Source organism: Alcaligenes sp. PF14, from assembly GCF_037150615.1.
Lineage (GTDB): Bacteria > Pseudomonadota > Gammaproteobacteria > Burkholderiales > Burkholderiaceae_B > Alcaligenes > Alcaligenes phenolicus.
Map to the genome: position 1 here is coordinate 1 of NZ_JBAGRS010000001.1, position 230686 is coordinate 230686.

The following is a 230686-nucleotide window of genomic DNA, read 5'->3' on the forward strand; positions in this document are numbered from 1 at the left end:
CCCCCCGCAAGCATCCCTTGCGGGGGTTTTGTTTTATGCGGCGACAAAAGAGCAGGCTACCGGCCTGTCTCGGATTGCTCGAAGGCCTGACCCTGGACCACCCGGTTCAGGCGTACCGCCCCCCATCCTGGCCCGTTCCGGGCTGCGTGTATTCCCTGTTCTTACCGACGCCGATTGGCCTAAGCCTAGTAGGTTGGTCATGGCATCCTGTCCCTGCACAAGAGGATTGGCGTTCAATCCGTCGCTGCTTACCTGTAGGGTGGTCGGTCGTTCCTCTCTTGCTGTACTGACTGTCTGTTGTTGAAACGCGGCGACAGACCACTTCTTCTTCTTCTTCTTCTTCTTCTGCTGCTGCTACTGATTGCTCCGGATAGTGACGCTAATCGGCATGCGCGGTGCCTGCTCTATGAGTGGCCCGCATAGCGCTTGTTTCTTCGGTAACTGCATAGAACGTGACTGGATCATAGAAGCGGCATTTCATACGCCGCTTCTTCTGCCTGGATGGTGGTAGCTCTGCCACTGTCATACGGTTAATGCTCAAAGTATGGGTAAAATAGTTCGGTATAGTTATTGTTAATGCTTGTTTCAGGAGAACCGAATGAATCAGCCCATTAGCCCCGAGCTTGAACCAGGCTTGTCGCTGCGCAAGATTACGCACATCTGCTATGGCTTGTTTTCTTTGGCTATGATCAGTGCAGGTATCTTCGGTGCTGCAGCTGTAGCAGCTGTGATTCTGGCTTACGTCAAACGCGGTGATGCATCGGGCACTATTTATGCCAGCCATCTGGATTGGGTCATCAAGACTTTCTGGTGGGGACTGTTGTGGGTGGTGTTGAGCGCTTTGCTGACGACCATCTTTATTGGTTGGGTAACCGCTCTGGTAGCCATGGTATGGATCATCCACCGTCTGATTAAAGGCTGGTTGGCTTTGGCAGGTGGTCAGGCTCTGGGCCACGACTACTAACGCGATCCCATTTCAGTAGTGTTCTGGCGTAGCCCAGAAAGAAATATTTAAAAGGTGCTCAGATGAGCACCTTTTTTTATTTGATGTTGCTTTGCTTGGGCTTGCTCAGATTTGGCCAGCATCTGCTTGGCTATGCACCCCGGTTCAGGCCCTTGGTCGGTGCGTTTCGCTTATCCCTGTTGAGGAAGACTTTAAGGTGCCAGCAGGTGGATCTGTTCGACATGCATATGATGCAGGCACTCACGCAGCAGCAAGAGATAAATACCCAGGTTTTGATTATTGACCAGCTGATGGATATTTTCCAAAGAGCCCGCGTTGATCATTTTCAGGCTGACCGCTCCTTGGCTGGCTGCTGCATACAGGGTGAACAGGTCGTCAATCATGTCCCGATTAAGAGTGTGCTGCTCGCTGCCTTGGGCATCTGTGAGCCAGACGCCAAGCTCTTCAGCAAACTCCCCAGCGGCAAACACCATGAACTGACGCAGATCCAGGCTGGCTGGCATGATCGCGTCTTCCACGACCTCGATAGCATGTTCCAACTGCGCTGCGCGCGAGCTGGAGTCTGCGAAACAGCTTGCCAAGAGCTGGACGCCACTAAGTTCCGGGAAGTGCTCGGTATGAACAGGGACACCCTTATGAGCCATGCTTATTTCAGCGTGATCGGAGCCGAAATCAAGGATAGCCACTTGTGCTTGAGGATGAGCGGTTTGCAGGTTTTGCAGTAATACCGGGGTACTGGCTGGAGGTGGTGGTCGGGAGCTGTCTGACATAAATATCCTTAAGGTATTTCAATCCGTTTGCTCTTGCTCTCCTGCTTGCTTGAATAGCGCCAAAGCAAGATGCCGTTGTGTGTCGTGATCCACGATGGGGGCCGGGTAATCCTGTCCCAGCCTGAATTCGATAGGAAGCTGCTTGGCCTGCCAGGGGGCATGCACGGCCTGCTTGTCCAGGGAAGCCAGCTCGGGGACATAGCGTCGTATGAATTGCCCATCAGGATCAAATTTACGCGATTGGGTAATGGGATTAAAGATGCGAAAGTAAGGCTGCGCATCGCATCCGGTAGAGGCGGCCCATTGCCAGCCTCCCACATTGGAAGCCATATCGTAATCAAGCAGCTTCTGAGCAAAAAATTGCTCACCCCAACGCCAGTCTATCAGCAAGTCTTTCACCAGAAAGGACGCGCTGATCATGCGTAGCCGGTTGTGCATATAGCCTGACTGGTTCAGTTGACGCATGGCGGCATCCACAATCGGGTAGCCAGTCCGGCCTTCTTTCCAGGCCTGGAACCAGTCTTCGCGATTAGGGAAGGGCAGATCCTTGTAGGCGGGCTTGAAGCTCTCTGTCGCCGTTTCAGGGTGATGCCACAGGAACTGCTGATAGAACTCTCGCCAGATCAATTCGCTCAGCCATGTTGCTGCGCCCTCGGAGTCGCTGGGCCAAGCTAAAGATACCGCTTGGCGGATAGAGAGGGTTCCAAAGCGTAGATGGGGGGCCAGATAGGATACCCCTCGTTTGGCTGGAAAATCTCGGCGCTCCTGGTAAGCGTGGATTCTGGGTTCGAATTCTTCCAGCAAGGTTTGGGCGCCTTGCCAACCGGCGGGGTTCAGCAGTTTTGCGCGAGACTCGTCTTGAAAGCCCAATTGCTCCAAACCAGGCAAGGATTGCTCGGGCAGCGCGGCCCATTGGCCTTGCGAGCAGTCGTATGCTTGCACATTTTCAGATTGGATACGCGCCAGCCAATTGCGCTTGTAGGGCGTAAAAACCGTGTAGGGCTGTTTCTGTTGGGTCAGGATTTCATCCTGCGCAAAGATCACCTGGTCCTTGAACAACTGCAGTTCCATGCCTTGTGAGGATAGAGCATGGCTGACAGCCCGATCCCGCGTGATGGCCGCAGGCTCGTAGTCCTCGTTTGTATAGACGGTTCTTGCATTCAGGCTGAACGCCAATTCTGGAATTTTCTGTACGGGGTCCCCATAAACGGTGATCAGTTCACTGCCATTTTGACGCAGTTGCTCCTGAACCTGTAGCAGGCTGTCGTAGATAAAAGCCAGTCGGACATCATTGGCGGGTAAGGATTGCAGGATGGTGCTGTCAAAGACAAACACACAGGCTACAGGCAGACCACTTTTCAAGGCATGGTGCAAGGCAGCATGATCGTGCAAACGTAGATCACGGCGTAGCCAGCACAAGGCGCGTGGGATTTGAGCGGGTGGGGTAGAGAATGAAATCGACATGAATACGAGAAAGCAGCGGACTTGATGCCGCCAAATGAAAAAAGGGCCGCGGCTGAAAGCTCAGCGGCGCGGCCCGATATTGCCAGAGGTGCCTGGGCACCCCGTGCTTATTTCAGGTGAGCGCTGACCAGCTTGGTCAGTTCAAACATGGAGACCTGGTCCTTGCCGAACAAGGGGCGCAGCTTGGCGTCGGCATTGATGTTGCGACGGTTCTTGGGATCCTGGAGATCGTGTTTCTTGATGTATTCCCAGATTTTCTTCGTAACTTCAGTACGCGGCAGCGCGCCAGAGCCAATCACCGCAGCCAGTGTTGGGCTAGGAGTGAGTGGTTTCATGAAGGCTGCATTGGGTTTGCGGGTAGCAGGCTTTTTTTCAGTGCTGGCCATGAACGGAACTCCTGAGAAACGAGTTGAAGGGGCGGGTTATGCGCTAGGGCACGACTTGTCTGTCAGCATACCGTGATACTCCCTATACGTCCAAGCCCTTTGTGAGCAAGAGCTTTGCGGGTCTGTAAGCAGATTTTCCAGTGTTTACAGGCTGCTGCAACGCACTATGGATTTGGGTTCGGGATTCCTGTGCCAATCATGCGCAGCACAGGTAGCTGTAGCATAATGATGGATTCGGCCTGCTGAAAGGCAATTGTGGCACCTGTTGCTTTATTGACGGTTCAAAGCACGGGCCTTTGTTTGATATTGAGTAAAGATATGAGCCCTACTGTGGATACCCTGGTCATTCGTCGTCCTGATGATTGGCATTTGCACCTGCGCGATGGCGCTGTGTTGGAATCGGTCTTGGGCCATACCGCGGCACAATTTGACCGGGCTATCGTCATGCCCAACCTGACGCCGCCCGTTACCGCAACGGCACAGGCTCTGGCCTACCGCGAGCGTATCCTGGCCGCTTTGGCCAAAACTGAGTACGCTGGCAAGTTTGAGCCTTTGATGACCTTGTACCTGACCGACAATACTCAGCCAGAGGAAATTATCCGCGCCAAGGAAAGCGGAGTTGTGCATGGCGTCAAGCTGTATCCTGCCGGTGCCACCACCAACTCCGACGCGGGCGTGACAGATTTGTTGAAGAACTGTTCCAAGGTGCTGGCCCAGATGCAGGAATCGGGTATGCCTTTGCTGATGCACGGAGAGGTCACAGACCCCAGCATCGACTTGTTCGACCGGGAAGCCGTATTCATCGAGCGTGTGATGATCCCCATGCGCAAGGCCTTCCCCGAACTGAAAGTGGTGTTTGAGCACCTGACCACGGCAGAGGGCGCTGCCTATGTGAGCCAGGCGGAAGGCCCGGTTGCCGCAACCATCACCGCCCATCACTTGCTCTATAACCGTAATGCTTTGTTCCAAGGCGGTTTGCAGCCACACTGGTACTGTTTGCCTGTCTTGAAGCGCGAGAAGCATCGCCAGGCCCTGGTTGATGCTGCCACCAGCGACAGCAATCGTTTCTTCCTGGGTACAGACAGTGCACCACACTCGCGTAGCCGCAAAGAACAAAGTTGTGGCTGTGCGGGCTGTTATACCGCACTGCACGCGATGGAGCTGTACGCATCGGCTTTTGACAAGGCTGGCCGTCTGGATCGCCTGGAAGCCTTTGCCAGCTTGAATGGCCCTGCTTTCTACGGCCTGCCCGTCAATGAAGGAACAATGACCTTGCAGCGCAGCCAGTTCACGATCCCCGAGTCTGTGGAGATGGCCGGTGAGCCATTGATTCCTCTGGCTGCCGGTCAAGCCCTGGACTGGAGTGTGGTGAGCTAAGGATGACAGAAGCCGCCTGGCTCCAGCGTCTTTACTAGCGCTGAGTCAGGCTGCTCTGGACAACTGGTTTCACCGCGAGATACCGTCGTGGAAACTGCTTTTCTTGATGTGGCGTGGTCTGCTTTGGCAGTCCGCATGGCCGCCACCGCTTTGGTTGTTGTTCTGGTGTCGTGGTCAGTGAGCGCATTTGGCCCATTGATTGGTGGTGCTCTGGCGGGTTTGCCCATGGTGTTGGGCCCCGGCTTCTATTTTCTGTCCCAGCAGTTCCCCGCCGATTATGTGCAGCAGGCGGCAACCTATGCCGTGTATTCGCTTAGTGCGACTCAGCTGTTTTTGCTGCTCATCATTGTTTGTGCTCCCACTTTGTCGCCTTGTCGCACCTTATTGTGTGCGGTTGCTGGTTGGGCGGTGGCCGCCTTGCTCTTGTCCTTCATGCCCGTGCAACCTGTGTTGGGGCTGGCTTTGTTTATTGCTGTGACTGCGTTCAGTTTGCGCGTGTCGCGTCGTCTGGCCGGCATGAAAGGGACCAGCAAAGCAAAAGCGGGTTGGGGCTTGCTGATATTCAGAGGGGCTTTGGCAGGACTTCTGGTTGCTATCGTGACCACCAGCAGCTCTTTGCTGGGGCCGAGCTTGTCGGGGCTGATCATGGCTTTCCCCATTGGCTACACCGTGGTCGCCGTGACCATTCACCAAACCTTGGGGGCAGCCAGCTTGGTCGCGACTTTGCGTTCGGCCTTGTGGGGAACAGGCAGTCTGGCGGGGTTTTGCACCACGCTGGCGTTGACCTTCACGCATTTACACTGGCTGACAGCCTTGCTGCTGGCTGCCGCCGTGTCGATTGCGATTACCTTGCTGTTGGTGTTCCGCCCCTGGGCTCGCCGGGGCTAAGCGCTTATTCTGCGTCGAACAGATCCTGACCCTGTGTGTTGCGTGGCGGCGTGAGCCCCAGGTGACGCCAGGTGTTCAGGGTAGCAATGCGGCCTCTTGGGGTGCGTTGCAAAAAACCATGCTGGATCAGATAGGGTTCGATCACATCTTCGATCGTGTCGCGTTCTTCACCAATGGCTGCCGCCAGGCTGTCTACCCCAACCGGGCCACCGTCGAATTTATGCACGATGGCCTCCAGCAATTTTCTGTCCATCAAGTCCAGGCCTTGTGGGTCCACTTCCAGCATGGACAGGGCGGCTTGTGCGCATTCGGTATGGATGATGCCGCCGGTTTTGACTTCGGCGTAATCGCGTACTCGGCGCAGAAGTCGGTTGGCAATACGCGGGGTGCCACGCGAGCGGCGGGCAATTTCGTAGGTGCCTTCATCCGTCGTGCTGACATTCAGTAGCCCGGCACTGCGCGCCACGATATGCGTCAGGTCTTTGACGTCATAAAACTCCAGACGGGACACAATGCCAAAACGGTCACGCAAGGGGTTAGTCAACATGCCGGCACGAGTCGTGGCACCGACCAGGGTGAAGGGCTGCAAATCCAGTTTGACGCTGCGCGCTGCCGGGCCTTCGCCAATAAGAATGTCAATTTGAAAGTCTTCCAGTGCCGGATACAGAATTTCTTCGACGACGGGAGACAGGCGATGGATCTCGTCAATAAACAGGACGTCGTTAGGTTCCAGGTTTGTCAGCAAGGCGGCCAGATCACCGGGGCGCTCCAGCACGGGGCCGGAAGTCTGGCGCAGGTTCACGCCCATTTCATGGGCAATGATGTGGGCCAGCGTGGTTTTACCCAAACCGGGAGGGCCAAACAGCAAGACGTGGTCCAGCGCTTCCTGGCGTTGGCGAGCAGCCGCAATAAAGATTTCCAGTTGTTCGCGCGCCCGAGCTTGCCCGACATAGTCCTCCAGCATCTTGGGTCGCAAGGCGCGTTCGATGGACTCTTCGTTGGGTGACAAGGGTTTGGGCGTAATGATGCGCTGTTCAGAAGGCAGGCTGGAGAGCGAATCGGAATGTATGGCCATGATGACTACGCTGATTGAATATACAGTATGGTACACCAAGCACCCACCGCCTGAGTATCAGGGCACATGGCAGTGTTCATGGAGTGCGCGGGCAAATCGGTCATCCGTAGCAGCCAGGCTGGATTTGTCCGGCCAGCGCTAGGCTGCTTCGCATGGCATCGCGCATAATGTGGGTTGGAGTTTTTAATCGAGATTTTAGCCATGTCCCTGGAATTACCTGATTTTGCTGATGTTGTAGCCGCCGCTGAACGCTTGGCGCCTGTGGCACACCGCACACCGGTCTTGACTTCCGCAACCTTGAACGAGCGCCTGAATGGCGAAGTCTACTTCAAGTGCGAGAACTTTCAGCGTATTGGTGCTTTCAAGTTTCGCGGTGGCTTCAATGCGCTGGCGCAGTTGAACGAGCAGCAGAAAAAAGCAGGGGTCGTCGCTTTTTCCTCGGGCAATCATGCGCAAGCTGTAGCCCTGTCGGCCAAGCTCTTGGGGATACCGGCCACCATCATCATGAATTCGGATGCTCCGGCTGCCAAATTGGCCGCAACGCGTGGCTACGGTGCCAAAGTGATCGAGTACGATCGCTTGACCCAAGATCGTGCCCAAATTGCACAAGAGCTGGTCGAGCGTGAAGGGCTGACCTTGATTCCTCCCTTTGCGCATCCTGATGTGATCGCGGGGCAGGGAACGGCGGCACTGGAGCTGCTTCAGGAAGTGCCGGACTTGCAGCAGTTCTATGTTCCATTAGGGGGCGGTGGCTTGCTGTCGGGCTGTTTGCTGGCCGCCAAGGCTATGGCACCGGCTTGTGAAGTCTTTGGTGTTGAGCCGCAGGCTGGGGATGATGCCCAGCAGTCCCTGCGTAGTGGGGAGATCGTCAAGATTGCTCCGCCTGCATCGATTGCTGATGGGGCGCTGACCCAAGCTTTGGCGCCCATGACGTTTGAGCTGATTCGCAGCATGGTCACAGATATTTTGACGGTGCCTGATACCGAGCTGGTTCAGGCCATGCGTTTCTTTGCGGAACGCATGAAGATGGTTGTGGAGCCTACAGGTTGCTTGGGTGCCGCGGCGGTAATGCGTCAGGGTGATTTGCAAGGCCGCAAGGTTGGCGTACTGATCAGTGGCGGGAATGTGGATGTATCCGCCTTGGGGCGTCTGCTCGCTTGATAAATGGAATAGTTTTTAAAAATCGGGCAGTTCATATGAACGGCCCGATTTTTTATACATAGCAGTGTCGTCTCAAGCGCGTGACAGCGATTTCAGCGCTTGCTTGATCCCTTCTGACACATCAATATCATCTGGCAAGGCTTTGACAGCAACACTGGCTTCCTTGTTGGAGTAGCCCAATGCTTCCAACGCGTGCAGCACATCATCCCGGCTATTGGGAGCGGCGCTGACTGTACCGCCGCTGCCCAGGTCTGCACCCAGCTTGCCACGCAGTTCCAGTAAAAGACGCTCGGCTGTTTTTTTGCCTATGCCCGGAATCTTGACCAGACGGGACGTTTCCTGGCGCGTAATGGCATCAGCCAGTTCTTCTGCACTCATGCCCGAGAGCAAGGACAGGGCGGTGCGGGCACCAATGCCCGTAACTTTGATCAGTGCCTTGAAAGTGCTGCGCTCGTTCAGGCTGGAAAAGCCAAACAGCACGTGAGCATCTTCACGAATAGCCAGATGGGTGAACAGATTGACCTGTGCGCCCAGCTCTGGCATTTGGTAGAGCGTACTCATGGGGACATCGATTTCATAACCGACCCCACCCACATCCACACAGATGGTAGGTGGTTGTTTTTCGATCAAGGTACCCCGGATGCGACCTATCATGACGTTCCTTCTGGAGAGTTAACCCAAGATCCGGCCAGCGCGAATGCGACGGCGCGGCCCGGTGGTGATGGCTCCGCCTTTTTGCAGGCCGCCCACCACACTGCTGTGATGAGCATGGCTGATGGCGCAGGCCAGGGCATCGGCCGAGTCCGGTGCGGGCAGGCCGTTCAGCTGCAAGAGCCGCTGGACCATCAGCTGGATTTGTTCTTTGGCAGCATGGCCACTGCCGGTGACGGTTTTCTTGATCTGCAACGCTGTGTATTCATGTACATCCAGCCCGCCTACGGCCAGCGCACACAAAGCGGCGCCCCGTGCCTGCCCCAGCAAAAGGGTGGAGGCAGGGTTGCTGTTTACAAAGACTTTTTCGATGGCAGAGGTATCGGGCTTGCTTTGCTCAATCACTTCAGTGATATGAGTCAGAATCAGCTTTAGCCGCTCTGCCAGAGGCAGATCAGGCGGGACCACGATGGTCCCGCTGGCCACATAGCGCAAGCTGGGCCCCTGGGCGTCGATCACTCCGAAACCAGTGCGACGCAAGCCAGGGTCTATGCCCAGGATTCGCATATTAGTGACGGAAGTGGCGTGTGCCGGTCAAGACCATGGCAATACCACGCTCGTTGGCGGCGGCAATGACTTCGTCATCACGCACGCTGCCGCCGGGTTGAATCACGCAGGTGGCGCCTGCTTCGGCAACTACATCCAGACCATCACGGAAGGGGAAGAAAGCGTCGGACGCAACAGCCGAACCCTGCAGGGTCAAGCCAGCGTTTTCAGCCTTGATGGAGGCGATGCGGGCAGAGTCCACACGGCTCATCTGACCAGCGCCCACACCCAGGGTCATGCCCTGACCGCAGAACACAATGGCGTTGGATTTCACGTACTTGGCCACGTTCCAGGCAAACAGCATGTCTTGCATTTGCTGGGCGGTAGGTTGTACTTGCGTCACGACCTTGAAGGCTTCGGTGTTGTCGCGGAAGGTGTCGGGCGTTTGCACCAACCAGCCGCCGCCGACACGTTTCACGTCGAAAGCGTTGTGAGCCTGACCGGGCTGAATGCTCAGCACGCGCACGTTCTTTTTCGCGGCAAACACGTCCAGAGCACCTTGCGTGTAGGAAGGTGCCAGCAGCACTTCTACAAACTGGCTGCTGATCGCCTGGGCAGCGGCTTCGTCCACTTCACGGTTGAAGGCAATAATGCCGCCAAAGGCCGACGTTGGGTCAGTTTGGAACGCTTTGCGATAGGATTCCTCGGCGGTTTCGCCCAGAGCTACACCGCAAGGATTGGCGTGCTTGACGATGACGCAAGCGCCCGCGTCAAAGCTGCGGACACATTCCCAAGCGGCATCGGCGTCAGCAATATTGTTGTAGGACAGTTCCTTGCCCTGTAGCTGCTTGTAGCGACCCAGCAGACCTTCGCCAATGGTGCCGTCTGTGTAGAAAGCCGCGCTTTGATGCGGGTTCTCGCCGTAGCGCAGAGTCTGTTCCTGTTTGAGCTGAATGGTCAGCACATTGGGCCAGGTGTTCACTTCGGGGGCGCTGTCCTGGGCAGGCTCGGCCTGAGCCAGGCTGGTGAGGTAAGCCGCAATAGCACCGTCGTAAGCGGCGGTGTGGGCGTAAACCTTGGCGGCCAGTTCCAGACGCAGGCCGTAAGAAGGGTGACCAGCAGGGCCATCCATATCAGCCAGTACGCGTTCGTAATCGACAGGGTCAATCACCACACAGGCGCCGCCTTCAGGCGTACCGTGGTTCTTGGCAGCAGCGCGCAACATGGCGGGGCCACCAATATCAATGTTCTCTACCGCATCGGCAAAGGTGCAACCCGGCTTGGCAATGGTTTCACGGAAAGGGTAGAGGTTGACGACCAGCAGATCGATACGGTCAATGCCGTGCTCTTCCAGAGTCTTCAAATGTTCGGCGCTGTCGCGACGCGCCAGCAGGCCACCGTGAATTTTTGGATGCAGTGTTTTGACACGGCCATCCAGAATTTCTGGCGAACCGGTGTGCTGGGCCACTTCGGTAACTGTCAGGCCAGCTTGGGCCAGCAGCTTGGCGGTGCCACCAGTGGATAAAAGCCGCACTCCGCGTTGGGCGAGTGCTTGGGCAAATTCGACAATACCGGTTTTGTCGGAGACAGAGAGAAGAGCTGTCTGGATTTTCATGGAAGGTGAGACGTGAGAGTTAGGAATCAGGGTTGCAGATTGTGGGCACTGAGCTTCTTGCGCAAAGTACTACGCGTGATGCCCAGCATTTCTGCGGCCTTGGATTGGTTGCCCGCGGATTTCTCCAGGGCAACTTGCAGGACAGGCCGTTCCACGCAGGAGATGACCATCGACAACAGATCGCGTGGCTCGGATTCGCCCAGATCGGCGAAGTAGCGTTCGAGGCGTTCACGTACGGACTGTTCTAGTGGGTTGGTCGTTGACATTTTTTTCTGAAGGTATACGTAGTACTTAAATACAAAAGAGCCACACAGCTGTCTGTTATTGCAGGTAGGGCTGGTCCAGGTCGCATTCTTGAAACCAGTGAGTAATGGCTTCTAATTGATCTGCACAGTTTTCGATACGATTAATCTGGTCCAGCCAGTGTCGGGAGTCCGGCATATCCGACAAATACCAGCCTATATGCTTGCGGGCAGTACGTACTCCAGTGTGCTGCCCATAGAAAGCGTAATGGTCTTGCAGGTGTTCGATCATGCAATCGCGCAGTTCGCCGAAGGTGGGGGCTGCACGATGTTCGCCATGTTCGAGGTAATGCAGGATTTCCCGGAAAATCCAGGGTCGTCCTTGCGCGGCTCGACCGATCATGACGGCATCCGCTCCGGTGTACTCTAGTACGAATTTTGCCTTTTCGGGACTATCGATATCCCCATTGGCGATGACCGGAATAGAGAGGCTGTTTTTGACTTCGCGTATGGTGTCGTATTCGGCGTGGCCCTGGTAGAAGTCGCAGCGGGTGCGGCCATGCAGGGTCAAAGCGGCGATGCCGATATCTTCGGCCAAGCGGGCAATACGAACAGCATTGCGCGATTGCGCATCCCAGCCGGTGCGGGTCTTGAGTGTAACCGGAACCTGGTAGGGAGTACATGCCTTGACAACGTGTTCAAGGATTTCAATGATGCGTGGCTCGTCACGCAAGAGGGCGGAACCCGAGGCCACGTTACAGACTTTTTTGGCCGGACAACCCATATTGATATCAATGATGCGAGCGCCTTTGCTGATATTGAACACAGCGGCTTCGGCCATCATTTCAGGGTCTGAACCGGCAATCTGTACAGCTACCGGATCCGCTTCACCCTCGTGATTCAGACGTCGTGATGTTTTCACGCTGTCCCACAAGCGCTTGTTGCTGGCGGCCATCTCCGAGACGGCATAACCGGCGCCCAGCGTCTTGCACAGACGACGGTAAGGTCTGTCTGTTACTCCAGCCATGGGGGCAATGAAAATAGGGTTAGGAAGGGTCCAGGGGCCGATACGCATGGGGAAGATTTTAACCCTGCGACACGGGTTCGTGGGCAAGGACTTACAAGAAGAATAAGGGGTGGCCCCGCATCGGGGCCTGTAACGCAGGTGGGCCTAGGCGCGCATTCCTTGCAGCAGCTGTCGGGCAAATGGCTGACGGGCGAAGGGCAGGGTGTCCATGGCCAACAGTCCCAGACCACATGCATGCTGGATCAATGGATTCCTGGTGGCGAACAGACGCGGCAAGGTATCGGTGATTGCGGCAGTCAACCAGCGATCCGGGCGGCGCAGACGAGCGTAACGAGCCAAAAAGGGATCGGGGTTCTGGCTGCAATCGGCTTGCCAGGCGGCCAGACACTGTGACAATTGTGCGACATCACGCAAGCCCAGGTTCAGACCCTGACCGGCAACCGGGTGCAAGGTCTGGGCGGCATTGCCCACTGCCAGCAGGCGTTCGGACAAGCGACTGGGACCAGCATGAAAGGCAAGCGGGAAGATGTGGCGCTTGGAGACCAGCTCCAGATGTCCTAGGCGCTCTCCAAAGGCTTGCAGCATGGCGGCCTGGAACTCTTGAACAGGCAGTTCGGCCAAGGATTGGCTGCGTTCCGGGCTATTGCACCAGACAATCGCGTACAAGTCAGGAGCATCAGGGTGGGGCAGGGCCGCAAAGGGGCCGTGTTCGGTAAAGCGCTCGTAGGCCCAGCCGGTTTGAGGCTGGCTGGCGCGCACCGTCGTCAACAAGGCGTGTTGACCGTAATCGCGTCGCACGCCGGTAGGGCGGACGCCATCACACTGTACGGCAATCAAGGCTGTGGCTTGACCCGCATCGTGGTCGACCAGAATCTGTTTGGGGGCGGAGTGGGTACGGGCCTCCTGAGCGGGCAGCAGCGTGACGCCGCTGTCCCGGAACCGGGCATGCAGGGCCCAGAGCAAATCATCGTAATGAACCACGGCGCCAAGGTCAGGTACACCCAGTTCGTCGGCTTGAATCAGACAACGGCCCAGACGTCCTTTTTGGGAAACATGCACGGTGCGCATCAGGGCGGCGCGCTCGGGCCAGGCTTTGAGCTGATTCAGAATCAGGCGACGGCTGCCGTGATTGAGGGCCAGGGTGCGTGGATCGCCCTGGGCATGTTCGGTACTGGCCAGATTGAAGTTTTTCCCCAGAACGGCAATGCGTGACGGGCTTGGGTGCTGGGCAGCCAGCATTAGCGCCAAAGATGCGCCTACGGGACCGGCGCCACAAATGGCGATGTCGTAGTCGGTGGCATTCATGGGGGACCTCATGACGGCAAGGAAGTAATTCAGGTATTGTACGGGAAGGTGGCTGTCAAATTGGCTTTAAGCAAATGACAGCTGTGCGCAATGGCTGGCAGCACAAGCCCGGATTGGATGCCCTGCATGTCTCAGCAGACTTTGTCATTTGAACAGACCAAACCTTTTCGCCATAAAGTCACCGCTGCGTGGCTGTCTCTTCTATTAGGTGTGGTGGGCGCACAGCACCGCTATCTGGGCAGACGTTTTTGGTATGTCCCTTTGATGTTTACCAGCCTGGCCATTCTGGGAACGCTGATGTTTCAGCAGGGGCTGGATTCGTTATTCCCCAATTTGCTGATCTTGCCGGTCAGTGCCGGGATTATCGAGGCCGTGATTCTGGCGCTGCGTAGCCCCGAAAAATTTGACGCGCTCTACAACCCCCAAAGCGAGCAACACAATCAGCATGGCTGGCCCAGCGCCCTGGCAGCGGTGGTCTCGACGGTTGCCTTTGCCAATATCAGCCTGTTCTGGCTGGTACATATCATCATGGCCTTTTATCGTTATATGGGCTGGCTGGATCTGTCTGTGTATTAAACACATCAAGTGCCTTGTAAAGTAAAGGTTTTTCACAGGCCTGCCCTTGTGGCGAGGGCTTGCGCACGTTACAATACGGGTTCTTTAGTTTTATAGGAGCTGTGTGGTGAATCCCGACCCCGGCGACAGTGCTAGTCGATCTATGTTCGACCTATCTATGTCCAGGCGCGTTCAGGCCCGCTGATTCCTTCACAGCTTGCCGCGTCCTGGAAATTTCAGGGCGTGGTGTCTCAGGCGGCTGTTCTGCTGCCTCAAATTCCCCGCCATTTCATTCTCTAGAAAGCCTTTGGCTTTCCGAATCTTGATGTGTTGCAACTTTTATGTGCAATAGGGGGAATGTATGCGTATTTTCGATCTCTTTTTGCGCCGTGCCGGCATCCAGGCTTCTGCCCTGCGTGCTCGTGCCCCTTTGTCCGTCTCCCGTTTGACGGTTGTCTGCCCTCGTGGCGATCTGGCCCAGATCCGGCGTCGTATTTACTCGGACCTGAATACCGCGGGCATCCGCGTGGCCAATGTGCAGGTAGACCATTCCGATACGCACGATACGGCGTGCGTGACCTTGACTTGCCCGCCTGAGCTGCGTGCAGAACTGATGCAGCGTGCCCGACTGATTCGGGATTATCCCGGTGTGCTGAATGTGAAGTGGGCAGGGCGGGAGCGTATTGCTATAAACTAAACCGCAACTGGATTTGTTGCGGATGGCGCTGCTATGTCCTTGCTCGACTGGCTGACACCTTGGGAGTTTTCTCCTGTTCTGCTTTTGACCTTCTTGCTGGTCATCGCTTTGTACGTCCGGGGGCGGCAAGTACACCGCCCCAATCTTTTGCGCCAGTCCTTCTTCTGGATTGGCCTGATTCTCCTCTACCTTTCCTTGCACACGCGCCTGGACTATTACGCCGAGCGCATGTTCTTCATCCATCGGGCCCAGCATTTGATCTTGCATCATCTGGGCCCCTTGTTCCTGATGGGTGCCTATCCCGGTCAAACCTTGCGTGCGGGGCTGCCGTTGAGCTGGCGGCGGGCTTTGGCTCAATGGTTGCGCCGACCCAGTGGCCGACGTGTTCAGGCTGTCCTGACCAACCCGATACTGGTCGCCTTTCTGTTTGTTTTCCTGGTCCTGATCTGGATGCTGCCTACGGTGCAGTTCTATTCCATGCTGGACTGGCGTTTGTACCGTTTGATGAACTGGTCTGTGGTCATCAGCGGGATCATGTACTGGAACCTGATTCTGGATCGTCGGCCTTCACCACCGGCCCGGCTGTCGGTGGGTGGGCGTATACTTTCGCCGGTTATTACGATGGTGCCACAGATGATTGTGGGCGCCATCATCACATTTACTGAATATGACCTTTATCCGATTTTCGATTTATGCGGTCGTGCCATTCCGGGTATGGATGCGCTGGCTGATCAGGTCATGGGTGGCCTGATTATGTGGGTGCTGGCCGGTCTGGTTGAAGTGTTTGGCCTTTTGTATGCCTTGGGCACCTTGATGCGCCTGTCAGCGCGTCACCGTTTGCCAGAATCTCGCAAGCGGACAAGCGCTATGATGGTCAGGGCCAATTGATTTTGTCGGGAGTATCCATGCAGTTTAAACCCGCCCGTTCCGCGCTTTCTCTATGTCTGGCTTTGTCGCTGGCTTTCGGTTCAGTGTTGCCTGTGCAGGCGCAGCCTGTGGGCATCCCTTCAATGGGAGCAGCTTCGGGTGCCGAGTTGTCTCCGGCTTTGGAGCGGACTTTGGGCAATGCCATCATGGAGCAGGGCAGGCGTTCACCCGACTATGTCTCGGACCCGGACATCAATCAGTATTTGACGGATATGGGCCGCAAGCTGGCCCAGTACGGTCCTGCCATGGCGCAGCCAGTGACGGTATTTGCCCTGCGTGATAGCAGCATCAACGCCTTCGCCTTGCCCGGTGGCTATATCGGTATTCATAGCGGGCTGTTCACGGCTTCACAGTCCGAGTCCGAATTGGCCTCGGTGCTGGCTCACGAAATTGCCCACGTAGCGCAACGTCACGTTGCTCGCGGTATTACCCAAAGTGCGCAAAGCAACCATTTGCTGATTGCTGCTCTGGCCGGAGCCTTGTTGGGGGCCCTGGCGGGCAGTGGTGACCTGGCGATGGGGGCGGCTGCTTTCGGACAAGCAGCGGCCGTGGATAGGCAGCTGGGTTTTTCTCGTCAAGCCGAGCAAGAGGCTGACCGCGTCGGTTTCGAGATGCTGCTCAAGGCTGGTTATGAGCCACAAGGCATGGTGCAGATGTTTCAGCGTCTGGCCGCGGCTTCGCGTCTGAATGAGCGCGCGACAGCCAATGAGTACGCCAGCACTCACCCCATGTCTCAGCAGCGTGAATCGGACATCAGTAACCGGGTGCGCGGTCTGCCAGCCAGTAATTATCAGGACACCCCTTCGTTCTGGTATATCCGTGCGAAGTTGATGGTGATGCAGGCTGGGGGTGGGCAGTCCTTGCGTGTTCTGGAGCAGGCGCTGCAAAGCACGAACCAGTCACAAAGTGATCTGGAGCGCTCTGCGGCGCAATACGGTCTGGCCTATATTGCGCAAGGCCGTCAGGATTATGAACAGGCTCGTGCGCATCTGACCGAAGCGCGGGGACAGGGCAAATTCCAGGCTCCGGAGCTGGATACCCTGGGTATACGCATTGCGATTGCCGATCGAGATGTGCAAGGTGCTTTGAATTTGGCCAAGCAGGCCTGGCAGCGTTGGCCCAAGAGCCAAGGGGTGGCTTTGGCTTATGTGCAGGTCTTGCAGCAATTGGGGCAAAACGATCAGGCGCAGGCTTTCTTGATGGAGCGTATCAAGCAATGGCCTGATGAACCCCAGCTGCATCAGTTGCTGGCACAAACCTATGATCGTTTGGGCGACGGTGTAAAGGCCCGACGTGCCATGGCTGAGTACTATCAATTAGTGGGGGCTCTGCCTACCGCTGTGGAGCAATTGCAGCAGGCGCGCAATTTGACCCAGGACTTCTATCAGCAATCCGAGTTGGATACGCAGATTCGTCAATTGCGTGAACGTGTGGAAAGTGAGCGTATCTTGCTGGAGCGTTTCCGCTCCTGATGAGCCCGCAGGCCCGCTTTAGCCAATCTTAGCTATTGGTTTCAAAGAAGCGGGCCAGTCTTGCGGGTAACCAACCCATATTGCCGGGGATGCTGCCCGTGATGAAACCGACGTGCCCGCCTTCGGCAGGTTGATGCAGCAGGATGGAGTCCGAGCAGTCCTGAATGGTCGGCAAGCTGGCATGCGGCACGAAAGGATCGTTGCGAGCATTCAAAACGAGCGTAGGGATTTTGATATTGCGCAGCAAAGGCTTGCTGGATGCGCGCGTCCAGTAATCCAGCGCATGGCTGAAGCCGTGCATGGGCGCGGTATAAATGTCGTCGAAGTCGCGTATGGTGCGGGCCTGATTCAAGCGGGCAGTATCGACCATGCCTGGAAAACGGTGGGTCTTGTCCTGCAGCTTGCTGCGCATGCTTTTCAGAAAATAGGGCGAGTAAAACCAGCGGCCCATTCGGGATTCGGACAGGTAGCGGCCGCAAGCGACCAGATCCAGTGGTACCGAAATGGATGCACATGCCTGCAACCAGGACACTTCATCACCCGCTTCCCCCAAATATTTGAGCATGGCATTGCCGCCCAGCGAGGTGCCGGCTACGTGCCAGCGCACATTGGGCAGATGGCCTCGAACCGTATTCAGGATAAAGCTGATTTCTTCCGAGTCACCCGAGTAATAGGCGCGTGCCATGCGATTCGGGAAGCCCGAGCAGCCCCGGAAATGAGCGACCACCACAATCCAGCCACGGGCGCGGAAGTACTGGGCGATTGCCTGGATGTAATGGCTGCGGCTGCTGCCTTCCAGCCCATGAAACAGAACCAGGGCATGGGTATCGGCCGTGCTGGGCAGGCTGTCCCAATCCTGGGGCTGCATCCAGCGACGGGCGGCGGTGCGGGATAAGTGGGCGTCGGGTTGGGCGGTGGCACCGTTGGCCAGCTTGTCGGCAAACAGACCAGGCCCGGTCCAGTCCAGGTCCAGGAAGTCGCCATCGGGTGTATCAATCCTTTGACGGACAAAGGCGATATGGTGATGGCGGGCAAAAAATGCCCCATGAATGGTCTGTATGTGTCCGCCAGGTAACCAGGCGGGCAGGGGGCAGGCGCTGGCATCCAGACGGGCAACCGTATCCGCATGACGCCAGGGTTGCGCGTCAGCTCCGGGCACAGGGCCCGGCTCTATCGCATTGCCAGAGGGGGGAGCAGTGGGGTCCAACGAAGCCAGATTCAGAAATTAATGACCGTGAACTTTCTCGCCTTCTTTCAGGCGGTAGCGGGCACCACAGTAAGGGCAAGCGGCTTCGCCGGTCTTGCTGATATCGATATACACGCGGGGGTGCATGTTCCACAGTGTGCCACCTGGACGGGGGCAGTGCACGGGCAGATCGTCGGCTCCGACCATAATCAGTTCGTGATCTGCTTTTTTAGGTTCGATAGCGGCGCTCATAAGGTTCCTGATAACAATGAGAGAGGTAAGAATACCGTGCACGCAACGGCGGTGCCGAACTTTACGTGCGTAGACTAGCGATTGTAGCAAGACCCGGCCTGTTTTTTCTTGACCTTATCAACAGAGCAAGATGTTCGTGCCTCGGTTTTGCTTCTAGAATAAGAAAAATCATAAGCAAAGCTGCCGCCGCTGTTTACAGCTTGCGGGCAGCACATCTCAGGAGACGGCGTGTCAGCCATCACAAGATTATCGGCCTTGTTGCCTAGTGCACAGGATCGTGTACACATGCGCGCCGGTTTCATCGACTTCATTCCCGCCTTGATTGCCACTGTGGTCTGGGGCTTTGTAACGGGCGTGGCCATGGTCAAGTCCGGCTTGAGCGGGTTTGAGGCCACCTTGATGACCTTGTTTGTGTATGCGGGCTCGGCCCAGCTGACGGCCTTGCCGCTGATCGAGTCCCACGCGCCCTTGTGGTTGATTTTCACTGCCGGGTTCATCGTCAATATTCGCTTCATTATTTTTGGAGCGGCCTTGCAGCCTTTTTTTCGTCATCTGAGCTGGAAGAAACGCCTGGGCCTGGGCTATATCACCAGTGACATGGTGTTTGTGCTGTTCATGTCCAAGTATGGCGACTCCAAAGAGCGCGGCTCTCGCGAGCATCTTTGGTATTACCTGGGAATCATCCTGCCTGGTTGGCTAAGCTGGCAGATTGCCTCCTTGTCAGGCATTGTGCTCAGTGCCTATGTGCCGCCTTCCTGGTCGCTGGAGTTTGCGGCCATTCTGGCCCTGCTGGCGCTCCTGATTCCCTTGGTCAACAACCGTGCCATGTGGGCCTGTTTGATTACGGCCAGCGTGATTGCATGGGTCGGACAGGCGCTGCCCCTGCGTTTGGGGCTGGTGGCAGCGGTGCTTGGCGGAGTGCTGGCTGGCGTGGCGGCAGAACAACTGCAACGGCATAGGGATGCACGGTGATGAGCGATTGGCAGTATGATTGGTACGTTTTGGGTGCAATCGCCCTGTTGGTGTTGTGCAGCTTGCTCACCCGCTCCGGCTATTTCATGTTTGGTGATTTGCTGCCCCTGACCGAACGTATGCGGCGCGCCTTGCGCTTTGCTCCGGTAGCTGCTCTGGCAGCAATCATTATCCCGGAACTTTTGCCTTGGGCTTACGGCGACACCCCCCGATTGGATATTAAAGCTCTGGCCAGCCTGGTGGCTGTGCTGGTGTTCATCCGTACCCGTAACGCTGTTTGGGTAATCGTGGCCGGGATGGTGGCGTTCTGGCTGATACGTGCCGTGATGCCATAAAATCCTGACCCGAGTACTGACATGCCCGTGACTGCTGTGAGGCAGGCGGGCATAAGTTAAAATAGGATTGTTACAAATGCTTGCCACTGGTGGCAAGCCGACTTTTTGCGTACATGACAGATAAAACTCCTTCGACCCCCAATGACCTTACGTTTGCTGATTTCGGTCTGCACCCTGGAATATTAAGCGCCGTTACCGAGGCGGGATATTCCAAGCCTACGCCTATTCAGGCCGAGGCGATTCCCGTGGTGCTGGCCGGCCGTGATGTCATGGGGGCAGCCCAGACGGGTACAGGTAAGACGGCAGCCTTTTCCTTGCCTATCCTGAATCGTCTGATGGCGCACGCCACGACCAGCGCTTCGCCCGCCCGCCACCCGGTGCGGGCTTTGGTGTTGACACCAACACGCGAGCTGGCCGACCAGGTGGCCGAGAGCATTGCGCTCTACAGCAAATCGGTCCCCTTGCGCTCGACGGTGGTGTTCGGTGGTGTGGATATTGGTCCGCAAAAAGAAGCCCTGCGCCGTGGTGTTGAAATTGTCATCGCCACCCCAGGTCGTCTGCTTGATCACATTGATCAGCGCACGATCAACTTGAGCCAGGTCAGCATTCTGGTGCTGGATGAGGCTGATCGCATGCTGGATATGGGCTTCCTGCCCGATCTGGACCGTATTGTGTCCTTGCTGCCCAAGAATCGTCAGGGCCTGTTGTTCTCGGCGACGTTCAGCAAGGAAATCCGCAAGCTGGCCCGCAACTTCCTGAATGATCCGGTCGAGATCGAAGTGGCTGCCCGTAACGCGACCGCATCGACAGTCACCCAGGTGGTGTACCCCATGTCGGCGGACGAGAAGCGTCGTGCCGTGGCGCATCTGATCAAGACCAAGAAGCTGACCCAGACTATCGTCTTTTCCAATACCAAGATTGGTGCTGGTCAACTGGCCCGCTATCTGGAGCGTGAAGGCATCAAGGCGGAATCCATCCACGGCAATAAAAGCCAGCTGGAGCGCATGAAGGTATTGGACGCCTTCAAGAGCGGCAGTGTGGATGTATTGGTGGCAACCGATGTGGCCGCCCGTGGTCTGGACGTGGCCGGTATGCCCTGCGTGATCAACGTGGACTTGCCGTACAACGCTGAAGACTATGTGCACCGTATTGGCCGTACTGGTCGTGCTGGCGCCTCGGGTGAAGCCATTGCCCTGATGGCTCCTGATGAAGAGCATTTGCTGCAAGAAATTGAGAAGCTGATTGGCACGTCTGTGCCACGTCTGAAGCTGGATCTGCCAGCGGCTGCCTCCTCGTCCCGTTCCGGTTCCAACCGTCACGAGCGTGGCGAGCGTCGTTCGTATCAGTCGAACACGCCACCCGTGGATGAATTTTTCCTCAAGCCTTACGAGCCATCGACCGCTGCTGCGCCCAAGCCAGCGGTGACGACTCCTTCCAATACAACGCGCAAGCGTTCGGTGGGTGTGCTGTTAGGCGGCGGCCGCTACTAAGGCGCGCAAATCCCCAGGCCCGGCATCAACGACCGGGCTGCGTTCGGAGATGCTGTGCACCAGACGCTCCAGATGTTCGATATGAGGCAGCATGGGACCGTAGAAAACGGTCCCATTTTCGTTCTGGATCAGCAGCGTGGGGAAATCTTCAATATCTTCATCGCCCACTAGCTCGGGCTGCTCTTCAATATCAATCCAGATCAGGCAAGCCTGGGGAAACTGTGTGGCCAAAGCCTCAAAAGCGGGTTGATACTGCTGACAGGTTTTGCACCATTCGGCGCAGAAACAGGCAATCAACAAAGCATCGGGTTCGGCTTGCAGGTGGGCCGCCAGGGCGGTCAGATCGTGTTGGGCGTTGAACAAGGCCATAATTTCATACAGACAAAAAGAAGCGACTGTGTCTATGATACTCGGGTAATCGATTTTGCTTAGCAGGAGCAGTATGTCCGTATCTTCGTCTGCCCCATCGCGATCGGGCCCTGCTGGCGGTTGGGCCAGCATCTCCATCGCCTTCAAGCGTTCTTTGGTGTCGCAATTTCAGCCACGCATGCTGGTGGCCCTGGTCATGCCTTTCCTGATCATGTTTGTGGGCCTGATTTTACTGAGCTGGCTATTGTGGACCCCTATTCAGACCTGGTTGCTGGAGCTGCTGGGGGGCTGGAATGCCTTTGAATCCGTGGATCAGTGGTTGGTGGGCTTGGGCCTGTTCTCGCTGAAAGTGTATCTGGCGCCCTTGTTGGCTTTAGGCATTTTGTTGCCTCTGGCCGGTGTGTTGGGCCTGATTATTGCCGCTGTGCTGGTCATGCCTTTGGTCCTGGGCCATTTGCAGCAGAAAGACTATCCCGATCTGATCAAGCAAGGCCACAATGCCACGGTCTACAGCGTCTGGAACGCGGTGTGGGTGGGAACCTTGTTTGTAGTGGGTTGGCTGGTCACCTTGCCGTTATGGATTTTTCCTCCTTTTGCGCTGATTTTGCCCGTGCTGTGGTGGGTTTTTGCCCTGACGCGCATGTTGCGGGTGGATTCCCTGGTTGAGCACGCGAATGTGCAAGAGCGCAAATATCTGTGGTCCCGTCTGAATAGCCAGTACTGGTTGATCGGTCTGATCTTTGCCCTTTTGAACCTGATTCCACCGGCCTGGCTGGTCTTGCCTGTGTTCTCGGCTCTGGTATTTGCCCACTTCTCTTTGGAAAATCTTCGTCGCCTGCGCCAGCACGAGGCAGCAGCGGCTTCTACTACGCTTATTGACCATGACAACTAAGGATCAAGCCATTATTCGTCTGATTATTATTGGCGACGAAATCCTGTCGGGACGTCGCTACGATAAACACTTTTCAAAACTGATCGAGCTGCTGGGGGCCAGGGGCTTGCAGCTGGGAGGCGCCCAGATCATCCCTGATGACCTGGATACGATTGCCGCCACCCTGGAGCGCAGTTTTGCGACGCCGGATATTGTGTTTTGCTGTGGTGGGATTGGTGCGACACCGGATGATCAAACCCGCCAGGCGGCGGCCAAGGCTTTGGGTGTGGAGCTGAGGCTGCATCCCGAGGCCGCAGCCTTGATTGCTGAGCGCTGTGCTGAAAATGAGCGTAATGGCGTGGGTAGTGCGGATATGTCCTTGCCCGAGAACCAGCAGCGCCTGCAGATGGGTGTGTTCCCGGTGGGTGCCGAAATTGTGCCCAACGTCTACAACAAGATTCCCGGTTTTTTCATTCACAATCACACCTTCATGCCGGGTTTTCCTGTGATGGCCTGGCCCATGATGGAGTGGACGCTGGATACTCGCTATCGGGAACTGCACCATCTGGCTCATCGAGTCGAACACTCTTTCCTGGCCTTTAACTTGCCAGAGTCGCGTATTACGCCGGCCATGGAGCATGTAGAGCTAAATTGGCCAGGTGTGAAAGCGTTTAGCCTGCCCAGCGTGGGGGAAGCGGGCGGACAGCCACATATTGATCTGGGCGTTAAAGGGGAGCCGGAACCAGCGGCAGAGGCCTTGGCCTATTTGCGCCAGCAGGTGCTGGACTTGGGTGGGAGCTTGAGCCCTGCGCTAAAATAGCGCTTGCCAAGCGCGCGACCATTTCATATTATGGAATTTGTTGCGTTGCATCATAATTCTCCTAATAATGACAACAAATTCCTTTACGCCCTCAGGCGCGTCGTCAAACAATGGTGGTCAGATGTCGATCCAGGTTCTGGAACGCGCCATGATTCTATTGGACGAACTGGCCAAGCAATCTGAGCCAGTGGCATTGAAGAATCTGGCGGCTGCAACTGGCCTGCATACCTCAACCACTCACCGTATCCTGAACGATCTGGTAGTGGGGCGTTATGTGGAGCGCGTGGACAGCGGTTTATACCGACTGGGCATGCGTTTGCTGGAGCTGGGCTCCCTGGTTAAAGGCCGTCTGAATGTGCGTGCGGCTTCCCTGGGCCCCATGCGCGAGCTGCACAAGTACACCGGACAAACGGTGAATCTGTCCTTGCAGCAGGGCGATGAAATTGTCTATGTGGAACGTTCCTGGAGCGAGAGCTCGGGTATGCAGGTGGTGCGCGCCATTGGTGGCCATGCACCTTTGCATTTGACCTCGACCGGCAAGCTGTTTCTGGCTTCCTGGGAACCGCGTCAGGTGCGGGCCTACGTCATGCGTACCGGCTTGGCCGGTGCTACCCGTAACAGCATTACTCAACTGGAATTGCTGGAGCGCGAATTGGCGCAAGTTCGTCGTCTGGGCTATGCCCGCGATAACGAGGAGCTGGAGATGGGGGTGCGCTGTATTGCGGCTGGTGTGTATGACGACACCGGCAAGCTTTTGGCCGGTCTGTCTTTATCTGCTCCGGCCGAGCGTTTGCACGACGACTGGATTCCCGTTTTGCTGAATACCGCCGCTAAAATTTCCGAAACGCTGGGATACGACAAACAGCGTTAAGTCTGTGTTTTAGTGTTGTTTTTCCAGTCTTGATTACAAGTCCATGACGGTTTTGTTGCAGCGCAACAAATTACGTTGACTTTGTTTTGGATAGCGCTTAAAGTTGAATTGTTGCGGTGCAACATAGAAGGTTTGCCTTGCGTAGTTGCGAATGGGCCGGGCCTTCTTCAGACCCTTGTCTAGTAACACTGACACTAATTTCACGCTGGCTTGACCCAGGCCACGTATCTCCAAGGAAAACATCATGAGTGCTATTCCACAAAACGTACTGGAATCCCAACAAGCTACTTTGAACAACCTGTTCGCTGCTCAAGGTCAATTGCTGCAAGGCTTTGAAAAACTGGTTGGTCTGAACCTGAATCTGCTGCGCAGCTCGCTGGAACAAGCGGCAGGCCAATCCCAGCAAGTTATCAACGCCAAAGACGTGCAAGACGTTGTGGCCCTGTCGCAAAGCGTGGCCAAGCCTAATGCTGCCCAGGCTCTGGAATACGGCAAAAACGTTTACGACATCTTCTCCGATCTGCAACTGAACCTGTCGCGTATCGCTGAAGCTCAACTGGCTCAAGGTCAACAGCACGCCGCTGACGCTATCGACCAGCTGGCCAAAAATGCGCCTACCGGTACCGAAAGCGCTGTTGCTTTGCTGAAGTCTTCCTTCGCCACGGCTTCCAACGCTGCTGAAACCGTTGTCAAGGCTGCTCGCCAAGCTGCTGATGCTGCTGAAAGCAACATCCAGGCTGCCACCAACGCCAGCCTGAAAGCTGCTGCTCAAGTCACCGAAGCCAGCAACAAAACGGTTGAAGCCGCTGCCGCTGCTGCGACTGCTGCTACCAGCAAGAAGTAAGTTTTTGCTTGTCTGATTTAATCAGGCGCTAAAGAAAAAGCCAGCTCATTGAGCTGGCTTTTTCTTGCGTGCAGTGCCAATAGTGAACGTGCTTCAGGGTGCTAGTGCCCGCGTTACGCGGGCACGATGCGTTTTACAGGGCGCGAATGCACTCGGAAATCAGGGCCGGGCCTTTGTAAATCAAGCCGGTATACAGCTGTACCGCCTGGGCTCCGGCCTGGATCTTTTCCTGAGCCTGACGGCCAGATTCAATACCGCCAACACCAATAATAGGGAAGTCGGGGCCTAGTTGCTCGCGCAGACGACGAATGACGTTCAAGGATAATTCGTGCACTGGTGGACCGGACAAACCGCCTTGCTCCTGGCCGTGGCGCAAACCCTGTACGGCATCGCGCGACAAGGTGGTATTGGTGGCAATAATGCCGTCCAGACCTTGCGATGGAACCGTGTCCGCAATGGCATCAATTTGTGATTGATCCAGGTCAGGAGCGATTTTCACCACAATGGGCACGTAGCGTTGGTGCTCTTGTGCCAATTCCGTACGTAGCGCTTGCAAGGAACCGAGCAGACGAGCCAGTTCATCCTGAGCCTGCAAGGCACGCAGGTTTTGCGTGTTGGGTGAGGAGATATTCACAGTGACGTAATCGGCGTGGGGGTAGACCGCACGCAGACACGTCAGATAGTCCTGATCAGCCTGCTCAATGGGGGTAGTCGCGTTCTTGCCAATGTTCAGACCCAAAATGCCGCCTTGCGAGCGGAACTGGCTTTTGCGCACATTTTCAATAAAGGTATCCAGGCCGTGGTTGTTAAAGCCAAAGCGATTGATCAGGCTATTGGCTTCAGGCAAGCGGAACAGGCGTGGTTTGGGATTGCCGGGCTGCGCTTTCGGGGTCACTGTGCCAACTTCGACAAAACCAAAGCCCAGTGCGCCCAGGGCATCAATATGCGCGCCATTCTTATCCAGGCCTGCGGCCAGACCCACAGGATTGCGCAGCTTCAAACCCATCAGTTCCAGAGGCTTGCTGGGCAGGTCTTTCAGCAAACTGCCCAAAATAGGAGTTTGGTGGGCGCAATGCAGGGATTTTAGAGTCAGTTCGTGAGCGTGTTCAGCATCCAGACTGAACAGCACCCGGCGAGCCAAGGGATAAAGGCTGAATAGGGCAGACATGGGGATCGATAAAAGAGGACGTTAAGCCAGCCATTCCCAACGACCTTTCATCAGGAGCTGGTAGGGGCGAAAGCGGGTTTTGTAGGCCATTTTACGGCTTTCTTCGATCCAGTAGCCTAAATAGAGCCAGGGCAGGGATTGTTGACGGCAATAGTCCAACTGCCAGAGCACGGCGTAGGTGCCCAGACTGCCGGTGTCGTCGGGATCAAAAAAGGTATAGACAGCGGAAAGCCCGTCTTGCAGCACGTCGATGACGGCCACAATTTTCAAGGTACCGTCGGGTTCACGAAACTCCAGCAGGCGCGAAGTGACATGGCTGGCCAGCAGAAACTGGGCGTACTGGGACTGGTCGTCCTCGTCCATGCCGGCGCCGGGGTGGCGACTGGCCTGGTAACGGCGGTACAGCTCGTAGTGTTCGGCATTCCAGTGCAGGGGCAGGTCTTGTACGACCAGATTGCCGTGGCGTTTTTTGGCACGGCGCTGGGCACGGTCAGGCTGAAAATGCAGGGTGTCACAACGCAGGGGCAGGCAAGCGCGGCACTGGTCGCAATAGGGGCGATAGGTGAAGGTGCCGCTGCGTCGAAAGCCTTGCTGGACCAGCTTGGAGTAAACCGTGTCGTTAATCAGGTGAGCAGGAGCGGCAACCAGCGAGCGTGCCTGTTGTTCTGGCAGGTAACTGCAACGATAGCTGGCCGTGGAATAGAATTGCAGCGTTTGGGGACTGGGTGCTTTGGGATAATTCATGCGACTCTGCCAAGCGTGATAGAGCCATTATGGGATGCTCGCGCCAGCCTAGCAAGTTGGGGGCAGGCCTAGTTGCAATGCCCCACGCGGCCAGACCGGGCTGGGTTGATCTTTGGCCCAGGCCAGGGCAGCCATAAAGTCTTTCCGGGGGATGGGGCTGGCACCCAGACTGGCCAGATGCGATGTCTCTTGCTGGCAGTCTATATACGGGATGCCCGCGAACTTCAGGAACTCCACCAGATGGGCCAGGGCGATCTTGCTGGCATCGGTTTGCAAGGCAAACATGGATTCGCCAAAGAAAAAGCGGCCCAGATTCACCCCATACAAACCGCCGACCAGCTTGCCGCCCATCCAGGTTTCTACGCTGTGGGCGTAGCCACTGTGGTGCAAATCTGTATAGACCTGCTCAATATCCGGGCTGATCCAGGTGCCGGTCGCACTACGTTGGGCGGCGCATTGGCCTATAACTTGCTCAAAGGCCAGATCGCAGGTGACACGGACAGGGGCGTCGTCCTGATCTTGCTGCCGTGCAATCTGGCGCAGTTTTTTGCCCAGGGAGCGGGAAATCTTGAATTGATCGACCTCCAGCACCATGCGCGGATCAGGAGACCACCACAGAACCGGGTCGCCAGGGCTGTACCAGGGAAACATGCCCTGGCTATAGGCTTCCAGGAGGCGTGGAACGCTTAAATCCAGACCGGCAGCCACCAGCCCTTCGGGGCTGGCGTGTTCAGGGCTGGGCAGGGCCTGATCAGGAGCGACCCATACAAGCGACATGATCAGCCGTGGTCGCGGGGGGCGATATCAAATTCGTGAATCTGGAAGCGGCCTGCCTTGTGGTCTTCGACGTAACGCTCCAGGGTGGCGGTTACGGTGCGAAAAGCCAGGTTGTCCCAAGGGATGTCGTCCAGGTGGAAGAAGCGGGCTTCTAGGGACTCCGGACCGGGGTCCAGCACGTCGCTGATGACTTTGGCCAAGTAGTACACGTGAACTTGTTCAGCGTAAGGTACGCTGATAACGGTAAAGAGTGGGCCGGGTTCGACTTGCGCACCCGCTTCCTCGCCCATTTCACGCAAGGCGCCTTGCCCCAGCGTTTCGCCCAGCTCCATGAAACCGGCGGGCAAGGTCCAGGTGTTGTAGCGCGGCTCGATAGCGCGACGGCACAGCAAGACCTGATCGTCCTTCCACATGGGCACAATACCGACCACATTGCGGGGATTCTGGTAGTGCACCGCGCCGCAATTTTCGCAGACATCACGCATGCGGTTATCGTCCGGGGGCACCAGGCGTGTCAATTTGCTGCCACATTGATTGCAGAAGTTTTGCGTGCGTGGGGCGGGGAAATAGAAAGAGGCGGATGGCTGGGTCATGCAGATTCTGTGATGGCGGTTCAAATGGGATCGGGCTCTGGCAAAACAATATACGCCAATTCCTCGGCGGGCGACACGCAGGACGACCAGACTGTCAGGGAACAGGCTTGTGGGTAAGCGGGCAAGGACCAGCCTTCGCTGCGCTGGGCTTGCTCCAGATCCAGACTCTCCAGGCCGTGTTTGTCTGTACGTAACTGTTCCAGCAGGGCAGGAACATCACGACCCGCCAACAAGGCCGGGCCTGCGGAGGTGCGCAAATAGAGCCTGCCCTCAGCGCTGATGTACCAGGCCTGAATAGTTTCAACAGGTCGGCCAGTATGGTCTTGCAAATGGGCTTGATCCTGGGCCAGGGACACAATCAGTGGGGCGGCGTCCAGACGGACATAAACACGTTGCGGACCATTCTGGATAAACCAGCGGCCTTGTTCGTCCGCCTGATAATTGCGGTTGAAAAATGCCAACAAACCCTGGTGGGCAATGCGCTCGCCCACTTTCCCTGGGTGCTGGTTAGCATCGCCAGCCGGGTGATGACGCCAATGACCAGACTGATCCAAAGAGATATACCCGCTGACAGCGGGTACATTGGGCCATTTTTTCATGGCATCCATAACAGCAGCATCCATAAGTTTCAGCCTTGCGGGGACGAAAACAAAGGGTGGCACCGATACGGTTGCCACCCTTGACGGTGTAGGGCCGACGACAAGGTCGACCCTGGGGCAAGGCGAGTTTGCGCCTTAAGCCATATAACTGCGCTGCATGGTTCCGGGGATGGTGTGCGAAAGAGGCTTTTCAACTTTGATTTCCGGTGTGTCGTTGCCTTGCAGGGCTTTGGATAACAAATTGGACAAGCGTTCGCGCACGTCTTGGGGCACATGACTAAATACGCCCGATAGCCACTCGATGTAATAGGGCAGCAGGTGCTCGCACAACTCTTGTCCGGCCTCGGTGAGTTTAACAGTGAGCACGCGGCGGTCCGAGGTATTGTTCTGGCGTACCAGCAATTGCTGCTGTTCCAGCCCGTCGAGCAGGCCGGTGATGGTGGCGCGGGTCACGCCAGCTTGTTCTGCCAATAGCGCGGGGCTCAGGCCAGAGGGTTGGCGGCTAAGCAAGAACAGCAGAACCAGACGTCCTTCGGACAGACCAAATTCGTTCAGAACAGAGCTGGAAGCGCGATTAATGCTGGAGGCCAGCGACAGAACGCGTAAACACAGTTCGATATCCTCGGTTTTAGGGTGGGCCTGGCGTTGGGATTCGCTCAGGATAGTTTGATATTTCAGATCGAGTAATTTCATAGTGCTGTGCCGTTAAGGAGTGCGCGGCAAAGAGCAGTAGTTATTTAGAAAGAATCAATAAAACCCAATAAAAACGGGTTTGCTTTCTTTTATTACTGAGCCGCTGCTTTTAATGTGGAAATTTATCTTATTTTTTAATTCCATTTTTACTGATTTAAACATCTTTTATTGATTAGGAATTTTCATTTAGTAAAATAAGGTCAATTTTTTTCAGTATAAGCGGCTATGGGTTTACAGAATAGTCGTAAAGCCTGTGTATACTCTTTTGCCTTCCTTTTTTTCTCAAACTGCAAGGTTTCCGGACTTCCTATCCGGGCAGCATGGGATGATTTTTGATCCTGTGCTGTGAGTCTTATGGCTTGAACGCATCAAAATGATGCAAGCGCGCAACGCTCGTGTCCAAAGCGCCAGACTCTTGTTACAGACATGATGAGCGAGCTATATCGGAGATACACCGTTAAATTAAGCGAGTTTTCAACTGTCAGTCAGGAAGACAAGGCGGCCCAACTCAAGAAAAACCGCAAAACGACGTGCATGTGAGCGCTCGGCGTTTACAATGTTCAAAGCGCTTCCCGAGCTCGACGATGCCTTCAAAAAAGGCGGTTGGATCATTCACCCCGCTTGGCGGATTGCAATAGAGGCCCGTTTTTTACGGGCCTTTGCTTTCCGGAATTGGATACAAGCATTATCCAAAGCTTATTAGCGGTATTTGCCAGCATGTCCCCGAGCCCCTGCCAAGTTCGCAAGAAATGGTAGGGCTTTGTTCCGTTTGTAGTCCGGGATTGAGTATGAGGCGTATCAAAAAAGTCTTGCTATCGTTATTAAGGAAACGAAGGAATTATGAGTCAGTTCCGTATCGAACATGATTTGCTGGGAGACCGCCAAGTCCCCGATGAAGTCTATTATGGTGTTCATACCTTGCGTGCCAAGGAGAATTTCCACATTACCGGTACGCCTATTTCAACTTACCCGGAACTGATTAATGCTCTGGCGCTGGTCAAGCAGGCAGCTGCTCAGGCCAATTTCAAACTGGGTTTGCTGGAGCAGGATAAGCACGACGCCATTGTGGCTGCATGTCAGGCCGTACAAGCGGGCAAGTGCCATGAGCATTTCGTGGTAGACATGATTCAGGGCGGCGCAGGTACCTCGACCAATATGAATGCCAACGAGGTTATTTGTAACTTGGCCTTGGAACATATGGGGCACAAGCGCGGCGAGTACCAGTATCTTCACCCCAATGAAGATGTGAACATGGCCCAAAGCACCAACGATGTCTATCCAACGGCTTTGCACCTGGCTGCCTACCGTTCGCTGGACCCGCTGTTTGCCGCCATGGAACGTCTGCGCGACGCCTTCCTGAAAAAGTCCGAGGAATTCTCCTCGTACATGAAGATTGGCCGCACTCAGTTGCAAGATGCTGTGCCCATGACCCTGGGTCAGGAGTTCAACGCCTTTGCCACCATGATCAACGAAGACATCGTGCGTCTGAAAGAATCGCGCAAGCTGATGTGTGACGTGAATCTGGGCGGTACGGCTATTGGTACCGGCATTACGGCTCACCCTGAGTATGCTCAGCTGGCTGTGGCTGCCTTGTCCGATCTATCCGGTGTTCAACTGCGTGTCTCTGACGATTTGATCGAAGCCACTCAGGATTGCGGCGGTTTCCTGCACCTGTCGGGTGTGTTGAAGCGCGCTGCCGTCAAGCTGTCCAAGCTGTCCAACGACTTGCGTCTGCTCTCCAGTGGCCCTCGTGCTGGTATGGGTGAAATTTGTCTGCCCGCCGTGCAAGCTGGTTCGTCCATCATGCCCGGTAAAGTCAACCCCGTGATCCCTGAAGTGGTCAACCAGGTTGCCTTTGAAGTGATTGGTGCCGACATGACCGTGACCATGGCTGCTGAAGCCGGTCAGTTGCAGCTGAACGCGTTTGAGCCTGTGATTATTCACTCCCTGTTGCGTAGCATGGCTTTGTTGAGCAATGCTTGCGACACGCTGACCCAGTTCTGCGTGGTAGGTATCACTGCCAACCGTGAATGCCTGGAAAGCAATATCGAGCGTTCCATTTCCCTGGTCACCGCCTTGAACCCGTTCATCGGTTACAAAGCTGCTACCTCGGTTGCCGCCGAAGCCTTCCAGACAGGTACCAATATTCGTGACGTGGTTCTCAAGCGTGGTTTGATGGATGCCGAGACCCTGAATGACGTGTTGCGTGCCGAATCGCTGATCCAACCTCGTGATCTGCGTGCTGCTGACCCAGCCTGAACCAATCTGAACCAGGCCTGATTGGCCAGTCTTGGCCGACGCCGGTAACAGTTTGGGAAGCCTCCATTGTGGAGGCTTTTTTCTGCCCGCTCGATTCGTAAAGAGAGATACTGTCGCTTGTCTACAGGCAAGGAGCAGCGGGGGATGATGGAGTCGGTTTACTGGGCGGTGGCTGTTGGCGCCATTGTGGCGGGTTTTGTGCAGGGTTTGTCGGGATTTGCCTTTGGCATGGTGGCCATGTCCTGCTGGGCCTGGTTTCTGGAGCCTCAACTGGCGGCGGTGCTGGCGGTATGCGGTGCCTGGACAGGGCAGATGATTGCCGCCTTCACCCGGCGGCGTACCTCTTATTGGCAGATCCTGTTGCCGTTTCTGGCCGGCGGCCTGATTGGTGTGCCTTTGGGGACCTATTTGCTGCCTTTCCTGGATGCAGCCGTATTCAAGGCGTTTTTAGGAACCTTGATGGTGATCTGGTGCCCGATCATGCTGATGTCCAGCCGTTTGGGCCATGTGAGGGTGCGTAGCCGTCTGGCCAATGCCGTGTCGGGTTTGATAGGCGGCATCATGGGGGGGGCTCGGTGGTATGACGGGGGTGATTCCTACCTTGTGGACCACCATGACCGGGCTGCCCAAAGATGAGCAGCGCGCCGTTATACAAAACTTCAATCTGGCAACCTTGTCGGTAACTTTGCTGGCCTATATTGCTTCCGGTTCTATTCTGCCGTCCATGTTGCCGTCTATAGGACTGGTGATGCTGGCTGTGCTGATCCCTGTGCTGGCGGGCGCGCGCCTGTATGTGGGCATTAGCCAAAGCACGTTTCGAGTCCTTGTTTTAAGTCTGTTGACCCTGTCCGGCATTGCCATGCTGGTCTCGTCCGTGCCGCAGCTGCTGGCGCGCTAGAGCAGGTGGTTGAAGCCTCTAGGGTAATGCTCTATATCGAAAAAAGGCCTGTTTACCTGATAATAAATGTCGGCGATGGGAATGCATTTCGGCTTCCCGCCCACTGGAGCAGAGCCTGTGAGGTTTCTGGGATTTCAATTGTTGTTTGGTGATCACTTGGCACGCAGTGTGCGTGGGGTATCCTGCGCGCCCCCCTGCAAGGCTTGAGCCCAAGTTTCAAGGCGTTTTTACGCCATCTTTGATTACCTGATTGCAACTGGAGTCTGCTATGACTGACTTGTTTGAAAATCCAATGGGCCTGATGGGCTTTGAGTTCATCGAATTTGCCGCTCCCCAGCCTGGTGTGATGGAACCTGTCTTCGAGATGATGGGGTTCACCAAAGTGGCGGTACACCGCTCCAAGAAAGTGTCCCTGTATCGCCAGGGCGAGATCAACCTGATCCTGAATGAAGAGCCCAAGAGCCACGCTGCTTACTTTGCCGCCGAGCATGGCCCTTCGGCCTGCGGCATGGCGTTCCGGGTGCGTGATGCGCAAAAAGCCTACGAGCGCGCGCTGGAACTGGGTGCCCAACCCGTCGATATTCCTACCGGACCGATGGAACTGCGTCTGCCTGCCATCAAGGGTATTGGTGGTGCCCCTCTGTACCTGATCGACCGTTTTGGTGAAGGCAACTCCATCTACGATATTGATTTCGTTTACCTGGACGGCGTGGATCGTCATCCCGTGGGCGCGGGCCTGAAAGAAATCGATCACCTGACCCATAACGTGTATCGCGGCCGCATGGCTTACTGGGCCCAGTTCTATGAGCACCTGTTCAACTTCCGTGAGATTCGCTACTTCGACATCAAGGGTGAATATACCGGCCTGACGTCCAAGGCCATGACCGCCCCCGATGGCAAAATCCGCATTCCCCTGAACGAGGAATCTGCCAAGGGCTCGGGCCAGATCGAAGAATTCCTGATGCAGTTCAATGGTGAAGGCATTCAGCACGTGGCTTTCCTGACCGACGATCTGATCGCCTCCTGGGACAAGCTCAAGGCCATGGGCATGCGCTTTATGACCGCACCGCCACAAACCTATTACGAGATGCTGGAAGGCCGCCTGCCTGCACACGGTGAACCCACCGCAGAACTGCAAAGCCGTGGCATTTTGCTGGACGGCACATCGGAAGGTGGCCACCGCCGTCTCTTGCTGCAGATTTTCTCTGAAACCTTGATGGGCCCCGTGTTCTTCGAGTTCATTCAGCGCAAGGGCGATGATGGTTTTGGTGAAGGCAACTTCAAGGCCTTGTTTGAATCCATCGAGCGCGATCAGTTGCGCCGTGGTGTCTTGCAGGCCGAGTAACAAGGTTCTGCGCCTGTGCTGGACGCACGGGTGCTGATCTGTCCCCACTGTTTGGCGATGGCAAACAGTGGGGATTTTTTTTGGGCTGAATCTATATATTCAGTCCTGCTTGCCGTGTGGTGGCTGCAGGATTCTGAACAGCTCCAGCATCAGGTCAGATTGGGTAATCATGCCTACCAACTCTTTATGGTCATTGACCACAGGCATGTGACGGTGGCGGCCCTGGCTGAACAAGGGAATCAGCTCTGCCACCGACCAGTTTGCGTTGGCGGTAACGGCAGGCGCAGTCATGATCTCGGCTACTGTGGGGGCTGCACGCTGTCGGGGGCTCAAGAAGCGCTTGAGTCGCTGGCGCAGATTATCCGGCTGATCCAGTCCGGCGCGTTGCAAGAAGTCCGACAGGGCCAGGATACCAATCACGTGCTTGTTCTGATCCAGCACGGGCAAGGCCTTGATCTTGCGCTCGCGCATCATGTCCCAGGCCTGCTGCAAGGGCGTACAGACCAGGCAGGACAGAGGCGCATCATTCATCAGGGTGGAGCAGCGGCGTGTGCCCAGATTGCGTCGGAAGGCAGACTGGTGCACATAGCTGACCAGCTTTTCCAGATCATCGTGGCTGATGTTCAGCGTCTGGTTGTAGTGGCTTAAAGCCGCATCGTAATCCTGGTCCGTAAAGCGGGCAGGCGTGGCGGCCGGACGTGTTGCGGGTTTATGTACCGGCGGATAAGCCACACCGGTCAGGCGGTTGTACAGCATGCCCAGAAGGATCAGCACGCAGGAGTCAAACAGCACCGGAAACAGGACGAAGTCGTAGTTCTGAATACCATTCAGGGCGGGAAAGACCGCCATTGCCAGACTGGGCGGATGCACGCAGCGCAGGGCCAGCATGATGGGCATGGCAACGCAGACGGCCATCGTAATGGCAGCAATCGGATGAGGGAGCAGCACCGCGCAGGTAATGCCTGTGAGTGCGCCCACCAGATTGCCCAGCAATATGTTCCAGGGCTGTGCCAACGGGCTGCTTGGCACCAGAAAAATCAGCAAGGCGCTGGCAGCCAGGGACGCCACCAACCAATGATGCGTATGTGCAAAATCCGACAGGTACAGGCTAAGAGAGGAAACCAACAACACGCTAAGCGTGGCGCCTAGCGTGGCACGCAGCATTTCAGGGCGTGCAATGGCCAGCGACTTGGGGCGCAGGCTGTCAAACCAGTGACGAAGTAAAGCAGGCATACCCACCAGGGTGAAGAAGAAAGACAGCTTTAAATCATACTGCTAACTCTTCAATTCAGGGCTTAGCCCCTTGCTGGATACCGGGAATGATGGCGGGGCCTTTGCGCTCGGTGGCGATTTGTTGAGGCACGGCATCGACCGTAATCACAATGTGTTCGCGTTGCAGCGAATCCAGCAGCACACCCGGTGCCAGCTCCTGGCCAGGGCGATACGCACGTACCGGCTGTTGATTGATGCTGAGCAGGGCTGCCCCCGACTGGCCGCTTACGATCATGCCATGCAAACGCAACTCGGGCAGCGCGGTGCTGCCTCCAAACCACTGCGCAATTTGTTGCGTGCTGATCTGCTCGCGGTGGTCTTCTTCCAGTACCGGCGCAATGGTCCCGTCCGAGGGCAGGAACAGGTTGATCAGCAAATTGATCAGGGCCAGAGCGATACCGGCCTGACACAGACGCAACCAAAGATGTGACGGAAATATGGCGGAAATAATACCCATTTAGACTGCATCGCATAGTGTTTTGGCAGACGGCCGAGATGGCTGTCTTAAGGGCTCTTAGTGTGCGTGTGCTGCATGAAGCCCGTATGACAAGAGCTTGGGTTTTTTTGGGTAGCTTATTTCCTTCATGTCTCGATCTACTTTATCTCGCCGTCCGGCACGCCGTTTGGCCGGCTCTGTTCAGTCCCGCGCTCAACAAGGTTTTTCTCTGATTGAGGTCATGGTGGTGGTGGTCATCATGGGCATTATGGCGGCCCTGGTCGTCCCCAGTCTGATGGACCGTCCCGATCAGGCACGTGCCGTCGCCGCTCGTCAGGACATTGCTGCCCTGACACAGGCCCTGAAGCTGTACCGCCTGGATAACGGCCGTTACCCCAGTACCGCTCAAGGTCTGGCGGCACTGCACCAGCGTCCCACCCAGCCTCCCGAGCCACGCAACTGGCGTCCTTATATGGACCGCCTGCCCAACGACCCTTGGGGCAATCCGTACCAGTATCTGCAACCCGGCGTTCATGGCGAGATTGATGTGTTCTCGCTGGGGGCGGATGGGCAGGCCGGTGGGTCGGGCAGTGATGCCGATATAGGCAATTGGGACTGATGTGGCTCAGCGGGGCTTTTCCTTGATCGAGACCCTGGTGGTCTTGCTGATCGTGGGCATTGTCAGCAGCGCGGGTTTAAGCGTGCTGGTGCTGGACCGGGATCACGGAATACAGCGAGAAGCCCGTCAACTGGCTCTGCGTCTGGCCGAACTGCAAAGCTATGTGCGTGAAAGCGGGCGTAGCGTCGCCTGGAGTGCGGATCAGCAGGGCTATCGCTTCAGCTTGATCCCGGACGCTACGGATGGTGCCAGCCCCACTCCGGGCTGGCTGCGCGATCAGGCCCGTTTTGCCCAATTGTTTCCCCAACGATCCTGGACTTTGGAATCAGTGCGTGTGCGCCTGGAGCCGGCGGGACCGTGGTTTTTTGTGAATGAATGGTTGTCCGCGCCGCGTCAGCTGGAGCTGGATGATGGTCACGAGGTCCTGCATTTACGCAGCGACCCGACGGGCCGTTTTGATGTGCAGTCATGACAGAGCGTGGCATGAGTTTGATTGAAGTATTGATTGCGCTGGCGATCGTCTCGGTGGCCTTGACCGCCGGATTGCGCGCACTGGGCCTTAGCGCCTCTGGTAGCCAGGCCATGCATGAACGCAGCCTGGCTCTGTTGGCAGCCGATGGTGTGGTGGCCGAGATGCGGCTGCGCCGCCTGTTTCCCGATCCGGGTGAAACCGTTGTGCCTTGTCGTCAGGGGGCCTTGAACTTGCAGTGCAAGCAAACCGTGCAGGCCACGGCCAATCGCTTCTTTCGTCAGGTAACGGTACAAGCTTTCTTGCCCCAAGGCCCCGTGCTGGCCGAGTTGCACGCGACCTTGGCGTCCTTGCCATGACAGACGCGAGCCAGGAAGGCTTCACTTTGGTGGAAATGTTGGTGGCCCTGACCATCATGGCCTTGATCAGCCTGATGTCCTGGCGTGGCCTGGATGCGGTCTTGCACGCGGATGAGCAGCTTGGCCGACAGGCGCGCCAGACCCAGGCCTTGTTCAATGTCTTGTCCCAAATGGGCCGGGATCTGGAGTTGCATCTGCCCACCGCACCAGGTCCCGCGGATCCGACGGGGGCGATGGCGGTATTGCCAGCCAGTATTCGCTGGCAAGCCAAGGGCGAAGGTCCGGCCATCCTGATGATTGAACGTCGCGCCGAAGCCGGAGCGGGAACCCAGCAGATTCAATGGCGTTTGCAGCAAGGCGTGTTGCAACGGGCTATTGCCCAGGCAGGAACGGTTTACCCCTTGCCCGAGTTGGGCCCTTTGCAAGATGTGCTGGAGCAGGTCACCGCCTGGAACTTGCGTATCTGGATTCCGGCGCGTGGCTGGCAAAGCTGGCCGTGGCCCGATCAAGCCGGGGCAGCCGCTACAGGCATAGAACTGACAGTGCAGTTGGAAGGGCAGGAGCACCCGTATCGCAAAGTGGTGATGCTGCTATGAATCGGGCATCTCAACAAGGCATGGCGGTGATCAATGCGCTGGTGGTCGTGATGGCGGTGTCCATTGCCACCATGGGCATCGTCCAGCGTCAAAGTGGGCTGGCAACCCAGTTGGCCAGCGAGCGCGATTACATGCAGGCCAACTGGTTGCTGCGCGGTGCGCTGGATTGGGCTGTGCTGGTCTTGCGTCTGGACTCGCAGCGCTCGGCTGTGACGCACAAAGGTGGACTGTGGGCACAGGCCCTGAGCGAGCTGAAGATAGAGACTCCGGACAAGACCCGTGCGGCTTACTTCTCCGGCTATATCCAGGATGAGCAGGGCAAATTCAATCTGGCTTTATTGCTGCGCGATGGTCGCATTCAGGCCCGCTATGTGCAGGCATTGGAACAATTGCTGGGCAATGTGCAGCAGGAACCCTCTTTGGCTTTGGAGCTGGCCCAGCGATTGGAGCGGGCACAGGCCGGGCAAGCGCCTTGGCCCTCTCATTTGCAGGACTTCTTTCCCAATGCAGAGCAACAGGCCAAGCAACTGGAGCCATATCTGAGCTATTTGCCGCAAGCCAAATCCGTGAATGTGAATACCGCCAGTGCCCAGGTGCTGGCGGCCGTGCAGCCTTCCGTCAGCCTGGTGGAATGGCGTGGCCTCTTGGAGCAGCGCGACCGGGGCCAGTGGTTTCGGGATCAGGCCGATGTGCAGGCCCGCCTCCAACGTCAGGAGGCGCTGAAGGGGCAAACGCTGAGCGTGCGCAGTGAATGGTTTTTATTAAGTGGCGAGTTACGACTTGACCATAGCCGGGTAGCGACCCAGGCCCTGATCAACAGGGCCGCGGACCGCAGCCGGATTGTCTGGATTCGTTGAAGTGATGAGCAAAGTGCTGCGTATTTATTTGGACTCTCCGCCAAGGCTGGATCAGCCGGTGGACTTTGTGCTGCGGGACAAGCGCGCCAGGGTATTGCGCCGTGGGCGGGGAGAGGTGCAGGAGTTCAAGGGCCTGGCCCGCTCTTTGGAACTGGTCCTGCCTGCAGGGATGGCGACGGTGACGGAAGCGCGTATTCCCTCGGTCAGCGCCTCGCGGCGGCAGGCTGTGGCGAGTAGTGCGGTCGAGCCTATGTGCTTGAGTCCTATCGAACAGGTGTGGGTGGCCTGTTCGGCACCGGGGCCGTCCGGGATGAGTCAATTGGCCTGGACGGAGCGCCCGCCTTTGCTGGCTTTGGGGGAGCAGGCGCGTCAGTTGGGACTGCCGTTGAGCGGGGTTTATGCCTGGTCCGATGGCCATGAGCAAGACAGGCAGGGCCAGGGCCAAACCTTGACCGTACCCGCCTGCTCCTTGCTGATGCCGGAGATGGCCGCCAGTGGCGGAAACAGCGTGCTACGACAAAGCCTGTGGTGGACTTTGGCCGCCATCTTGAGCTGGACCTTGGTCTTGCAGCAGCAGGCGCAATCGTTGCGATCCCAGATGAAACAGGTACAGACCCAGATGGAGCAGGCGGTTCGGCAAGCCTTGCCACACCTGCCCGTTATCGTCGCGCCCTTGACGCAGGCCAGACAGCATCGTGATGGTTTGCTGACCGAGAAAAGCCCGGCCTCGGCTCCCTTTGATCGTTTATTGATGGCCAGCGCCGTGCAGTGGCCTGCTTTGCAAGGACAGGTGCGGGCATTGAGTTTCAAAGATCAGCAATTGCATTTGACGCTGGCTAGCGAACTGGCCGCGCAGCCTTTGCCGGCTGAATCGGATCTGGAGTGGAAGCAGGGCGAGTCTGCCCGCCAATGGGAAATTGGTTTCAGCAAAGCAGCGCAAGCAGCCAGCCAGCAGGGGGCGCCGCAATGAGCAAATTCACCGCACTCCAGCCTGTATGGCTGACCGTACAAAGCAAGCTCGCCCTGGCAAGACAGTACTGGCAAGCCTTGGGCCGTCGGGATCAATTGGCCTTGTCGGTATTGGGCGCTTTGCTGGTTTTGATGTTTCTGTGGTTGTTGCTCTTACGTCCTGCCATTCGTGATCTGGCCTTGGCAAAACAGGAGCTGCCTCGTCTGCAATACGAGATGGCGCAACTGCAAACCGTGCTGTCGCAAATTCAGGTTCTGGATAAAGAGCTGGTCGCGCCTGTGGATGGACAAGGGCAAGACAAGGCGTTGCAGCGCAGCTTGCAGACCTTGGGTACCCAGTGTCAGACAGAGCAGTCACAGGCCGAGCAACGTGTTCTGGTCTGCCAGGCCGTGGCCGCTCCTGCCTTGATAGATTGGCTGATGCACGCCCCTCGCGTGCTGGGCTTTGCCGTGCAGGAAGTCAGCATGAGTCGCTCTGTGGTCGATAGCCGTGAACGCGCCGGTCTGCTGGATGGCCGCATTGTGCTGCGTGCAGGAGAGCCTTCATGAAAAAGCTGACCAAGATCATGGGGTGGGTTTTGCTGGCGCTGTCTCTGCTGCTGGCCGCCGTGCCCTTTCTGCCTGCCCGCATGATGCTGGCCTGGCAGCCCGAGCAGTTGCCGCTACGGCTGGAAACCGCCCATGGCAGCCTGGCCTCCGGTCAAGGCTTGCTGGTAGTGGGTTCGGGTCTGTTGGCCCGCACCGTTCCTGGTCCTGTCAGCTGGCGTTGGCGTTTGGCGCCCTGGCCGCAAATGGAGTTGAGCCATGGCTGGTTGGATCAGCCTGTGCGCCTGCAGGCCAGCCTGCAAGGTTGGCGTATTTCGGGCCAAAGCCTGACCGCTCCCGCCGCGCTGTTAGGACGTTTACATCCTTTGTTGCAGACCGTGCAACCGCAAGGGCAATTGCAGCTGCGCTGGCCCAGTCAGGCTCTGGCCGCTGAAACCGGGCCGTTGCTGGAACTGGATTGGCGTAATGCACGCTCCGCGCTGGCAGCCCAGGCCGAGCTGGGTGATTACCAATTGGCAGTCAGCCGCAAGGGTCAGGGCGTGCAGTTAAGCCTGCGTACCTTGGCGGGGGATTTGACCTTGGCAGGTCAAGGTCAGTGGGGGCCGGATGGCGGGCTGTTTGAAGGACGCGCCCAAGCCAAACAAGCCGACGATCAACGATTCAAAGAGTTACTGGAGGCCTTGGGGCCTCAGCGTCAGGGTGTGACCCAATGGCAAATAGCCACAACGACTAGCAAGCAGGAATAACGATATTTTGACTATGAGTACCTTGACTAAACGACCTCATGGGCTGCGGCCTCGCTTCCTTTTAAGCCTGGGCGCAGCCGTGCTGTTGAGCGCCTGTGCGAGCAATGGTCAGAAGCCTGAACCCGGCCCCGATCCTTCTTCGTTTTTTGCCTCGGTAGGCAAGACGCCTGTTCGTAGCACTCAGGCTGACCCGCGCTTTGCCAATAGCAATACGTCGCCTCCGGCTGTGACGCGTCGGGTCCCGCAGCGTGTCGGGGGCAGTGCTGCTCCGATCGACTTGCCCGATCCGGCCGAGTTCCCGCAAGGCAACGACATCACACTGAATTTTGTGGATGCCGAGCTGGATGGGGTTGTAGCTGCCTTGGCCCGTTTTACCGGCCAGAACTTCATCGTGGACCCTCGCGTAAAAGGACAGCTGACTTTGGTGTCCGAAGTACCGGTCGATGCCCGTACCGCCTACGAGATGCTGTTGTCTGCCCTGCGCATGCAAGGGTTTGCCGTGTTGCGTAGTGGCAAGGTCAGTCGGGTGGTCCCTGAAGCTGAAGCGCGCCAGCAGGGCGGTGCAGTGCGGGCGGCCGGTACCGGGGCCAGTGGCAGCGGCGAGCTGGAAACGAGGGTGTTTACCTTGCGTTATGAAAATGCGACCGCCTTGGTTCCGGTGCTGCGGCCGATGATTTCGCCCAATAATCCCATCAATGCCTACCCGTCCAACAACACGCTGGTGGTGACCGATTACGGTGACAATCTGGACCGTATCGCTCAGGTCATTGCGGGGATCGATACCCCCGCAGGCTTGAACACGGACATTATCCCGATTGACTACGGCGTGGCCCTGGATGTGGCAGCCCTGGCCTCGCAAATGCTCGATACGCCCGGCAACGATGTGGCGCAGCGCATTACGGTGGTGGCCGACCCGCGCAGCAACTCGGTTCTGGTGCGGGCAGGCAGTCCGGCCCGGCTGGATCTGGCCCGTGACCTGATCCGGCGTATTGACAGCCCGGAAAGCAATAAAGGCAATTTGCATGTGGTCTATCTGCGCAATGCTCAGGCGGTGCAGCTGGCTGAAGTGCTGCGGGGGGCCTTGACTGGGCAAGCGCCTTCGGGGAACGCGAGTACCGGGAATCAACAGGCGAACAGCAATAGCCTGGCACCCGCCGCCAACGCCAGCACCACCGGCGGTGCCAAGGCCATGGACACGTCGGCCACCGCCAAGCAGCAGCCTCAGGCCGAGATGGGTTTGAGCGCCGCAAACAATGCCAGCGGCACCGTGGCCTTTAGCGCTGGCGGTGCCACTGTGCAGGCTGATCCATCCACGAATACGCTGATCATTTCGGCCCCTGATCCGGTTTACCGCAGCTTGCGTGAAGTGATCGATCAACTGGATCAACGTCGCGCTCAAGTGCTGGTCGAGAGCCTGATTGTGGAGGTGAATGCGGAGAATGCGGCCGAGTTTGGCATCCAGTGGATGACAGGCGGTGGCAATATTGCCGATGGAGGTTCAGGTTTTGTCGGGGGCGCCAATCTGGGCGGCAGCGGGATTAACAAGGCCGGGGTGACCACGCTGGATTCTTTGGCGGCGGGTTTAAGTCTGGGCGTGGTCAAAGGCACGGTGAACGTGCTGGGCCAGCAGATTGTCAATCTGGGCGTCCTGGCCCGGGCGATGGAGCGCCAGGGCGGCATCAATATTCTGTCCACACCCAACCTGATGACGCTCGATAACGAAGAAGCCAGCATCATGGTGGGCCGTACCGTGCCCTTTGTGACGGGGCAGTACACGACCACGGGTGATGGGGCCAGTAATCCCTTTCAGACCATTCAGCGCGAGGATGTGGGCCTGACCCTGAAAGTGCGTCCGCAGATTTCCGAAGGTGGGACCGTCAAGATGGCTCTGTACCAGGAGGTCAGCAGCCTGGACCCTACTACGTCGGTATCGCCCAGCGCGCCTGTCACGCGTAAACGTGCGCTTAGTACCAATGTTCTGGTCGATGATGGGCAGATTATTGTGCTGGGCGGCTTATTGGAAGACTCGATTGAGGATGGTCAGCAATCGGTTCCCTTGCTGGGCGATATTCCGTTGGTGGGCAACCTCTTCAAATACGAGAAACGCAAGCGTACCAAAACCAATTTGATGGTGTTCCTGCGCCCTCATATTGTGCGTAATGCCCAAGATAGCCAAAGCCTGTCTTTGGACCGCTACAACTACATGCGTGCCGTGCAGACAGGCTTGCCCGATCGCTCCACCTGGTTCCACCCGGATGCGGGACACATGGTGTTGCCACAGGCCGCAGGCTCGTCCGGAGCCGTGGACCTGCGAGAGACGCTATGACCCGCCTGCCGTACTCCTGGGCACGTCAGCACCGTGCGGTGCTGACGCAGCAGCAAGGCGTGGGCACGCTGGTGATTAGCGAGCGTACACCGGATTGGGCCTTGGTGGAATTGCGGCGACGCTATCCCGAGCTGGACGAGCGGCAAGTTCCGGATGCGGAGCTGGATACCCTGATTGATGCCAGTTACGCACAGGGCGACGATGCCGCCAGCGTGGTGGATGCGGCTGCCAATGAGGTGGACCTGGATCGCCTGATGCAGGAACTGCCCGCTGTCACCGACTTGCTGGAAAACCAGGACGATGCGCCGGTCATCCGCATGATCAACGCCTTGTTCACCCAGGCGGTGCGGGATGGTGCCAGTGATATACACCTGGAGCCTTATGAAACCCATTCGGTCGTGCGTTACCGGGTGGATGGCCGTTTGCGCGATATCGTCAGCCCGCGTCGAGCCTTGCATGGTGCTTTAGTGTCCCGCATCAAGATTATGGCCAGCCTGGATATTGCCGAAAAACGCTTGCCCCAAGATGGCCGTATTGCCCTGAAAGTGGGGGGCAGGGCCTTGGACCTGCGTGTCTCGATTCTGCCTACCGGACATGGCGAACGTGCCGTGATGCGTTTGCTGGACAAGTCAGCCGGGCAACTGGAGCTGGAGCGTCTGGGCATGGCCCCGGATATCCTGGCTCAGCTCGATGAGCTGATTCATCAACCACACGGCATTGTGCTGGTTACCGGGCCTACCGGCAGCGGTAAAACCACCACCTTGTATGCCGCTCTGGGCCGTGTCGATACAGCCCGCAGCAATGTGCTGACGGTGGAAGATCCGATTGAATATGACTTGCCCGGCGTGGGCCAGACGCAGGTCAATCCCCGTATTGAGTTGAGCTTTGCACGTGCCTTGCGTGCCATATTGCGACAGGACCCGGACATCATCATGATCGGGGAAATTCGGGATCTGGAAACCGCGCAGATTGCGGTGCAGGCTTCTTTGACAGGTCACCTGGTGCTGGCCACCTTGCACACCAACGATGCCGTGTCCGCCGCGACTCGCTTGGTCGATATGGGTGTGGAGCCTTTTTTGCTGGCGTCTACCTTGCGTGGCGTGCTGGCCCAGCGGCTGATACGCAAGCTGTGCCGACATTGTCGTCAGCCTGCCGAGCACGGGCAGTATCGGGCCAGTCCTGCTGGTTGCGAGCATTGCGCTCACACGGGTTATCAAGGCCGTACCGGGATTCACGAGCTGTATCGCATCGATGAACGTGCCCAGCACTTGTTGAATGCTGCCGGAGCCGAACCTGCCTTGCGTCAGGCCGCGCGTGAATCGGGCATGCGTAGTTTGCGCGAGGATGCCCAGCGTTGGGTAGAGCAGGGCATCAGTACCCCTGAAGAAGTATTGCGCGTCACGCGCGAGTTATAAGGGGGCGAAAGAGCATGGGTACTTATCATTATGAGGCGGTGGACCAGGCCGGACGCAGCGAGCGGGGTGTGCTGGAGGCCGAGAGCGAACGGCTGGCGCGTCAGCAATTACTGTCCCGGGGTCTGCTGACAGTTTCCCTGAAGGCGGGCCGTAGCCGAGCCGCTGCCCGTGCTCGCAGTGCGGGCCTGCGTCGTACCGAGTTATCCTGGCTGACCCGACAGTTAGCCAGTCTGGTGGCGGCGGGCTTGTCTCTGGAGGCCAGCCTGGGCGTGGTGATTGAGCAGGCGACTCGTCGGCCTTTGGTGCAATTGCTGGCAGCCCTGCGTGCGGATATTCGGGCAGGACAAAGCTTGAGTGAAGCCTTGGCGAATCATCCGCGCGACTTCCCTGAGATCTACCGAGCATTGGTGCGGGCAGGGGAGCAGTCTGGCGAGCTGGAACAAGTGCTGGACCGTCTGGCGAGTTTCATTGAGGACAGTGGAGCCTTGCGCGGCAAGGTGCTGACGGCTTTTATCTACCCAGCCATCGTCAGCCTGATTTCCGTGGCGATGGTGGTGTTTTTGCTGAGCTACGTCGTCCCGCAAGTGGTCGGTGCTTTCACCCAAGCCAAACAGCAACTGCCCATGCTGACTCGGGTCATGATCAGCGCCAGTGATCTGCTGCGTGAATGGGGCCTGGTGTTATTTGTTGTGCTCTTGCTGGCGGCTGGCCTGGTGGCTTTTTTGCTGCGACAGCCGGCCTTGAAGCTGGCCTTTCATCGTCGTTTGTTAAGCGTGCCTGTTCTGGGAGGCTACTTGCTGGGCGTGGATACCGCTCGCTTCGCTGCCACGTTAGCTATTCTGGCTGGCAGCAATGTGGCCTTGCTAACGGCATTGGAAGCGGCCGGGCGTACTGTGTCCAATCTGGCCTTGCGCGGTGCCGTGAATCAGGCCGCCATCCATGTGCGTGAGGGTCTGCCTTTGGCGACCGCCTTGCAGCGTAGTGCCTTGTTCCCGCCGCTGTTAGTCCAACTGATTGCCAGCGGTGAAAAAACCGGTGAGCTGGCGCCCATGCTGGATCGGGCTGCGACGACCTTATCAACCGAGCTGGAGCGCAAAGCCCTGACCATGACCGCCTTGCTGGAACCTTTGATGATTTTGCTGATGGGCGGTTTGGTGCTGTTGATTGTTCTGGCAGTGATGCTGCCAATTATCGAGATGAATCAGCTGGTGCAGTAAAAGGCGGTAGGGTGCTTGCCCTGTTCCTCTACAGATCATTGCCGCCACCTAGTTGTCTGGCGGCAATGCTGACTAATACTTAAGTCACTTGCGTTGAGCCGGCTATGTCGAGGCCGTGGCCTTGATGCGGCGGATTGTCCTGGGATGCACGTCATATTTTTTGGCAACGATGTCCAGCGGAACTTGATTGGTCAGCGCAATAAGTGCTTCTTTGTGTTGGGCGGGTGATAAGGCAGGGCGTCTGCCTAGTGGCCTGCCATTGGCACGCGCTGCTGCCATTCCTGCGCGAGTGCGTTCGCTAATCAGCGAGCGTTCAAACTCAGCCAGGGCGGCCATCATATGAAACAGCAATCTACCACCCGATGTTGTCGTGTCTATATTTTCCGTCAAGGAAATGAAATGGATATTCTCTTTGCCTAAACGATCGATCGTGTCGACCAAATAGCGTAGTGATCGGCCCAGCCTATCCAGACGCCAGACAATAAGCGTGTCACCCGATTTCAGTTTTCGCTGCAGATGATTCAATCCTGGACGTGTTGCTTTAGCCCCTGATATCCCTCTATCCGTATAGATATGATCACAATTCACCTTTTGTAAAGCCGCGATCTGTAGGTCCAGGTTTTGATCCTGTGTTGAAACGCGTGCATATCCATATTTCTTACTCATAGTACCCATCTTCCTAGCGCAAAGCGCAGCCTCCCCCCTCCCACTCGACCACATCTCAGTGCAATCGATGTTAGTAAACCCAAGATGGTCCAGTGGAATGTTGGCCACGCGATGTCAAGTTTTACTAACCGCATGCAAACCTGCTGCCACGTAAACGGCGATTGAGGTAGCTCGTACTGCAATAAAAACTATTACGTAATTTTTTATTAACGCTGTGTTTCAGATGCAGATACTGATTAAGTGTTAGCGGCGGCCACATGTGTGTCAACACGAAGCAGGTCTGACCGATGCACTTTCTGAAGAACGTTGCAGCCAGCCATAGGCAAGCGTCAACAATGGTTAAGAAAAGGCGTAAATAGGCTTGCGATTTTGACAAGAAGCCTCCTTTTAGTCCCAACCGAATAGCGCATCGAAATGATCCTTTTCAGCGTAATTTTCACGTACAAACGTGTCTATTTGTTATGGAATCGATGTTGACATAAAGGAGGCTTTTTGACCGCTGTCAGGTGAAAAGCCAGACGCTGATTCACACACAGCGTCCAGAGTGCCAACCGGCGAAGCGGGGCGCGTAATGGGCGTCCAGTCGCTAGAGTCATTGTCCTGCTGGTTGCAGCAAGTTACTCCTTCAAGCAGCTATTTGCTTTTAGGCTTGCGAAGACTGGCAATGCTTGCCCAGGCCTACGATGCGCGCCTGTTCCAGCAAGCCTTTTTGTCCGCCATTTCGGTGCGTCTGCGTCCCTACGGCATAACACGCAGCGACATTCTGGTGCTTGATCAAGTGGTGTTGATTGGCTTGACGAATTGTCGTCTGCCCACCCAGTTTGACAAGGACCTGTTTCTGGAACGAGTCAAAGCGGCGTTGTGCTACGAACCCGTTCGCTGCGGCTCGGACCGCATCCTGGTCAATGTTGTTCCGGCCTGGGTTGAAGCATCGGGGGACCGTCCGGTTTGCCTGTCTCATTTGCAGTCTCTGGCCAGCACCATTGCCTTTTCCGAGCTTGAGCCTCCCGTTTGCGAACAGACTCGGCGCGACATGGCTTTGGCGACTCGTTTCTTTGCAGACATGCGGGACGAGAAGGTTGCCCTGTCATTTCAGCCTGTGGTCTTTGTGCAGGATCGCGAGCAGGTTCTGTACTACGAAGTGCTGTTGCGCTGGGATGATGCGCAGAACAGTACTGAGCCCGTTTCTTGTGCGCAGGTTGTTCAGGCCATAGAGCGCTTGCATGTGACCGAACGCCTGGATGCCAGCGTTCTTTGGTCGGTGGTACAGGTGCTGGAGCGTTATCCGGATGTTCACCTTGCCTGCAATATTTCCCCCTTGTCTTTGCAACAGGGGCCGTGGTGGCGGCTGCTGATTGCGGTGCTGCGTGGTGCGCCGCAACTGGCCAGTCGTCTGACCCTGGAAATTACCGAAACGGCTTCTGTCTTTGATCAGGAAGCTGCTGCCAGCTTGCTGTGCACCTTGCGTGACCTGGGTTGCAAAGTTGCCATTGATGATATTGGGACCGGATTCAACACTCTGGGTCTGGCTCGGCAGATCCGTCCCCAGGTCATAAAAATTGATAAGTCCCTGGTGCATCAGGCACGGGACAGGGATGGCCTTGCCACCCTTCATTCTTGGGTTCATGCCGCGAGTGGCATCAGCCAATACGTCATCGCCGAAGGAATTGAGACTGCCCTGGATTTCCAGTTGAGCGTCGATGCCGGCGCGCACGCCGTCCAAGGCTACTTCATACAACCTCCCTGCGTCCTGCCCCCCTGGGAGGGGGCGGAGCCTTTGTGCGTTCGAGACAGTTTCAACCCTACTCACACCCACGTAGCACTCAACACGTATTCCTTAAAGGATCAGGAACAGAGATGAATCACGTCTACAAAACCATCTGGAATGAGCAAACGGGAACATTTGTTGCCGTTTCTGAGCATAAAAAAGCGAAAGGCAAGCGCAGTTCCTCGTGCGTAAAAGGAGGAAAGCGTGCGTCTTTTTCCGCACGCATGGGATGGCTCGCCTTGTTGACAGCAAGCGCATTGGCGATGAGCAATGCCTGGGCGGCAGTCGAGATTCCAGGCGACGGTCAGAACAACCTTATTGACTTCACCAGCCCAGGCGGCACCATCCGGTTTACGGGTGGTGGCAGCATCGTGGGGTTGAGTAGCCTGACGATCTCCGGCGCCTTGAGTGCCGATCAGATTACGGTGGGTGGTGAGTCTGTGGCGACCCAGGCGCAGCTCAATGTTACGTCCGCTGAGGTGCAGACCAATACCGGCAAGATTGATGGGCTGGAAGGGCGGGTCACGAGCAATGAGTCCACTCTGACGGATCATGGGACTCGCATTACGGACAATGAAACGGCCATCATGGCCCATGACAGTCGAATTGCGGGCAACGAAACCGCCATCGCTGCACATGACACTCGAATTGGCGCTACTGAAACAGGGTTGGTGACTGTTAACGATCGTCTGATTGCCTTGGGAGTGGATGAAACCAATCCTGGTGTGAAGTATTTCCGTGCGAACTCGGAGCTGCCTGATTCCGAGGCGAATGGTGAAGAATCCATTGCAATTGGCCCTGAGTCCAAGGCAGAGGGGGATCGCAGTATTGCTGCAGGACAAGGTGCGCTGGCCGACGCCGACAGCGCGATTGCATTGGGTGACGGTGCCAGTGTCGCCAGCGCAGACAGTCGACCTAAACCGGAGGCAGCCATTGCCATTGGCAAGGATAGTCGGAGCAGCGGTTTGGCCAGCGTTGCGGTAGGCCGCGAAGCAGCGGCAAGTGGAAATAATGCGCTTGCCTTGGGTATGCAGGCACAGGCCAGTGGGGCTAACGGGATCGCCTTGGGTTTAGGTGCTCAGGCTGATGCAGAAAACAATATCTCTATCGGTAATGGCGCAGGCCAGGCCACTGGCAATCATCTGCCGGGTGATCGTTCGCACAATATTGCCATCGGTCAGGCCAGTGGTCAGAACGTCAAAGGTCAGTTCAATGTGGCGCTGGGTGATGGCACCGGCAATGGCGTGGATGGCAACGAAAACGTGGCGATTGGCCGAGATGCCGGCCTGAATGTCATAGGCGATAGCAATGTCAGCCTGGGCAAGAATGCGAATCGGGGGCTGTCATCAAACCGTGCGATCGGTATTGGTGAGGACTCCGGCGCTGAAACAGAAGGCGTGGCGATTGGGTACAAGGCGATTGCCGGTAATACCGGGGTCGCGATGGGTCGTCAGACAACGGCATTGGGAACGGGTACTGCCATTGGCCCTAATGCTCATGCTGACAGCAATTTCGTAGCCCTGGGGTTGAACTCTCATGCCGCGCAAAACGATGTGTCTGGCTTGAGCAAGTTCACCAATAGAGGCTTCAATGGCAGTGCCGTTTCCGTTGGTAGCAGCCAGTCGGGCAGTGAGTTCACACGTCGTATTGTGAACGTGGAAGACGGTGCCAATGAGACCGATGCAGTGAACGTGCGCCAGTTGCAGTCGGCTGTTGATCAGGTGACGCTGGGTGCGACTGTGGATTATGAAAAGCTGGCCGAGAAGGTTGGCGAGGACTGGGGCCAGCAGATTGCCGATAGCAAACCTCGTTACTTCAGCGTTAATGATGGTGGTGTCGACAAGGGCAACAAGAACAATAACGGTGCTGCTGCAACAGCCATCGACTCGATTGCCATCGGCCCTGATGCAACTGCCAAGGAAAAGGACTCGGTTGCTATTGGACATATGGCAGGGGCAGAGGGAGCGTCATCTGTTGTGCTGGGACACAACATCAAAGGCTTGGGGCTGAATTCCACGACTATCGGTAACTCCCAATCCGAAGCGCGGGACGAGAGCGGCGTGGCAATCGGTACGCACGTTGTCAGCCGTGACAAGAACTCCATCGTCATTGGCCGGGATTCCTACACAGATCGCCAGGCAAACGGTCCCTCGGTCGAGAACTCGATTGTGATCGGTACAGAATCCAGTTCTACAGCCGTGGAAGGGATTGTGATCGGTAAAAACTCGGTGGTGAATGCGGCTCGCGGCATCGCTCAGGGTAGCAATGCGACGGCAACGGCTAATGACGCTATGGCGTTTGGCACCCGATCACGGGCGGCTGCCGGTGATTCCCAGGCCAGCGGTACGGATGCCAAAGCCTTTGCGGCACGCGGTATTGCAATGGGTACTAACGCTCGCTCCGGCCAGTCTAATCCTGATGTCGAAAATCAGGACAAGAACCGCGACTCCATTGCGCTGGGTACGGACTCCATTGCCCAGTTCAATAGCAGCATTGCGGTAGGTCGCGAAGCTCAGGCCACCGCTGATTTTGCACAGGCACAGGGCAAGGGTGCACATGCCTTTGGCGAGGCATCGATTGCACAAGGCCGTGACGCTTGGGCGCTTGAGCGTCAGGCAATCGCGCTGGGTGACGGCTCCCGCAGCACGGCCGATCGTGCTGTCGCTATTGGACAGGGTTCAAAGGCGCTCAATGCACGCTCGGTAGCGCTGGGTGATGGTGCAGAAACAGCAGGCGCGGTTGGCACCTTGAATGCTTCTTTGAACGGGCTGAACTACGGCAACTTTGCCGGAGATCGTCCTGTTGCTACCGTCAGCGTGGGTACGGAGCAGGAAAAACGCACAGTGACGAATGTGGCCGCGGGCCGGATCAGCGCCAGCAGCACAGATGCGATCAATGGCAGCCAGTTGTATGCCACGAATTCGGTGCTGGGCAATGTAGCTAACACCACGAAAAACATTTTGGGTGGCAATGCCACGCTGGCCTCTAATGGCAGTCTGAGCATGAGCAATATCGGAGATACCGGTGAAAACACGGTGCACGATGCGATCAAGTACGCGGCTCAAGGTTGGAATGTGAGTGCCAATGGTGCCATGGCTGAGAACGTGAAGCCGGGTGGTTCGGTAGACTTCAGCAATGATGACGACAACATCGTTATCTCGCGTGATGGCACCGATCTGGCTTTCAATCTGGCCGATGATCTGACTGTGGGTAATAGCATCACTGTAGGCGATACCGTGATCAACGGTGACAGCGTCACGACTAACAATCTGACTGTTACGGGCGAAACCCATTTGGGTGACAGCTTTGTTGTCCAAAACACCGGGGATGTTATCTACAAGGGCAACGAAATTGCCACCCAGGCTGATGGCTTGAGCTTTGCGGGCAACACCGGCAGCACCATTGCCAAGACGCTGAGTGACGACACACCGCTGACCATCTCCGGCGAACTGGCCGAGGGAGCAGAGTCCACGGGTGCCAACCTGCGTGTTGATAGTGACGGCAACAAGCTGAATCTGGTCATGGCTCAGAACCTGACGGATCTGAATAGCATCACCATCAATAACGGTGGTCCGGTGATCAACGGTGCCGGCATCAATATGAACGGCAAGAAAATCACCAATCTAGCCAAAGGGACAGACGACACCGATGCGGTGAACGTGTCGCAGTTGAAGGATGTTGAAGAGGTTGCCAACGCAGGCTGGAACATCAGTGCCAATGGTGGTGCAGCTGAAAACGTGAAACCCGGTGCTTCGGTGGACTTCAGTAATGATGATGACAACATCGTTATCTCGCGTGATGGCACCGATCTGGCTTTCAATCTGGCCGATGATCTGACTGTGGGTAATAGCATCACTGTAGGCGATACCGTGATCAACGGTGACAGCGTCACAGTAGGTGACACGATCGTTAATGGCGACAGCGTCACGACCAACAATCTGACTGTTACGGGCGAAACCCACCTGGGTGACAACTTTGTTGTCCAAAGCGGTGGTGATGTTATCTACAAGGGCAGCGAGATCGCCACCCAGGCTGATGGCTTGAGCTTTGCCGGCAATACCGGCGACGCGATTGCCAAAACGCTGGGTGACAACACACCGTTGACTATCTCGGGTGAACTGGCCGAGGGCGCAGAGTCCACGGGTACGAACCTGCGTGTTGATAGTGACGGCAACAAGCTGAACCTGGTCATGGCCAAGGATCTGACGGACCTGAACAGCATCACCATCAATAACGGTGGTCCGGTGATTAACGATGCCGGCATCAATATGAACGGCAAGAAGATCACCAATCTTGCCGAAGGTACGGATGACACCGATGCGGTGAACGTATCGCAGCTGAAAGAAGTTTCAGAGGTTGCCAACGCAGGCTGGAACATCAGCGCGAATGGTGGTGCTACTGAAAACGTGAAGCCTGGCGCCTCGGTGGACTTCAGTAACACGGACGGCAACATCAACATTTCGCGTGATGGCACGGACCTGGCCTTCAACCTGAACAAGGATATTGATCTGGGCGCAGACGGTAGCCTGAAGACGGGAAACACGGTCGTGAACAACGACGGTCTGACCGTGGATGATGGGGCAGGTAACAAGACCTCCACGACTGCGGCAGGCACCACGGTCAGCAATGCCGCCGGTGACACGACTACCGTAGGCGCAGGTTCGATCACGGTGGCAGATGCGGCCGGTAACAGCACGGCTATCGGCAGCACGCAGGTCGTGGTGGGCGGAGCAAACCCGGTCACGATCAATGGTGATACCGGCCGAATCGGCGGACTGACCAATCTGACTTGGGATCCGGACAACTACACCAGCGGTCAGGCGGCGACCGAAGATCAGCTCAAGCAAGTCAATGACGTTGCCAGCGCTGGCTGGAATGTGACCGATGCGGATGGCAATAGCGCCAATATTGGCCCGAACGGCCAGGTTGCCTTTGTCGGTGACAAGAATGTCACGGTTGAGCAGACTGGCACCGATGATTCCGGACAGGTTGAAGTCAAGCTGAACAAGGACATTGATCTGGGAGCAGATGGCAGCCTGAAGACCGGCGATACCGTCATCAACAACGCAGGGGTTGCGGTAGGAAACGACGTACACCTGGGTAACACCGGCCTGACCATCAATAATGGCCCGAGTATCACCCTGGCTGGCATCAACGCAGGTGATATGCGCATCACCAATGTTGCCGCCGGTCGCAATCCGACCGATGCCGTCAATTATGGTCAGCTCCAGCCTATCGAGTCCTTCATTGGTCTGGATGGAAACGGCTCGTTTGCCTACAACGGTGGCCAGCACTCCTCCTTGAAAGATGTTCTGGACAGCATGCACTGGAATGTTGAAGCACCGACGGATGGCAAGGAAGGCGGCAATACCGGTGGTTCCAACGGCAATGGTTCCGGCTCCACAGGTGGTGGCAATAATGGCTCCGGTGACGGCACGCCTATCCATAATGGCAACACGGTGGGCTTTGTTGAAGGGGACAACATCGTTATCTCCAAGACGGACCGGGTCAATGATGCAGGCCAGACTGTTGGCGCTGATATCAAGGTATCGGTATCCCAGGATCTGAAGGTCAATTCCATTACGGCAGTGAATGTTCAGGCCGATGAAATTCAGATCAATAACGGTGGCCCGATCATTAACGAGAACGGCATCAATATGTCCGGCAAGCACATCACCAATGTAGCGGCGGGCGTGAATGACACCGATGCGGTCAACGTAAGCCAGTTGAATCAGGTGGCGGGCAATCTGCAAGGTCAGATCAACAATATTCGCCACGATATCAATCGTCTGGATAACCGCTTAAGTGCAGGTGTGGCGGCCGCGATGGCAACAGCGTCTCTGCCTCAGGCTTACTTGCCGGGCAAACACATGATGTCCATGGCCGGCGGTACCTGGCGTGGAGAGTCCGGTATGGCCATTGGTTTCTCCGGTATTACCGATAACGGTAAGTGGGTTTACAAGCTCTCGGGCAATACCACCTCGCGCGGTGATTACGGTGGTGCCGTGGGTATTGGTTATCAATGGTAAGTCGGCCCTGACTCTATGGTGCATCGGCGCATTGGCGCCGATGCACAGCACACACTTTTGAAGGAATTCAGATCATGAAGAAAAATTGGTTTGGGGCTGCTTTGCTGGGCAGCCTGGTGCTTGCTGGTTGCGGAACCTTGAGTCAGGTGGACTCGGAGGGCCACACGGAAAATCCGGTGTTTCCGGAAGTGGATAAAGCAACTTTTCACACGGGCTCTTACCCGAATATCGACAATCTGCGTCAGGTCCGGGAAGGCGTGACTCGCGATCAGCTGTATGACCTGCTGGGTCGCCCGCACTTTGCTGAAGGCTTCAAGGTTCGCGAGTGGGATTACCTGTTTCACTTCAACACGGCACAGGGCATCAAGACTTGTCAGTTCAAGGTGCTGTTTGATCAGGACAAGCTGGGTCGCAGCTTTTACTGGAAGCCTGGTGAGTGTGCTTCTGTTCTGGATGCGGCACCGAAAACCACAACCATTCAGCCATTTTCGCTTTCCGGGGACGTGGCCTTTGCGTTTGGCAGTGCGACCTTGACCAGCGCAGGTCTGAGCACGATTCGTGATATTGCCGGCCAGCTCAAGCAAATGTCCGACATCGAACGGGTAACGGTTTCCGGCCATACGGATCGGATTGGAAGTGCGGCATCGAATCAGCGTTTGTCGCAGCAACGTGCCCAGACGGTACGACAGGCCTTGTCCGCCCAGGGCATACCAGCCGCCGCAATTGTGACGCAAGGCTTTGGTCAGGACCGCCCCCTTGTGCAGTGTGATCAGCCCAATCGCAGTGATTTGATTGCCTGCCTGGCACCGAATCGTCGGGTCGATATCGAAGTTCAAGGCCAACGCTAAGTTGGATGCGGCAACCAGGCACGCACCCGTCTTGGCCGGGTGTGTGCCGTGATCGAGAAAACAATGAATATTCTGCACAAATTAGCAGTGTTGATTCTGGCTGGTGGCCTGGCTGCTTGTCAGCAAACCATGCCTCGTCATATTTCCGAACCTGTAGATCCAGCACCGCCTGTCATGCAAAGCGCGGGTGGTTCGAACAATGCCAGCACGGCAGCGCCGACGGCCTCTCGTACTCAAGCTCCAACTGTCATTACCCTGCATTTGGCGCAAGAGAAAGCAGAAGCGCCCTTAGTGGCTGTGGATGTGGGGGGAACCTCGCTGTTTGCGCTGCCCCAGCCTGTTTTGACGCAATCCGATCTGCACCGCGTCACCCCTGTAACCACTCAGGATCAAGGTACGTTTTTGCTACTGGAGATGAACCAGAACGGCATTAGCAAACTGCGCAGTGTCACGGCTCAGGCACGAGGCCACTATCTGTTGTTAAGTGTGCAAGGGCAGTTGGTAAGCGTGGCCCGTATCAGTGAAACGATTTCCGATGGGCGTTTGCTGATCGGAACCCAGAACGCCCAGCATACACAGGCCATTATTAAATTGATGCAGGGTGGTCGGTGATAACAGGACTGCGTATCGCGCCCTATGTATGATTTTGATGTGGTTTTTCTCCTGATTGCACAGCCTGCATCATCGCGTGTGGGCGATATGCTGGCCCTGCATGATTATTTGGCCGGCTCCGGGGTGTGCACGACGGTAGCAACCAGTCCTACAGACCTTGCCACTTTCGGAAAGCGCCAGCGCATTCTGATTATTGACGGGGAGGGCGAGAGCGCGTTTGATGTGTACGCCGTTATTTCCGCGATGCGGCAGCTGGATAATGTCGCCCTCCTGTTTCTGGCCGATGAGTCCCCCCTGTCCAGTGAGCGTGCTATGTATGCAGGGGCTGACATTTGCTTGCCTGCCCGTACTGCTTACTCTGCTGTTTTGCGCGCGGTTGTGGAGTTGGGCAGCGCCCGGATATCGGTCCAGGTCAAAGAGGAAAGAGTGGCGACGAAAAGAAAGCGGCAACGTAGAAGGCACTACCTAGGCCTGGGTCTTCGGTCGCGCTTAACCCGCTAAGTTTGCTGGATCCGCGGGCTTTTAGTTGCCGCTTCACACCAGTCACTACAAAAAAAAGCCCCGATGCCAAGCAAAGGCATCGGGGCAAAACGTGTGCGTGGTGCGCACGCACACATAGTCAGACGATAGAGAACTATAGATGCACAGCGTTTAAGTCTTACAGGTAAGCCGGAATGCCCAGAGCCGGATCGCTGACACCGTGCTCGCCAAACTCCACGCGGCCAGCGAAACGACGGTAGTAGCTTGGGTCGCTGTTGCTGCGCACCACAAAGTCGTACCAGTGACCGCTGGATTTCAGAACCCAGGATTGCTTGGCTTGCTTGCCTGGTTCCACGGTGACTTCCCATGGGCCATCCTCACGGTAAGCCATGGACTGGATGGTGAAGGTGCAGGCCGACTGGCCACCGTTCATCATTTCCAGATAAACATCACCTTTGGTCACTTCGTAACAAACGCGGATTTCTGGACGGGCGGTGTCGGGCTGGCTCAATACGCTGACATCACCACGGAAGTGGCGGTGGAAACCATTCGGGCCCAATACCCACAGGTCGTAGTGCCCCAGATTGTTCGCCTGCACGTCCCAGACATCGTCCAGAATCTGGTCGGGAGCGACCATGTAGCGGCGCGGGATACGGTCCAGGTTCAGCTTGTCGTAGACGTGGAAAACAGCGGCGGCTTTACCTGTGTTGGAGAACAGCAGTTGTACGCCTTTTTCGCTGTCACAACGGGCGCTGACGTGCAGCTCGTAGGGCAGGGCACGCGATGGGCGTACACCGGTTTGCTGCACGGGAATGCGCTGGTTGTCCACGGGCTGAGGTACTTGAGCCAGACGTTCCTGAGCGTTGCGAATGGCATCAGCCTCTTGACGGTTGCGACGGCCGTTCAAGGTAGGCAGTGGCTCGTCGTTCGGGCTGGCAAAGTTGAAGGCCGAGGTCAGGTCACCACACACGGCACGGCGGTAGGGGCTGATATTGGGCTCCATCACACCGAAGCGCTCTTCCATGAAGCGGATGACGGATGTGTGATCAAACACTTGCGAGTTCACCCAACCGCCACGGCTCCAGGGGGAGATTACGTACATGGGCACGCGCACGCCGGGGCCGAATACTTTGCCATCACGTGGAGGCTGGCCGGCCAGACCTTTGGGACTGGGGTAGTTGTAGTATTCAAACGCGATTTCTTCTTCGCTCAGCGAGGTCTTGCCAGCAGGTTTGCCAGTGACAGGATCAATCGATGGGGCTGAAGGGGAGGGAATGTGGTCAAAGAAGCCGTCGTTCTCGTCAAAGTTGACCAGCAATACGGTCTTGCTCCAGACCTCGGGATTGGCCGTCAGCGCATCAAGCAGTTCTTGGGTGTACCAAGCGCCTTGCACGGGGCTTGAAGGGCCAGGATGCTCAGAGTAGTTGGCTGGGGCCACCACCCAGGAAATTTGTGGCAAGGTGCCGGACTCGACATCCTTGCGGATCTGTTCCAGAAATCCGCCGTCGGGCATGGTGTTGGCAATGCCCTTGAATAGAGGATTGCCGACGTCGTCAGATGGTTCGTACGGGGCATTGGTGGGTTTGCCCGATTTTTCAGCGGCAAGTCGGTACTGGATAAAGCCAGCCAAGGGGTTATCGGTGAAGTTGTCAGGCAGGTTCTGGTACACCTTCCAACTGATACCGGCTTCTTCCAGGCGTTCGGGATAAGTTTTCCAGGTGTAGCCGCCAAAGATCGAGGGCCACAGGCTGTCCCACGCATTGTTGACGGTACACTCGCCTGTGCCGGTCGGACCGTTTGTGCCGGTCCATAGGAACATGCGGTTGGAGTTCGTGCCGGTGTGCATGGAGCAGTGGTAGGCATCGCAGATGGTGAAGGCGTTCGCCATCGCGAATTGGAAGGGCAATTCGGCTTCGCGGTAGTAGCCCATGGAGTGACGATTCTTGTGCTTGGGCCAGAAGTCCATGCGGCCGTGGTCCCAGGCAGCCTGGCCGTCCGACCAGGAGTGCGGTGTGCCGTTAACGCGCTGGGCATTGCCTTTGGTGGCGTCCAGATGATAGGGCATCACGGTTTCGGTCGAGCTGACATTTTGCTGCCAGACGTTGCGCCCATTGGGCATTGGGATTGTGAAACGGTCTCCAAATCCACGCACGCCTTTCAGGGTGCCGAAGTAGTGGTCAAAGGAGCGGTTCTCTTGCATCAGAACCACAATGTGTTCTACATCCTTGATGGTGCCCGTCTTGTTGTTGGCGGGGATGGCCAACGCTTTGCGGATACTGGGAGGAAAGGCGGCCAGGGAGCCGGCTGCCAGGCTGGCACCGGTCATGTTGCGTAGGAATGTGCGACGTGAAGTCATTGTGCTTAATCTCTTAATCAATCAAGGGGCGCATTTGAGTTGCGGCGCAGGTTCTGGGTTAGGTTTGCCCGGCTCAGCAGGTTCTTCGGTAGAGCCGGAGCTGTTCGAGTTGCCTGTGTCGTTACCGCCGCCGCAAGCAGCCAGCAGGCCGCATAACATCAGCAGCACGGATGCGCGTTTCATGCGCTCGAAAGTGAATGAAGTGCTCGTTGGAGTCATGAGAATTCCTTGGTTGTGCTATCAGGGTTGGAGGCTGGACAAGGGTTTGCGCGATTCGTAAATACTGGTCAGCTCGTCCGTGCTCAGGTCACGATCCCAGATGGCCAGTTCGCCAAAGTCCATATTGATGTCGCTGCGACCCCAGCGTTTGTAGTACTGGCCGGTAACGTCTTCGTTCAGCCCCAGTTCGCTGGTGCCGGTTCCGCCCAATGCGGCGATTGTGCGGGCCTCCAAGGCTACAGACCCGAACTGCGCCCCTTTTTTGGTATCGAATACGTGCCCACGCATGATGCCTTTGGACTTGTCAATCACGACGGCTATGTAGGCCCATTGGTCGGGTGTGACGTTGTAACCCTGACTTTCATTGCGACCGCCCCCATAACCGGTGTTAAAGCGGACGTCACAACCATTGGCGTTGAACAGGCCCAGTGCAAAGCCGGGAGTGTTACCGGAGTCGTAGTTCTTGTTGGCCATGATGGGAGCGCCATAGCCGTGACAGTTGTCGGGGGTTCGGAACCAGAAACCGATGGTCAGTTTTTGCACACCACCTGTGCCCAGCAACTCGCGGCTCAAGGACAGGCGATAACCCCGGTTTCCATTGGCATCGGCTTTGCTACCGACCAGGCGCAAGCCCCCTTTAGGCTGGGAGGGATCCAGGAAGTCAGCAGCAATAAGTTCACCGCTCGGGACGCTAGGGCTGGATGTTTGCAGGCTGCTCCCGCCCTTAGCATCGGTAAAAGGTTGTGAGCTGAAGGTGTAGTAGCTGCGCAACCCATTTTTCAGCGTGTCGGCCAGCTTGGGAGGGGGTTGGTACCCGACTTCAGCCTTGATGGTGGATGCGGCCTTGCCTGAACTTATCGAATAGATCAGCGAGTAAGTCTGAGCATTTTCCGATACTGGCAATGGGTCGGAGTACTGGGTTGTGCCGGCAGGCAGGGTAGCGATCAGCTTGCCGTCGCGCATGACCTGGATTTCCTGCGAGGCGTCACCATCCAGTACCCATTTCAGGTCCACCATGTTCTTGTCGGCGGGTTTGCTGAAGGACACGTTGCGCACACGAGTTTCAGCTTGCAGTGGGGAGCCACGGAAGCGGTACTGTTCGCTTTGGATGCCCAGGTGGGACAGCACAGTGGGGGCAATGTCGATAACGGCCGCCAGGGTGTTCATGTCCGTCGTGCTGGTCACGGCGCTGTCAACGGCTGGCAAGGAGGCCAGTGTCTTGTTGGTGGCGATGAAGCTGGTCTTGTTGCGGTTGAATTGCGAGCCAGTGGTGCCGCCAAATTCGTCCAGACCATAGCTGGTGGTCAGAATGACCAACCAGTCTTCCGAAGCGTCTGCCTGCTTGCGTTTTTCGATCAGGGCAAACAGTTTGTCCACTGAGGCCAGCGAGGCTTGCACGGCTTGCTGGTAGGCCTGGCCACCCATGCCACCCTCGGAGGCAGCACGGGCGGGAGCCTGGATTTGGGCCAGGATCAGGGATTTGCCTTGCTGCAGGTATTTTTCGGTTTGCTCGCTGACACAGCTGTCGGAGTCGGTACAGTTGGCTGCTTCGAGGATGCGTCCGGCCTGCAGGTCTTCACCTAGCAGCTTGCGGTAGTCGGCGGCGCTCAGGGCCATGGCGGCCTGGGGCTGCTTGTCAGCCAGGGCTAGCAGGGTGGGGGCGCTCAGTGTGGGGGCGGCAGTGCCTACGCCACGCAGGCCGTGCTGGTCTGCCCAAACGCCGGTGATCAGGGAGGCCCAGCCAGGGACGGGCAGGGTGCGTTGTTCGCTGCTGGTGCCGACATAGCCGCCGGTTTGTGCGGGGGCGATGGTCAGTGATTTCAGGGCGGGGTGCTGGCCGGCCTGACGGGCTTGCAACAAGGCTTCGTAGCTCAAGCCGTCGATGGTGACGATCAGTGCTTTTTTGCCACCCAGGGCCTGGGGTTTGTCGCCGGGTTCAACGGTAGGGGGTTCCGGGTCCACGCCAGGACTGGTGGAGCCATCATTGCCGCCGGAGCCACCACTACAAGCACTTAGCAGCAAGGCCATGGACAGAGTAAGCCCGGCTTGCTGCATGCGCTGCAATGCCGGGGACTTGGGAAGACGGGGAGAGAAGGTCATACAGCCACTCGTGTAGAAAAGTGAAAAGAGAGGCCAGACTGGGCGTGGGGGTGGGCTGCTCAGTTGGCATCGGATCAGGACTGCGGGCAGTGTAGGAAGGGCGTATGACTGCCCTGTGAACGGATCAGCAAATCCGCCGATGATTGGATTGTGTTTTATGTGAAGGGATGGACGGGGGTGGGAGCAGTGGGGCTCAAGGGCTGGCTGGCTGCGGCTTGGCAGGCATATGGCGGCTTGATGGATGGTTTGTTACGGTGGCGTGGTTTGGCGGGGTTTTAGGCGTTTTTTATGCTTTAGGCTCAAAGTTGTTGTTGTTGTTGTTGTTGTTGTTGTTGTTGTTTGCTGAGCTTGAAGGTGGAGCAGGCTTGGGGGCGTTGGTTGCTGCAGAGTGGGGGGCCTGAGGCATTCTTCGTAGGGCGCTGCTCGGGGTGCCGGCACAGGGGCGCGGGGCGGACCACTTGCCGACGCTGCGCGTCGGTGCCCTTGGCAGAGTGACAATCGGGGCGCAGCCTGAACTCGCCCGGTGGTTTGTCCCCCGGACAAACCACAAGCGTCGGGCTCAAGCAGCAGGCTGCTCGCATCCCCGATCGTCACTCCGCCTGCGGCAAGTGGTCTGACTCGCCCCGCGCCCCTGTGCCGGCACCCCGAGCAGCTCTCAATGGCTTCGAGAGTGAGGTCGGGAATCGTTGTTTGGGTGGAGTGCTGGTTTGAGTTGTGATGGGGCAGGATCGTTGTTCGGGCTGACTTTAAAACCGTCCGGGGGGAGGGCGTCATGTCACCCCGTCAGTTCGAACCCAGAGTCGAGGCGAGTGGAGATGGTGAACGGAGGGGGGGGCCGTTGGGCCGCTAAAGATAGTGGTCAGCTAGCTAGAGCAGCCAACTCAAGAGGTTCTTGCTGGAAACATCGAGAGATTGAGGATGAACAATTTCTACAGCGCGCTTGGCGAATGTATGGGGAATGCCAGCATGGTGGGTTCGCTCAGTCCTGTCAGGGCTTGGATGACTTTTTGGGCTTGGTCCACGGGGGCGCTGCTGATGAAGGCGCTGTTGCCTGCTTGGGCTTGTGTGTTCAGGCAGTTGGCCTGCTCCAGGCGACGGTGCACTTGGGCGGCGACGGCAAAGGACGGTTCCAGAATATGGAAGCGCGAGCCGCTGATGGCTTCGATTGTGGGACGTAAAAAGGGGTAGTGTGTGCAGCCCAGGACCAGGGTATCGGCCTGGCTTTGCAGGGCGGGGGCCAATCGTTCTTTGAGTTCTGCTTCGATTTCCGGGCCTGACAGTTGCAGGGCCTCGACCCGGTCGGCCAGCCCTGGACAGGGAATGCGTATGACTTCCACGTCGCTGGCATAGCGGTCAATCAGGTTTTGCAGGCCGCCGCTGTCCAGGGTGCGGCTGGTGGCCATCAGGGCGACGCTACGGCTACGGCTCAGGGCGGCAGCCGGTTTTATGGCGGGTTCGATGGCGATGATGGGGATGGAAAGCCTGGAGCGCAGGGCGGGGGCGGCTACCAGTGTGGCGGTGTTGCAGGCGATGACCAGTGCCTTGCAGCCTTGGTCTACCAGCAATTGAGTCATTTGCAGGGTACGCTCCACAATCCATTTGGGGGATCGGTCTCCGTAGGGAGCGTATCGGGAATCGGCCAGGTAGAGCAAATGCTCGTTGGGCAGGGATTGGCGCAGGGCACGCCAGATGGACAATCCGCCCACGCCCGAATCAAACACGCCAATAGGGGCTTGTGCAAAAACGGCGGGGCGGGATGGACTCATGGCGCTGAATGATGCTTGTGGGGCAAAAATTCTATTATGGCGCTTTTGTCGTGTTTGGAGCAGTGGCTTCAGCCTGGTTTACAGCGGCTGTCTCCTTTAGGCCCTGTTCCAGGTCTTGGTTGGTGTGTGGGGCGGTCTTTCCATGACCGCCCTGTTGCTGCGTTCAAGCCAGGTTCTTCAGGACGCCTCCCACCGCATCGAAGAGCGAGTTGAGTTGCTCGGGGGTAGAGGTAAAGGTGGGGCCAAATTGCAGGGTGTCGCCACCAAAGCGTACGTAAAAGCCCTGTTTCCAAAGTTGCAGTCCCGCTTCAAAGGGGCGGATGGCGGGGTCGCCATTCCGTGGGGCGAGCTGGATGGCACCTGCCAGGCCGCAGTTGCGGATGTCGATGACATTCGGGCTGTCGCGCAACTGGTGCAGGGCTTGTTCAAAATGCGGAGCCAGTTCAGCGGAGCGTTGCAGCAGATTATCCTGTTCCAGCAACTCCAGGGCAGCCAGTCCAGCGGCGCAGGCGACGGGGTGGGCAGAGTAGGTATGACCGTGGCTGAATTCCACGGCGTGCAGTGGCAAGTCCTGGCCCATGAAGGTTTGGTAGATTTCCTTGCTGGCAACGACCGCGCCCATGGGGATGGCACCGTTGGTCAACTGCTTGGCCATGGTCATGATGTCGGGGGTGACGCCAAAGTATTCGGCCCCGGTATAGGTTCCCAGGCGGCCCAGGCCGGTGATGACCTCATCAAAGACCAGCAAAATGTTGTGCTGATCGCAAATCTGGCGCAGGCGTTGCAGGTAGCCGGTAGGTGGCACCAGTACGCCTGCCGATCCGGAGACGGGTTCGACAAAAACGGCGGCGATGGTACTGGCGTCGTGCAATTCGATCAGTTTCAGCAGTTCGTCGGCCAGGGCAAGGCCCCCTGTTTCGGGCTGGCCGCGCGTGAAGGCGCAGTCTGCTTGCAGTACGTGGGGCAGGTGGTCGGCATCCATCAGTTGCCCGAACATCTTGCGGTTACCGCCTATGCCTCCCAGGCTGGTGCCGGCCACGTTCACGCCGTGGTAGCCACGAGCACGGCCAATCAGACGGGTTTTGGTCGCCTGGCCTTTAATACGCCAGTACGCCCGCACCATCTTGACGACCGTGTCGGTACATTCAGAACCGGAGTTCGTGAAGAAAACATGATCCAGACCGTCAGGGGTGTGCTGGGTCAGCTTGTCGGCCAGCTGAAAAGCAGCGGGGTGTCCAAACTGAAAGGCGGGAGAGTAGTCCAGTTGCCCGAGTTGACGATGCACGGCGGCCTGGATTTCATGGCGAGCATGTCCGGCACCACAAGTCCAAAGCCCGGACAGGCTGTCAAAAATCTGGCGGCCATCCTGATCGTACAGCCAGTTGCCTTCGGCTTTGACGACCAGGCGCGGGTCCTGCTGGAAGTGTCGGTTCGCGGTAAAGGGCATCCAGTGGGACTGGAGATTGAGTTCACTGGCAATCTGCTGTGGCGCAAAGTAGGGTGAGTTCATGGTGGTCTCCTCAAGGCGGTGAATACCCCCAGTGTAGGCAGCTAAGTTGTTGAGTAAAATACGTTTTTATTCAACTTCACTTATTGTTTTACTCACCTATATGCAACTCAAAGGACTCTTGCAGGTTTCCGATTTTGATTTGCGTCTGCTGCGTGTGTTCAGAACGGTAGCGCAAGTGGGCAGCTTTTCGGCTGCGGAAGGCGTGCTGGGCATTACACGTTCGGCCATCAGCTTGCATATGAGCGATCTGGAAAAACGTTTGGGTGGAATCCGGCTGTGTCAGCGTGGCCGGGCGGGTTTTGCCTTGACGGAAGAAGGGCGACAGGTACTGCGGGCCAGTGAAACCTTGATGGCTGCGGTGGAGAATTTCCGCAGTGAGGTGAACCAGCTGCATTCCAGTTTGCGGGGGGACTTGAATATAGGCTTGATGAATAGCCTGATCTCGCAGCCTCATATGCACATCACCTCGGCCTTGCGTGCCTTGCGGCAAAACAGTGAGGCGGTGCGCGTCCATATCAGCATGAGTACGCCGGGTGAGATTGAGCGTGGTTTACTGGACGGTCGCTTGCATATGGGTGTGCTGCCTGAAACCAATGCCTTGAGCGGGCTGGAGTATCGCACGCTTTATGCCGAACCTTATTTTCTGTATTGCTCCTGGGAACATCCTTTGTTTGCCGCGGCGCAAGAAGGGACAGTGTCTCAGGAAGTCTTGCGCCGGGCTGCAGCCATTGCGCCTGCTTATCGCATGAGCCTGGAGGCGATCGGTCAACACCAGGATCTGAATTGTGTTGCCACGGCCAGTGACCGGGAAGGGATCGCCTTTTTGATTTTGACGGGGGAATACATCGGTTTCTTGCCCGAGCACGTGGCGGCTCGCTGGGTAGAGAAGGGCCAGATGATTGCGGTGGACCCGCAGCAGCGTCAGTTCACGATTCCCTTGTCCTTGGCCATGCGTAAGGACAGGCGCGCACACGCGATTGTGGATTATTTTCTGGGCCTGTTAGATAGTGAGACTCAAAACTGAAACGGCCAGCATAAGCTGGCCGTGGGGTGGTGTCCCCAAGCGGTCAGACAGGCTTGGCACGATGCCACAGAAGGGTGCCTGTGCCCAGCTTGCCTGCGACGGTGATGGGCGTGCCTGTCGTCAGTTCGAGCTCATCCTGGGTAAGACGTGCCAACCGCGGTTGGGGAATACCGAGCCAATTGGGAGATAGGGACATATCTACAAAGTGGGTAACACACTGAGAGGTTTCATCGACCGCAAATGTTCCTGCGTAGGCCAAGTATTTGTCTAGTAGCGTTTGGCTGCTGTCTCGCTCCGTTCTGTCTTTGCTACCTAGTTGCGCTGTCACATAGCCTGTTTCTGTGTACGTCAATTGCCCAATGGGATTTGGCCCAAACCCCGGGTAATTGGGCGAGCCATCTTCCGGGACAAAATCAAAGGACACCAATTGCCAGACACCGATCAGCTTGCTACGTAAGGTATGGGCCATCAAAAACTCCTGAATAGACAGTGTTGTTGCGTTATGTAACTAAGCCATCATGCTGTCTTTTTGTTTGTTATTCAATGACTTGCCTATTCTTATTTTCTATCGTCAGGCCCTACGCTTCATGACTTTTTAAGTGGCAATGGTCGGCATAAATTACCCAGTATTTCCAGTGCGTGATCGCTGTGTTCTGTCCACGGATGGCCAAAGTTAAGACGTAGGCAATGGCTGTAATTCTGGGTAGTTGAAAAGATGGAGCCTGGTGCCAGACTGATGCCTTGTGACAGGGCCTGGCGATGCAGTTCCAGGGTCTGCACACTTTTTTCCAGCTCCACCCACAGGAAGTAGCCGCCCTCGGGGCGGGTGGCCCGAGTCCGTGCGGGGAAGTAGCGTCCCAAGGCTTTGGAGAACTGCGCATACTGGCTTTTTAGTTGAGTGCGTAAACGGCGCAGGTGTTGCTCGTACGCACCTTTTTCCAGGTAGCTGGCCAGGGCCAATTGGGTGGGCACGGGAGACGTCAGGGTAGTAGTCAACTTGGCCTGGGCGACTTCACGTATATAGCGTCCCGGCACAGCCCAGCCGATGCGATAGCCGGGTGCCAGGGTTTTGGAAAAAGAGGAGCAGTGCATCACCAGTCCTTGACGGTCAAAGGCTTTGGCGGGACGGGGGCGCTCCGTGTCGAAGTACAGTTCGCCGTAAACATCGTCCTCGATCAAGGGGATTTCATAGCGGGCCAGCAGCTCGACCAATTGGGCTTTTTTGGCATCGGGCATCAGGCTGCCCAGCGGGTTCTGGAAGTTGGTCATCAGCCAGCAGGCTTTGGGGGCGTGATGCTTGATCGCGTGTTCCAGCGCTTCCAGATCAATGCCTTCACGCGGGTGGGTGGGCACTTCCAGGGCTTGCAGCTTCATGCGTTCCAGCGATTGCAGCGCGGCATAAAAGGTGGGCGATTCCACCAGCACGATGTCACCCGGTTGAGTTACCGCTGCAAGACATAGGTTCAGCGCTTCCAGAGCTCCGTTGGTAATCACAATATCGTTGGCATTGATGGCCATGCCTTGAGCCAGATAGCGCAAGGCAATCTGGCGACGCAGGGGAGCGTGGCCTTGGGTCAGATCGTCCACGCTGGCCCAGGGATCTTGCTGTTTCAGACTGGCAGACAAGAAGCGGCCCAAGCGTTCCAGAGGAAAGAGCACAGGGCTGGGGAAAGCGGAGCCTAAAGGCGCTACGGAGCGCTCTGAACTGGATTGCAGGATCGCCATGATCAGGTCGCTATTGTTAACGCTGGTCGCTTGCAGCGGTGGCTGGGAGGCCGTGTCCGCCTCCAAGGTATGAGGCGCCAGGCTGGAGCAGACGTAGTAGCCCGAACGAGGACGCGCCTTGATCAAGCCTTGTGCTTCCAGTCGGTAATACGCCTGGAAAATCGTCGAGGCACTGATCTTGTGCTTATCCATCAATTGACGCACAGAGGGCATGCGCTCGCCTGCGGCAACTGTGCCGTCAAGAATGGCCTGGGCCAGTTCCTTGGCCAGCGTCTCGTACAGTTTCATGTCCTTCTGTGCTCCATCTGATACGGTAATTTCAATAAATGTAGTTTTTTTATTATCTGATGGGTATGTCTTCAAGCACAAGCAAACGGCAATTTGCGGGGCTTTCAGGACAACTGATAGGGTTTTTTAAGCTTTAACTGATTCTTGGAATGCTCTGTGCCGACAGGTAGCCTTGCCGGGTGTTTTCGTCCGTGCCCGTGTGGGCTGCGGGCCTATCTAATCAGAGGAATACCATGAACCCGACGGCGCTTTTGCTTGCCGCATTCATCCTGTCGATTGCCGGGCTTTTTGCCTTTATCTGGTCCTTGCGCAAGGGCCTGTTCGATGCTGACGTCAGTGGTGCGCGCACTATTTTTCACAAGGGCGAAATCGGCCAGCCCGAAGAGCCCTCGGCCGATGCTGCCCAACGGCAGGCGCTAAGCCTGGCGGCGGCCGACCATATTGCAGAGAACCATGGTCAGCAAACCAGCGCGCTTGAAATGGCGGCGCGTGAACAGGCCGACCGTTCCAGTTCCATGCCTGCGTTTTTACTGATTGTCTGTGCGGTAGTCTGGCTGGTGGTGGCCTCGTTTGCGGGTCTGATCAGTTCCTTGAAACTGCACTGGCCCGAGTTCCTGGGTGACGTTTCCTGGTTGAGCTTTGGCCGTCTGCGCACGATTCACCTGAACGGCGTGGCATATGGCTGGGCACCCATGGGCTTGTTGGGGCTAACGATCTGGATGTTGCCGCGCTTGCTGCAAACCCCTTTGCTGGGTGGCCGTTTGGTGATGGTGGGCGGTCTGGTCTGGAATGCTGCGCTGGTAGCGGGGATTGGTGCTTTGGCCATCGGCTTGAACGCGGGCCTGGAGTGGTTGGAAATCCCCTGGCAAATCGGTGTGCTGTTCGCCTTTGGCGGCATGATGATCGGCATGCCGCTGGCCTTGATGCTCTCGCAACGCAAGGTCAAGCACTTGTACGTGTCGGTGTGGTACATCGGCGCGGCGCTGTTCTGGTTCCCCATTCTGTATCTGGTCGCCAAGGTTCCTGGCGTGCACTTTGGGGTGGAGCAAGCCACCATGAACTGGTGGTTCGGGCATAACGTGCTGGGCTTGTTCTATACCCCCATGTCGATTGCCGCTATTTACTACTTCCTGCCCAAAGTCATTGGACGCCCTGTGCGCTCCTACAACTTGTCGCTGCTGGGTTTCTGGACCTTGGCCTTCTTCTACGGACAGGTCGGTGCGCACCATTTGATTGGTGGTCCTATCCCTGAATGGCTGATTACCTTGTCCATCGTGCAAAGCGTGATGATGGTGATTCCGGTGCTGGCCTTCTCGGCTAACCAGCATTTGACGTTGAAGGGGCATTTCAGTGCGCTGCGTCACTCGCCCGTTCTGCGTTTCATCGTCTTTGGCGCCATGATGTACACCGTTGCGTCCCTGCAAGGTTCTGCTGAAGCCTTGCGTTCGCTGAATTCCATTACGCACTTCACGCACTTCACGGTGGCTCATGCTCATCTGGGTATGTACGGCTTTGTGACCATGGTGATTTTCGGCGGAGTGTACTTTGCCTTGCCTCGCATTCTGAACACGGCCTGGCCCCGTCCTGCCTTGATCTCCTGGCACTTCTGGCTGGTGGTGGCTGGCTTTGCCGTGTACATGATCACGCTCAGCATTGGTGGCGTGCTGCAAGGTTTGGCCTTGCTGGATCCTGCCCGTGGTTTTATGGAGTCGGTGGCAGTCACCATGCCCTGGTTGCAAGGCCGTTCTATTGGCGGCGCCATGATGACGCTGGGCCATCTGGTCTTCGCCCTGCACGTACTGCTGATGATTGTGAAGTCGGGTGCGTTTGCCTTGACCGAGTCCCGCTCGGCTGCAGTGCGCCGTACCGCTGAGCTGGAGGTTTAAGGACATGGAAAACGAACTGAAGTTGATTATCGGGTCCATGGTGACCTTGTCTCTGGCAACGGCGGCCATGATTGTGGTGCCGTTTCTGCAGCTGAAAGACGAGCCTGCCCCGGAAGGTTTGTTGCCTTATAGCAGTCAGGAAATACGCGGTCGGGCGGTGTATCGGGGCAATGGCTGCATTACTTGTCACACGCAGCAGCCCAGTACAACGGGCGCGGGTGTGGCGGATGCCAGCCGTGGTTGGGGGCGCGCTTCGGTGGCAGGGGATTATCACTACGACGATCCGCCTTTGCTGGGCACCATGCGTACCGGGCCGGATCTGTTCAATATTGGTGTGCGTCAGCCTAGTCAGGATTGGCATTTGGGGCACTTGTACGACCCGCGCGCTTACTCGCCGGGCAGCAATATGCCTCCCTATCGTTTCTTGTTCGAGGCCAAAGACCCGGATCAGGTACAGCCCGATGAGCGTGTGGTGAGTCTGCCGCCAGGTGTGGCACCGGAGGGCAAGGTGGTGGTGGCTCGTCCGGAGGCTTTGGATCTGGTGGTGTATTTGCAGTCGCTCAAGCATGTGTATCCGATCTTGAGTGCGGATGCCGTGGGAGGTGAGGAATGAGTCGCCCTGTGCAAAGTCGTCAAAGCGAGAATGCAGATCCTCACGAGCAGTACAACCCGGTTCCGCGCGTAGTGATTCTGGTGATTTTGGCCTTGCTGGCCTGGGCGGTGTATTACATCGTCTCGGCTCAGCCCAACAGCTCTCCGCGTTTGGGGGATCAGCGTCCTTTGGCGGTTCTGGCTCCTGCGCCTGGCAGTGCATCTGCGGATGGTAAGCAGTTGTATGCCAATGCCTGTGTGGCGTGTCATCAGGCGACGGGGCAAGGTTTGCCAGGGGTGTTCCCGCCTTTGGCGGACTCAGAGTGGGTGAAGGGTGACCCCAAGGTACTGGCGCAATTGGTGCTGCAAGGGGTTACGGGAGCTATCACGGTGAAAGGTCAGGAATATCAGGGGGCGATGCCTGCATTTGCAGAGCAGTTCAGTGATGCGGAGCTGGCGGCTGTGTTGAGCTTTATTCGCCATGAGTGGGGGAATGAGGAGGATGCCATTACCCCCGAGTTTGTTGCCCAGGAGCGGGCTGCCAGTGGGGATCGTAGTCAGCCTTGGCAAGGGGAGAAGGAACTGTTGGAGTGGATTGCGGCGCATTGAGGTGGCTGCGATGAGTTCTTCTGGAATTAATAATTAGAAGCACGTTTTGAAACGGTAGCACGCCGGGAACAGGCCCCCGGCTTTTGAACCGATATCTCGCCCGACCCCAGGGTTGGAGATGTCGGTTTTTTTTGTTTGGTGTCTCTGTGGGGACGCCGCTTGGGGGCCGGGTCCAGGGGGGCGGGCTTGACTACTTGCCGATGCTGCGCATCGGTACCCTTGTCGGTTCTGCCTCGAGCTAGCTGGACTAACGGGCGCTTCTACTTCAGCTCAATGGCTTAGTACCAAATACGACAAAAGCACCGTTGTATCCGTCGACCATAGACTCATCGCAGAATTGACGCATCTGGTCAATGCGAGCCTCTGCCTGCGCTCTTACTTCTTCAGGATAGAGTTGTGGGCGCCAGGACAAAACAGAGTCTAAAAATGCTGCTTTCCCAATGTGGTCTGGGCTGAGTAGCAGCACGTTAGAACGGACATTCTTGAACCCGGATTGGTTTAAGTAAAAGGATAGCTTGCCACCAACGAAACGATCACCGCCTCGCAAACCTTGTAGCAGTTGCGTCTCTTGCAGCATGTGCTCAAAACCTGGCGGAGCTGGATGAATCGCCAATAGCCTTTCATTACTGTCTATTAAGCAGGCGGTGCCTCCTGGTCGGAGTACCTTCATAACTTCAGCGAGCAGGTCATAGGGTCGCGCCACATGCTGCATAACCAGTCTGACCAGAACAAAATCAAATTGATCTGAAAACTCCTCCAAGGCGTATACGCTTCCTTGGTAAAAAGTAGTGTTTTCACGATTGATTTGGCGACAAAGGGATAAGAGTTTATCGTCAATTTCTATACCGACGATGGAGCCTTCAGGGCCTACCTCTTTAGCAAGCAAAGAGCTGATGACACCGGGACCACAACCCAAGTCTAGAACTTGAGAGCCTGCTTGTAAGCCGCCCTCTATCAACAACTCCCTTTCTTGTGGCCAGGAGGCGCTGCCTTGTCGGACTAAACGGTCGATTTCTGCTTGAGGAAATCTGCTTGCGTCGTAGGATCCAACAGGATGATGAAGTTTATCAACGGCTGTCATACATTGGCCCCTTCGGACTTTGCAGAGGCAGCGAGACGGATATCGGCAAAAAACCGTTTCCATACCTTCAGGCTTGGGAAGAGCAGGCTGGTTTCTTTACGGTAGTCTTCCCATTCTTTACCTATAATCCGAAGCCCTCGTAGATCTTGGTGGTACGTGCCCACATACAGATAAATCGTTGCGGAAATGGCTAAAAATAGTGTGTCCAGAGTCATGACAGGATGCAGCCAGAAGAAAAAAATAAGACAGGTATGGTGAGGGAAACGAATATATTTCTTAATCCCTTGGTTGCGTAGTCGATAGTAAACTTGAGACTTTTTTCCTGATATTTTGTTGGCTACCTGGACAATTCCAAGCCACTGCCAAAAAGAGGTGGTGAATTTAAAGCAGAAGAAAAAAAAGAAAAGTGATAAGGAAAGTAAAGAAACGCTGATATGGTAGGGGAACGATCCAGGTATTAAGCGAAAAATATAAATTCCAGATGGAACCCAGAAATGGAAGGCAAGGATAATCGTTAAAACGGATGTAATGCTATAGACTAAGTTCCATGTGTAATCTGGAAGGATTTTATTGTATATATTTACAGCGGTTTTTGTGGTGAGAAGGCTATGCTGAAGGCCATATAAAATAACAATAAATAAATCCACTACAAGCCAATTTGTCATGATTTATCCTTGATTAAATGGGAGGGTATTGGTTATTGGGGATTGGGCGTTAATTGCTAATTGTTTGTTTTTTTGGAATTAAATATAGATATAAGTGTTCCTATAATAAATAATGTTATAGGATAAATTATCATGTATCCAAAGCCGTGGATAAGAAAAAACCAGCTTATAACCGAAAATATACCTATTGTTTTATTCAGTAATCCAGTTGATAGTTTAAGAAAAGATAATATGGATAAGCCGTAGAGGATAATAAATCCTTGGGTTGTCATTAAAAACCAGAATTGTTCTCCGGTTTTTGAGAGCCAAATAAAAACAATTACGCTTATATAGGCAGTCATGGAATAGAGCAGACTGGAGTAAGGCACACCTTTTATATTTACTTTTTTTAAGGAGGAAGGTAAGACGCCTGCATGAGCTGCTGCGTAGAACGCGCGTGAGCAACCAAAGACCCAAGAGTTTGCATTGGCTACTAATATCAAAACCATAATTACCAGAAGAATTTTTCCAGAAAGTGTATCGGGTAGTAATTCTGCAACACCTGCTAAGTTCGCTACATTTTCTCCCCTCAAAGCTGCAGCCGAGACAACTAAAGATAAAATTCCATAAATAAGTGCAACAATTGAAAAGCTAATCCAAGAAATAATGGGAATGTTGCGTTTGGGATTATCGATTTCACCGAAAATAAAAGTTAAATTCTCCCATCCTTGGAATGCCCAAAATACAATGGAAGCTGATAGCCATATGCCTGATAGAGTAACTTGATTAAAATGCGAGGAGTTGACCGTCAAGTACTCTTGAATGGTAATGGGCAAGGCTTGAGCGGAAATAAGGGTCGCCATAATTAGTACGATTGCAACTACTGATTTATTAATCCATCCTAAATTTTCTAAACCGGACAAATTAATGATTGTTGTGACTATGACGAGTAGGATAGCGCAGGGAATTGTCCAGGTTTCAATATCTAATCCGGCTAGCTTTGCTATATAGCTACCTCCTACTAAAAAAAATGCAGGCATTCCTACTAGAAGAGTGCCACATGTCAGTAGCATAATTCCTTTTTTTGACCAAGAGCCCAGTCCTAAACTGGCATAGAGAGATAGGCCTTCAGTGGAAGGGTGATGCTGGCCAAGATAAGAAAAAACAAAAATAAGAGAAGGTAATATAATAATTACCAACCCCCATCCCAGTAAGGCGGTAATAGGGTCTGTAGCTTTAATGGCTAGCCCTGGAAGACCAAATAATCCAGAGCCAACTACCATGGAAACAGCAATGGAAATTCCACTAAAAACGGATATTTTTTTATTTAGCATAATAAAATTTCCGCATTTTTGGAGAAGGTGAGAAATCTTGGAAAATGTGGTTTTCGGGATTTAAATTAACTGAACACATCCAGTTGTCTCCAAGAGCATCTGTGATTTGGTTGCCTATTATTGTTGAATTTATTGAATCTGACGAATGTGTAATAACCGAAAGTGTTAATTTTTTTTTGGAAAAATCGGTAATGCAGTCGAAGTGGAAAATAGGCGCTGGCTGCGAGTAAACAATCTTCTCGATTATTTTTTGCTGATCTATAGAGAAGCCGCCTTTATCAGCTCTCCCTTCAAAATGAAAGGTGTAGTTAAAATTTTGGTTTGGACGTTGCGCTGTGAAAATGTCTCCTGTGTCGTACCTTATGATCGGCAACATTCCTCCTCTCAACCAAGTTACCAGCAGATTTCCAGTGATGCTTGATGAGTCTTTTTGTTCTTTTCCAATGATTTCAAAAACAAAATCTTCAAGTATTGGCCGATAGGTACCGTTTGGCTCTCCAATCATGATGGTTGCTGTTTCGCTTGAGCCATAAACGAATGGAGTAATAAAGCTGTCATCCCCTAAAATTCTGCGCATGTTGAAAAGGTTCTCGATGGAAAACCTTTCTCCTGTAACTAGTATTTTTCGTAAGCTAACTGGTAGCTTTCCAGAACCTATTTTTTTAAATTCATAAAGGGTTTTATAAATCAGAGAAGGTGTTGACATAATTGTAGTGATTCGGTACCGATCAATTACGTCATACATGCGCTTGTAATCGCATACTTTTGGAATTGGATAGAGGCGCACATGTCCTACACCGAGTTCATGCAATGCCCGAGAAGACCCCTCGATAAATGGACTGAGTATGGAGGGGTGCAAGACACAAACGCGATCGACACCGGCTTGAATCAAGGGTTTGTAAGCGTTGATCTGGTTAAGCACGTTCCAGTTCAAATCATGTTTGCTGCGTGGAGTCTGTAAGGGGGTTGACGTTGTGCCAGAGGTTTCACTAAATAAAATGGCTTCTCGTAGCATGGAGTCTGTATTTTCTTGACTCTGCTTGATTAAGTCAGCTTTACTGATCAAGGGCAGGCAGGAGAGAAGTTCTTTTAAATCCTGCCCTGCGTATCCTGTCGCTTTTCCAAAGTGCTGCTGCACACGGTATGAAATCAATTTCATGGCCGATGCGTGGTTATGTGTAAGAACTAAGTGCATGGGGCAACTCACATAGATCCGGCCAAACCGCCACCGTCCACTACCAATACGGAGCCAGTCATAAAGGAGGAGGCTGTCGAGGCAAGAAAGCAGATGGTTGAAGCAATTTCCTCTGGCTCACCCACTCGTCCTAAGGGCCTATGACAGCCATCTTGTATCAGTGCATCGTGGGCCAAGCCTAATTGCTTTGCTTCGGAAACCAACATGGGCGTGTTCGTATCGCCTGGGCAGACACAGTTGACACGTATCCCGTCTTTACCATGATCCACAGCCATAGCCCGAGTTATCTGGACTACGCCGCCTTTGGCTGCACAATATCCAACGGCATTTGCACCACCGATCAAGCCCCAACCGGAGGCAACATTAACAATGTTGCCGTGGCCCTGCTGCTGCATACAGGGAATAACGGCTCTTGCCAGTAGGTAGACCGACTTCAGATTTATCGCGATTGATTGATCCCACTCCTCTTCTGTCAGGTTCAGGACATTAGCTCTGCGGATAAATCCAGCACAATTAATCAGTACGTTAATTTGCTGATGATCGTTAATGATTTTGGTGATTGCCGCCTGGATAGACACCGGGCTGGTGACGTCTACCTGGATATAGGAAGCCTGGAATCCACTGAGCTCGATCTCCTGGCACAGACTCTGACCGGCAAGTTTATTAATATCTGCGATGACAACCTTGCACCCTTGACGAGCCATGAATTTAGCAGTTGCTGCACCAATTCCGCTGGCCGCTCCTGTAATGACAACGACTTGATTAACAAGGTCAGTGTATTGATAGGACGTTAAATGTGAGGGCATTTTTTAGTTCGCATACAAAATTTGAGCGGTATCGCCGTAATTACGAAATCGGCGCGAGTCAAAGGCCATATTCAAGGCTTTTCTGGAGCCCTTGCCAATAATAGGAGTCACCCTATGAAAAGCTTGGCTGGCATTAAGCAGGTAGCAGTCTCCCGAGGCTAGCTGTAGCCGTTTTATGCGATCTTCGAGTAGTGCTTTTTTGACAGCATCCTTTGTTTGGGTGCCTTGCGAGAAATTGTTTTTACTGCAAAAACTAGACCAGTTTGGAATTATCTCTAAATCCCCGCCGCATCTAGGTGGGGGGGCTTCTGTAATAATAATTAAAGCGTACTGTGGGTCATCGATATGCCATCCGTGGGTATCGGCATCTCCATCCAGGAAATTGACAACCATAAATTCTTCTGCATGTTTAACGGTGTGTATGTGATTTCCGATAATCTTGCTTAGGGTGTCTCTGAGGTCTTGGTTCGCATATAAGGCAATGAGCGCAAGAGAGAGATTGATAATTTTACTTCCGCCCACTACAGACATTTTTCTTTCAGTATTGAATCCGGGCATAATGAAATCTTTTCGACTTCTCAGGCTATGCAAGTAGTCGAGATTTTCTTGAGCTATCTTCTTGACTGGTGGTATAAATAAATCAGGAAGTTTTACAAACTGCTTATGTTGAAATTCTTCCGATATTTTTAAAATAATTTCTGGATCTCTATATTGATCAGATATTATTTTTGAGTTTGGGTATGGGATATTGTTTGGTATATTCATGGCGCATTTTGTCTTTGATTTATCTACATGGTTTCAGGTATTGAGTGTCGGTTTTTTTTAATTTCAATCTTTAGCTGATTCCAGAGGTCAGCATAGCGTCTATCCGTATCTGCAACGGATTGAATGGCAATATTAAGATAGGCTTCATTCTCGCCTGTCTGCTCCAGAAGTAGCGCTATTGATTCAGCGTTCCGTGTCTCTAAATTTGCACTGCCGTATTTTTGGTCATAAAGTAAAAAGTACTCACCTGCTACTTGCTTTATCTCAGTACTATTAGCTACATGAGTGAATAAAGGTAAAAAAATGTGCTGATTTGTGCAGATCATACAGCCTAAAATTTCTTCGATGCTGCCAGAAATAATGAGGTTGATACTCTCTAAAATAAATTTTTTTAAAGCGGTGGCAACATTAGCAATTTCTAATGCGTCTTTTACAGGCATGTTGGCCTCAAGAAGGTCAACAAAAGTCGTTATTGAAATTGTGTCTTTTCCTATTTCCTGCATTGCAAGAAGGTACAGGCTGTAATGGTTTAAATATTCGTTTTTATACGGTTCTGATCCTTCGTGATAGGAAACTATTTTATTGATAATGGATGTGGATTTTGTATTGCTATAGGGAGCCCAAATAGGGTAAGGGCAAGTAAATTCAAGCTGTAATCGCTTGATCATGGATATATAAATCCATACTGTGAAAATATGCCATGACATAAATAGTTTTAGCTCTTCATCACTTTTAATGAAGTTTAGGTTCTGGCATTCTTCAAGGTTTAGTATCTTTTTATTTATACGATCTATTGATGGTTTCTGGTTAGTCGTTTTTTTTGATTTAATATGATTAGTCATTTTATGGTTCGTTTTTTCGTTAATTGTTTATTTGAATTTTGCTTTTAAATTTCGACTTGATGTTTGGGTGTGTGGGTTTTTAGTGGATCGTTAAGCTATGTTTTCAATTTATGGATATTTTTTAAAAAACAAAAGATATATTAAGAATAGATGTTTGGTCAAGTGATGAAGCTGCCTAATAAATAAAAAATTTATTGGCACCTTAAGATCAGTTTCTTAATAATATTTTTTAAATATTGAGTGCGTGGTGAATGTGGTGTTTTCTTTGTGTTTTTAGAAATTTGCGGGTGCTGGTAAGCCGGTTTCTTAATTACTTGATTTAATAAGGGGTCGGCGGGGGGCTCGTCATTAGGGCTTTTATTTTTTTTGCCCAAAGACAGATGGTTTTCTACCTTATTGAAATCTACTCGGTATTTGCGACGGCAAGACACCAAGGACTTCTAACCTGAGGGACCAATGTAGGGCGGCGCTATTTCTTGGCCGATATAGTCTGGTAGGACGGCGCATGACCTTCCTGGATCTCGACGCGCAGACAAGTGGAGGCCCCACAGAGTCTGGTCTCATCATTCAAAGACCTATTTCACACTGTGTGAAGCCCCACATGCAAAATCAAACTTACGCTGCTTGCTTGCGTAGTGTCAGCCAGAGCCCCGCCAGGATAGCCACCAGTCCCAGCCCTGCGCGAGCCGCCAAGGTATTCCCTAGAATCAGGAAATCCAGCCCGGCTGTCACCACAGGAACCAGATAAAACAGGCTGGTGACATTGACCAAGTTCCCGCTGCGAATCATGCGATACAGCAGCAACTGGGCCAGCACGGAAATGACCAGGCCAAGCCACACTACCGGCCCCCAAAAGCCCAGAGTGTTATCCCAGCGGATCTCCTGCCCCAAGCCCAGGGACAGAACAAGGAATAGCAGCAAGGACAGGGAGTACTGCAAAGGCATCCCTTGCAAGGCACCCACGGGCTGACGCTTTTGCACAATCGTCCCGACGGTGATGCTTAGCAAAGCGGCAATCGCAAAGACCAAACCCGCTACCGACAAACGGCTGACAATCAGGCTTTGATACACCACCAGAATCAGTCCTGTCAGCGATAGTGCCAAACCGGCCACACGGCTCAAAGAAAAACGCCGCTCGGTCAAAGCCAAGGTCAGAATTGGCTGCACACCCAGGATCGTTGCCAGCAGACCCGGTGTGATCTCTTGAGCCAGGGTTTCAAAATAGAAAAACGAATATAGCCCAATCATCAGCAAACCGCTGATAGCTGGCAGCAGACGTTGCCCTTTGGGCGGCAGCCAGCCGCCATTGAAGTGCCCCAGCATGATCACCATAGGTAGGGCGATGGCAAAACGCAGGATCAGCATGGCCATAACCGAGCCATGATCCAGACCGATACGCGTGAAAATACCCGCGCTGCCCCAAAGCAGCACGAACAAGGCAATAGCACCCGCTTGGGCGCGAGAAGAAGAAATCATGATGTTCTTTATCTGTCTAAATAAATTAGGTTTGTCTGCAAAGACATTCCAGGCGCATCAAGGCGCAGGAAAAGAAAAAGAGGTCTTAGGAGCAGACGCTGTAGACGCGAGTGTCGACGACGACGTCGGACACGACAGCGGCTTGATTGACGACGCCTGGGGCGACGACAGTCAACAGCAAGACAGATGGAGGGGAGCCCGCCCGCAGCGACGCGGCCCGCGACAGGGGCAGAGCGCTTGGCAAAGAGGATGCGGGGCGGTTCATGAAATAAGAATCAGATCGTTAAATCGATGAAATACTGTAGCACTAAATATATTTAGGACGCCAATAGTCAGCCGCTAGGGTAATCGCTAGTACAGACGATAGAGCAGGCTATGTAAGAATTGCACCGATCGCGATTTCAGATCGCTGCGACATTTCCGAATAGACACGACATGCGCTGCCAATGCTGCCAGCGCCGATGCCGGGCAAAAAGGCCCAGACCGGTTCAATGCTTGAACCGGTCTGGGCCTTTTCGTTTGCCTGAAATAAATCCGACCTCGTAGTTAGGTTGCGAACTATCTGGAACCCTGCTTCGCGGCACGATGCCATCGCGATACACAGAGCTCACGCAGCGTCAGCAATATCTGACGCCAGCCAGGCCGGAATCGTCACCTTGTTTTGGAGGCTTATGCCATGTTGGGTGTTGCGCTTTTCTTTATTGGGGCTGTGCTGATTGTGAATGGCGTGGGTTTGACTGGACGTATTGAAAGTCGGGACCTGGCCCCCTTTAACTTGCTGGTGGGGCTGTTGGCCCTGTTCATCAATTTGCTGGGCTTGCAGCGCGGCGAGCAAATGGCGGATTACTTTGCCGTTGCTGGTGGGCTGCTGTTTGCCTTCACCTATCTGTATCTGGCTGTGGTGCAGTGGTATGGGCTGAAAGGAGTGGGTTTTGGCTGGTATTGCCTGTTTGTTGCCATCAGCGCACTGGCCTTTGCCGGTTCTGTCAGCGATCCGCGTTTGATCGCCATGTGGCTCTTGTGGTCCAGCCTGTGGTTTCTGTTTTTCCTGGCCTTGGGACTGGGACGGTCCTTGCGTATCTTGCCTGCGTATACCGTCCTGATCGGGGCCTTGACCTGCTGGTTGCCCGGCACCCTGATCATGATGGATGCCTGGTAGTTTTCATAGGAGTGCAAGCGTGGTGGGGAGCCAGAGTAATGCAGTTTTTTGGAGTAACCTGATGCTCGCTCGTAGTGTTTACCGGCAGGTCCGTCGACCTGCGCCCCTACCATGCTAGACAGGAGATGGACTTTGGCTCACAACGAACCCGTACGCGTCGGCGTTCTTTATTCCGCAACCGGCATGACCTCTACCATTGGTCAGTCGCAATGGCAGGGCACCGAACTGGCGATTGAGGAAATCAACGAGGCCGGTGGCCTGCTGGGGCGTGAACTGGTGGCGGTGTGCTACGACCCGGCGTCCAGGCCCGCTTGCTACGCTGAACAGGCCGAGCGGCTGATTGTGCAGGACCGCGTCAATGTGATCTTTGGCTGTTATATGTCCAGCAGCCGCAAGGCCGTGATCCCGATTGTGGAGAAGTGGAACAAGCTCTTGTTCTATCCCACCCTGTACGAAGGTTTCGAGTTTTCGGGCAATGTGATCTATACCGGCGCGGCGCCCAATCAGAACAGTGTGCAGCTGGCGCATTTCATGACCAGCAATTTTGGCGCGCGGGTCTACATGATTGGCTCGGACTATATCTACCCCTACGAGTCCAATCGCATCATGCGCGAGCTGGTCATGCAGCATCCCGATAGCAACGTGCTGGGCGAACACTATCTGCCATTGGATGCCAGCGAGAGCGATTACAGCCTGATCATGGAAGACATACGCCAGAAGCAGCCGGACTTTATTTTCTCCACCGTGGTGGGGGACTCCACTGCCAATCTGTATCGCGCTTATGCCAATGCGGGCTTTAATCCGCAAACCATGCCCATTGCCAGTTTGACGACCTCCGAAGCCGAGATTGCCCAGATGGGCGCGGAAATTGCCTGTGGACACTTCACCGCTGCACCGTATTTTCAGTCCATCGAGTCGGAAGTCAATGCGCGTTGTCTGGCCAGTTTGCGCAAGCGCTTTGGGGCCGACTGCCACCCTAATCTGTGCTGGGAAGCTGCCTATTCACAGATGCATTTGTTCGCCAATGCGTATCGACAATCCGCCAGTGATGCGATCGGAGATTTGCTGCCCTACCTGCTGGGCAGTGAACTGGATGCGCCTCAGGGGCGGATCAAGATCGATCCCAATAATCACCATACTTGGCTTTATCCACGGATTGGCCGCATCAATGCCGACGGCGAATTTGCGATTGTGCGCCAGGCAACGCGCCCGGTCTCGCCCGACCCGTATCTGGTTACCCATTCCTTGGGCGACTGGACTGCCAAGCTGGATACTTTGGAGACATAAAGCGTGGCCAACTCCTCTTCCTACGGTGATGAGCCGGCAAACAAGCCTTTGCGAGTGCGGAATCGTTTTCCGCATGCCACCTCGCCGCAGCTCAAGGAACTGCGGCAATTGACGATGGTGGTCATGCATCCGGACGATAGCGATGGCCGCTTGCTGACCCAGCAACTGCAGCGTATCGGGTGTTCGGTCCAGACGATCTGGCCACCCACGCAAAACCTGCCTTCAGGAACGGATCTGGTCTTTCTGGCCGTGCAGCCTGATCTTTTGCACCTGCGCCTGGATTGGGTCTGCGAGGAGGAAGCACCCACGATTATTGCCGTGGTCAATTATGAAAACCCCACGATCGTGTCGGCCGTACTGGATTTGAATATTCAGGCGATCCTGCCTTCGCCCATACGCTCTTTTGGCTTGTTGTCCACCGTGGTGCTGGCGCGTAAATACCATAAAGAACTGCGCCAGCAACGTCGGCTGATCAGCAAGCTGCAAACCAAACTGATGGGGCAGCGGCATGTGGCGCAAGCCAAGACGATCTTGATGCGTACCCATCAGGTGTCCGAGGACCAGGCCTACGATTTGATTCGTGAGCAGGCCATGAACAAGCGCAGCACGATTGAGGATATTTCGATTGCCATTGTGAATGCCAGTGAAGTGCTGTCCCTGGGGCAAAAAGGTTCGTCCTTGCGGGGGAACTAGCCAGGTGTTTTGGCCAGGCTGAGCTGCGGTGGCTGGCTAGAGCAGGCGCGTGATTGAAGTGGTAGGCATAGGCTTGCTTGGCAAAGAGAAAAAGGCAGAAACACTACCCGTTTTCATTCCTCCTACAATAGCGATTTTCTAGAGTACGCCGCTGCCCCAGCGTAGAGATAATGAGCCATCAGGAATATGAACAGCCCCGGTCTGCCCTTGCGGTGACATCAGAGCAGCGCGCTGCTTGGGTGCAACTGCAAAAAGACCGTGATCAGCTTCACGAGCAATTAGAGACTCTGAACCGTGGCCACCTGGATTTGAGGAAATTCTTGCTCAAGGCCAAGCGCAATAATTGGATTGCCTGCACTTTAGTGGTGATTTTTACCGCGCTTGGCTGGTTGCTGGATGCATCGGTCTGGCTGCGTTGGTATGTATTGCCGATTACGTTTTTCTGCTGCGCCTTGTTGTGGTTTGGCGGAAAGCTGCTGGATCGGCTAATGCAAAGCAAGATTGCGAATCTATCCGAGTTTTTGCAACAGACGGATGCACAAATAGAAAAGGGGCGGCCTATCTTCGAGACAGACCACCCCCAATCCGATCAAGCTTGAAGTTACTCAGTGGAGCTTGGTGTCGCCACTCCCCAACCCAAGGCCTGATACAAGGCAATTACATTCAGGTACGAGCCGGTTTCGGCAATCGCCAGTTCTTGTCGGGTCTGGTTCAGGCTGCGCTGGTTTTCCAGCACTTGCTGATAGGCTCCGGCTCCCACCTCATAACGCGTCAAGGCACGCTCATGGGCATTTTCCAGATGTGACGCCGCTCGAGTCAGGCTAAGCAGGCTTTCCTGATGTTGAGTCAGCCGTTGCAAAGAGCCCTGAATTTCTTCCTGAGCTTGCAACAGCACTTGTTGATAGTGCAGGCGTGATTCATCGGCCACCGCCTCCATGCCACGCAAGCGCGCTTTGGCATGGCCCAGGCGCAGGGCAGGCCATTGCATGGCAGGTGAAACATCAAAGGCACGGGCAGCATGGCCCAGGTCGCTACCTCGCAAGGCAAAAAAGCCAATAAAGCCAGCCAGATCCAGGCGGGGGTACAGCTCGGCGGTGGCGGCGGCCACTTCGTGCGAGCTGGCCAGGATTTCTTGCCGGGCGGCGCGTACGTCAGGCCGGTTGAACAGCATGGCGTTCACATCGCCTAACGGCAAGGAAGCGGCCAAGGGGGCCTTGGCGCTGGGCAACGGCGTATCAATGCTCCCGGCTTGCCCGCCGCTTAGCACCTGGATGCGCAAACGAGCCAGCTCCAGGTCGCTGCGCAGTTGGGGCACCAGGGTTTTGGCGCGCTCAAGACCAGCCTGGGCATTGTCCAGATTCTCCGGCAATTCCCGACCCAGCGAAACGCCAGCCTGCACCAGCCTGAGTGTATGCTCCCAGCTGCGTACGTCATCCTCAGCCAGAGCCAGTTGCCGTTGCAAACCTTGGGCTTGCACGTATTGGCGTGCCAGTTCAGCCGCGATAGCCTGGCGAGTCAGATCAAGTTGGTCTGCACTGGCCTCGCTGCGAGCCTGCGCAGAACGGGCCAGTTGCTCCAGACGACCGAACACATCGATCTCCCAAGTGGCCTGCATGCCAAGGCGCCAGTTCTCGGTAATACCGTGATCAATGGAGCCATCGGGCGCGGCAAATTGTGAACCGCTACGGTTGTAGCTGGCGTGGGCCGTGATGGCGGGTAGACGGTCGTGTTGGCGCTCGTCGATCAGGGCGCGGGAGGCCCGCCAGCGGGCCTGTGCCTGGGCAATATCCAGGTTGTGGTCCAGGGCCTTGGCAATCAAGGCGTTCAGTTGCGGGTCTTGCAGCAAGGTCCACCAGTTTTCGCGTTGCTCGGTGGCTTGAGCGAACTGGCTGTTCCAGTTGGTGTCGGCCAAGCTTGGAGCGGTGGGAATGGAGGTGTCCAGCCCCACAGCGCAACCGCTCAGGATCAGGCTGGGGATCACCAGTCGCAGAGCACGCGCCACAGGCGCTAGCCTGTTTGATAGTTGTGGCGTCATGATGAGTGTTCTCCAGTCGAAGGGCGCAGGGCTTGCGCCAAATCGCGCGCCCGCGGGGTGTCTGCTTGATGGGCGTGATCACGCGCCAGCAAGGTATACAAAGTCGGCAAGATAAACAGGGTGAATACCGTGCCGATCAACATGCCCGAGACCAGCACCACACCCAGGCCAAAGCGGCTGTTAGCACCCGCACCGGAGGCAAACAGCAGAGGCACCAGACCAAAGACCATGGCCCCGGTTGTCATCAGCACAGGGCGCAAACGAATGCGGGCGGCTTGCAAGATGGCTTCGGGCTTTTTCAGGCCCTCTTTGAATTGCAGTTCATTGGCAAACTCCACCATCAGAATGCCGTGCTTGCTGATCAGGCCGACCAGCGTTAACAGACCTATCTGGGTGTAGATGTTGAGCGTGCCAAATCCCAGGGCCAAAGGCAGCAGGGCACCGCACAGGGACAAGGGCACCGTCACCAGAATGATGATGGGGTCCACCAGGCTTTCGTACTGCGCGGCCAGCACCAGATAAATCACCACCAGCGCAGCCAGGAAGGCCCACACCAGAGACTGACTTTCCTGGGTGAATTGGCGCGACTCCGATTGCCAGTCATGCGTGAATCCTGCAGGCAATTGACGGGCGATGTCGTCCAGATAGCCCACCGCTTGACCCAACGTGACGCCCGGTGCTGGAATGGCTTGCAGCGTGGCCGAGTTTTGCTGGTTGAATTGGCGCAGGCTGTTGGGTTCCACTTCGCTGTGGATTTGGACCATGGCCGACAAAGGCACCAGCTCGCCATTGGCGCTGCGTACAAACTGACGTGTCAGTGCTTGAGCTGTCAGGCGCAGTTCACGCTGGCTTTGTGGAATCACGTCATACGAGCGACCATCCAGAGAAAAGCGGTTCAGGTAATTCTCGCCCACCAGCACGGCCAGGGAATCAGCAATATCTCGCAGACTAATACCCATGCTGGCCGCTTTGCTGCGGTCAATTTCCACGCGGGAAACGGGCTTGTTGTAGTCCAGATCGCTGTCTACCACGACGAACAATCCGCTTTCACGGGCTTGCTGTTTGACCCACTCCATCGTGTCGTACACCGTGCGGTAGTCGCCGGGGCTGCGCAGTACCAGTTGAACCGGCAGACCGCCGCTGGAACCGGGCAAGGGGGCAAGCTGGAAGGCGAAGATACTGCTGCCGGGAATCGCGCTGACACGTCCTTGCAGCTCACCCTGTACGGCGCTGGCATCGCGCTCGCGCTTGCTCCAGTCCTTCAGGTTGATCCCGCCAAAGCTGGCAGCCGGGCCGTCTGTCCCCACAATCAACCAGGTGCTTTCGGTTTCGGCCACTTCACGATACGTGTCATCCAGCAGCTTGCCGTCGCGCTCGGCATAGGCCAGGTTGGCATTTTGCGGAGCTTTCACGGCTGTCAGCACGCTGGCCTGATCTTCAATGGGAGCCAGCTCACTGTGCGTCATTTGATAGAGCACGGGCAGGCTGATAAAGACCAGCAAGGCCATGGCGCCCGTGATCCAGCGATGGCGCAAGGAGCGGGCCAGCAATCGACCGTAGCGGGCCGACAGACCACCAAAGAAACTCTCTGCCAGGTGCGCCATGCGACCTTCATCTTGCTGTGAGGGCAGTAGCAAGGAACTCATCACTGGGGACAAGGTCAAGGCCACGACCCCGGATACCAGCACGGCACCGGCCAGCGTCAGGGCAAACTCTTTGAACAGTGCTCCAGTCAGGCCACCCATCAGCCCAATCGGGGCATAGACGGCGGCCAGGGTCAGGGTCATGGCGATCACTGGGCCGGCCACTTCACGTGCGCCCAATAAAGCCGCCACCACGGGTGAGCGTCCGGCGGCAATGTGACGGTGTACGTTTTCAACCACAACAATCGCATCGTCCACTACCAGTCCGATAGCCAGCACCATGGCCAGCAAGGTCAGCAAATTGATGCTGAAACCAAAGGCCAGCATCAAGGCGGCTGCTCCCAACATGGACAAGGGAATGGTAGCCAGCGGAATCAGCACGCTGCGGAAAGAACCCAGACACAGATAAATCACCAGCACCACGATAATCATGGCTTCGGTAAGGGTCTTGAGCACCTCATCAATCGAGGCCTGGATGAAGCGGGCGGTTTCAAAAGCCAGGGCCACTTCCACGCCGGGAGGCAAGGTGGCCTCAATGGCTGGGAGGCGATCACGAATGCCTTCCACAATCCGCAAGGGGTTGCCGCCGGGAGTGGGGAACAAGCCCAGGTGAATCGCGGGCAGGCCATCCATCAGGGCGCTGGTTTCCGTCGCTGCTGCTCCCAGCTCTACCTTGCCTACGTCGCGCAGTCTAACCAGCGAGGTGCCGTCTTCGCGCACGATCAGGTCCTGAAATTCGGCTACGCTGGTCAGGTCCGAATTGAGCTGAATATTGCTCAAGACATGCTGGCCTTTGACCATGCCGGGGGCGGCCTGATAGTTGTTGGCACGTACAGCCTGGGCAATATCGGCAGCTGTCAGTCCATAGCCCGCCATGCGGTCCGAGTCCAGCCACAGTCGCATGGCCAGTTTTTGACCACCAAAGGTCTGGATTTTCGCCACGCCATCAATCGTGGAGAACATAGGCTCCACCACGCGGGACAGATAGTCATTCAGTTCCGGGATGGAGATTGACGTCGTGGAAAAGCCTACATAGGCCACCGCAGTGGAGTCCCCGGAGGAGCGTTCCACAACCGGGTCATAGGCGCCTTCAGGCAGGCGGTAGCGCACCTGGCTGACCTTGCTCATGACTTCGGTCAGGGCCTGGGTAGAGTCGCGGTTCAGCTCCATGCGCAGGGTCACGACACTGCGGCTTTGCACGGAGTTGGAGGACAGGTAATCCACCCCTTCCACCGAGGCCAGAGCCTGGGCGATGGGCTGGGTGACAAAGCCTTGCATCAGTTGTGCAGAGGCGCCGGGGTACTCGGTGGTAATCGTGATGGTGGAGTTCTCCAGCAGGGGATACTGCCGGATGGGCAGCTTGTCCAAAGAGAACAGCCCCAACATCAGGAGCAAGGCGCTGACCACCAGGGCAAGTACCGGCCGACGAACGAACAAGTCGGTAAAGCCGGGACGGGAGGTGGTGTTCATACGGGCTCCTTGTCCTTGGCGGTTTGTACTGTGGAGCCGTCCTGAATCTTGATCTGGCCGGCGCTCACAACCTTGTCGCCTTCTTTCAGGCCATCAATGATTTCGACACGCTCATCCCATTGCTCGCCAGTTTGTACGGCCACGCGCTTGACCTGCCACAGACCCTGATCCGTGGGGGAGGCCACAAACACGGTCTGGCCGTAGGCGGTGTAGGTCAATGCGGTTTCGGGCACGGTCAGGACGGGCGCTTCGGCGGGGCGCTTCAATTGAGCACGGGCGTACATCCCCGCTTTCAGGCGATTGTCCGGGTTGGGCAGCAGCGCTTGCAGGCGCACGGTGCGCGAATCTCCAATCAAGGGATCGATGGCGCTGATTTCAGCCTGGAAGTTCTCGCCTGGCCAGGCGTCCACCTGTACGTGCAGGGTCTGGCCCACCTTCAGATCCGGCAGGCTTTGCTCTGGCACGGTCAGGTTTACACGCAGTTGACTGTCATCGACCAGGCTGGCGATGGCTTGGCCGGGTTGCAAGTAGTGGCCCTGATGCAAGCTGGTGATACCGATGCGACCCGAGAAGGGGGCGGCAATCTGTTTCAAGGCCAGTTCAGCGCGTTGATATTGCAGTTGGGCCTGGGCCACAGCGTGATCGGCCTGGGCTTGATCCAACTGCTCCTGGGTAGCGGCTTGCTGTTCCTTCAGCTTGCGTACACGGGTGAGCTGAATGGCGGCCTGTTTGACCTGTGCCTGCTCGCGGCGCACGCTGGCTTGTTCCAGTTCGTCATTGAGCAAAACCAGTGGCTGGCCTGCCTTGACTTGCTGTCCGGAGGTGAAATCAATCTTGCGAATACGGCCGCTGGTCTCTGCACTGAGCAGCACTTGCTGCCAGGCTTCCAGTGCACCGACGGCATGCAAAAGACGAGGAGCGGTCTGGGACTCGACGCTGGATAGTTCGACGACGGCAGGCGGATAGGCTCCCCCTGCTTGAGCTTCTTGCGAGACTGGTAGCAAACGCCAGCCTATGGCCAATACGCCGGCCAGAACGGGAATCATGATCCAAGTACGACGCGAACTCATGCTGCCGACCCTCCTGTCAGGGAAGAGGGCCACAAAGGCTGTTTGTTGGGAAGAGTCCAGCCGAATCGCTGATCACTTTGCGACCAGTCTTCGGGTTTGAAGTAGGTGGCTGACACAAGCTGGGCTTGCCGTAACCATGACAGAGGTCCGGCAAACAGAATCCAAATGAGGGGAGGCATGGCAGGTTCCTGTGACAACAAAGAGGCAGCCAACATGGCTTGCCTTAATTAGGTACCTGGACTATAAAACCTCAAGTTAACTTGAGGTCAAGGGGTGTCAAGATGGCAAAAACAGTGGATTTCAGTCGTGCCTTGACGGTGGGGGAAGTGGCCAAACGCAGTGGTGTCCCTGTCTCGACCGTGCATTTTTATGAAGCCAAGGGCTTGATTGCCAGTACCCGTAATAGCGGGAACCAGCGTCGTTTTGATTCGGTGGTTTTACGCTACATTGCGATCATCAAAGTAGCGCAGCGTACCGGGATTCCTCTGGAGGAAATCCACGAGGCCTTGCGTGGTTTGCCACCGGGCAGTAAGCCATCGAGCAAGCAATGGCGAGCCATGTCCAGCCGTTGGCAGGCCAGTTTGAATGATCGTATTGAGCAGTTGACGCGACTGCGCGATGAGCTGACCCACTGTATTGGCTGTGGGTGCTTGTCCATGAGTGAGTGTCCCTTGCGTAATCCGGCCGATATTCTGGGCCAGCAAGGGCCCGGTCCCCAGATTCTGGAAAGAAAACTGGAGACCGGAACAGAGGCTTAGCTCGGGTCGGGCGACTGCGCGTACAGCGCGGTGGCTTCGGAAGTGACCAGGGACTGATAGCGCTCGAAGTGGTTCAGGATGTCGTTAATGACCTGACTGGAGGACAGGCCCATCAAGTCATAACCCCGACTGCCATCGGCAAAGACAGTACGCACTTGCCATTCTTGAGGGCGAGCCTGTTCGTTGCGTGCTGCTGCCGCGGTAAAGCTGGCAACCCGACGAGCGCGCAACTCGACGCCATAGACAAAGTTACGCTGGTTGTCGGCCTGAATGGTCAGTTGGGCCGTATCCTGCTCGCTGGTCTCCAGGCTGACATTCAGATTGCGTTTGCCCAGCTCGTCGGCCACGGCCTGCAAAGCGGGAACCACGGTTTCACCCATGAAGCGCCGGGCATCGCGTTGGTTGGGCGTGTGCAGGATCGTCGAGAGGCGTCGACGCCAGGACACTTCCGAGCCGGGAGCCGGGCCGGACATGGGGCCTTGACGACGCAATCGTGACATATCTGCCTTCATGCCTTTGAACAGCCCCAGGATCAACAAGAACATGATGATGGCAAAGGGCAGGGCGCTGACCAGCGTGACGGTTTGCAAGGCTGTCAGACCACCGGCCAGCAAGAGCAGGGAGGCAGCGGTGCCTTCCAGCGCGCACCAGTAAATGCGTTGCCAGACTGGAGCATCTTCCACCCCACCGGCGGCCAGGGTATCGATAACCAAAGAGCCCGAGTCGGCCGAGGTCACAAAGAAAATGGCTACCAGGATAATTGCCAAAGTCGAGGTTACATTGGACCAAGGCAGGTATTCCAGGAACTCGAACAGGGCCACGGATGCATTCGCGGCAGCATCCTGGGCTAGTTGGCCTGCCGCCACACCCATATCCAGGAAGATGGCGGTGTTGCCAAAAACGGTCATCCAGAAGAAGGTGAAGACGGTGGGCACCAGCAAGACGCCCAGTACGAATTCACGTACGGTGCGGCCACGCGAGATGCGGGCGATGAACATGCCGACAAAGGGCGACCACGCGATCCACCAGGCCCAGTAAAACAGGGTCCAGGCTTTCATCCAGCTTTGCCCGCGGAATGCTTGTGTACTAAATGAGCGTGCAAAGAAGTTATCTAGATAACCGCCGATATTCTGTACAAAAGCATTCATCAAAAAGGCTGTGGGGCCCACGGCGAGCACAAACAGCATCAAGGCAATGGCAACCAGCAAATTCAGTTCGGACAGGCGGCGAATGCCAACATCCAGTCCACTGACAACAGATAAGGTAGCCAGTGAGGTAACCACCACAATCAGGACAATTTGCAGCCAGGTTTCCTGCGGCCAGCCAAATAAATGCTCCAGACCGGCATTGATTTGAAGTACGCCCAAACCCATGGAGGTAGCAATACCAAATAGCGTGCCGCACACGGCAAAAATATCCACGCTATCGCCAATCCAGCCTTCAATACGCTTGCCAAATAAGGGATACAGGCCCGAACGGATGGTTAAAGGCAGGTTGTAGCGAAAGCAGAAGTAGGCCAGCGACAAGCCAACGACCGCATAGACGGCCCAGGCGTGAACGCCCCAGTGAAAGAAGGTGATGATCTGCGCCTGATGGGCGGCTTCCACTGTGCTGGCCAGGCCCGAGGGCGGGGCCGAGAAGTGTTGCAGTGGCTCGGCCACGGCAAAGAACATCAGGCCAATCCCCATACCGGCAGCAAATAGCATCGCCATCCAGGTGAGATAGGGGTAATCAGGCTCCGAGTCGTCCGGCCCTAATTTCAAATTGCCGTAGCGGCTTAATGCCAGATAGACGACGGCAAAGAAAAACAGGGCCACAGCCAGGATATAGAACCAGCCGAAACTTTTGATGACCCAGTTTTGTAACTGCTCAAAAATAAGTGCGGCGTCTTTAGGGAAAATAATCCCGATCAGCAAAAAGACCAGGACGATAAAGGTAGATCCCCAGAACACCCGTGGATGTAGCGTGCTTTTAAAAGGCAGCCCCATGTCATGCTCCGTTTGTAACTAAGAGGGCACAGCTTAACGAGAACGACTGCCGGTTGAAAGGTTTGTTAGATTAGGAAATATTTGCTCAGGCTCGGAAAGGATCTATTGGCAAAATTAATTCCTGATGTCCGGCCTGGCGGGTCAACTCCAATTGATGCAGCACACTGGCACTGGCCGTATGCACCGCAGAATGCAGGTCTGCACCCAAAATAAGATGGGCCAGCAAGGTGGAGGCAAACAGGTCTCCGGTACCTTTGGCGGCACAATCCACGCGCGGATGGCTAAGCAGGGTGTCGGCACGCGGCTCCTTGCGAGACATCAATAATTTGATCTGACCATCCTGCCAGGAGTCGGGGGCGGCACTGGTGGCAATGACCCATTCGGTCCGGCCATTTAGCAAGGCGTGCGCGGCGCTGGAACTGCCCTGGATGGTGTCGCAAGGCTGTTGGGACAGCAAGGACAGCTCGTAATTATTGGGGGTCAGGCCCGTGGCCAGCGGCAGCAAGGTTTCGTGATAGGCGGGGATCAGTGCCGGGTCTACGTAGACGCCTACATCCAGATCACCCATGACCGGGTCCACTATCACCAGAGTGTCAGGGTGCTCTTGCAGCAACGCTTTTAACCAGCGTGCAATGATGACGGCCTGGTTGGCGCTGCCCAGATAACCGATCAGGACAGCGTGTACCTTGTCCAGCGCACCGCGCAAGACCAGATCATTCAGAAAGCCTTCCAGCCATTCATCGGGGACAGCGCCGCCGTGCACCGTGGGGTATTGCGGGTTGTTGCTGAGCAACACGGTGGGAACGGCGGCCACTTTAAAGCCGTGTCTACGCAAAGTCGGGCCGGCAACATTGTTGCCCACCCGACCGTAGACGACTTGCGACTGAATCGAAACGACATCCACATGGTAGGGATGTCGTTCACGATCGACGAACGTTACAGCAGCAGTGTTCATGCAGCGCAATCAGCGGAACTGGCCTGTTTAAGTTGGCAGAGCCAGCTGGTCAGGACCGTAGCGGCAGCGGCGTGCAGGCGTTTTTGTACCGCCATGGCTTCCAGACGCAGCATTTGCGGATCGATATCAGCTTGTCCCAGTTCGTTGGCATGACCAACCAGCCAGCGTTCCAGTTTGCTGGTGTCGGCTTCCAGGTGAAATTGCAGGCCCAGTACTTGGGTTCCGAAGGAGAAGGCCTGATTGGGGCCTACGTCCGTGCTGGCCAGGTGAATGGCTCCGTCTGGAATATCGAACTGATCCCCATGCCAGTGCAGGACGGGAATGCCGCTAACGGCGGCCAGGGGCGATTCTTTGCCCGCTTCGCTCAGTTTCAACGGAGAGAAACCGATTTCTTTCACACCCAGGGGGTAGACATTGGCACCCAGGGCGCGCGCAATCAGTTGTGCGCCCAGGCAAATGCCCAGCAAAGGTTTGCCTGCCAGCAAGAACTTGTTGATCAGTTCCAGCTCATCAGACAGGAAGGGGTAAATCTTTTCGTCGTAGGCGCCGATTGGCCCGCCCAATACAACCAGCAGGTCAGCGTCCTGTTCACCCACGTGACGCAGTGACTCGACGGAAGGGTCAATGTATTGAACTTGGTAGCCCTGTTCGATCAGAACAGGTTCCAGTGTGCCCAAGTCTTCAAAATGGATATGACGCAGTGCGATGACTTTCTTCATAAGAGGTTCTTTCAATCCAGATGGTAAGGATGTCAGCTCGTGGTACCGATGTCTACATTAATGGCACCCGATAAGGGGAAGGTGCAACATGCCAGTGCATGGCCCTGGGCCTTGTCCTGGTCGCTCAGGCAAAAATCCGGTTCAGAGCGGTACTCGCCCTCCGAAATCTGTACCCGGCACGCGCCGCAAATGCCCGAACGGCATTGGCTGCGAATAGGCACATCGCCTGCTTCCAGCATTTCCAGCAGGCTGCTGCCCGGCTCAGGGTTGAGCGTTTGCCCGGTGCTGCGCACATTGATTTGCAAGGGGGGACTGCCCGCTTCAGGCAGGATTTCCACACCCGCTTTGGCCGGTGGGGAAAAGGCTTCAATCAACATATGCGAGATGGGGTGAGCCTGAATGGTGTATTCGCGCAGTGCCTGGGCAAAACCGTGGCTGCCGCAAATCACGACGGCCTGTGGGTCTTTTAACTGCTCCATATTTTCAAAAGAGGGGCGACCCACTTTGAAATGAGCGCTTTCGCGAATCTTTTCCTGCGTGACAAACACGGTCAGCGTGAACCAGCTGGTGCCCAGGTCCAGCTGCAGCAGCTCGTGCAGGAAAGGAATGTCGGCAATACGGGCAATACTGAGCAGCAAATGTACTTGTGGTACAGGCAAGCCGTCCTGGGCTCGCGTCGCCAATTCACGCAGCAAGGCAATGGGCAGGGTAATGCCAATGCCGCCTGCAATCATGGCGATACGCTGGTAACCCACAATGGAGTTCACCGAGATTTCACCCGCCACATATTGCAGGGGCACACTCATGCCCTCGCGCAAGGTGGCGTGCAAGTGATCGGAAACACTATTGCGCCCCGACCCTTTTACGGCAATTTCAATTAGGTCTGGATCGGCCATACGAGTGATCGAATACATACGCTGTTGAATGGTGCCGCCGGTATCGGGGTAGCTCAGGGCGACGTGCTTGCCTGCCTGCAAGGCTTGCAGAAAATCAAAATGGCCGCCCTGCACCCGCAAGGTAAACACTTTGACGTTTCCGGCCTCGGGGCGAACGGTCTCGCAGCGCGCCTGAATCATGGCTGTCATTGCAGCGCCTCCTGCTGTTCGGCCTCGGCAGGAGCCTTGCCGGACTTGCTGTTCAGGCCAATGCGCTCGATCAGGCTTTCTACCGAGCCGGTGTACACGCCAATTTCGTTGGAGTCGCCGGTGTCGTGCAAAATGTCGCGGGCATTGGGGAAATTCACCATGGAGAAGACTTTTTCCCAGGCGCCCATTTCATTGTTGGCGAACATTTCTACGGTGCGCAAAATAACGGCGCGCATATGCTCGCGCTCTTTCTGGCTCAGTCCGTGAATGATGTCCGACGCAACAAAGCTGAACACGCTGGAGTGGCTCCACTCGTCCATGGCATGGGTGCGGGTAACTTCATGGCACACGGTCTGGATGCTCTTGTCCTCGGCCATGGTCTTCAGGTAGTCGGTAATCAGGGTCTCGGACGCGCAGGCAATGGCAAAGCGGGTCAGACGACGCTCGGATTCGGAACCGCATTGGCTCAGGATGCCATTGCGCCACTGCACCAGGTTGAAATTGGTGAAATCCAGGGGCGTCAGACCACGCATGGAGTAGATGTAGTTGCAGGCCATGATGGACATGCGAGTGTGCAGGGCCTCGTCCAGCAAGGCCTGGGACATCACGTCTTGCAGCAGATTGCGGTTGGCGCTTGGGGGCGGGGTCTTGATGATGTCTTCGCAAGAAGGCGTGACCACGTTGCACTCAACGTAAATGGTCTTCAGGTTGTAAATGCCCCAGGCGTAGGACAAGCACTGCGATTTCAATTCTTCAGGAGCTTCCAGCCATGCCTGATGCCCGCGAAAAGGCAGCAGGCATTCACTGAAATCGGCCTTGTTGGGATCGAAAGCCAGATTGTTGTAGTCCGGCAGTTCCTGATTCACGGCAGCCCGGTTTTTCCAAAGTACAGACAGCTTTTGCAGCATATTCCGTACGGCGTCATCAGTTTCGTAGCTTTTGATTGTCATTTCAAACTTCCTTGCTGTTGATTGCGATCTGTTCGAAATGAACAGGTCGTTTCTTTACTCCACCTATCTTTATTTCCAAATGGAAATTCGCAGGCTTAAAAGGATTTGCCGATTCTTATGGACAAGGCCCAAAAAAATCCCGTTGCCGGGTTTCTTGAGCCGTGGGGATCAGCGTGGTTGAACTGCCGTTAAAGCAATGGCGTTTCCTGTAGTCGTGGGAAAACTGGGGATGTGTTTATCGTGTACAGATTGAAAAAGGTGATAATCTGCTTGAACGTTTAGAAGTACGGGCGTTGAGTATTCGTTGGCTGCATTCTAATGATCCTATGACAATAAATGACAGACCATTTCAAGATCATTTGACAGACCACTTAATGATAAAAATTTGAATCTTGTTTTAATTCTTGACCAGGATGATCGGGATTGGCGTTCTCTCTGTGTTTCAGAGGGTTTTTAATTCTTTATGCTTTGAATTTTTATTCAAATAACAATAATTAAAAGTGGTCTGGTGAGTTAATTTTTAATGGACTGTTTTATAGATCGATAAACAGAATAGGATGTTTATCTTTCGCCCTTGGAGTTCGTGCGTCCAGGGCAGCACTTTTGCCTGGTATCGGGCAATGAGCCACGACCCTATCGTGGCCAATCTCTAAACAGGAACTCCCATGAAGAGTCTTGCCGGTGGCGACACCCCCCACCAGCCTCTGGCGGGTTCGCAATTTCTACAGCAAAGTGATCGCAATCTTTGGGACATCATCGAAGCCGAACGGCGTCGTCAACAACACACCATTGAGCTGATCGCTTCCGAGAATTACCTGAGCCGCTCCGTTTTGGACGTGCAGGGCTCCTTGCTCAGCAACAAGCAGGCGCAAGGCTATCCTGGGCAACGGATTTACGGCGGGTGCGAACAAGCCGATCAAACCGAAGAGCTGGCTATCGAGCGGGCCAAGTCGGTTTTTGGGGCCTCTTACGCCAATGTGCAGGCGCACTCGGGCAGCCAGGCCAATCTGGCGGTGTACCTGGCCTTGCTCTCGCCGGGCGACACGATTCTGGCGCTGGATCAAAGTGCGGGCGGGCACCTTAGCCACGGTTCGCATTTCAATGTGTCCGGACGCTGGTTTCAGACCTGCTCGTACGGAGTGGATCGTCAGACGCAATGGGTCGACATGGACGAGGTTCGTGCCCTGGCCCACAAGGAACGGCCGCGGTTGATCATTGCCGGAGGTTCGTCCTATTCACGTACGCCAAATTTTGCCGAGTTCAGGAATATTGCCAACGAGATCAACGCTTATTTGATGGTGGATTTGGCCCACGGCGCGGGGCTGGTGGCGGCAGGTCTGATGGAGTCACCCGTCAAACATGCCCATGTCACGACCTTTTCCACGCATGGCACCTTACGCGGACCGCGTGGTGGGATTATCTTGAGCAATGAGCCCAAGCTGGCCGAGCGCTTGAGCCAGGCCGTATATCCAGGGCTGCAAGGCGGACCTTTGCTGAACATTCTGGCCGCCAAGGCGGTGGCTTTGGGTGAAGCGATGAGCCCATCCTATAAGGCCTATGCCCAGTCCGTCATCATCAATGCGCGCAGCCTGTGTCGCCGCTTGTCCGAAGGTGGGCTGACGGTGGTGTCAGGGGGAACAGACTGTCATTTTGGTGTGGTGGATTTGCGCCCTTGGGGCCTTTCCGGGCCTTTGGTTGAGCAGGTTCTGGCTCAGTTGGGCATTAGCTTGAGCAAACACCGTGTGCCGTATGAGCAAGCCTCTGGCGCCTATTCGGGGGTACGGGTCGGCAGTGCCGCCTGTACGACTCGCGGTTTGGGTGAAGATGATTTCAAGGAAATTGGCGACATGATTCTGGCCTTGCTGGGCGGGGTGCGCAGTGGTTCGCGCAATCCCCGCACCGAGAATGCCATTTTGGAAGGGGTCGCAGACCTGAACCGGCGATACCCCTTGATGTACTGATTTTTCCTGGCTCAGCCTTTGCCCTGACGCAGAGCGTTGGCCAGACGCAACATGGCGGACTCGATCTCGTAGGCGGTCAGGGAGGCATAGCCCAGCAGCCAGCCCTGTTGTTTTTCTTCACCAATGTACAGACGGCTCAAACCCGGCAGTTGAACGCCAGCGCTCAAGGCGCGGCGCAGCGTGTGTTCTTCTGACCAGCCCGGCTCCAGAAAGCAGGGAATCTGCAAACCGCCTTCAGGTCGGGCCGCACGAACGATTCCTTGCAAGTGCTGCTCGATGGCTTCCAGCATGATCTCCCGCCGCCCGGCATACAGCTTGCGCATAGCGCGAATATGCGAGTTGTAATGTCCGTCCTCCATAAAACGCGCCAGCGTCAGCTGCAGGATTTGCGGTGTGTGACCATCCATGATGCTGCGTGCCTGGGTGAAGGGTTTGACCAGCTCGGGTGGCAGTGCCATATAGCCCATGCGCAGGCCCGGATACAGGGTTTTGCTGAAGGTGCCCAAGTAGATTGTGCGTTGGTATTTATCCAGACCCTGCACACACGCCGTGGGTAAGCCGTCGTAATGAAATTCACTGTCGTAGTCGTCTTCCATAATCCAGCGGCCATTTTCAGCCGCCCAGTGTATGAGCTCCAGACGACGTTCCAGGGACATGGTGGCCCCGGTGGGGTACTGGTGCGAGGGTGTCACGTAAATGCAGTTCGCGCCGCTGCGATCTTCATTCAGCAGATCGGTGCGCAAGCCTTGCTCGTCCACGCCAATCGGTACGACACGAGCCTCGGCCGCTTCAAAGGCTTTGCGGGCGCCGAAGTAGCCAGGATTTTCAACCAGAATGGGTTTGCCAGCATCGACCAGTAATTGCGCGCACAGGAACAAGGCCTGGCGCGTGCTGCTCAGAATCAAAATTTGATCGGCCGAGACCTTCGCACCACGCTCCAGATTCAGGTACACGGCAATCGCTTTACGCAGGGACTCGGTGCCTTGCGGATCGCCATGCAGCAGGATGTTGGCTCGATAGTCTTTCATGGCCTGACGCTGCAGGCGTTCCCACACATCGGTGGGGAAGTTGCGGGTTTCCGGCAGGCCAGTGGCAAAGGCCTTGATGGTCTGTTGATCGGCAATGCCGCCACTTTCAAACACGGCGCGACCCCGACGGCTCAAGCCCGTACCGGGTTCCATTACGCTGCGTTTCAGATCCTGGGCTTTGATGCGGCGATAGGCACTGCCGCGCAGCTCCGTGCCGACCGACTCGGAAACATAGCTGCCCGAGCCCTCGCGCCGCACGATAAAGCCGTCGCGATGCAGTTGAACATAGGCGTTTTCAACCGTATCGCGGGCCATGCCCAAGGATTTGGCCAGCGAGCGTGTGGCAGGCAGCTTGACCCCCGGACCCAGCGCGCCATCCAGAATCAACGCCCGCAAGGCACGCTGAATGCGTTGGTGAAGATCCAGGGATTGAAGTTCGTCATCGTTAAGACGCATCTTCAAGGTGTCCAGTTCAAACGAACGCGTCATGCGGTCTGCTCCAGAGAATATTAATGGTCTGACTAGTCAGACCATTGTGCTCGTAGACTTGATTGTCATTGCCGAAATAGGGGGGCCTGTTCCGGCGTTCAGGTTTGTACAGGATCTCAGCAAGTATGTCCCGACCCTTTAATTTCAGCGCAGGGCCCAGCGCCTTGCCAATGGATGTTCTATTGCAAATACGTGATGAGCTGCTTGATTTTGCGGGCACAGGGGTGTCCGTGATGGAAATCAGCCATCGTTCCCAGCCTTTCATGGATTTTGCCCATCGTACCGACGCCGCTGTGCGTCGTGTTCTGGCCGTGCCAACGGACTATCACGTCTTGCTCCTGCAAGGAGGGTCGTACCTGCAGTTTTCTCAAATACCGATGAACCTGCTTCATCAAGCAAACACAGCGGACTATATACATACGGGTTTATGGTCGGAACAGGCGGCTAATGCCGCCAAGCAATATGGGAATGTCGAAATCGTAGCCAGTTCTTATGAAACTGGATTTGATCGTATTCCCGAGATTAATGAATCTAATATTAATCGGGATGCAGCGTACTTGCATTACACAGAGAACGAAACTGCACAGGGCTTGCAATTTTCAAAACCACCTGTTTCACCTATTCCCTTGGTATGTGATGCTTGCTCCAGCTTGATGTCAAAACCGATTGATGTCTCGGCTCACGATTTGATTTATGCCTCGGCCCAGAAAAATATGGGAATTGCCGGTGTTACGCTGGTATTACTTAATCCTGCTATTTTAGACAGGCCTTTGGCAAATACGCCACAAGCTTTGGATTTTTCCATTCAAGCAAAAAAACAATCGCTATTAAATACGCCCTCAACCTTTTCCTGGTATGTGCTGGGTTTGATGCTGGAATGGATAGAGCGTGTTGGTGGAATAGAAGTATTGCACAAAATAAATAAGAAAAAGTCGCAGCTGCTCTATGAGATTATTGATGGCAGTGATGGTTTCTATATCAACAATGTTTTACCTGACTATCGATCCATCAATAATGTTCCATTTCATATTGCTGAAACTGATTTAGATATTTTATTTGTTGAAGAAGCGCAAAAGAATGGTTTTCACGGCTTGAAGGGCCATCAGTCAACGGGGGGCTTGCGCGCCAGCATCTACAACGCCGTCACCTTGGATGCGGTACAGGCGCTGGGAGAGTTCATGCGCGAGTTCAAGCGCACGCACGGTTAGGGCGTGCGCCTGCTTTGCAAGGCGGCCAAGCAAGTAGCCGCGACGTGGGTAGAAATTTTTTTAAGGAAAAGCGATGTACGACAACACACTCAGCCTGGCTGAATTCGACAAGGAATTGGCTCAGGCCATTCAGGGCGAAGAAAGCCGTCAGGAAGATCACGTAGAACTGATTGCCTCGGAAAACTACGCCAGCCCTTTGGTTATGCAGGTTCAGAACTCCGTGTTTACCAACAAATACGCCGAGGGTTACCCGGACAAGCGTTACTACGCCGGTTGTGAATTTGTAGATGTAGCCGAACGTCTGGCTATCGAGCGTCTGAAAGCGGTGTTCGATTGTGATTACGCCAACGTACAGCCTCATGCTGGAGCGCAGGCTAACACTGCAGTATTCCTGGCTTTGCTCAAACCGGGCGATACGGTGATGGGGATGAACCTGGCTCAGGGTGGTCACCTGACCCACGGTAACCCCATCAACATTTCCGGGCGTCTTTACAACATTGTTCCTTACGGAGTTGATACCCGAACCGGGCTGATCGATTACGACGAAATGGAGCGCATTGCTATCGAGACCAAGCCCAAAATGCTGATTGGTGGTTTCTCCGCCTATTCGCGTGTGAAGGATTGGGCGCGTATGCGCCAGATTGCTGACAAGGTCGGTGCCTGGTTCTGGGTGGATATGGCCCACGTAGCTGGTCTGGTGGCGGCGGGTGAGTACCCCAGCCCCTTGCCACACGCCCATGTAGTCACCAGCACAACGCACAAAACCCTGCGCGGTCCACGTGGTGGCGTGATCATGGCTAAAGGGCAAAGCGAAGATTTCTACAAACGTCTGAATTCCGCTGTATTCCCCGGCGTGCAAGGCGGCCCATTGATGCACTTGATCGCGGCCAAAGCCATTGCTTTCAAAGAGGCTCTGCAGCCGGAATTCCGTACCTATCAGCAAAACGTGGTGCGTAATGCCCGTGCCATGGCGGCGGTACTGATGCAGCGTGGTCACAACATCGTGTCAGGCGGGACAGATAACCACATGATGCTGATCAACTTGTCGACCAAGCCCTACACCGGGCAAGAGGCCAGTGATGCCTTGGCAGATGCCTATATCACCGTGAACAAGAATTCGGTGCCCAATGATCCCCGTTCGCCCATGGTGACCTCGGGTATTCGTATCGGAACGCCGGCTGTAACAACACGTGGCTTTACGGTGAAGGACTGCGAGCAGCTGGCGCATTACTTGTGTGATGTGCTTGATGCCTACGAGGCTGGCACTTTAGATAAGGTCAAGCACGAGATTCGGGAAAAAATTGTGAACCTGTGCCGAAGCTATCCGGTGTATCAGGTGCAGACGGAGCCAGCGCAGCTGTGATTTAATTAATTTTTTATAGGAGCCCAGCCACTTTGGTGGTTGGGTTTTTTTATGAATTTAATGTCTTCTGTTTTTTACTCTTTCTCTTCTGTTGCTAATTTTATATTTTTCAGTTTTATTATTATTGGCTTTCTTTTTCTTTTCTTTAATCGTGCTTATTTTATATTTTTCAATAAGCTTTGGACTGTCTTTCATCGAGAGGAATTTTACGATTCTTATCTGGACTCCACACGGAAAAATACGTTGGATGTTGAGCGCTTCAAGGTGATGTTTGGAATGGCTAGGGGGCAGGGAATTCGTACGGTGAAGGATACGCACCAAGCGATTAAGTGGGCAGATAGCGTTGCTATCCCCTTGAGAACTTTGGGTAAAGCTGGGGATTGGGTTAATTGGCCAGAGCAGGATGTGAAAAATCCTGGTTATTTTCAGATGGGAGTTTTGTTCGTCTTTATTGTTCTTCTTGGCCTTTTTGTGGCTCCCGCTTCTATTTTGTCTTTTGGCTCTGAGGCTATTGTCAAGTTTAAAGGAAGCGAGGTTTGGGCTTGGCAGGGAGAGCAGGGTATGAGATCGCTTCTTGCTCCGGATGGTAAGCGATGGGTTTTTAATATAGCGGATTGTTCGCTGGAGACAAGGAGGTCAGAGACGCCTCTCTTTCAGAATGAAATTGACTATATTTGCAATTCTGTTCAGTCAGGAGCTTATTTCTCCAGTTTGAAATCAGGGGTGAAGTCTCAGCGTTATTTTGGAATTCCGGCCTTGATTTATCTTTTGTCTTTTTTGATATTTTTAGTCAGAGCAATGCAGTCCTGCAATGCGGCACGGCGTGTGTATCGTGTTCTTCACCCGTGCCGTTGCAAGAAGTAGCGAGGCGATCAGCCCCTCAACTTCCAATCTCCATACCCCTTCGCCCGCAGCTCACAAGCCGGACATTGCCCGCAGCCATATCCCCAGTCATGCAGGGTTTCCCGCTCGTTCTGGTAACAGGTATGGCTGTCTTCCTGAATCAGCTTCACTAAAGCATCCGAGCCCAACTGGTGGGCCAGCTCCCAGGTATTTGCTTTATCCAGCCACATCAGTGGTGTTTCCACGGTCAGTGGGCGCTCGATCCCCAGGCTTAATGCCACTTGCAGTGCTTTCAGCGTGTTGTCACGGCAGTCCGGGTAGCCCGAATAATCGGTTTCAGACATGCCGCCAACCAGCGTATCCAGTCCCCGACGGTAGGCCAGGGCGCCAGCCAGGGTAAAGAACAGCAGGTTTCGACCCGGCACAAAGGTATTGGGCAGACCATCTTCCTGCATGGCGATAGTCATGGATTCAGTCATGGCGCTGCCGCCTATCTGAGCCAGGACGCTGGCATCGAGCACATGGTCTTGCCCGAGGCGCTCTGCCCAGTGCGGGAACTGCTGGCAAAGCTTGTCTCTTAGTGTCTGTCGACACTGCAATTCCGCATGGTTGCGCTGGCCGTAGTCAAAGCCCACGGTTTCTACAAAGGCAAAGCAGTCCAAAGCCCAGGCCAGACAGGTGGCTGAATCCTGTCCGCCCGAAAAGAGAACCAGTGCCCGGCGGCGGGGAGTGTGCGGCTTCATGCTTTGACCTGTGCGGTGCTCAGGGCGCGGCGCTTCATGGTGCTGATCAGGGAGTTGAGCAGTACGCCATACATAGGTACAAACAGCAGCAGGCTGACGCCCAGTTTGATGACGTAATCGACGACGGCGATCTCGCCCCAGTGTTCGGCCATGAAGGGATTGCTGCTGTGCCAGAAAGCGATGCCGAAAAAGGCCAAGGTATCCAGTGCCTGCCCAAAGATCGAGGCGGCCGCTGGAGCAAGCCACCATTGTTTGTAGTCGCGACGGATGCGATCAAAGACCTGTACATCCAGCAGTTGCCCTAATACATAGGCGGCAAAGCTGGCCAAGGCAATACGGAACACAAAGCTGTTGAATTCGCCCAGTGCTTGCAAGCCGTTGAACTGCCCTTCATTAAAAAGCACCGAGACCACATAAGAGGCGATCAGGGCTGGAAACATCGCGCGGGTAATCACGCGGCGCGCTTCGGACTTGCCCATCAAGCGGACGGTCAGGTCGGTAGCCAGAAAAACAAAGGGAAAGCTGAAGGCTCCCCAGGTGCTATGGAAGCCGAACAGTTCAATAGGAAGTTGAACCAGATAATTGCTGGCAATCACAATAAAAATGTGAAAGGCAATCAGAAGTCGTACGTAGAACGACAGCCGTGAAGACGGCACGGTAGGCAGAGTCATGTCTGGACCTTTTTGGTGAATGGGGTGAGGGAACCCATTGAAAATGGACTGCAACCGACTATTGTACGGTCAGTTGCGGTTCGATGGAATGGTTGTTGCCCGCAAGTGTAGCGTGTGCATCAGACGCGCTTATACGTCTGCCTTGATGAGGCTTATGGCACAACCAAGGGGTAGGGGGCATGCAGAGGCTCAAACAAGCCCGCTTGCCAAAGCAGACGAACTTGTTTGGCTTGTTCTTGATGAGCAGCCCTTAGGCCGATGCAGGTTGCAGGCACTCTATCAGCAAGCGCTTGTGCAACTGATGTACTTCTTCAAAGGGCACGGGCGAGTTCTGTGGTCCCAGAACCAGCAAAACCATCAGCCACATCAGGGAGGGAGAGGCGGCCAGGATGTAGTCGGAGGGACTGACGTCAGGGCGGATGAGACCTCGCTGTATGCCCAGTTCAAAAAACGCCTGATTGGCGGTGTAGTTCTGGCTCAGGAGCTGTTTGCCCCAGTAATGAGCCAGATCCGGCACGCGGCCACTTTCTGTCATCAAAAGCCTGAACATGGCTTGCACGTCCGGGTTGGACAGGCGTTCATACAACTGGTGCAGGTACTCATCCACGATACAGGACAGGGTGTCTGCCTCGGAGGTATCGGACAACTCAAAGGTATTGCCATCAGGTGGCAGCAGAGTGCTGTGGAGCATGTCCTCGAACACTTCATCTTTGCTGCTGTAGTGCGCGTAGATGCCGGACTTGGAGATCCCGGCGCGCGCGGCGATGCGCTCCAGCGAAGTGCCCAGAAATCCCCGATGAGAAAACTCTTCAAAAGCGGCTTTCAGGATTTCGCGTTTGCGCTCAGCTGACGGTAGGTAACGTCGCTTGTTTGTGCTTTCGTTTTTAGAAGGTTTATTTTGGTGCGTGTCTGTCATGTCATCCTGTGGGGATGGGCAAGATATGGGGCTTGCAGTATATCAGGCCACTTGTCCCAGGCCGATGGCAAGCCAGCCTGGCTGCGGCTGGAGGGCTTGACGAGGGGCTGTGCTTGTTTTGTCACATTGCTGTGGAAATAATAGTTGTGCCATGAGTCTGGGTTACCGCTTGTTTCACTGGATTGCATCGCCTTTGTTTTTTAAAGCCTGAGTTTTTTTAGTGAGGCTTTATTTGTTTTTCCACTTTTTTTTATTTCCCTATTCCATAACAGGCACGGTATAACAACAAATGTGGTTGAGGCTGGTCGTTTTTTATCTGCCATGAACTTGATCTAACGCAAAGGTTTTTTATGGCTCTTTATTAAAAGGCCTGCATACAAAAAGTTTAGATGTAAACTGGTGTATTGTTAAAAAGACTAAGCAGTCGTATCTGTTTTTTGTATGTACTTTTTGCGGAGTGGCAATGGTTAGCAGGCAGTCCCTTGATCAGACTGAACAGTTAGACGCATCCGCACGAGCCGCCTGGGCTCGTATCTGGAGTTCCATCTCCCCCGAATCGCAGTTTCTTGCCTGGATGGACTGGATGCGTCATCTGGCCCTTAGCCCTGGCAAACAAGAACAGTTGCGTCAGTTGGCGCAACGTCAGTGGGAACAGCTATTTCGTGAATGGAGCGAGGAGCTGGCCGCATCAGCCCAGTTGTCTCCCCAAACCTCAAAACAAGCTGCAGCGCCTGCCTATACCGACCGCCGCTTTTCCGACCCCGCCTGGGATCGTTGGCCTTTTAATTTGCTGCGACAAACCTATCAGGCGCAGCAGCAGTGGTGGCAAAGTGCCACGGAAGGCGTAGCCGGTGTGGAGCCTCATCATCAAAAACTGATTGCCTTTGGTGTTGAGCAATGGTTGAACATGCTCAGCCCCAGTAACTTTGCCTGGACCAACCCCTTGGTGTGGGATAAAACCCTTGCAGAACAGGGGGATAACTTCAGCCGTGGCCTGGAGAACTGGCAGCAGGATATGCAGGCCCAGTTCGCGGGTGAACCGCCCGTAGGCACCGAAGATTTTGTGGTCGGCAAGGATGTGGCGGCCACGCCGGGCAAGGTGGTACTACGTAACGAGCTGGTCGAACTGATCCAGTACACGCCTTCTACCAAGCAGGTCCATCCAGAGCCTGTGCTGATCGTTCCGGCCTGGATCATGAAGTACTACATTCTGGATCTGTCCGAACAAAATTCCCTGATCAAATACCTGGTGGATCAAGGCCACACGGTGTTTTGCCTGTCCTGGAAAAACCCGCTTGCCGAAGATCATGCCTTCGGGATGGACGACTACATTCGCCTGGGCTGGAAGGCCAGCCTGGATGCTGTCAACGCCATTGTTCCCGGCCAGAAAATCCACGCCACCGGTTATTGCCTGGGCGGCACCTTGCTGGCGATTGCCGCGGCTGCCATGGCACGCGATGGGGACGACAGGCTTGCCTCCCTGACGTTCTTTGCGGCCCAAACCGACTTTTCCGAGCCGGGCGATTTGTCCCTGTTCATTGACGAAAGTCAGGTCAGCCTGCTGGAAGCTCAGATGGCCGACGAGGGCTATTTGCGCGCCAATCAGATGGAAGCCGCTTTTCAAATGCTGCGCTCCGCTGATTTATTGTGGGCGCCCATGGTTAATAAATATTTATTGGGCGAACGCCGCCCCTTGAACGATTTAATGGCCTGGAATGCAGACGCCACGCGTATGCCCGCCACCATGCATTCGCAATATTTGCGCCGCATGTATTTGAATAATGATTTAAGTCAAAACCGCTATCCGGTTGAAGGCCGTATTGTTTCTCTGGCGCAGGTTAATTTGCCTATTTTTTGTGTCGGTACTGTTTCCGATCACGTTGCCCCCTGGCGCTCTGTTTACAAGTTGCATTATCTGGTGCCTGCCGAAATCACCTTTGTATTGACCACAGGTGGGCATAACGCCGGGATTGTCAGCGAACCGGGCCATCCGCGTCGCAAATATCAGATTCAGACCCGCGCGGCGGGCACTGCGCCTGTTCTGGTGGACGACTGGCAGGCACAAGCCACCTCGCATCAGGGTTCCTGGTGGCCCGCCTGGACGGAATGGCTCAAGGCGCGCTCGGGAGCGGAGGTGAAACCACCGCAAATGGGTGCCGCCAAACAGGGCTACGCCCCAATCGGCCCGGCTCCCGGTCAATACGTATTAGTGAAGTAAGCAGTCAGTTCATACAAGCTCGCTAAATGGTGAGCTTGTCGCTCTGTTTGATGTCGGCGATAGGCGCAAAGCCCATCGCTGACGTGCTGTTTTGCCTTGACGGCAGTTCCCTTTTTCTCATTAGGCATTTTTTCCAATGGCCCCACAGACCTACGATTTGAGTCTCAAGCACCGAAGCGCTGCGCGTCGCCCTCATTTCGCGCTGGCTGCCTTGCTGGTCACCCTGGCGGGTTGTGCCTCGATGGCACCCGATTACGATCAGCCCGCTTCCCCCGTTCCACAGGCTTACTCGGACCTGTCCGCAGGCCCGGCCAATGCGGTGCGAGCGCGTGATCTGGGTTGGCGCGAATACTTTAAAGACCCGGTTCTGAGCAAGCTCATTGAGACTGCGCTGGAAAATAACCGCGATATGCGCGTGGCTGTTTTACGGGTGGACGAAGCCCGTGCCATGCTGAATTTGCAGCGCAGCGAACGCTTTCCTGAATTTACCGTAGGGGGGCAAGCTGCTCGCTCGCGTGTGCCTGGGGACATGAACCCCAGCGGCCAGGCGGTGACAGGTGGTGATTATCGTGCCCAGGTCGGTTTGACCAGTTGGGAGCTGGATTTATGGGGCCGCGTACGTAGCCTTGAAGATGCCGCCTTGCAAGGCTGGCTGGCTACCGAGGCAGGCCGACAAGCCGTGCATGTCGCTTTGGTCTCGCAAGTGGCCAATAACTATCTTGTGGTGCGCGAGCTGGACGAACGCGTGCAGATCGCCCGCAAAAGTGTAGAGACTCGTCAGGAGTCTTACCGCATTTTCTCCCGTCGTTATGAAGTTGGCGCAACGTCCAAGCTGGATGTGACGCAGGTGCAAACCTTGCTGACGCAGGCTCAGTCCATGCTGGCCCAGCTGGAACAGCAACGTGCGGTGCAACTACATGCCTTGCAACAGCTTCTGGGGGCCGATCCGGGCGTGTCTCCAACCGGTGCGCCTTTGAATGAAAACATCATGTTGGCCGAGCTGTCCCCCGGTTTGCCTTCGGACCTGATGGTCTGGCGTCCCGACATTATTGCGGCTGAACACAAGTTGCGTGCCGCCAATGCCAATATTGGGGCTGCCCGTGCCGCTTTCTTCCCCCGTATTGCCTTGACTGGCAATTTCGGCACCGCCAGCGCCGAGCTGGATGGTTTGTTTGATTCCGGCAGCAAGGCCTGGATGTTTGCTCCAACCATCTCCCTGCCCATCTTTGATGGTGGCCGCCGCAGCGCGAATCTGGACGCCTCCTATGTGCGTCGCGACATGCGCATTGCGGAATACGAGAAAGCTATTCAAACCGCCTTTCGTGAAGTGTCGGACGCCTTGTCGACACGCCACTGGTTAAGCCAGCAGTTGGACGTTCAGCTGGTCGCCCGAAACGCCCAGACCGAGCGCGCCCGTCTGGCGCAGATGCGTTACGACAACGGTTCGGCTGCCTATCTGGAAGTGCTGGATGCGCAGCGTGATTTGCTGGATGTGGAGCAGCAAGTGGTGCAAACGCGCCGCGCGCTCCTGGCCAGCCAGATTGCCATGTATAGCGCCTTGGGCGGTGGGCTGGACCCCTCCGAGCCCCTGACCAACACCCATAACTCCTCTAATTCGGATCCATCCTCGAGCCAGCTATGAGCAAACAATCCTCTTTGAAAAAAAATCTTGTTCCTGTCCTAATCGTTGCCGGGGTTCTGGGCCTGGGGTGGTGGGCATGGCAGAAAATCTCCAATACCGGCCCTGGCGCTGGCTTTGTCAGTGGTAATGGCCGTATCGAGGCGACCGAGATTGATATCTCCACCAAGTTTGCCGGACGTATCCAAAGCATCGCCGCCCACGAGGGCGATTTCGTGAAAGAAGGTGAAGTGCTGGCCATCATGCAGCAAGACAGTCTGGAAGCGGCCCGCGATGAAGCTGTGGCTGGTTTGCGTCAGGCTGAAAACAATGTGGCGGCCTCTCAGGCCCAAGTGGCCTTGCGTGAAAGCGATGCCATCGCTGCCAAAGCCTTGATTGGTCAACGTGAGTCGGAACTGGACGCGGCCCAACGTCGTCTGGCGCGTTCCACTACCTTGTCCAAAGAGGGTGCCGCTTCGGCACAGGAACTGGATGATGACCGTGCCCGCGTGCGTGGTGCCCAGGCTGCGGTAGCTGCTACCAAGGCCCAGGCCAATGCCGCAGAAGCGGCCATTAATGCTGCCAAAGCTCAGCTGATCGGTGCCCAATCTGCCGTGGAAGCCGCCAAGGCTGCTGTGGCCCGTATCGAAGCCGACTTGCGCGACAGTGAATTGGTTAGCCCCCGCGATGGCCGCGTGCAGTTTCGTGTCGCCCAGCCCGGTGAAGTACTGGGTGCTGGTGGCCGTGTGCTGAATGTGCTGGACCTGTCCGATGTATATATGACCTTCTTCCTGCCTAGCGAAGTGGCCGGCAAGGTGGCGTTGGGCACCGAGGTGCGTCTGGTGCTGGATGCCATTCCGGACATCCCGGTTCCAGCTACCGTGTCCTTCGTGGCCAGTTCCGCCCAGTTCACCCCCAAGAGTGTGGAAACGGCCTCGGAGCGCCAAAAACTGATGTTCCGCGTCAAGGCCCAGATTGCCCCCGAGCTGTTGAAAAAGCACCTGGAGCAAGTCAAGACCGGCTTGCCCGGTGTGGCCTGGGTAAAGCTGGACCCCAATGCCAGCTGGCCTGAGTCGCTGACTTCCACCTTGACGGAGTAAACCATGCCCAAGCAGCAAGCGGCGGCGGTTGCTCGCGTTGTTGAACTTAGCCAGCGTTATGGCGACACGCTCGCACTGGATCGTTTAAGCCTGGATGTGCCTGCCGCTTGCATGGTCGGACTGATTGGTCCTGACGGCGTGGGCAAGTCCAGCTTGCTGTCCTTGCTGGCGGGCGCCCGTGTGATTCAGGAAGGCCGTATTGAAGTGCTGGGTGGCGATATGGCGGAAAAAAGCCATCGCGACCAGATTTGCCCGCGCATTGCCTACATGCCTCAAGGCTTGGGCAAGAACCTGTATCCCACCTTGTCGGTGGAAGAAAACCTGCAGTTTTTTGGTCGATTGTTCGGGCACGATGCTGCCGAGCGCCGTCGCCGAATTGATGATTTGACGCGCAGCACGGGCCTGCATCCTTTTCTGACACGGCCAGCAGGCAAGCTTTCGGGCGGTATGAAGCAAAAGTTGGGTTTGTGCTGCGCATTGATTCACGACCCGGACTTTCTGCTGCTGGACGAGCCTACCACCGGCGTGGACCCCTTGGCCCGCAAGCAGTTCTGGGATCTGATCGAGCGTATTCGCATCGAACGTCCCGGCATGAGCGTGATTGTCGCCACCGCTTATATGGACGAGGCCCAGCGCTTTGATTGGCTGGTTGCCATGGACGACGGCCAGATTCTGGCAACAGGTTCGCCCAAGGAACTGCTGGAGCGCACGGAAAGCAAGAGTCTGGAGCAGGCCTTTATTCGCCTCTTGCCCGAGGACAAGCGTCAAGGCCATAAGGCTGTAGAAATCCCGCCACTGGATGTGGATGCCGACGATATTGCCATTGAAGCCGAAGGGCTGACGATTCGCTTTGGCGACTTTACCGCCGTGGACAATGTGTCCTTCCGGATACGTCGTGGCGAAATTTTTGGCTTTCTGGGCTCGAACGGCTGCGGTAAATCCACCACCATGAAGATGCTGACGGGGCTGTTGCCTGCCTCCGAAGGTCAGGCCTGGTTGTTTGGCCACGAGGTTGATCCCAAAGACATCGATACCCGCCGTCGTGTGGGCTATATGTCACAGGCTTTTTCCCTGTACAGCGAGCTGACGGTCCGGCAAAACCTGGTGCTGCACGCCCAGTTGTTCCACGTCCCCGAGGACGAGGTGGAAGGCCGTGTGGCGGAAATGGTGGAGCGTTTTGAGCTGGGCCAGATTCTGGACCGTTTGCCCGATGCCATTCCTTTGGGGATGCGCCAGCGCCTGTCCTTGGCGGTGGCCATGGTGCATAAGCCAGAGCTGCTGATCCTGGACGAACCCACTTCCGGTGTGGACCCAGTGGCTCGCGACAATTTCTGGCGCTTGCTGATTGAGTTGTCCCGCCGCGACAAGGTCACGATTTTTATCTCCACCCACTTCATGAACGAGGCCGAGCGTTGCGATCGCATGTCCATGATGCATGCCGGTAAAGTGCTCGATAGCGATACGCCTGCGAACCTGGTGAAAAAGCGCGGCGCCGCTGATCTGGAAGAAGCCTTTATTGGTTATTTGCTGGAAGCCAGTGGCCCCGAGCCTGAAGTAGAACCGGCGACAGAACAGGCAGTGGTGGCAAACGAAGCTCATAGCGAAAAGCGCGAACGCTTCAGCTTGCAGCGTTTGCTGAGCTACACCTGGCGCGAAGCGCTGGAGCTGCGTCGTGATCCGGTGCGAGCCACTTTGGCCCTGGCCGGTTCCCTGATTTTGCTGTTTGTGATGGGTTTCGGTATCACGCTGGACGTAGAGGATTTGCGCTACGCCGTGCTGGACCGCGACCAGACCAGTATCAGCCAGAACTACGCCTTGAATCTGTCCGGCTCGCGCTATTTTCTGGAGCAGGCCCCCTTAACGGATTACCAGGATCTGGACGACAGAATGCGGCGCGGCAAGATTGCGCTGGCGATCGAAATTCCGCCCGGTTTTGGACGTGATGTGCTGCGCGGCAGCAAGCCGGAAATCGCCGCCTGGGTGGACGGTTCCATGCCTACCCGTGCCGAAACCATTCAAGGCTACGTGAAGGCCATGCATCAGCAATGGCTGATTACTCAAGCCAAGGAGCGTCTGGGGGCAGGGGCTTTGGTCGTGCCCGCCAGTATTCAGGACCGTTACCGCTACAACCCGGACGTCAAGAGCTTGCCGGCCATGGTGCCTGCCGTGATTCCGGTGCTGCTGCTGATGTTGCCTGCGATGTTGACGGCATTGTCCGTGGTGCGTGAAAAGGAACTGGGTTCCATCATCAACCTGTACGTTACGCCGGTCACCCGAGTGGAGTTTTTGCTGGGCAAGCAAATTCCCTATATCGGCCTGGCGATGATCAACTTTCTGTGCATGTGCCTCTTGGCCATCACGGTGTTCGATGTACCCATCAAGGGCAGCTTCCTGACCTTGAGCGTGGCCACCTTGATGTTTTGCGTGATTTCTACCGGCATGGGGCTGGTGGCTTCCACCGTGACGAAAAGTCAGATCGCGGCCATGTTCTTTGCCATGATCGGCACCATGCTACCCGCCACGCAATTGTCCGGTTTGCTGAACCCGGTGTCCTCCATGGAAGGGATCAGCCGTTGGGCGGGCGAGATTTATCCGGCTACGCATATGTTCAACATCAGTCGCGGGGTATTTAACAAAGCGCTGACGTTCTCGGATCTGCACGGGGCCTTGTTTGCCTTGTTGCTGGCCATTCCGGTGGTGTTGGGCGCGGCGGTCATGCTGCTGAAAAAGCAGGAGAAGTGAGATGAGAAAACTCAAGAATGTACTGTTGCTGGGCCGCAAGGAGCTGTGGAGTCTGGCGCGCGACCCCATGATGCTGCTGCTCATTGTGTACGTGTTTTCGGTCTCGATTTACACCTCCGCGACCGCGCAGCCCGAAACCTTGAACAATGCGCCCATCGCGATTGTGGACCAGGACCAGAGCCCCTTGTCAGCGCGCATTACGTCGGCTTTTTATCCGCCTGAATTCATCCACCCGCACATGATCGAGTATGGGGAAATGGACTCGGGCATGGATACGGGGCAGTTCACCTTTGTGCTGAACATTCCACCGAACTTTCAGCGCGATGTGCTGGCCGGACGCAGCCCCGAAGTGCAGTTGAACATTGACGCCACCCGCATGAGTCAGGCCTTTACCGGCAATAACTACATCCAGCAGGTGGTGATGGGCGAGGTTAACGAGTTTGTGCGGCGGTATCGCAGCATTGACACCTTGCCGGTAGATCTGGCCTTGCGGGTGCGGTTTAACCCCACACTGGAAAAAGCCTGGTTCGGCAGTATTGCCGAGGTCATCAACTCGGTGGCGATGCTGTCCATCATTCTGACCGGAGCCGCCCTGATCCGGGAGCGCGAGCACGGCACGATCGAACACTTGCTGGTGATGCCGGTCACACCGGGCGAGATCATGGCGTCCAAGGTCACGGCCATGGGACTGGTGGTTCTGGTGGCGACGGCGGCTTCGCTGAATTTTGTGGTGCGAGGTCTGCTGGGCGTGCCTATCGAAGGTTCCATTCCCTTGTTCCTGTGCGGCGCCGTTCTGTGTCTGTTTGCCATGACTTCTATGGGGATTTATCTGGCTACCTTGTCGCGCAGCATGCCCCAGTTTGGCCTCTTGTTGATGTTGACCTTGCTGCCCATGAACCTGCTCTCGGGCGGACGTACCCCCCGCGAAAGCATGCCTGAAATTGTTCAGAACCTGATGCAACTGGCTCCCACTACACACTTCGTGTCCCTGGGGCAGGCCATCTTGTTCCGGGGGGCTGGCATTGAAACGGTATGGCAACCCTTTTTAGCCCTGCTGGTGATCGGGACGGCGTTGTTCCTTCTGTCACTGCGGCGTTTTCGTAACACCATCTCTCAGATGGCTTGATGGACTGGGCCCCGTCAGGGGGCACTTTTTTCCTTTAAGGAGATTTCGATGAGCATGGAAACACTTCCCCTGGATCTGTACAAGGCCAATGTTGAGTTGCAACTGCGTATCACGCGCCTGCTGCAGGAGGGCGGCCATCGTTGGCTGGAGTCCGTACAGAAAAGTAATTTGCGCAGCATGGAGCAGACCACGGCCGAGATTGAAGGCTTGTTGCAAACGGCTAACTGGCAGTCCTTGGCCACCTTGCCCGCCGACACGTTCTGGCGTTTGTTCCAGCACGGCGTTAACGACAGCCAGACCATCAATCAATTAGCGATTCAGAACCAGACCGAGTTCACCTCCGGTTTGCAGGAAGCGCTGGAAGCCTGGCAGAAGTCGGTGATGGCGGTGGTCAGCAATACCAGTGCGGCCGTGCCAATGATGGATATTTTCAAGCAGTGGGGCGCACCTTGGGCAAACGCTGCCAGCGCCTCTGACACTAAAAAGGGAGCATAAGCGGTATGTCTACGGTTAAACGCACGGCCTTGGTGACAGGTGGGATGGGCGGTCTGGGCCAAGAGATCGCCCGTGCCCTGCATGATGCGGGCCATCAAGTCCTGGTGACTCACTCGCGCAGCGAGGCCGATGCCCAGGTCTGGCTTAAAGAGCAGGCCGATGCAGGTTATGTGTTTCAGGGCTATCACGTTGATGTGGCCGATTTCGAATCGTGCCAGCAAATGGCGCAAGCTATCGAGAAGGACGGCCTGCAAGTCGACATCCTGGTCAATAACGCTGGTATTACGCGCGATGGCACGTTCCGCAAGCTGAGCAAAGACAAGTGGGACGATGTGCTGCGCGTCAATCTGGACTCGGTGTTCAACGTGACCAAGCCGTTTATTGACGGCATGCTGGAGCGTACCTGGGGCCGAGTGATCAATATCTCGTCCATCAATGGCAGCAAGGGACAGTTCGGTCAAACCAACTACTCGGCCGCCAAGGCAGGGATGCACGGTTTCACCAAGGCCTTGGCTCAGGAAGTGGCGCGCAAGGGCGTGACCGTGAACACAGTTTCCCCTGGTTATCTGGCCACCAAAATGGTCATGGCTGTGCCTGAAGATGTGCGTAACAGCATTATCGCGGGCATTCCAGTCGGCCGTCTGGGCAAGCCCGAGGAAATTGCCGCTCTGGTCACCTTTATTGCCAGCGAAGCAGCTGGATTTATGACAGGTAGTAATGTCGCCATGAATGGCGGCCAGCATATGTATTAAGTCCGACCCGGTTCGGCTGCTGCCTGTATGTGCCCGCTTGTCGGGCCTGCGACTTATGAAAGGAATGGATATGCACAAAGATATCGCCATTGTTGCTGCGACTCGTAGTCCCATCGGCCGTTTTCAAGGGGGGCTGTCTACGGTGCCCGCCCACGATTTGAGCGCACAACTGATTCGTGCCGTGCTCCAGAGTACGGGCGTTGCAGCCGAACAGATTGATGAAGTTATTCTGGGCCAGATTCTGACCGCCGGCGCTGGTCAGAACCCGGCCCGTCAGGCCGCGGTGAACGCTGGCCTGCCTTATGAAGTTCCCTCCATGTCCCTGAACAAGCTTTGCGGTTCAGGCTTGAAAGCGGTGCATCTGGCGGCTCAGGCCATCGCCCTGGGCGATGCCGATCTGGTGCTGGCTGGAGGTCAGGAAAGCATGAGCCTGGCTCCCTTTGTTGTACACAAGGCGCGTACCGGCTTGGGCCTGGGCCACGCCATGATGGACGACACCTTGTTGCGTGACGGTTTGACCGACGCTTTTCATAACTACCACATGGGGATCACGGCTGAAAACCTGGCCGAGCGCTACGGCATCACCCGCGAACAACAAGATGCTTTTGCGGTGGAGTCCCAGCGTAAAGCCGTAGCCGCGATGGAAGCCGGACGCTTCAAGGACGAAATTACCCCCATCGACGTACCTCAGCGTAAAGGCGACCCTGTGCGCGTTGAGGCCGACGAACAGCCGCGTGCCCAAACCACGCTGGAGTCCTTGGCCAAGCTGCGTCCTGCCTTCAAGAAAGACGGCACGGTTACCGCCGGGAACGCGTCCACCATCAATGACGGTGCAGCCGTACTTTTGCTGGCCAGCGCAGAGAAAGCCAAGGAATTGGGCCTGCCCGTTCTGGCCTGGATTCGTGGCTGGGCCAGCACGGGCGTAGATCCGGCCATCATGGGTATTGGCCCGGTATCGGCCAGCCGCAAGGTCTTGAAGAAGGTGGGTTGGGAACTGGATCAACTGGACCTGATCGAAGCCAACGAAGCCTTTGCCGCTCAATCGCTGGCGGTGGCCAAAGACTTGCAGTGGGATATGGACAAGGTCAACGTCAATGGCGGTGCCATCGCTTTGGGTCACCCCATTGGTGCTTCCGGCGCGCGCGTGCTGGTGACCTTGGTTCATGAAATGCGTCGCCGTGGTGCCCGGAAAGGTCTGGCCACCTTGTGCATTGGCGGTGGTCAAGGCGTAGCGATTGCTATTGAGGCCGCTTGAACAGATAGCTGATGGAAGGGAGAAGATGATGACAGATAAGTCTCGTGACGACAGCACGGCCTGGTCCTCCTGGATGATGAATCCCTGGAACCTGGGTCAGACCGTCTCCTCGTACCTGGTGGACGCCTGGCAGCGCGCCATTCTGTATGCCGATATCGAGCGTCAGGTCGGGGATCAGTACCAGGCCCAACGCAAGGTTGAGGTGCCCAATGTGCTGAACTTTCCGGCTGAACTGGTCATGTCGGGCCTGAGTCTTCCCCGACCCGTTAACTATCTGATGGTGCGCATTCTGGCACCGGAAGATCAGCCTACCGATCCCAGCAAACGTCCTTTCCTGGTGGTGGACCCCAGGGCAGGGCACGGGCCGGGGATCGGTGGCTTCAAGTCCGACAGTGAAATCGGTGCTGCGCTGCAAGCCGGGCACCCTTGTTACTTTGTTGGTTTTTTACCGGACCCTGTTCCCAGCCAGACCGTCGAGGATGTGATGCGTGCCCATGCTGCCTTTGTTAGCAAGGCGGCAGAGCTGCATCCGGAAAGTCAGGGCAAGCCGGTGGTGATCGGCAATTGTCAGGCGGGCTGGCAGGTCATGATGGCCGCCGCCGTCTGGCCGGAGCTGTTTGGCCCCTTGATTCTGGCCGGTGCGCCCGTCTCCTATTGGGCCGGTCGCAACCCCATGCGTTATGCCGGTGGTCTGCTGGGCGGTAGCTGGCTGACCGCCATGACCAGTGACCTGGGCAATGGCCGTTTTGATGGTGCGTGGCTGGTCAAGAATTTCGAGAACCTGGACCCGGCCAATACCTTGTGGTCCAAGCAGTACAACGTGTACGCCAAGGCCGACACCGAGGCCGAGCGCTATATCGGTTTCGAGAAGTACTGGGGCGGTTATGTCTTTCTGAATGATGTGGAAATGCAGTACATCGTGGACAACCTGTTCATTGGCAACAAGCTGTCTACAGCCCAGTTATTGACGTCGGATGGCATCCGTATCGACCTGCGCAATATTCGCTCGCCCATTGTGGTGTTCAGTTCCTTTGGCGACAACATCACGCCGCCTGCACAGGCCCTGGGCTGGATTACTGACTTGTATCTGGACGACGATGATGTACGCAGTCACGACCAGACCATTGTGTTCACGACCCATGATCGTATCGGGCACCTGGGTATTTTTGTGTCGGGCAGTGTGGGCAGTAAAGAGCACCGCAAATTTGCCAGCACGATTGATCAAATTGACCTGTTGCCCGCCGGAATTTATCGGGCCACTGTCGAGGAAACGCCCGACGACGACACCTTATTGAATGACCCCTATCTGATGTCGGTGCGTCAAAGCAGCCTGGCTGAAATTGCGGAGATTGTGCAGCCTGATCCCGAATCTGATCGCCGCTTTGCTGCCGCTGCCCGTCTGTCGGAAATCAATCTGGCTTTTTACAAGAGCACCTTGCAGCCTTGGGTAAAAGCTTTGACTACGCCTTATACCGCCGCGTTGCTGGAAGCATTGCATCCCATGCGCTTGTCTTACGAGTCCTGGACCAGCGCCCATCCCTGGGCCGCAACGATCCACCAATGGGCCGAGAATATCGCACAGCAGCGTCAGACTGTGGATGAGGATAATCCTTTCCTGGAGGCGCAGGAGAATTTCTCCCAGGCCATGGAACGGGTCTTGAATAATTATCGTGACCGCCGCGACAGCATCTATCAGATCTGGTTCGACACCGTCTATGGCTCTCCTTTGCTGATGGCCCTGGCCGGTCATGCACCGGGCGATTCCATCCCGGCGCGTCCCCATCCTGGTAGTTCGCCCGAGCATCTGGCCTTTGTACGCCAGCAAATGCACAGATTGGATGGCTTGTTGAACGAAGGCGGTTTGCTGGAAGCAGCACTGCGTGGTTTGTTCCATATAGCCAAGCAGCGCAACAGCGTGGACGAGCGTTATCACCATGCCGCCATGCGTTTGCGCGAGCAATACGACACGGGCAATTTTGATATTGAAAAAATGCGTGCTGCGATTCGCGAGCAGGCCCTGGTGCTGGCGCACCACGGTCATAAGGCCGTGGAAGCGATTCCCCATTTGCTTAGCAAGCAGACGCCCGAGGAAATTCGTCTGGTGGCATCCCTGATCAAGCAATTGATCAGCGCCATCGACGAACAAGACCCTGCCTCCGAGGCGGTAACTCAAGCTTCCCAAGAAGTTCTTGGCTTGTTCGAGTCGGCCGCCAAACAGCAGGAGCAGGGCGAGAAATCGAGCAGTGCAGGCACCAAGCCCGTCGCCAAAACAGCAAGCAAGGTCACAACGAAAGCAGCTGTTAAAACGACGCCTGCAGTGGCCAAGAAGTCGGCTGTTCCTGCGTCAGTAAAGCCAACGGCGGCCCAGCCAGTACAGAAAACGGTCGTGAAATCGACTGGTACATCGTCACCAGCTACGACCGCTAAAACAGCGGCAACAGCACCAGTGAAAGCAGCCGCCAAGCCCGCAGCTGACAAGCCTGTTGCTCGCTCCATGGGTGATACCAAGGTTGGCGCCACGACAAAAGCAGAGGGTAATACAGCGGCCAAACCCCAGGCCAAATCGGCGGAGCCCAGCAAGGAAACGGGTAAAGCGACCCGCGTTGCTGGGACTCCAGCCTCCGCCGTTTCAAGCTCGGCAGCTCCTGCTACAAGCAAATCGCCAGTATCTAAACCTGCCATGAGCCCATCGCCAGCATCCGGACAGAGCAAGGCTGTAGCTCAGCCTGCCAGCACGGGCGCTCCGTCCAGGACTCGTCAGCGCAAATCCTGAGATTTGGCGTGAATGAATTTTTGAAGGAGTTTTGAGTATGAAGTATTCATTTTCCGGCCACTCTGTTCTGGTAACGGGTGCAGCCTCCGGCATTGGTGCCGCCACGGCCCGCATGCTGGCGGCCAATGGTTTGTCGGTCGTGGTGTCCGACGTACAGGCTGATGCCGTGCAGGCCGTGGTCAAGGAAATTGAGCAGGCCGGTGGCAAGGCCGTGGGCAATGTGGCCGATGTCACCCAGCCTGATCAAGTAAAGGCGGCTGTTGATTGCGCCATTGAGCATTTCGGGGCCTTGCACTTTGCCGTCAATAACGCCGGTGTGGGCGGGGATTCCGGCCCGGCTGGCGAAATGGACCTGGATGGCTGGCGTCGCCTGATCGACATTAATCTGAACGGCGTAGCCTATGGCCTGCGCTATCAGATCCCCGCCATTTTGGCGGCAGGGGGCGGCGCCATTGTGAATATGTCTTCCATCATGGGCCTGGTTGCCAATCCGACATTGCCCGGCTACAACGCGGCCAAGCATGGAGTCGTCGGCCTGAGCCGTTCTGCGGCTTTGGAGTATTCCTCCAAAGGCATACGCATCAATACCATCCACCCCGGTTATGTGGATACCCCCATTCTGTCGGGCTTTGATGAGGCCGCGCGCGCTGCTTTGGTGGCCCAGCACCCGATTGGTCGTTTGGGCCATGCGGATGAAATCGCCCATGCCATTGCTTTCCTGCTTTCGGATGGTGCCAGCTTCATGACGGGTGCTTGCATGGTGGCCGATGGGGGCTACACCTCTATTTGAGTTGGGGGATCACGTCGCTGCGAGAACAAAATCAGTATTTCAATCCAAAATTAGCCAGCGAAAATCCGGGCCCCACTTTTACTGGGGCCTATTTTTAAGGAGTTCCACAATGAAGTACTCATTCTCTGGTCACTCTGCTTTGGTGACGGGGGCAACGTCAGGTATTGGCGCTGCAACCGCACGTGTGCTGGCTGCGAATGGTTTGTCTGTGGTGGTGTCCGGTAGAAATCGTAGTGCCCTGGAGGAGGTGGTCAAGGAGATCGAACAAGCGGGTGGCAAGGCGGTAGCCCAAGTAGCCGATGTGACCAAGCACGAGCAAGTGAAAGCCTTGGTGGATTGTGCCATTGAGCATTTCGGCGCTTTGCACTTTGCTGTCAATAATGCAGGCATTCTGGGCGGCTCCAAGCCGGTTGGGGAGATGGATCTGGATGATTGGCATCGCCTGATCGATACCAATCTGAATGGCGTAGCCTATGGCTTGCGCTATCAGATTCCGGCTATTTTGGCAGCGGGTGGTGGGGCGATTGTGAATATGTCGTCCATCATGGGCCTGGTGTCCAATGCCCGTTTGCCCGGCTATAACGCGGCTAAACATGGGGTAGTGGGGTTGAGCCGAGCCGCTGCGCTGGAATACTCCTCCAAAGGCATACGCATCAATACGATCCATCCCGGCTATGTGGATACGCCGATTCTGTCGGAATACGACGAGGCGGCGCGGGCTGATCTGGTGACTCAGCATCCTATTGGACGTTTGGGCCATTCTGACGAAATTGCCCATGCTATTGCCTTCCTGCTGTCGCAGGGGGCCAGCTTCATGACGGGAGCATGTCTGGTGGCCGACGGGGGCTATACCGCTCGTTAAGTGACAGGTTTGGCGGCTCTTTTTTGTGTTGGAGCCGCCATCCTGTGCTCAAAATATACTGATACTCGATACTCGATACTCGATACTCGATACTCGATACTCGATACTCGATACTCGATACTCGATACTCGATACCCGGTACTCGATACCCGGTACCTGCTCCTTGGTCCTTGATGTAAAAAGGGTCGGTACCGCTACTCCAGCCTTATTTCACGCCAATAATCTTGATCGTGGTGATTGATACCGAGCCGGGCGGCACGCCTGTGTCGGCATGAGCTTCGGTGATAGGAATGTGGATTCTTGCAGAACCACCAATACCCAGCTGTTTGACGATATCTTGGAAAAGTGGCGGTAGATCCCTGGTCAGGCTGGTTTTGCTTTCCCTGGCCGCCAACACTTCACCCGTTCCTAGTTCTTCATCCAGCTCAAACAAGATATCGCTGCTAGCGGTGACCATGGGAGCCTTCCCCTTGCTCAAGATTTTGTAGACCACACCATCAGGCATTGTGACTGCTCCTTTTTCTGCCCCAGCCGCAGCAAGAACAGACTTGGCTTGCTTTTCGTTCTTGGACAGCATGGCTTGTTCCAATAACTTGTCTACGTTGGCCAGCTCCACAGAAATGATGCTGGAGGACAGTTGCAGGCGCTGGTCTATCTTGTCGCTGAAGCCTTGGGAGAAGGCTTGCAAGTCCAGTTTTTTGCCGATGGAGGCCAGCTTTTGCGTCTCGTGAGGCGCACTGTCCGCATACCAGGCACCGATGGCATAGCTAAGACGGATATCCGGCGAGGCAGCATCATTTACGATCATGCGCCTGGGCGTCCCGGCAGTGTCGGCCTTGCTGGCAGTAAGAGCCTGCGCGACCAATCGGTGCTGCAAATCCTGTTTCGCTTCTTTCAGACCATCAATTTCTTTCTTGAGTGTGGCGATTTCAGCCGCATTCGCGGCAAGCCGGTTGTTTTGTGACTGGCCATTGGACAGCTCCAAGCTTCGATCTCTTTGCAGGCTTTCCAGTTCTGAAGCCAAAGCATGCTTTTGGTTCAGCTCCTCTTCCAGACGCTGACTTAATTCCTTGATCCGCGCTTGATTCTGCTCCTGATCGATAGCAATGGGCGCCAGGACCACAGAGCCGTCCGGCTCTGCCTGTAACTGCTGTAATTGCTGTTGTAGCTGGCTGTTCAGGTTTTCAGTATCCGACAGGCGCTGCTGCAAGGCGATCAACTGAGTGTTGGCTTGATGCAGTTCGTTCCGGAGCAAGGTGTGGCTTTTGTCCTCATCAGAATCGATAGCGAAAGAGGGGGCTGTGTTTAGTTGTATGGGATTTGGGGTGGGTTGGGGGCGCGCAAGACCATCGCCAATGATGTTTTCCTGGGCCAGACGGTCCAGTAGTCCTGTTCCAACTGAGTGAGAGGCTTCATAGAAAATCAGCAAGGTGCAGCACAGGGCGGCGTTGAAGTACTTTTTCATAGCTTGTTCAGGGATTGAACGCGATCGACCATATTGGTATAGACGGCGTTATTGATCCGGATGCAAACCAGGGAAAGCATTTTGTTGACTTCGGTCAGCATGATTTCAGACGCATTTTCATCAATCAGGGATTCATTGGCTTTGTAAATGCCAAAGTTTTCATCAATGGTCTGCATCTGCTGTCGATATTTTTCATAGGAAACGGGGTCCAGCTCTTTCAGCGCGGCGAACTCTTGAAAGCACTTGTCTTCCTTGCTGGACACGGTGGATTCCTGGGCGGGCCGAATCGAGGGGGGAGTTTGGCAAGCGGAAAGAAAAAAGGCGACCAGAATGGCCGCGCCGGAAACAGCGAATCGCATAAACACCTCGAGACGTTCGACTATCTTTATTCAGGTTCTTTTATAGGGGACGAGCATTGGGTTCGAGCGTTGCAGCCAGGTTCGGCAATGCAGGCCTGTGTTGCCTGTGTTGGACGGTGAGGTCACTCAATGTGATTGCACTGCCTGAGTCTGTGCTGCACTGAAATTGGACCATGTGGATGCGGGCAAAAAATTAAGAACTATCTGATTTTCACGGCTTGCCTGACTGTTGGGGCGGGATGTAGATCAGCGACAGAAGCAGCAGCAACAGGCAGATGGAGGCAGACAGAGTATTGGTGCCGCTCCAGCCTGCAAAGCTGAACAGAAAAGCGGGGGCAAAGGCACCCAGTGTGGCGCAGATGGAAACGCCCAGATCATTCAGGCCCTGTACTTCCAAAGCCTGCGGTTTGTCTTCCAGGCTGTTGCTCAGCAAGGCACTGCCGCCCACATAAGTGAAGTTCCAGCCTAATCCCAAAATCAGTAAAGACAGGCTAAGTGCTGTATAGCCGTGGGCCACGATATTGATCAGACTGCTAAGCAGCAAAAGTACGATGCCGCTGATGGCAATGGTTTTCAGACCAAACCTTTGGATCAGAATGCCGGTGAAAAAAGAGGGGGCAAACATGGCCAGAACGTGCCATTGAATGGCGGTACTGATGTCGGAGAAATGCACATGAAGGTGGGACATATGCATGGATGCCTGAATCATCAGCAGATTCATGATGCCGTAGCCTATGGCCGCAATGCAGATAGCAATGGCCAGAGTCTTGTTGTGCAGCACCAGCCCAAGTGTCTGGCCACGACTGGTTTTTTTGAGTGTGGTGCTCTGGACCGGCTTCACTTCCTTGATCAATAGATTCAGGAGTAGCGACACCCCAGCCAGTACGGTGAAGGCAGCATAGCAGGCGGCAAATTCCTGTCCGAAGCTGCTGGTTTTCAAACCCCGTATCAGCATCGGGCCAGACACGGCGGCAATCACCCCGCCAGCCACAACTAATGAAATGGCTCGTGGTTTCAAGGTGCTGTTCAGTCCGTCCGTGGCCGCAAAGCGATTGAAGTTGGCAAAGGCAATATAGGTTCCCAGCAGAGCGTGTGAGGCTACCAGCCAGGAAAACTGCTTCATTTCGATCGCCCAATAGCCCACCACCCCCGATGCAGCCAAAGGCAGACTTGCCAGCAGAAAGGATTTCTTACGACCTATGGCAGCCATCAATCTGGAGGCGGGCAGGGTAAAGAGCATCACGAACAGGAACTGAAAACCGTAGGGCACGGTGGATAACCAGGGCTCGGGAGCCAAACTGCCACCTACCAAAGCAGCCATGGTGACAGACATGACGGCAGTGGTCAGGTTGATGGATTGGGCCAGGAAGTAAAGGTAGGTTCTGTAAGGAAGGTGGGTGGCAGTCATGGTGCTACGTGGTGAGGGATATTGAGGCTGATCGTGCAGTCAGGAACAGCGGAAGTGTGATGCAACGCGTTCTGTATGTGCAGGAGAAAATGCTGGTCACGCCTGCACATGCTGGTGGGGATTTTGGCCTTGTCGGGGGCCCCTGTCTCGAACAGTCGGTGTACTATCCTGAAAACTGTTAGCTAATTTTTTCTAACGGTGTTTGGGGAGCAGGCAGGTATGGATTTTCACGAGCGTTTGAAGGACGCCATCCTCCAGGGCGAGTGGGCGGTAGGGCAGCAGTTACCTTCTATTCGCAAGATGATGGCAAGGGAGGGTTTGAGCCATCACACAGTCGTCAGTGCGTACACCCGTCTGGTGGGCGAGGGCATGCTGGAGGCCTTGCAAGGGCGCGGTTATTTTGTGGCCCGTTGGTCCGGTTTGAACGAGGACCTGCCCATCCTGCCTTCCGAGGCGTCGATGGACCCCTTGTTTAAGCTGCTGCAGGCCAAACCTGAACAGTGCAAGCTGGGCTGTGGCTGGTTGCCTTTGCCTTGGCGGGATACGGATGCGCTGGCCAAGGCCATACGCAAGACGGCACGCTCTGGACGTAGCGGTCTGGTGGAGTATGGCGATATTCATGGTTATTTGCCGCTACGCAAGCAGTTGTCCTTGTTGCTGCGTCAATCGACCTTGATTCAGGTTTCCCCTCAGCAGATTTTGACGACCCTGGGGGCGACGCAAGCCTTGGATCTGATCTCGCGCACGGTAATTCGTGTCGGGGATCATGTTCTGGTGGATGAGCCTTGCAGCAGCAATTTGATCAAGCTGATTCGTTTGTGTGGTGGGATACCTGTGGGGGTGCCTCGTCTGGCGGAGGGACCGGATGTAGTGGCGCTGGATCGTATTTTGCAGGCTCACAAAGTGCGGGCGTTTTTCTGCAATAGCACTTTTCATAATCCAACTGGCGCGGGCTTAAGTCCCAAGGTGGCTTTTGAAGTGGTAAAACGCGCAGCCGAACACGATTTTCTGATTGTGGAAGATGATGTGTATGGGGATTTCTTCCCCGGTGTGCGTCAGACCTTTGCTGGACTGGGGGATTTTGAGCATGTGGTTTATATAGGCAGTTTCTCCAAGTCGCTGTCGGCTTCTTTGCGGATCGGGTATCTGGCTTGCGGGCCGAAGTTGATGGAGTCCTTGCTGCGTCTGAAATTGCTGACCAGTGTGGCTGTACCGGGGTTTTGCGAGCGTTTTGTGAATACGATTCTGGCCGATGGTACCTATGCCAAGCACACGCAGGTGATTCAGCGCCAGTTGATGACGCACCAGCAAATTGCGCAAAAGGTGCTGAAGGAATATGGCTGGGAGTTTGAGGTGCAGGCGCAAGGTGGGATGTTCTTGTGGATTCGGCATCCGGATCTGCCGGATTTGGCGGACTTGATTCAACGGCTGGAGAGCAAAGGGGTTTTGCTGATGCCGGGAAGTGCGTTTGCCGTCAGCAAGGAGTTCAAGGACAGGACGCGATTGAATGTGGCGCATCTGATGCCTGAGGTGTTTGATTGTCTGGATGTAGGTGGGGGAGCTTGATTCTTGGCCAGTGTCTGGTTTTTTTTGCCAAGACGCCCCTCAAGCCCGCCGTCCGGCCAATCGGCTGAGCCCTTGCCGGTGCTGCGCACCGGTGCCCTTGGCGTACCATTGCTCCGGGCGCGCCCTTAACTCCGGGGGTGACTGGTCCCCCGGACCAGTCACAAGCGCCCCCGTCAAACAGAAGGGCGCTTGTATCCCTGCGCAGTGGTTCGCCGGCGGCAAGGACTCTGACCCGCCGATTGGCCTGGGCTCCGGCTTGAGGGGCTTGGAGAACAAATAAAGAACAAGCCAGAATCCCAAACTGGGTTCTGGCTTGTTGGTGTAAAAAAACTGGCCCCGTTTGCCTATGCATACAGGTGGGGCCGGGGTCGGCTTAAGGCTTCAGAACGGGTTGGTGTCCTGCCAGGGGTTTCATCGATTCCACGGCGTAGGCTACGTTCAGGATGCGTGCTTCTTCAAAGGCAGGGCCGATGATTTGCAGGCCTACGGGCATGCCGTTGGAGATGCCGGCGGGCACCGTGACGGCCGGCAGACCAGTCAGGTTGCTGGGGCCGGTAAAGCGGATGCCTTCATCGATGAAGTCCAGCGTTTTTCCGTTGATGTTGACGGTATCCACGCCAATGTCCGGTACCTGGCAAGGCAGGGTGGGGGCGATGATGACGTCTACGTCGCTGAAGGTGCCGGTAAATTGCTGTTTCAGGGCGCGGCGTACTTGCTGGGCTTGCAGGTAGTCGATGCCGCTGAACAGTTCGCCCAGTTCAAACAGGAAGCGAATGTCACCGCCAAAGTCTTCTGGGCGTTTGATCAGGTCCTGGTGGTGGATGGTCGCCGCCTCGGTCAGGCTGACGGCCAACTCGGCCCATTCGGAGTAGCGCAGGGCAGGCACTTTCAGGGGGAAGACTTTGGCGCCCTGTTTTTCCAGGTCGGCCAAGCGGTCGCGAATGACTTTTTCAATTCCCGAGTCGACGTTCTTGAAGAAGTAGTCTTCGATGATGCCGATGCGCAGACCTTTGACGTTGCCGTTCAGGGCGCTCAGGTAGGAGCCGACAGGGACATTGGCGCAGGTCGGGTCGCGGGGATCAAAACCGGCAATCACTTCCAGCATCGCGGCAGCGTCCGCTACGGTTTTGGACATGGGGCCAACGTGGTCCAGGGTCCAGGCCAGTGGGTAGACGCCAAATTTACTGACGCGTCCGTGCGTGGGTTTCAGGCCCACAATCCCGCAAGCGGCCGACGGGATGCGAATGGAGCCGGCTGTGTCAGTACCCAACGTGTTGTAGGAACTGTGGGAGGCAACGGCGGCGCCGGAGCCACCGCTGGAACCGCCGGGGACGCGATCAGGGTTCCAGGGGTTATGCACGGCACCAAAGTGGGGGTTGTTGTTGTCGATACCCCAGGCATATTCGTGCATGTTCAGCTTGCCGGTGAAGATTACCCCGGCATCGCGCAGCTTGGTGGCAACGGTGGCGTCGTCCTTGGAGACAAAGTCCTTGTGAATCTTGGAGGCCATGGTGGTGACCTCATTCGCAAAGTAGATATTGTCTTTCAGCGCCAGGGGCACACCATGGAACACGCCCTTGTACTTGCCGGCCATGATGTCCTGTTCGGCTTGCTTGGCACTTTTTCTGGCCTGCTCGGCGGTGACGGAAATGTAGGCGTTGGTCTGTGGGTTCGACTTGTCGATGTAGGCCAGTAGGTTGTCAGTCACTTCGACAGGAGAAACAGCCTTGTTGCGCAGTTTGTCCGCCAGTTCAATGACGCTTAGCTCAAGCAATTCCTTATTCATGGTGATCCCCTCCGGCCAGGTGTTTGATAGCAAGGTCGGCATCGTCAATGGCAATACCTTCCAGATTGCCTTTCATGGCTTGAATCTCGCGCCATTTGGTCTCCAGCTTGGCCAGATGTTCGGGACTGGGGTGTATTCCTTTTGCAGCCAGGGTGTCTTTGACACTTACAGTCATTTGTCCTCTCCTTATCGTTTTCAAAACCGTGCATGCGCCAATGACGCGCACAAAAAAAGCCCCACCCCTGGTGACAGGGAGTGAGGCTTTATTGCCTGCATGTCGCTGGCAACGTTGGCAGCGCATGCATGTGTTTTGGCAGACTCAGATGTCTGCTTATTTAATCTACAAAATTCGTTGCCCGAAAAATACTAGGGTTTTCCTGCGGGGAGCTGACACCGTGCTGTGCCCTGGTCTTACGTTTATGCAGGCCTGAAAAGATGACCCTTAAACCAAGCTAAAGCTTCTTTGCTCGTGGAGCTTGTGAGCAACACTTTTCCTTTCAGAAAGTGCTTATAGGAATAGTCTGATTCGTTTTCTTTATAAAGTCTGCTGAAATTAATAAGCACTAAATAAAAGGAAAAGTAATGGAAATAAGAATTAATAAAAATATGGAAATATGGTCTCTATTTTATGTTGCGTATTTCTTGTTGTTTTAAGTTCGGAGGCCAAAGCACAAGGGACAGATAAGTGCTCGCAGAATCCTGCGTCACCTCCCTATTACTGGAAAGTGATTCCATCCGGCAATGAATTCTATGATGGCCAGGTTATTGCGACTGCATCAGTAAATGCATCTTTTTATTATGATGCGTCGGAGCCTACGGCCTATCTGGAGGGGGGAGGCAGGGGGGTACCGTACAGCCGTTTCGACGCTATCCCTATGCCGCAGACACCGGGTGTTGGTGCACGGATCACCTGGGCAGAGCATTGGGTCCATGGTGCTTACTCGTTCCAGCTTAAACAACAAAAACCGAAGGTAACGCGCCTGTCTGGTCCATATTGGTTTAACTTGCTATCGGGTTCTGCCCCTGGCTGGTTTGCCATGATTTATTATTTTGATTATGAAATTGTGGTAATAGATGCTAGTAAATATAAAGGTGGAAAACCGATTTTTACACAAGAAGCAAATGTTACCGCGACGGCGTATTCCAACCATAAAAATGGTGGCCTACGGGAATGTATTAATGGCACTTTTAATTTATTGGCTCCTTTAGTAAAAGACACCGCCGTTCCGGAGTTACCTAAACCTCCCGTTCCAACGTGTGCCTCTGCCACCGGTGACGGTCGCACAAGTGGCTCCTTATGGCAGCCATCGCAGCCAGGCAGTGACCGGCGAGTACCGTTTTGATCTAGTGAGCAGGCAATGTCCGTTGGGCACAAAAATCAGTGCTTACTTCACGGATACGCGCGCTCCGGCCGCTGACAACAACTATGTGAAGTCCTCGCATCCTTCGGTAGGCGTGCGTCTGTATCACTGCGACAGTGCCGATCCGATCAAGCTGGGGCCTGCACCCGGGGGCTCTACCATGCCATCGCGGCTGGCGGTGGTGGAAGGGCCTTCGACCAGCTCCATGAGTGATATGCACATGCCCATGACGGCTCAGTATGTGGCGATGCCTGAGGTAGACCTGACAAGTATCACGCCCGGCAGCTTGCAGGCCGAAGCCGTAGTGACATTTATGTACGACTAGGACTGGCTGGAGGACAGCTTGCCGCCTGTGCATAGATCGTGTTTTTCTGAGATCAGACTGTTTTCAGACTATTCCTAAGCCGGGAAGCAGCACGGAATTTTACGATTGGATTCATCGATGATGACTTGGAGACCGTGTTCTGGTCTGCCACGCCTGCTTCTTGTCTGCCGGGATCTTTCATGTTTGCTCCTTCTGCTTTTCAACTACCGTCCGGAAGTCTGCCGTTTCGCTCGACAGCAAGTCCTGCGCATCCAGGTCGGCGGCGCAGTGTCAGTGCGGCATTGTGGGTCCCTGAAGCGATGGCATTGGCGCGTGCTCCAAAGAGTCAGGCCGAAATGGGCGGTGTCATGATCAGCCGTCAGGTACTGCTGGATGCCCTGCAGAAAGATCAGATTCAGGCCTGGCTGCAGCCTAAGGTTTCAGTGCAGTCGCAGCAGTTAGTGGCCTTGGAGGCTTTGGCTCGCTGGCGTCATCCGCAATGGGGTGTGTTGTCTCCGAATGTGTTTTTGCCCTGGTTTGGCAAGCATGGTCTGGAGGAAGCCTTGTTGATGCACATGCTGCAGGAGGTGCTGGGCTTGCAGGCCTATTGGCGCCGGCAGGATATGGTGATGCCGGTTGCGATTAACTTGCCCACTCATTTGCTTGATGACGCCAGTTTGCCCGATCGCCTGTTGGCTTGTGTGCAGGCCAAGCAAGGGCGTGCCAGCGATATCAGTTTTGAGCTGTTGGAGACCTCGGATACCCAAACCCCCTGTGCCTTGTTTATGGGGGCCTGTCGTCTGGTGTCGATGGGGTTTGGGCTTGCCCAGGATGATGCAGGCGTGGCTTACAGTTCGATGGAGCGCCTGGCAGCTGCGCCTTTCTCGGAGCTGAAGCTGGACCGGCATTTTGTGCACGGCTTGTCAGAGGATCGGGAACAGGCAGCCCAGGTGCAGAGCTGGATTGGGGCAGCCAAGCAACGAGGTTTACGCGTGACGGCAGAAGGTGTGGAAATGCAGTCTGATTTGGACGTGTTGCGACAAATGGGCTGTGATTATGCCCAAGGCTATTTATTCGCTAAACCCACACCCGCCTTTGAGCTGGATATGTGGATGCGTCAGCGTTGGGTGACATGAATCAGGCATGCACGGCCCTGCCTTGTGCGTATTCAGGAGAACAGGTTGTTCCGGGTACAGAACGCAATCAGGTCCTGGTTGTTATGCACGTTCAGTTTGCGCATGGCCGATGCTTTTTGGGCGCTGATAGTCTTGATGCTGCGGTTTAATTGTTCAGCAATGGCGCTGATGGAGTCTCCCATGGCAAACAGGCGCAGGACTTCAAATTCCCGGGGGCTCAGGGACTCCAGGCGTTCCTGTACCGAGCTGGTCAGCACGTCTTTGGGCGTATCTTGCTTGAAATTGGCCGGGTAGTACTTCACGCCCTGGCGCAACAAGTGCAGGGCGACCAGGACTTCAGAGAGCTCGTCCTGTTTGAGGACAACTCCTTGTACGCCAGCATCGTACAAAGAAGAAATAATCATGGGGTTGGACACCATGGTCAGCACAATCAGTTTGACGTCGGGAAAGTGGCGCCGTAGATAAGAAATGAAGCGCATCCCGTCGCCATACTGCTCATCGCCGGGCATGGAGTAGTCGGTAATGATGGTATCGGGCTGGTTTTTCTGCAGGTGCTCGACCAGCTCCGAGGGGCTGGCAGCTACGGCCTCAACGCTCAGGTTGATATCGCGGCCCAGCAGCTCGCGTATCCCCATCAAAATCAATGGGTGATCGTCTGCAATGATGACGCGCAGTTTCTGAATGGCGGGCATTCGGGTTTCCTTGCCTGTTTTGCTAGACTTGTTCAATCAGCTCGCGTAGTGCCTGGCACACGGCAGCGGCTGTATGAACTTGTGTTTCAGTTTGTTGAGTATTTTGCCTGAAATTCTGTTCCAGTTCTTTCACTCTGTCCGCGATCTCATGCAGACCCATTACCACCAGAGCTCCAGCCATGCGATGCAGGACGGCCTGGCTTTGCGCCGCGTTTTGCTCTTGCAGGGCTTGTTCCAGAGTCTGTAAATCCTTGCTCATGGTGCTGCAGAAAATCTCCCGATAGCGTTTGGGCACAGGTGAGGTAGCTAACGATTCCAGCAGACTGCTCAGGGTGGTTAGATTCATGGGCTTGACCAGGCATGCGTTCATGCCGCTTTGCGTACAGCGCTGGGCTTCGTCGCGCATGGCGTTGGCGGTAATGCCAATGATGGGTGCGTTCATGCCTTGTGCACGCAGATGGCGTGCCAACTCGTAGCCCGTCATATTGGGCATATTGACGTCTGTCAGCAGCAAATCATGGTTGTTGTCATCCCACAGACTCAAGGCCTCTTCGCCATCTTGAGCCAGGGTTACCTGATATCCCAAACGCTCCAGCTGTTCACGCAAGGTCGCCTGATTGAGCGGGTTGTCTTCAGCGACCAACACATGCAGGCCAGGGCGGCTGGGGGGCTTGATCGCTGTTTTGGCGGGTGGCGTGGACCCCAGGATTTGTGACGGCGTGGCATGTTGTTGTGCCTGCCAGCGCTCCAGAGAACGAGCGATGCTTTCGGGACTGGTGCCATCCGCCTCGGGCAAGGTACTACTGCCATCGCGTGCCGAGACACTGAGGTAGGGGCCGAGCCAATGAGGTACCGGCTGGCTGCCGGGCATCATCACATCCAGCAATATCTCTTCGGCCTGGCCTGTCAGGGAGTCGCTGGGCAGCAGCGTTTGTGCCTGAGCATTCCAGCGGATCAGCCAACTGCAGATCGACTCGGACAATTCGGCATGGGGTGTTCGCACATGCAGCTTCATGCCATTCAGATTCGGGGCAGGGAGGGCTCCGGCCTCTGTGGGCCCTATGTCCAGGTTTAGCGTAAAGGAGAAACTGCTGCCCAAGCCTGGCTCGCTGGTGAGTTGAATCTGACTGTTCATCAGTTCGGCCAGACGGGCACAGATGGACAGCCCCAGGCCTGCTCCGCGTATGGTGTGCTCGCCCGCGTGGGCGACGTAGAAGGGGGTAAATAGCTTGTCCTGTCGTTCGTGCTCGATGCCCACGCCACTATCAGCTACCTGAAACAATACTTGCGCTTTGCCCTGGACAACCTGCTCAAGACGTAGCCGCACAATAATGTGGCCAGCCTGGGTGAACTTGACGGCATTGCTGATCAGATTGCTCAGTATCTGGCGTATGTGCAACGGATCGCCCAGGACGCACCGGGGCACATCCGGGTCTACATGGCAAAACAGCAGCAGATTTTTTTGCTGCGCCATGGCGGTATAAGTGGCGGTGCAATCCTGGACCAGAGCAACCGGGTCCAGGGGGACAGACTGTACATGTGTCTGGCCCGCTTCAATCCGGCTGATATCCAGAATGTCGCTGATGATTTGCAACAACTGGCGCGAGGCCCCTTGAATTCGGTCCACTTGTTGATGTTGCTGGCTATTCAGCTCCGTCATGGACAGCAATTCCAAAGAGCCCAAAACCCCATACAGGGGAGTGCGGATTTCATGGCTCATGGTGGCCAGAAAAGCAGACTTGGCGGTACTGGCTTCATCGGCGGCGGCGCGAGCGCGCTCCAGTTCGCGCTGGATTTCTTCTTGTGCCGTCAGGTCCATCAATACACACAGCAACACATCCTGCTCGTGATAGCGGCTGGGTGCGCAGGCCAAATGCAGGCTGCGGCCATCTGCCAAATCTACTTTGCCCTCGGTCGCTTGCGGTCCTTCTTGCTGCAGCTCGTCCAGGGCTAAGGCCAGAGGAGCTTTCTCAGGCAAATTATCTCCGGCATCCAGTCCCAGCCATTCCAGTGCCTGGGCATTGCCAAAAATAATCTGCCGCTTTTCTTTGCTGATGACGCACAGGGCTACCGGCGAGGTATCGATGATGCTGCGGTTAAAGTCCCGGCTTTCCAGCAGCGCTCGTTGGGCCTGGCGAGCTGGTTCCACTACGCGGCGTCCGTACCAGCGCGCATAGGCCACGCCGCCAAGCAAACTCAACAATAAGAATGCCACGGTGCCCAAGGGCACCCAGGTGCTGTTCAGCAACTGGCTGGGGCTGATCAGGTAGCGCCCTGTCCAGGTGCCGGAAGGGTCGCGTACTTGAAAGGCCAGGCCCTGCAGGCTGATGCTGAAACCGTCGTGCTGCAAGTTCGGGGAGTCGTTTTTACCGATCAGCAAGCCCTGGTCGGCATGGTGCAGCCAGAACCGATAGCCGACAGGCGCTTCGGATTGATTGAAAAATTCACGCAACCTGCCCTTGTCAAACAGACTCATGGCCTGGAATCGGGCAGGGTCTGCACCCGGTACGGGCAGGCCGGGCAAGGCAATCGGGATGATGCCCAGCATATGCAAAGGGTGGTCGGGCAAGGAAACCCATTTCACGGGCTGCGGGCCGGGTAAGGGTGTGCTTGAGGGTTGTATATGTTCGCGTGCTTCCTTGTGCGAGGCAATGGGCAAGACCGTATCCGTGCGGGAGGACTCCAGCTCCGGAATGCTCAGGCTGTCCTCCATGTCGGGATGGAACAGGAACAAGTAGCCGGAAGGAAAATAGGATCTGGCCCAAAAGGAGGCAAAGCTGTCGGCCAGATCGGCACCCAAGGTTCCGTAGGCCTCTTTGGGGGCACGGCAATGCTGCTCGCAAATCATGGAAAAGGAGACACTGGCGGTGGGTCGCCAGATATTGACGGAGCGGCCGCTTTCTACCGGCGGCGGTTCCGGCTCTGGCCCTGCCTGCAGTTTGGCAGCATCTGCCTTGAGCTGCGCTAAAAATCGTTCCTGTTCGTGGATATAGGCCACCGTCACGGCGAAATCGGATTTCAGACGATGGCGCTCCTGGCTGAAAAAATGCTGGCCGCCTACGACCAGAGCGCCCAGCAAAACGAAGGAGACAGGAATAACGCTAAGCAATAGTCGCGTGTGTCCACGCGAGCGCCGCGTCATACGATTAAAAGGTGAGTTGGCCATGGTTCTCCGTGAGGTCGCCGTGTTGGGCAATTCCTGCCGTATCATACCGTCCCGCGCCGTGGTCACGACGCAGCAATTGCAGATGGTCGGATAGGTCTAGAGAGTCGCAGGCTGCAGGCTGTCGCGCAAGGCGGCCATGGGCAGAGGTTTGATCAGCAGGGCATCCATGCCTGCGGCGGACCATTCTTTGTCTTTGTCCAGAATGGCATTGGCGGTAATGCCAATAATGCGTCCCTGGTAGCCTTCCGCACGCAGGGCGCGGGCCAGAGAGTAGCCATCCATGCCGGGCATGAACAGGTCGGTAAACACAATATCAAAGCGATCTTTGTTGGCCAGGGTCAAGGCGGCTTCGCCACTGGCTTCCAGATGGGTGGTGCAGCCCAACAAGGTCAATTGCTCCTGAAGAATCTGCCGATTTACCGGGTTGTCGTCCACCACCAGTACACGTTGCGTGCGTAAGGATGGATTTAACGCTTCCTCGGCTGGTTGGCGGGCGCAATCCAGCGCTTGAGCCTGCTGCACCGCTTGCATGATGTGCTCCATAGCGGTCGAGGCAGTGTAGAAATGGTCCGGGTTATTGGCTTGAGTGCTCAGGGTCTGGATATTGGGTTGAACCGTCACCTGGCGGCCTGTCCACTCTGCTGTGCTGGTGGCAAAAGACGGCCAGCTATGCACCAGGACTGTACCCGGTTTGGCAGCTTGACCGGTGTAGGGCAAGGCATAGGCACCCCAATGACGGAGCCATTTGCTGACGTTGGAGACGATTTCCGGAATGTCTCCAGTAACATAGACGGGGCGGAACGCCAATTTGGACTCGGGAGTCGGAGCTGTGCCGGCCGGGGAGGCCACAGGCAGAATCACTTCGAACGTGATACTGGTGCCCAGGCCCGGTTCACTGACCACGGACAGAGTGCCGCCCATCAGGCTGGCCAGGCGCTGACAAATGGGCAAGCCCAGACCCGTGCCAGGCTGCTTGTTGGCACCACCTTCGTTAAGACTGAAATAGGGCAGGAACAGTTTGGGCAAAACCTCTGCACTGATGCCCTGTCCGGAGTCCGTAATCTGAAAACGCAAGGCCAGACGGTTACCGGGCTGGGGCTCGGTATGCAAACGAAGCACCACATGACCGGACGTGGTGAACTTGATGGCATTGCTGACCAGGTTGCTCAGAATCTGGCGAATTTTCAGAGAGTCTCCAATGATGGGGACTAAAGCCCTGACAGGGGTGATGGAATACAGCAGCAAGCCCTTGTTCTGCGCGGTGGCAGCAAATGCCGCAATAATTTCATCTACCTGCTCCTGCGCACAGAACTCACGCGGCTCCAGGCTGACATGGCCCGCTTCAATACGGGACAAGTCCAGCGACTCACCCACTACCCGGAACAGCGTTTCGGCCGAGCGGCGCAAGGTGTCCAGATAGGGCGATGGGTGCTGCTGGTTTTCGGACAGCGACAGCAGTTCCAGCGTACCCAGAATTCCGTAAAGGGGCGTGCGGATTTCATGACTCATGGTGGTCAGGAATTGAGTCTTGGCGATATTGGCATTCTCGGCCAGTTGGCGAGAGTGGCGCAGGGCCGCTTCCTCGGCTTTTTCAGTGGTGACGTCAATAATGGAGCACAGGGCAGCCCGATTGCCACGGTAGTTCAGGCTGATGGCATGCACACGCACGCTGCGGCCATCTTTCAGCGTGATGTCGGTACAGGCGCTTTGATCGTGCTCACCTGGCAAACGTGTGCGCCATTGCTCATCATCTTGCATCCAGGTGCGTGCCTGCAGGTTTTCCTGAAAAACCACCTCACCTTGGGCGTCGACCAAGGCCAGGCCGACAGGGGCCATGGCGACCAGTTTGCGATTCAATGACACGCTATCGACCAGACTTTGTTGCTGCTTGCGGGCAGGCAGCAGCAAGCGACGCCGGATCAGGCAGGCGCCGACCAGGACAACGGTGGTAAAGACCGTGAGGGTGAGCAAAGCAGTGATCAAGGCGTTGCGACCGTCGTGCAGTAACTGCCTGGTTGGCAAGGCGTAGAGCACTCGCAGCCCGCCTGTTCCAATGGATTTGCTCAGGATGATGTGTTTGGGCCAGCCTTTGCCGTCAAAACCAAAATAGTCCTGTTGAACCCAGCGCAACTCTGACGCATCGGGCGGGGAGCTGCTGTACAAGACAGCTTGCCCGCGTATATCGAACAAGATGTATTCCGTGCCGGGTGGCGGTGGCGTCAGGGTCAGGGCACGGTCGATATTGTTCAACTCAAGGCCTAACCAGGCTCCTTGGCGATCTTCCCGGTCTATCGGTGTGTAAGCCACCAGTTGAGAGAGAGTGTCATTGTCCTGATGTAACCAGAGCACAGGAACTTGACGGGCGTGGGGTTTTTTATTGATGGTGCTAAGGCGTCTGGCCAGCGTATCCACCTGTGGTTCCCAGAACAGACGCTGACCATCGCGCTCCAGACGGTAGTCCCGGGCAGGATCCAGCTCGCTGTATCGCAAGGTGCCTGTGCGATGGATGGCATTCCAATGGCGGCGTGTCAGTAAAAAGACGTAGTGATCGGCTGAGCCATTGTTCGGGGTGTCGAGCGTTTCCAGGTTTTGTCTATTGGACGAGAGCTGCACGGTGTCGGGAGAAACCGCTGCTGCGGCCACGGCGCGCAGCAGGACCTCACGCTGGTCAAAAAATAATTGGGCGTGGTCGGCAGCACCGTTCAGTTGCCGACGGTACTCGGAAATCAGGTGCGTAGCCGATGCATACAGATATGCCCCGGTGCCCAAGGAGGCACACAGGATAAGGATTAAGGACAAGGCACCCAGCAAGACGCTGGGAAAGCGAGGAACCTGCATGCAGGGCAGGTTCTCTCGCATGGGGCTGCCTCTTAGCTGAACGGGCTTCATACTGTTCCGTCCTGGCTTGCGCCTTGTTTGGCCAGATCGCCGGGCAGCATGGGATCGGGTTCACGCTTGACACAGTTCAGGCGAAGCAATTGATAGTTCAGGCTTTCGGCTTGTTCGGCCAGCTCGTAGCGGGCGCGACACAGCTGACCATTACGGCTGATATCCAGATAGCCGCGCATTTGTTCAGGGGAGACCATGGTCAGGATACGGCCACGCGGGTCGGTCATGCCCAGTTGCTGGCCGGCGGCATCCCGCACCATGGCGCCAAAGGGCAACGCTGCACCTTGCTCATCGCGCAATTCAAACTGTACGCGGTAACCGACTTCGGCCTTGAAAGTAGCCAGGGCAACCGCACCGCGGGTAGGGACGATTTGCTGCACGGCGTTGTCGAATTCGGCATTGCGCGGGGCGTTGCGTGTATCCAGGCTGACGTGGTTGCTGCGGTAGGGGGTGGCATTGGGGATGATGGCGTAGCCGTTCGAGCCGGTCTTGACACCGGCGTGGCTGGATACGCCTACCCCGGCTACAGGCGGCTCGACTTTGGCCAGCATGATGGTCTCGCCCAGCGCCTGCCCCAGGTTTACCCCACCGCTATGCGCGACAAGCGAACCATTGGCCGAGAAATTGCCGGAGCTGTGCTGACTACCATAGGAGTAGCCGGCATTCATGCGGGCAAAAGAGCTTGCTGTTCCCACGTTGACCGAGGCGCTGCTTTCACCGGTAGCACTGCGGCCACCAGCGACGGCGTAGCTGATCTCGCGCTCGGTAGGCAGCAGGCCGCTGGCACCGGCCTGGACAGCATTGCCACTATTGTCGTGGCTGACCGTGGTGAAGCTTTGCGGTGCATTTTGTCCGCTGCCCAGAGGAATGCTCAGAGTCAGCATGACCGCGTTGTCGTGCGAGCGCGAAGGACCAAAGGAAGACTGCAGGTTGCGGGTACGGGTGTACGACAGGTTGTAGTTCACCTTGCCGATATGGTTGCTGTAGCCCACCGACAAGCTGTTGGAGGAGTTGTTCTCCCAGTTCTTGTTGTAGGAAGCGCTCAGGTACAGATTGCCACCGCCTACGGGTTGGCTGATATTGGCATCGATGCGCTGGCGCGAGTCACGTTGACCGTACAGGCGCAGGTGCGCTGGTGCTTCTGTGGCGGTGACGTGATCGGACAGGGTGCGATAGCCACGGCTCAAGTCGTGACGCATATTGATGGACACGTTCGAGCCAGTAGCCTCGATGAACTTGTTGTAACGCAGGTTCATGCTGGTGCCCTGGGATTGCTGGCCCTGGACACGACTGGTGGAGCGGGTCGCATCCAGCGAGACCGCACCCAACTGGGTGTTCATGCCGACCCCCAGGGAATAGGCATTGAAGTCTTTGGAGACCTGCACCCCGGCGGCCAGGGTGGTGTTGGCGCTGACGCCATACAGCATGGAGCCGCTGACAAAGTGGGGACGCGCTTGCATTTCGTCGTTCAGGCGCAGTTGACCGGCGGCGATGTCATAGCTCAGGCGGCCTTCACGCACCATCAAGGGCGGGGCAGAGAATGCCTGGCGCAAGATGCGACGCGAACCATCGGCTTCGATAATGGTGATTTCCAGATCACCGTTTGAGCCCGAGGGCGCCAGGTCACTGATGGCGAAAGGACCGGGGGCGACGTTGGTGGTGTAGATCACATAGCCGTTCTGGCGTACTTCCACCGTGGCATTGCTTTCGGCCGTGCCACGGATAACCGGCGCGTAGCCCTGCTCGCTGTCGGGGCGCATGGCCTCGTCCGAGAGCATCTGCACACCCATAAAGCGCACACTGTCAAACAGGGGCGAGCGGGTATACGTCTGCCCGGCCAGCAACTGGCTTTTCAGGGACACGATATCGCGCTGGGCGTAAGTGTTCTGGCTGGTAAAGGAGCTGGAACGATTGGTGCCCGAGGTGTAGTAGGAGTTGTTGCGTATGCGCCAGGGGCCGATGTTCACACCCAGGCGCAGGTCTGCACTCAGGTGGTTGGTGGCGGACATGCCTTTGCTTTGATCGCGGCGCACATTGACACCGTAGTTCACAAAGGCAGCTGTCTGGCCTTCGTCCCACAAAGAAGGATCAACATAACCGCGTTTGCTGGGGCTCAGGTAGATCTGCGGGATGCTCAGCAGCAGACGCAATTGGGCACTTTCGTAGACCACCGTGGCGTCGGGCACAATTTCGGGCAGACGCAAGCAGGTGGACTCGGCCGACACGGGAGCGGGCAATTTGCTCAGATCAATCCCGATCTGCTCGAGCATCTCCTGGTCAAAGCAGGGCTCGTTTTCGTCCGTACGCGGGTTGCGTTTGAAGGTGATGTCGCGTCGTCCGGTACGCTGCTGGTTCACGTACAGGTCCACGCGCTGTACGCCTTCAGCGACGTTGCTACTCGAGAGCAGGGTGCGCAAGTCGGCGGTGGAGGCCTTGCCTTGCAGGAAGGCCATGTTAAATGCCATGGAATCGCCGCTATCCAGAGCAGCAACTTGTACGGGCTCTGCCTTGTTTTCTTCGGGAGCGGGCACGGTAACGGAGGCGGTCGTCTGAGCCTGGGCAGCACAAGCTGCAAATACCATGCAGGGCAGCAAGGCAATCCGCAACGCGGCCAGTGGCTGGCGGCTGATGGGATAAATGCGATGGCAGAACAGATGGTTTTTTGTGAACATGACTCTGCACCCAGGGTGCGTGATTGACGATTTGAAGACGTGCAAAGGGCTCCTGCTACTGGCCGGGTGCCAGTAGCCGAAAGGGTCAGACGTGAGAAGCGGGGAGTGGGCGGCGGGTCGTGCCGCCGGCTTACGGAGTGTCCGAGCTCAAGGCGCGGGCCTGAACTTTGCTTTGGCCGTTCAGGCGAACTTCATAGGGATCGGCGCTGCCGTAGTCGCTGATCGCACGAAACTGCAAGGTGTCTTGTGCTCCGGAGCGACCCAAGGGCAAGTGGCGGGTCTGGCCAGGGGCAATCATGCCGGGGTCTTCCATTTCCTGGCCCTTGGCAGTGCGCAAGGTGGACATGGACACGTGGTAAGCGCTGGGGTTGTGGATCTCCAGCATAGGTGCGCCCTGAGCATTGACCACGGACCACTGCAAATCGGCAGGGGCCTGGGCGGCCGAACCGGGCAAGCCGTCAGGACGGAAAAATAATTTGATGCGTTGGCGAATGGCTATCTGCAGCTGATTGTCTCCGGGATTTTGTTGCGGGATTTCCTGGATGTTCAGCCAGAGCACGGTTTCGCGGTCACGAGGCAGGCCCTGGTCACCACCGGCATAGAGCACACGCATCACTTGCTGGCCGTTAGGGGCAACTTTGACCAGTGCAGGGGTAATCGCAAAGGGAAGTTCTGCCTGATCGTGATCGGTATTCGTTTCCAGCCAGGACTGAACCAGGATGGGCGAATTGTCGTTGCGAACCACAATGGACGCTTCTTGCTGCTTCTCGGGCAGGATCAGGCGGGTACCGCTCAAGGAGATGGATGCCTGGGCCTGGTTGCTCAATAGCGCAGCGCTCAGGGCCAGACATCCAAAAGCCAGTTTCTTGAAAGTTAAGATGGACATGGTTCATTCTCCTTAAGGGGTTAGTTCTGGCGAAAGGGATCACCCTTCGCCAGAGGTTCAGGCAGCCTTATTCGTAAGACAGCTCGTAGGCAACGGTCGCGTTGGCTTGGCCACCGACAACATCAGCAACTTCAGCACCGGCCTTGCGGGTGTAGTAGGCGGTCAGAGGAATGTTGATGGAGCCGTCAACGTAAGGAGCTTCCAGCTTGGCGGTGCCGCTGGTGAAGTCCAGAATGGTTTGGTCGCTGACCAGCATGATCTGCACGTTCTGGGCGCCACCAGTGACAGCAATACCCTTGCCGGAGGTAGCGGTAGGAGCCAGCTTCAGCTCAACTTTGGTGCCGGTGGCACATTCGATCTGCATATCGATGTTCTTGGAGATCGAGGTGATGCCGCCTGCGGAGGTAGCGGGCGTGGCTTCCGTGCCCAGAGTCTTGGCCGACACAGGGCCCATATCGACCAGCATGTTGGCACCGGAGCTGGAAGCACCAGGAGAGCGCACGGTACAACTGTCAGCGTTGATGCTGCCTACAAAGTTGATGTTGCCGCGGGCAGCAGTCGTGAGCTCGGCTTGGGCACCGGTAGCAGCAAAAGCGGAAAGGATAGTGAGGCCGAAAAGGATCTTTTTCATGATTGATTTGACTTCCGATTGTTGGACAAACGAAGCAACCTTGTTGTACGCCTTGGGGCGCTCTAAGGTTCCCAGGAGTGTGCTCTGTTTGGGCACAATTGAAGTTTAGGAAATCAATCGGGGAAAAGATTTAGGACTATTCTTAAAATGCAGTCCTATTAATTGAGAATGTTTTTTTTTAATTGTTTTGTTCTGTCAAGTGGCTTGTTTGCTTGATTTGCAATTCTTGACGATTAATCTTGATTGGGTTTGAGTATCTATTAAGAGCGGAAAAATAACTCTAGGAATAATCTTAAATAATTGAATAGACCGTGCTTTTAAAATTTCATCATTAATTGGCTCGGGCCGAGCCGAAAACGAGTTTTGATGAATAAGGAGCGCGATATGCGGAACTATCTATTCAAGAAGCAGAAGTTATCCCGTCAGTGGTTCGCGTGGACTAAAGCGCTGATGTTCCCCCTTGTCTTGTTGATGGGGGTAGGCCAGGCTCAAGCGCAGTCAACGAGCTGTTTCAGGTCCCGAGACTTGACGGCCCGCTCAAGCTGGAGCATGGCCCCTAGCGGCACCGTCTTTAAAAATGGCGATATTGTAGGGCGTACGTCTGCCTATGCTGAGTACTACATGCCCATTGCCCATGGCGAAACAGTGTATGTCCATGCAAGCGGGCAGAGAGTGGATAATCCTTATCAAGCAGTTCCCTTGAGCGGGATGCCAGGGTTGGGTTTGGTCGTTCGCTGGGCGGGGTACGCCTCCACCGTCTCTCTGACACCAGTTGGATCAAGTGCTCCGCAGGGAACGATTATTTCCAGTAGCCCGTGGATTCCCATTCTACAAGCGCGAACCACGGCCAGTTACACGCTGGCCCATTTCTACAGTTTTGAACTGGTGGTTATTGATGACAAGGTATATAAAGGCGGCAAACTGACCTTTACTGAAGCCAATAAAGTCATCGTTATGACAGCCAATCAAAAGGGTACGGCTAATGCACAGCTTTGTATTAATGGTCTCGTGGACCCCATGGCGGCGTTGACCGGCACCGTGCAAGTGCCAGAGTTGCCCAAACCTGCCTTGCCCAGCTGTAAGTTCTCGACCAGTACCTTGACTCAAAATGTGGTTCTGGGACCCGTTGATCCCGGTCAGATTGTGCCTGTAGGTGCAAGTCGTTCTTCAGGTGCGTCAGGGCAAGCCCATTTCTTGATTGAGGGAACGGGTTGTACCAAAGACACCAAACTGAACATCTATTTCACCGACACCAGGGACAGTGCAACGAACAAAAATTATTTGCTCACAAGCAACCCGGCGGTCGGGATACGTCTGTTTCATCGTGGTGAATTTGACCCCCTGCCTTTTGGTCCTGCGCCTTCAGGCTCCTGGGTGCCGTCGCGCTATGCCCCTTCTGTAGGGCCGGCTCTGACGGATGGTGCTGTACTGTCTACCGGTTTTACCGCTCAGTATGTACGGCTTCCCAATAAAACCGAATCAGATGTCAGACCGGGGCCTTTGGAAGCGGCTGCAACTTTTGTGATTGTGTATCCCTGATATGCAGGAAGAAAAAAGCGGAGCCAAGGGGCTCCGCTTTTTTTATTTGCTGGTGGCGGGTTCCTGCCAGCGTAAATAGGCATTGCGGGTTTGGGTGGACACGGACTCCAGCACCTTTTGATGTGTCACCTTATGGCGTGCCAGCAGGCGTGCATCTGCCACTGTTCGGGATTTGCAGAACCAGTGGCAGCTGTGTTGAAACAGGTATAGCTCGGCGGACAGATGAAAGGCCCGGCTTTTTGGGTCCAGCTGTTCGGGGTTGTCCACCATATGACGCAGCCCGGCAGCATGAATCTGCAATAGCTGGCGGAAGTCGCGCGTCATGGAGGGGATGATGCGTTCGGCATAGGGCACGCAAAAGGGCAGCATGCCTACTCGGGTGTTTTCTGCTGGTTCTTTTTGCAGAAGGTCGGCCAGGGATTGAATCTGGGTGGCTACCGCGTTTTCGGTCTGGGCAAACATCTCCAACACCTGTAGTTGGCGTGAGGGGTCTTGTTCGCCAATCGCGCGGGTATAGCCTTCCGTCAGCGTTTCCATATGGCGTTCCAGCTGGAAGCTGCTCAAGTGGCGACCCAGCAAGATAATGCGTCCGCGTTGATACCGTGCCCGCACAAAGTGCAGGGCTATTGCGGCGACCAGAAGAAGAATTACTGTGTCCATCATCCGTGTTTCCGTGCAGGGCCAGGCACCTTGTTGTTTTCTGCTGCAGCGCCAAGCCTGGCTATAAAAATCTCGGTTGCCAAATAGCAGCCGGCCATTGTATCCCGCCATTCTTTATTCTTGTTTTCATTCTTGTCGGGGATTGCCACCAGTGAAGCCAGGGGGAGTGCATGGACAGGAGTCGCTAAAGGAGGGGGCAGTCCCCCCGAGCAGCCCCCAAGCTTGAAGACGAATTCAACCTTGGGGAACCACGTATGTGTGGGCTGCGTCCTCCAGGTAGAACGCAGCCCTTGGTGCAAGGGCTGACTATAGGAGGTCTGGTGTCCTGGTTGCAGCTGGATTCCAAGCTGCAATAGGCTCTGTTCTCAAGCTTTTCCAGCGGCTGGCAGGGCGGGGCTGCCGGATGCTCGTGCCTGCTCCTGACTGATCTGACGCACTACCAGCAGCATGCACAAGGCCGAAACAATAATGCAGGGAATTGCCGAGCTGATGACGCCAGCGGCTCCATATCCCTGGCTAAGCAACATGCCTGCAATGGTTGGGCCCAGCGTTGCGCCGATGCGGCCAACGGCTGCAGCGGTACCGACGCCTGTAGCACGCACGGAAGTAGGATAGACAATACCGCCAAAGGCATACAACACGCCCTGGCAACCAATCACAAACGCACCTGTCAGTGCGGCGGCCCAATACATTTGCTCCAGGCCCGCTGCTCCGTTCAGACTTAACAGGCCAGCCAGAATACCGCCGTACATCAGCGTAATGACCAGGGCCTTCTTCCAGCGGTCGGTCAGATAGCCCAACAGGACCGTGCCCACGGTTGCGCTGACCATGAACCAGAATTGGGCTGTGCTGCCTTGCTTGCGGCTAAAGCCCAGTTCCTGGAACAAGGAAGGAAGCCAGCTCAGCATCAGGTAGACCACCATCAAGGTGAAAAAATAGCTGACCCACAAGAGCAGCGTGCGAGTGGCCAGCCCATTGCTGAACAAATCCTGGAAGCGTCCTTGAACGACAGCAGGGCTTTGTCGTGCCTGCAGGAACTCGCGTGATTCGGGCAGGAACCACACCATGACGGGAATAACCAGCAGAGGGAGCAGGCCGCCCAGATAGAAGATGTTTTTCCAGTTTTCACCAAAGTTGGAGGCGGCGACCAGGGACAGAATGGCGGCTCCAACAGGCATGCCCGCATACATCATGCCCACTGCACGGGCACGGTGTTCCGGTTTGACGGATTCGGCAGCCAGAGTAATCAGATTGGGCATGGCTGCGCCCAGACCGGCCCCAGCCAGAAAGCGCACCATCAACAGGATGGCCAGGCTGTTGACCCAGGCAGTGAACAGGGTAAACAGGGCAAAGACCGCTACAGAGGCAATCAGCACGGCCTTGCGACCGTATTTATCTGCCCAGCGCCCGCCCATCAGCGAACCGGGTAGCAGTCCCAGAATGCCCGCACTTAGAAAATAACCTTGGTAGGTTTTATCCAGACCAAACTCTGTTGCTACGCCTTTCACGGCAATACCAGCAGCCTGTATGTCCATGCCTTCGATAACGGCGATCAGAAAGCAGATCGCCACGGTGATGACCGCATGTCTGCGGCCGTGGGTATGTGTCATTGCTATGTCTCCTCGGTTGACCGGGACGTTTTTCTTGTTGCTTCTGCCCCCTGCCCGCCCCGAATTCAGGGTGCAGAAACCCGCTCACTGCGCGGCAAGGCAGCGCTGAGCGGGGGTAGAACTTTTTTTAGAGTCTCGGAATCAAGCTGTGGCGCCTTGGCGCTGCAGCAAGTCCAGCGCCACGTCCACAATCATGTCTTCCTGTCCGCCCACCATGCGGCGTTTACCCAGCTCGACCAGAATGTCCACGACTTTCAGCCCGTACTTGTTGGCTGCGGCTTCGCTGTGGCGCAAGAAACTGCTGTAGACACCGGCGTAACCCAGGGCCAGGGTTTCACGGTCCACACGGACCGGGCGATCCTGCAGCGGGCGCACAATGTCGTCGGCGGCATCCATCAGGGTGTACAGATCGGTGCCATGGTTCCAGCCCATGCGCTCGGCAGCCGCAATAAAGACTTCCAGCGGTGCATTGCCGGCACCGGCGCCCATGCCTGCCAGGCTGGCATCAATGCGGTCGCAGCCTTCTTCAACGGCCACAATGCTGTTTGCCACGCCCAGGGACAGGTTGTGGTGGGCGTGAATGCCGGTCTGGGTTTCAGGCTTGAGTACATCCTTGAAGGCCCGGAAGCGTTCGCGCACATCGTTCATGTTCAAGGCACCGCCCGAGTCCACCACATAGCAGCAGGTTGCCCCGTAGCTTTCCATCAGCTTGGCCTGTTCGGCCAGATGCTGCGGACTGGTCATGTGGCTCATCATCAAAAAGCCGGCGGCATCCATGCCCAGCGAGCGGGCGTATTCGATGTACTGCTTGCTGACGTCCGCTTCCGTACAGTGCGTGGCAACGCGTACGATGCGTGCGCCGGCGTCGTAGGCGGCTTTCAGATCATGAATGGTGCCAATGCCCGGCAGCAGCAAGGTGGCAATCTTGGCGTGCTGCACGACCGAGGCCACTGCCTCGATCCACTCCAGATCAGAGTGCGCCCCAAAGCCGTAGTTGAAGCTGGAGCCGCACAGCCCGTCGCCGTGGGCCACTTCAATCGAGTCCACCTTGGCCTGGTCCAGGGCACGGGCAATGTCGATGGCGTTCTGCACGCTGTACTGGTGACGCACGGCGTGGCTGCCGTCGCGCAAGGTCACATCGGAAATAAAAAGCTTTTTTTGTGAGTCGTGTGCCATGTTCGTGTCCTTGCTAATCATGCGGCCTGCGTCAGCAAGCGGGTTTGTGCCAGACGCTCGGCACAGGCCAGGGCGGTGCTGGTCATGATGTCCAGATTGCCTGCGTAAGCGGGCAGATAATGGGCCGCACCTTCTACCTCGATAAAGACCGACGTTTTCAGACCGGAGCGCAAGCCCAGACCGGGCACATTGATGGGCTGGTCTTCCCGGATCAGGTCAAATTGCACTTTTTGCTTGAGGCGATAGCCGGGCACATAGGCCTGAACCTTGGCTGCCATAGCTTCAACCGATTGCTCGATTTCAGCCTCTTTGCCCGGATCCGTCAGGGTGTAGATGGTGTCGCGCATCAGGAGCGGGGGCTCGGCCGGGTTCAGCACAATAATGGCTTTGCCTACCTGTGCGCCGCCTACCACTTGCATGGCTTTGCTGGTGGTTTCCGTGAACTCGTCAATATTGGCGCGCGTGCCGGGACCGGCCGACTTGGACGAGATGGAGGCAATGATTTCCGCATAGTGCACGGGGGTGACTTGCGAGATGGCCGCGATGATGGGCACGGTGGCCTGTCCGCCGCAGGTCACCATATTGATATTAGGCGCGTCCAGATTGTCTTCCAGGTTCACCACGGGCACGGTGTACGGGCCAATGGCGGCAGGCGTCAGGTCAATCACCTTGATGCCGTGTTCTTGCAGCAGCGCATTGTGGCGGGCATGGGCCCCGGCACTGGTGGCATCGAACACAATGCGAATGTCCTGGAAGTTGGGCAGCTTCAACAGCCCTTCAATACCTTCATGGGTGGTGGGCACGCCCAGCCGTGCCGCACGGGCCAGGCCGTCCGAGCTGGGGTCGATACCGACCATGGCACCCATGCTCAGGTATTTGCTTTGGCGCAGTACCTTGATCATCAGGTCGGTGCCGATATTGCCCGAGCCAATAATGGCGACGGCAATTTTGGGGTTTGTCATGTGTGTTACTCCGAACAAAGAGGACTTAGCCTGCGCTGAAGGTGACCGATACCGAGCCTATGCCCTCGATCACGGCTTCAAAGTGATCGCCGCTGGCCACCGGCGCCATGGGGCCCAGAGCGCCGGTCAGAATGACATCCCCGGCCTTGAGCGGATCACCCAGTTTGGCCAGGGTGCGGGCCAGCCAGGCGGCTGCATTAAAGGGGTGGCCCAGGCACTCGGCACCACTGCCGCTGGAGGCCGCTTCGCCGTTACGCAGCAGAGTCATGCGGGCGGCGCGCAGGTCCAGACCATCCAGGCGACGGGCGGGTCCGCCCAGCACATACAGGCCGCTGGAGGCGTTGTCGGCCACGGTATCGACAAAGCGGATGTCCCAGTTTTCGATGCGGCTGCCCACAATTTCCAAAGAAGGCATGACCCAGCCTACGGCGGTGGCGACATCCGCAAAGCTGGTGTCGGCGTGGGGCAGGTCGCGCTCCAGAATCAGGGCGATTTCGGCCTCGATCTTGGGCTGCAATACACGTTCGAAGGGGACGGTGTCGCCATCGCCATAGGCCATGTCGGCAAACAGGGCGCCGAAGTCGGGCTGGTCCACGCCCAACTGCTTTTGCACCTTGGGGTTGGTCAGGCCGATCTTGTGGCCCGTCAGGCGGCGTCCCTGCGCTACGCCACGAGCAATATTGATACGCTGGATGTCATAGGCGGCCTGGGCATTGTCTTCACCGATCAGAGCGCGGATCGGTTCAATGGCCTGACCGCTGTGTTCGGCCTGGCGCAGGCGGGCAGCCAGCGTGTCCAGCAGTTCAATGGATGATTCGCTCATCTCAACGCTCCAGGAAGTCCAGAACCAGCTGGTTGAACTTCTCGGCGTGTTCCCATTGCGCCCAGTGGCCGCATTGGTTGTAGACGTGCAGCTCGGAGTTCGGGATACCCGCCAGCAAGCGCAGGCCGGTGTCAAAAGGAACGACACGGTCCTGACGGCCCCAGATGATCAGGGTGGGGGCGGTGATGCCGGGCAGGCGCGGGCTGAAGTCGGGGAACTGGCGCGGGTTGGCTTCCAGGGATTTCAGGAAGTTTTCCAGATGATCCTTGCGGCTGAGCATATTGTTCAGACGGGCTTGCAGCAGCTCTTCGGTCAGAACGCTGGCATCGAACACAAAGACATTGTTAAAGCGCTTCAGGTTTTCCAGCGTAGGTTCGCGGTACAGGCCGTTCAGCAGCTTGATGCCTTCGCTGGGCATGGGGGTGAACAGGCTCATGCCACCTGTGCCGCCGCCCATCAGAACCAGTTTGGCCACGCGTTCGGGCCAGGTCAGGGCAAAGGCCACCGAGCTATGTCCGCCCATGGAGTTGCCCAGCATGTGAATCTTGGCTATGCCCAACTGGTCGATGATGCTTTTGACGACACGGGCATTCAAATCCGAGCGCGAACCGCTGTTGACGATGGAGTCGCTCTTGCCCCAGCCGGGGCAGTCAATCAGCAAGACGCGATAGCCGGCCTGGGTCAGGGGCTCGATATTGCGGTTGAAGTTGGCCCAACCGGTTGCACCGGGGCCAGAGCCGTGCAGCATGACGACGGTCTGTTCGCCCTGGCCCAGATCGTTGTAGTGAATGCGCAGTTCCTTGCCTTCCTCGACCACGGTCGCGAAACGGCTGTAATCAGCTTCATTAAGACTCATGACAATCTCCTGATGTTTTGTTGTGGTGGATTTCAGTTCTTGCTGGGATGGGCGGACAAGCCGCCAAAACCGGCAATCCACTCGGGAATTTCGCGGTAGTAGCGATGGCCTGCTTCGTAAGGGCCATAGGCCGACAGCCCGGCAAAGGCGGCTACCCAGGTTTTGACTTCGTGGGCGCTGCGGCCTGCCAGGGCGGAGACCTCGTCGTTGGCGACCTCATCGAGCTGGGCATAGCGCTGCGTTTGCAGCAGATCCAGAAAGTTCTGGTCCCATTCGGGGTTAAGCGGATGCAACACCGAGGGGTCCTGGGTGAAAGCCTTGCCAGCATCAATCGTGCGTTGGGTGCGGGCGGCACGGGCTTCGGGCGACAGGGTGTAGCCTTCGCCATCCAGGGAGCGGCGCACGGGTTCGGGCGCATCGGCGTAAACGGGCACGGGTGGCTGATGTGACAGGCCGCCGGAACCCAGCCACAGCACGCGTTTTCCGGTAGAACGGGCCCATTGACCGATGGCTTCACCCAGCAGGCGTGCACGCTTGAACGTGGGCAGGGGGGCCGCTACCGAGTTGATGAACACCGGAATAACCGGGTACTGATCCAGACTGCCTACCAGATGCTCCAGCGGATAGGCAGCACCGTGATCGACCTGCATATCGTGTGAAATCGCCACATCCACACCGCTATTGATGACATGGGTGGCGCAGTCGGTAGCCAGCTCGAAGGGCACGTTCAAGCGCCCGGCCAGACTGCCAAAATCCCCAATCGCATGGGCACCTGTGCCGATGCAAAAGCTGGGCATGACGTTATAGAAAAAACCATTGAAGTGATCGGGCGTGAACAGCACGATCAAATCCGGTTTGAAGGCGGCAATGCGCTCGCGGGCGGCTTTTTGTACCGCAAAGACTTCGTCCAGCACGGCCTGTGCCGGGTCGTGATGACCCAGCAAGGGGGTGTGCGATAAGCACTCCAGATGTGCCAGCATCCCGGTCTCCTGTTTTATGAGTGTGAAGGGGCCGCGACGCATGGAGCCGCGGCTTGTGCGGCAAGCGCAAGGCTCGCCCCCTGTTTGGCCAGATTGCGCAAGGCCTGGGTGGTATCGGCCCAGACCTCCAATGGCAAGATGGCTCTTTGTTCAATCAATTCCTTCAAGGGACGCATATCGCGACCTTGGTTGACGGTGATGGCGCCACAGATGGCACCTTCCGGGTCCAGGCCGATCAGCACAAAGGGCGTTTGCTCCAGTGAGCCACGCAGGACCCAATGAGCCGCCTGCATCTCCCCGGCGAATTGAATATTCAGGTCGCATTGATCGGTCCAGAACCAGGAGGGAGTGGCTTTGGCGGGTTCCTGGTTCAGCATGTGGCACACAGCCATCACGGCCTGGCGGTTGGCGTTCTCCCAGGTTTCCTGCCGCTGCCAGCGGCCATCCAGCCCGATCTGAACGGTGGTGTCGCCGGCGGCATAAATGCCTGGGCAGGAACTGCGGCCATGCTCATCAATGACCACGGCGCCTTGCTCGGTATTTAGCCCGGCACTGTCAGCCAGGCAGGTGTCTATGGTGACGCCTACGCCGTAAATCAGCAGATCACCTTGCAGTGTCTTGCCGTTGCTGAGTGTCAAAGCAATTTTTTGTTCAGCTTCAAGGCTTGCATGCTCGACATGGGTGCCCAGATGAACGTGGACGCCGCGCGCTTGATGGACGCCGAGCAAGTAATCGCTCAAGACTTCGGGAGCATTGCGCGACATGATGCGGGTGGCCGGGTCGATCAGCTCGACAGTTGCGCCCATGGCGACCAGGCTGGAGGCCAGCTCCAGACCAATCACGCCAGCCCCTACCAGCAGTGCATGACTACCGGGTTTGATCTGGGCGCGAATGCGATGGGCGTCGTCAAGGGTGCGCAGCACATGCGATACAGAACCCAAGGCATCCAGTTCGGGCAGGCGTCGGGCCTGCGCACCGGTGGCCAGCAGCAGCGAGTCGTAATGCAGGCTGTCGCCATTGGACAGGCTGACCTGACGAGCTTGAGCATCAATAGCCACAGCACGTACGCCCAGTTTCAGATCAATATTCTGTTCCTGGTAGAAACTTGCGGGGTGCAGTGTCAGTTGGGCCTGTTCGGGGTTGAGCAAGGCATCCTTGGACAGCGGTGGACGCTCATAGGGCAGATGAGGCTCATCACCGACCAGCGTGATCGAGCCTTGAAAGCCACGGCTGCGCAGTTCAGCGGCTGCTGTGGTACCGGCCTGCCCAGCTCCAATAATGAGGATATGTGGTGCTTGCATCACAGCTCCAGACCGCCAGCCACATTGCGGATGCCCCGGATACCCAGGCCCGCATCAGCATTGATCATGACGCCGGTCAGCGTCTGGTTGTTCTGGCGTGATGCCAGCAGCACAAAGGGGCCGGTAAATTCTTCCGGTTCGGGGAAGAACTGCAGGGGCAGGATGGCCTTGATTGCATCGGGCGAGCGAGAGTCCATGATGCGGGTGTCTTGCTGACCCAAAGCCTGCGGTCCGCGCAGATCGGTTTTCATGCCGCAAGGGCCCACGCCATTGACGCGTACCTTGGGGGCCAGCTCGAATGCCAGTTCACGGATCAGACCGACCGCCGCGTGCTTGCTGGCGGTGTACAAAGGGCCACCGCCTTCGGCGTAGAAGGCGGAGTTGCTCAAGGTAAAGATCATGCTGCCGCAGGATTTCACCAGCTCGGCGGCAGCCGCTTTGGCCCCAAGCAGATAGCCTTTGACGTTGATGGCAAATAGCTCATCAAAGCCTTTGTCCAATTGCTCCATGCTGGTGTTGATCAGGCGTGCGCCGTGATCCCAGACAGCCGCATTGCCGATAAAGCAGTCCAGCTTGCCAAAGCGGGCCACTGTGGCAGCGACCGCTTTTTGATTGTCGGCCGCGCTGCACACGTCCCCCTGGACGGCCAGCACCTTGCCTTCAAAGTGCTGCTCCAGCTGGGCGCATTTTTCTGCCGAACGTTCCAGCACGGCCACCTTGGCCCCTTCTTTCAAAAAGCGTTCCACCAGAGCCAGGCCCAGGCCGGAGCCGCCTCCGGTGATCAGTGCGACTTCGTTTTCAAGCCAGCCTTTCATGCCTGGGCCTCCAGATCGATATAGACCATGCCTTCGCTGATGATGACCGGATAGGTACGCAGCGCTTCCGTGGCGGGCTGGCACAGTGCCGCGCCCGTTTTCAGACAGAAGCGGGCAGCGTGCAAGGGGCACTCCACGGTGCCGTCGTCCTCGACATAGCCTTCGGACATGGACGCGTTGCCGTGGGTACAGCGGTCGTCCGTGGCGTAGAAGGTGCCAGCGATATTGAACAAGGCGATCTGGCGCTCGGGGGTGTCTATCTTCAGTGCTTCGCCATCGGCCAGCGCACCGGTTTCACATGCAGTAATGCGGGTCATATCAATCAACATCGGAAAATAAGCGGGTTCAGAACAGAACGCTTAAGTTGTGGGAGGTAATGACGACCTGATCCAGAACGATTTCGCGTTCGTACAGCTCCCAACCAAAGCGGTTGTCGCTGCGGCGCACGCAATCAATGCGTTTGCCGGCATACCAGGTCTCATCCCGTTCTTTCTGAGCGCGGTACAGGATGTAGTTGCTGCGGATCTCGTAGCCCTGGCCATCGCTCGTTGGGCGGATACGCAGATTGCTCACAAAGTGACGGGTGCGGGAAGGGGGCTCTTCCGCCCAGGCCATGCCGGTTTCCAGACGTGCGACGCGGCGCTCCAGCTGGAACTTGTTGTCGTTGAAGATCCAGGTGCTCGGTGGCTGCACACTGCGCCGACGATCGCGGGTTTGCGCATTGGTCGTGCTGCGCATGTGGTAGTGCACATCCTCGGACAGCAGGTCCAGCCAGTCACGGAACTGCCAGTCATCCAGCAGTTCGGCTTCCTGGTACAAAAAGTCGGCAATCTCGTGATGCAGCTGCATGTCGACGATGGCCGCTTGAGTCGGCTCTTGAATGACGGCGCTCATTTCACCAGCTCCTCTTCGTAGGCACGGCTGCGCTCCAGCACTTCATCCCAGGTCTCGGACACCATCAGGTCGGCCCAGTACTTGTACAGGCCACGGGCGGCGGTCTCGGAGAAGATGTAATTGGTCACACCGGGTACGCCATCGCTGCGCAGCCCTTCATTGCCCAAGCCCATTTCCATGCACAGTTGCGTGCCGCGAGCGCGTTTGCCACGCAGGATTTTCTGGATTTCAGCCCAGTTCTCGGAGTCGTCCTGTTCCAGGAAACCGGCGGGACCGAAGGCACGGGTAGCGCTGCGCTCGAAGGCGGCTTTTACATCGTCGGGGGCGGCTGCATCGGCAATGCAAAAGGCCCAGACTTCTACCTGATTGGGGCCACGGGGATGCCAGACGCGTAGTGTGGCGGTGCCGTTCAACCAGCTCAGGGTAGGGAACATATTGTTGTGACCGGCCAGGCGCAGGGCGCGGACTTCACCCAGGCGTTCGTGGGCTTCGGCATAGGTGTCGCGGAAGTACTGGGAGACTTCACCGTCTACCCACACGTTGGCGTCGGGCTGCTCGGTAAAGAAGAAGCCACTGCCATGGCCGCGCTGGCCGTACTGGACGGCGTCCTTGGCGGTTTCCCAAACCGGGCGTGCGGTTTGTCCGGCGCCCAGAGCCTTGTCCTCATCACCGGGTTTCTGGCCCAGCACTTGCACGGCAGAGGCGTGCGAGAACAGGGCGTGATACTGGTCGGAGGCAAACTGCTCGGCGGGGAATTTCCAGTTGCATTCGATGGTCCATTTCTGAACACCACCGATGATTTCAGTGCCGCCTTCGCGTCGGTCCAGAACACCGTCCAGGTACCAGGCAATGTCGCCCATGTACTCTTCCAGATCAGGCGCTGTGGCATCCCAGTTGCCAAAGACCAGGCCTTTGTATACTTTGACGCGGGTTACTTCCTGCAGGCCCCACTTTTCCTTGCACAAGCCTTGCGGATAGGCGCGTGGCTCCAGCGGTACATCCACCAGATCGCCGTTGGTGCCGTAGCTCCAGCCGTGGTAGGGACAGGTAAAGGCTTTGGTGTTGCCCGAGTCTGCATAAGACACGCGCATGGAGCGGTGTCGGCATTGGTTCAGGAAGGCCTTGATCGAGCCGTCTTTCTGACGAACCACGATGATCGGGTCCTCGCCCATATAGGTATTGAAGAAGTCTCCCGCTTTGGGAATCTGGCTGGTGTGGCACAAGAACAGCCAGGTGCGGCCAAAGATGCGCTCCAGCTCCAGCTCATAAATATCCGGGTCGGTGTAAATGGAGGGGGTGACGCGTCCATTACGTGCATCGACCAAGGCTTCGATTTTTTCAGGGTTGATTCCCATCGTTTGCTCCTCGCTATTGCAATGCGTGCTTTTGCAAAACAGGTTTTTGTCGCTAGCGGCAAAATGTAGAAGCTTGAAATGAATCCGACCAATACTTGCTTTAGATCGGGTGATCGGCAAACCCGATAAGTCCCTCTAAAACCCCTTGCTTGCATGTGGGTTTCGGTTTCAGGCCAGTATTGATGCGGCTTTGGCGACACCTAGGGTTTACGCTAGCTATGATTGCTGCGCTGCAGCATTGAAGATTGGGTCTGCTTTTCAGGGCGTGGGAGCGGCGACAATAGTGCCTAAAAGAAAGGCTTGTTTTGGTCCTCACAGCAGGCTGCGTCCAACGCTGTGCAGGTACGTTCCGGGCAGGGAACGATCAATTTGACAGGAGACAAACTTGGAGTTGCGACACTTGCGTTACTTCGTTGCAGTCGCGGAAGAGTTGAATTTCACCCGTGCTGCCGAGCGGTTGTATACCTCTCAACCCTCCTTGAGCGAGCAGATCCGAAATCTGGAAGAAGAAATCGGTTATCCCTTGCTGAACCGCACGCGCCGTAAAGTCGAATTGACCGAAGCTGGTGTGATTTTCCTGGATGACGCGCGCGAGATCCTGCACAAGGTGGAGGAGGCCGTACAGCGGGCCGGCAAGGCGGCCTCGCAGGCGCGGGAAGTGCTGACGATAGGCTTTGTGCCCGCGGCCGAGGTGCGTATCTTTCCAGCAGTGCTGCCCGCTTTTCGTGCAGCCTTTCCTCAGGTCGATGTAGTGTTGCGCAGCCTGACTTCCAATGAGCAGGAGGGAGCGCTGGCGCGTGGCGAGCTGGACCTGGGATTCATGCGCGGCCCGGTGCGCGCCACCAATGTGTTCAGCGAAGTGGTGCTGGATGAGCCCTTGCGAGTGTATCTGCCTCAGGGGCATAGCCTGGAGGCTTATAGTCTGATCCCGCCGGCACGCCTGAATCGCTTGCCCATGATTGCGGTGGATCGTTCCTATGGCCGCTCCATGCACGATGTGCTGGCCCGCTATCTGGCTCATCATAAAGTGGTGCCCGAGCACACCTATAACTCGGCCAACCCCCTGATGAGTATTAATCTGGTCGCTGCTGGCCTGGGTTATACCTTGCTGCCTACCTACGCGGAATACTTCATGCCCAAGAATGTGGTGTCGCGCCCCTTGATCGGTGGCGGCCCGCGCTGTGAATTATTGATGGCCTATCCACGAGATACTGGCTGCATGAGCGAGGCTGCGGTCAGCCTGATAGAACGTATACGGGAGCTGGCTCGCTGGCACGGTTCGGGCCCCTCGGCTGCCAGTCATTTGAAACTGGCTCCCAGCAAAATCGCCTGTATGTAGTTGCACATACAGGCGAGGGCGTTTTTCAAAAATACGGGCTCTATCTTACTGTTTGATAATGTGGATCTCGTTTGACAGTTCAGGCGTATTTATTATTGTGTCCAGAACTGGGCAGGTTCTTTCAATGAAATTGACGAATTCTTCTATTTCTTCATCATTGTTATTGGCCTGGATATAGTATTTGCACGTAATTTTATGAAATCCCATTTTGGCCTCTTTATTGATCCCGTAGAAGCCATCTGTGTCTATTTCACCGTCCATCTCGATTTTGATGTCGATTAAGTCAATTTTTTGACTCTTTGCAAAGCTTTTTGCAGCAATGCATTTACAGGCGCCAATTGCTGAAAGCAGGGCCTCCAGGGGAGTCATCCCGCCGCTGCCATTATCTCTCTTGCCGGGTTCATCCAGAACAATGGAAAAATCCCTGGAAGTGCATTCAATCTTTAGTTGGTCTATTAACGTTGCGGTTGCAGAAAAAACGTGGTTGCTCATGGCTGTTCCTTTTGCTTATAGCTTGTTAATTGGCTAATGATTCCAGGCTTCTGTCTCTTTTTTAAAATTGGATATGGGTGTGCTTTAGTGTGCTCCGGTGGGAGCGTGCGGCGCTTTTGGGCTTGAAAGGTAGTTTATATATTTTTTTTGGCTGCGGCATTTATTTTAAAAATTAGCTGCCTAAGCTAATAACTGCCTGGTATGGCACGAGCTGCTGCTTGCAGACTCGGCAACGGCACTGGCTATTGCTTCCAATAGGTTATGGTGCTGGCGTTGCCGGTCCTTGGTTCAGAGACTGTCGCTGTCCTATTTATTTATCTTCTACAAAGCGCATGCGAAAGCGTCGGCCTTTGATGTTGGCGTTGGCAATGCGGTCAAAATATTGACGTGCAATCTTGCGGTCCAGCGCCACGTAGGAACGGGCGTCGGTAATCGCAATCTTGCCGACTTGCTCGCCTTTCAGGCCCACATCGCGGGTCAGGGCACCAAGCAGGTCGCCGGGGCGCAGCTTGTCTTTTTTGCCACCCTGAATTTCCAGCGTCATCATGGGCGCGCGCAGCGGCTCTTTGGACTGAGGGCGCAAGCCTTTCAGATTGCTCCATTTCACTTCGCTGCCCTGAAACTCCTCGATCAACTTCACCCAGCGCTGCTCGCTGCGCGAGACCAGATTCAGGGCCAGGCCTTTCTGATCACCCCGGCCGACCCGACCCACGCGATGGATATGCACTTCGCTGTCTTTGGTGACGTCTACGTTGATGACTGCCCCCAGATTCTGAATGTCCAAACCGCGTGACGCCACATCGGTCGCGACCAGCACGGCACAGCTCTGGTTGGAGAATTGCACCAGAATCTCGTCGCGATCGCGTTGTTCCAGGTCGCCGGTCAGAGCCAGGGCCTGGATGCCTTCGGATTGCAGCTCTTCCACCACTTCCTGGCAACGCATCTTGGTGTTGCAGAAAATCAGGGTAGAAGCAGGGCGGAAATGCTCCAGTAGCGTCACCACGGCAGACAGACGTTGCTCGGGGTGAACTTCATAAAAGATCTGTTCGATCTGGCTGGCATCGTGCAGCGCTTCCACTTTGACTTCTGCGGGTTTGTGCAGGAAGCGGGCGCTCAGGTTGCGGATATTTTCCGGGTAGGTGGCCGAGAACAGCAGGGTTTGACGGCGTGGAGGGCAGTGCGAGGCAATGGCCACGATGTCATCATGAAAGCCCATATCCACCATGCGGTCGGCTTCGTCCAGCACCAATGTTTTCAGGGCGGACAAGTCCAGATTGCCGCGCTCCAGATGGTCCTGAATCCGGCCCGGCGTTCCCACCACTACGTGCGCACCATTGCGCAAGGCTTCGGTTTGCGGACGTGAAGGCACACCACCGCACAAAGTCAGCATGCGCACGTTAGGAATCTGGCGGGCCAGACGACGCAGTTCCGTGGTGACCTGATCGGCCAGCTCGCGCGTGGGGCAGATCACCAGGGCTTGCGGAGTCAGCTTGCTGGGGTTGAGGGTTTGCAACAGACCCAGGCCAAACGCGGCGGTTTTGCCGCTGCCGGTCTTGGCTTGGGCGATCAGGTCGCGGCCTTGCAGAATCAAGGGCAGGCTTTGTTCCTGAATGGCCGTCATTTTTTCAAAACCCAGGCTATCCAGGGTTTCAAGCAAGGCAGGCAGAAGGGGAAGGGTACTGAAAGAGGTATGGGGCACGATGGGTGACATCAAAAAGGACTGCAAAATAAAGGATTTAGCGACAGTTTACCGTTTGCGGGCCGATCGCTGGGAAATAGAAAGCGGGGAAGATGATTGGATGTTGACAAGCAAGCAAGCAAGTAGGGCTGGCAGTGCAGGGGGCTCCTGCGATTTACTGGTTTTCTTGCAAGGCCTGGCGGGGATGACAGTCAAGGCCAGGGTTCATAGGCCTGCGCTTTATAAACAAACTTCAGGGTAGATGCCGCTACCGCCTTCCGGATCAAGAAATAATTCAAACAAAAAGGGGCTGCTGATGTCGCCCCTTGTTTTTATAACGTGCTGTGCAGGCTGGAAAAAGCTTATGCCTTGCGCGACGCCCCCAGGCGTTCTGACAGGCGATTAGCCAACTTGCGCATGGCTTCTCCGGCACGGCGCTGGGCCGCTTCATCGGCTTCCTGGGTCAGCAAGCTGACGGCCACTCCGGCCACGGCAGCGCGGTTATTGGAGTCAAACACGGCAGCTCCAAAGCAGTGCATACCGTCGCGTACGCCACAGGCGTCCACGGAGTATCCCAGGCGCTGCACATCGTTCAATTCCACCATCAAGTCTTCCTTGCTGCGCGGGCCATGCACGGTAAGCGGTTCGGGCCAGGGGTGATTCAAGGCCTGCTCCAGCTCCGATCCCGGCAAGGTGCTGAGCATGGCTTTGCCGGTAGCGGTATAGACCGCAGGCAAGCGCATCCCGGCACGGAAGGTGAAACCCAGCGGGCGGGTTCCGTTGCGGCAGGCAATGTAGACCACGTCTTCGCCATCCAGAATGGACAGGGTGATGGTCTCTTCGGGCAGGACGCGCATATCGTCCCAAGCGGCAAAAAACTCCTGCGTCAGATCCAGCTGAGACAGGAAGGCATTGGCCCAGCCCATCACGTGTGTACCCAGGGTGAAACTGCCATTTTCCAGCTTACGGATCAGGTGCAGATCCAGCAAGGTGGTGCACAGACCATACAAGGAACTTTTGGGCATACCCAGGCGTTTGACCAGGTCCGTAAATGACAGGGGCTCCGGCGAGGCCGCCAATTCGTCCAGCACGGTGACTGCACGTACTACAGCCGGAACCAGTTTCTTCTCTTCCACTACGACTAACTCCATAACGACACACAGGAAGTCCAATAAGCCCGGATGGACAGGGCTGAACTCTGGGAACAGGGGCAGGGTTCTGTCAGCACAGCCAGAAGCATCTCATAGGGCAATCAGCCTATAGACCAGGCGTACAGGCCCTGAATTAGGCCAGATTTGCTGTCGGGATGCCAACTCTACATTGTGCCTTCAAATGCCCCAAAACAAAAAATACGGTGACTGATGTTCTACGGGTAAACCCGTAAGCCGATTCGTTGACGTCGCGATTTTTCGGCTCCTATAATTCTACCAAGTTCACTATAAGAGAAACAGGTTCAGCATAATGAACAATATCGCGGCATCATTGATTAGCAAACTGAAGGATCCCAGCCTGGCAAAAGATCAGTCCTGGACCGCTCAGGGTTGGGTCTCGGCAGGCGATGGCAATACCTTCGCCGTTCTTAATCCTGCTACGGGTGAGTGCCTGGCCAATGTCGCCAGCCTGGCCACAGCGGAAATCGAAGCGGTCATCAGCGATGCTGAAGTGGCCCAGCGCGAGTGGAAGGCACGTAGCGGGCACGAGCGTGCCAAGCTGTTGCGCGCCTGGTTCGATGCGCTGGTTGCCAACGCGGACGACCTGGCCACCATCATGACCATGGAACAGGGCAAGCCCTGGGCCGAGGCTCGTGGTGAAGTGCTGTACGCCGCTTCCTTTGTGGAATGGTTCAGTGAAGAAGCCAAGCGTGTATATGGCGATGTGGTCGGCCACCCCCAAGCGGACAAACGCATTGTGGTGGTCAAGCAGCCCGTCGGTGTGTGCGCTGCCATCACTCCCTGGAACTTCCCTGCGGCCATGATTACCCGCAAGGTAGCGCCTGCTCTGGCCGCCGGTTGCAGCATTATTGTTCGTCCTGCCGACCTGACTCCCCTGACTGCCCTGGCGCTGGCCGTACTGGCCGAGCGCGTGGGTATCCCTGCTGGTGTGTTCCAGTTGGTCACCGGTCAATCCCGTGTGGTGGGCGCCGCTCTGACGGAAAGCCCCATTGTGCGCAAGCTGTCCTTTACCGGCTCCACCGAAGTGGGTCGTTTGTTGATGGCGCAGTGTGCTCCAACCATCAAGCGTCTGTCGCTGGAACTGGGTGGTAATGCCCCGTTCATCGTGTTTGACGATGCGGATCTGGACGCCGCCATCGAAGGCGCCATGGCCTCCAAGTACCGCAACAGCGGTCAGACTTGTGTGTGTGCCAACCGCTTCCTGGTGCAAGACGGTATTTACGATCGCTTTGCCAAAGCCCTGAGCGAACGGGTTGCTGCCCTGAAAGTGGGCAACGGTATGGAAGAGGGCGTGGAGCAAGGTCCTTTGATCGAGCAAAAAGCCGTCAATCGTTTGCGCGAATTGATTGACGACGCCGTTGAAAATGGCGCCAGCGTTCTGCAAGGTGGCCAGCCTCATCCTCTGGGCGGTACCTACTTCTCGCCCACCGTGCTGGGTGATGCAACACCGGCCATGCGCGTGGCCCGCGAAGAATTGTTTGGCCCTGTGGCGCCGTTGTTCCGCTTCAAGGACGAAGCCGAAGCGATCGCGATGGCCAATGACACCGAATATGGTCTTGCTGCCTACCTGTTCACCCGCGACAACGCACGTGCCTGGCGCATGGGCGAAGCGCTGGAGTACGGCATGGTTGGCGTCAATACCGGTTTGATTTCCAACGAAGTGGCTCCCTTTGGTGGCGTCAAGCAATCCGGTCTGGGTCGCGAAGGCTCCCGTTACGGAATCGATGAGTACCTGGAAATCAAATACATGTGCCAGCAGCTGTAAGTTGATACATGCCCGCGCTCAGCGCAGCGAAGGGGGCCGCTCTTATATAGAGCACCCCATCAGCAGAACCCCACAATAAGCTAAATAAAGGAGACGCTATGTCTATCCTGTCTGCAACCCCACGAAAATTGACTTTGGCCCTGACACTGGCCACCGCTGGCCTGATGGCCAGCACGACTGCCAACGCTGATGATGTCAAACCCATCAAGATTGGTGTGGTGACTTTCTTGTCCGGCGCCGCTTCCGGTCCTTTTGGCGTTCCAGCCAAAAATGCCGCTGAACTGACGGCTGCCCAATTGAATGAAGGTAAAGTTCCTGCCCCTTACAACACCAAGGGTCTGGGTGGCGCGCCGATTGAACTGGTTTTCATTGACGAGAACGGCGGCACCGCCAAACAGGTCAGCGAATACCGCAACCTGGTTCAGCAACAGAACGTGGACATCGTGGTTGGCTACATCTCCTCGGGTGATTGCCTGGCCGTGGCCCCCGTTGCTGAAGAGCTGAAAAAACTGACCCTGATTTTCGACTGCGGCACACCGCGTCTGTTTGAAGATGCCAGCTACAAATACGTGTTCCGTCCGGTGGCTCACGCCACCATGGACAACGTGGCTGCTGCCCGCTTTGTGCTGGAGCGCAACCCCGAGTTGAAGAGCTACGCCGGTATCAACCAGAACTACGCCTGGGGCCAGGACGCCTGGCACGACTTTGAAGGCACACTGCAAGCCCTCAAGCCCGGTGTAGAAGCCAAGACCTCGCAAATGCCCAAGCTGGGCGCTGGTCAGTACAACGCCGAAATCTCGTCCTTGATGGCTGCCCGTCCTGAAGTGATTCACTCCAGCTTCTGGGGTGGTGATCTGGAGGGCTTCGTGGTGCAGGCTCTGCCACGCGGTCTGTTCCGCAACACCCTGACCGTGCTGACCGCCGGTGAAACGGCAACACACCGTGCCAATAACCAGATCCCGACTGGCACCATCATCGGTGCTCGCGGCCCGCACGCTGCTTTCGCTCCTGACAATGAATTGAACCGTTGGTTGCGTGCCAGCTACCGCGAACAGTTCAATGCAGATCCTAGCTACCCGTCCTACAAGATGACGCAAACTCTGCTGGGTCTGAAAGCGGCTTACGAAAAAGCCCAGGCTGCCAACGAAGGCAAAACCCCTTCCACCGAACAAGTGGTTACTGCATTCGAGCACCTGACCTTCGAGAGCCCATCGGGCGACGTGACCATGTCTTTGGGTAAAGGTCACCAGGCTGTTCAAGGTACGACCTTGGGCGTGGTGAAAAACGATAAAGGCGTGATCAGCTACACCGACTTGCGTCACTTCAAACCTGAAGAAGTCACTCCACCCGAAGGCGTGAAGTCCATCGACTGGATCAAGGGTGGTCTGAAGTACTGATCCGAGCAGACGTCCTGAAAAGGACGCTGCCCTGACAATCCGGGCATGCAAGACCGTTTTTTGCATGTCCGGTTTTTACCGCCGGGCCGCTCCCAAGGTTAAGGCTCCCTGTAAGGGGGACACCGAAGGCGTCGCAGTGGTATGTGCATTACCGCCCAGTTGCTTGCGAGGTAAAGGCTCCTCCCCCAAGGAGAAGCGCACCAAGCTTGTGGCGTGGTGGCATTTTTTATTCCCTTTCCACAGAAACCGACTATGTCTCTTCTTTCTGCTGCCCTAATAGATGGCATCATGTACGCCGCCTGGCTGTTTCTGGTCGCGGTCGGACTCACGCTGATCTATGGTGTGATGAAGATCCTGAACATGGCCCACGGCAGCCTCTATACCATTGGCGCCTATACCGCTGTCACCATGGTGACGCAGTGGCTCTCTACCGATCAAAGCCCATACGGCAGCTATTTGATGCTGATCCTGGCCGCGCTTATTGCCGGTCTGGTGCTGGGGCTGGTCATTGAATATGGCCTGCTGCGCTTCTTCTACCAGGAAGAACCTGTTGTCTCTTTGCTGATTACCTACGCGGTCTTCCTGATCCTGGAAGATACCGTCAAGCTGGTCTGGGGCGTGGATCCTTATGTGATCGCCGAACCTTATGGTTTGCTGGGTAACGTCGAATTCGGCGACCTGTTCTACCCCACCTACAGCTTTGTGATTGTTGTGGCTGCCATTCTGGCTGGCCTGTTCCTGACCTTGTTCCTGAAGTATTCGCGTCAAGGCCGCATCTTGCTGGCCGTGATTCATGACCGCGAAGTCAGTCAGGCCATGGGCATTAACGTGCAACGCTACTTCCTGCTGACGTTTATTGCTGGTGCCACGCTGGCCGCCCTGGGTGGTGCGCTGACGGCTCCTACCATCTCTGTCGCTCCCGGCATGGGCGTGGAAGTCATCGTGATGGCTTTCGCCGTGGTCGTGATCGGTGGTCTGGGCTCCTTGCCTGGTGCTGCTCTGGGCGCTGTGATTGTGGGCCTGGTGCGCTCTTTTGCCGTGCATTACTGGCCTGAAATCGAACTCTTCTCCATCTACGCGGTAATGGCACTGGTGTTGGCCGTCCGTCCTAAAGGATTGTTTGCTGCCGCCGAGGCCCGAAAGATATGAACAAGACCAACATTACGCTTAAGCAGGGCATGATTGCCCTGGTCATTACGGTGGCCGCCCTGATTGTGGGCTTTGGCCTGCCATCCTGGCAGTTTCTGATCACGGTGGCGCTGGCCAAGGGCCTGGTTGCCCTGGGCGTGGTGCTCTTGCTGCGCTCCGGCCTGGCCTCTTTTGGTCAAGGCTTGTACTACTGCATCGGCGCCTATGGTGTCGGTATGGCCATGAACTACCTGGACTGGCGTGAAGCCGTGATCCTGCTGCCATTTGCCGCTGCTTGCGCTGCGCTGCTGGCCTGGGTTCTGGGTTTTCTGCTGGCTCGCTACCGCGATATTTTCTTCGCCATGCTGAGCCTGGCCCTGTCCATGATCATGTACGGCTTGCTGGTGCGTAACCCCAGCCTGGGTGGCAGTGACGGCTTTAACGTGCACGCGCCTTCCTTCATGTGGGGTGCCTTTGCTGAAACCCTCTCGCGTCCAGGCGTGTTCGTCCTGACCGTGGTTCTGGTGGGTTTTGTGCTGTGGGCCATGCAAGGTTTTCTGCGCAGCCGTGCCGGTCGTCTGGGCCCAGCCATCAAGGACAATGAAATCCGTGTTGAATATCTGGGTGCTTCGGCTTACCGCAATATTCACCTGAGCTACGTGCTGGCGGCGGCTCTGGCTGGTCTGGGCGGTGCCTTGTCCTCGCTGAGCATCGGTCACGTGGACCCTGAACTGGCGTTCTGGACCACTTCGGGCGAGTTCATCTTTATTGCTGTGCTGGGCGGTACTCGTAACGCTTACGCACCTTTCCTGGGTGCGCTGAGCCTGGAACTGATCCGCACACTGGCTTATCAATATGCTCCTAACACCTGGCAGATTGTCATGGGTGTCAGCATGTTGGCCCTGATTGTGTTCTTGCCCGGTGGCCTGATCAGTATTCTGAACCGTCGCAATGCAGCGGCTACCTCCAACGATTCTTCTTCACCGACAGGGGCCCGCTCATGAGTCAGTCACCCTTGATTTCTGCTAATGGTTTGTGCAAGCAGTTTGGCGCTGTCCACGCTGCGCGCGATATGACCGTTGATATCCATGCGCAAACCATTACGGGCCTGATCGGTACCAATGGCGCAGGTAAAACCACCTTCGTGAACATGTTGACCGGCTATATGAAGCCGGACTCCGGCAATATCTTTTTTGCCGGTCGCGAGATCACGGGTTTGCCACCCCGGGAAGTGACCCGCATGGGGATCGCCCGCTCTTTCCAGATTCCTCAGCTGTTCACCTCCTTGAACGCCTTGGAAAACGTGGAAATTGCCTTGGGCGTGGCCAAGCAGCCCTTGTCCGAAGCCAGTGCGATTCTGGAGCGTTTCGGCCTGAGCGCCTTCGCCCAGTCCCAGGCCGGCACCTTGCCGGAAGGGATTCGCAAGTTGCTGGACATTGCTTTGGCCATGGTGGCCCAGCCTAAAGTGCTGTTGCTGGACGAGCCCACCAGTGGTGTGGCCAGTGACGAGAAATTTGAAGTGATGGACCGCGTCATGAAAGTGGTTCGTGATGCTGGTGTGACGGTTCTGTTTGTGGAGCACGATATGGAAATCGTGCGTCGCTACAGCGATCGCGTGCTGGCTTTCTACGACGGCACCATTTTGGCCAACGGCACTCCGGACGAAGTGCTGGCCCATGAGCAGGTCCGTGAATACATCATCGGCGAGCCGGTGGGACGCAATAAACAGGAGGCCGATAATGCTGCTTGATGTCAAAAATCTGGATGTACGTATTGGCCCCACCAGCATCTTGCGCCAGGTAAACCTGCAAGTGCGCCAAGGCCAGATCGTGGGTCTGGCCGGCCGTAACGGTGCGGGTAAAACCACGCTGATGCGCACCGTAATGGGCTTGCTGGCCGTGGACAATGGCTCGGTCATGTTTGATGGTCAGGAACTGGCCAAGATGCCCGCTTACCGTCGCACCAGCCTGGGCATGGGTTTTGCCCCCGAGGATCGCAAACTGATCCCCGAGCTGAGCGTGGAAGAGAACATCCGCCTGCCCGCCTGGGCCTTGAAATCCCAGGACATTGAAGAGCGTCTGGATCGCGTCTGGCGCATCATTCCTGAGTTGAAAGTATTTGGCCCACGCCGCGCCCTGCAATTGTCGGGCGGTCAACAAAAGCTGGTCGCCATTGGCCGAGCCTTGATGACGGCTGACAAGCTGCTTTTGCTGGACGAGCCTTTTGAAGGCGTTGCTCCTGCGCTGTCCAAGCGTATTGCAGAAGTGGTGGGCGAGTTGAGTAAAGAGGGCTTCAGTGCCTTGTTGTCCGGTGCTGACTTGCAGCACGCAGGCAATGTGATTGATTACACCTACCGGATGGACCGCGGCCGTATCGAAGTACCGCAGCCCGCCATACCATAAGGAGAAAGCCCATGTCGGCATTCGAGTTCAGAACCACCCCCGCTATTTATGTTGAAAGCGGAGCCGCTGCCCGGCTCGGTCAGATCCTGCGCAAGCGCTACTCGCAAGAGCGCGTTTGTCTGGTGACTGACCGTTTCCTGCACGAAAGCGGCTTGCTGGATCCTGCCCTGGCTGATCTGAAAGCCAACGGCTGGACCGTGCAAGTGATTGACGATGTTATTGCCGATCCTCCAGAGCACATTGTTTTGCAGGCAACGGAGCGCGCTCGCCAGGCCAAAACGGAAATCGTTGTTGGCCTGGGTGGCGGTTCGTCCATGGACGTGGCCAAATTGCTGGCCGTCCTGCTGGCGTCAGACCAGCCCCTGCAAGAGATGTACGGCATTGATAATGTGCGCGGCTCGCGCCTGCCCTTGGTGCAGATCCCGACCACGGCGGGAACAGGCTCGGAAGTGACGCCTATTTCCATCGTGACCACCGGCGAAACCACCAAATCCGGTGTGGTGGCGCCCGAGCTGTACGCTGATCTGGCCATTCTGGACTCGCAACTGACATTGGGCTTGCCACCGCGTATCACTGCGGCGACGGGTATCGACGCCATGGTGCACGCCATCGAGGCCTACACCAGCCGTATTTTGAAAAACCCGCTGTCGGACAATCTGGCCAAACAGGCCCTGCGTCTGATTGGCAGCAAGCTGGTGCACGTTTGTCGCAACGGCCAGGATGCCGAGGCTCGCCAGGACATCCTGCTGGGTGCCACGTTGGCTGGTCAGGCTTTTGCGAACGCTCCCGTGGGTGCCGTACACGCATTGGCTTACCCGATCGGCGGTATTTTCCACGTGCCACACGGCTTGTCGAATTCGCTGGTCCTGCCACACGTTCTGCGTTTCAACGCTCCGGCTGCAGCCCCGCTGTATGCCGAACTGGCTGAAGTGCTGATCCCCGGCATCCAGGGGGATGAAGCCTCCAAGACCGAGGCCTTCATCAACTTCATGGAACAGATCGCCATTGATACCGGCATCGAGCGTCAACTGCGCGAAGTCGGCATCAAGGAAAGCGACCTGCGCCGTATGGCCCAGGAAGCCATGAAACAAACCCGTCTGCTGGGTAACAACCCCCGCGACGTGACTGAAGACGACGCCTTCGCTATTTACAGCGCCGCGTTCTGATAGACCGCTAACAGCGGAAACCTTTTTGCCTGAGTCTGGTGCTGTGCCGGCTCAGGTTTTTTTTTCGTCTGCTCAATGGGGGGCTGCAACGACGCTAATAGAGATAGGGAAGAGAAATAGGAATGGGGAGTTAAGCTTCTTGATGGCGCGAGTTCCGTTTTATGCGGCAGGGCAGCGGTGCCGCGTCTGCCTGATGCGTGTCAGAACGAGCGATAAGGACGTAGCTGAGGCTAGGCTGCTTGCTTGTACAGGTCGGTTTTTGGGTTATCAGGGTTATGCTATTATTAATCATCATAAATAACCTTCAAGGAGTCTATCCATGAGCGTCCTGGTAAGTAGTCCCAGCGTCTCGACCCTGGTGGGTACGCCCAAAGAGGTTAAGGTAAGTTTGGGCAAATCCAAGGCAGAACAAGTGCTGGTGCTGGCTTTCGATCACATCAAACCGGCCGCCTTCAAGGCTTTGGCAGAGAACTTCACCAATGTGGCCTCGTCCATGTTCGAGGTCTTGCAAGAGCGTCAGGACAAGGAGTCGCTGGAGCGCCTGGCCGAAGTGCTGGTGCCGCGCACGCCCCCATCGCCCCGATTGTTGAAAGAAGCTGCCATGCTGGTGCAGGCCCGCAAGGCCGTACTGGAAAGCGGGGACTGGCTCAGTGCCGCAGAAGTGGCGCAACTGGCAGGATTGAGCACACGCAATCCCAGTGCCCAGCCCAACAAGTGGAAGAAGCAGGGGCAGATTTTTGCCATCAATCATGGTGGTGTGGATTATTTCCCCGGCTACGGTCTGGACCCGGACACCAGTTTTCGTCCCGCCAAACCCTTGGCGCAAGTGCTCGACATTCTGGCCGGGCATAAAGACAGCTGGGGCATGGCCTACTGGTTCATGTCCACCAACAGCTTCTTGGGTGGCAAGCGCCCGCAGGACTTGTTGATTTCTGCGCCGGAAAAGGTCATCGCCGCTGCGCAAGATGAAGTGCAAGCCGTGACTCATGGCTAAGCCTGCGGCTCTGGATAAAAAGCACATCCCGGCGGAGGGGGTATCGGTAATCCCCGTTCCGGACGGTGAGCTGCGCTTGACCTTGATGGACTGGCCCAAAGGGCAGTTACTGCATCGCGTTCATCAAGATAAATATTTGGCGACTCAGTTCAATCCGGGCATGCAGGGCAATGCGCGTTTCAGTCCGATTCAGGATGAGCAGGGCAAGCCGATTCCCACCTTGTACGGTGGCACCAGCCGCGATTGCGCCATGATGGAGACTGTCTTTCATGACGTTCCGCACGCCGCAGGCTTTAAAAGCTATGACAAGAAAAAGTTGTTGGGGCAGGTGCATTCCACCGTGCTGCTGAACGCGCCTTTGGTGTTAGTGGATCTGGCCAGCGTTTCGCTAAGGAAGCTGGGTGTGACACGCAAGCAACTGATCGACACTGAAAAAGATCAATATCCGGCAACCCGCCTGTGGGCTGCCGCGATTTATCAGCAATGCCCCCAAGCCCAAGGCTTGTGCTGGGTGTCCCGGCAGGACGATTCGGCGCGAGCTGTGATGCTCTTTGGGAATCGCATCGTCAAAAGCGTCTTGAAAGCCCAGGGCCCATCGCAGAGCTTGAGCGAAGATCCGGTTAGCTACGATGCCGTGCTGGATCTGGCCGAACGGATTGGGGTGGTGATCGTTCCAGGTAGTGCCTAAGTAATCGATATCTTCAGGCCTAACGTCTGCTTACAAGAGCGGCTCTATCCGGTACTGAGAGACGGCTCTTCACCGTACTAAACTAGCCCAGTTTTGCAGGGCATAGTCTGGGCTTTCCTTTTATGGCCTGATGTCGTCAGCAATGGTGCTTTCCATATGCTGTCATTGTTGAATCGACTGCTTTTTACTCACCATGATTGCGATCTCATTTTCTTCCTTACAAAACCGGCGGACGCTGACCTTGTGTTTGGCCGGGGCCCTGCTGGGCCTGCTTGAATGGGTGGCCTTCAGCAATTTGATGATGGCGCCTGCGCCGCGCGAGCATATCTGGGTGTCCTTGCTGTTGGCTATAGGAATCTTTGGGGTGGCGTCTTTCACCTTGCTGATGCACGTCGCTGTGCGCAAGGCCTTGCTGGTGTCCCTGGGGCTGGGAGTGGCCAGCGCGGCGCTGATCTTGCAGGCGCAAGGGGGATATGCTGAGGTCGCCCTTTTTTGGCGGGCCCCGCAGATGTGGGTGGCAATGGGGCTGCTGGCGACTATTACTCTGCCATTTCTTGCCATTCTGGTAGAGCGTCCACGCGATTGGGCTGATTACCGTCGCCTGTTCGAGCTGAGTTGGTCCATGGTGTGTTCCTGGGCCGTCGCATTGTTCTTCTGCGGCCTGGCCTGGGGCGTGTTGATGGCGTGCCATATGTTGCTCAGCTTTGTCGGCATCACCCTGTTAGGGGATGTTCTGCTGGAACCCACGGTTGCGGCTGTGGTGTCTGGTGCTTTGGTGGGAGCCGGTCTGGCGCTGGCCTCGGACTCGGATGGTGGCTATCTGTCCCCCATTCTGTTGCTGAAACTGCTGCGTTTGCTGACCCCTGTTTTGCTGGTGGTGATGGTGGTGTTCATCGTCGCCTTGCCCTGGCGTACGGGTGAGGGCTTGCCACTGGCCGCCCTGTGCGTGGCGGCTGTTCTGGGGGCGTCGACTCTGGTGTCTTCTGTTGTTGCGGACGAGGACACGAATGCCAGCGCAAACCCTTTATTGCGCGCCTCGGCCCGTTTACTGGGTTTTGTCATGCCCGTGCTGGCAGGCGTTGCCTTGTGGGCGATTTGGGCGCGGGTTGCTCAATATGGTTGGACCCCCAGTCGTGTTCTGGTCATGACAGCAGCGCTGGTGGCAGCGGGCTATGGTTTGAGTTACTTCTGGGCTGCCTGCCACCCTCAACACTGGATGGCGCGAGTACGCCGTTCGAATGTGGGGATGGCGTTGGCCCTGATAGTGCTGGCCATTATCTGGCTGCTTCGCATCGGCTCTCCCGAAGCGATCTCGGCGGCTTCGCAAGTGGCCCGGCTGGAGGCCGGCACGCTAAGCGCGGATGAGTTCCCGGATACGGAAATGAGAATGTATTGGGGACTGCCAGGGCAAAAGGCCGTGGACTATGTGGTTGAGAAAAACCTGTTGGTTGGCAGCTCTGAGGAAGCTTCTGAAGAGGCTGTGCCGGACAAGGATCTGGAAGTCTGGGACATCGGTGAGGACAAGGCGCGGCAGATGCTCTTGGGCTCTTTGCCCAGCTCTCCGGCTGACCATCCTTTACGTCAGTCCTTTATCGAAACCTATCCAGGTTGGGACATCGCCTATCTGGCCAAGGCTTGCGAGACTCGAACTCAGGGTAACCACGCCGGTTGCTTGCTGGTATTTGTGGATTTGTTGCCGGGCGAAGCGGGAGACGAAGCGATTGTTCTGTCGGTCAACAACCCCATGAATAATGGTGCTGTCTTTGTGCAGACCGCTAATGGGGAATGGGAGAAGGCGACCGCTTTCACGCCCGGTTTGTCGCCGGATAATATGGGCGCCGTCATTGATGGCATTCACGCCAAGGGAGCGGTCATTGAGCCCGCGCCTTTCAGTGTCTTGAAGTTGCCGGACGGCGGCTTTATAGGTGCAGCTCAGCGCCCTTGAGGGCAGGGCGCTGATAGAGCGATCAGTAGTGATGCCTTTGGTTTGAAGGCATCACGGCTGGGCCGCAAGTCGCAGAGCAGGCTTCAAGGAGGCGGCCAGCATCTGCCCGTGGTTCAAGTCGCTGAAGTTTTCGTAGCTGACGGTCAGCCCTGCATCCTGCAAATGCTTGGCCATATCCTGTGCGGACCATTGAGCCGCAGCATTGCTCATGGAGGTACTGCGGCGCTGCCCGCCCACCATGATGGCAATGCGCTTGTCCTTGGCCTGCGTTGTATCAAAAGCCTGAGCCGTCTTGACCAGAATCCCGTCATACCACCACAGGGAGGGATCGCCCGCCACGTAGCGCTGGTACAGATCAGGATGGGTGAACAGGGTGTGCAAGGCGAACAGGCCGCCGTAAGAGTGGCCCCACAGGGTCTGGCGGGAGCGATCAATAGGCTCGCGTTCTTCCACGGCAGGCTTGATGTGGGTTTCTATATAGTCCAGAAAAATATCTGCACCGCCGCCTGAACGGCCCCGTACTTCCACAGGTTTGCTGACGCCGTTTTCCGTAACGGGAGGCGTGTAGTCGAAGGCGCGGGCAATCACATCGTGGCGCGCTTCGGTGTCGTAGCCAATGGCAACCAGGACCGGGGCAGACAAGGCGCTGATGGCTTTCAGGTCGTCCACATCAATACTGGCCATGGCGGCATTGCCATCCACCATATAAATCACCGGATGACCGCGTGCGGGAGCGGGGCGGTTGGGCGTGCCTATCTGTATTTTGTAGTGCCGCTTGCCGTCTTCCGAGGACATGATCAGCGTCTCAAAACGGTACAGACTTTGTTGCTGGTCCACGATGGAGGGGCCGGCTGCCTCGTTCCAGGGGCGCTGGGTTTGCTGGGCGTGGGAGGGAAGTGTGAACGCCAGGCAGAGCGTGGCGGCACTGATCAGAAAGCGGGGCAGGGAGGTCATTATCAAAGTGTAGGGCGATAAGGTAAGTTGATAATGATTATTATTACATCCCGCGGCATCTGTAGTGACGAATCAATTTATACAGCTGGTAAGCCGCGATGCTGCTAAAGAACAAAGCGGGGACAGACCAGACTGCTCCCCCACTGATCAGGTTATTACCTTCAGGCCCATAGCAGCTTGAAGAAGCGTCTTGAATGCAGTCGCGATACTGGTAATAGCGTTCGTAAAATAGCCACCAGAAAAAGAGAGCAGCGATGGTATGGATTATAAATTTCATGCTGGTTCAGCGTACAGAGACAGGCTTGCCTGCCAGTCTATCCCGATAGCGCAGGTTTCATGACGGCAAGGGTAGAAATATAAAGCCGCCATATAATTGAGAATGTGTGCTATTCTCATGTGGCCTATTTCACCCTTTCCTGCCATCCGCGCCATTAAAGAATTATTTGCGGGCCTGGCTCGGGCTGCTTGCTCCCACACTCCTATGATCAGATTTACGGTATCGGACTTTGACCGACTCGGTAGTCCGACGGGTTTTCGCTATTGCTTGCCGGATTACAACGGTCCCAAGCAGGACATGGAGCAGGTTTGTATTGCCGAAGGGCGCGTGCAGGAATACGAGGTCCGGCCCGGCATGAAGATGGTGCTTTCAGACATCATCACTCACCACCAATACCAGGCGACCTCTTTGGCCGCGCCGCAGTTCTCGGCCATTGTCATGTTGCAGGGTCGGGCGCAGACTCAGCTCGCCAGCCAGAAAACGGTCAGCATGATGGCTCAAAGTGGGGCCACCATTGCACATGCGGACGCGGTGGCCATGACAGGAACTCATCCTGCTGGGCAGCGTCTGCGTGGCTTGAACATCACTTTACATACGCCTGACAGCTTGGCTGATTCGCCCTTGGGAGAGATGCTGGCCAACGTCATGGGTTCTTCGCGGATACGATTGCAACGCTGGGCGGTGCCCCCGCATTTGTTGACCGCGATCGATCAGTTGATAGACAGTCCCTGGCAGGGCACCTTGCACAATCTGTTGTTGGAGGGGGTCAGCTTGCAAGTGCTGGCTTATGCGCTGGATGGCCTGGCCCGAGAAACAGAAAAAGATTCCCCCGTCTCCGCGCGCGACCGGCAATTGCTCGAACGTGTCAGAGAGCGCCTCTACCATTCGCCTGGCGAGGACTACACCTTGGCAGATCTGGCCAAACTGGCCTGCATGAGTCCCAGCACTTTGCGGGTGAAGTTTCAGGCGGTCTATCAATGCTCGGTATTTGGCTGGCTGCGTGAGCGCAGGCTGGAACTGGCGCGAGAGTATCTGGCACAAGGCTGGAGCGTACAGCAGGCAGCGCACTATGTAGGCTATCGCCATGCCACCAACTTCGCCACGGCATTCCGTGAGCGCTATGGCATCTCACCCAGCGAATTGAACTAGGCTGTCCCGTCATTGCCCAAAGCTCTTCAGGCATTGCGCATTCCCCGACGGTGCTTGCATCGCTCATGCTGAAAGACCCTGCCCCTTGTGGGCCGCTTCTTTTTGTATTTGACTGTGCCGCCTTTCCTGCTTCCTCCGTATCCCTTGATGGTTTTGATGTTGGGCCTGCTGGCCTGCGTGGCACCGGCCACCATTGATGCCTATTTACCTGCATTCAGCTCTCTGGAACAGGAATTCAATGTGCCGCCACACAGCGTGCAGCAGACCCTGGGTGTGTATATGTCTGCGTATGCGGCCATGTTGCTCTTGCATGGTACCTTCTCCGATGCCTGGGGACGCAAGCCAGTGGTGCTGGTTTCCTTGCTGGTTTATGTGGCAGGTTCTGTGATGGCGGCTGTAGCGCCCAGCTTCTCGTTCTTGTTGGCGGGCCGTGTCCTGCAGGGCTTGTCCGCCGGAGCTGGCTTGGTCATCGGGCAGGCCATGGTGCGTGATTGCTATCAGGGGCAGCAGGCGCAGCGCACATTTTCTTATATCGTGCTGGTGTTCAATGTCTCGCCCGCGCTGGCGCCGATTGTGGGCGGGCAGTTGATCGCCCATCTGGGCTGGCGCTCCGTGTTCTGGATGCTGGCCGTATTGGCCGCGCTGGCTGCTTGCCTGTGCGCGCTGCGCCTGCCAGAGACCTTGCCGACGTCCAGACGCCAGCCTTTGGTCTGGTCGCAGTTGCGGGTCGAGCTATGGTTTTTGCTGCGCAATATCTCTTTTATGGGGATGAGCCTGGCTTTGAGCTTGTTGATCGGTGCGCAGGCATTTTTGATTGGCGCCGCGCCTGACTTCATCACCCATACCTTGAAGCTGCCCGAGACCGCGTTTGCTGCCTTGTTCGTGCCCTTGGTGATTGGGGCCAGCGCGGGAGCCTTGGCCTCGGCTCTGCTCTCCCGACGTTGGGAAGCGCGCAAGCTGATTACTTGTGCCTATGGCTTGATGCTGGGGAGCTGCCTGGCCTATGTCGCCTACCTGGCACGTGCTGCAGAACCCGCGTTGCTGTGGGCGGTCGGGTTGCCGGCATTCTTTGCCGCCGGGCTGGCCATGCTGTTTCCGGTGATGACCATGCAGGTCTTGGTGCAGGTTCCCGCACGCGCAGGGCTGGCGGCTTCCTTGCTGGGGTTTTGTCAGATGGCTACCTTTTCCCTGGTCAGTGGCTGGTGCGTACCTTGGGTTTACGGGCAGCCTGTGCGCATGGCGGCCGCGATGCTGTTGGCCGTAGTTGCCAGTCTTGTCGCTTGGCTTTGGCTGCAAAAGCGTGCAGATCGGGCCGTGTCATAGGCAGGACTGATGTTTGGCATAGCGTTTTTGCGTTTGTGAATACATCGCTCTCAAGCATGAAGATGATAATTGTTCGCATCTAAAACCTTTGCTGAGATCCACCTTCATGTTTGCCGTTTCTTCCAGCTCTGCTCGCCTGCGAGTGCGTTTGCTGACACCTCTTACTCGCTCCGCCATGCTGCTGGCGGCCGCGGGCAGCCCAGCCTGGGCACAGGACAAGGCTCCTGATCAATCCCCCGTGGAGCTGTCCACAATTACGATCAAAGGCAATCGAGATCCGGGGGTGACCGAAACCAGCCAGTCCTACACTACCAAGGCAATGAGCACAGCCACGGGTTTGTCACTGTCCATTCGTGAAACACCGCAGTCGGTCAGCGTGGTGACCCGCCAGATGATGGAAGATCGCGGTATGCAGACAACGGCCGATGCCCTGCAAAGCGCCCCGGGTATTTCCGTGACGCGCAGCGATACCAACCGTTATTCCTTTTCCTCGCGTGGCTTTGGTATCGATAACTATCAGTTTGATGGCTGGACCCAGCCTGTGCTCTCGCCCTGGGCTTTTGGTGAAAGCAATCTGGACCTGGTGGTGTTTGATCGGGTTGAAGTGGTGCGCGGTGCGACAGGTTTGATGACGGGGGCGGGCAGCCCCTCGGCCTCGGTCAACTATGTACGCAAGCGTCCCTTGCGTGATTTTGCAGCATCGGGGGGCGTGAACGTAGGCAGCTGGGACTTTGCCCGTGGTTATGCCGATGTTTCCACACCCATTACCGAAGATGGCCGTATTCGCGGGCGTATTGTGGGGGCTTATGGCAAGGCCAATAGCTACACCAGTTTGCAGGACACCAAGACGCGCACCTTGTATGGCGTGATTACGGCTGACCTGATGCCCGGCATGGAATTGACTGGTGGAGTGGCCTATCAGTCCAGCTCGAACAATGGCTTTGGCAGTGGTTTTCCGCTGTTCTATAGCGATGGTTCGCGTACAGACTTCAAGCGCTCTGTTTCCAACAATACGGACTGGTCGCGCATCGAGAATGACACCACCACGGGCTTTCTGGATTTGAGCCATCAGTTTGCCAATGACTTGAAGCTGCGCCTGACTTATAACCAGTCGCACACCGATGCATCCATGAAGCAGATTTTCCGGGGCGGCTACCCGGATCGGGAAACCGGCTTGGGTACTGCCAACTCCTATTCCTATTACAAGGGGGATGTGCGTCGCAAGGCATTCAATGCCTCTTTGTCCGGCCCCTTCGAGCTGTTCGGTAAAGAGCATGAGTTCTCTGCGGGCTGGATGATGTCCCAGGACCGCGTCTCCTTCCCGCAGTATCGCGCCCTGGCACCTTTGCCGGATGCGGGCAGTTTTTATCAGCCGGGCCGCGTGCCCGAACCCGTGTGGTCAGGCGAGCCCTCCCAGGCGGATGACATGAACAACAGACAGTCTGGTGCCTATGCCGTAGGGCGTTTTTCCTTGATGGATAATCTGCGCTTGATGGTAGGTGGACGCTTGAGTAACTGGGAGACGGACCAGACCTACTTTGGTGCCAAACGCCAGTATCGCAACCGCAATGAGTTCATCCCTTATGCCGGCCTGATCTACGACTTTGACGACACCTACACGGCTTACGCCAGCTATACGGAAATCTTCAAACCGCAGAACGCCCGCAACGAACAGGGTGATCTTCTGGCTCCCATCACGGGTAAAAGCTACGAACTGGGCTTGAAGGCCGCCTGGCTGGATGGCCGCTTGAATGGGGCGGTATCCGTGTTCCAGACCCGCCAGGACAATCTTGCCGAAGCCACTGGCAATAATGTGATCGGCGCGCCGCCCAATACCCCCGCCTATCGCCCCGTGTCAGGAGCCAAGGTAGAAGGTATCGAACTGGAGCTGGGCGGGGAGTTGATGCCCGGTTGGAACCTGGCCAGCAGCTTGACGACCTTCACGGCCAAGGATGCACAAGGCAAACCCATCAACACCAGCAAGCCGCGTACTTTGTTCAAGCTCTACACCACCTATCGTTTGCAGGGCGATTGGCAAGGGCTGACAGTGGGTGGTGGTATCGACTGGCAAAACCGCATGTACCAGGATGCGACCGCACCGGGCCGTAAAGTGGTCAAGGTAGAGCAGGGCAGCTATGCCATCGTCAACCTGATGGCGCGCTATGACTTCAACAAGCGCATGTCCGCCACGCTGAACGTGAATAACCTGTTCGACAAGAAGTACTACTCGCAGATCGGGTTTTATAACCAGGGCTGGTATGGGGCGCCCCAGAACGTGATGCTGTCCTTGCGGGCGCAGTATTAAGAGAGAAAGGTGCAGGCAGTAGAGCCTGATGCAAAAGCCTGCTTGCCATCGCCAAGCAGGCTTTTTTATTGGAAGCGGATAGGTTGCTTGCTGTATCTCGGACACCGAGATCTTGTAGCCCTTGAGCTACAAGTACAGCGCTGTCGGTCTGCTTTGAGGCCTGCGGGCTACAAAATCAGGACACCAAAGCCAATAAATCAGTCACCCCAATATCGACACCTGCCTGATACAACAAGGTGCTGGCCTGACCGCGATGGTGAGTCTGGTGATTAAAAAAGTGCGTCACTAAAAGCGCAAAATCCTTCTCCATACTCTGGCCCGCCATATTGCTGTAGCGTAGCGTTTGGCCCAGTTGCTCCGGTGTCAGCGTGGCGGCCCAATCAATAATGATCCGGTCCAGCTTGTGACGGTACTGATTCAGTTCTGCCAAGGTGTCGAACAACTGCTGGTCCAGTGCACGTGGCTTGGCAAATACGCCGATTTGCTCGCGCAAGACGTGGGCATCAGGATGCCGGGCAAAGCGCTGCAGCCAGACGGTGTCTCCCACAGCAATGTGCATCATGGTCTTGAACAGCGAACCGAAGAAAGCCCCGCGTTCCTGATGCAAGTCCTGCGCTGAAAGGCTCGCCGCTGCATTGTAAAGACGGCGGTTCATCTGGTTGTTGTAGGATGCCATGCGGATGGCGGTTTGGGGTGTCATGGAGTGCGTTGTCAGGGGCTGGAGTATCCAGATTATTTCTTTAAACAGGCTACAGGAGCAAGACTGAATCTTGTCTTTGCCTGTCATGACTTGCCCCAATGTCAAAGCGCTTGACCTGCAGATAGGTAGTCAGCTACATTTCAGCCATGGTGATTATTTGGTGGCGCGATGTTTGAACTCAAGGACCTTCCCAGTTACGACACATTGGTAACGCTGGGAGCCGAGTACAGCAATCCGGATGTGGATGGTTTGCATACCTGGTTGATCTGGGCTTCTGCCACCAGCGAGATGTTGTCTGCGTTTGAGGCCAATCTTGATCGGACAAGCGGTTTGTCTCAGACCCAGTTCTTTGTTCTGATTTTGCTGAAACGCAATCCAGAGGGGCTGAGTATTGGTGTACTGGCCGACGGGGTGTCGGTGACGTCGCAAACCATGACACGCATTATTGATCGCATGGAAGCAGCAGGCCTGTGTGATCGGGAGCAGCACCCGCAAGATCGTCGTGCCTGGGTGGTTCGATTGACCGAGCACGGGGCACAGGTGCTGGGCCAAGCCTTGCCAGCGCATTATGTGTGGGTTGCCAAGCTGATGAGCCATTTCGATGAATCAGAGCGGGAGATGCTGATTCGATTGATGTTCAAGATTAAGCAGGAAGGCGTGTTGCCCAAGACAAACGGCGGATAGTTGTCTGCCGTTTTTTTTAAACAGATATGTAGCTTACTGTATAACAGCCAGGAACATTAAAGATGAATGTATCCGCACATGAAGAGGGATCTGTAGGTACGGGCCTGCGGGCATTGATGGTGATCTGTGCCTTGTCCGTCGTCTCTTTGCTTTATCTGCCTTTGCCGGTGCTTGCCGTCCTGGAGCAATCCTACGGGGTGGGTGCAACAGGCATGGTCAGCAGTTTTGGGTTTGCCTACGCCTTGGGTTTTCTGATTTTTGGACCGCTGTCGGATCGCTTGGGGCGCTGCAAGGTCATGGTTGGCGGCTTGCTGGCTTTGGCCGGACTGACTGCTTTGCTGGCGGTGGTGCAGTCACCTGCCGCCATTGTTGTTGGCCGGCTGTGTCAGGGGCTGGCTGCTTCTTCATTTCCTCCGGTGGCGATTGCCTATCTGGCAGAGCGGGGCAGTCCACGACAGAGGATGTGGAGTGTTGCCTGGATGAGCACCGCCTTTTTGTCGGCAGGCCTGCTGGGGCAAATATATGGCGGCTTGATTGCCGGTCGTTGGGGGCTAGGAGCGGCTTTCTTGCCCTTGAGTGGCATTTTCATGCTGACGGCATGGCGCTTATGGCGCAGAGCGGCAGATGAGATGGAGTCGCAGGGCCTGCACGGTTTTCTGCGCAATTACCGATCGGTGGGCCGACTGCTGGCCAACCCCGGATTGCTGCGTGTCTATGTGCCGGCCTTCTTTCTGCTGCTGTGCTTTGTTGCCTTTTATATGACGCTTGATAGCAAGCTGGCTGCGCAGTTCACACAGTTGGGCCTGTCTCCCATGATGACGCGCGCTCTGGTTGCCCCTGCCTTTTTGATGCCTTTATTGGTGGCGCTGGTCATGCCCAGAATGGGGCCTCAGCGAGTACTGAGCGCTGGCCTGGTGTGTGCTGCCACCGGCCTGGCACTCAGTGCGTTAGCCGGACAGGCCCATCCTTTGGGACTGCTTGGAGCCAGTTTCATCTTTGTGGCTGGGATTGGTATCAGTGTGCCGAGCCTGATCGCTCGAGTAGCCGGGCTAAGCGAATTGTCAGTACGAGGTTTGGCGGTATCGCTTTACACCTTTGTGCTGTTCATCGGCGCAAGCCTGGGGCCTTGGGTGGCTCAGCAGATTGCGGCCTGGCCTTTGGAGGATACGTATTTATTGCTGGCTGGCTTGCTGGCAGGATGTGCGATCTATGCCCTTAGTGGATTAAGGCGCAGTGAGGTGCTCGTTAACAAGCAATAAGAAAAAAGACAGCTATCACGGAAAGATGAGAAGGGCTCAGTTAATAAGTGCCTTTGCAAAACATCAGCGTCAAGAATTTTTAAGGGAGAGTAGAAAAATGGAAGTACTTATTGTTGTTCCGAAGGGCTTTGACCGCTTTGCTCAGAATGAAAATTTATTGCTGTATGAGCGTCTGATGAAGCTGTTGCATGACGAGTCTCCTGAACGTGGACCGTTGGCTGGCCGGCAGTTGATCGCTGGCCAGGGTTTGAGTCAGGAGCAGGTCAGTCATGCCTGGTTTGTAGGTATCAGTAAAGGCCTGCTTCAGGAGTTCAAGCATTGGCACACATGGCGAGGGAAGCGCCTGGCTGCCAAGCCCCTGGTACATAAGCATCGCCCGGAAAACACTCTGATTTCCGTACCTGAAGTTGCGCAAGATGGTGGCTTTATTGCGGACTTGATGCTGGATGATCGGAACGAGCTGATGCTGGACCATCTGACTGGACAGCATGTGCAGGGAATGGTGCTGACAGAGGCGTGCCGTCAGATGTTTTTGGCGGTAACGGAGCGGTTTTGCCTGGAAGACTACCAAGCACCCAAGCGCTACTTTGTGATCAACACGATGACGATGCGGTTTCAGGCGTTTGCGTTTCCTTTGCCCGCTCAAATCCGCTATCACGTTCTGGAGCAGAAAAAGCTCAGGGCGGATCGGGTCTGGTTCCATGCTGACATGAATATTTATCAGGGCGGTGCAGTCGTTGCAGGTATGGAAGTCAAGTTCACGGTCTTTGATGATGTGCTGATTACTCAGAAGGAAAACCAGTTGGCCGCCAGTGTTGTCCAGCAGTATGTCAATGAGTTGGGCATGCTCAATGCCCAGAGCGATGTCACGGATGATGTCTCTGCCTTTCTATCGAATCAGGCAACGGCTTCTTGCCCAGAGCAAGCCTTGCTGTAGAGCGATTACGGTTTTTTGAAAGATCGTCGACCAGGATTTTGTCCTGGTCGAACTTAAGGAAAGGCAGGGGATGGGAACAATTCAATTTGCATTTTTTGATGTTGATGAAACTCTCATCAACATGAAAAGCATGTTCAGTTTTCGCAATTACTACTGGTGTAAAACGCTTGGACAAGAGGGCGGTGAGGCTGCTAGTCAAGAAGCTGAGCGGCGAATGCGTGGACAGATTGCCGATGGTACATCCAGAGACGAAATTAATCGCTTGTTCTGGCATGTGTTCAAGGGCTGCAGACAAACTGATTTACAAGCAGCGATAGCAGACTGGCATCAGCAAATGCGCCAGCAAGAGAACTACTACATTCAGCCAGCCATCCAGGCTTTGCGGGAGCATCAGCGCAATGGCGTTCAGCCTGTGTTTGTATCTGGCTCCAGTTGCGACATTCTGCAGCCCCTGGCTCGAGATCTGGACGTGCGCTATGTGCTGGCTAATCAGTTGGAGATTCTCGCGGGCAATTACACCGGTGAAATCATGGGAATACAGACCATTGGCGAAGGGAAGCGGCGAGCCGTTCAACGGTTTCTGGAGCGTCAGGCAGGATGCGCTGCGGATTGTTATGGGTACGGCGATCACATTTCTGATCTGCCCATGCTGGAGCTTGTCGGTTTTCCGCGGGTGATAGCAGGAGACCCGAATTTGATGGGCATAGCACAAGAGCGTGGCTGGCCCATCTTGAATCAGTATTCCTTGTGATGAGGTAGGGATTATGTCGATACGTCTTATTGCGTTTAGTCGTTTGCTGATCCTGGGTGGCTTGGCTATGTGGTTGTCGATTGCCGTCATTAACAACGTCACGGATTCCGGGACTAATCGTTTACTGCTGAGCCATACGCTTTCTATGGATTTGGTGATGGCGGAGGAGCTGCTGGGTGCAGGCTTGTTGTGGAGGGCTTGGTCGGCGCAGTGGGCTCCGGTGGTTTTATATGTGGTGGCTGCTGTCCAGCTGACTTGTGCCATCTTGCTGTGGTGGGCCGCCCTCTCTTATGCAAAGGCTTTCTGGGTGCAAAAGGCTTGTGTTCTTTTACGTGCTCGCAATCGCGCGGTACTGGCTTTGAGCCTGTTTGTTTTTTTGTGGTTGTTTTTCATCTGCGGCGGTTTGTGGTTTGGGTATTGGCTCAAGCAGGGGCCAGTCCAGATGGTGCACTTTAGCTTGATCGTGATTGGCTTATGCGCTCTGAATTATGTTCAGACGCAAGCTGTAGAGCAAGGCCGCGCGCTCTAGCTCTTTAGACCTGTCTTGGTTTTACGGCCTTGAGTTACCAGCTGGAAAACTTGGCCGTTTTTCTGAAAGCTGATTTTGAGAACGGGCCCATGAAGTTCGTTTTCTCTAGCGTGATGCTTTCTTTTCACAGGAGTCCGCCTTATGCGAGTCCATCTTTCTTTGCCATCCTTGTTTGCCGCTTTGATGATGCAAACGGCCTGGGTTTTTCCTGCTCAGGCTCAACAGAATGTCCTTTCCATTTCGGAGAATGCCATGAGCACGCTTGCCAGCCCTTCTATTGATGCCTTTATTCCGGAAACCCATGCCCAGGTCATGAGCCGTCAGGTCAGTGCGGATGGTGAGGCCGTTGTGTTGACGCGCTATGAGCGCAAGGACGGACGTAATGCCGGTCTGGAAGGCGAGCACTTTAGTTCGGTAATTGCGCCGTCAGGTCGCCTTAAAGGTTTTGCCAATATCTCTCTGGACCTGGTGGGCCGTCCTTTGCCAGACAGCCAGCGCAGTGAGGAAATCGCACGTGCGTTCCTGCAGCAGTATGCTCCTGACTTGTTGCCTCGCATGGAAATTCATTGGATCGACAAGCATGACGAGCCGATTCGTGTGGAGCGTAATGGCCGTATGGAGACGGTCACCTTGACCGGGATGAAGGTGAAGGCTCGCAATCTGGAGGATCGTCTGTGGTTCTGGGTGATTGTGGGCCCGGATGAGCAACCTATGATCTTTGAACGTGACATCACATGGATTACCTTTCCCGGGCATAGGCAAACTGAAAAATGGCTGCATGACAGCTGGCTGAAGAAGCAGCCCAAGGAGAGTTCGAGTGGTTCCAAAGTGGGCTAAGGGCCTGCGCGGTGGGATCTGAATAGAACAGGGCGCGACTGCTTGCGGTCGCGTCTTTTTCGTCGGAGTACGTTTTTTTTGCAATAAAGGCAGACAGCCAGCCCCGGACTTTTCCTGCGTGCCTTGGCAGGCTTTATTTCATATATGGAATATCGTTTCTTACAGCTTTTTTAGCTTGATGCCTTTTTAAGCGGACAAAACTGTCCGTATAATTTCGGAATGAAAAACCGGAATTTACCTAATCGTTCTGATGCCTTGGAACGCCGGGAACTGTTGCTGGATGCGGCTAACACGGTCTTTAGCAAGTGTAGTGTCACGGCCCCTTTGGATCAGGTTGTGTCGCAGGCAGGGGTAGGACGGGCGACGCTCTATCGCAATTTCCCTGATCGGGCTGCCTTGATGGAGGCGTTGCTGATACGGGCAGCAGACCGGATTGAAGAGCGCTTCTTAAGCAAGCGCAAAGGCAATGCCCAGGACTTCAAGGTCTTGATGCAGGTGCTGGCAGGGTTCGCGCTGGAGTCGGCTCCCATGTCGGATTACTGGAAGGCGATTGACCCCAATCACCCCACCATTGTGGGGGTGCGCGCACGTTTGGTTGATCTGGCGCGCGAACCCTTGGCAATGGGGCAGGCCGCCGGGCAGTGCAACCCGGCCTTGCAGCCCACGGACATTCCCTTGTTGATTGGCATGCTGGCTGCCAGCTTGCGGGGGCGCACGGACAAGGAAAGGCTACTGTTCGTAAAACGCTCGCTGAAGTTCTTGTGTGAAGGCGTGTTGTTGCAGGTGGACCGTAATGCTCCCGATTGGGAGCCTGAATGAGTCAGTACATCAAGCCGCATCCACATTGGGAGGAGCATGAAAAGCCCTTCATGCCGGGCTCGCCATCGGCACCTCATCATGAATCGCATATCCGTATGGCTTATGGTCTGGTTGCGATTCTGGTTGGTTTGACAGGTGGTTTGGGTAATGCCCTGGTGTCGGTGAATTTGCCGACGCTGCAAGGGGAGCTGGGGTTGACGCCCTCCGAGGCAGCCTGGTTGCCCGCAGCCTATGCCATGGTCAATATCACCGCCAATTTGCTGGTGTTCAAGTTCAGGCAGCAATATGGCATGCGCCTGTTTGCCGAGATAGGCCTGGGTTTGTATGCCGTTCTGGCCTTGCTGCATCTATCCATTAATAGTGCTGAATCACTGATTTTTCTGCGTGGTGCCAGCGGGTTTTCTGGTGCGGCGGCTAGCACCCTGGGCGTCTTGTACATGCTGCAAGCTTTCCCCAGACGCCTGCTAGGTAAGGCTTTGGTGCTGGGAGTGAGTATCACGCAAATGGCGACGCCCTTGGCCTGGGTGCTGTCGCCGTCCTTGATAGAGCTGGGGAATTGGCACGGCCTGTATAGCTTTGAGGCGGGCATGGCCTTGTGCTCCTTTGCGGCAGTAGTGCTGCTGAAGTTGCCCCCCGGCTATCAGATCAAGGCGTTTGAAAAACTGGACTTCCTGGCTTTTGCCTTGTTTGCTCCGGCTGCCGGTTTGCTGATCGCATTCTTGACGCAAGGCTATATCCGCTGGTGGTTCAACGACACAAGCCTGGCCTGGATGGCGATGGCGTCCTTGTTCCTGTTCACCGTCTGTTCGTTTCTGGAATATCACCGCGTCAATCCTTTGCTGAAAGTGCGGTGGTTGGCGCAGGGTTCCACCATTTACTTTGCCGTCGGGGCCATGATTTTGCGCTTCATCACGACCGAGCAGAACTACGGCATGGTTAATATGCTGCGCAGTTTGGGCATGGGCTCGGAGCAGATGCAGCCTTTGTTCTGGGTGGTGTTTGTGGGCATTGTGTGCGGCATTGTGCTCAGCGCCATCACCTTTGGGCCCAAGACGATTCTGGTACAGGTGTTTGCCGCGATTTTGCTGATTGGCGTGTCCAGCTTCATGGATTTTGGGCGTACCAGCCTGGACCGCCCGCAGGACTTTTTCTATAGCCAGTTCGTGCTGTCCATTGGCGCGGGCATGTTCATGGGGCCCTTGGTGATGATTGGCTTCAAGCAAGCCTTCAAGTATGGCCCCGACCATATCGTGACTTTTATTGTGCTGCTCAATGTTACCCAGACCTTGGGCGGATTGATGGGCACTGCCACGTTGAGCACGTTTCAGCAGCAGAGACAGCAGCATCATTACGCGGCCATTGTCAGCCATGTGAATGTGGCTGAGCCTTTGGTGGCCAATCGTCTGAAACAGCAGCAACAGGCTGTAGGGCCAACGGTGACCGATCCGATGTTGAGGGCGGCGACGGGCACGGCTCAGTTGGCACAGATTGCCCGCCGCGAGGCCAGTGTCAGGGCGTACAACGATGTTTTTCTGTTGATTGGCATTCTGGCGACGGGCTTTTTGCTGTGGCCCGTGTTGCTGGCCGCTGGCCCCGCTATTCAGTCCAGACGAGCGCAAGCCGCTGCTGGCACTTCTTCGAATTCTTAAACCTGGTCCGTATTTATGAGTCAAGACACTTCATCTGAAACTCAGGATCGCAATAGTGAGCTTGCCGCGCCGACAGACTCGGATAACGATGGCAAGTTGGGTCCGAATACTGAACCTTCTCTGCCGCCCAAGATCATCAAACCCAGCAAACGCAGTGTCATTGCGATGGCCTTTGTATTGTTGGGAGGTTTGCTGTTGATCTTGTGGGCTTGGAACCTGGGGCCGTTCAACACCACTCGCGTCACTACCGACAACGCCTATGTACGTGGGCAGATGACGGTGCTGGCACCGCAGGTAAGCGGTTATGTGTCCGAGGTACTGGTGCAGGACTTTGAGCGAGTCCAGGCGGGCCAGCCTTTGGTGCGCATTGATGAGCGCATTTATAAAGAAAAACTGCATCAGGCGCAGGCTCAACTGGATGCGGCTTTGGCTGAGTTGGCGAATCTGGATCAAGCCCAAGCACAGAACCGCGCCAGCCTGGATGCTCGCAAGGCGGCCTTGGTGTCTGCTCAGGCTGAAGCCCGTCGCTCCGAGGCGGATCGTAATCGTGCCAGGGAATTGGCAAACAAAGGTTCGATCTCGGTGCGAGAGCGAGATCAGGCTGTAGCGACTGCCGAGCTGGGGCGCGGCAATATGCTGCAAGCCAAGGCAAACATTGCGATTGCCGAAGAAACCATCAAGTCCACCGAGGTGGCTCGGGCGACCTTGCAGGCCAAGGTGAAATCCGCTGAAGCCGCCTTGGGCTTGGCTCGCATCGATATGGATAACACCGTGGTGACCGCGCCTGCAGCCGGTCAGATCAGCGAAGCGTCTGTGCGTCAGGGGCAGTATGTGACGGCAGGTTCGCAACTGCTGTTTCTGGTGCCGGATACCCGTTGGGTAGTGGCGAACTTCAAGGAAACGCAGACGGCGGGTATTCATGTGGGGCAGTTGGCCCGATTCACCGTTGATGGTCTGGATGGCACAGAGTTTCAAGGTCATGTAGAGCGTATTGCCCCGGCCACGGGCTCCGAGTTTTCCGTGCTGCGCGCGGATAATGCCAGTGGCAACTTCACCAAGGTTGTTCAGCGCTTGCCGGTACGCATTGCTATCGATGCGGATCAGCCCGGTATGGAGCGTTTGCGACCCGGCATGTCCGTGATTGCCAAGGTGGATATTTCCGATAAGCCTGATCAAACAAAACAGGAGCATGAACAATGACCCTGTCTGCAAGAACGTATGGCATGGCCATCTTAAGTGGCGCGGCGCTGTTGTCCGGCTGTATGCCTGCTTACCGGGTCGCACCCGAGCAGGCGCAGGTAGCCGTGCCATCCGGGTGGATAGGAGCATCCTCTGAAGGCACTGTGGTCGATTCGGCCTGGTGGAAAGCCTTTAACGATCCCGGCTTGAGTGCACTTGTAGAAGCTGCCTTGGCACGTAATAACGATATCTTGAGTGCTGCTACCCGCATCGAACAGGCAAGGGCCGCGGTGCAGCTGGCGGATTCGTCCTTGGGCCCTTCCTTGTCCTTTGACACAGGCGCGCATGCAGAGCGGGCCCTGGGGCCTGGCGGTATGGCAATCAGCCGTGCGGTACAGCCTGCCGTGCAATTGAATTGGGAGCTGGATCTCTGGGGGCGCTTGAGTTCGCAGGCGAAAGCGGCTGAACTCAAACTGTCTGCTACGCAGGCGGATTATGATGCCATTGCCTTGAGCGTCGCCTCCGAGACAGCACGTACCTATATTGCCTTGCTGGGTCTGGATGCACAGTTGCAGCAGGCCAAGGCCACCTCTACCTCCCGGACAGAAGCCTTGCGCCTGGCGCAGGAAAAGTTTGATGCGGGCTATATCTCCCAGCTGGAGTTGACCCAGGCCCAGTCCGAGCTGGAAGCGGTAGAGCAGCATATTCCACAGCTGGAATTGGCGATTAGCCGTCATCACAACGCTTTGCGTCTCTTGTCCGGGGAGTTGCCTGCGGCTTATGAACAGAACTCCAGTTCCACCTTGTCGGCTTTAGAGCTGCCTGCACCGAGCTCTGGCTTGCCGTCCGAGCTGCTACGCCGCCGTCCTGATATTGCGCGAGCAGAGCTCGGTTTGGCTTCCAAGGACGCGTCCATGGCAGCCAGCCGGGCTGCCTTTTTGCCGCAGGTTTCCTTGTCGGCACGGGCAGGGGCTTTGTACGTCAGCGCCTTGAGTTATGACCCGACCAAGATCTGGAGTTTGGGTGGCAGCATTCTGGCACCAATTTTTGACCGTGGTCGTTTGCAGGCGCAGTTTGATTCTGCAACAGCTCAGCGCGATGAGGCGGCCTTTGCGTATCGCGGCGTTGTTTTGACGGCCTTTTCCGAAGTGGAAAACGCCTTGGCGGGCCAGCGTCGTTTTGCGGAAGAGTTAAGCCACGTGACCGCGCGTCGGGACGTCTTGAAGCGCTCCTTGGAACACGCCCGCAATCGCTATGAGGCTGGCTATGCGTCTTATCTGGAACAACTAGATGCGCAGCGGAATCTGTACGAGGCAGAAAACCAGGTCATCGCCGTGCGGGAAAACCAGTTGCAGAATATGGTGGATCTGTACAAGGCGCTGGGTGGCGGCTGGGATTATGAAAAGGCGATGAAGCGGGAGTAACTTGAAAGAGTCGGTAGAGGGGCCCTGTCAGGTGGAGCATGTGTTTTGCTGCTACTGCTCCCGCAAAATCCGCCGAATTTCCAGAATTGCCTCGGGCGTTTCCTGTACGCTGTGGGAGAAGGGAATCACCAGTTCCGAGGTCGCACCAGGTAGATGGGAGCTTTGATAGGGCACCAGCCCATCGTCCGAATACAGCAGGTCTTTTTTGGGCGTGTAATTGGCAATAATGCTGTGATACCGCACTTGCGTGGAGATCGGCATTTTGGAGGTGATCTGCATGAAGGGATCGCTGTCGCGCAGGCTTTCCACGCCATTGGGCAGGATCAGCATCTCGTCTTTGGCGGGCGTATTGCCAACCGCCACCTGGCTAAGTTTGTTGAGTTGAGTCACCACCGTAACCGGCAAGGTAATCAGTGCTGCCGCCAAGCGTGAAATACGATTTCCTGCAAACGGCGTGCCCTTGTGAGGCGCAGCAATAAAGATGGCTGTCGTCACGCCGGGCAGGGGAGAGAAGTGCACCACATTGCCAAACTCCTGATTCATTCTGGCAATGCTGACATCATCCATTTGATAACGGTCGCGGGCTGCGTCTTCCAGCAGATTGTCGGACGAGGACACCAGCAAACGTCCCAGCACACCGCCCATGCTATGGCCGATCACCACGATATTGTTTGAGGCAATGGCCTTCCTGTCCGGATCAAAATGCCGGAATGTTTCTGTCAGGGCTTTCCGAATTTCGGCATTGTTATATGGCAGGGGCAGATTGGTTGGATAGTAGACCTGCCAGATCTGATAGCGATCCCGTAACTCCTCATCGCCCAGCACCTCATTGGCGACGTTAATCCAGGCTTCCGGGCTGCTGGCCAGGCCGTGCAGCATGATGATGACGCGGCGATTCGGGTCATAGGGTTGCAGCAGGAACACATGCGGGGATTCAATACCACCGTCCCGTCCCAGGACGGTGCGCAAAGCCTGGGTCGAGAAGTCCGAGCGCGCCAGCCATAGCCCGTAGGCAGAGGTGTAATTGGCCGCCAAGGGCACTTGCACGTCTTTCAGCTTGACGCTGGTTTGCTGGTACGGATCGTAGCCAATAATGGTGGCGTCGCGAGTTTGCAGAACCTGGGACAGGGTTTCGCCGGGGAAAGTAATAATCCCCGTCACTGCCTGGAAGGGCGGCTCGCTATAAGTGCTTTGAAAGCTGTTTGGCGTGACATCCTTTGACTCGTTCACGACCACCATCTCGGCTCCAAAACCGTCGCGCCGATAAATGCTGCGCACCCCGCGGAATGTTAATTGGGAGGCCGGAATCAGCTCATGGGGCTGAGGGGCGGTGGCATCGCGTACCTGGGACAGATCACCACGAATACGCCACCGACCAATCTCGATAGTTTTCTGGAAGGCGTAGCTGGTGTCGTGATACTTGGCAAACAGCAGCATGGTCGCTTGCTGCACCGCGTAGTTGTAGTAGTCACGCACCTGGGTCTGGCGGTCTTCAAATGCCCGGTCTCCTGGCCTGCGATCCGTGAAGAACAGATAGGCGTAGGCATAGCGGGCGCTTTGCAGATAGGCATCGAACAGCTCGGTCGAGAAGTCTGGCCGGGCATTGCGCCGACCTTGCAAGCGCAAGGCCTCTTGCGTCCAGATCTCGGCCAGGGTGGCCATGCGCTGCTCGGTGTCCAGGTTCCATAGCTCGGTCAGCCTGGAGGAGCAGTGGGGAATGTCTTTAGCGCATTGCTCGGGCGCGATAGCCAGACTGGTCAGCGTATCGCGTGCAGAGGCGCTGAGCTTGTTGGTAGTCAGAATATCGCCACGGCGCTGGGCAATGTAATCCTCGGTGCTGACGGTGGCGATTTTGACGCCGGCGCAGCCGCTCAGCAGTATGGCCAGAACTGTGATGGCCCCAGCCTTGTATAGCCCGCTCCTATGCTTGCCAGATACAAGCCGCTTCAAGCTGGTCGCGACGGCTTGTACCGGTGCCAGGTCAAGCAGCGTGTTCCGTACAGGATTAATCAAGGCCATCACGTTCTACAGTGGGTTCGTTGACGGGTTTAGAGGAGCTTGGTGCCGTGATACGGACTCAAGCAGCTGTCCAACGGCGTCAAATCGGCAGATTTGCGGAATGTATCCGTGTGCGAAATGCGATATTAACCTAAAGGCCTGGTACTGGCAGCAGCCGGATCTGGGCTGTGCAAAGCGTGCTTGGTTTTCTTTGCTGCGGGCGCGGTAGGTGGCTGGTGTATTCAGTCTGTATGGAGGCACTGCGTTCGTAGGCGCAGCGTTCCAGACATCGCTGCAATGTAGAGTGCTAATTCTTGATGAGGGGCTAGCTTTAAGCGTGTAGGGTGGACCCACATCAGAGCGTGGTGGAACTATCGGTTTGCTCTTATGGTGTTTTAGCTGCTCTAACGCTTGCCTGCAGCAGAAAAGAAAAAAGCCCAAACCGAAGTTTGGGCTTTTTGAATTTGGAGCGGGAGACGAGTCTCGAACTCGCGACCTCAACCTTGGCAAGGTTGCGCTCTACCAACTGAGCTACTCCCGCATTTTTTACTGCACTACCGACTTGTGACCAGAATTACTGGAGGCGCAAGCCGGAATCGAACCGACCTAGACGGATTTGCAATCCGCTGCATAACCACTCTGCCATTGCGCCGTGGTCGATTAAAAAGGGAAGCCTAGGCTTCCCTTAGGAATCTGGAGCGGGAGACGAGTCTCGAACTCGCGACCTCAACCTTGGCAAGGTTGCGCTCTACCAACTGAGCTACTCCCGCATTTTGCTGTGCAGATTGAATCTGTTTTCAGCGTTTTACTTATTAGCTATTGCTTATTAAGTAAAGAAAGCTAGTTTAGAGTGGCTATCTTTGTTTGTCAAGCGTTTTTGATATTTTGCCTAAGCTTTTTATCAGTACTGCCTAACGAACTAGCCTGCCTTCAAACTGCTTTTTGCTGCGAAACCGACGCTGCGCTAAGCAAGAACGTAACTATAGACTGCAGCAAAGAAGCTTGTCAATAGATTCTGTAAATTTTTCCGGAAAATTGTCTGTCCGAGCTATGCTTACTGCTTTCTTTGATCGTGGGACAGGGCCGTGGACAGGCAGCGTAATGTGGATTTGAGCTCTTTTAATACCTTGGGTTTGGGCAGCCGCGCGCGCGACCTGGTGGTGTATGACAATGTTACCCAGCTGCCTGCCTTGCAAGCGCTGGTGGAGCAGGGGGAGCGTATCTTTGTGCTGGGCGGTGGCAGCAATGTGGTGCTGGCCGAGCAAGTTGATGCCCTGGTGATCAAGGTAGAAAGCAAAGGGATTGGTTTACTGCAGGAGCGGGACGATGCCTATATCGTGGAAGCGCAGGCGGGTGAATGCTGGCATGACTTTGTGCAGTATTGTTTGAATCAAGGCTGGCCCGGTCTGGAGAACCTGGCTTTGATTCCCGGTACGGTAGGTGCTGCGCCTGTACAAAATATTGGTGCTTATGGCTTGGAGCTGGAGCAGCGGGTGCACAGTGTACTGGCCTGGAGTTTTAAGGAAGGCAAAGAGGTGGAGCTGTCTGCGGCCGAGTGTGGCTTTGCTTATAGAGACAGTCGCTTCAAGCACGATCCGGCTGGGAGCTGGTTGATTCTGGCGGTGCGCTTTGCCTTACCTCGTCAGTGGACGCCGGTGCTGGAGTACCCCGATCTTAATAAGCAAGCTCATTTGGCGGGTGAGCCAGACCCGCAAAGCATTTTTGATGCGGTTTGCGAGATTCGCCGTCAAAAATTGCCTGACCCTCGTGTCTTGGGTAATGCGGGCAGTTTCTTCAAGAATCCCCTTGTGCAGACCGAGCAGCGTGATGCCTTGAAGCAGCAATGGCCCAATCTGGTTTCTTATGAAGTTGGGCAGGGCCAATGCAAACTAGCGGCGGGCTGGTTGATTGACCAGTGTGGCTGGAAAGGCAAGCGTGATGGTGCCGTGGGCGTGCACGATCGCCAGGCTTTGGTGCTGGTAAATCATGGTGGCGGAACTGCGCATGATATTGAACGCCTGGCCCAGGCGATTCGGGGTTCTGTTCGGGAACGCTTCGGCGTGGAGTTGGAACAAGAGCCCGTTATTGTCAATTAAACATCGACCGCGCCCCACCATCGCAGTGTTTGTGCCAGATGGTGGCGCACGGCTTGCATGGCCGCTTCGGGGTTTCCTGCCTGAAGCGTATCCAGAATCTGTAAATGCTCCTTCATGGCGGGCACAATGCGCTCGGGTAAAGGGCGGCGCGAGTGCTGCAGCACATTGATGCGATCACAGTTCTCTTCGTAGATTGTCATGGCCGAGCGGTTCTGTAGTGCTTGAGCCAGATAGCGATGCAAGGCCCAGTCCACTTCCATGGCCTGAATCTGCAAAGCGGTGGTAACAAGGCCGCTTTGTGCCTGCCCCAGAATCTTCTCGTGCTTGTCCCGCAAACTCTCCAATGCGGGCTGCTTGGCACAGCTAGCCAGTATCCTGGCCCCCTCCTGATCAAAGACACAGCGCAGCTGAAAGCATTCCCGTAGCGCTTCCGTGGTTGCCTCCAGAACCAGCACTCCCCGCTTGGGCAGGATGGACACCAGCCCGGCAGCCGCAGCGCGTTTGACGGCTTCACGCACTGGGGCCAGAGGGAAGTCGCTTAATTTCATCAGCTCCGCCATCGACACCATCTGCCCCGCGCGTACCTGCCCTGTAGCCAATAAATGACGAAATGCCTGAAACGCCTGGGTGGCCAGCAAAGTGTCATCAGAGGAGGAGGGAATACTCATGTAGCGTCTCCGGTTTGCGCGCGTCGGGTTTCGTATTTGATTTTAGTTATGTTTGGCATTTCAAATTATATATATTTTGAAATGCCAGACGGGATTTTAGCTTGCGGACTTATTTTTGAATAAACAGCGCTTTGCGCAGATTTATGGCGCATAAAAATAGGGGTTTTGATATCGAGTTTGGCTTGCCCAAACCCTTGCTTTGAATAGTGGTTTATCTGCTTGTGGCGGGCTTGAGCAACTGGGGAGGGGCGCGTTCAGTTCGTTTTGTTTCTGAGCGGCACTGGGAATTGAGTTTGGCCATTCATAAGCTAAAAACCCGTGTCAGCGACATAGGCTGACACGGGTTTTTTATTGAGCATTAAGTTAACTAATCATCAATTGAATCAGTCTCTTAAGCCGAAACTTCCTCCAGCGAACGTCCCTTGGTTTCCACCCCCAATGCAATCACCACCAACGCTGCAATAGAAAAGGAAATAGCCCCCAAGGTGAAAACGCCTGCATGACCGGTCCAGGGCAGGATAAAGCCCACCAGCAGCGGTCCGAACAAGGAACCCAGTCGGCCAATGGAAGAGGCAAAACCTGCGCCTGTGCTGCGTGTCCGCGTGGGGTACAGCTCGGGGGTGTAGGCATACAAAACCGACCACATGCCAAACATGAAGAACTGCATGCACAAACCGGCGCCAATCAATTGGGCCACAGGTGCTTGGCTGGTGGCGACATGGCCATAAATAAAGGCACAGCCTGCGCTACCGAATAGCATCAAGACCATGGTTGCCTTGCGTCCCCATTTCTCCAGCAACCAGGCCGAGAAGATGAAGCCTGGAATACCGGCCAGGGAAATATAGATGGTGTAGGTAACGGACTTGGTGACTTCATACCCGGCTTGTTGTAGCAGTGCGCCCAGCCAGGTAGTGAGACCGTAGTAGCCCAGCAAGGAGAAGAACCACAGCATCCACAGCATCAGGGTACGGCGGGCGTATTGGCCTTGCCAAAGCTGGGCAAACAGCGCGCCACGCTTAAGCTTCTCGCAAGGGGTGGGGGGGCAGGGGAGAGGGCAGAGCCTGGCCGCCGTTGGCCTGAATGACTTTGTGTTCAAAAGCCGTTGTGACTTGTTCGGCGCGGTCGTTGTGGCCTGCCTCTTCCAGCCAGCGGGGGGATTCAGGAACCCAGCGACGAATCACGAACACAAACAGGGCAGGGATAGAAAGGGCGATGAAGATTCCGCGCCAGCCTATATAGTCCAGACTCAGATATGTCAGAATCCCGGCGCTGATAAAGCCTAGCGGCCAGAAGCCTTCCAGAATCGCAATATATCGACCGCGACTTTTAGCGGGCACAATCTCCGAGACCATGGCCAGGCCGATGGGAAATTCCATTCCCATGCCAAACCCCAGCAGCACCCGAAACGCCATCAACTGCTCGACGTTTTGGGACAGGCCACAGGCCAGGCTTCCTACACCCCAAAAAATCATGCTCCATTGAAAGACAGGTTTGCGCCCGTACTTGTCTGCCAGAATGCCCGCAATGGCAGCACCCAAAAACATGCCTAAAAAGCTGGAGCTGGCCAGCATCCCCGCTTGCGCGGTGCTGAGCCCCATTTCTACTTTGATGGAACCTAAAACAAAAGTCATGATGCCCAGGTCCATGGAGTCAAAGAACCAGGCGGTCGCGATAATACCGAACAGCATGCGTTGATAGCGTGTCATGGGCAATCGCTCCAGGCGATTGGCCACATTGGGGGATACGGCTGTCATTGGTGTCTCCTGTAGGTCCGCTCTTGTGGCGGGTTTTATGTATAGGTGACCTGCCGTCAGGCCATGGCAGGCCTTTTTTCTTCTACTAATATATTACATGGATACTAGTGGTATCTATTTTAAGATTAAATAATGGTATGTACTTAGCTGGCTAATTAATTGTGGGTCAGTGCTCCGGCTAAAGAGCCCTCAAAAGCGTGTTGAATAATGCGTTGATAGGCGCTGGTGCAGTCAGCAACCGGGAAGGCTTTGGCAAGACGAGTCACTTGCAGGGCGTCGCTCAACAGGCGCTCCAGCTGATGCTCTTGTACGCCGCATTGGCTCAGGTCAGAGGGGGTGTCCAGTTGTTCGACCAGCGACCGCACATAGGCAGGCAGGGCCAGTAAGGTATCTTCCGGCTTGCCGGTTGGCATGCCCAGTAGTTGGGCGACTTCCAGCAATTCCGAGGCGCGAGTTTCACGCAGTTCGTCCAGAACGTAGGGCAGCAGCACGGCATTGGTGGTGCCGTGAGATTGATGCGTCAAACCTGCCAGTGCGTAGGCTATGCCGTGTACCGCATTCAGACCTGCCGTGCCGTAGGACAGGGCGGCATAGTAGCTGGCGCTGGCCATGCCATCACGGGCTTCAGTGTCGGTGCCGTCGCGATAGGTTCGCAGCATGTACTGGCCGCACAGGCGTATGGACTCGCGTGCGAACATCATGGTCAGGCTGGATCGGCCACTATAGCCAGGGTCGGGGCTGCCACCACGATCAAACAGGCTGGCATCCTGCGTCATAAAGGATTCAATCGCGTGGGTCAGGGCATCGATACCGGCGTCGGCAGTGACGCGGGGTGGGCAGCTATCGCTGAGTTCCGGGTCGATGACCGCAATGGCGGGACGCAGTGCATTGCCCATGACGGCAATTTTGGTGGCATTGTCGGGGTCGACCAGAATGGCTCCCGGTGTTGCTTCTGATCCCGTGCCGGAGGTGGTGGGCAGGGCGATCAAGGGCAAGGGCTTGGTGTGGGCGGGCCAGGTCCCGCTGTAGGTGCGTATGGGCTCCCCGGTGGGGACGGTCAGACACAGGGCTTTAGCCAGATCTATATTGCTTCCGCCGCCCAACGCCAATACGAAATCGATAGGGTGATCGGCCAGGTGAGCACGTACTTGCAGCGTGGCCTGATCACATAAGGTAGTGGAAGGATCTGGCTCGCCACCATCAAAAACCACAAGCTCAATTCCCTGTTCTCTACAGGCGGCGATGTGGTCCTGAACCCAGGTGGTTTGAATGGTGAAAAAACGGTCGGTAATCAATAAGCCGCGACGCCAGCCCAGGTGGGCAATCAAGGCAGGTAGTTCATGGCGGCAGCCGCGTCCCATCAGGGTGCGGGGTGGTGGGCAAAAGAAAACGTGTGTGTTCATACGGCAGTCCTTGCGGTGTGTAGAGAGCAGAAGGGTTCTATCAATGAGGCGATCAGTTCAGTGTGCGAGCCCAGAATGCTGTGGCCCGCATCAGGCAGGCTGTGCAAGGTGGCTTGTGGCAGTGCCTGCGCCAACCGGTGGGCGTGCTCAATGGGACAGTCCTGATCCTGCTCGCCGTGGATGATCAAAGAGGGGATGGAAATACGGGGAAGTTGCGCATACAGGTCGTGGTGCCGATTAGCCAGCCAGGTCCAGGCCACATCTAGATGACCTGCGGCCTCCAGCAGGCCCAGGCGCTGTTCCCGTTCTGCAATTTCTTGCAGCAAGGCAGAGGTGTCCTGGGCCTTGAACCATTGAGTCCGGTTCAGGCTGGCTGTGCCCGATAACAACAGCAGGGCTTGAGGCAGTGGGGCCTGTTCGTCCAGTAAAGTCAGACAGGTTTGCAGCACCACTGAGACGCCCAGGCTCCAGCCTGCCAGGACATAGGGCGTGTGTTCAGGCAAGGCTTGAATGCTGGCGCGTAGATCCTGCACAAAGCCGTCCAGCCCGTAATCTTCCTGGCTGGAGCCACGAAAGGTATTGCCTCGGCCTCGCAAGTCCGGGGTGTGCCAGGACATCAAATTCGAGCTGGCGTTGACCACTGGCAGCCAGCTGCGATGGGTGCCCTGAATCCCATGCACGGCAATGATGGTGGTCTGTTTTGAATCGCAGGCAATGCTCATGTGGCTTCCTGGAGTAGATAAATACAACTAAGATATGAGGCTGTTGCCCAGTTCCGGCCTTGTACTTGCAGGGCCAGAGCAGGCGTCAGAGTTTGGGTGTCAGCAGCAAACGCTGCGTTTTAAAGGCAGGGTCAGCATGGTTACAAGCAAGCGGAAGGTAGCGGGAAAAGGGCAGGCTCAAGATGAGGTGCTGGACATCAAGGCCTTGACGGAACCCAAGCCCAAGCTCACAGACATTGCTTATGAGCGTTTGGAAGAAGCCATCATTACCCTGAAGCTGCCGCCGGGCAGCATCGTCTCCGAGCTGACCTTGAGCCAGATGTTCGAGATTGGCCGCACGCCGATTCGGGAGGCCATTCAACGTCTGGCACGCGAACATTTGATGCTGGTCTTGCCGCAGCGTGGGCTGTTGATTCCAGAGCTGGACATGCCCAAGCAACTGCGCCTGATCGAGACGCGACGGGAGATCGAGCGTCTGATCTGCCGTAGTGCGGCCAAACGGGCGACACGCGATCAACGCGAGCAATTCAAGAGCTTGCATGATGCTTTCCTGGAAGCAGCCACCCAGAACGATGAAGTCAGTTTTATCCGGGCAGATCGACGGTTGAATGAGCTGGAAATCGAGGCGGCTCGCAATGAGTTTGCCGAGGCAGCGATGCGTCTGACACATGGGCTATCCCGTCGTTTCTGGTTCTGCCACTATCAGCAAAATCCGGATTTAACGCAGATGGGCAGACTGCATGCCAACTTGGCGATGTCCATTGCCGGGGGCGATATGGACCAGGCCGGTCAAAGCCTGGATCTCTTGATGGACTACATCGAAGAACTCGCCCGCACGACCCTGATTTCCAGCTTGTAAGGACAGTCAGGGCCTTAGCTGGCCAGACCACGCTCCAGGGCGTGGGCCTCTTCTTTTTTCAAGGCCGGGCCGTCCGTGGTGTCGCCAGTATCTTCAAAACGGAAACGGCGAATAATGGGCTTGAGCTCTTCCTTGACGTGCTTTTCGCTATAGCCATTGAACAGGTGGCCAAGCAGACCGCGACGCAGATCCGTAGTGCCCATGGCCCAGTCTGCAATCGGGAACGTCAGGTTCATGTTGTACTTCATCATGATGCCCTGATTGTGGTGGGCGGTATGGTGGCGGCGAATGGTGTTGATGAAGGGCATATTGCGCACAAAGCTGTTCTCATGCACATGGCAGCAGTAGTGAAAGGCCTCGTACACCAGGTACTGCGCCACCATGGTCATGAATACAAAATAGCCTGCATTGGGGTTGATGATGGTTGCGGCCAGCCAGCCCAGAATCCCGCCGCCTACCCCCAACGTTGCCAGAACGCGCCAGGGGAAAAACACAATCCGGAACTCCTTGCTGGAATCAATTGTGGCTTCGTTGTCGGTGAAGTACTGGTGATGCTGGCGGGTGTGGCGTTCGTAGATTTCCCGCAAGCCAATGATGTTGATGCGTCGGTGCATCACATAACGGTGCATGGCCCATTCAACAAAATTACCCGCCAGAAAAACGGGGATCACAATCAGCCATTCCCAACCTACCGGGCCTAGCTGGGTGATGCTGTAGTAAATCGCTGCCAAGCCCACGATATAGGTCACTACCACGTGAACAATGCCGTTGTAGGCGGGGCTGATGTTGGATTTGTAGTCCTCTCGGAACTTGCGTTGGCGTTCGCTCATCATGTCGGTTGTCTCCTGCGGGAAAAGGTTTATTCTTTAAATATCCAACTAACATATTAGTGATATTTTTTGCTGCGTCAAGCAGGGAAAACAGGGGGGAGGGAATGTGACAAGGGGGCGACTTAAGGGGAGAACCTGCTACAGCGTTTGGTGGAGCAGTTTTTCAGGCCAGGTTCAGGGCTGGTTTTGCCGTTTTACTGGCGAGCTTGGAGCTGTTTTTTTGTGATGAGGCGAGAGGTGAGAGGGGACAGGACGGGACACACTGGATCAAGGCTGGAGCAGGAGAGGAAAGGACGAGTGAAGGACAAAGCAAGGTAAAGAGTAGGGACAAAGGCAAAGGCAAAGGGATAGGTGCTGGTCAGATCAATCCAGCGTAGCCACTTTCGGAAAGTAGCCAACAGGAGGAGGCTCTGTTAAGCGAAGATAAAAAAAGCCGGCTCGAAAGCCGGCTTTTGGTCAGAGCGTTTGCAAGTCAGGAACTTACAGGCCCAGCACGTCTTGCATGTTGTACAGGCCAGTGTTTTTATCGCCCAGGAAACGGGCGGCACGCAGGCTGCCGTTGGCATAGCCAGCACGGCTGCTGGAGCGGTGCGAGATTTCGATGCGCTCGCCTTCGCCGCAGAAAAACACGGTGTGGTCGCCCACAATGTCGCCACCACGGACGACGGAGAAACCAATGCGGCCATCCTGACGGGCACCGGTGTGGCCGTGACGGGCCCAGTCGGCTACATCGTTCAGGGATTCACCCCAGGTTTTGGCAATGGCTTCGCCCATAGCCAGAGCTGTCCCCGATGGCGCATCCACCTTGTTGCGGTGGTGGGCCTCAAACACCTCGGCGTCGTAGCCCTGGTTCAGCAAGGCAGCCGCCATTTCAATCAACTTCAGGGTGGCATTGACGCCTACGCTCATGTTCGGGGCGAAGACAATGGCAATCTCGCGACCAGCCGCCAGAATCTGTTGTTTCTCTGCTTCGGAAAAACCGGTAGTGCCAATGACCAGACGGGTGCCGTGCTGCATGCAGGCGTCCAGATGGGCCATGGTGCCTTCAGGGCGGGTGAAGTCGATCAGGCAATCTGCCTGGGCCAGGGCGTTCAGGTCGTCCGTGACTTTGATACCTGTGTCTTTACCCAGAAAGGCTCCTGCGTCCTGACCAATGGCTTTGGAGCCGCTGTGGTCCAAGGCCGCGGCCAGTGTCAGGTCGGTACTGTACAAAACAGCTTCAATCAGCATACGGCCCATACGGCCGTCTGCGCCAGCAATGGCAATGCGCATGTATCCTGTGTCCTTAACGTAAAGCTTAAAGCGTAGGCTGGTTGCCGCTCACGCTGGGCGTTGGGGCGGCTTGGTCGGCATCAGCGGGGGGCGGGGTGTGTTTCTTGCCTGTGTCGCTGCGCTCGAAGGGCTGGCGGTCAGGTTGCTCGTCGCCTTCCCAGCGAACCAGAGTGTCGCCTTCAAACCAGACGGTAAAGGTGCGCTGCTCGCTCTTGCCGTAGCCAGGCTTGTTCAGGTAAGGGTAGTCCCAACGGTCGGCGTGGAAAATGTCCTGCAAGGTGGGCGAACCCAGCAGGTAACGAACCTGTTCGCGTGTCATCCCCGATTGCAGGCGGGCCACTTGCTCGGCAGTGATCCAGTTCCCCTGCTGAATGTCGGCGCGGTATGGGAAGCCCCATTTAGAGGATCCGCAGGCGCTCAGGGCGGCGGCAGCCAGGCTGGCTGCGAGTATGGCGCGGATGACAGGAGTGAATGAATTGGCCTTCTTCTGCACGAAATGCCCCAGTAGGAATAAAATCGTTATCATATAAGGGTTTAGGAAAAAGCGCATGAATTGCGCATTGAACCGCCTCAAGACGAGCTGGTTTTCAACCAGGACGGACTTGAGATCCATCCCCATCAAGATGCGATAATTTAGCCATGAACGATCAAAATGAACTGAAGAACATGGGGCTTAAGGCGACTTTTCCGCGCCTGAAGATTCTGGATATTTTTCGCCGCTCCGACCAGGACGGTCAACGCCACCTGAGCGCTGAAGACGTATACCGCCTGCTTATTGCCGAAGAAGTCGATATTGGTTTGGCCACGGTTTACCGTGTATTGACCCAGTTCGAGCAAGCCGGCATTTTGGTGCGCAGCCAGTTTGACGGCGGCAAAGCCGTCTTTGAACTGAATGATGGCGATCACCACGATCACCTGATCTGCACCAATTGTGGCGTTGTGGAAGAGTTTACCGACAGCAATATCGAAGCCCGCCAGCACCAGGTCGCCAAAGACCACGGTTTTGTGCTGGAGAGCCATACTATGCTGCTGTACGGCATTTGCCCCAAGTGCTCGGAAGCAGGCAAGCAGGCCAAGCCTACCTTGCGCAGTTAATCCCTTTGTAGAGGGTCCGCCGGTGCGGGATCTGATGATTGGGGGCAGGATAGCCAGGGCGGCATCCTGAAAATTCAAAGAACAATCAGATCCGGATCACAGGGCCTCACGATTGGATACAAAAAAAACCACCAGCTGCCTCGGCGCTGGTGGTTTAGCTTGCGTTTCAAAATTGCTTAACGCTGACGTGCCAGCATTTCCCGCGCATGTTCACGCGTTGTTTGTGTAATTTCCAGACCACCCAGCATGCGGGCGATTTCGTCCACGCGTTCGTCTTGCGTCAAAGGACGGATAGAGGAAAAGGTCTGACCTTGCTCGGTCGTTTTCTCGACTTTCAAATGATGGTTGCCGCAGGCGGCTACTTGGGGCAGGTGGGTCACACACAAGACCTGATGACGTGCCCCTAACTCTTGCAGCAAGCGTCCCACCACTTCGGCCACCGCGCCACCGACACCCGTATCCACCTCGTCAAAAATCAAGGTAGGCACGCGCGCTGCCTGGCTGGCGATAACAGACAGTGCCAATGAAATTCGGGCCAGCTCACCACCCGAGGCCACTTTGGCCAGCGGACGTGGTGTTACCCCTTCGTGACCAGCCACCAGAAACTCCACCTGCTCTGCGCCGTGAACCTGGGGCGCGCAAGCGGTCAGGGCGACCTCGAAGCGACCGCCTTGCATGGCCATGGACTGCATCGCCTGGCTGACCTGTTTGCTCAGTTGCACACTGGTTTTGCGTCTTGCGGCACTTAGCTTGCTACTTAGCTCCTGGTACTGCTTTTCAGCCTGCTGAGCCTTGGCTTGCAGGGCTTCCAGATCAAAAGACTGTTGCAGCTGTGCCAACTGTTCCTGCCAGGTTTCCAACAGGCTGGGTAGTTCTTCGGGCTCCACTTTCAGCTTGCGTGCGGCACTGAAAATGGCAGAAACCCGTTCTTCTGCCTGCGCCAGACGTTCGGGGTCCAGCTCCATATCGCTTAGATAACTGTTCAAGTCCGAAGCTGCTTCGGTGACGGCAATTTGTGCCGACTCCAAGGCATCCACAATCGCTTGCAGGCCTGGGTCATGACGCAGCAGGGCGCTCATTTCGTGGCTCGCTTTGCCCAGCAGTTGCTGTACCGAGGTTTCCTCGCCATCCAGAGCCGTCAGGGCCAAGGCACTGCCGTCAATCAAGGCCTGGGCATGGGACAGGCGGGTGTGTTCTTGTTGCAACTGGTCCCATTCACCAGCACGCAGATTCAGGCTGGACAGCTCGTTGATCTGCCACTCAAGACGCTCCTGCTCTCGTTTGCCCTGCTCAGCACTTTGACTGGCCTGTTCGACGGCTTTGCGTGCCTGGCTCAATTGCTGCCAGGACTGCGCCACTTGGCGCGCCAGGGGTAAATGGCCGCCTTGGCTGTCGAGCAGATCGTATTGGCTTTGAGGGTTCATCAGACTTTGATGAGCGTGCTGGCCGTGGATATCCACCAGCAATTCACCCAGTTCGCGCAACTGCGTCAGGGTTGCAGCGCTGCCATTGATGTAGCTGCGGTTGCGACCTTGCAGGTCGATCAGTCGACGCAAGATCAACTCGTCCGCGACATCGAAGTCACGCTCGCGCAGCCAGCTTTGAATGTCTTGTTCACAATCGAAGTGCGCGCTGACTTCAGTGCGCGGACAGCCCTCGCGGATGGCTTTGGCATCGCCGCGTGCCCCCAGCACCAGGGAGAGCGCGTCAATCAGAATGGATTTACCAGCGCCGGTCTCCCCGGAAAAAACCGTGAAGCCGGAGTCGAAATCAATCGTGGCTTGATCCACGATCACAAAGTCTCGAACGTGCAGGGTACGGAGCATAGGGGTTTATTCGTTTTCGTCGTTAGGCAAAGGGATGTGATTCCAGCCCAGCTTCTGACGCAGGGTGGAAAAAAAGCTGTAGCCCTTGGGATGGATAAAGCGAATGGTGTCCTGGGAGCGACGCACGTCGATGCGGTCTCCCTGCTGACAGTCCGACCAGGTTTGCATGTCAAAGTGCACGCTGCCACCCGATTCCACCCGGCCCAGGGCCGTAATGGTCAAGTTCAGGGTGCCTGTGTCGGGTAGCACGATAGGGCGGTGCGACAGGGTTTGCGGAGCAACGGGGACCAGCAAAAATGCCTTCAGGGAAGGGTGCAGCAAGGGACCACTAGCCGCCAGCGCATAGGCCGTGGAGCCCGTGGGGGTGGAGATGATCAGGCCGTCGGAGCGCTGGCGGTACATGAATACGCCGTCAAGCTCGACACGCAGCTCGATCATGCCGCCGCGCCCGGCACGGTTGATGACCACATCGTTCAGGGCCACGCCTGAATACAGCACTTGCCCGTCACGCACCACGCGGCCTTCCAGCATGGAGCGCTCTTCAATGTCGTATTCGCCTTTCAGCACGCGCAGCAAGGCGTCGTTGGCGTCATCCAGGGGAATGTCGGTAATGAAGCCCAGGCGGCCGTGGTTGATCCCGATCAGGGGAACCTTGCTGTGGGCTAATTCGCGCGCAGCGCCTATCATGGTGCCATCCCCGCCCATCACGATAGCCAGATCGGCGCGCTCGCCAATTTGGGCATAATCGCCGATGGGGAATTCGGTAATACCGGCATTCTGGGCGGTTGTGGCCTCAAGCAGCACCGAGCAACCAGTGTTGACCAAGGTTTTAGCCAGCGATCGGATGGGCGCATCCAAGCCGGAGTCCTGGTATCTGCCAACAATGGCAACCGTTTTGAAATGCATGGGGCGAAAACCTTATGATTGATGAAATAATGGCGATCAGTGGATTATAGAGTTGCCACTCTAGGCTTGGCTGTAAGATTCTCCCCTTTATCATGCAGAGCTGGTGTTTTTAAGTGACGTACGCGACATGGATGACAGAGCAAATGCCTTGTTGAAGGTGCTGATCGAGCGTTACATCGCCGATGGTCAGCCGGTAGGGTCCCGTACCTTATCGACCATTTTTGATTTTTCCCCGGCCACGATTCGTAATGTGATGGCCGAGCTGGAAGGCCTGGGCCTGATTCATAGCCCCCACACCTCGGCGGGGCGCATTCCTACGCCCAAAGGCTATCGCCTGTTTGTGGATCGCCTCCTGGCTGCCGAGCGTTTCGAGCGGCCCGATGCACGTAATCTTAGCCAGTACCTGCCTTTTGACGAACCCAACCGGGCCGTCAGTTCTGCCGCTTCCTTGCTGTCGAATCTGTCGCAGTTTGCCGGTGTGGTGCTGGCGCCGAAAAAAGCCCAGACCTTCAGGCAGATTGAATTTATTCGTCTGTCTGACAAACGTGTGTTGCTGATTATCGTCACGCCGGATGGTGATGTGCAAAACCGCATCCTGTTTGTGCCGCGCGACTATCTGGAGCAGGAGCTGGTCGAGGCCAGCAACTTTTTCAATCAGCATTTCTCGGGCATGTCCTTCGAGTCGGTCAAGCTGGCCTTGTCACAGGAGCTCAGCTCCTTGCAGGCGGATATTTCGCGTCTGATGCAACAGGCGGTGGATGTGGGCAGCCATCAGCCCGATAGCGAAGAAGCTGTGGTCATCGCCGGTGAAAGCAAGCTTTTGAACGTGACCGAGATGGTGGCGGACATGGATCGTTTGCGCCGTCTGTTTTCCTTGTTCGAGAAGAAAACCGATCTGCTGCACTTGCTCGATGTCTCCAGTCAGGCCGATGGCGTGCAAATTTATATCGGTGGGGATTCGCAGCTTTTGCCTTTGGATGATGTGTCCGTCATTACGGCGCCGTATGGCGTGGATGGCAAGGTCGTGGGGACGCTGGGTGTGATCGGGCCATCGCGGATGGCGTATGATCGTGTGATTCCTATCGTGGACATTACGGCCCGGCTATTATCCAATGCCCTGAGCCATCACTCTGCCAGTTAAGGTCTGGACCTTCAGTCTGTTGTTGGGCTGAAGGCAATCAGGCTGTCTAACGTACTAATCATCATGCCCAAGTTGTTTGCTTCTCCTTATTTGCCCGAAGCGCAGGACGCCGATATGTTCAATGATCAGGCTCCGGTACGCGAGGCCGGGCCCATCGGTATCTTGCTGGTCAATCTGGGTACGCCGGACCAGCCCGATGCTGCGTCCATTCGCCGCTACCTGGGGGAATTCCTGTCTGATCCCCGTGTCATTGAAATCCCGCAGCCGCTCTGGCAGATCATTCTGCGTCTGTTCATCTTGCCGCGCCGCCCCAGCAAGCTGGCACCGCGCTACAGGGATATCTGGTTGCCACAAGGCGCGCCCTTGCTGGTCTACAGCCAGGCACAGGCAGATGGCCTGCAAGAGCTGCTGCAATCGCAAGGCCATGATGTGAAGGTGGAGCTGGGTATGCGTTATGGCAACCCGTCCATTGCCAGTGGTCTGGATAAATTGAAAGCAGCGGGTTGCGAGCGAATCTTGAGCTTGCCCCTGTATCCGCAGTATGCAGCCAGCACCACGGCTACGGCGGTGGATTGCGTGGCGGAGCACCTTGGAAAACAGCGCAATCAACCTGAGCTGCGCTTCCTCAAGCGTTACCATACGCACCCGGACTACATTGGCCCGCTGGCGGCACAGATACGCCGCTACTGGGATAAACATGGCAAGCCAGAGCGTCTGTTATTGAGCTTTCACGGTTTGCCGCGCCGCTGCGTGGAGTTGGGCGACCCCTATTACCGTGACTGCCGTGAAACGGCGGATGCCTTGCGTGCGGCGCTGGATGAGCCTGCCGTAGAAGTGCATATGGCATTTCAAAGTCGCTTTGGCGCGCAGCGCTGGCTGGAACCCTATACCGAGCCCACCTTGCGCGAATGGGGCAAGCAGGGGGTGGGGCGTGTGGATGCCGTCTGCCCCGGTTTTCTGGCCGATTGTCTGGAGACGCTGGAAGAAATCCAGGTGGAATGCCGCGACGCTTTCCTGGAAGAAGGTGGCCGCGAGTTCCATTACATACCTTGCCTGAATGACGATCCGCAATGGATTGAGGGCCTGGGACGGCTGGCCGTGCAGCATCTGGGAGGCTGGCTGCCCAGCCGTCTGGTGCCAGCCGGATAGCGGTATTGGACGTTTTCCAAGGGGCTGGCCAGCAAAATATGCAGGCGGGTCTTGAACTGGGGGCAGATGCCCCCATTTTTATGCGATCAACGAATTCTGTAGTGGAGATACATCGAATGGCTACACATGCCGATCCCAATAAGCCTCTGGACGGGGAAGTGACGGAAAACACGCCTGAACAGGCACAACAGGGCACCCCCGAGCACGAGCAGCCAGAGATTTTGGCTCAGCAGCCCGAAGAAAGTTCGGCTGATCTGGCCACCGAGTTGGCTCAGGCCCAGGAAAAAGTGTCGCAGTACTACGACCAGCTGTTGCGTGCCAAGGCCGAGGTGGAAAACATTCGCCGCCGTGCGGAGGATGATGTCTCTAAAGCCCGCAAGTTCGGCACCGAGTCCTTTGCTGAAAGCCTGATTCCCGTGCGTGACAGCCTGGAAGCGGCTCTGGCCCAGACCGAGCAAAGCACGGACGCCTGGAAAGAAGGCGTGGAAACTACCTTGCGTCAACTGAACAAGGCTTTTGAGCGCAACAACCTGAAAGAAGTGGCTCCACAAGCCGGTGACAAGTTTGATCCGCACCTGCACCAAGCCATTTCGGCCGTACCTTCGGAGTTTGAAGAAGGCGCAGTGGCTCAGTTGCTGCAAAAGGGCTACACCATTTCGGATCGCGTGCTGCGTCCGGCCTTGGTGATGGTGTCGGCCCCCAAGTAATAGAGCCAGCCTGTCTGTGCGCGCAGGCTGTTCGGAATCAAGGCGTTTTTGACTGCTTTTTCGGATCAGCCGCTTGCACAGTAAAAAAATAAGGCCATTGCTCTTGAAATGCACGCAGAGTTCCCCATATGCATTTCATCAAATAATTTGCTTTCGCAATCAATCTTTTAGTCAGGTAAAAAATCATGGGCAAAATCATTGGTATTGACCTTGGAACCACCAATAGCTGTGTATCGGTGTTGGATGGCGACCAGGTTCGTATTATCGAAAATGCCGAAGGCGGTCGTACGACCCCTTCCATCGTGGCTTACATGCAGGATGGCGAAATCCTGGTTGGCGCTCCTGCCAAACGCCAGGCGGTCACCAACCCCACCAACACTATCTTCGCTGTCAAGCGCTTGATCGGTCGTAAGTTCACTGAAAAGGCAGTTCAGACAGACATCGAGCACGTGCCTTACACCATCACTGCCGCCGACAACGGCGACGCATGGGTGGAAGCTCAAGGCAAGAAGATGGCACCTCAGCAAGTGTCCGCCGACATCTTGCGCAAAATGAAGAAAACTGCCGAAGACTACCTGGGCGAAGAAGTAACCGAGGCCGTGATTACCGTGCCTGCTTACTTTAACGACAGCCAGCGTCAGGCAACCAAGGATGCAGGCCGCATTGCCGGTCTGGAAGTCAAGCGCATCATCAACGAGCCTACCGCCGCAGCTTTGGCTTTTGGTCTGGACAAGGCTGACAAGGGTGATCGCAAGATCGCTGTGTACGACTTGGGTGGCGGTACGTTTGACGTGTCCATCATCGAAATCGCCGATATCGACGGTGAGAAGCAATTTGAAGTGCTCTCCACCAACGGTGACACCTTCCTGGGTGGCGAAGACTTTGACAAGCGCATCATCGACTACATCATCGACGAGTTCAAGAAAGAAAGCGGCGTTGATCTGTCCAAAGACGTGCTGGCCTTGCAGCGCCTGAAAGAGTCCGCTGAAAAAGCCAAGATCGAACTGTCTTCCACGCAGCAGACCGAGATCAACCTGCCTTACATCACGGCAGACGCTTCCGGTCCCAAGCACTTGAACCTGAAGATCACTCGCTCCAAGCTGGAAGCGCTGGTCGAGGACCTGATCGAACGCACGATCGAGCCTTGCCGTGTTGCCATCAAGGATGCGGGCGTGAAGGTTTCGGAAATCGACGACGTGATCCTGGTTGGCGGCATGAGCCGTATGCCCAAGGTGCAAGAGCGCGTTAAAGAGTTCTTTGGCCGTGATCCGCGTAAAGACATCAACCCGGACGAAGCCGTGGCCGCTGGTGCAGCCATTCAAGGTTCCGTGTTGTCCGGCGATCGTACCGACGTCTTGCTGTTGGACGTGACTCCTCTGTCCCTGGGTATTGAAACCCTGGGTGGCGTCATGACCAAGATGATCCAGAAGAACACCACGATTCCTACGCGTCACTCGCAAGTGTTCTCCACGGCTGACGATAACCAGCCTGCTGTGACCATCAAGGTGTTCCAGGGCGAGCGTGAAATCGCTGCCGGTAACAAGGCTCTGGGCGAGTTCAACCTGGAAGGCATTCCACCAGCAGCACGTGGCCTGCCACAGATTGAAGTGACCTTCGACATCGACGCCAACGGTATCTTGCACGTGTCCGCCAAAGACAAGGGCACAGGCAAAGAGAACAAGATCACCATCAAGGCAAACTCCGGTTTGTCCGACGAGGAGATCGAGCGCATGGTGAAAGATGCCGAGGTCAACGCAGCAGAAGACCACCGCATCGCTGAGCTGGCTGTTGCACGCAACCAGGCCGAAGCCTTGATTCACTCTACCCGCAAGTCCATGACGGACTACGGCGACAAGCTGGAAGCGGCAGAGAAAGAAGCCATCGAAAAGGCCATCGCTGATCTGGAGGAAACTCTGAAAGAAGGCGATAAGGAAGCCATCGACGCCAAGGTGGAAGCACTGGGTGTGGCCTCGCAGAAACTGGGCGAGAAGATGTACGCCGACATGCAGGCTCAAGCCGCAGCACAAGAAGGTGCTGAAGGCACAGCCCAGCAGCCCGCCGACGAGAACGTGGTCGACGCTGACTTTAAAGAAGTCAAACGCGATCAGTAATTGCGAGCCTGAATAAGGTTCCCTGGCCCGATCTTTGGCGGCATACGCTGGAGATCGGGCATTATTATTCAAACAGCGGCGTTTGGACGTCGTTAATCAAACATGGCAAAACGCGATTTATACGAAATTCTCGGTGTGGCCAAAAATGCGACGCAGGATGAAATCCGCAAGGCGTATCGCAAGCTGGCCATGAAGTTCCACCCTGACCGTAATCCGGATAGCAAGGACGCCGAGGAAAAGTTCAAGGAAGCCAAGGAAGCGTACGAGATCCTGTCCGACGAACAGAAACGCGAAGCCTATGACCGCTATGGTCATGCCGGAGTCGATCCTAACGCTGGCATGGGCGGTATGGGTGGCGGCATGGGCGGAGCCGGATTTGCAGACGCCTTTGGCGATATTTTTGGCGAAATCTTTGGTGGTGGCGGCGGACGTCGTGGCGGTGGCCCTCAGGTTTACCGTGGCGCGGACTTGCGCTATTCGCTGGATATCAGCCTGGAGCAGGCAGCAGCCGGTTTTGATACTGAAATTCGTGTACCAAGCTGGGAAAACTGCGAAACCTGCTCGGGTTCGGGTGCCAAGCCCGGTACCTCTGCACAGACCTGCCGCACCTGCCAAGGCAGTGGCGCAGTGCGCATGCAGCAGGGCATTTTCAGCATGCAGCAAACCTGCCCGACCTGTCACGGTAGCGGCAAGGAAATTCCTGATCCCTGCGTGGTATGTCACGGCGAAGGCAAGGTCAAGAAGACCAAGACTTTGCAGGTCAAGATTCCAGCCGGTATTGATGATGGCATGCGCATCCGCTCCAGTGGCAATGGCGAGCCTGGCGTGAACGGTGGTCCTGCCGGTGACTTGTATGTGGAAATCCGCATCAAGCCGCACGGTATTTTCCAGCGTGATGGCGAGGACCTGCATTGCGAGCTGACCATCCCCTTTACCACGGCGGCCTTGGGCGGAACGGTGGAAGTGCCTACCCTGACAGGGCGTGGCGAAATCACCATCCCTGAAGGCACCCAAGTGGGCAAGACCTTCCGCTTGCGCGGCAAGGGTATCAAGGGCTTGCGCTCCAGCTACCCCGGTGACTTGTACTGCCACATTCAAATCGAGACACCTGTACGTCTGAACGAAGAGCAAAAGAAATTGCTGCGTCAGTTTGAACAGGCCTTGAGCGATGGTGGCGTCAAGCACTCGCCCAAAAGCGAATCCTGGACGGACAAGGTGAAGGGTTTCTTCTCCTGAATCCTGGCAGGGCTCCAGCAAGGAGTCGCCAAGTAGAAAGTAAAAAGCCCGGTACTTTTGTACCGGGCTTTTTTACGCCTGTTCAAAGTTCAGGCAAGCGGGGTTGCTGGCTTGATCAAGGCTGGGCATCCAGTGGCTCTGGAGCCGGCGCTGTCACCGGAGCCTGTTCTGCGGTTTCAGGTGCTGGCGCGGCGGCACCTTGCTGTTGACGCTCATGGTCAGCGGCAATCGCTACGACCATTTCCTTGGGTTTCAGGTATTTGCGCAAAACCGCATTGACCTGCTCCGCATTGAGCTTTTGCAGATCCTGGTCCATTTTCTCGGACCATTCAAAGCTGCGGCCCAGGTCCAGGTAATTCAACCACGCACTGCTGACCACGGTGTCCTGGCTGCGCGACAAGCGGCGGTAGTTCAGCAAGGCATTCACACCTTCCTTGACTTCTTGCTCGCTAAAGCCATCTTTCAGTGTTTGGGCCAGAACCTCGTCGATAGTCTTGCTCAACTTATCGCTATTGCTGGGAGCGTGAATGGCGTAGACCGTCCACGAACCCTTGGGTTCATAGCTGGACGCATCCACCTGGCTGCGTACGTTGTAGGACAAGCCGTCCTCCACGCGCACGCGGTTCCACAGGCGCGAGGTTTCAGACAGGCCCAGCAAGTAGTTTGCCAGGTAGACAGCCGGAAAGTCCGCATCGCTGTCTTGCAGTTTCAGGCCCAGGTCCGCCAGATAGAAGGCATTTGCCTTGTCCGGCGTGTTGATGTCAAAGACCTTGGGAGCCACAGTTTGTAGTGGATCGTCCGGGCGCTGGTAGGTCGGGGCTTTGCGCCAGCCTTTCAAACCATCGGCCAAAGCCTTGCGAACCTCGTCCTTGTCAAAGTCACCCACGGCGCTAAAGGCGACATCACCCGTACCGTAGAATTTCTGATGGAAATCCCGCACCTGTTTGATGTTAATCGCCTGGACTCGCTCTATGCCTTCTTCAAAGCTGGGCGTGTAGCGGATATCGTCCTTGGGCCATGGGTTGGTGTAGCGTTCAATCGCTTGGCTGGCCAAAGCAGCAGGTTCGGTGCTGGCCGATTTCAGATCGGTGACCACGGCTTGCTGATATTTTTTCAGCTCGTCCTCGGGGAAGTTTGCGTTGCGCAGCACGTCCAGCGCCAGAGCAATGGCTTTGGGCAGGTTCTCGCGGTTGGAGGACAGGCTCAGGTACAAGCGACCATTGGAGCCGCTGGTGCTGAACTGGGTTTGCATGGCGGTGAACTGATCAGAAATCTGTTCGCGGTTCAGTTTCTTGGTACCGGTGCTCAGCAGGCTGGCGACGGCTGCAGCGGTAGCGGTCTGGTTCTTGAGTTGATCAGGCGAACCAAACTTGAAGGACAAGCGAGCCTCCACGCGTTCCGCGCGAGTTCCCTTGGGCAGCAGGGCCATTTTCACTTCGCCCAGATCCTTGCCCAAGGACAAGGGTTGCAGATCGGTGCGGGCCATGATGTTGGCAGGGCTAGGATCAAAGGCTTCTACCGTTTTGCCGCCATCCTTGCCGGTGTAGTCCTGTACCAGCTTGGCCACATCAACGGTGCTGGCCTCAGGAGCACGCAGCGGTTTTTCTGTGGGGATGTACAAGCCATTGCTGCGGTTGCTGGCGACCAGCCAGGTTTCCAGTGCCTTTTGAACTTGAGGCAGCTTGGCGGCTTCGACCCGGTCGCGCTGCAGGAAGAACAAACGCCAGTCGCCGCTGGCCGCGGCTTCGGATAGCGCGCTGGCCAGACTGGAGGGGTTGGCATAGGTTTGTGTCCAGCCCGTCATCCATTGGCTGCGGATGCGTTCCAGATCCGTATCTTTCAGCGGGGACTTGGACAGGCCTTCCAGCGTGTCATTCATGACCTTCAAGGCCTTTTGCTGATCCATATCGGGTTTCAGCTCGGCACCAAACAGGGCGTAGCCTGGGTCGTGGCTTTCGGAATCAAAGCTGAATACGCTGGTAGCCAGGTTCTTGTTGACCAGATTCTTGTACAACTGTCCGCTGGGGGTATCGCCCAAGGCGCTGATGCCCAGGCTCAAGTCCATGTATTCCGGGCTGGCAGCGCTGGGCAGGTGGTACAGCGACATGATCAAGGGCGCACCACCGTGACGGCGCAAGGTGACTGTGCGGGTACCGTCTTGCACGGGTTCAACCGTGTATTCGGGGCGCAGCGTGCGAGTCGGTTTTGGGATGGAGCCAAAGGCCTTGGCTATGTGCTCCAGAGTCTGATCGGTGTCGAATTGCCCGGTCACAAACAGCACCGCATTATCGGGCTGATAGTAGTCGTGGTAGAACTTGCGCAGCTGTTCAATATCCACGTTTTCGACGTCGGAGCGGGCGCCAATCGTGGTCTTGCCATAGCTATGCCATTGGTACGCAGCGGCTGTCAGCTTTTGCATCAGAACACGGAAAGGGCTGTTTTCACCGCTTTCCATTTCATTGCGCACCACGGGCATTTCCGCTTCCAGATCCTGCTTGTCGATCAGAGCGTTGACCATCACGTCGGCTTGCCAGTCCAGATACCATTTCAGGGTCTCGGGATCAGCGGCGAAGCTGGCAAAGTAATTGGTACGGTCGCTGGAGGTGGTGCCGTTGGCTTCCAGACCACGTTTGGAAAATTCTCCCAGCGCATTGCGCAAGGTGGGGGTGCCGCGAAACAGCATATGCTCCAGAAGGTGAGCCATGCCGGTTTGCCCATAGTTCTCGTGTCGCGAGCCGACCAGGTAGGTCATGTTGACGGTGGTCGTAGGTTTGGAATCGTCTGGGGCCAGAACAAGGCGCAAGCCATTGTCCAGCGTGTATTGAGTGACGCCTTCGACAGAGGGGCCTTGGGCCAGACCTGCGGGTAGGGCATAGGCTGCCAGCGAAGTGGACAGCAGCGCAGCCCCTGCAAGATGGCGCAGGCGCAGGGCGGCAATCAGTACAGAGAGTTTCATGAACACATCCTTACGGTTTTAGCGATGAAAAAGCCAGCCAAGCCGACCAGTGTCTTTTGTAGCATGGGGCCGTTTGGCTGGGTAGGCGACTTCTCTCGCAAATGTCCTGCACCATCGAAAAAAAGCCCACCAGGGGTACTGGTGGGCAAAACAGCAAGAAACCGGTCCCTGATCTTCAGTCAGGTTTGCGCTTGAGTCTGTGCAGCGCATCATGACGGAGATGGCCGATGCTGCCGGTCAAAAACTCGTGCAAGGCGGCCAGTTGGCCCGGATTGTGCTGAGCAGTGGCCTTGATAATGTGCTGCGCAGCGTGTTCCATATTGGCGATCAGGCGTTTACATCGTTCCTGATTGGGGTAGAGGCAAGTCATGCGTCCATCGCGAGGGTGTGGCTTGCGAGTCAGATAACCAGCGTGCTCCAGCCGGGTAATCAGGGCGTGGTTGCCACTAGGGCTAAGGTGCAGGAGCTGAGCCAGCCTGCCCGGCGACAAGTGTTTGAGCTCCAGTACAAACTCCATTGCCTTGTATTCGTTCAGGCTCAGGCCCGCTTCTTGTGCCAGTTCGTGTTTGTTGGCTTCCATATAGACATCGAACTGACGCACCATCATGCGCACAATGTCGCCTCGCATATGCCCTGACAGCACCGTATCCGGAGGATCGGTGTCGATCCAGGTCCTGGTCAGTGTCTGTTTGTCTGGCATACGCACACATCCTTAATGTGGTGCGCCACCCAGCAGTCCGCTGAGCAGACCAGTGACGGGGCCCAGCAAACCGCCATTGGCTGCTGTTGTTGTGGAACTGTCCGCAGGCAGTGATGCCTGCGCCTTATTTACGGGGCTGGTCGAGATATTGCCCAGCAAGCCTGTGACAGGCGTCAACAAACCATGATTGCTGTCTGGTGTATTGGGCAAGCCGCCTGCCAGTCCGCCCAGCAGATTGCCGACCGGAGCAAGCAGGCCGTCATTGCTTGTGTTGGTGTTAATTAAGTCCCCGCCCGCAGCGTTGACCAGATTGGTGACGGGGGAGAGAAGATTTGTGTTGCCAGGATTGTTGTTTACCAGACCATTGAGCAGCCCGTTGTTGGCAGGTGCTTGAACACTACCTTGAAGCAGGGCGCCTGTTGCATTGACCAGGCTGCCTGTCAGATCGGTAAGCGTGCTGCTAATGGGGTAAGGGTTGTCCGGATTATTCCTGACCAAATCCCCAACGTTGCCGATCGTGTTACTAACGCCGTGGAGCACATCTCCGGCAGCTTGTCCTGCATTCAGGGGAAGTGGCGTTAGTTCAAGCCCTTGAGCCAGATCGTCAACTTTCTGTCTTATATAGACAGTCGTCTGGTAAACCTGTTCAAAATCTGCAGCGGAATAAAGTACCTCGTAAAGGGGTAGGAGGGGGCCAGGCTGCTCCATCAGAGGTACTTTATCGAGTGCTGGATCGACATTCATCAAGCTCGTAGCAAATGTACTGGATACTGGCAGGGGCAGGCTGTTGACACCCACGATGTCAGCCTGCGCGCTTAGTGAAACCAGGTTAGCTGCCAGGCCGAGCAAAATGATCCTGCTGGAGGCAAAGCGTGTCTTTGTAGTCATGACTTACTCCATCTGGTGATCAGGATTGCTCAGCCATTTCAAGCAGGACTTAGGAAGATCCTGGGGTTAAGGAATAGGGCGGTGTACGCCCCATCCCCTGTGCTTAGCGAGGGCCGCCCAGCAGTCCACCGAGCAGTCCGGTTACCGGTGCCAGCAAACCGCCATTGTTGGTGCCTGCAGCGGCTCCACCACCAGCGTTGACGCTACCCGAGGCACTGGTATCTACGGAAACGGTTGCACCGCCGCCCAGGAGTCCGCCGACCAGGCCGGTCACAGGTGCTAGCAGGCCGCCATTGGCAGCGTCACCGCCTGCCAGGCCACCTGTCAAACCCCCGACCAGACCCGTGACAGGAGCCAGCAAGCCGCCGTTGGCCGCATCACCGCCGCCCAGTCCGCCCACCAAACCACCGACCAGGCCTGTCACGGGCGCCAGCAAACCGCCATTGGCTGCATCACCGCCACTCAGTCCGCCAGTCAAACCACCGACCAGGCCCGTCACGGGGGCCAGCAAACCGCCATTGGCTGCATCACCGCCGCCCAGGCCGCCTACCAAACCACCGACCAGGCCCGTCACGGGAGCCAGCAAGCCACCGTTGGCTGCATCGCTACCACCCAGACCACCCGTCAAACCACCGAGCAGGCCGGTCACGGGGGACAGCAGGCCACCGTTGCCAGCATCACCACCGCCCAAACCGCCAGTCAGTCCGCCGAGCAAGCCGGTTACTGGCGAGAGCAGCCCGCCTTCCCCGTTACCTGTCAGCCCGCCAGTCAAGGAGGCGACAGCTTGTGTGGCGTGATTCAGGGTGTTGCCCAGCGGGTTCGTGTTGGTATCTGTTTTATGCAAGAGGCCACCGAGCGAGGTAACAGCGTGACCCAGGTGGGTGACGGTGCCGCTCAGATTCAGAGGGGTTGCGCCATCAATCTGCGTGCCCACATTGCTCAGGGCGCTGCCTACGCCACCCAGCAAAGCATTGATAGGCTGACCAACACCCAGACCGTCACCCACTTGTTGGGTGACATGAGTGACCGTTGCACCAACAGGAGCGACTACGGTGTCCAGGGTCTCGCCGACATTGCCCAGGATGGGGTTCAAGCCAATGGGCAAAATGTTGTCGACTGTCTGGCCTACATTTGCCAAGGCAGGTTCCAGGATAGGGGCTGCATCAGCACCATTGAGCAAGTCGCCCAGCCCCAATTGTCCTGTCAGGGGATACAGCAGACTGCCTTCACCCAGCAGGGAGCCTGTCAGTGCAGCAACACCGCTGGTTGCATGGCCCAGTACGGCTGTCAGCGGCTTAGGGTTGTTTGCGTCAGCGTGAAGCAGGCCGCCTGCGCTGCCCACGGCATTGCCCAGACCGCTCAGCAAGCCTCCAACACCCTGGCCCAGATTCAGGGGCAGGCCGCTGTTACCCAGTTGCTCGCCCAAGTTGGTGACGACGCCGCCAACTTGCTGTGTCAGACCATTGATGGGTTGGCCCAAGCCGGTTGCGCCACCAATTTGTTGAGTCAGGCCTGTTGCCGTGTCCACGACAGGAGCGACTACGGTATCCAGTGTTTTGCCCAGTTTGCCGCCGGTATCTTGCAAGCCGACTGGCAGGACGTTGTCGACGGCTTCACCTACATTATTCAGAGTGGTTTCCAGTGGGCCCGGTGTATGCGTGGGGGGATTGCCGCCGTTGTCACCACCGCCGTTATCGCCACCGCCGTTATCGCCACCGCCGTTGTCACCGCCGCCGTTATCGCCACCGCCGTTGTCACCGCCGCCGTTATCGCCACCGCCGTTATCGCCACCGCCGTTGTCACCGCCGCCGTTGTCGCCACCGCCGTTGTCGCCACCGCCGTTATCGCCACCGCCGTTGTCACCACCGCCGTTGTCACCACCGCCGTTGTCGCCGCCGCCGTTATCGCCGCCGCCGTTGTCACCACCACCGTTGTCGCCGCCACCAGTGCCTGGGCCTGGATTGGTGGGGGTTTCCGATCCGCCGCCACCGCTGCCACTACTGCCACCACCGGATAAACTCCCGCAGGCAGTCAGCGCTAAAGTGCTGGCCATCAGGGTGGCCAGGAGTGTCAGGCGCAGGCCTGGTTTCTTGCTGTCTGTATTTTTATGCATTGCTTGCTCCAATAAATGATCGGGGGACTTGCTTGCTTCCTGAGTCTAGTTAAGCAATTCACGTGCCAATTTGTTGGATTGCCTGCAAGCCGCATGTAAGCTGGGTTTGGTGAAAAGTAGAGGAAAAAAAGAGGGCTATTTGTTACGGGTTTTGGGGGCTGGGCGGAACGTGTTACGTAACAAAAAAAGAACCGCTGACAAGCAGCGGTTCCGTAGGGGCCGAGCAGGGTGCTCAGCAGGCTCGTGGCACCAGGGCCTTGGCATCCAGCCAGGCTTTGGTGTTTTGCCTGAAGGTGCTCATGCTGTCGACCAGAAAGTCGTACATGGCAATCAGCTGGGCAGGGTTTTGATTCGCTGCCGTGTTGATTGCCTGGTTGATAGCACGTTCCTTCACAGCCAGGACTTCACGGCATTTGTCCATTACCGGATGCAAGGCAATCACACGCTTGTCCAGGGGGTGGCGGCCGCGGGTAATGTAGCCCCTGTGTTCCAGGCGGTTGATCAGGGCGCTGACACCGCTGGCACTCAAGTCCATCAAATGAGCCAACTGACCTGTAGGCAATGCATCGAATTCCATGATGTATTCCAGTGCTTTGAAATCATTCAAGGGGATATTCGCTTCTTCGGCCAAGCTGGCTTTCAGGGCTTCTGCGTAGATGGTGAACTGACGGCCCAGCATTTTTCCCAGATCCATCAACATCTTTTCTGACAACATGCTTTGCTCATCGTTGTGTGAGGACCAGTTGGAGCGGGCCCCGGTGCCTTGGGCGCCAGGATGAAAGCTCACTGGCAAACTGACCGGGTTCATGACTTTATTCATCATTTCCGGCCACCTCCCAGCAAGCCACCGAGCAGACCAGTTACCGGGGACAGCAAACCACCATTGGCTTGTTCGCCGCCGGCTGCGCCAGCGTTTGCCTGTACGTTGACGCCACCTGTCAGGCCACCGACGAGACCACCGACCAAACCGGTAACGGGTGCCAGCAATCCACCACCAGCCTGACCTTCTGCTGCTGCGCCACCACCGATCGAAACACTGCCTGTGATGCCGCCCAAAAGACCCGTGACAGGAGCCAGCAAGCCACCGTTGGAGACATCACCACCCGTCAGGCCGCCAGTCAAACCGCCCACCAGATTGGTGACGGGAGAAAGCAAGCCGCCGGCCGCGCCGTCACCGCCACTCAAGCCACCAGTTAATCCACCGACCAGATTGGTGACAGGGGAGAGCAAGCCACCGCTCGCGCCGTCGCCGCCAGCCAAGCCACCAGTTAGTCCACCGACCAAGCTGGTGACAGGGGCCAGCAATCCACCGCTAGCACCTTCGCCGCCACCCACACCACCTAACAATCCGGTAACGGGTGCCAGCAAGCCACCACCTTCTCCACCCGTGATACCGCCCAGTCCGCCCGTCAGGGAGGCGACGGCCTGGGTGGCGTGATTCAAGGTATTACCCAGGGGGTTGGTATTTGCATCAGTCTTGTGCAGTACACCACCCACCGAGGCGACGGCCTGACCCAAATTGCTTACCACACCGCTCAGCCCCAGAGGTGCTGCATTGTCCAGTTGGCTGCCCACATTACTCAGGGCGCTGCCTACACCGCCCAGCAAGGCGTTGATCGGTCGGCCAACACCCAGGCCATCTCCCACTTGTTGGGTCACATTGGTGACAGTGGCAACCACTGGTGCCACTGTGTTGTCCAAAGCACCGCCCACATCACCCAGAATCGGGTTCAGCCCCAGTGGCAGAATGTTATCTACGGTTTGTCCGATATTGCCCAGTGCAGGCTGCAGGACAGGTTCTCCCCCCTCTGCCAGCAAGATACCCCCCAGGCCTAGCTGCGCTGTCAATGGATGCAGCAGGCTGCCTTCTCCCAGCAAGGAGCCAGTCAGCTCTTCTATGCCTTTGGTGGCGTGGTGCAAGGTGTTGCCCAGTGGATTGGAATTCTTGGGATCGTTGACCAGCAAGCCGCCGACCGAACCCACAGCTTGACCCAAGTGGGACAGCAGACGGCCCGCACCCTCACCCAGGTTCAGGGGCAGGCCGGTTTTGCCCAGTTGATCGCCCAGATTGGTCACTACACCGCCGACTTGAGTGGTCAAGCCGTTTACGGGTTGTCCCAGTCCGGTCACACCACCGACGGTGCGTGTGGCATCCGTCACGATATTGGTAACGGGTTTGAGCGCGCCATCCAGCGTTTTGCCCAGTTGATTGCCTGTTTTGCTCAGGTTCAAAGGCACTACGTTGTCGACAGCCTGGCCCAGATTGCCCAGTGCATTTTGGGTCAGGCTAGTGTCCTTGCCACCGCCGTTGTTTCCGCCGTTATCGCCGCCGCCGTTGTCGCCACCGCCGTTGTCGCCACCGCCGGTACCGCCGTCACCGGGCTTGGGCAGGTTAGGGTCAACAACAGGGGGGCGAACCGACACCTCCAGGCCGTCGCGAACACCGCCGCGCGAGGAGCAACCGGCCAGAACGGCGGCGCTGATGACCAATGTAGCGACAACGGCACGTTGCAAGTTGCGTTGTACCGAGGCGTTTCTTGCTGAATTCCTTGCTTTCATGTCTGACTCCGATTTGAAGTGTAAGCACGCCCTTCAAGGGCTGTTGATAGACATGAAGCAAGTAGCGTGCCAAGTTCTGTTTCTGTTGTTGTTTTTTATTTTTATTGTTGTTAATCAGTGTGTTGTGAGTTTTTCTGGTTTTTTTGGATCAGGATTTCATCAAAAAACAGGGTCGGTGTGAGCGTGTTTAGGGCTGTTTTTGTGGGGTGTTCCGTTCCTGTTACGTAACGTTTTTCGTAACACCTGAGGCCGGAATCTGCCGAAATGGAAAACAAAAAAGGCCATCTTGCGATGGCCTTGGGGAAAAATCGGCAGTAAGGGTGCCGGCAGGATGCCTGCTAAAAACCGTCGTAGAAGAACAGAAAGTTGGTGTTCAAGCGTACTTTGCGTTTGTCGGAGTTAACCGGCAAATCGCCCAGCGGTTTGGCGACGTTGATGTCAAACAGATAGTGTTTGTTATTGGACAGCCGTACACCAATGGCAGCGGAACGCAGGCGTCGATTGTTATAGCTGTTCAGTCGCTCCAGGTTGTACCAGGCGCGTGCCCAGTCATAGGCAATATAGGGCTGAATGTTGTTGAGCCAGGTGGAGGAGTTCGTAAAGCGTCGATTGATTTCCAGCGTGGCGCCTATGCCTTTGTCGCCAGCCAGCTCGCCTTGCGGATAGCCATAGCCATGTCGCCAGGCACCAAAAGAAACCTGTTCGGAGTTTGGCAGGACGTTCGAGCTGTACTGGCCGCTGGCCGAAAAGCTCATGCCAAATTGCCCTGGCAAGGCCAGATTCTGCTTGATAGAGGCGGTCCAGCGGGTGAAGTCCAAGGCCAGATCGGACTCGGCGTCACGTTGCAAGTAGGTGTTCAGAGACTTGCGGGCGCCCATGGCATCCAGACCCTTGTACACCCCCAGATTGACCTCGCGAGATTGACGCTGCGAGGCATCGGTATAGCGCAACTCAGCCTTCAGGGCGCGTACGTCGGTGGTGTTCTCGATCCAGACATTGTCCAGCGTCTTGTGGGTGTAGTCGTCCAGGGAGCGACTGGCATAAAAACCTGCCGTGCCTTTCAGACTGCGTTGATTGTTCAAAATAAAGGGATAGCTGATCGCCGCCCCGATACGTTCGTTGATGACCTTGCGGTTCCAGCCCTGGCTTTCCAGAACTTCATCACGCGGCTTGGAGCGATAGTGGTAGCCATCAATCTCCAGATTCAAGCCATTACCGGTCAGGGGAATGGTCAGGTTGCCGCTGACGTACTTCACGTCCTCAGAGCTGGTGGGGATGGCGGCAGTCAGCTTCAGCTGTTCGCCCAGAGGCGTCAGGCTATTGGCGCTTAACTGCACCAGAGCCTGTTTGCTGGAGCCCATTTCCGCCACGCTGGCATTTGCGCTGAAAGATTTGTGCTGTGCATTGATGACCAGCTCGGAGGCGCCATCAGTACGTACGGGCATGTCCAGCTTGGGATCTATTTTCAGGCCCGGAATGGTGCGCAGCAGATTCATGGTGCGCTCCAGCGTGCGCTGGGTAAGCGGCTTTTCATCCACCATGGCTTTGGCGATACGCTCGATGCGAGCCTGGCTGCGACCTGGATCGCCTTCAATACGAACACTGCCTACATGGCCTTCCACCACCGTGACCTTGATGTGTCCTTGCGCAAAGTCCTGTTGCTGCAAGATGGCAAAAGACAGGGGGTAGCCCTGCTGTTGATACAGGGCGGTGATCTTGTTCACCTCGTTGATCAACTGGGCAATGCTAAGCGTTTTACCGGCCAGTGGTTCCAGAATGGCGGTGATCTGTTCAAAAGGAATGCTGCGACTGCCGCTGACATCAAAGCTGCGCACCACCACTTGCTGTTGTAGTTGCTGCTGCAATTGAGTTTGGGCGGCAGCGGGCGGAATGTTTAGAGATGGCGCACGCGTGCTGGGGGCCGGTGCATTGATGGGCGGCAAAGAGTCGACCGGGTTCCCCCGCAAGGGGGCGTCCGCCCAACTTTCTGAACCAGTAGTGGCCAGCCCCATAAATAATCCCAAGCTCACAATCAGGCTGGGATTTTTTTTTCTAAGGAAGGCCAGTGACAAGTGATGCTTGGGATTCATATTCATTAATCATTATTCGCTGTAAATCGGGCGCTTTTTTCTACTGTGCCGTAGTTTAACTTCGCTGTCACTTTTTGCTGTTTGAAAGCAGGGTATTTCCTCTTAGTGCTTTAAAACACTTTAACTATTACATTTTGAAACGTAAAAAAAATAGCCCTGATTTAGCTCGTTAGCAAACAGTCTTGTATGTCTGTATTCATGCTTAGTTGGGGCTGCGCGGGTTTTCCCTTGCTAACAGCAATAAATTGAAAAAAACCTACTTTCTTTCAAGTAATTAAAGCTGTCTTGCAGGTGCTCTGTAGCAGTAGCCAGTCAGTTTTTTTGTTGCATTTTGAAATGATAAAAACGGTAACATTAACAAACTTCGACACAATAAGGGTAAGTAAAAGTTTCAAATTAGCTGTTTTTTGGCCTTTTTTTATGGGAAATTGGCTGTTGTAAATACACAATCATGCGTTTTTCGTATCTTTGGGCTAGAATTCGTTTGTGTATTTGATGTTTGTTACACGTAAACCCTAGTAAAAACAGATACATACATGGGTTTAAGATGATTTCAACTGAAAAATACAAAAATTGATAACAGTTAGCAGTGGAAGTTGCCAAAGTTGGCAAAGTGTAGTGCCCCAAGGGGCCTTGAATCCTCGCTGTTGAGGGTAATTTTTTCTTTTTGAATGGGGACAGTCATGAAGACTCAACTTCAGCAATTCTGGAACGATGAAGACGGTGCAACGGCTATTGAGTACGGCCTGATTGCAGGGTTGGTAGCAGTAGCGATCATTGGGGTTTTGGGGCTCCTAGGTGATGGCTTGAAGGAGTTGTTTACTCGTGTAACTAATGAGTTGACTACTGCTTCTAAGGTAACCGAGTAAGCACTTTGTTTGAGCATCAGCCAATTCAGGTCTGGCTGTGCCTTTTAGCTTGAATGGCTGATGCTTATGCCCGTTTTAATTAAGCTTTCCTTTATTTTTATTCTGCTTTTCTTTTCCGCTCAGATTATCTATAGCGATCTGAAGCTCCGGAAAATCCCTAATGCCTTATTAGTTTTTTATGGTTTGGCGGTTCTGTTGCACAAGGTTTTTGTCAGTGTGTCCTATGGCCTTCCCTGGGGATGGGTGGCGGGCTGGGGGGACTCCCTGATCGGTTTTGCCGCCGCCTTGATCGTGTTTTATCCAATCTGGTTATTGCGTTTGATGGGTGCGGCCGATGTAAAGCTGATGGCCGTGCTGGGCCTGGCCCTGGGGTGGAAGGAAGCAGGCATGGTGGTGTTGTTTGGCACGGTACTGGCGGGTTTGCATGCCTTGGTATTGGTGCTGATTCCATCCTTGGAACGTAAGTACGGATTTGCTTTGCCGGGAACCCGCGTCAAGGCGCGTAGTGTGCCTTTAGGGGCCTGGTTATCCCTTGCAACAATGGGGTGGGTATGGATGCAAAATCAATAAAGCCCCCACGAGAGGGCCAATTAGCAAAACGGCGTGGCGTAGAAAAAAAATACCAATACGGAGCCTACGCACTGGAATTTGCATTGATTTTTCCATTGTTGTTTCTCTTCATGTATGGCTTGCTGACGTTCGGTCTGATCATGACCGCGCAGCAGTCTCTTAATTTCGCGGCCGAATCCGGTGCCCGCGCTGCTTTGCTGGAGCCAGGCGCTGGGCCGGGTGGCCCCATGCTCAGTCCGGATCGCCTGCAAGCACGGGTAAATCGGGCCAAGGAAGTGGCCGCCGATCAGGTTCAGTGGCTAAGCACTTGGGTAGGCAGTGAGCATGTGCGCATCACCACGGATTTGCTCAGTGATGAGCTGCGTGTGGGGATTGTGTACGACTACCTGCAAGCCCCCCTGATTCCTCGTTTTGCTCCCGATACCTTGTTTGCGCTGGTTGTGCCCGAACAGTTAAAGGGCAATGCGCAGATCAATCTGCTGGTTGCCGGTGAAGTGGGCACAGCGGGGGATACGCCATGACACGTGCCGCCTGTTTCCTTCCTGCTGCACAACGTCAGCAAGGCGTTGCTGCCATCGAGTTTGCCTTGATGGTGGGGATTCTGTTGTTGATCTTCAGCGGCATCATCACCTTCAGTTCCTTGTTTCTGGCCAAGCAAAAAATGGATCATCTGGTCGGCGATCTTTCTCGCCAAGCGACGATGCAGGTCAAGAACGCCGATGAGATCGCGCCTTTTATAAATCAGGAACTGGCCAGGAACTATGGCAGGGGCCAAGCCAAGAGCGACGCGTTCTTGCATTGGTTTGGCGACCTGAGTGCGGATGTTCAATCCCAGGCGTGTGCCTCGGAGCCTCAGTATGACTGCGCCCAGCTTTCCCTGAAGCTGGAGCTTGAACCCGGAATTCTTTCTCAAACCCTGGATCTGTTCAGGCCTGAAGAGGGTCAGGCAGATCAATTGCGCAGCTTAAGCGCCAAGACACTACTCGTACTCAGGAGACCACATTAATGAGCGGCATTATGAAGGGGGCGGCAGTCCTTTTATTGCTGATCGCAGCCGTATTGGTTGCGTTTGCCTTGTACCTGGGCATGAAGCCCAAACCCGAGGTGGTCCAGCCTGTGCTCAGCACGCAAAGCGTAGAGCCAGCAGCCAACTTGCAGGCGGTGGTCGTGCTCAAACGGGATGTGAAAGCGGGGGAAACCTTGCAGGCTGATGCTCTGGAATTGGCGCAGTGGCCTGCGGCTCCTGCCCAGTCTTTCAACACGCTGGAAGCCTTGAGCGGGAAAACCCTGCGTTTTGACCTGGGCCAAGGGCAGCCAGTGTTAAGCAGCTTCATCGCCAAAAGTCTGGCCAGCTATCTGGAAGAGGGTGAGCGCGCCGTCAGCATTCCCATTGATGTGATCACTGGCGCCAGCCACAGGGTAGAGCCGGGCGATCTGGTCGATATCTTCATTACCTTTAACAGCGGCAACGAAGTCAATGACACCCAGGCCCGCCTGTTGATGTCGCGTGTGCGCGTGCTGGCCTATGGCGGCGCTTCGCTGTCCGGGCCAGATCCGGCAGAGGCCAATGCGACGAATCGTGCCGAGACTCAGGCGCGCCACGCCATGTTGGCTGTCCCCCTGGAGTCGGTGAATGAACTCCTGCTGGCTAGCCGCAGTGGCAGCCTGCAACTGGTCTTGCGTGCTCCCAAGGACGAGAGTTTGCCGGACGCTTCCTTGTTCCCTGAATTTGCGGGTCTGATTCCCGCGCGTGCTGGTCTGGATGCCGATCAGCGCGATGCCTTGAAACTGCCGGATAACCGCGCCATGGCCGGTTTGGGCTTGCGTGAATTTGCAATCAGCCAGACCGAAAAAGAACAGGTGCAGGCACGAGCCCGGGCCAGCGGAGAGCCGCATGCTGCGCCGCCGCGCCGCACGGAAGTTATTCGCGGGGGCCGTTTAGAGGTCATTCAGTATTAAGCAATACAGAGCTTGTTGTGGGGACGGGTCAGCCTGCCTGTGAGGGCTGACGAGACGCGACGCAGGGCAGCATGGATTAAACACATGAGACAGAAAATCAAAAAAGCAGGTCTGGGTTTGGGGTGCTGGTATGCGCTCTGCTTGTCGGGTTTGGCACCAGTGCCGGTGATGGCGCAAACGGCTCAAACCAGCGCCAGTCAGAAGGTGATACGTCTGGTGGCCAACGATCAGGATATTTTGCGCTTGTCGCAAGTTCCGCAGCGTGTGGCGATCAGCGATGAAAGCGTGGCGGATGTGCAAATTCTGTCTGCATCGGCCGGGCAGCGCGGCGAGGTGCTCCTGATCGGCAAACGCGCGGGTACGGCTGATTTGCGTGTCTGGATGCCTGGTCGCACGAATCCGGATCGCTGGACGATTGAGGTGACTAGTCAAGTGCAACAGCAACTGGCACAGGCCGGTCGCCCCATGTCGGCGCAGGTGTCCAGCGCCGGGCAGCAGTCCTTGATTACGGGTAGCAGCCCCTCTTTGCTGGATCACCAGGATGCCATGGCCGCCGCACGCTCCGGCGCTGGTCCGGATGCGCCGGTGCTGGACCTGTCCGAGGTCAGCACCAGTGGCATGGTGCAGGTGGAAGTCAAAGTGGTGGAGGTTTCCCGCGAAGTCATGAAAGACATTGGCCTGAGTGCCAATGCCATTGGTGGCAAGCCCTGGTCGGGCGGGGTGAACTTGTTGCCCAAGGCTCTAACGGGTGGATTGAGCCTGGGGTACAACTCGAGCAACTTCAGTGCGACCTTGAATCTGCTGGAGCAAAATGGCCTGGCCCGTGTGCTGGCCGAGCCGACTTTGGTGGCCATGTCTGGTCATAGCGCCAGCTTTTTGTCCGGTGGCGAAATTCCTATCCCCAGTTCGGGCGGTTTGGGAACAACGACGGTGGAGTACAAACCTTTCGGGATCGGTCTGACGGTAACGCCAACGGTGCTGTCTCCTGAACGTATTGCCCTGAAGGTTGCCCCTGAAGCCAGTGATCTGGATTACTCGAATGTGGTGCAAATGCCCGGTGGCGGTGTGATGCCTTCTTTGCGTACCCGTCGAGCCGATACGACTATTGAGCTGGGTGATGGCCAAAGCTACATCATCAGCGGGCTGGTGTCGCGCCAAACCGCTGCTGCCGTCAAAAAGATTCCCTTCCTGGGGGATTTGCCGATTCTGGGTAGTTTTTTCCGCAACGTGCAGTACAGCCAGAAAGAGCTGGAACTGGTCATTGTCGTCACTCCCCGTCTGATCAAACCTATCCAGAAAGGCGCCACGATTGCCTTGCCGGGTGGTCGTCAGGAAAAACTGGATGACGCACCCAATGCCTGGGGCTACTTCTTGCTGGGCCGCCATGGTTACGAGCAGATGCCAGGGTTTTCGCGCTAAGCGCGTGGAGTGGTGACGTGCAACGATATCGGGAATACCTCTTGTGTACAGAGCACCCCGAGCTGGCTGTGATGATCAACACGGCAGCTGCCGGGCTCCTGACGGTAAGGGCGATTGAGCCCACGACCGAGAGTTTGCGCCGGGAGCTGGCCAAGCAAGCGGAACCTTTGGTGTTTTTTGACTTTGTTCATGGACAGCATGGGGAAGAGAACGGACAGGTAGTAGGTTTGGTTCGCAGTCTGGCGCGGCTCGATGCCAGTGTGCAGCGTGTGGCGGTAGGGCGGGCATCCGTGCCCCAAGGCCCCGTCAATGCCTTGCGGGCGGGTGCCAACGAGTTCCTGAACCTGGACACGAACGAAGATCTGCATCATCAGTTGCAGGTATTGATTGAAAAGCTGGGTCAGACCCAGCACAGCCCTTTGCTGGACAAGCCTTTTCGCAGTGTGCTGTTGATGGGCGCGCGTATTGGTGTCGGTTGCAGTACCGCTGCCAGCAGTCTGGCCTGGCTCTTGCAACAAGAAATGAACCGCATGGGCAAGGAAGTACGAGGTTTGACGTCGGCCAAGCCCTTGCCGGTTGAACTGGTGCCGCTGTCCGAGCGAGTCGGTTTGCTGGATCTGGGAGCACCTACCGGGGACTGTGCCTTGTACATGGGCCTGGGTTCGGAATTTGACTTCATTCAGGCGGCATCACAGCGTCATCGAATGGACGACACCATGTTGCATTCGGCACTGGCACAACACAGCAGCGGCTTGAACCTGCTGTCTTTGCCCGCCGATGTGAATACCTTGAATCAAATCAGTCTGGAAGATTCGCTGGGTTTGTGCAGTTATTTGCGTGAACGCATGGGCTGCCTGGTGATTGATGCTGGCGGTTTTCCCAATCCGCGTTTTCTGGTGGAACTGGAATCGCTGGTGGACGAGGTGCTGGTGGTCACAGACCAAAGCATGGGGGCGCTGGTGTCTCTGGCCGAGTTCATGGCCTTGCGTGCGCAGTTCGATGCGCTGGCCAATGTGCGTCTGGTGGTGAATCAGTTTGATCCAGCTTACGGTTTTTCTGGGCAGGCCATTGCCGAGCGCTTTGATCTGGAGTTGGCCGCCGTGCTGCCGGATCGGCGTCTTGGGCATATGCGCAGCGCCGGTCTGGGCAAGATTCTGGTGCAAGTAGATGAGAAGGACCCCTATACCCGTGCCTTGCAAAGTTTGGCATCGGGTTTGACGGGGCGCAGGCAGGGACTGTCACAAAACAAGGTCAGTACGGTTTTGGGACGGTTGAAATTCAGGTTCGGGGGCTGAACAGGCCCAAGCATGGAAAAGTAAGGCATGAACAATACTTCATTGCTCGGTGGGCGTCCCGACCTGATTCAGGTCCGGGAACAGGCCCATGAACATTTGCTGGCTCGCATCGAAGAGTTGGGAGCCGAGTTTGGTCGCTGGACACGGCAGGCCATACAGGATTTTGTTGGCATCGAATTGGCCAGCTTTGTTCGTTTGAAACGGGTGCCCGTCAACGAACAGGAAGTGCGCGAGATCGTGCAGGCGCTGACCCGCGAACTGGCGGGCCTGGGGCCTTTGGAAGACCTGCTGGAGGACCCGGCGGTTGAAGATATTCTGATCAATGGTTACGACAAGCTGTTTGTGTCGCGCGGTGGCGTGTTGGGCCAGGAGCCCAGTGGGTTTACGGATGATCAGCATGTGCTGCGTATCGTGCGCCGTATTCTGGCTCCGTTGGGACGCAGACTGGACGAGTCGGTTCCGATGGTGGATGCCCGCTTGCCCGATGGTGGCCGCCTGAATGTGGTCATTCATCCCCTGGCGGTGGATGGCCCCATGGTCTCTATCCGTAAGTTCCGCAAGGACCCGCTAAAGCCTGAAGACTTGATGCGTTTGGGCGCGTTTGACGAGCCGGTGGACCGGCTGCTGCAAGCCGCAGTGAAATCGCGTTGCAATATTCTGATTTCTGGCGGGACCAGCTCCGGCAAGACGTCCTTGCTCAATGCTCTGGCTTTTTACATCCCCAAAACCGAGCGTGTCGTAACGGTGGAAGATACCGCCGAACTGGCCTTGAATCACCCGCATGTGGTGCGCCTGGAAGCACGTCAGGCCGGGTATGACGGCAGCGGCGAAATCTCGATTCGCGAACTCCTGCGCAACAGCTTGCGTATGCGTCCGGACCGGGTGGTCGTGGGGGAAGTGCGGGGTGCCGAGGTCATCGACATGCTGCAAGCCATGAATACTGGTCACGAAGGCTCCATGGCCACGATCCACGCCAACTCGCCGCGCGAATGTGTGTATCGCGTAGAAATGCTGGCCGGGTTTGCGGGCTTTCAGGGCAGCGAGGACAGCTTGCGCAGACAGATCGCCAGCGCGCTGGACTTCATTATTCAGATTGGCCGCCTGCCCAATGGCAAGCGCCGGGTGCTGTCCATTACAGAAGTTACCGGCATGGGCGATGGCGTGATTGCCATGCAAGAGCTGTATCGCCACGAATCCTATGTGCTGGATGATGGCACCGAGCAGGATCGCTGGGTCAGCCTGGGCATTCATCCTCATACCCGCAAGCTGATGCAGTACCGCGATCAACTGGCTAATGAGCAGGTTCAGGCTCAGGACAACACGCCTAAAGAAGGCGGTGGTTTCTGGGATTGGAGACGCTAAATGATGGCTTTGTATATCGCTTTGGCGGCTGTGATTCTGATGCTGGGCGCGGTACTGCTCTGGGCCAAGGGTGCCCAGCGTCAGCAGGCCCAGCGTTCGGCACAGGTGCTCGAGCAGCAGCTGGCTTTGCGCCCGGCGGTACAGAGTAGCGTACGAGCCCAGCCCAGTGCGCAGGATGCCTGGTTGGGAGCACCGAAGGGCTGGCGGGAGTTCATGCTGCGCACCGGCATTCAGCCTTCACGCCGTTTTTATCTGATTCTTTTGCTGGGCACGCTGGTGCCGCCTGCCTTGTTGCTGGCTTTTGTCGGGCCGGTTGCAGGTGGGGCCATGCTGCTTGCCACCGTACTGGGCGCCTATACCTTTCTGTGGTTTCGCAGTGATAAGCGTCACCGCAAAATCGTCTCTCAAATTCCGGACTTTCTGGATCTGATGGTGCGCTTGATCACCATTGGCAACAGCATGGGAGCGGCCTTTTTGAATGCGGCTGACAACACGCCACAACCCCTGGGCCAGGTATTGCAGGATGCAAATTCCCTGCACCGCTCCGGGCAGGATCTGGATGTGGCCTTGCGTGCTGTTTCGCGTCAGCACGGCTTGCACGAGCTCTTTCTGGTTGCCGCTGTAATCAGTGTGGCAATGCGTTTTGGCGGTCGTAGTGATCAGACTATGGAACGTATGGCCGGCTTCATGCGAGACCGGGAAAACGCCCGCAGCGAGTTGGTGGCCTTGTCTGCCGAGGTGCGCCTGTCCGCCTGGATTCTGGCGTTATTGCCGATCCTGATCGGTGTCTACATTCTGATTTTCAATAACGAGCTGTTCCTGACCATGTGGAACGACCCGGTGGGGTTTCGCATGCTGCTGTTCGCAGCAGTCTTGCAGTGTGTGGGCTGTTATTGGCTGTATTGGATGGCACGCAATGTCTAGGAGCAAGACATGATGGCCTTGGAAGCACAAACCGTTCTGGTCTGGGGAGCTGTGGCTTGCGCTCTGGCTGGCCTGATTCTGTTTGCCTTGTGGTTTCACAACCATTGGCAGCAGCGTCAGCAAGCCATGCGTTTGAGCCAGGCGGTGGATGAACGCCTGAAAGGCGCGCCGCACATGACGCAGGCGCCCAGCCAGTCGCGCCAGACGGTGGAACAGATCAAGATGCAGGCGGGCAGCCTGGGCGAGCGCTGGCTGAAAGGGCGCTTCGGGTCCAGTCTGCTTAGCGAGGAAGATCGCGTACTCATCATGAATGCAGGCTTCAAGCACATTGATGTGGCGCGGCAGTATTTCGTCCTGAGTCGAGTCGGCCTGAGCATTGTTCTGATTGTCCTGTTCAGCTTGCTGCCCATGACTCGCAGGCTGAATGAGTACGTGCCATTTGTGTCTGTGTTCATTGGCTTTGCCCTGGGCTGGATGCTGCCCAAATGGTGGCTGGCGCGTCGTGTTTCGCAACGTCGTATGCGTATCGCTGCCGAGCTGCCCTTGTTTGTGGATTTGCTGCGTTTGTTGCAAGGCGTGGGCCTGTCCATGGACCAGACCTTGCACACTATCGAGCGCGAATTCCATGACGTGATTCCCGTCATGGGCTCAGAGCTGACCATTGCGGTCGAGCAATATGCCCGTGGTCGTACTCGTGAGCAGTCGTTGGAGCGGATTGCCAGCGGCTTTACCAACGAGGATCTGGCCGTGATCTGTCGCCTGATTGTGCAGGTGGACCAGCACGGTGGTGCGATGCAGGAACCCTTGCACCGCTTCGGTGTGCGCTTGCGCGAGCAGCGTCGCCTGGAGCTGAAAGCCAAGGTGGGCAAATTGACCGTAAAGATGACGGGCGTCATGGTGCTGACTTTGCTGCCTGCCTTGTTGATTATTACTGCGGGGTCAGGTTTTCTGGCCTTGTTCCGTGGCTTGAGCCAAGTGGCCGGAGGGTGACTTTGATGAAAATGTCGACATGGACTCGTCCCTTGATGCGCTGGGCTGCGCTGGGTTTGGGGAGTACTTTGCTGGTGGCGTGTTCCACCACGGACTCCGCCTACGAGCTGGTGCGTCAGCAACAGGAACAGGAAGCCTTCTTGCAGAGCAAGGAAATTGAGCATTGGGAAAAGCGCAGACCGACTGACAAGCAGATGGCGGTACGCATGCTGGAAGAGACGCAAAAACAGGGCCGCTACTTTGCGTCCCTGGCCTATGCCGAAGCCATGGAAAAGGAATATGGCGCAGACCCGGAGGTCATGGTGTTGCGGGCTGAAGCACAGCGTCAAACCGGACAGCTGGAGCAGGCAGCGCACACCTTCAAGTCCCTGTTGAATACGCCCGTGGCCGGACGGGCTTATCAAGGTTTGGGTTTGATTGCTGGCTCGCAAGAACACTTTGATCAGGCTGCTCATTTCCTCAAGCAAGCGGCTGGGCAAGACCCCACGAATGCGATTGTGCAAAGCGATCTGGCTTATGCCTACTTGCGTTCCGGTCGCCCTCAGGAAGCACGTCTGGCCTTGGGTAAGGCGGCCGAACTGGCCCCGGATAACCCCAAGATACTGAGCAATATGGCCTTGTATTTGCTGGTCAGCCAGGAAACGCAACGGGCTGGTTTTGTGATGCAGCAAGCAGGTATGGACGCCGCAACCCAGCAAGCCATTGTGCAGATGGCCGAACAGATTGGACAGGATCTGGAGCAATTGCACGCCCGTCAGCAAATGCAGAAACAACACGAGCTGCGCATGGCAGCGGCTGCAAAGGATGAGCAGGCCAGAGCCCAGGCGGTGGCATTGAGTCCGGCTACTCCGACGGCGATGGGCCAGGTCGTCTTGAACCGATCCGCCCAGGCACAAAACCCGGCCGTGGCTCGTCCTGCTGCGGTTGTGGTTTCTTCTACGCAAGCGGGCTTGAACCGTCCCTTGCTGGAAAGCCTGGGCCCTGTGTCTTCGTCAATGAATTGATTGCCGTTTTTTCAAGGATATCGCAATGAACCGATCCCGCATTTTGGCCTGCTGCACCTTGTTGATGGCCAGTAGTGCCTGGGCGCAGACACAAGCTCCGCTGACTGGAACCATGGTTTCAGGCACCAGCACCTACCCGGTCAGCACCAGCCCGGCAGCGGCCAGCAATCAGGGTGTGCACACACCGGCCGCTCCGGCGGCAGAAACAGCGCCCGCTGAGCGTCAGCCTTACGAGAAGTACCGCTTGAGTGATGAGGAAGTACACCCTTGGCCTGAAGTGGAAGGCCTGCCTGTGCATGTACAGAACGAGCGCCGCCATATTCCGCCGCGCATCGAGGTGGGGCCTGATACCCGCAGCCTGCTCAGCATGCAGGCCGACCCGGACCGGGAAGGCAAGGTCTTGCCGGTGCATGGTGCGGCAGCCAATCTGGCCTGGGAGCGCTATTTGGAGAGCTTCAAGCATCCCATTCCTGAGTACATGAAAGAGCGCATCAAAACAAACGGTAGTGATTAAAGCCCACAGGGCTGGAGTGGGTCAGGAGAGCGAGATGAAATGGGGAAGAACTCGAACCCAGAGCGAGCAGGCACATAAGCAGCAAGGTTCCATTATTGTGCCTGCAGCCGCCGCGTTGCTGGTGGGGCTGGTGTTGCTGGGGGCGGCGCACCTGGGGCATAACTTCCATGTGAAGCGGGGGCTGCAAAACGCGGCTGACTTGGCTGCACTGGCGGGGGCGCAGGCCTTGGGTTCCGGGGATGCGCTGGGCTGCCAGCAAGGTGAAAGCATGGCCAGGTTCAGCCTGAATAGCCAGCCCGATTCGCCTGCTGCGGGTTTGACGGGCGATGGTGCCAAAGTCTTTTGCGGTAAATGGAATAGCAGCCACAGTGATCCGGCCCAGCGTTTTGTTTCTTCCTTGCCCGCTGATTCCGTGCGCGTGCATTTGAGCTATCAGCCGCCTTCTCTGTTCCCTTTCTTTACTTCCTCGGTGATTGAGGCGGTTGCCACCGCCAAGAACAGTGAGCCGGTTGCGACCTTCTCCGTGGGCAGTCGCCTTTTGTCCTTGAAGCGCAATGGTCTGGTCTATAACCTGCTGCGCGGCGTGGGCCTGCGCCCGGACCAGTTGACGGTGCTGGACTCGGCCGGTTTGGTCAATGCCAAGATTACGCCTTCCGGTTTGTTGAAAGCCTTGGGATTGCCCGCCACGGTTATCGCAGGAGTGGGTACACCTGAAGAATTGGCCCGGCTGGAGCAACTGACTTTGGCCGATTTGCTAAGTGCCAGTCTGGCCTTGCTGGACCAGCAAAAAACACTGGGTCTGGACGTTGGGGCCTTGCAGGAATACATCCGCTTGTTGCTGGGCGTCGGTCCTCTGGATTTGCCCGTCAAACTGCTGGGTGAGGGCGGTATTCTGGCCTTGATCGATGGTGTGGATCCCTTGTCGGCCTTGAATGTGAACCTGGACGTGCTGCAACTGGTCAACACGGGACTGGTGGTGGCCAATGGCAAGAATCTGATTGATTTGAACCTGACTGCGCTGCCTTCCGGTTTGACCAATATGTTCAA

Annotated in this window: 200 protein-coding genes, 3 tRNA genes and 2 pseudogenes (1 of these 205 cut by a window edge); 108 read left to right on the plus strand and 97 right to left on the minus strand. The window is 56.1% G+C overall.

Annotation, left to right across the window (positions count from 1 at the left end; all coding sequences use genetic code 11):
* Positions 1-598: 598 nt before the first annotated feature.
* Positions 599-964, plus strand: a complete 366-nt coding sequence (locus tag WFM49_RS00005) for a DUF4870 family protein (RefSeq protein WP_009459779.1) — start codon at positions 599-601, stop codon at positions 962-964.
* A gap of 191 nt (positions 965-1155) precedes the next feature.
* On the opposite strand, the gene WFM49_RS00010 is transcribed toward WFM49_RS00005, so the two are convergent.
* The 3 genes from WFM49_RS00010 to WFM49_RS00020 all read right to left on the minus strand — a co-directional run bounded on the left by WFM49_RS00010 (position 1156) and on the right by WFM49_RS00020 (position 3584).
* Positions 1156-1734, minus strand: a complete 579-nt coding sequence (locus WFM49_RS00010) for a hypothetical protein (RefSeq protein WP_336971067.1) — start codon at positions 1732-1734, stop codon at positions 1156-1158.
* A gap of 18 nt (positions 1735-1752) precedes the next feature.
* Positions 1753-3198: a cryptochrome/photolyase family protein gene (locus WFM49_RS00015; protein ID WP_336971069.1), complete on the minus strand. Its 1446-nt coding sequence runs from the start codon at positions 3196-3198 to the stop codon at positions 1753-1755.
* A 107-nt stretch (positions 3199-3305) separates the two neighbouring features.
* Entirely contained in the window at positions 3306-3584 is a 279-nt protein-coding gene (locus WFM49_RS00020; RefSeq protein ID WP_009459783.1) for an SWIB/MDM2 domain-containing protein, read from the minus strand.
* Positions 3585-3902: 318 nt separating this feature from the next.
* Between WFM49_RS00020 and pyrC the strand changes: the two genes are divergently transcribed.
* Both pyrC and WFM49_RS00030 read left to right on the plus strand, forming a co-directional pair.
* Complete coding sequence (gene pyrC / locus WFM49_RS00025) at positions 3903-4961, plus strand: dihydroorotase (protein ID WP_021446964.1); 1059 nt, start codon at positions 3903-3905, stop codon at positions 4959-4961.
* An 87-nt stretch (positions 4962-5048) separates the two neighbouring features.
* Complete coding sequence (locus WFM49_RS00030) at positions 5049-5849, plus strand: hypothetical protein (protein WP_336971072.1); 801 nt, start codon at positions 5049-5051, stop codon at positions 5847-5849.
* Positions 5850-5853: 4 nt separating this feature from the next.
* Here WFM49_RS00030 and ruvB read toward each other — a convergent pair whose 3' ends face one another.
* Positions 5854-6924, minus strand: coding sequence for a Holliday junction branch migration DNA helicase RuvB (gene ruvB / locus WFM49_RS00035; RefSeq protein ID WP_003803078.1), 1071 nt, complete (start codon positions 6922-6924; stop codon positions 5854-5856).
* Between the two features lie 201 nt (positions 6925-7125).
* Between ruvB and WFM49_RS00040 the strand changes: the two genes are divergently transcribed.
* Positions 7126-8085 (plus strand): threo-3-hydroxy-L-aspartate ammonia-lyase, encoded by a 960-nt coding sequence (locus tag WFM49_RS00040; protein WP_009459790.1) that lies wholly within the window; start codon positions 7126-7128, stop codon positions 8083-8085.
* Between the two features lie 72 nt (positions 8086-8157).
* On the opposite strand, the gene ruvA is transcribed toward WFM49_RS00040, so the two are convergent.
* From ruvA to WFM49_RS00070, 6 genes are all read right to left on the minus strand, one after another.
* Positions 8158-8739, minus strand: coding sequence for a Holliday junction branch migration protein RuvA (gene ruvA / locus WFM49_RS00045; protein WP_009459792.1), 582 nt, complete (start codon positions 8737-8739; stop codon positions 8158-8160).
* A gap of 18 nt (positions 8740-8757) precedes the next feature.
* Positions 8758-9303, minus strand: a complete 546-nt coding sequence (gene ruvC / locus WFM49_RS00050; RefSeq protein ID WP_009459794.1) for a crossover junction endodeoxyribonuclease RuvC — start codon at positions 9301-9303, stop codon at positions 8758-8760.
* Between the two features lies 1 nt (position 9304).
* Complete coding sequence (gene purH / locus WFM49_RS00055; RefSeq protein WP_226349516.1) at positions 9305-10897, minus strand: bifunctional phosphoribosylaminoimidazolecarboxamide formyltransferase/IMP cyclohydrolase; 1593 nt, start codon at positions 10895-10897, stop codon at positions 9305-9307.
* Between the two features lie 26 nt (positions 10898-10923).
* Entirely contained in the window at positions 10924-11163 is a 240-nt protein-coding gene (locus WFM49_RS00060) for a helix-turn-helix domain-containing protein (protein ID WP_003803089.1), read from the minus strand.
* Positions 11164-11218: 55 nt separating this feature from the next.
* Positions 11219-12214, minus strand: coding sequence for a tRNA dihydrouridine synthase DusB (gene dusB, locus WFM49_RS00065; protein ID WP_021446962.1), 996 nt, complete (start codon positions 12212-12214; stop codon positions 11219-11221).
* A 96-nt stretch (positions 12215-12310) separates the two neighbouring features.
* Positions 12311-13471, minus strand: coding sequence for an FAD-dependent monooxygenase (locus tag WFM49_RS00070; RefSeq protein WP_336971076.1), 1161 nt, complete (start codon positions 13469-13471; stop codon positions 12311-12313).
* A gap of 126 nt (positions 13472-13597) precedes the next feature.
* Here WFM49_RS00070 and WFM49_RS00075 point away from each other — a divergent pair, with 126 nt between their 5' ends.
* From WFM49_RS00075 to WFM49_RS00090, 4 genes are all read left to right on the plus strand, one after another.
* On the plus strand, positions 13598-14047 hold the full coding sequence (locus tag WFM49_RS00075; protein ID WP_250756016.1) for a hypothetical protein: 450 nt from the start codon (positions 13598-13600) through the stop codon (positions 14045-14047).
* Positions 14048-14387: 340 nt separating this feature from the next.
* Positions 14388-14723, plus strand: coding sequence for a hypothetical protein (locus WFM49_RS00080; protein ID WP_003803097.1), 336 nt, complete (start codon positions 14388-14390; stop codon positions 14721-14723).
* Positions 14724-14756: 33 nt separating this feature from the next.
* Positions 14757-15611 (plus strand): cytochrome c oxidase assembly protein, encoded by an 855-nt coding sequence (locus tag WFM49_RS00085; RefSeq protein WP_009460099.1) that lies wholly within the window; start codon positions 14757-14759, stop codon positions 15609-15611.
* Between the two features lie 17 nt (positions 15612-15628).
* A complete protein-coding gene (locus tag WFM49_RS00090) occupies positions 15629-17122 on the plus strand; it encodes a M48 family metalloprotease (RefSeq protein ID WP_336971080.1) in 1494 nt (497 codons plus the stop codon).
* Positions 17123-17150: 28 nt separating this feature from the next.
* On the opposite strand, the gene WFM49_RS00095 is transcribed toward WFM49_RS00090, so the two are convergent.
* Together WFM49_RS00095 and WFM49_RS00100 are read right to left on the minus strand one after the other, a co-directional pair.
* Positions 17151-18281, minus strand: a complete 1131-nt coding sequence (locus WFM49_RS00095) for a YheT family hydrolase (RefSeq protein WP_009460098.1) — start codon at positions 18279-18281, stop codon at positions 17151-17153.
* Positions 18282-18347: 66 nt separating this feature from the next.
* Complete coding sequence (locus WFM49_RS00100; RefSeq protein ID WP_021446957.1) at positions 18348-18560, minus strand: zinc-finger domain-containing protein; 213 nt, start codon at positions 18558-18560, stop codon at positions 18348-18350.
* A gap of 285 nt (positions 18561-18845) precedes the next feature.
* On the opposite strand from WFM49_RS00100, the gene WFM49_RS00105 reads away from it, so the two are divergent.
* The 3 genes from WFM49_RS00105 (at position 18846) to WFM49_RS00115 (ending at position 21357) form a co-directional block, all read left to right on the plus strand.
* Positions 18846-19532, plus strand: a complete 687-nt coding sequence (locus WFM49_RS00105) for an AzlC family ABC transporter permease (protein WP_009460096.1) — start codon at positions 18846-18848, stop codon at positions 19530-19532.
* Complete coding sequence (locus tag WFM49_RS00110; RefSeq protein WP_009460095.1) at positions 19532-19867, plus strand: AzlD domain-containing protein; 336 nt, start codon at positions 19532-19534, stop codon at positions 19865-19867. The genes WFM49_RS00105 and WFM49_RS00110 overlap by 1 nt, the downstream gene beginning before the upstream one ends.
* 113 nt (positions 19868-19980) lie before the next feature.
* Positions 19981-21357 carry a DEAD/DEAH box helicase gene (locus tag WFM49_RS00115; RefSeq protein ID WP_031232711.1) on the plus strand — a complete coding sequence of 459 codons (1377 nt, stop codon included), beginning with the start codon at positions 19981-19983 and terminating at the stop codon, positions 21355-21357.
* Here WFM49_RS00115 and WFM49_RS00120 read toward each other — a convergent pair.
* Complete coding sequence (locus tag WFM49_RS00120) at positions 21337-21726, minus strand: thioredoxin family protein (RefSeq protein ID WP_009460093.1); 390 nt, start codon at positions 21724-21726, stop codon at positions 21337-21339. The genes WFM49_RS00115 and WFM49_RS00120 overlap by 21 nt on opposite strands.
* A gap of 73 nt (positions 21727-21799) precedes the next feature.
* On the opposite strand from WFM49_RS00120, the gene WFM49_RS00125 reads away from it, so the two are divergent.
* From WFM49_RS00125 to phaP, 4 genes are all read left to right on the plus strand, one after another.
* A complete protein-coding gene (locus WFM49_RS00125) occupies positions 21800-22618 on the plus strand; it encodes an EI24 domain-containing protein (RefSeq protein WP_035271921.1) in 819 nt (272 codons plus the stop codon).
* Positions 22608-23417: a competence/damage-inducible protein A gene (locus WFM49_RS00130; RefSeq protein ID WP_254498900.1), complete on the plus strand. Its 810-nt coding sequence runs from the start codon at positions 22608-22610 to the stop codon at positions 23415-23417. Before WFM49_RS00125 ends, WFM49_RS00130 begins: the two co-directional genes overlap by 11 nt.
* A 121-nt stretch (positions 23418-23538) precedes the next feature.
* Entirely contained in the window at positions 23539-24288 is a 750-nt protein-coding gene (locus tag WFM49_RS00135; RefSeq protein WP_009460091.1) for an IclR family transcriptional regulator, read from the plus strand.
* Positions 24289-24532: 244 nt separating this feature from the next.
* The gene (phaP, locus tag WFM49_RS00140; RefSeq protein WP_336971088.1) at positions 24533-25132 is read left to right on the plus strand and encodes a TIGR01841 family phasin; all 600 of its coding nucleotides are present in this window, start codon (positions 24533-24535) and stop codon (positions 25130-25132) included.
* 133 nt (positions 25133-25265) lie between these two features.
* Here the strand turns inward: phaP and WFM49_RS00145 are convergent, their stop codons facing one another.
* The 6 genes from WFM49_RS00145 to WFM49_RS00170 all read right to left on the minus strand — a co-directional run bounded on the left by WFM49_RS00145 (position 25266) and on the right by WFM49_RS00170 (position 29706).
* Positions 25266-26300: a quinone-dependent dihydroorotate dehydrogenase gene (locus tag WFM49_RS00145; RefSeq protein ID WP_336971090.1), complete on the minus strand. Its 1035-nt coding sequence runs from the start codon at positions 26298-26300 to the stop codon at positions 25266-25268.
* A gap of 21 nt (positions 26301-26321) precedes the next feature.
* Positions 26322-27044 carry an arginyltransferase gene (locus WFM49_RS00150; protein ID WP_021446954.1) on the minus strand — a complete coding sequence of 241 codons (723 nt, stop codon included), beginning with the start codon at positions 27042-27044 and terminating at the stop codon, positions 26322-26324.
* Positions 27045-27092: 48 nt separating this feature from the next.
* On the minus strand, positions 27093-27821 hold the full coding sequence (gene aat / locus WFM49_RS00155) for a leucyl/phenylalanyl-tRNA--protein transferase (RefSeq protein WP_009460086.1): 729 nt from the start codon (positions 27819-27821) through the stop codon (positions 27093-27095).
* Between the two features lie 2 nt (positions 27822-27823).
* Positions 27824-28414, minus strand: coding sequence for an NUDIX hydrolase (locus tag WFM49_RS00160; protein ID WP_009460085.1), 591 nt, complete (start codon positions 28412-28414; stop codon positions 27824-27826).
* 20 nt (positions 28415-28434) lie between these two features.
* Complete coding sequence (locus WFM49_RS00165) at positions 28435-29037, minus strand: DUF2946 family protein (protein ID WP_336971092.1); 603 nt, start codon at positions 29035-29037, stop codon at positions 28435-28437.
* 111 nt (positions 29038-29148) lie between these two features.
* Positions 29149-29706, minus strand: a complete 558-nt coding sequence (locus WFM49_RS00170; protein WP_021446953.1) for a MarR family winged helix-turn-helix transcriptional regulator — start codon at positions 29704-29706, stop codon at positions 29149-29151.
* Positions 29707-30546: 840 nt separating this feature from the next.
* Between WFM49_RS00170 and aspA the strand changes: the two genes are divergently transcribed.
* The 3 genes and pseudogenes from aspA (at position 30547) to hppD (ending at position 34208) form a co-directional block, all read left to right on the plus strand.
* Positions 30547-31965: an aspartate ammonia-lyase gene (gene aspA / locus WFM49_RS00175; protein ID WP_009460082.1), complete on the plus strand. Its 1419-nt coding sequence runs from the start codon at positions 30547-30549 to the stop codon at positions 31963-31965.
* Positions 31966-32112: 147 nt separating this feature from the next.
* Positions 32113-32863: pseudogene (locus tag WFM49_RS00180) on the plus strand (sulfite exporter TauE/SafE family protein).
* Between the two features lie 268 nt (positions 32864-33131).
* The gene (gene hppD, locus WFM49_RS00185) at positions 33132-34208 is read left to right on the plus strand and encodes a 4-hydroxyphenylpyruvate dioxygenase (protein WP_026484753.1); all 1077 of its coding nucleotides are present in this window, start codon (positions 33132-33134) and stop codon (positions 34206-34208) included.
* A gap of 99 nt (positions 34209-34307) precedes the next feature.
* Here the strand turns inward: hppD and WFM49_RS00190 are convergent, their stop codons facing one another.
* Both WFM49_RS00190 and WFM49_RS00195 read right to left on the minus strand, forming a co-directional pair.
* A complete protein-coding gene (locus tag WFM49_RS00190) occupies positions 34308-35441 on the minus strand; it encodes an HPP family protein (protein ID WP_336971097.1) in 1134 nt (377 codons plus the stop codon).
* Between the two features lie 55 nt (positions 35442-35496).
* A complete protein-coding gene (locus WFM49_RS00195) occupies positions 35497-35937 on the minus strand; it encodes a hypothetical protein (protein ID WP_009460079.1) in 441 nt (146 codons plus the stop codon).
* 127 nt (positions 35938-36064) lie between these two features.
* On the opposite strand from WFM49_RS00195, the gene gspG reads away from it, so the two are divergent.
* The 11 genes from gspG to gspF are packed head-to-tail and all read left to right on the plus strand — an operon-like array spanning position 36065 to position 46035.
* Positions 36065-36535 (plus strand): type II secretion system major pseudopilin GspG, encoded by a 471-nt coding sequence (gene gspG, locus WFM49_RS00200; RefSeq protein WP_021446951.1) that lies wholly within the window; start codon positions 36065-36067, stop codon positions 36533-36535.
* Position 36536: 1 nt separating this feature from the next.
* Positions 36537-37007: a prepilin-type N-terminal cleavage/methylation domain-containing protein gene (locus tag WFM49_RS00205; RefSeq protein ID WP_336971100.1), complete on the plus strand. Its 471-nt coding sequence runs from the start codon at positions 36537-36539 to the stop codon at positions 37005-37007.
* Complete coding sequence (gene gspI, locus WFM49_RS00210; RefSeq protein WP_336971101.1) at positions 37004-37363, plus strand: type II secretion system minor pseudopilin GspI; 360 nt, start codon at positions 37004-37006, stop codon at positions 37361-37363. The genes WFM49_RS00205 and gspI overlap by 4 nt, the downstream gene beginning before the upstream one ends.
* On the plus strand, positions 37360-37959 hold the full coding sequence (locus tag WFM49_RS00215) for a PulJ/GspJ family protein (RefSeq protein WP_035271938.1): 600 nt from the start codon (positions 37360-37362) through the stop codon (positions 37957-37959). Before gspI ends, WFM49_RS00215 begins: the two co-directional genes overlap by 4 nt.
* A complete protein-coding gene (gspK, locus tag WFM49_RS00220; protein WP_336971104.1) occupies positions 37956-38816 on the plus strand; it encodes a type II secretion system minor pseudopilin GspK in 861 nt (286 codons plus the stop codon). The genes WFM49_RS00215 and gspK overlap by 4 nt, the downstream gene beginning before the upstream one ends.
* Before the next feature lie 4 nt (positions 38817-38820).
* Positions 38821-39786: a GspL/Epsl periplasmic domain-containing protein gene (locus tag WFM49_RS00225; RefSeq protein ID WP_336971106.1), complete on the plus strand. Its 966-nt coding sequence runs from the start codon at positions 38821-38823 to the stop codon at positions 39784-39786.
* Positions 39783-40334, plus strand: a complete 552-nt coding sequence (gspM, locus tag WFM49_RS00230; protein ID WP_021446949.1) for a type II secretion system protein GspM — start codon at positions 39783-39785, stop codon at positions 40332-40334. Before WFM49_RS00225 ends, gspM begins: the two co-directional genes overlap by 4 nt.
* Entirely contained in the window at positions 40331-41077 is a 747-nt protein-coding gene (gspN, locus tag WFM49_RS00235; RefSeq protein ID WP_009460064.1) for a type II secretion system protein N, read from the plus strand. Before gspM ends, gspN begins: the two co-directional genes overlap by 4 nt.
* 13 nt (positions 41078-41090) lie before the next feature.
* Complete coding sequence (gene gspD, locus WFM49_RS00240) at positions 41091-43403, plus strand: type II secretion system secretin GspD (RefSeq protein ID WP_254498906.1); 2313 nt, start codon at positions 41091-41093, stop codon at positions 43401-43403.
* A complete protein-coding gene (gspE, locus tag WFM49_RS00245; RefSeq protein ID WP_009459386.1) occupies positions 43400-44818 on the plus strand; it encodes a type II secretion system ATPase GspE in 1419 nt (472 codons plus the stop codon). The genes gspD and gspE overlap by 4 nt, the downstream gene beginning before the upstream one ends.
* A gap of 14 nt (positions 44819-44832) precedes the next feature.
* A complete protein-coding gene (gspF, locus tag WFM49_RS00250; protein WP_021446947.1) occupies positions 44833-46035 on the plus strand; it encodes a type II secretion system inner membrane protein GspF in 1203 nt (400 codons plus the stop codon).
* Positions 46036-46137: 102 nt separating this feature from the next.
* Here the strand turns inward: gspF and WFM49_RS00255 are convergent, their stop codons facing one another.
* Positions 46138-46701 (minus strand): recombinase family protein, encoded by a 564-nt coding sequence (locus WFM49_RS00255; protein ID WP_128831655.1) that lies wholly within the window; start codon positions 46699-46701, stop codon positions 46138-46140.
* Between the two features lie 664 nt (positions 46702-47365).
* Between WFM49_RS00255 and WFM49_RS00260 the strand changes: the two genes are divergently transcribed.
* From WFM49_RS00260 to WFM49_RS00280, 5 genes are all read left to right on the plus strand, one after another.
* Positions 47366-48562, plus strand: coding sequence for an EAL domain-containing protein (locus tag WFM49_RS00260; RefSeq protein ID WP_181900174.1), 1197 nt, complete (start codon positions 47366-47368; stop codon positions 48560-48562).
* On the plus strand, positions 48559-54498 hold the full coding sequence (locus WFM49_RS00265; RefSeq protein WP_336971112.1) for a YadA-like family protein: 5940 nt from the start codon (positions 48559-48561) through the stop codon (positions 54496-54498). The genes WFM49_RS00260 and WFM49_RS00265 overlap by 4 nt, the downstream gene beginning before the upstream one ends.
* 74 nt (positions 54499-54572) lie before the next feature.
* Positions 54573-55346, plus strand: a complete 774-nt coding sequence (locus WFM49_RS00270; RefSeq protein WP_266109075.1) for an OmpA family protein — start codon at positions 54573-54575, stop codon at positions 55344-55346.
* 63 nt (positions 55347-55409) lie between these two features.
* The gene (locus WFM49_RS00275) at positions 55410-55958 is read left to right on the plus strand and encodes a hypothetical protein (RefSeq protein ID WP_009459373.1); all 549 of its coding nucleotides are present in this window, start codon (positions 55410-55412) and stop codon (positions 55956-55958) included.
* A gap of 24 nt (positions 55959-55982) precedes the next feature.
* A complete protein-coding gene (locus WFM49_RS00280) occupies positions 55983-56459 on the plus strand; it encodes a hypothetical protein (protein ID WP_336971115.1) in 477 nt (158 codons plus the stop codon).
* 157 nt (positions 56460-56616) lie between these two features.
* Here the strand turns inward: WFM49_RS00280 and WFM49_RS00285 are convergent, their stop codons facing one another.
* The 5 genes from WFM49_RS00285 to WFM49_RS00305 form a co-directional block, all read right to left on the minus strand.
* Positions 56617-58794: a phosphocholine-specific phospholipase C gene (locus WFM49_RS00285; protein ID WP_009459369.1), complete on the minus strand. Its 2178-nt coding sequence runs from the start codon at positions 58792-58794 to the stop codon at positions 56617-56619.
* 21 nt (positions 58795-58815) lie between these two features.
* Positions 58816-59013 carry a hypothetical protein gene (locus WFM49_RS00290; RefSeq protein WP_022983356.1) on the minus strand — a complete coding sequence of 66 codons (198 nt, stop codon included), beginning with the start codon at positions 59011-59013 and terminating at the stop codon, positions 58816-58818.
* A 21-nt stretch (positions 59014-59034) separates the two neighbouring features.
* Complete coding sequence (locus WFM49_RS00295; protein WP_022983355.1) at positions 59035-61113, minus strand: LamG-like jellyroll fold domain-containing protein; 2079 nt, start codon at positions 61111-61113, stop codon at positions 59035-59037.
* A 929-nt stretch (positions 61114-62042) separates the two neighbouring features.
* The gene (gene murI / locus WFM49_RS00300) at positions 62043-62879 is read right to left on the minus strand and encodes a glutamate racemase (RefSeq protein ID WP_009459365.1); all 837 of its coding nucleotides are present in this window, start codon (positions 62877-62879) and stop codon (positions 62043-62045) included.
* Positions 62880-63042: 163 nt separating this feature from the next.
* Positions 63043-64389 carry an aspartate aminotransferase family protein gene (locus WFM49_RS00305; RefSeq protein ID WP_009459363.1) on the minus strand — a complete coding sequence of 449 codons (1347 nt, stop codon included), beginning with the start codon at positions 64387-64389 and terminating at the stop codon, positions 63043-63045.
* 118 nt (positions 64390-64507) lie between these two features.
* Here WFM49_RS00305 and WFM49_RS00310 point away from each other — a divergent pair, with 118 nt between their 5' ends.
* Positions 64508-65413, plus strand: a complete 906-nt coding sequence (locus tag WFM49_RS00310) for a LysR family transcriptional regulator (protein ID WP_009459362.1) — start codon at positions 64508-64510, stop codon at positions 65411-65413.
* A gap of 43 nt (positions 65414-65456) precedes the next feature.
* Here the strand turns inward: WFM49_RS00310 and WFM49_RS00315 are convergent, their stop codons facing one another.
* Positions 65457-65882, minus strand: a complete 426-nt coding sequence (locus tag WFM49_RS00315) for a lipocalin-like domain-containing protein (RefSeq protein WP_250755998.1) — start codon at positions 65880-65882, stop codon at positions 65457-65459.
* A gap of 116 nt (positions 65883-65998) precedes the next feature.
* A complete protein-coding gene (locus tag WFM49_RS00320; protein WP_009459360.1) occupies positions 65999-67426 on the minus strand; it encodes an aminotransferase-like domain-containing protein in 1428 nt (475 codons plus the stop codon).
* A gap of 233 nt (positions 67427-67659) precedes the next feature.
* Between WFM49_RS00320 and WFM49_RS00325 the strand changes: the two genes are divergently transcribed.
* From WFM49_RS00325 to WFM49_RS00335, 3 genes are read left to right on the plus strand one after another with little or no spacing between them, the layout of a single operon-like run.
* Positions 67660-69312, plus strand: coding sequence for a cbb3-type cytochrome c oxidase subunit I (locus WFM49_RS00325; protein WP_026484662.1), 1653 nt, complete (start codon positions 67660-67662; stop codon positions 69310-69312).
* A gap of 4 nt (positions 69313-69316) precedes the next feature.
* Positions 69317-69925 carry a cbb3-type cytochrome c oxidase subunit II gene (locus WFM49_RS00330; protein WP_336971121.1) on the plus strand — a complete coding sequence of 203 codons (609 nt, stop codon included), beginning with the start codon at positions 69317-69319 and terminating at the stop codon, positions 69923-69925.
* Positions 69922-70512 (plus strand): c-type cytochrome, encoded by a 591-nt coding sequence (locus WFM49_RS00335; RefSeq protein ID WP_250755996.1) that lies wholly within the window; start codon positions 69922-69924, stop codon positions 70510-70512. The genes WFM49_RS00330 and WFM49_RS00335 overlap by 4 nt, the downstream gene beginning before the upstream one ends.
* Positions 70513-70777: 265 nt before the next feature.
* Here WFM49_RS00335 and WFM49_RS00340 read toward each other — a convergent pair whose 3' ends face one another.
* The 8 genes from WFM49_RS00340 to WFM49_RS00375 all read right to left on the minus strand — a co-directional run bounded on the left by WFM49_RS00340 (position 70778) and on the right by WFM49_RS00375 (position 78655).
* A complete protein-coding gene (locus WFM49_RS00340; protein ID WP_336971123.1) occupies positions 70778-71593 on the minus strand; it encodes a methyltransferase domain-containing protein in 816 nt (271 codons plus the stop codon).
* Entirely contained in the window at positions 71590-72258 is a 669-nt protein-coding gene (locus WFM49_RS00345; RefSeq protein ID WP_336971125.1) for a hypothetical protein, read from the minus strand. The genes WFM49_RS00340 and WFM49_RS00345 overlap by 4 nt, the downstream gene beginning before the upstream one ends.
* A 56-nt stretch (positions 72259-72314) precedes the next feature.
* Complete coding sequence (locus WFM49_RS00350; RefSeq protein ID WP_336971127.1) at positions 72315-73571, minus strand: APC family permease; 1257 nt, start codon at positions 73569-73571, stop codon at positions 72315-72317.
* On the minus strand, positions 73561-74730 hold the full coding sequence (locus WFM49_RS00355; RefSeq protein WP_336971129.1) for a CoF synthetase: 1170 nt from the start codon (positions 74728-74730) through the stop codon (positions 73561-73563). Before WFM49_RS00355 ends, WFM49_RS00350 begins: the two co-directional genes overlap by 11 nt.
* A 44-nt stretch (positions 74731-74774) precedes the next feature.
* Positions 74775-75572: an SDR family NAD(P)-dependent oxidoreductase gene (locus WFM49_RS00360; RefSeq protein ID WP_336971131.1), complete on the minus strand. Its 798-nt coding sequence runs from the start codon at positions 75570-75572 to the stop codon at positions 74775-74777.
* Between the two features lie 3 nt (positions 75573-75575).
* Positions 75576-76337 carry a HalD/BesD family halogenase gene (locus tag WFM49_RS00365; RefSeq protein WP_336971133.1) on the minus strand — a complete coding sequence of 254 codons (762 nt, stop codon included), beginning with the start codon at positions 76335-76337 and terminating at the stop codon, positions 75576-75578.
* A 23-nt stretch (positions 76338-76360) separates the two neighbouring features.
* The gene (locus tag WFM49_RS00370) at positions 76361-77179 is read right to left on the minus strand and encodes a DUF3050 domain-containing protein (RefSeq protein WP_336971135.1); all 819 of its coding nucleotides are present in this window, start codon (positions 77177-77179) and stop codon (positions 76361-76363) included.
* A gap of 615 nt (positions 77180-77794) precedes the next feature.
* Positions 77795-78655 (minus strand): DMT family transporter, encoded by an 861-nt coding sequence (locus WFM49_RS00375; RefSeq protein WP_336971137.1) that lies wholly within the window; start codon positions 78653-78655, stop codon positions 77795-77797.
* A gap of 676 nt (positions 78656-79331) precedes the next feature.
* Here WFM49_RS00375 and WFM49_RS00380 point away from each other — a divergent pair.
* The 4 genes from WFM49_RS00380 (at position 79332) to WFM49_RS00395 (ending at position 82393) form a co-directional block, all read left to right on the plus strand.
* Positions 79332-79814: an AmiS/UreI family transporter gene (locus WFM49_RS00380; protein WP_250755995.1), complete on the plus strand. Its 483-nt coding sequence runs from the start codon at positions 79332-79334 to the stop codon at positions 79812-79814.
* A 111-nt stretch (positions 79815-79925) separates the two neighbouring features.
* The gene (locus WFM49_RS00385; RefSeq protein ID WP_442893016.1) at positions 79926-81101 is read left to right on the plus strand and encodes a transporter substrate-binding domain-containing protein; all 1176 of its coding nucleotides are present in this window, start codon (positions 79926-79928) and stop codon (positions 81099-81101) included.
* 3 nt (positions 81102-81104) lie between these two features.
* Positions 81105-81794 carry an ANTAR domain-containing response regulator gene (locus WFM49_RS00390; RefSeq protein WP_009459347.1) on the plus strand — a complete coding sequence of 230 codons (690 nt, stop codon included), beginning with the start codon at positions 81105-81107 and terminating at the stop codon, positions 81792-81794.
* 170 nt (positions 81795-81964) lie between these two features.
* Positions 81965-82393 (plus strand): hypothetical protein, encoded by a 429-nt coding sequence (locus WFM49_RS00395; RefSeq protein WP_021446941.1) that lies wholly within the window; start codon positions 81965-81967, stop codon positions 82391-82393.
* A gap of 2 nt (positions 82394-82395) precedes the next feature.
* On the opposite strand, the gene WFM49_RS00400 is transcribed toward WFM49_RS00395, so the two are convergent.
* From WFM49_RS00400 to WFM49_RS00410, 3 genes are read right to left on the minus strand one after another with little or no spacing between them, the layout of a single operon-like run.
* On the minus strand, positions 82396-83829 hold the full coding sequence (locus WFM49_RS00400; protein WP_254498913.1) for an efflux transporter outer membrane subunit: 1434 nt from the start codon (positions 83827-83829) through the stop codon (positions 82396-82398).
* Complete coding sequence (locus tag WFM49_RS00405) at positions 83826-86942, minus strand: MexW/MexI family multidrug efflux RND transporter permease subunit (protein ID WP_009459334.1); 3117 nt, start codon at positions 86940-86942, stop codon at positions 83826-83828. The genes WFM49_RS00400 and WFM49_RS00405 overlap by 4 nt, the downstream gene beginning before the upstream one ends.
* Entirely contained in the window at positions 86939-88012 is a 1074-nt protein-coding gene (locus WFM49_RS00410; protein WP_336971142.1) for an efflux RND transporter periplasmic adaptor subunit, read from the minus strand. The genes WFM49_RS00405 and WFM49_RS00410 overlap by 4 nt, the downstream gene beginning before the upstream one ends.
* A 281-nt stretch (positions 88013-88293) precedes the next feature.
* Between WFM49_RS00410 and soxR the strand changes: the two genes are divergently transcribed.
* Complete coding sequence (gene soxR, locus WFM49_RS00415) at positions 88294-88770, plus strand: redox-sensitive transcriptional activator SoxR (protein ID WP_009459330.1); 477 nt, start codon at positions 88294-88296, stop codon at positions 88768-88770.
* On the opposite strand, the gene WFM49_RS00420 is transcribed toward soxR, so the two are convergent.
* The 5 genes from WFM49_RS00420 to WFM49_RS00440 all read right to left on the minus strand — a co-directional run bounded on the left by WFM49_RS00420 (position 88767) and on the right by WFM49_RS00440 (position 94467).
* Entirely contained in the window at positions 88767-90758 is a 1992-nt protein-coding gene (locus WFM49_RS00420) for a BCCT family transporter (protein ID WP_009459329.1), read from the minus strand. The genes soxR and WFM49_RS00420 overlap by 4 nt on opposite strands.
* A gap of 85 nt (positions 90759-90843) precedes the next feature.
* On the minus strand, positions 90844-91713 hold the full coding sequence (pdxK, locus tag WFM49_RS00425) for a pyridoxine/pyridoxal/pyridoxamine kinase (protein WP_254498914.1): 870 nt from the start codon (positions 91711-91713) through the stop codon (positions 90844-90846).
* A complete protein-coding gene (locus WFM49_RS00430) occupies positions 91710-92432 on the minus strand; it encodes a glutamine amidotransferase (protein WP_336971145.1) in 723 nt (240 codons plus the stop codon). The genes pdxK and WFM49_RS00430 overlap by 4 nt, the downstream gene beginning before the upstream one ends.
* Before the next feature lie 32 nt (positions 92433-92464).
* Positions 92465-93517: a 2Fe-2S iron-sulfur cluster-binding protein gene (locus tag WFM49_RS00435; protein WP_336971146.1), complete on the minus strand. Its 1053-nt coding sequence runs from the start codon at positions 93515-93517 to the stop codon at positions 92465-92467.
* Entirely contained in the window at positions 93514-94467 is a 954-nt protein-coding gene (locus WFM49_RS00440) for an AurF N-oxygenase family protein (protein ID WP_336971148.1), read from the minus strand. Before WFM49_RS00440 ends, WFM49_RS00435 begins: the two co-directional genes overlap by 4 nt.
* 665 nt (positions 94468-95132) lie before the next feature.
* On the opposite strand from WFM49_RS00440, the gene glyA (WFM49_RS00445) reads away from it, so the two are divergent.
* Positions 95133-96428, plus strand: a complete 1296-nt coding sequence (glyA, locus tag WFM49_RS00445; protein WP_052159405.1) for a serine hydroxymethyltransferase — start codon at positions 95133-95135, stop codon at positions 96426-96428.
* Positions 96429-96439: 11 nt separating this feature from the next.
* On the opposite strand, the gene pdxR is transcribed toward glyA (WFM49_RS00445), so the two are convergent.
* Positions 96440-97945 carry a MocR-like pyridoxine biosynthesis transcription factor PdxR gene (pdxR, locus tag WFM49_RS00450; protein WP_021446938.1) on the minus strand — a complete coding sequence of 502 codons (1506 nt, stop codon included), beginning with the start codon at positions 97943-97945 and terminating at the stop codon, positions 96440-96442.
* Between the two features lie 125 nt (positions 97946-98070).
* On the opposite strand from pdxR, the gene serC reads away from it, so the two are divergent.
* From serC to WFM49_RS00465, 3 genes are all read left to right on the plus strand, one after another.
* Positions 98071-99153 carry a 3-phosphoserine/phosphohydroxythreonine transaminase gene (gene serC / locus WFM49_RS00455; protein ID WP_009459323.1) on the plus strand — a complete coding sequence of 361 codons (1083 nt, stop codon included), beginning with the start codon at positions 98071-98073 and terminating at the stop codon, positions 99151-99153.
* Between the two features lie 73 nt (positions 99154-99226).
* A complete protein-coding gene (glyA, locus tag WFM49_RS00460) occupies positions 99227-100516 on the plus strand; it encodes a serine hydroxymethyltransferase (RefSeq protein ID WP_021446937.1) in 1290 nt (429 codons plus the stop codon).
* 51 nt (positions 100517-100567) lie between these two features.
* The gene (locus WFM49_RS00465; RefSeq protein WP_336971152.1) at positions 100568-101380 is read left to right on the plus strand and encodes a DUF6216 family protein; all 813 of its coding nucleotides are present in this window, start codon (positions 100568-100570) and stop codon (positions 101378-101380) included.
* An 8-nt stretch (positions 101381-101388) separates the two neighbouring features.
* Here the strand turns inward: WFM49_RS00465 and queC are convergent, their stop codons facing one another.
* The 3 genes from queC to WFM49_RS00480 all read right to left on the minus strand — a co-directional run bounded on the left by queC (position 101389) and on the right by WFM49_RS00480 (position 103689).
* Entirely contained in the window at positions 101389-102102 is a 714-nt protein-coding gene (gene queC, locus WFM49_RS00470; protein WP_336971154.1) for a 7-cyano-7-deazaguanine synthase QueC, read from the minus strand.
* Positions 102099-102773, minus strand: coding sequence for a 7-cyano-7-deazaguanine/7-aminomethyl-7-deazaguanine transporter (locus WFM49_RS00475; RefSeq protein WP_022983354.1), 675 nt, complete (start codon positions 102771-102773; stop codon positions 102099-102101). Before WFM49_RS00475 ends, queC begins: the two co-directional genes overlap by 4 nt.
* A gap of 250 nt (positions 102774-103023) precedes the next feature.
* Positions 103024-103689 (minus strand): TetR/AcrR family transcriptional regulator, encoded by a 666-nt coding sequence (locus WFM49_RS00480; RefSeq protein WP_009459318.1) that lies wholly within the window; start codon positions 103687-103689, stop codon positions 103024-103026.
* Positions 103690-104152: 463 nt separating this feature from the next.
* Between WFM49_RS00480 and WFM49_RS00485 the strand changes: the two genes are divergently transcribed.
* The 11 genes from WFM49_RS00485 (at position 104153) to WFM49_RS00535 (ending at position 119420) form a co-directional block, all read left to right on the plus strand.
* Positions 104153-105907, plus strand: a complete 1755-nt coding sequence (locus tag WFM49_RS00485) for a PHA/PHB synthase family protein (RefSeq protein WP_336971156.1) — start codon at positions 104153-104155, stop codon at positions 105905-105907.
* Positions 105908-106043: 136 nt separating this feature from the next.
* Complete coding sequence (locus WFM49_RS00490; protein WP_009459317.1) at positions 106044-107549, plus strand: efflux transporter outer membrane subunit; 1506 nt, start codon at positions 106044-106046, stop codon at positions 107547-107549.
* A complete protein-coding gene (locus WFM49_RS00495; RefSeq protein WP_336971158.1) occupies positions 107546-108625 on the plus strand; it encodes an HlyD family secretion protein in 1080 nt (359 codons plus the stop codon). The genes WFM49_RS00490 and WFM49_RS00495 overlap by 4 nt, the downstream gene beginning before the upstream one ends.
* A gap of 3 nt (positions 108626-108628) precedes the next feature.
* Positions 108629-111367, plus strand: a complete 2739-nt coding sequence (gene rbbA, locus WFM49_RS00500) for a ribosome-associated ATPase/putative transporter RbbA (protein WP_254498919.1) — start codon at positions 108629-108631, stop codon at positions 111365-111367.
* A gap of 1 nt (position 111368) precedes the next feature.
* Entirely contained in the window at positions 111369-112493 is a 1125-nt protein-coding gene (locus WFM49_RS00505; RefSeq protein WP_021446932.1) for an ABC transporter permease, read from the plus strand.
* A 54-nt stretch (positions 112494-112547) separates the two neighbouring features.
* A complete protein-coding gene (locus tag WFM49_RS00510) occupies positions 112548-112988 on the plus strand; it encodes a phasin family protein (protein WP_235484280.1) in 441 nt (146 codons plus the stop codon).
* Between the two features lie 5 nt (positions 112989-112993).
* Positions 112994-113740: an acetoacetyl-CoA reductase gene (gene phbB / locus WFM49_RS00515; protein WP_009459304.1), complete on the plus strand. Its 747-nt coding sequence runs from the start codon at positions 112994-112996 to the stop codon at positions 113738-113740.
* Between the two features lie 70 nt (positions 113741-113810).
* On the plus strand, positions 113811-114995 hold the full coding sequence (locus tag WFM49_RS00520; protein WP_254498920.1) for an acetyl-CoA C-acetyltransferase: 1185 nt from the start codon (positions 113811-113813) through the stop codon (positions 114993-114995).
* A 25-nt stretch (positions 114996-115020) separates the two neighbouring features.
* A complete protein-coding gene (locus WFM49_RS00525) occupies positions 115021-117768 on the plus strand; it encodes a DUF3141 domain-containing protein (RefSeq protein WP_442893017.1) in 2748 nt (915 codons plus the stop codon).
* Positions 117769-117805: 37 nt separating this feature from the next.
* Entirely contained in the window at positions 117806-118558 is a 753-nt protein-coding gene (locus tag WFM49_RS00530; protein WP_060186352.1) for an SDR family NAD(P)-dependent oxidoreductase, read from the plus strand.
* 109 nt (positions 118559-118667) lie between these two features.
* Positions 118668-119420, plus strand: a complete 753-nt coding sequence (locus tag WFM49_RS00535) for an SDR family NAD(P)-dependent oxidoreductase (protein ID WP_250755983.1) — start codon at positions 118668-118670, stop codon at positions 119418-119420.
* A gap of 205 nt (positions 119421-119625) precedes the next feature.
* Here the strand turns inward: WFM49_RS00535 and WFM49_RS00540 are convergent, their stop codons facing one another.
* The 3 genes from WFM49_RS00540 to WFM49_RS00550 form a co-directional block, all read right to left on the minus strand.
* Complete coding sequence (locus tag WFM49_RS00540) at positions 119626-120885, minus strand: FKBP-type peptidyl-prolyl cis-trans isomerase N-terminal domain-containing protein (RefSeq protein ID WP_336971164.1); 1260 nt, start codon at positions 120883-120885, stop codon at positions 119626-119628.
* Entirely contained in the window at positions 120882-121244 is a 363-nt protein-coding gene (locus WFM49_RS00545) for a hypothetical protein (RefSeq protein ID WP_250755981.1), read from the minus strand. The genes WFM49_RS00540 and WFM49_RS00545 overlap by 4 nt, the downstream gene beginning before the upstream one ends.
* Positions 121245-121455: 211 nt before the next feature.
* Complete coding sequence (locus WFM49_RS00550; RefSeq protein ID WP_336971167.1) at positions 121456-122652, minus strand: MFS transporter; 1197 nt, start codon at positions 122650-122652, stop codon at positions 121456-121458.
* 219 nt (positions 122653-122871) lie between these two features.
* Here WFM49_RS00550 and WFM49_RS00555 point away from each other — a divergent pair, with 219 nt between their 5' ends.
* On the plus strand, positions 122872-124218 hold the full coding sequence (locus tag WFM49_RS00555; protein ID WP_336971169.1) for an aminotransferase-like domain-containing protein: 1347 nt from the start codon (positions 122872-122874) through the stop codon (positions 124216-124218).
* A 373-nt stretch (positions 124219-124591) separates the two neighbouring features.
* Here WFM49_RS00555 and WFM49_RS00560 read toward each other — a convergent pair whose 3' ends face one another.
* The gene (locus WFM49_RS00560; RefSeq protein ID WP_336971171.1) at positions 124592-126004 is read right to left on the minus strand and encodes an amidase; all 1413 of its coding nucleotides are present in this window, start codon (positions 126002-126004) and stop codon (positions 124592-124594) included.
* The gene (locus WFM49_RS00565; protein ID WP_003803240.1) at positions 125997-126179 is read right to left on the minus strand and encodes a hypothetical protein; all 183 of its coding nucleotides are present in this window, start codon (positions 126177-126179) and stop codon (positions 125997-125999) included. The genes WFM49_RS00560 and WFM49_RS00565 overlap by 8 nt, the downstream gene beginning before the upstream one ends.
* 439 nt (positions 126180-126618) lie before the next feature.
* Between WFM49_RS00565 and WFM49_RS00570 the strand changes: the two genes are divergently transcribed.
* From WFM49_RS00570 to WFM49_RS00580, 3 genes are all read left to right on the plus strand, one after another.
* Complete coding sequence (locus WFM49_RS00570) at positions 126619-127347, plus strand: hypothetical protein (protein ID WP_336971173.1); 729 nt, start codon at positions 126619-126621, stop codon at positions 127345-127347.
* Positions 127292-127690 carry a fimbrial protein gene (locus WFM49_RS00575; RefSeq protein ID WP_336971784.1) on the plus strand — a complete coding sequence of 133 codons (399 nt, stop codon included), beginning with the start codon at positions 127292-127294 and terminating at the stop codon, positions 127688-127690. The genes WFM49_RS00570 and WFM49_RS00575 overlap by 56 nt, the downstream gene beginning before the upstream one ends.
* 179 nt (positions 127691-127869) lie before the next feature.
* Positions 127870-128805 (plus strand): EAL domain-containing protein, encoded by a 936-nt coding sequence (locus WFM49_RS00580; RefSeq protein ID WP_336971175.1) that lies wholly within the window; start codon positions 127870-127872, stop codon positions 128803-128805.
* A gap of 32 nt (positions 128806-128837) precedes the next feature.
* Here the strand turns inward: WFM49_RS00580 and WFM49_RS00585 are convergent, their stop codons facing one another.
* The 6 genes from WFM49_RS00585 to WFM49_RS00610 form a co-directional block, all read right to left on the minus strand.
* A complete protein-coding gene (locus tag WFM49_RS00585; RefSeq protein ID WP_009459281.1) occupies positions 128838-129497 on the minus strand; it encodes a response regulator in 660 nt (219 codons plus the stop codon).
* 22 nt (positions 129498-129519) lie between these two features.
* Entirely contained in the window at positions 129520-132663 is a 3144-nt protein-coding gene (locus WFM49_RS00590; RefSeq protein ID WP_336971177.1) for a hybrid sensor histidine kinase/response regulator, read from the minus strand.
* 96 nt (positions 132664-132759) lie between these two features.
* Positions 132760-135522, minus strand: a complete 2763-nt coding sequence (locus WFM49_RS00595) for an ATP-binding protein (protein WP_009459279.1) — start codon at positions 135520-135522, stop codon at positions 132760-132762.
* Positions 135523-135548: 26 nt separating this feature from the next.
* Entirely contained in the window at positions 135549-138224 is a 2676-nt protein-coding gene (locus tag WFM49_RS00600) for a fimbria/pilus outer membrane usher protein (protein ID WP_336971179.1), read from the minus strand.
* Between the two features lie 130 nt (positions 138225-138354).
* Positions 138355-139110, minus strand: a complete 756-nt coding sequence (locus WFM49_RS00605; protein WP_251196885.1) for a fimbrial biogenesis chaperone — start codon at positions 139108-139110, stop codon at positions 138355-138357.
* A 67-nt stretch (positions 139111-139177) separates the two neighbouring features.
* On the minus strand, positions 139178-139741 hold the full coding sequence (locus tag WFM49_RS00610; RefSeq protein ID WP_251196884.1) for a fimbrial protein: 564 nt from the start codon (positions 139739-139741) through the stop codon (positions 139178-139180).
* Positions 139742-140107: 366 nt separating this feature from the next.
* On the opposite strand from WFM49_RS00610, the gene WFM49_RS00615 reads away from it, so the two are divergent.
* Entirely contained in the window at positions 140108-141280 is a 1173-nt protein-coding gene (locus tag WFM49_RS00615) for a fimbrial protein (RefSeq protein ID WP_336971181.1), read from the plus strand.
* Positions 141281-141322: 42 nt separating this feature from the next.
* Here WFM49_RS00615 and WFM49_RS00620 read toward each other — a convergent pair whose 3' ends face one another.
* The 12 genes from WFM49_RS00620 to hcaE form a co-directional block, all read right to left on the minus strand.
* On the minus strand, positions 141323-141943 hold the full coding sequence (locus WFM49_RS00620) for a hypothetical protein (RefSeq protein WP_238441753.1): 621 nt from the start codon (positions 141941-141943) through the stop codon (positions 141323-141325).
* Positions 141944-142305: 362 nt separating this feature from the next.
* Positions 142306-143550, minus strand: coding sequence for a 3-(3-hydroxy-phenyl)propionate transporter MhpT (gene mhpT, locus WFM49_RS00625; RefSeq protein ID WP_324575455.1), 1245 nt, complete (start codon positions 143548-143550; stop codon positions 142306-142308).
* Positions 143551-143691: 141 nt separating this feature from the next.
* Positions 143692-144726 (minus strand): 4-hydroxy-2-oxovalerate aldolase, encoded by a 1035-nt coding sequence (gene dmpG, locus WFM49_RS00630; RefSeq protein WP_115634055.1) that lies wholly within the window; start codon positions 144724-144726, stop codon positions 143692-143694.
* 17 nt (positions 144727-144743) lie between these two features.
* Positions 144744-145688, minus strand: a complete 945-nt coding sequence (locus WFM49_RS00635) for an acetaldehyde dehydrogenase (acetylating) (protein WP_250755969.1) — start codon at positions 145686-145688, stop codon at positions 144744-144746.
* A gap of 25 nt (positions 145689-145713) precedes the next feature.
* On the minus strand, positions 145714-146511 hold the full coding sequence (mhpD, locus tag WFM49_RS00640; protein WP_336971188.1) for a 2-keto-4-pentenoate hydratase: 798 nt from the start codon (positions 146509-146511) through the stop codon (positions 145714-145716).
* 1 nt (position 146512) lies between these two features.
* On the minus strand, positions 146513-147367 hold the full coding sequence (locus WFM49_RS00645; RefSeq protein ID WP_060186368.1) for an alpha/beta fold hydrolase: 855 nt from the start codon (positions 147365-147367) through the stop codon (positions 146513-146515).
* 32 nt (positions 147368-147399) lie between these two features.
* Positions 147400-148347 carry a 3-carboxyethylcatechol 2,3-dioxygenase gene (locus WFM49_RS00650; RefSeq protein ID WP_336971190.1) on the minus strand — a complete coding sequence of 316 codons (948 nt, stop codon included), beginning with the start codon at positions 148345-148347 and terminating at the stop codon, positions 147400-147402.
* Between the two features lie 14 nt (positions 148348-148361).
* Positions 148362-149648, minus strand: a complete 1287-nt coding sequence (gene hcaD, locus WFM49_RS00655; protein WP_060186370.1) for a 3-phenylpropionate/cinnamic acid dioxygenase ferredoxin--NAD(+) reductase subunit — start codon at positions 149646-149648, stop codon at positions 148362-148364.
* Entirely contained in the window at positions 149648-150463 is an 816-nt protein-coding gene (gene hcaB / locus WFM49_RS00660; protein ID WP_060186371.1) for a 3-phenylpropionate-dihydrodiol/cinnamic acid-dihydrodiol dehydrogenase, read from the minus strand. Before hcaB ends, hcaD begins: the two co-directional genes overlap by 1 nt.
* Entirely contained in the window at positions 150460-150780 is a 321-nt protein-coding gene (gene hcaC / locus WFM49_RS00665; protein WP_060186504.1) for a 3-phenylpropionate/cinnamic acid dioxygenase ferredoxin subunit, read from the minus strand. The genes hcaB and hcaC overlap by 4 nt, the downstream gene beginning before the upstream one ends.
* A gap of 28 nt (positions 150781-150808) precedes the next feature.
* On the minus strand, positions 150809-151357 hold the full coding sequence (gene hcaF / locus WFM49_RS00670; RefSeq protein ID WP_009459254.1) for a 3-phenylpropionate/cinnamic acid dioxygenase subunit beta: 549 nt from the start codon (positions 151355-151357) through the stop codon (positions 150809-150811).
* Complete coding sequence (gene hcaE, locus WFM49_RS00675; protein WP_009459253.1) at positions 151354-152712, minus strand: 3-phenylpropionate/cinnamic acid dioxygenase subunit alpha; 1359 nt, start codon at positions 152710-152712, stop codon at positions 151354-151356. The genes hcaF and hcaE overlap by 4 nt, the downstream gene beginning before the upstream one ends.
* A 385-nt stretch (positions 152713-153097) precedes the next feature.
* On the opposite strand from hcaE, the gene WFM49_RS00680 reads away from it, so the two are divergent.
* Entirely contained in the window at positions 153098-154051 is a 954-nt protein-coding gene (locus WFM49_RS00680) for a LysR substrate-binding domain-containing protein (RefSeq protein ID WP_009459251.1), read from the plus strand.
* 45 nt (positions 154052-154096) lie between these two features.
* Here WFM49_RS00680 and WFM49_RS00685 read toward each other — a convergent pair whose 3' ends face one another.
* The 3 genes from WFM49_RS00685 to WFM49_RS00695 form a co-directional block, all read right to left on the minus strand.
* A complete protein-coding gene (locus WFM49_RS00685; RefSeq protein WP_239054546.1) occupies positions 154097-154543 on the minus strand; it encodes an OsmC family protein in 447 nt (148 codons plus the stop codon).
* A 310-nt stretch (positions 154544-154853) separates the two neighbouring features.
* The gene (gene dbpA, locus WFM49_RS00690) at positions 154854-156254 is read right to left on the minus strand and encodes an ATP-dependent RNA helicase DbpA (protein ID WP_083053198.1); all 1401 of its coding nucleotides are present in this window, start codon (positions 156252-156254) and stop codon (positions 154854-154856) included.
* A gap of 329 nt (positions 156255-156583) precedes the next feature.
* On the minus strand, positions 156584-157372 hold the full coding sequence (locus WFM49_RS00695) for an IclR family transcriptional regulator (protein WP_031232690.1): 789 nt from the start codon (positions 157370-157372) through the stop codon (positions 156584-156586).
* A 310-nt stretch (positions 157373-157682) separates the two neighbouring features.
* On the opposite strand from WFM49_RS00695, the gene WFM49_RS00700 reads away from it, so the two are divergent.
* The 10 genes from WFM49_RS00700 to WFM49_RS00745 all read left to right on the plus strand — a co-directional run bounded on the left by WFM49_RS00700 (position 157683) and on the right by WFM49_RS00745 (position 168878).
* Entirely contained in the window at positions 157683-159158 is a 1476-nt protein-coding gene (locus WFM49_RS00700) for an NAD-dependent succinate-semialdehyde dehydrogenase (protein ID WP_009459235.1), read from the plus strand.
* A 98-nt stretch (positions 159159-159256) separates the two neighbouring features.
* The gene (locus WFM49_RS00705; RefSeq protein ID WP_009459234.1) at positions 159257-160555 is read left to right on the plus strand and encodes an ABC transporter substrate-binding protein; all 1299 of its coding nucleotides are present in this window, start codon (positions 159257-159259) and stop codon (positions 160553-160555) included.
* Positions 160556-160807: 252 nt separating this feature from the next.
* Positions 160808-161704, plus strand: a complete 897-nt coding sequence (locus tag WFM49_RS00710; protein ID WP_031232688.1) for a branched-chain amino acid ABC transporter permease — start codon at positions 160808-160810, stop codon at positions 161702-161704.
* A complete protein-coding gene (locus WFM49_RS00715) occupies positions 161701-162687 on the plus strand; it encodes a branched-chain amino acid ABC transporter permease (protein WP_021446921.1) in 987 nt (328 codons plus the stop codon). The genes WFM49_RS00710 and WFM49_RS00715 overlap by 4 nt, the downstream gene beginning before the upstream one ends.
* Positions 162684-163433, plus strand: a complete 750-nt coding sequence (locus WFM49_RS00720; protein ID WP_336971197.1) for an ABC transporter ATP-binding protein — start codon at positions 162684-162686, stop codon at positions 163431-163433. The genes WFM49_RS00715 and WFM49_RS00720 overlap by 4 nt, the downstream gene beginning before the upstream one ends.
* The gene (locus WFM49_RS00725; RefSeq protein WP_083053200.1) at positions 163423-164085 is read left to right on the plus strand and encodes an ABC transporter ATP-binding protein; all 663 of its coding nucleotides are present in this window, start codon (positions 163423-163425) and stop codon (positions 164083-164085) included. The genes WFM49_RS00720 and WFM49_RS00725 overlap by 11 nt, the downstream gene beginning before the upstream one ends.
* A gap of 11 nt (positions 164086-164096) precedes the next feature.
* Positions 164097-165251, plus strand: coding sequence for an iron-containing alcohol dehydrogenase (locus tag WFM49_RS00730; protein WP_021446920.1), 1155 nt, complete (start codon positions 164097-164099; stop codon positions 165249-165251).
* A 319-nt stretch (positions 165252-165570) separates the two neighbouring features.
* Positions 165571-166245, plus strand: coding sequence for a hypothetical protein (locus WFM49_RS00735; protein WP_254498933.1), 675 nt, complete (start codon positions 165571-165573; stop codon positions 166243-166245).
* Entirely contained in the window at positions 166238-166933 is a 696-nt protein-coding gene (locus tag WFM49_RS00740; RefSeq protein WP_009459224.1) for an RES family NAD+ phosphorylase, read from the plus strand. The genes WFM49_RS00735 and WFM49_RS00740 overlap by 8 nt, the downstream gene beginning before the upstream one ends.
* Before the next feature lie 193 nt (positions 166934-167126).
* Positions 167127-168878 (plus strand): DUF4153 domain-containing protein, encoded by a 1752-nt coding sequence (locus WFM49_RS00745; RefSeq protein ID WP_336971201.1) that lies wholly within the window; start codon positions 167127-167129, stop codon positions 168876-168878.
* A 51-nt stretch (positions 168879-168929) separates the two neighbouring features.
* Here WFM49_RS00745 and WFM49_RS00750 read toward each other — a convergent pair whose 3' ends face one another.
* Positions 168930-169832: an alpha/beta hydrolase gene (locus WFM49_RS00750; protein ID WP_336971203.1), complete on the minus strand. Its 903-nt coding sequence runs from the start codon at positions 169830-169832 to the stop codon at positions 168930-168932.
* A gap of 481 nt (positions 169833-170313) precedes the next feature.
* Between WFM49_RS00750 and WFM49_RS00755 the strand changes: the two genes are divergently transcribed.
* The 3 genes from WFM49_RS00755 (at position 170314) to fauA (ending at position 174886) form a co-directional block, all read left to right on the plus strand.
* Positions 170314-171258, plus strand: coding sequence for a helix-turn-helix transcriptional regulator (locus WFM49_RS00755; RefSeq protein WP_336971205.1), 945 nt, complete (start codon positions 170314-170316; stop codon positions 171256-171258).
* 147 nt (positions 171259-171405) lie between these two features.
* Entirely contained in the window at positions 171406-172581 is a 1176-nt protein-coding gene (locus WFM49_RS00760; RefSeq protein WP_336971787.1) for a Bcr/CflA family efflux MFS transporter, read from the plus strand.
* Positions 172582-172687: 106 nt separating this feature from the next.
* Complete coding sequence (fauA, locus tag WFM49_RS00765) at positions 172688-174886, plus strand: TonB-dependent alcaligin siderophore receptor FauA (RefSeq protein ID WP_336971207.1); 2199 nt, start codon at positions 172688-172690, stop codon at positions 174884-174886.
* A 175-nt stretch (positions 174887-175061) separates the two neighbouring features.
* Here the strand turns inward: fauA and WFM49_RS00770 are convergent, their stop codons facing one another.
* Entirely contained in the window at positions 175062-175586 is a 525-nt protein-coding gene (locus tag WFM49_RS00770; protein ID WP_336971209.1) for a DinB family protein, read from the minus strand.
* A gap of 168 nt (positions 175587-175754) precedes the next feature.
* On the opposite strand from WFM49_RS00770, the gene WFM49_RS00775 reads away from it, so the two are divergent.
* From WFM49_RS00775 to WFM49_RS00820, 10 genes are all read left to right on the plus strand, one after another.
* Entirely contained in the window at positions 175755-176270 is a 516-nt protein-coding gene (locus WFM49_RS00775) for a MarR family winged helix-turn-helix transcriptional regulator (protein WP_009459754.1), read from the plus strand.
* A gap of 62 nt (positions 176271-176332) precedes the next feature.
* On the plus strand, positions 176333-177529 hold the full coding sequence (locus WFM49_RS00780) for an MFS transporter (RefSeq protein ID WP_009459753.1): 1197 nt from the start codon (positions 176333-176335) through the stop codon (positions 177527-177529).
* A gap of 97 nt (positions 177530-177626) precedes the next feature.
* Positions 177627-178466, plus strand: coding sequence for an AfsA-related hotdog domain-containing protein (locus tag WFM49_RS00785; protein ID WP_009459752.1), 840 nt, complete (start codon positions 177627-177629; stop codon positions 178464-178466).
* A gap of 70 nt (positions 178467-178536) precedes the next feature.
* On the plus strand, positions 178537-179217 hold the full coding sequence (locus WFM49_RS00790) for an HAD family hydrolase (RefSeq protein WP_009459750.1): 681 nt from the start codon (positions 178537-178539) through the stop codon (positions 179215-179217).
* A 13-nt stretch (positions 179218-179230) separates the two neighbouring features.
* On the plus strand, positions 179231-179746 hold the full coding sequence (locus WFM49_RS00795) for a DUF2165 family protein (protein WP_009459748.1): 516 nt from the start codon (positions 179231-179233) through the stop codon (positions 179744-179746).
* Between the two features lie 141 nt (positions 179747-179887).
* The gene (locus tag WFM49_RS00800) at positions 179888-180583 is read left to right on the plus strand and encodes a hypothetical protein (RefSeq protein WP_009459746.1); all 696 of its coding nucleotides are present in this window, start codon (positions 179888-179890) and stop codon (positions 180581-180583) included.
* Between the two features lie 219 nt (positions 180584-180802).
* Complete coding sequence (locus WFM49_RS00805; protein WP_336971214.1) at positions 180803-181402, plus strand: TetR/AcrR family transcriptional regulator; 600 nt, start codon at positions 180803-180805, stop codon at positions 181400-181402.
* Positions 181399-183051 (plus strand): MFS transporter, encoded by a 1653-nt coding sequence (locus tag WFM49_RS00810; protein WP_009459744.1) that lies wholly within the window; start codon positions 181399-181401, stop codon positions 183049-183051. The genes WFM49_RS00805 and WFM49_RS00810 overlap by 4 nt, the downstream gene beginning before the upstream one ends.
* Positions 183052-183066: 15 nt before the next feature.
* On the plus strand, positions 183067-184251 hold the full coding sequence (locus WFM49_RS00815; RefSeq protein ID WP_336971216.1) for an HlyD family secretion protein: 1185 nt from the start codon (positions 183067-183069) through the stop codon (positions 184249-184251).
* Positions 184248-185654 (plus strand): efflux transporter outer membrane subunit, encoded by a 1407-nt coding sequence (locus tag WFM49_RS00820; protein WP_336971218.1) that lies wholly within the window; start codon positions 184248-184250, stop codon positions 185652-185654. Before WFM49_RS00815 ends, WFM49_RS00820 begins: the two co-directional genes overlap by 4 nt.
* Positions 185655-185705: 51 nt before the next feature.
* Here WFM49_RS00820 and WFM49_RS00825 read toward each other — a convergent pair whose 3' ends face one another.
* The 4 genes from WFM49_RS00825 to WFM49_RS00840 all read right to left on the minus strand — a co-directional run bounded on the left by WFM49_RS00825 (position 185706) and on the right by WFM49_RS00840 (position 188422).
* Complete coding sequence (locus WFM49_RS00825; protein WP_336971220.1) at positions 185706-187673, minus strand: esterase/lipase family protein; 1968 nt, start codon at positions 187671-187673, stop codon at positions 185706-185708.
* 444 nt (positions 187674-188117) lie between these two features.
* Positions 188118-188193: transfer RNA gene (locus WFM49_RS00830), tRNA-Gly, on the minus strand.
* 37 nt (positions 188194-188230) lie between these two features.
* Positions 188231-188304: transfer RNA gene (locus tag WFM49_RS00835), tRNA-Cys, on the minus strand.
* Between the two features lie 42 nt (positions 188305-188346).
* Positions 188347-188422 (minus strand) — tRNA-Gly (locus WFM49_RS00840).
* Positions 188423-188737: 315 nt separating this feature from the next.
* Here WFM49_RS00840 and murB point away from each other — a divergent pair.
* Positions 188738-189748, plus strand: coding sequence for a UDP-N-acetylmuramate dehydrogenase (gene murB, locus WFM49_RS00845; protein ID WP_336971222.1), 1011 nt, complete (start codon positions 188738-188740; stop codon positions 189746-189748).
* On the opposite strand, the gene WFM49_RS00850 is transcribed toward murB, so the two are convergent.
* The 4 genes and pseudogenes from WFM49_RS00850 to WFM49_RS00865 all read right to left on the minus strand — a co-directional run bounded on the left by WFM49_RS00850 (position 189745) and on the right by WFM49_RS00865 (position 194295).
* Entirely contained in the window at positions 189745-190416 is a 672-nt protein-coding gene (locus tag WFM49_RS00850; protein ID WP_336971224.1) for a GntR family transcriptional regulator, read from the minus strand. The genes murB and WFM49_RS00850 overlap by 4 nt on opposite strands.
* A 391-nt stretch (positions 190417-190807) precedes the next feature.
* A pseudogene (locus tag WFM49_RS00855) lies at positions 190808-192170 on the minus strand (MFS transporter).
* A gap of 155 nt (positions 192171-192325) precedes the next feature.
* Positions 192326-193573: an iron-containing alcohol dehydrogenase gene (locus tag WFM49_RS00860; protein ID WP_336971226.1), complete on the minus strand. Its 1248-nt coding sequence runs from the start codon at positions 193571-193573 to the stop codon at positions 192326-192328.
* Positions 193570-194295 (minus strand): alpha/beta fold hydrolase, encoded by a 726-nt coding sequence (locus WFM49_RS00865; protein ID WP_336971228.1) that lies wholly within the window; start codon positions 194293-194295, stop codon positions 193570-193572. Before WFM49_RS00865 ends, WFM49_RS00860 begins: the two co-directional genes overlap by 4 nt.
* Before the next feature lie 136 nt (positions 194296-194431).
* Here WFM49_RS00865 and WFM49_RS00870 point away from each other — a divergent pair, with 136 nt between their 5' ends.
* Positions 194432-195154: a GntR family transcriptional regulator gene (locus WFM49_RS00870; protein ID WP_009459556.1), complete on the plus strand. Its 723-nt coding sequence runs from the start codon at positions 194432-194434 to the stop codon at positions 195152-195154.
* A 14-nt stretch (positions 195155-195168) separates the two neighbouring features.
* Here the strand turns inward: WFM49_RS00870 and WFM49_RS00875 are convergent, their stop codons facing one another.
* The 3 genes from WFM49_RS00875 to WFM49_RS00885 form a co-directional block, all read right to left on the minus strand.
* Positions 195169-195987 (minus strand): sterol desaturase family protein, encoded by an 819-nt coding sequence (locus WFM49_RS00875; RefSeq protein ID WP_009459555.1) that lies wholly within the window; start codon positions 195985-195987, stop codon positions 195169-195171.
* A gap of 477 nt (positions 195988-196464) precedes the next feature.
* Complete coding sequence (gene dapB / locus WFM49_RS00880; protein WP_336971232.1) at positions 196465-197256, minus strand: 4-hydroxy-tetrahydrodipicolinate reductase; 792 nt, start codon at positions 197254-197256, stop codon at positions 196465-196467.
* Positions 197257-197281: 25 nt separating this feature from the next.
* Entirely contained in the window at positions 197282-197782 is a 501-nt protein-coding gene (locus WFM49_RS00885; RefSeq protein ID WP_196784070.1) for an outer membrane protein assembly factor BamE, read from the minus strand.
* Between the two features lie 113 nt (positions 197783-197895).
* Between WFM49_RS00885 and fur the strand changes: the two genes are divergently transcribed.
* Positions 197896-198351 (plus strand): ferric iron uptake transcriptional regulator, encoded by a 456-nt coding sequence (fur, locus tag WFM49_RS00890; protein WP_035272094.1) that lies wholly within the window; start codon positions 197896-197898, stop codon positions 198349-198351.
* Between the two features lie 176 nt (positions 198352-198527).
* Here the strand turns inward: fur and recN are convergent, their stop codons facing one another.
* Together recN and WFM49_RS00900 are read right to left on the minus strand one after the other, a co-directional pair.
* The gene (recN, locus tag WFM49_RS00895; RefSeq protein ID WP_250755946.1) at positions 198528-200177 is read right to left on the minus strand and encodes a DNA repair protein RecN; all 1650 of its coding nucleotides are present in this window, start codon (positions 200175-200177) and stop codon (positions 198528-198530) included.
* Between the two features lie 6 nt (positions 200178-200183).
* On the minus strand, positions 200184-201083 hold the full coding sequence (locus WFM49_RS00900) for an NAD kinase (protein WP_009459550.1): 900 nt from the start codon (positions 201081-201083) through the stop codon (positions 200184-200186).
* Positions 201084-201210: 127 nt separating this feature from the next.
* Between WFM49_RS00900 and hrcA the strand changes: the two genes are divergently transcribed.
* From hrcA to dnaJ, 5 genes are all read left to right on the plus strand, one after another.
* Positions 201211-202224, plus strand: a complete 1014-nt coding sequence (gene hrcA, locus WFM49_RS00905; protein ID WP_009459549.1) for a heat-inducible transcriptional repressor HrcA — start codon at positions 201211-201213, stop codon at positions 202222-202224.
* Between the two features lie 63 nt (positions 202225-202287).
* Complete coding sequence (gene hemH / locus WFM49_RS00910) at positions 202288-203373, plus strand: ferrochelatase (protein ID WP_251196856.1); 1086 nt, start codon at positions 202288-202290, stop codon at positions 203371-203373.
* A gap of 116 nt (positions 203374-203489) precedes the next feature.
* Positions 203490-204080: a nucleotide exchange factor GrpE gene (gene grpE / locus WFM49_RS00915; protein WP_009459546.1), complete on the plus strand. Its 591-nt coding sequence runs from the start codon at positions 203490-203492 to the stop codon at positions 204078-204080.
* Positions 204081-204265: 185 nt separating this feature from the next.
* A complete protein-coding gene (gene dnaK / locus WFM49_RS00920) occupies positions 204266-206191 on the plus strand; it encodes a molecular chaperone DnaK (protein WP_009459544.1) in 1926 nt (641 codons plus the stop codon).
* Positions 206192-206293: 102 nt separating this feature from the next.
* A complete protein-coding gene (dnaJ, locus tag WFM49_RS00925) occupies positions 206294-207427 on the plus strand; it encodes a molecular chaperone DnaJ (RefSeq protein WP_009459542.1) in 1134 nt (377 codons plus the stop codon).
* Positions 207428-207542: 115 nt separating this feature from the next.
* Here dnaJ and WFM49_RS00930 read toward each other — a convergent pair whose 3' ends face one another.
* The 7 genes from WFM49_RS00930 to WFM49_RS00960 form a co-directional block, all read right to left on the minus strand.
* Entirely contained in the window at positions 207543-210383 is a 2841-nt protein-coding gene (locus WFM49_RS00930) for a M16 family metallopeptidase (RefSeq protein WP_250755945.1), read from the minus strand.
* 175 nt (positions 210384-210558) lie between these two features.
* Positions 210559-211083 (minus strand): MarR family winged helix-turn-helix transcriptional regulator, encoded by a 525-nt coding sequence (locus WFM49_RS00935; RefSeq protein ID WP_009459537.1) that lies wholly within the window; start codon positions 211081-211083, stop codon positions 210559-210561.
* Between the two features lie 12 nt (positions 211084-211095).
* Positions 211096-211830: a hypothetical protein gene (locus tag WFM49_RS00940; protein WP_336971242.1), complete on the minus strand. Its 735-nt coding sequence runs from the start codon at positions 211828-211830 to the stop codon at positions 211096-211098.
* Between the two features lie 244 nt (positions 211831-212074).
* Positions 212075-214084, minus strand: a complete 2010-nt coding sequence (locus tag WFM49_RS00945) for a collagen-like triple helix repeat-containing protein (RefSeq protein WP_336971243.1) — start codon at positions 214082-214084, stop codon at positions 212075-212077.
* Positions 214085-214316: 232 nt separating this feature from the next.
* On the minus strand, positions 214317-214907 hold the full coding sequence (locus WFM49_RS00950) for a MarR family winged helix-turn-helix transcriptional regulator (protein ID WP_254498949.1): 591 nt from the start codon (positions 214905-214907) through the stop codon (positions 214317-214319).
* Positions 214904-216643 (minus strand): collagen-like triple helix repeat-containing protein, encoded by a 1740-nt coding sequence (locus WFM49_RS00955; RefSeq protein ID WP_336971246.1) that lies wholly within the window; start codon positions 216641-216643, stop codon positions 214904-214906. Before WFM49_RS00955 ends, WFM49_RS00950 begins: the two co-directional genes overlap by 4 nt.
* Before the next feature lie 338 nt (positions 216644-216981).
* Positions 216982-218655 (minus strand): ShlB/FhaC/HecB family hemolysin secretion/activation protein, encoded by a 1674-nt coding sequence (locus WFM49_RS00960; RefSeq protein ID WP_442893022.1) that lies wholly within the window; start codon positions 218653-218655, stop codon positions 216982-216984.
* Positions 218656-219416: 761 nt separating this feature from the next.
* Here WFM49_RS00960 and WFM49_RS00965 point away from each other — a divergent pair.
* From WFM49_RS00965 to WFM49_RS01025, 13 genes are all read left to right on the plus strand, one after another.
* Positions 219417-219602 carry a Flp family type IVb pilin gene (locus WFM49_RS00965; protein ID WP_254498952.1) on the plus strand — a complete coding sequence of 62 codons (186 nt, stop codon included), beginning with the start codon at positions 219417-219419 and terminating at the stop codon, positions 219600-219602.
* 66 nt (positions 219603-219668) lie between these two features.
* Positions 219669-220172 (plus strand): A24 family peptidase, encoded by a 504-nt coding sequence (locus WFM49_RS00970; protein WP_250755939.1) that lies wholly within the window; start codon positions 219669-219671, stop codon positions 220170-220172.
* A complete protein-coding gene (locus tag WFM49_RS00975) occupies positions 220154-220693 on the plus strand; it encodes a TadE family protein (RefSeq protein ID WP_336971250.1) in 540 nt (179 codons plus the stop codon). The genes WFM49_RS00970 and WFM49_RS00975 overlap by 19 nt, the downstream gene beginning before the upstream one ends.
* A complete protein-coding gene (locus WFM49_RS00980; RefSeq protein WP_009459519.1) occupies positions 220690-221178 on the plus strand; it encodes a TadE/TadG family type IV pilus assembly protein in 489 nt (162 codons plus the stop codon). The genes WFM49_RS00975 and WFM49_RS00980 overlap by 4 nt, the downstream gene beginning before the upstream one ends.
* Positions 221178-222131: a Flp pilus assembly protein CpaB gene (gene cpaB, locus WFM49_RS00985; protein WP_239054522.1), complete on the plus strand. Its 954-nt coding sequence runs from the start codon at positions 221178-221180 to the stop codon at positions 222129-222131. Before WFM49_RS00980 ends, cpaB begins: the two co-directional genes overlap by 1 nt.
* 84 nt (positions 222132-222215) lie before the next feature.
* Positions 222216-223550: a type II and III secretion system protein family protein gene (locus tag WFM49_RS00990; protein ID WP_009459514.1), complete on the plus strand. Its 1335-nt coding sequence runs from the start codon at positions 222216-222218 to the stop codon at positions 223548-223550.
* A 17-nt stretch (positions 223551-223567) separates the two neighbouring features.
* Positions 223568-224845 carry an AAA family ATPase gene (locus WFM49_RS00995; protein WP_336971253.1) on the plus strand — a complete coding sequence of 426 codons (1278 nt, stop codon included), beginning with the start codon at positions 223568-223570 and terminating at the stop codon, positions 224843-224845.
* A gap of 27 nt (positions 224846-224872) precedes the next feature.
* The gene (locus WFM49_RS01000) at positions 224873-226207 is read left to right on the plus strand and encodes a CpaF family protein (RefSeq protein ID WP_021446903.1); all 1335 of its coding nucleotides are present in this window, start codon (positions 224873-224875) and stop codon (positions 226205-226207) included.
* A complete protein-coding gene (locus WFM49_RS01005) occupies positions 226208-227131 on the plus strand; it encodes a type II secretion system F family protein (RefSeq protein ID WP_026483228.1) in 924 nt (307 codons plus the stop codon).
* A 9-nt stretch (positions 227132-227140) separates the two neighbouring features.
* A complete protein-coding gene (locus WFM49_RS01010) occupies positions 227141-228121 on the plus strand; it encodes a type II secretion system F family protein (RefSeq protein WP_026483227.1) in 981 nt (326 codons plus the stop codon).
* A gap of 5 nt (positions 228122-228126) precedes the next feature.
* Positions 228127-229125 (plus strand): tetratricopeptide repeat protein, encoded by a 999-nt coding sequence (locus tag WFM49_RS01015; RefSeq protein WP_250755937.1) that lies wholly within the window; start codon positions 228127-228129, stop codon positions 229123-229125.
* A gap of 25 nt (positions 229126-229150) precedes the next feature.
* On the plus strand, positions 229151-229639 hold the full coding sequence (locus tag WFM49_RS01020; RefSeq protein ID WP_052159417.1) for a DUF3613 domain-containing protein: 489 nt from the start codon (positions 229151-229153) through the stop codon (positions 229637-229639).
* 34 nt (positions 229640-229673) lie between these two features.
* Positions 229674-230686 carry the 5' end (the start) of a pilus assembly protein TadG-related protein gene (locus tag WFM49_RS01025; RefSeq protein WP_021446901.1) on the plus strand. 1060 nt of this gene lie beyond the right edge of the window, so only the first 1013 of its 2073 coding nucleotides appear in the window; it begins with the start codon at positions 229674-229676; the stop codon falls past the right edge of the window.

Coding starts and splice junctions, on each gene's coding strand:
- WFM49_RS00430 (WP_336971145.1), bottom strand. CDS start 92,432: ATGAAGAAAGTCATCGCACTGCGTCATATCCATTTTGAAGACTTGGGC.
- WFM49_RS00465 (WP_336971152.1), top strand. CDS start 100,568: ATGAATTTAATGTCTTCTGTTTTTTACTCTTTCTCTTCTGTTGCTAAT.
- WFM49_RS00495 (WP_336971158.1), top strand. CDS start 107,546: ATGAGCAAACAATCCTCTTTGAAAAAAAATCTTGTTCCTGTCCTAATC.
- WFM49_RS00120 (WP_009460093.1), bottom strand. CDS start 21,726: ATGGCCTTGTTCAACGCCCAACACGATCTGACCGCCCTGGCGGCCCAC.
- WFM49_RS00375 (WP_336971137.1), bottom strand. CDS start 78,655: ATGATTTCTTCTTCTCGCGCCCAAGCGGGTGCTATTGCCTTGTTCGTG.
- WFM49_RS00070 (WP_336971076.1), bottom strand. CDS start 13,471: ATGAATGCCACCGACTACGACATCGCCATTTGTGGCGCCGGTCCCGTA.
- WFM49_RS01005 (WP_026483228.1), top strand. CDS start 226,208: ATGATGGCTTTGTATATCGCTTTGGCGGCTGTGATTCTGATGCTGGGC.
- WFM49_RS00400 (WP_254498913.1), bottom strand. CDS start 83,829: ATGACGCCACAACTATCAAACAGGCTAGCGCCTGTGGCGCGTGCTCTG.
- fauA (WP_336971207.1), top strand. CDS start 172,688: ATGTTTGCCGTTTCTTCCAGCTCTGCTCGCCTGCGAGTGCGTTTGCTG.
- WFM49_RS00955 (WP_336971246.1), bottom strand. CDS start 216,643: ATGAAAGCAAGGAATTCAGCAAGAAACGCCTCGGTACAACGCAACTTG.
- WFM49_RS00850 (WP_336971224.1), bottom strand. CDS start 190,416: ATGAGTATTCCCTCCTCCTCTGATGACACTTTGCTGGCCACCCAGGCG.
- WFM49_RS00395 (WP_021446941.1), top strand. CDS start 81,965: ATGAGCCATCAGGAATATGAACAGCCCCGGTCTGCCCTTGCGGTGACA.
- glyA (WP_052159405.1), top strand. CDS start 95,133: ATGAAGAGTCTTGCCGGTGGCGACACCCCCCACCAGCCTCTGGCGGGT.
- WFM49_RS00590 (WP_336971177.1), bottom strand. CDS start 132,663: ATGGCCAACTCACCTTTTAATCGTATGACGCGGCGCTCGCGTGGACAC.
- WFM49_RS00365 (WP_336971133.1), bottom strand. CDS start 76,337: ATGAATATACCAAACAATATCCCATACCCAAACTCAAAAATAATATCT.
- WFM49_RS00545 (WP_250755981.1), bottom strand. CDS start 121,244: ATGCGATTCGCTGTTTCCGGCGCGGCCATTCTGGTCGCCTTTTTTCTT.
- WFM49_RS00405 (WP_009459334.1), bottom strand. CDS start 86,942: ATGAACACCACCTCCCGTCCCGGCTTTACCGACTTGTTCGTTCGTCGG.
- WFM49_RS00270 (WP_266109075.1), top strand. CDS start 54,573: ATGAAGAAAAATTGGTTTGGGGCTGCTTTGCTGGGCAGCCTGGTGCTT.
- WFM49_RS00960 (WP_442893022.1), bottom strand. CDS start 218,655: ATGGGGCTGGCCACTACTGGTTCAGAAAGTTGGGCGGACGCCCCCTTG.
- WFM49_RS00135 (WP_009460091.1), top strand. CDS start 23,539: ATGTCGATCCAGGTTCTGGAACGCGCCATGATTCTATTGGACGAACTG.
- WFM49_RS00075 (WP_250756016.1), top strand. CDS start 13,598: ATGTCTCAGCAGACTTTGTCATTTGAACAGACCAAACCTTTTCGCCAT.
- WFM49_RS00900 (WP_009459550.1), bottom strand. CDS start 201,083: ATGCATTTCAAAACGGTTGCCATTGTTGGCAGATACCAGGACTCCGGC.
- WFM49_RS00105 (WP_009460096.1), top strand. CDS start 18,846: ATGCGCGCCGGTTTCATCGACTTCATTCCCGCCTTGATTGCCACTGTG.
- WFM49_RS00815 (WP_336971216.1), top strand. CDS start 183,067: ATGAGTCAAGACACTTCATCTGAAACTCAGGATCGCAATAGTGAGCTT.
- pdxK (WP_254498914.1), bottom strand. CDS start 91,713: ATGAACACTGCTGCTGTAACGTTCGTCGATCGTGAACGACATCCCTAC.
- WFM49_RS00195 (WP_009460079.1), bottom strand. CDS start 35,937: ATGGGTATTATTTCCGCCATATTTCCGTCACATCTTTGGTTGCGTCTG.
- purH (WP_226349516.1), bottom strand. CDS start 10,897: ATGAAAATCCAGACAGCTCTTCTCTCTGTCTCCGACAAAACCGGTATT.
- WFM49_RS00165 (WP_336971092.1), bottom strand. CDS start 29,037: ATGGATGCTGCTGTTATGGATGCCATGAAAAAATGGCCCAATGTACCC.
- WFM49_RS00290 (WP_022983356.1), bottom strand. CDS start 59,013: ATGACTCCAACGAGCACTTCATTCACTTTCGAGCGCATGAAACGCGCA.
- WFM49_RS00090 (WP_336971080.1), top strand. CDS start 15,629: ATGCAGTTTAAACCCGCCCGTTCCGCGCTTTCTCTATGTCTGGCTTTG.
- WFM49_RS00355 (WP_336971129.1), bottom strand. CDS start 74,730: ATGAAATTGATTTCATACCGTGTGCAGCAGCACTTTGGAAAAGCGACA.
- WFM49_RS00700 (WP_009459235.1), top strand. CDS start 157,683: ATGAACAATATCGCGGCATCATTGATTAGCAAACTGAAGGATCCCAGC.
- WFM49_RS00950 (WP_254498949.1), bottom strand. CDS start 214,907: ATGATGAATAAAGTCATGAACCCGGTCAGTTTGCCAGTGAGCTTTCAT.
- WFM49_RS00100 (WP_021446957.1), bottom strand. CDS start 18,560: ATGAGCGCCGCTATCGAACCTAAAAAAGCAGATCACGAACTGATTATG.
- WFM49_RS00735 (WP_254498933.1), top strand. CDS start 165,571: ATGAGCGTCCTGGTAAGTAGTCCCAGCGTCTCGACCCTGGTGGGTACG.
- WFM49_RS00225 (WP_336971106.1), top strand. CDS start 38,821: ATGAGCAAAGTGCTGCGTATTTATTTGGACTCTCCGCCAAGGCTGGAT.
- WFM49_RS00040 (WP_009459790.1), top strand. CDS start 7,126: ATGTCCCTGGAATTACCTGATTTTGCTGATGTTGTAGCCGCCGCTGAA.
- WFM49_RS00790 (WP_009459750.1), top strand. CDS start 178,537: ATGGGAACAATTCAATTTGCATTTTTTGATGTTGATGAAACTCTCATC.
- WFM49_RS00320 (WP_009459360.1), bottom strand. CDS start 67,426: ATGAAACTGTACGAGACGCTGGCCAAGGAACTGGCCCAGGCCATTCTT.
- WFM49_RS00145 (WP_336971090.1), bottom strand. CDS start 26,300: ATGTCTGCCCTATTCAGCCTTTATCCCTTGGCTCGCCGGGTGCTGTTC.
- WFM49_RS00170 (WP_021446953.1), bottom strand. CDS start 29,706: ATGAAATTACTCGATCTGAAATATCAAACTATCCTGAGCGAATCCCAA.
- WFM49_RS00780 (WP_009459753.1), top strand. CDS start 176,333: ATGAATGTATCCGCACATGAAGAGGGATCTGTAGGTACGGGCCTGCGG.
- hemH (WP_251196856.1), top strand. CDS start 202,288: ATGCCCAAGTTGTTTGCTTCTCCTTATTTGCCCGAAGCGCAGGACGCC.
- WFM49_RS00810 (WP_009459744.1), top strand. CDS start 181,399: ATGAGTCAGTACATCAAGCCGCATCCACATTGGGAGGAGCATGAAAAG.
- WFM49_RS00280 (WP_336971115.1), top strand. CDS start 55,983: ATGTATGATTTTGATGTGGTTTTTCTCCTGATTGCACAGCCTGCATCA.
- WFM49_RS00605 (WP_251196885.1), bottom strand. CDS start 139,110: ATGTCCATCTTAACTTTCAAGAAACTGGCTTTTGGATGTCTGGCCCTG.
- WFM49_RS00315 (WP_250755998.1), bottom strand. CDS start 65,882: ATGGCCCATACCTTACGTAGCAAGCTGATCGGTGTCTGGCAATTGGTG.
- phbB (WP_009459304.1), top strand. CDS start 112,994: ATGTCTACGGTTAAACGCACGGCCTTGGTGACAGGTGGGATGGGCGGT.
- WFM49_RS00540 (WP_336971164.1), bottom strand. CDS start 120,885: ATGAAAAAGTACTTCAACGCCGCCCTGTGCTGCACCTTGCTGATTTTC.
- recN (WP_250755946.1), bottom strand. CDS start 200,177: ATGCTCCGTACCCTGCACGTTCGAGACTTTGTGATCGTGGATCAAGCC.
- hcaB (WP_060186371.1), bottom strand. CDS start 150,463: ATGAAAGGCTGGCTTGAAAACGAAGTCGCACTGATCACCGGAGGCGGC.
- WFM49_RS00325 (WP_026484662.1), top strand. CDS start 67,660: ATGAACCCGACGGCGCTTTTGCTTGCCGCATTCATCCTGTCGATTGCC.
- WFM49_RS00760 (WP_336971787.1), top strand. CDS start 171,406: ATGGTTTTGATGTTGGGCCTGCTGGCCTGCGTGGCACCGGCCACCATT.
- gspG (WP_021446951.1), top strand. CDS start 36,065: ATGTCTCGATCTACTTTATCTCGCCGTCCGGCACGCCGTTTGGCCGGC.
- WFM49_RS00805 (WP_336971214.1), top strand. CDS start 180,803: ATGAAAAACCGGAATTTACCTAATCGTTCTGATGCCTTGGAACGCCGG.
- fur (WP_035272094.1), top strand. CDS start 197,896: ATGAACGATCAAAATGAACTGAAGAACATGGGGCTTAAGGCGACTTTT.
- WFM49_RS00160 (WP_009460085.1), bottom strand. CDS start 28,414: ATGACCCAGCCATCCGCCTCTTTCTATTTCCCCGCCCCACGCACGCAA.
- WFM49_RS00275 (WP_009459373.1), top strand. CDS start 55,410: ATGAATATTCTGCACAAATTAGCAGTGTTGATTCTGGCTGGTGGCCTG.
- ruvA (WP_009459792.1), bottom strand. CDS start 8,739: ATGATAGGTCGCATCCGGGGTACCTTGATCGAAAAACAACCACCTACC.
- gspE (WP_009459386.1), top strand. CDS start 43,400: ATGACCCGCCTGCCGTACTCCTGGGCACGTCAGCACCGTGCGGTGCTG.
- ruvC (WP_009459794.1), bottom strand. CDS start 9,303: ATGCGAATCCTGGGCATAGACCCTGGCTTGCGTCGCACTGGTTTCGGA.
- WFM49_RS00965 (WP_254498952.1), top strand. CDS start 219,417: ATGAAGACTCAACTTCAGCAATTCTGGAACGATGAAGACGGTGCAACG.
- WFM49_RS00600 (WP_336971179.1), bottom strand. CDS start 138,224: ATGTTCACAAAAAACCATCTGTTCTGCCATCGCATTTATCCCATCAGC.
- WFM49_RS00715 (WP_021446921.1), top strand. CDS start 161,701: ATGAACAAGACCAACATTACGCTTAAGCAGGGCATGATTGCCCTGGTC.
- WFM49_RS00595 (WP_009459279.1), bottom strand. CDS start 135,522: ATGCGAGAGAACCTGCCCTGCATGCAGGTTCCTCGCTTTCCCAGCGTC.
- WFM49_RS00360 (WP_336971131.1), bottom strand. CDS start 75,572: ATGCCCTCACATTTAACGTCCTATCAATACACTGACCTTGTTAATCAA.
- WFM49_RS00080 (WP_003803097.1), top strand. CDS start 14,388: ATGCGTATTTTCGATCTCTTTTTGCGCCGTGCCGGCATCCAGGCTTCT.
- WFM49_RS00130 (WP_254498900.1), top strand. CDS start 22,608: ATGACAACTAAGGATCAAGCCATTATTCGTCTGATTATTATTGGCGAC.
- aat (WP_009460086.1), bottom strand. CDS start 27,821: ATGTCGCTTGTATGGGTCGCTCCTGATCAGGCCCTGCCCAGCCCTGAA.
- murI (WP_009459365.1), bottom strand. CDS start 62,879: ATGAGTCCATCCCGCCCCGCCGTTTTTGCACAAGCCCCTATTGGCGTG.
- WFM49_RS00150 (WP_021446954.1), bottom strand. CDS start 27,044: ATGAATTATCCCAAAGCACCCAGTCCCCAAACGCTGCAATTCTATTCC.
- WFM49_RS00330 (WP_336971121.1), top strand. CDS start 69,317: ATGGAAAACGAACTGAAGTTGATTATCGGGTCCATGGTGACCTTGTCT.
- WFM49_RS00620 (WP_238441753.1), bottom strand. CDS start 141,943: ATGATGGACACAGTAATTCTTCTTCTGGTCGCCGCAATAGCCCTGCAC.
- gspD (WP_254498906.1), top strand. CDS start 41,091: ATGAGTACCTTGACTAAACGACCTCATGGGCTGCGGCCTCGCTTCCTT.
- WFM49_RS00525 (WP_442893017.1), top strand. CDS start 115,021: ATGATGACAGATAAGTCTCGTGACGACAGCACGGCCTGGTCCTCCTGG.
- WFM49_RS00750 (WP_336971203.1), bottom strand. CDS start 169,832: ATGACCTCCCTGCCCCGCTTTCTGATCAGTGCCGCCACGCTCTGCCTG.
- WFM49_RS00350 (WP_336971127.1), bottom strand. CDS start 73,571: ATGCTAAATAAAAAAATATCCGTTTTTAGTGGAATTTCCATTGCTGTT.
- WFM49_RS00930 (WP_250755945.1), bottom strand. CDS start 210,383: ATGAAACTCTCTGTACTGATTGCCGCCCTGCGCCTGCGCCATCTTGCA.
- WFM49_RS00740 (WP_009459224.1), top strand. CDS start 166,238: ATGGCTAAGCCTGCGGCTCTGGATAAAAAGCACATCCCGGCGGAGGGG.
- WFM49_RS00215 (WP_035271938.1), top strand. CDS start 37,360: ATGACAGACGCGAGCCAGGAAGGCTTCACTTTGGTGGAAATGTTGGTG.
- WFM49_RS01020 (WP_052159417.1), top strand. CDS start 229,151: ATGAACCGATCCCGCATTTTGGCCTGCTGCACCTTGTTGATGGCCAGT.
- dnaJ (WP_009459542.1), top strand. CDS start 206,294: ATGGCAAAACGCGATTTATACGAAATTCTCGGTGTGGCCAAAAATGCG.
- WFM49_RS00255 (WP_128831655.1), bottom strand. CDS start 46,701: ATGAGTAAGAAATATGGATATGCACGCGTTTCAACACAGGATCAAAAC.
- WFM49_RS00555 (WP_336971169.1), top strand. CDS start 122,872: ATGGATTTTCACGAGCGTTTGAAGGACGCCATCCTCCAGGGCGAGTGG.
- WFM49_RS00015 (WP_336971069.1), bottom strand. CDS start 3,198: ATGTCGATTTCATTCTCTACCCCACCCGCTCAAATCCCACGCGCCTTG.
- dapB (WP_336971232.1), bottom strand. CDS start 197,256: ATGCGCATTGCCATTGCTGGCGCAGACGGCCGTATGGGCCGTATGCTG.
- WFM49_RS00580 (WP_336971175.1), top strand. CDS start 127,870: ATGTTTGCTCCTTCTGCTTTTCAACTACCGTCCGGAAGTCTGCCGTTT.
- WFM49_RS00530 (WP_060186352.1), top strand. CDS start 117,806: ATGAAGTATTCATTTTCCGGCCACTCTGTTCTGGTAACGGGTGCAGCC.
- ruvB (WP_003803078.1), bottom strand. CDS start 6,924: ATGGCCATACATTCCGATTCGCTCTCCAGCCTGCCTTCTGAACAGCGC.
- WFM49_RS00970 (WP_250755939.1), top strand. CDS start 219,669: ATGCCCGTTTTAATTAAGCTTTCCTTTATTTTTATTCTGCTTTTCTTT.
- WFM49_RS00520 (WP_254498920.1), top strand. CDS start 113,811: ATGCACAAAGATATCGCCATTGTTGCTGCGACTCGTAGTCCCATCGGC.
- WFM49_RS00875 (WP_009459555.1), bottom strand. CDS start 195,987: ATGATGAGCGAACGCCAACGCAAGTTCCGAGAGGACTACAAATCCAAC.
- WFM49_RS00820 (WP_336971218.1), top strand. CDS start 184,248: ATGACCCTGTCTGCAAGAACGTATGGCATGGCCATCTTAAGTGGCGCG.
- WFM49_RS00615 (WP_336971181.1), top strand. CDS start 140,108: ATGAATAAGGAGCGCGATATGCGGAACTATCTATTCAAGAAGCAGAAG.
- WFM49_RS00340 (WP_336971123.1), bottom strand. CDS start 71,593: ATGACAGCCGTTGATAAACTTCATCATCCTGTTGGATCCTACGACGCA.
- WFM49_RS00305 (WP_009459363.1), bottom strand. CDS start 64,389: ATGAACTCACCCTACTTTGCGCCACAGCAGATTGCCAGTGAACTCAAT.
- WFM49_RS01000 (WP_021446903.1), top strand. CDS start 224,873: ATGAACAATACTTCATTGCTCGGTGGGCGTCCCGACCTGATTCAGGTC.
- WFM49_RS00650 (WP_336971190.1), bottom strand. CDS start 148,347: ATGCTGGCACATCTGGAGTGCTTATCGCACACCCCCTTGCTGGGTCAT.
- WFM49_RS00710 (WP_031232688.1), top strand. CDS start 160,808: ATGTCTCTTCTTTCTGCTGCCCTAATAGATGGCATCATGTACGCCGCC.
- WFM49_RS00550 (WP_336971167.1), bottom strand. CDS start 122,652: ATGACTGCCACCCACCTTCCTTACAGAACCTACCTTTACTTCCTGGCC.
- gspF (WP_021446947.1), top strand. CDS start 44,833: ATGGGTACTTATCATTATGAGGCGGTGGACCAGGCCGGACGCAGCGAG.
- mhpD (WP_336971188.1), bottom strand. CDS start 146,511: ATGAGCGAATCATCCATTGAACTGCTGGACACGCTGGCTGCCCGCCTG.
- WFM49_RS00190 (WP_336971097.1), bottom strand. CDS start 35,441: ATGCCTGCTTTACTTCGTCACTGGTTTGACAGCCTGCGCCCCAAGTCG.
- WFM49_RS00645 (WP_060186368.1), bottom strand. CDS start 147,367: ATGAGTCTTAATGAAGCTGATTACAGCCGTTTCGCGACCGTGGTCGAG.
- grpE (WP_009459546.1), top strand. CDS start 203,490: ATGGCTACACATGCCGATCCCAATAAGCCTCTGGACGGGGAAGTGACG.
- hcaE (WP_009459253.1), bottom strand. CDS start 152,712: ATGGGAATCAACCCTGAAAAAATCGAAGCCTTGGTCGATGCACGTAAT.
- WFM49_RS00335 (WP_250755996.1), top strand. CDS start 69,922: ATGAGTCGCCCTGTGCAAAGTCGTCAAAGCGAGAATGCAGATCCTCAC.
- WFM49_RS00730 (WP_021446920.1), top strand. CDS start 164,097: ATGTCGGCATTCGAGTTCAGAACCACCCCCGCTATTTATGTTGAAAGC.
- WFM49_RS00370 (WP_336971135.1), bottom strand. CDS start 77,179: ATGACTAATCATATTAAATCAAAAAAAACGACTAACCAGAAACCATCA.
- WFM49_RS00935 (WP_009459537.1), bottom strand. CDS start 211,083: ATGCCAGACAAACAGACACTGACCAGGACCTGGATCGACACCGATCCT.
- WFM49_RS00510 (WP_235484280.1), top strand. CDS start 112,548: ATGGAAACACTTCCCCTGGATCTGTACAAGGCCAATGTTGAGTTGCAA.
- serC (WP_009459323.1), top strand. CDS start 98,071: ATGTCCCGACCCTTTAATTTCAGCGCAGGGCCCAGCGCCTTGCCAATG.
- mhpT (WP_324575455.1), bottom strand. CDS start 143,550: ATGACACATACCCACGGCCGCAGACATGCGGTCATCACCGTGGCGATC.
- gspI (WP_336971101.1), top strand. CDS start 37,004: ATGACAGAGCGTGGCATGAGTTTGATTGAAGTATTGATTGCGCTGGCG.
- WFM49_RS00125 (WP_035271921.1), top strand. CDS start 21,800: ATGTCCGTATCTTCGTCTGCCCCATCGCGATCGGGCCCTGCTGGCGGT.
- WFM49_RS00720 (WP_336971197.1), top strand. CDS start 162,684: ATGAGTCAGTCACCCTTGATTTCTGCTAATGGTTTGTGCAAGCAGTTT.
- WFM49_RS00420 (WP_009459329.1), bottom strand. CDS start 90,758: ATGGGGCTGCCTTTTAAAAGCACGCTACATCCACGGGTGTTCTGGGGA.
- WFM49_RS00870 (WP_009459556.1), top strand. CDS start 194,432: ATGGTTACAAGCAAGCGGAAGGTAGCGGGAAAAGGGCAGGCTCAAGAT.
- WFM49_RS00990 (WP_009459514.1), top strand. CDS start 222,216: ATGAGACAGAAAATCAAAAAAGCAGGTCTGGGTTTGGGGTGCTGGTAT.
- WFM49_RS00825 (WP_336971220.1), bottom strand. CDS start 187,673: ATGGCCTTGATTAATCCTGTACGGAACACGCTGCTTGACCTGGCACCG.
- WFM49_RS00435 (WP_336971146.1), bottom strand. CDS start 93,517: ATGACAGCCATGATTCAGGCGCGCTGCGAGACCGTTCGCCCCGAGGCC.
- WFM49_RS00285 (WP_009459369.1), bottom strand. CDS start 58,794: ATGACTTCACGTCGCACATTCCTACGCAACATGACCGGTGCCAGCCTG.
- WFM49_RS00725 (WP_083053200.1), top strand. CDS start 163,423: ATGCTGCTTGATGTCAAAAATCTGGATGTACGTATTGGCCCCACCAGC.
- WFM49_RS00795 (WP_009459748.1), top strand. CDS start 179,231: ATGTCGATACGTCTTATTGCGTTTAGTCGTTTGCTGATCCTGGGTGGC.
- WFM49_RS00505 (WP_021446932.1), top strand. CDS start 111,369: ATGAGAAAACTCAAGAATGTACTGTTGCTGGGCCGCAAGGAGCTGTGG.
- WFM49_RS00385 (WP_442893016.1), top strand. CDS start 79,926: ATGCTAGACAGGAGATGGACTTTGGCTCACAACGAACCCGTACGCGTC.
- WFM49_RS00005 (WP_009459779.1), top strand. CDS start 599: ATGAATCAGCCCATTAGCCCCGAGCTTGAACCAGGCTTGTCGCTGCGC.
- soxR (WP_009459330.1), top strand. CDS start 88,294: ATGGCAAAAACAGTGGATTTCAGTCGTGCCTTGACGGTGGGGGAAGTG.
- pdxR (WP_021446938.1), bottom strand. CDS start 97,945: ATGACGCGTTCGTTTGAACTGGACACCTTGAAGATGCGTCTTAACGAT.
- WFM49_RS00775 (WP_009459754.1), top strand. CDS start 175,755: ATGTTTGAACTCAAGGACCTTCCCAGTTACGACACATTGGTAACGCTG.
- WFM49_RS00975 (WP_336971250.1), top strand. CDS start 220,154: ATGGATGCAAAATCAATAAAGCCCCCACGAGAGGGCCAATTAGCAAAA.
- gspN (WP_009460064.1), top strand. CDS start 40,331: ATGAAAAAGCTGACCAAGATCATGGGGTGGGTTTTGCTGGCGCTGTCT.
- WFM49_RS00295 (WP_022983355.1), bottom strand. CDS start 61,113: ATGACCTTCTCTCCCCGTCTTCCCAAGTCCCCGGCATTGCAGCGCATG.
- WFM49_RS00945 (WP_336971243.1), bottom strand. CDS start 214,084: ATGCATAAAAATACAGACAGCAAGAAACCAGGCCTGCGCCTGACACTC.
- hppD (WP_026484753.1), top strand. CDS start 33,132: ATGACTGACTTGTTTGAAAATCCAATGGGCCTGATGGGCTTTGAGTTC.
- dbpA (WP_083053198.1), bottom strand. CDS start 156,254: ATGTCACCCATCGTGCCCCATACCTCTTTCAGTACCCTTCCCCTTCTG.
- WFM49_RS00705 (WP_009459234.1), top strand. CDS start 159,257: ATGTCTATCCTGTCTGCAACCCCACGAAAATTGACTTTGGCCCTGACA.
- WFM49_RS00440 (WP_336971148.1), bottom strand. CDS start 94,467: ATGACAATCAAAAGCTACGAAACTGATGACGCCGTACGGAATATGCTG.
- WFM49_RS00480 (WP_009459318.1), bottom strand. CDS start 103,689: ATGACAGACACGCACCAAAATAAACCTTCTAAAAACGAAAGCACAAAC.
- dnaK (WP_009459544.1), top strand. CDS start 204,266: ATGGGCAAAATCATTGGTATTGACCTTGGAACCACCAATAGCTGTGTA.
- WFM49_RS00685 (WP_239054546.1), bottom strand. CDS start 154,543: ATGAGCAACCACGTTTTTTCTGCAACCGCAACGTTAATAGACCAACTA.
- WFM49_RS00635 (WP_250755969.1), bottom strand. CDS start 145,688: ATGACAAACCCCAAAATTGCCGTCGCCATTATTGGCTCGGGCAATATC.
- pyrC (WP_021446964.1), top strand. CDS start 3,903: ATGAGCCCTACTGTGGATACCCTGGTCATTCGTCGTCCTGATGATTGG.
- WFM49_RS00345 (WP_336971125.1), bottom strand. CDS start 72,258: ATGACAAATTGGCTTGTAGTGGATTTATTTATTGTTATTTTATATGGC.
- phaP (WP_336971088.1), top strand. CDS start 24,533: ATGAGTGCTATTCCACAAAACGTACTGGAATCCCAACAAGCTACTTTG.
- dusB (WP_021446962.1), bottom strand. CDS start 12,214: ATGCGTATCGGCCCCTGGACCCTTCCTAACCCTATTTTCATTGCCCCC.
- WFM49_RS00860 (WP_336971226.1), bottom strand. CDS start 193,573: ATGAACACACACGTTTTCTTTTGCCCACCACCCCGCACCCTGATGGGA.
- gspK (WP_336971104.1), top strand. CDS start 37,956: ATGAATCGGGCATCTCAACAAGGCATGGCGGTGATCAATGCGCTGGTG.
- aspA (WP_009460082.1), top strand. CDS start 30,547: ATGAGTCAGTTCCGTATCGAACATGATTTGCTGGGAGACCGCCAAGTC.
- hcaD (WP_060186370.1), bottom strand. CDS start 149,648: ATGCAAGCACCACATATCCTCATTATTGGAGCTGGGCAGGCCGGTACC.
- gspM (WP_021446949.1), top strand. CDS start 39,783: ATGAGCAAATTCACCGCACTCCAGCCTGTATGGCTGACCGTACAAAGC.
- WFM49_RS00485 (WP_336971156.1), top strand. CDS start 104,153: ATGGTTAGCAGGCAGTCCCTTGATCAGACTGAACAGTTAGACGCATCC.
- WFM49_RS00865 (WP_336971228.1), bottom strand. CDS start 194,295: ATGAGCATTGCCTGCGATTCAAAACAGACCACCATCATTGCCGTGCAT.
- WFM49_RS00110 (WP_009460095.1), top strand. CDS start 19,532: ATGAGCGATTGGCAGTATGATTGGTACGTTTTGGGTGCAATCGCCCTG.
- WFM49_RS00785 (WP_009459752.1), top strand. CDS start 177,627: ATGGAAGTACTTATTGTTGTTCCGAAGGGCTTTGACCGCTTTGCTCAG.
- glyA (WP_021446937.1), top strand. CDS start 99,227: ATGTACGACAACACACTCAGCCTGGCTGAATTCGACAAGGAATTGGCT.
- WFM49_RS00695 (WP_031232690.1), bottom strand. CDS start 157,372: ATGGAGTTAGTCGTAGTGGAAGAGAAGAAACTGGTTCCGGCTGTAGTA.
- cpaB (WP_239054522.1), top strand. CDS start 221,178: ATGAGCGGCATTATGAAGGGGGCGGCAGTCCTTTTATTGCTGATCGCA.
- WFM49_RS00610 (WP_251196884.1), bottom strand. CDS start 139,741: ATGAAAAAGATCCTTTTCGGCCTCACTATCCTTTCCGCTTTTGCTGCT.
- WFM49_RS01015 (WP_250755937.1), top strand. CDS start 228,127: ATGAAAATGTCGACATGGACTCGTCCCTTGATGCGCTGGGCTGCGCTG.
- WFM49_RS01010 (WP_026483227.1), top strand. CDS start 227,141: ATGATGGCCTTGGAAGCACAAACCGTTCTGGTCTGGGGAGCTGTGGCT.
- WFM49_RS00115 (WP_031232711.1), top strand. CDS start 19,981: ATGACAGATAAAACTCCTTCGACCCCCAATGACCTTACGTTTGCTGAT.
- WFM49_RS00060 (WP_003803089.1), bottom strand. CDS start 11,163: ATGTCAACGACCAACCCACTAGAACAGTCCGTACGTGAACGCCTCGAA.
- WFM49_RS00585 (WP_009459281.1), bottom strand. CDS start 129,497: ATGCCCGCCATTCAGAAACTGCGCGTCATCATTGCAGACGATCACCCA.
- WFM49_RS00265 (WP_336971112.1), top strand. CDS start 48,559: ATGAATCACGTCTACAAAACCATCTGGAATGAGCAAACGGGAACATTT.
- WFM49_RS00565 (WP_003803240.1), bottom strand. CDS start 126,179: ATGACTGTAAGTGTCAAAGACACCCTGGCTGCAAAAGGAATACACCCC.
- WFM49_RS00535 (WP_250755983.1), top strand. CDS start 118,668: ATGAAGTACTCATTCTCTGGTCACTCTGCTTTGGTGACGGGGGCAACG.
- hcaC (WP_060186504.1), bottom strand. CDS start 150,780: ATGACCCGCATTACTGCATGTGAAACCGGTGCGCTGGCCGATGGCGAA.
- WFM49_RS00885 (WP_196784070.1), bottom strand. CDS start 197,782: ATGATAACGATTTTATTCCTACTGGGGCATTTCGTGCAGAAGAAGGCC.
- WFM49_RS00755 (WP_336971205.1), top strand. CDS start 170,314: ATGATCAGATTTACGGTATCGGACTTTGACCGACTCGGTAGTCCGACG.
- WFM49_RS00475 (WP_022983354.1), bottom strand. CDS start 102,773: ATGACTCTGCCTACCGTGCCGTCTTCACGGCTGTCGTTCTACGTACGA.
- WFM49_RS00800 (WP_009459746.1), top strand. CDS start 179,888: ATGCGAGTCCATCTTTCTTTGCCATCCTTGTTTGCCGCTTTGATGATG.
- WFM49_RS00410 (WP_336971142.1), bottom strand. CDS start 88,012: ATGAGTTCGCGTCGTACTTGGATCATGATTCCCGTTCTGGCCGGCGTA.
- WFM49_RS00570 (WP_336971173.1), top strand. CDS start 126,619: ATGGTCTCTATTTTATGTTGCGTATTTCTTGTTGTTTTAAGTTCGGAG.
- hcaF (WP_009459254.1), bottom strand. CDS start 151,357: ATGAGCGCCGTCATTCAAGAGCCGACTCAAGCGGCCATCGTCGACATG.
- dmpG (WP_115634055.1), bottom strand. CDS start 144,726: ATGGCACACGACTCACAAAAAAAGCTTTTTATTTCCGATGTGACCTTG.
- WFM49_RS00010 (WP_336971067.1), bottom strand. CDS start 1,734: ATGTCAGACAGCTCCCGACCACCACCTCCAGCCAGTACCCCGGTATTA.
- WFM49_RS00980 (WP_009459519.1), top strand. CDS start 220,690: ATGACACGTGCCGCCTGTTTCCTTCCTGCTGCACAACGTCAGCAAGGC.
- WFM49_RS00745 (WP_336971201.1), top strand. CDS start 167,127: ATGATTGCGATCTCATTTTCTTCCTTACAAAACCGGCGGACGCTGACC.
- queC (WP_336971154.1), bottom strand. CDS start 102,102: ATGAAGCCGCACACTCCCCGCCGCCGGGCACTGGTTCTCTTTTCGGGC.
- WFM49_RS00490 (WP_009459317.1), top strand. CDS start 106,044: ATGGCCCCACAGACCTACGATTTGAGTCTCAAGCACCGAAGCGCTGCG.
- WFM49_RS00770 (WP_336971209.1), bottom strand. CDS start 175,586: ATGACACCCCAAACCGCCATCCGCATGGCATCCTACAACAACCAGATG.
- hrcA (WP_009459549.1), top strand. CDS start 201,211: ATGGATGACAGAGCAAATGCCTTGTTGAAGGTGCTGATCGAGCGTTAC.
- WFM49_RS00560 (WP_336971171.1), bottom strand. CDS start 126,004: ATGAATAAGGAATTGCTTGAGCTAAGCGTCATTGAACTGGCGGACAAA.
- WFM49_RS00260 (WP_181900174.1), top strand. CDS start 47,366: ATGCTTGCCCAGGCCTACGATGCGCGCCTGTTCCAGCAAGCCTTTTTG.
- rbbA (WP_254498919.1), top strand. CDS start 108,629: ATGCCCAAGCAGCAAGCGGCGGCGGTTGCTCGCGTTGTTGAACTTAGC.
- WFM49_RS00020 (WP_009459783.1), bottom strand. CDS start 3,584: ATGGCCAGCACTGAAAAAAAGCCTGCTACCCGCAAACCCAATGCAGCC.
- WFM49_RS00085 (WP_009460099.1), top strand. CDS start 14,757: ATGTCCTTGCTCGACTGGCTGACACCTTGGGAGTTTTCTCCTGTTCTG.
- WFM49_RS00380 (WP_250755995.1), top strand. CDS start 79,332: ATGTTGGGTGTTGCGCTTTTCTTTATTGGGGCTGTGCTGATTGTGAAT.